This window comes from Microbacterium sp. M3 (assembly GCF_033548675.1).
GTDB lineage: Bacteria > Actinomycetota > Actinomycetes > Actinomycetales > Microbacteriaceae > Microbacterium > Microbacterium arthrosphaerae.
Map to the genome: position 1 here is coordinate 1 of NZ_JAWTZT010000005.1, position 230,686 is coordinate 230,686.

Below are 230,686 nucleotides of genomic sequence, written 5' to 3' on the forward strand. Positions count from 1 at the left end.
ACGAGTACATCCGCGACGTTGCACTGACCGCCTGAACTCACCCATGGAGTCTCGCCGAGAACGCACGATCTCGACGGTGGTGGGCGGTCCGGGCCCAGCGCGACCACGCCCAGCGCGAGCCGGGGCCCAGCGCGACGCGCGCCGCGCGACGCGCCCGCCCGGCACGCTCGCCCCTTCCCTCCCGCCGAGATAGCACCATCTGGGCGAGACAGCATGTCCTGGGCGCCGACGACATGGAGTCTCGCCGAGAACGCACTATCTCGACGGGTGATGGGGAGCGCGCTGGGACGGACCCGGGCGGGCGGGCGGGGGGCGGTCAGCCGTCGCGCTGCGCGCGCGCCTCGGCGCGCGTGCGAGGGCCGGGCGTTCCGTCCGCACCGGGCGTCGACGGCGCGGCATCACCCGACAGCGCGGGACCCTCCGACGGGGGTGCGGCGTCCGGCGCAGCCGCGGCCCCGCCCGCCGGAGCAACCCTGGTCCCGCCCGGCGCAGCGGCCCCGGCCCCGGCCCCGACGACCGAGGTCACGCGGCCGTCGTGCAGCTCGATCACGCGGTCGGCGCGCTGCACGAGCAGCGGGTCGTGGGTCGACACGAGGGCGGCGAGGCCCTGGGAGTGCACGAGGTCGCCGATGAGGTCCATGACGGTGGCGGCGGTGCGCGAGTCGAGCTGGCCGGTCGGCTCGTCGGCGATGAGCACGTGCGGCTGCGCGGCGATCGCGCGCGCGATCCCGACGCGCTGCTGCTGGCCACCCGAGAGCTCGCCCGGACGCTGCGCGGCATGCCCCGCGAGGCCGACGAGCCGCAGCGCCTCGGCGACACGGCGGTCGCGCTCTGCGGGCGGGGTCTTGACGATCCGCAGCGGCAGCTCGACGTTCTCGGCGGCCGACAGGATCGGGATCAGACCGAACGACTGGAACACGAAACCCAGCCGCTCGCGCCGCAGCGCAGCGAGCGCCTCCTCGTCGAGCGCGGTCGCGTCGACGTCGCCGATCCACACGCGTCCCGAGGTCGGCCGATCGAGCCCGCCCAGCATGTTCAGCAGGGTCGTCTTGCCCGCCCCCGAAGCGCCGCGCACCACGACCAGCTCGCCCGGCGCCACCTCGATGTCGATGTCGACGCAGGCGTGCACGTCGCCCGTCGCCGTGGCGAACGTGCGCGAGAGCCTCTCGCCCCGCAGTGCCGCGCTCATGACGGCTCCTCTCCGGTGGGGATGTCGGATGCCGCAGCCCGCGGCCCGTCGAATGCCTCGGGCGCTTCGTCCCGCTCCGCTCGCTCGACGACCGGGGCCGCCGGGGCCGCGTCGACGAGCCCGCGCGTTTCGTCCCGCTCCGCTCGCTCGACGACCGGGGCCGCCGAGGCCGCGTCGACGAGCCGGGGCGTTTCGTCCCGCTCCGCTCGCTCAACGACCGGGGCCGCCGGGGCCGCGTCGACGAGCCCGCGCGTTTCGTCCCGCTCCGCTCGCTCGACGACCGGGGCCGCCGAGGCCGCGTCGACGAGCCGGGGCGTTTCGTCCCGCTCCGCTCGCTCAACGACCGGGGCCGCCGGGGCCGCGTCGACGAGCCCGCGCGTTTCGTCCCGCTCCGCTCGCTCCACGACCGGGGCTGCCTCGGCGCGCTGGCCGGGCCACACGCCGACGTGGTCGGGTTCGAGCGCGAGGCGCACGCGCTCGCGGAGGTCGAGCGCCGCGACGAAGTCATCGGGAAGCTGCAGGCGCCCGACGCGATCGAGCACCGCGTACTCCTCGGCGACATGCTGCTCGGCGCCGTGCTCGTCGAGACGGGTGGAGCGGAGCACCTCGGTCGAGGTCCGCCCGTCACGGATCTGCACCGTGCGGGCGACGTGCTCCGACACGGCCGGGTCGTGCGTCACGATGAGGGTCGTGACGCCCAGCTCGCGGTTGACCGAGCGCATCGCCTCGAGCACGTGGGCGCTCGTGGCGTCGTCGAGCTCGCCGGTGGGCTCGTCGGCCAGCAGCACGCGCGGCTCGTTCGCGATCCCGACGGCGATCGCGACGCGCTGCTGCTCGCCGCCCGACATCTCGGCGGGCCTCCGGTCGGCGCAGTGCGACACCTCGAGCAGATCGAGCAGCTCCGCCACCCGAGCGCGCCGCTGCGCCGCGCCCCGCACGCTCCCGGTGATCGCGAGCACCGCGGCGACGTTCTCGCTCGCCGACAGGTACGGGAGCAGGTTGCGCGAAGTCTGCTGCCACACGAATCCGACGCTCCGGCGGCGGAACTCGACGCGCTCCTTCTCCTTCATCGTCAGCAGGTCGTGGCCGGCGACCCACGCGACGCCTGCCGTCGGCTGGTCGAGGCTCGACAGGATCGACAGCAGCGTCGACTTGCCCGAGCCCGAGGCGCCGACCACCGCCACGAGCTCGCCGGGGTCGATGCGCAGGTTCAGTCCCTGCAGCGCCTGCACCTCGACGCCCGCGCCGTGGGCGGCCGGCACCTTGAAGATGCGCACGAGGTCGGCGCACAGGATGTCGGCGTCCGGGGCCGCGCGCGGTCCCGTCGCGGCCGGTGCGGTGCCCGGCTGAGGCGCTTGTCGAACCACCATGGTCCTATCCTTCCTCCACCGTGCGCAGCGCCCCCGCGGCGCGCACGCGCCGGGAGACGAGCAGGGCGATCGCGGTCAGCACGACCGCGACGGTGACGAATCCCCCGACCGTGAGCAGGAGGATGCCGGGGTCGATCGCATACGCCGGTGCGACGGACGATCCGGTGAACGGCCGCAGGTCGACGGCCGCCATCACGACGAGCGGCACGATCGCGCCGAACACCGTGCCGGCGACCACGGCGGCCGCCGCCGGCGGTCCGATCTCCCACAGCGCGAGCGAGGTCGACGAGCGCCGCGGCGCGCCGAGGGTCCGCAGCAACGCGAGCACGCGGGCGCGCGGGCCCGCCGCGAGGGCCAGCGTCATGACGATCGCAAGCGCGCTGAGCAGGGCCGCGACGCCGGTCGCGAGCAGCAGCGCCCAGCGCACCGCCTGCACAGCCGGACCGGATTGGATGCCGGCTGCGACGTCGGCCGCGGTCTCGATGCGCACGGTCGGCCCGAGCACTTCGCGCAGCGCCGTCTCGACGGCATCCGTCGGCGCCCCGTCGTCCAGGCGCACCAGGATCGTCCGGTCGCTCTGGTCCTTTCCGAGCACGTCCTCGGCGTACGAGGAGTCGATCGCGACCCAGTTCGCCCGGTCGCCGACCGGCACCGGTCCGCGGGTCACGCCCACGAGCTCCGCGTCCACGCCGTCGAGGTTCAGGTCGTCGGTGTCGCCGATCAGGTCGGCCGCCTCCCCCGACGCGACCAGCGGCATGGGCCCGCCGTCGACCGGCTCGAGCGATACGCCGGGCGGCAGCATCCCGGGTCCGTCGCCCTGCACCGCGCGGAGGTCGGCGGCGTCGACGATGAACACGGAGGTGCTCTCGCGCACGCCGTCGATGTCGAGCGTCGCCGCGTCCGCCCCCGAGATGCCCGTCGCCCGGTCGACGCCCTCGATCTCGGCCACCCGATCGAGCTGCTCGCGCGTGAACAGCGCGCCCTGCACACTCAGGTCGGCGCCCACCTGCGCGCGCGAGGCCTCGGCGACGCCGGTCTGCAGGGTCGACAGCAGCACGGCCGACGACATCGCCACCGAGAGGCCGACGACGAGCGCGAGCACGGGCGTGACGCCGAGCGTCGGCTCGCGCAGCGCCCGCGCCGAGCCGAGGAAGGCGTCGAGGCCGGAGCCCCGGCGTGCGCGGGCGTGCGCCGCGGCCAGGGGCAGCGGATAGAGGCGGATGGTCACAAGGCAGGCCACGAGCGCGAGGAGGAGCGGCGTCGCGGCGAGCAGGACGTCGACCCCGTCGCTGTAGCCGCGGACGAACAGCAGCACCAGCGCGACGGCCGCGAGCCCCGCGATGACGGCCTCGGCGATGACCCGCATCCGCGATCCGCGGCGACCGAGGTCGGCGCGGGCCTGACGCTCGGCGACCGTCGGCGCCAGCACGAAGAGGATCACGACGGGCGAGAGCCCCGCGACGAGCGCGGTGGCGATCCCGGCCGCGCTCGGCGCCAGGCCGAAGACCAGCGCCCCGCCGGCGATGGCAGCAGCCGACCCGATCAGCGCGGGGACGACCCCGACGAGCACGCCCTCGGTGGCGAGCAGCCCCCGCAGCTGCCCGACCGAGGCGCCGCGCGCCGACAGCAGCCGCAGCCCGGGCCGGCGCCCCTCGAGGATCAGCCGGCAGCCGAGCACGAGCACGGCGGCGGCCACGCCCACGGGGCCCGCCACCAGCATGGCGATCACGCCCGCGGTCGACCGCTGCTGGCCGAGCGCGGACTGGATGGTGCCGGTGATGTCGGCGTCGAAGGCCAGGCTCAAGAGGCCCGGCCCCTGGTCCATGGTGCCGATCGGATGCGAGACCGCGGTCAGCCGGTTGAGCGCGGCGACCGCCTCCTCCGCGTTGTCGCCGTCGATGCGCGCCGTGTCGGTCGGGTACCAGACGAGCGTCGACCGCTTACCGCCGAGCCCGTAGGAGACCAGGGACGCCGGGTGGGCGTACGCCGTGCCGGTGACCCGCCGCGGCTGGTTGCCGTCGTCGAAGACGAACGGCTCGAGCACCGACGTGACGTGGTCCCAGTACTCCGAGTCGGGATCGACGGGTTCGAACAGGCCGACGAGCTCGAGCTGGACCAGCCCACCGAACGAGCCCACCGGCATCCGCTCGCCGACCGCCCAATCCAGCTCAGCGGCGGTCTCTTCCGAGAGCACCACCTCGACGCGGTTCTGGATCGGAAGTCCGCCGACGCCGGTGTCGAACGGCCCCGAGAGCTCGCTGGCCGCGGGCTCCGGCATCCGCCCCTCGACGATGCGGATCTCGTCCTCGTAGTCGGGGTCGAACGCGATCGTTGCGGCGCGCGTGCCGTCGCCGACCAAGAGCTGGTTGTCGGCGTTGCGCGTGATCATGCGGCCGGGACCGAGCGCGTCGGGGAGCGGGTCGTCGGCGCTCGCGCGGATCTCTTCGACGGATGCCGCGAACCGGCCCCAGATGTCGTCGGTCGTCGCCGGCTCGAGGTACGGCTCGTTGCCGAGCTGCGGGAAGGCGGTGCTCGTGACATTGTCGGAGACGACGTCGCGGATCGTCGGCGGGACGCCGTCGAGGCGCTCGCGCAGTGTCGCGTCGCCGACCGCGGCGAGCGCCGCCGGGGCCGCAGTGGCGAGCACGGCCAGCACGAAGACGAGCAGCGCGACGATCGCACCGCCGCCGGCGCGGGACCGGACGTGGTGCGCGACGAGCGCGCGGGTCGAGATGCGGCGGCTCACCGGGATTCCTCCCCGACCGTGCTGCTGCGCGCAGCGCGCGAGACGCTCACCGCGACGGCGGCCACGACGATCGCGAGACCCGCCGCGAGCACCGCGACCGCGGCTCCGAGCAGCCCCCACGAGAACGAGAGACCGCCGGCGGCGGGGAGGATGCCGGGGGTCACGGCCCGCACGAGCGCCGGCACGATGAGCCACGAGGCGAGCCCGCCCGTCACGGCACCCAGCACGAGCGCCGCGCCGAAGACCCCGCCGAGCTCGGCCGCCCGCATGCGTCCCTGCGTCGCGGCGCGGATGCCGAGCGCCCGCAGCACGCCGAGTTCGCGGCCGCGCGCGATCGCGAGGGTCTGGACGATCGCGAACGCCGCGACAAGCGAGAGCGCCATGGCGCCCGCGGTCGCGATCCACCACCCCGGCACCAGGGCGTGCGTGACCTCGGCCGCCACCCCCGGCGCGGCGGTCGCGACCGGCCGATCACCGAGGGCCGCGCTCATCTCGTCGTCGGCCGCGGGGTCGCCGGCCGCCCACACCGAATTCGGCGCGACGAACGAGGGGTCGCGCTGCAGCTGCGACACCAGCACGTTCTCGAGGGGTGCGAAGAACGCGAGGGCCGACGACGCGCCGGGCACGAGGTCGGTGATCGACGAGACCACCGCTTCGCCGCGACGCCCGCTCCCGGCGTAGCGGAACTCGAACGTGTCGCCCGGAACGATCCCGAGGTGGGCGGCGAGGGCACTCGTGACGACCACGGCCACCGGCGCGGGCTCGCTGTCGGATGCCGCGCCGTCCGCGAGCCACGCGATCACGTCGTTGATCCCGCTGGGGAACTCCACCGAGGCCCGGATGTCGAGCGGCTCCCCGCCGACGGCCTCCACCGACTCGACACTCACCTGCGTGGTGGCGCCCGTGAACGCCCGCTCGCGGAAGGCCCCGATCGCGAGCAGGCGCCAGGGGCCAGTGCCCTCCTCCGGCAGCGCCGCCTCCGCGACGAGCGAGGTCGAGCCGTCGTCATTCGCGGTCAGCTCGCCGTCGAGGATCACGTCGTCGGGCGTGCCGGTCGCATCGAGCAGCAGTGCTACAAGGCCGAAGCCCGGGTGGCGCGTGCCCGAGGACTCCGCCCGGGCGGTCACGCGGAGCGCCGTCGCCTCGTCGCCGAGCGGCAGCGGCTCGGCGGTCACGGCATCGCCGCCGGGTGAGGCGGTGCCCTCGAGCGCGGCCTTGTCTACGAGCCCGCCCGCCGAGGTCACGACGGGCGCGATGCCCGACGCCGGCACGGCGACGAGCTCGGCGTCGGCCTCGCCGATCTCGACCTCCTCGACGGTCGCGGGGGCGGACGCCTCGACGCCCTCGACGGATGCCGCGTCCGCGACCTGCACGGGGCTCGCGTACTGCGGCGACATGTCGACGCGCAGGTCGGCGCCCGCCCGCACGGCGGCGGAGTCGGTGACCATCGCGGACCAGGTCGCGCTGTAGGCGGAGGCGAAGACGGCCTGCGCGACGGTGAGCGCGACGAGCAGCACCGCGACGGCGTAGATGGGGATGCGGCGGGCGACCTGCCGTGCCGGGTACCCGGGCTGCAGCGCGGGGAACCTCGCCGCCGGCCGCGCCCACGCGACAGCCACGGCCCCGAAGACCGCGAGCGCGACGAGCGCCCCGGCCATCAGCACGACGGCGGGAGCGACGGCGACGATGGGGTCGAAGCCCCGCCCGCGCGCCCGCGGCAGCTGCCACACGACGAGCGCCGAGGCGAGCGGCACCACCACGATGACGGCGGCGGTCGTCGCGCGGCCGACGCGGGTAGTGGTGCGACGGCCTTCGCCGCGCCGCAGCGCGATCGCGAAGACGGCCGCGAGCAGGACGGCGGTAGCGAGCACCCACGGCCACGCGGCGAGCGCGGCGGCCGGAACCGCGCCGAAGACGGCGGCGAGACCGACGGCGACGCCGACACCGGCCACGGCGCCGATGAGGGCGACGACGACGCCCTCCGCGGCATCCGTCATCGTCGCCTGCCTGCGGGAGAAGCCTCGAGCACGGATCGTGGCCGTCTCGTGCTCGCGCGCCGCGGCCGCGAGGCGTGCGAGTTGCGCCACCGCCGTGCCCGCGAGGATCGCGACCATCAGCACCAGGGCCGGCGAGGCCGAGCCGAGCGCGACGGCTCCGACGCGCGCCTGCGCCGCCACCTCGTCGGGCGACAGGCCCGGGGGTGCGGGGTCGCCGGCGACCGCCACGGCTCGCTCGAGCCAGGCGATGACGACCGACACCGTCGCGACCGCGACCGCCACGGTGGCCGCCGCGCTGACGAGGAGCCCCACCTGCGCCCCCGCGCGCTGTCGCAGCAGTCGCACCGACGACGGCGCGGGGCGATCGGGCATGAGCTCGGTCCTCCGCGGTTCGGTCGGCGCTGACGGTTTCTGGAGCAAACCTAACGGAACGCGATCTCTCCGCGCGCGGGACCGGATCCCGCAGGCCCCGGCACGCATCGCACCGGCCTCGCGCGAGTGGGAGACTGTGGCCATGACGCTCCACATCACGGGCGACGACGCCGCCGACCGCCTCCTCACCGACGACCCGCTCGCGCTCCTCATCGGCATGCTGCTCGACCAGCAGGTGGCGATGGAGACCGCGTTCGCCGGACCGCTGAAGATCTCCGAGCGGGCGGGGACGCTGGATGCCGCGGCCCTGGCGAGCTTCGACGCCGAGGCGTTCGCCGAGCTGTTCAAGGCGACGCCCGCGGTGCACCGCTTCCCCGGGTCGATGGCCGCGCGCGTGCAGTCGCTGTGCGCGGCGGTCGAGCAGGACTGGGACGGCGACGCCGCCGCGATCTGGACCCGAGGCGACCCCGACGGCTCGACCGTGCTGAAGCGGCTGAAGAAGCTGCCGGGCTTCGGCGAGCAGAAGGCGAAGATCTTCCTCGCCCTGCTGGGCAAGCAGTACGGCTACGCGGGTCAGGGCTGGCGCGAGGCGGCCGGATCGTACGGCGACGAGGGCTCGTATCGCAGCGTCGCCGACATCGTCTCGCCGGAGTCGCTGACGAAGGTGCGCGAGTACAAGCGCGAGATGAAGCAGGCCGCCAGGGCTTGACGCCGAGGGAGACCCGAGGGGAACGCCGATGAAGAGGACCGGAGGGGACGTCGACGAGTTCATCGCCGCCGTCACACCTGCCAAGCGACAGCGGGATGCCGCGACCATGGTCGCGCTGATGCGCGAGGTCACCGGGCGCGAGCCCGAGCTGTGGGGCACGATCGTCGGCTTCGGGTCGTGCCACTACCGCTACCCCACGGGCACGGAGGGCGACGCGCCGATCGCCGCCTTCTCGCCGCGCCGCCAGGCCACCACCGTCTACCTCCTCGACACCGGGGCGCACGCCGACGAGCTCGCGAACCTCGGCCCCCACGACACCGGCGCCGGGTGCCTCTACATCAAGGACCTCGACGCCGTCGACGTCGAAGTCCTGCGCGGCGTCGTGGCCGCGGACTACGACCGCGTCGTCTCGGGCGACACCGGCTCCGCGAGCTTCACCGTCACCGGCTGACCGGGGCCGGAGTTCTCCACACTGCGGGCCGGAGTGTGGACACGGGGTCCCAACCCCTGGCTAGGGTGGGAGGACCCGCCCGCACCCGCGCCCTCTCGGAGACATCGTGCTGCCCTTCCTGATCGTCGGAGGCGTCGGCCTCGCCGTCCTGCTGATCTCGCTCATCGTCGGCGACATCTTCGACCACTTCGAGATCGGCGACGGCGCCATCTCGGGCACCGCTCTCGGCATCGCCGCCGTGGTCTTCGGCGCATCGGGCGTCCTCACCTACACGTCGGGCCTCGACACCGTCTGGGCCTACGTGCTGGCCGCGGTCCTCGCCGTGGTCGCGTACCTCATCGCCGTGGTGTTCGTGAAGCGGCTGACCAAGAGCTCGGACGGCGAGCCCACCTCGGCGGTCGGGCTCGGCGGCGTCACGCGATCGACGGTGACGCCCGCGGGCGGCGAGGTCAGCCTCGACGGACCGCACGAGGTCGAGCGCCGGCTCGCCTACGCCGACGACACCATCGCCGAAGGAGTGCGCATCCGCGTCGTCGAGCACTCCGGCACCCGCGTCAAGGTCGTCGCGGACTAGATCCCCCTGCGACACGGGCCGGGAACCCCGGGTCGCGGCATCCCTCAGGAAAGGTCGTCCATGACGAACGAACTCATCCAGGTCATCGCGGTCGTCGCGCTCATCGTCGCGGTGCTCGGGCTCATCGCGTTCATCGCGCGCCGCATCCGGCGCGTGCCGCCCAACGAGGCGCTGGTGATCGTCGGCCGCGGCGCCGGCAAGCCCGCTGCGGGCGAGATCGGCAGCGGGCAGCGCGTCGTGATCGGCGGCCGCACCTTCGTGTGGCCGGTGCTGCAGCAGGGCTTCTCGATCTCGCTCGAGCAGCGCCAGATCGGCATCACCGTCGAGGGCGTCGACAAGAACCGCATCAAGATCGCGATCAAGGCGTCCATCAACTTCAAGGTGTCGGGCACCGAGGAGGGCGTGCGCCGTGCCGCGCAGCGCTTCCTGTCGCAGCAGGACCTCCTCACCGAGATCATCAAGGAGTCGCTCGAGGGCTCGCTCCGCTCGATCGTGGGCGACATGACGATCGAGCAGATCATCTCCGACCGCAAGAGCCTGTCGGACCGCGTCGTCGCCGAGACGAAGGCCGACCTCGTCGAGCAGGGTCTGCAGGTCGACCTGCTCAACATCAGCGACATCTCGACGCCCGGCAGCGACTATCTCGCCAACCTCGGTCGCGCCGAGGCGGCGCGCGCCCGTCAGGTCGCCGAGATCAGCGAGGCCGAGGCCTCCCGTGCCAGCGAGTTCGCGCGCATCGAGGCGTCGGAGCAGATCGCCGAGCGGCAGAAGGCCCTCGCGCTCAAGCAGGCCACCATCAAGGCCGAGACCGATCGCGCGAATGCCGAGGCGCAGGCCGCCGGCCAGCTCGCCACAGCCGAGCAGGACAAGCTCGTCGCCGTGCAGGAGCGCGAGGCTCTCACCGAGCAGGCGCTCGTGACGCAGGAGCGCCTCGACATCGAGATCCGCAAGCCCGCCGAGGCGCAGGCCTACGCCGAGGTGCAGCGCGCGACCGCCCTGCGCGACGCCGCGAACGCCGCCACCGAGGCCGACGCCTTCAAGCGCACCAGGATCGCCGAGGCGAACAAGGTCGCCGCCGTGCAGGACGCCGAGGCGTCCGCCACCGCCGTGCGCGTGTCGGGTGAGGCCGAGCGCGACAAGCAGGTCGCCCTCGCGGCCGGTATCAAGGCCGAGGGTGAGGCGCGTGCCTCCGCGATCCAGGCCGAGGGTCTGGCCGAGGCCGCGTCGACCGACGCGAAGGCCCTCGCGCTCCAGAAGTACGGCGAGGCCGCACTGGCGCAGGAGATCATCTCGCGCCTGCCCGACATCGTCCGCGCGGCCGCCGAGCCGATCGCGTCGATCGACAAGCTCACGGTCGTCTCGACCGACGGCGCGTCCGAGATGACGAAGACCGTCGGCAAGGTGCTCGGCGAGGGCACCGAGGTGGTCAAGGGCCTCACCGGCCTCGACCTCACCACCCTGATGCAGGCGTTCGCCCTCAAGGCGGCCGGCGGCGAGATCGTGGCCGACGGCTCCCGCACCGCCCGGGCGGCCGCGGCGAAAGCGAGCACCGCGGTCACCGACGCGGTCGGCTGAGACGCCATGACGGATGCCGCGACCCGGGGTAGCGGCATCCGTCCCCCGAACGGCGGACAGCAGGCCCTGGTACGGTGCGTTAGCCTGGTGCCGCCATCGAATGAGGCCTGGACCGGCGATTTCTCGACGGAGGATCGATGACCGACAGCTGGAGCGTAGACCCCGACCGGGTCATCGGCGTGCTGGCAGGCGTCGACGACGAAGGCGTGGAGCTGGCCGAGGCCGCGGCGGCGATGGACCGGCTCGCCGCCTCCGGCGCGACGCTGTCGGTCGACGGCCGCACCACGCTGTCGCAGGCGTGGGAGGCGTTCCTCGACGAGCGGCGCCTCGTTCCCGGCAAGCTCATGCACACGCTCGCCATGTCGGCCCAGGCGCTCACCGAGGCGACGACCGCGGTCGTCGCGGGCGACGCGCGGATGATGTCGGACGGTCGCGACGCCGAGGCCCGGGCGCTGGATGAATGGGGCATCGACTCGCCCAACGCCTACGGCGGCGGGATGCTCTGATGGCGCTCGTTGATCCCGCATCGCTCCCGCACGTCGTCGACGGCGGCGCCGTCAGCGCCCTCGCGGACGGCCTCGTCGAGGCCGGGAACATCGTGGCCACCGCCTTCCCCGACGCGCACGATCGCTGGCACGGCCTGCAGACGGTCTTCGACGTGCGCGGGGCCGAGGGCGTGCACCACATGCTCGACCGGCCGCTCGCCGACTCCGAGGAGTTCGTGCGCGCGCTCAGCGACGCGCGGACGGTGCTGTGGGACGCCGCGACGCTCACGCTGCCCGACCTCGCGTCGCGCCGTGCCGAGCTCGCGGCCCGGATCACGTCGGTGAACGCCGACGGCGAGGCCGCCGACGAGGCGTACGCCGCCGCGGACGCCGCCTACTGGTCGCAGTGGCGGGCCGACGACGAATCCCTCGCCACCGCCGTGGCCCGTGGCGACCGGGTCGCCGCCGATGCCGCCCGCACGCGCGCCGCCGACGCCGGCGACGTCCTGCGCGACGACATCGCCCGGTTCCGCGCCGACGTCGACAACGCCGAGCAGATGATCGCCTCGCAGCTGACCCGCGTCACCGGAGGCACCGAGGTCCGCGGCGCGTGGGGCGAGCCGGTGCGGGTGTCGCAGACGTTCTGGGGGTTCGTCGACGCGCCGTATCCCGGCGCCCCGTTCGCGGCCACCACCACCACCACGCTCGCCCAGCACCTCACCGAGACCCTGTCGCAGGCCGTGGTCACCCGGATCGGCTGGCTCGGATCGGCCGACGACTCCGCCGTGCGCGAGTGGCTCGGGTCGCACCCCGACTTCGCGTCGGCGGTGGGGCTGGTCGACGTCGAGCGTGCCGAGCGGCTGTGGAACGACCTGGTGTCGGACTCGACGGCGCGCACCGGCGCCGACGGCGTCGCGACCGGGTGGGACGCCGGCCCGCTCGCGCAGCTGCTCGCGCTCGCGCCCCTCGCCGTCGGCAACCTCAACGGCATCCCCGCCGGGCAGCGCAACCTGTTCAACCGCGCCGGACTCGACCAGCTCCTCGCCGACGACGGGCTCAGCGACGACACGAGATCCGAGCTGCGCGGCGTGCGACGCGCGCTGCAGCTCGACCCGGGAGCGACGACGCTGCTCGCGCTCTTCCTCGACAGCAACGGCGAGCCTCGCGCCGCGATCGCCTACGGTGACGTGGAGCACAGCGACCTCGTGCTCACCGTCACCCACGGCATCGAGACCGACCTCGACAGCATCGACGCATGGAGCCGTACCACGCTCGATCTCCGGGACGACGTCGTCGGCGAGGCGGCGCGACGCGGGCAGGCGACCACGGTCGCGACGATCGCCTACTTCGGGTGGGACTCGGGCACCACCGGCACGGTGTTCGGCATGGATCACGCCGACGCCGGCGCCGCGGCGTACACCCAGCTGATGTCGGGCATCGCCGCGCGCAACCCCGATGCCCTGCGTGCCGGGTGGTTCCACTCCTACGGCACCACGATGGCGGCGCAGGCGCTCACCGACGACCCCGACCTGCTCGACGCGGCGTTCCTCTTCGGCTCGGCCGGGGTCAGCCCCGAGGCGGCCGCGTCGCTGCCCGACCTCGCCCGCTCGAGCGACCTCGAGCTCTACGCGAGCCATGCCGACAAGGACTGGACCGCGCCGATCGGCCGCAGCCTCTGGTCGAGCCACTCCACGAACCCGGGCGACCTGCTCGACGAAGCCCATCTCCTCGGAGCCGACGGCGGGATCGTCGACTTCGGTCCGGGCGCCGACGGCAGCGTCCTGCGCACCACCGGGCTCAGCACCGACGGCCACGCGTCGCACACGGGCAACCCGTGGTACGAATGGACCGGCGAGGAGATCGGCTACTTCGACGAGCGCGCGCAGTCGTATCTCGGCGGTGTCGACGGGCTCGCCGATCTGATCACGGAGGCGCGATGACTCGGGCCAGACGCTCCCGCGCGGCCGCGCTGCTCGCGGTCGCCGCTGTTCTTCTCACCGGTTGCGGAGGTACACCGATGCCCACCGACACCAGCAGCCCCGCGGTGTTCGAGAGCGCGAAGGAGGCGAACACGGCCTTCAAGGCCGCCGTCGCCGACGTGCAGAGCGAGCTGTGGACGGAGGAGTGGCGGGTCGGCGTCTACGGCGACATGCCGTCGGCGTGCGGCGCCGACCAGTACCGGTTCGAGCTGAGCCGCGACCTGCCGGTCGAGGACGGGTGGCGCTTCCCCGCCGATCCCGCCACGATGCGCGAGGACCTCGCGAGCTGGATGGAATCGAACGGCTACACCGACGTCACGGGGCTGAGCTACGAGGGCGACGTCGACACCCTCACGCTCACCGCCCGCAACGTCGACGCGGGCATCGACGAGCTGACCGTGCAATTCCACCCCGGCGAGGTGCAGGACGGCATCAGTCTGTCGGCCAAGAGCGTCTGCGAGCCCGGTGACGTCGACGCGCTGTCCGAGGAGATCTACCCCGGGCTCTACGAGGACTCCTCCCGCGAGTGGCCGCTCCCCGAGACCGAGCGGCCCGACGCGACGCCCGTGTTCGGGTTCACCGCGGACGGAGAGCCCCGCTGACACCTCCCGGACCTCTTCCCCCGCGTCGAGCAGTCCGTCCGACCCCGCGCAGTCGCCCATGTCCCACTTTCCTCGATCCATGTCCCGATTTCGGTCCCTTGGAGGGCCGCATGGGGCGAAAGTGGGACATGCGTCGTCGGGCCGGGCCGCGGCCGTGCGCCCGCCCGCCGGGCACGGCAGGAAAGGCCAGGTCGCGGCATCCGTCTAGACTCGACGGGTTCCCGTGAGACGGAAAGCCAGCCATGACGACACCGGATCAGACGCGCACCGCCGAGGTGGACCCCCTCGTCCTCACGGCACCGGCGGCCGCCGGGCAGCGCGTCGGGGCTTTCGCGGTCGACGTGCTCCCGCCCCTCGCACTGCTGGCCATCGCCGCGGTGATGTTCGCGATCGGCCAGGCCGCGCTGGGCTGGATCGCCGCGCTCCTCGCGGTCGCCGCGGTCGCGGCCGCCCTCGCGATGCTCGCGCGCACCGGTCGGAGCCCGGGTGGAATCGCCGCGGGCACCCGCACGGTCGACCGCCTCACCGGTGCCGCGCCCGGCACGTCGCTCCTGGCCGCGCTGTTCACCGGACGTCTGCGCCAGTGCGATCTGCGCCGCGGCCGCGACCCGTTCGCACCGGCTCTGGCGCCGTTCGTCTTCCCCGAGCCCGAGGCGGCGCCCGTCACCCCGGCGCGTGGCGGGATGCGGGGCGTCGCCCCCGTCGTGCAGCTCGACTCGGGGCAGCGCTTCTCGCTGGACTCGGCGCTCGTGCTCGGCCGCAACCCGTCCGCGCCGCGCGATGCACCGTCGGCCGTGTACCAGTGGGCCGACCTGTCGCGCACGCTGTCGAAGTCGCACGCGCGGCTGGAGTGGGACGGCCAGCTCGTCTGGGTCACCGACCTCGCCTCGACGAACGGCACCGCCCTTCGCACCGGCGGCGCGGCGCAGCCACTGCTCCCCTACCAGCGGACGCCGCTCCCGCCGGACGCGGTGCTCGAGCTCGGTGACCGGGTCGTCACGGTGAAGGTCGCGGCATGATCGGCGAGATTCCGGCCGAGCCGCTGGCGGTCGCACCGCACGTCGCCGCGCGGCTGCGCGGCCCCCGAGAAGGAGACGAGGCCTGATGCCCGATCAGCGCGACACCGTGCTCATCGAGCAGGCGAAGATCCAGCGCATGCGCCTGGGCTCCGCCCTGCTCTACGGTCACATCGACGAGCGGCGCACGGTCAACGACCACATGAAGCGGCTCGTCGGCTCCCTCATCCTCGCCGCCGTCGTGTGCGCGGTGTGCGCGGGCGTGTCGTTCGTCGTGCAGCTCCTCTCCGACCGCGATTCGGCGAGCAGCTCCGCGCCGGCCGCCGTCGCCTCGTTCCACACGGAGGTCTCATGAGCGTCCACACCCGCCTGACCGTCGCCGGCGCGACCCGTCGCAGCGAGGTCGTCGTGTCGAGCGCCGAGCCGCTCGGCGCCGCACTGCCCCGCCTGCTCGAGCTGCTCGGCGAGACCTCGGGCACGGTCGCGCGGCCGCTCACGCTCGTCGCGGCCGACGGCGAGCAGCTCGACATCGCCCGCTCGCCCCAGCAGCTCGAGCTCACCGACGGCACGCTGCTCCGTCTGGTGCGCCTCGACGCGGCGCCCCCGCCGCCGGTCGTCATCGACGTGACCGACGCCGCCGCCGACGCGCACGACGCGCGCCCCGACCGCTGGGACGACCGCGCCCGCCGGATCGCGGGCGGCGCCGCCATCGCGCTGGCCGCGGCGGCCGGTGGCCTCATCGCGCCCTGGGGCAGCCCTGTCATCGCCTCGTGGGCACTCCTCGGCGCGATCGTCGTGCTGCTCGCGGTCGCCACGACGCTCGGCCTCCCTCGCCTGCGCGGAGTGTCGGCGGTGGTCAGCGCCGCGGCGGCGGGACTGCTGCTGCCGCTCGGCATCGCGACTCTCACCGCCGCGAGCGCGGGCGGACTGGAGGGGGCGGCATCCGCTCTCCTCGCTGCGGCCGTCGTGATCGCGACCGGCGCGACCATCGTGCTGTTCGGGCTGGGGGTGGCGCTCCGCCGCCCCGGCGCGGCCGCCGGCGGGGCGGTCGGCGCCGTCGTCGCGTCCGTGCTGATCGGGCTCCTGCTGGCGGGGGTGGATGCCGCGGCCTCCGCCGCGATCGTCGGCACGGTCGCCGCTTTCGCCACCGGGCCGCTCCCGTGGATCGCGCTGTCGGCAGCGGGCCTGACGGCCCTGGACCAGCGCGTCGGAGACGGCGAGCGCGTGGCACGCGCGCGGGCGTTCGCCTCGATCGACGACGCGTACTCCGCGCTCACCTGGAGCGTCGTCACGCTCGCCGCGCTCCTCGCAGCCACGGGGGTCGCGCTGGTGCTGACCGACGAGCTGTGGAGCGGCCTGCTCGCCCTCGCCTTCGCCCTCGTCGCGGCGCTGCGCGCCCGCGCCTTCCCGCTGCGCGTCCAGGTCTGGGCACTGTGGGCCGCGGTCGCCGCGATCGGCCTCGTGGCACTCCTGCTGCACCTGAGCGGCCCGTCCGGGTGGCTCGGCGCGGCGGTCGCCGCCGCGGCGGCCGTCGTCGTCGCCATCGGCGTGCTGGCGCGGCCGGCGGCTCACGTGCGGGCGCGGCTGCGCGGCTTCGGCAACGTCATCGAGACCCTCGCGGTCGTGGCACTGCTGCCCCTCCTGCTCGGTGCGCTCGGGGTGTACGAGCAGCTCCTCGGCATGTTCGGAGGCGGCGCGTGAGCGTCGCCGTCCGCGGCATCCCCGCCGCGCTGTTCGGCAGCGCCGTGGCCCGCCGCACGGCGCTCACGGAATGGGATGCCGCCATCCGGGGCATCCTTCCGACCGCACGCCGGATCGGCTTCGTGTCGCTCGAGCCCGGCGTGGGCACGACGACCCTGGCGCTGCAGGTGCTGCGCATCATCGCGGCGCGGCGGAGCGATCCGGTGCTCGCCGTCGACGTCGCCGGCGGAGGCTCCGACCTCGCGGCCCGGCTGCAGCTGGCCGCGACACCCGCCGACGCGACGCGCGCCGGCGCCCGCACCACCGCCGAGGCGCTCACCGGCCTCCCGGCGGGGCCCGGGTGGTACGGCCTGCGGCCGTCCACGGCCGACGGCCCCGTCGCCGCGTGGCTCACGGAGGCGGCCCCCATCACCCGGTTCTTCGACGTGACGATCACGGACTTCGGGGTGCGGCATCCGCGAGTCGACCTCGCCGCGTGCGCCGCCGTCTCGGACGTGGTCTGCCTCGTCGGCGACGCCCGCCGCTCGCCCGCCGAGCTGCTGCGCGCGATCGCCCCCGCCGTCGCCGCGCTTCCGGAGTCCCCCACCCCCGTGCTCGCCCTCGTCGATCGCGAGGGGCGCGGCGACGCCGTCGCGCGGGCTATGGGCGACGATCCGTGGCCGGTGGTCGGCATCCCCGCCGACGGCGGACTGCGCGACGGCGGCCAGCCGCGCGGGCAGGCGGGCCAGCACGCGCTGCTGCGCCTGGCGGCGACCCTCGTCTCGGCGCGCGAGGCGGTGGCGCTGTGACCCTCCGCGTCATCCACCGGCCCGCTCGCATCACCCAGCCGGTCGAGCCGCCCGCCGAGGTCGTGCTCGCCCCGGCGCCGCCGATCGGCGAGAACACCGGCGGCTTCCCGATCCAGTCGCTGCTGCCGATCGTCGGCAGCCTGTCGTCGATCACCATGATCGTGCTGCTGCGCAACAACCCCGTCATGGTCATCGTCGGCGCGGTCATCCTCGTCGTGGCTCTCGTCGGCGGTGTGGGCATGGCCTTCACGGCGCGGGGCAACGCCGCGCGGCAGCGGCGCGTGCAGCGCGAGCGCTACCTCGACTACCTCGAGGAGACCCGCGGCACCGTGCGAGAGATCGCCGACGCCCATCGCACCGCCACGCTCGCGCTGCATCCCGCACCCGCGACGCTCGTCGAGGTCGGCGCGAACGCGGCACGACGGTGGGAGCGGCGGCCGGGCGACGCCGACTTCCTGCGGGTGCGGATCGGCACCGGCGACCTGCGGGCCGTCGAGGTGACACTCCCGCCCGAGCAGAATCCGGTGCAGCCGGCCGACCCCGTCATGAAGAGCGCCGCCGCGCGCCTGGTGCAGCTCGCGGGCGTCGCCCAGGGCATGCCCGCCGTGCTCGACCTGGAACGCGGCGGCCACGTGTCGATCGTGGGCGACCGCACCGCCACGCTCCCGGTCATGCGCGCGATCGCCGCGCAGCTGGGAGCACTGCACTCCCCCGACGACGTGCATCTCGCGGCGGTCGTGCCCGAGGCGGCGCGCCCCGCCTGGCACGGCTTCGACCTGCTGCCGCACGCCTCCGCCGCCACCCCGCAGCCGGGCGCCCTGGCCGCGCGACGCATCGCCCCGACCCTCCCCGAGCTGCTCGAGGCCATCGGTGACGAGCTGCGCGACCGTGTGGCCTCCGCGGCGGCCGCACGTCGCAGCGGCCGGCGCATCAAGCCCGGCCGGCTGGTGCTGTTCATCGACGAGGGGACGGATGCCGCCACCGCCCTCCCGCGGTTGGACTCTGCCCTCGATCTCGCCGACCTCGGCATCACGGTCGTCCACCTCGTCGACGACCGCCTCAAAGAGCCCGCCACGGTGAGTGCCCGCGTGACGGTGACGCCGGACGGCGCGACGATCGAGACGCCCGGCACCGGGGAGGACCCGGTGCGCGACATCGACCCCGATGCCGTCACGCCCGAGCTGCTCGAGGTGATCGCCCGGCCGCTCGCGGCTCTCCGGCTCACACGCACGAGCGCCGTGGACGCCGGTACGACGCTCGCACCCGACGTCACCGAACTGCTGGGGTTCGCCGACGTCGATGCCATCGATCTGCGCGCGGCGTGGCTCCCGCGCTCCCCGGGCGACTTCCTGCGGGTGCCGATCGGCGTCGACGACCGCGGCGCCCCCGTCATGATCGACCTCAAGGAGTCGGCGCAGCTCGGCATGGGCCCCCACGGCATCTGCATCGGCGCGACCGGCTCGGGCAAGAGCGAGCTGCTGCGGACGCTGATCCTCGGTCTCGCCCTCACGCACTCCCCCGACGACCTCAGCATGATCCTCGTCGACTACAAGGGCGGTGCGGCGTTCGCGCCGTTCGCGGGACTCCCCCATGTCGCCGGCATCATCGACAACCTGGCCGACGACCCGCAGCTCACCGAGCGGGCTCGCGAGAGCATCCAGGGCGAGGTCGTGCGGCGCCAGCGGCTGCTGAAGGACGCCGGGAACGCGGCATCCATCGGTCACTACCGTCAGCTGCGCCGCGAGCGCCCGGAGCTTCCCGTGCTCCCCCACCTCTTCCTCGTGATCGACGAGTTCGGCGAGCTGCTCACGGCCGAGCCCGACTTCGTCGAGCTGCTGCTGACGATCGGGCGCATCGGCCGGTCGATCGGCGTGCACCTGCTGCTGTCGAGCCAGCGCATCGAGGGCGGGCGCCTGCGGGGCCTCGACACCTACCTCTCGTACCGGATCGGTCTGCGCACCTTCTCGGAGTCGGAGTCGGCCGTGGTGCTCGACACCCCCGACGCGTTCCACCTGCCGGCGATCCCGGGCTTCGGGTTCCTCAAGGTCGACACCTCGGTCTACACGCGCTTCCGCGCCGGATACGTGTCGGGCGCCGTGCCAGAGCCGTCCGACCCCGGTCCGGTGCAGCCCGACGCGCCCGTCGTGCTCGAACTTCCGCCGTACGACCGCGCGGCGGCGGACGCCGACGACGCCGAGACCGACCTCGAGCCCGAGACGCCCGAGACCGGTCGCACGCTCGTGCAGGCAGCGACCGAGCGGCTCTCGCGCGGCGTCGCCCGCACGCGCCCGGTGTGGCTGCCGCCCCTTCCACCCGTTCTCACGCTCGGCGGTGTGCTGCCGAGCTCGGAGGGCGAGAGCGCGGGCGGACGGCTGCGGGTGCCGATGGGGCTCCTCGACGACCCGACGCGTCAGCGTCAGGCGCCGTGGCTGCTCGACCTCACGCGCTCGGGTGGGCACATCTCGATCACCGGCGCGCCCCAGTCGGGCCGCTCGACGTTTCTGCGGACGCTCGCCGCGTCGATCGCCTTCACGCATTCGCCGCGCGAGGTCAGCGTCTACGGCATGGATCTCACCGGCGGCGGCCTGTCGCGCATCGAGCCCTTCCCGCACGTCGGCGGCGTGGCCACGCGCGGGCACCGCGAGCGCCTCACGCGCCTCCTCGAGGAGCTCACCGGCATGCTCGCGACGCGCGAGCGCGTGTTCCGCGAGCACAGCCTCGACTCGCTGGCCGACATGCGCCGGCGGCACGCCGACGGGCGGTTGCCCGAGCTGCCGAGCGCCGATGTCGTGCTGCTCGTCGACGGCCTGGGCGCGCTGCGCACCGACTTCGAAGACCTCGAGCAGCCGCTCAGCCAGCTGCTGGAGCGGGGCGGCAGCTTCGGCATCCACGTGGTCGTCACCCTGTCGCGGTGGAGCGAGCTGCGGCTGAACCTGCAGGGGCTCGTGGGCACGCGCCTCGAGCTCAAGCTCAACGACCCCGCCGACTCGCAGATCGCCCGCAAGCTGTCGTCGACGCTGCGCGCCGACGAGCCCGGCCGCGTGCTGACCGACGAGAAGCTGTTCGCCCAGGTCGCCCTGCCGCTGCTCGGCGAGGTCGACGACGCCGACATCGGCGAGGCGCTCGAGCAGATCGCCCGCGACAGCGCCGCGCGCTGGGGCGGACCGGGCGCCGCGCCCATCCGGCTGCTGCCCGAAGACCTGTCGCCGACCGAGCTGCCCGACGCCCTGGACGAGCCCGACGAGATCCCGCTGGGCCTGCGTCAGGACAGCATGCAGACCGTCGCGCTCGACCTCGTCACGCGCGATCCGCACCTGCTGGTGCTCGGCGACAGCCGCTGCGGCAAGACGACGGCGCTGCGCGGCGTCGTGCAGGGGGCGATCGACCGGCACTCGGCCGAAGAGCTCGTCATCGGCCTCATGGACGCCCGCGGCGAGCTGGCGGGCGAGATCCCCGACGACTACCTCGGCGGTCACGCCACGAGCGGCAAGCAGGCGCGGCTGCTCGCCGAGTCGATCGCGAGCGAGCTCGAGAAGCGTCAGGCCGACCGCAACGCCGGCGGCCCGCGCATCCTCGTGATCGCCGACGACTTCGACATCCTCGCCGCCGGCGGCACAGAGCCCCTGCGGCCGCTGCTGCCGTACCTCGCGTCGGCGCGCGACCTGCGGCTGAACGTCGTCGTCGCCCGGCCCGTCGCCGGTGCGTCGCGGGCGATGTTCGACCTCGCGCTGCAGGCGGTGCGCGACACCGGCGGCACGGCGCTCGTCATGTCGGGCGACCGCGCCGAGGGGCAGCTGCTGCCGAAGCTGTATGCCGAGCCGATGATCGCCGGCCGCGGGCGCCTCGCGCGCCGTGGCGAGCGTCCGACGCTGGTGCAGGTGGCGCACTTCACCGCGACGGAGGAGTCGGATGCCGCGGCCGACGTGCCGACGGCGGCCCCGGCCGCGCGGGACCGGACGGCCGGAGAGGACGTGCGCGCCGAGGTGGCGGCATCCGTCCCCGCGGTCGACACGCCGGCAGAGGCGGAGGCGCCCGCACGCGGCGGCCCGGAGACCTCCGGTGTCTCCGCCGGCCCGGCGCCGGCGACCGGCGCGGAACCTCTCAGGCGACGCCGCCGTCAGGAGGATGTGCTGTGAGATCTCCACAAGGTCGTTCGCAACCCTCGGCGAGGTGGGTTAGCCTGGCTGAGGTTTCATGATCTGTGCTCGGATCGGCGATTTCGTGTCGCCGCGATGAAAGGAAGACAGGCTGATGAAGTTCGCGATGGGTGCCGACACGCTCGGTGTGCTGACCAAGGCGACCAGCGGTTCCAGTGACGAGCTGTCGCTGCTGGTGCGGCAGCTGTTCGAGGCGGCAGAGCCGCTCGAGGGCCGGTTCCAGGGTGCGGGTCGTGCCGCGTTCGACCGGTTCAAGGGCCGCACCGACGAGATCTCGACCGAGCTGAAGGCCGCGCTCGACGGCGTGCTGACCGGTATCGGCGGGATGAACCGCTCGTTCCTCGAGGGCGAGTCCGCGATGATCGATTCGACCACCAGCATGGAAGCCGGCTCGTCGTTCGACGCCGCCCGCTTCGGTGCCGGCCGCTGAGCTGTCAGAGACGAGAGGACGCATCATGGCGAACCAGGGTGACCGTCGCGACTACGACATCGCGGCATCGCAGAACGCGCAGGACAACTTCAACCGCGTCGCGGCGCAGCTCGAGGCACTGATCGACCAGCGCGATAAGGACGTGCAGGCCGCGATGGCCGACTACAGCGCCGAGGGTGTGTCTGAGGACTACCGCGCCAAGGAGCTGCGCTGGAAGAACGCCGCCGGCGAGGTCCGCGGCATCATTCAGACGCTGCGCTCCTCGCTCGAGCGCAACGACGAGACCGCGCAGGACACGCTGCGCAAGGCCCGCGCCGCCGTCGAAGCGATCGGCTGACCGGGTCTGACCCCGCACTTCCGCGCAGAGAGGCCGGCGCCCTTCGCGGCGCCGGCCTCTGCTGCGATCGAGCCGGAGCGGGCCTCTGCGTCGCCTGACCACGGGCTCATGCCGTGACGAGGCGGACGAGCACCGAGGCACGCCGGCTGGCGGAAGCCGCGCTGGAGCACTCCCGTCTGCAGGACGGCGTGGAACGCGCGATCCTGGGTGACCCGATCGAGGCCGGGGACTTCTGGGTGTTCTTCTCCCAGAGCAGGGCGTACGTCGAAAGAGACGACCTCGACGCGATGCTCGCGGGCAACGCTCCGCTGGTCGTTCCGAAGGACGGCGGCGAGGTCTTCGCGCTCTCGCCGGCTCACGACATCGACGCGCAGATCGCAGACCTGCGACGCGGACGCCCCTGATCCGTTCCCGCGTGGCCTAGGCCCAGCCGGGTCCGGCCGGAGCGTCAGCGGCGGATGAACGGGATCGCGATCCGGTTCTCGAAGACTTGGCCCTTGCCGGCCTTCACGACCCCGATGATGATCACCACGACGTGCGCGACGCACAGCGCGGCCCAGATCAGGATCGGAGCTCCGATGGGCAAGAACCCGCGGAAGGTCTCACCGAAGAGGGCGGCGAACACGGCCGTCAGCGTGAAGGAGACGATCGTGACGGCGATGACCGTCAGTCCCCAGTTCGCCGCGTTGCGGGCGTTGCCCTCCGCGACGGGTCCGTTGCGCCGCTGCGCACCGTAGGCGGATGCCATCGCGATGCCCGCGATGATCATGCTGACGACGGGGATCGGGATGAAAGCCAGGAAGCCGAGGCCCCAGGCGACCGAGCCCGTCGCGGGCTTCGCGTACGGGGCGGGGTAGGCGGCGGGCGGCGCATAGCCCGGCTGCGAGGCCGGCACGGCGTACCCGGCCTGCGAGGCCGGCACGGCGTACCCCGGCTGGGCGGCGGGCGGTGGGGCGTAGCCCGGCTGAGGGGCCGGCACCGCGTAGCCGGGCTGCGCGGCGGGCGGCGGGGCATAGCCGGGCTGCGCCGGCGGCACCGCATAGCCGGGCTGCGCCGGCGGCGGGGCATACCCGGGCGGCGGGGGCACCGCGGGCTGACCCGGCTGCGGCGGGAGGGGCGGGGTGAGCGGGGCGTCGGCCATGGCGTCGTCCGTCGGGGTCAGGCGCCGGCGAGACGCTCGGCGAGGTAGGCGTGCAGGCCCTCGAGCGGCACGCGCTCCTGGCTCATCGTGTCGCGGTCGCGCACGGTGACGGCGCGGTCGTCGAGCGAGTCGAAGTCGACGGTGATGCAGAAGGGCGTGCCGATCTCGTCCTGGCGACGGTAGCGGCGGCCGATGGCGCCGGCGTCGTCGAAGTCGATGTTCCACTCGCCGCGGAGGTCTTCCGCCACCTCACGCGCGATGGGCGAGAGCTGCTCGTTGCGCGACAGCGGAAGCACCGCGGCCTTCACGGGCGCCAGGCGCGGGTCGAGCTTGAGCACCGTGCGGGTGTCGGTGCCGCCCTTCGCGTTCGGCGCCTCCTCCTCGTGGTACGCGTCGACGAGGAACGCCATCATGGCGCGGGTGAGGCCGAACGACGGCTCGATCACGTACGGGATGTACTTCTCACCCGAGGCCTGGTCGAAGTACGACAGCGACTGGCCCGAGGCCTCGGAGTGCGAGCCGAGATCGTAGTCGGTGCGGTTGGCGACGCCCATGAGCTCGCCCCACTCCTTGCCCGCGAAGCCGAAGCGGTACTCGACGTCGATGGTGCCGGCCGAGTAGTGCGCGCGGTCCTCTTCGGGCACGTCGAACTGGCGCATGTTCTCGGGGTCGATGCCGAGGTCGATGAACCAGTCCCAGCACGCCTGCACCCAGTGGTCGAACCACTCGCCGGCCTCGGCCGGCGGGGTGAAGAACTCGATCTCCATCTGCTCGAACTCGCGGGTGCGGAAGATGAAGTTGCCGGGCGTGATCTCGTTGCGGAACGCCTTGCCCACCTGGCCGATGCCGAACGGAGGCTTCTTGCGGCTCGCGGTGAGCACGTTGGAGAAGTTGACGAAGATGCCCTGCGCCGTCTCGGGGCGGAGGTAGTGCAGGCCCGACTCGTCGTCGACGACGCCGAGGTAGGTCTTCACGAGACCCGAGAACGCCTTGGGCTCGGTGTACTGACCCTTCGTGCCGCAGTTCGGGCACGGGATGTCGGCGAGGCCGTTCTCGGCCTTGCGGCCCTTGCGTGCCTCGAAGTCCTCGATGAGGTTGTCAGCGCGGAAGCGCTTGTGGCACTGCAGGCACTCGACGAGCGGGTCGGTGAACGTGGCGACGTGACCGGATGCCTCCCACACGCGCTTGGGCAGGATGATCGACGAGTCGAGGCCCACCATGTCGCCGCGGCCGCGCACGAAGGTCTGCCACCACTGGCGGCGGATGTTCTCCTTGAGCTCCGTGCCGAGGGGGCCGTAGTCCCACGCCGACCGGGATCCGCCGTAGATCTCACCGGCCTGGAACACGAACCCGCGGTGACGGGCGAGGGCGATGACTTTGTCGAGGCGAGACTGCTCGGCCACGGTGGCTCCAATGGTCGGGGAGGGATGCACGAGGGTGCGAAACGCCGCTGACCGCGGCATCCGTCGATTCTAGTCGCCGCCCGCCGGGCTGCCGGTGTCGCCGTCGCGCTTCCACCGCGCAGCGCCGGCGAGCGCCGACCGCGCTCCGTCGGCCACCGCAGCCCTTCGCGTCAGCGCAGGAACGGGATCGTCAGCGGGTAGGTGTACCACTCGCCGCGGTTGGCCTTCACGGCCGCGATGATGCAGAAGACGATGTTCAGCACGTACGCCGCCATGATGACGAAGATGCCGATGACCACGATGCTGAGGATCGCGCCGACGATGTAGGCGATCAGGATCGTCAGCTGGAAGTTGAGCGCGGTCGCGGTGTGCGCGCGCACGAACGGGCCGCGGTCCTTGAGTACGAGGAACCCGATGAGCGGAGCCAGGAAGCTGAAGAACAGGCCGCCGATGTGGACGAGCGTCGCCCACAGCTTCTCGTCGGAGGGGCTCATCTGCGGGGACTGCGGAGCGCCGTAGCCGTACGGCGGCGGAGGGGGGTTGGTCACGCCACCACCCTAGAGCCCGCGGAGCCTGCCCCGTCGGCGCGGCGCGGGCGCGTCAGCCTCCCACCTCGCACCGGACCCGGGTTCGCCGGCCGCAGCCGCGGCCGGCGCGGGCGGCGTCGCCGGCACGGCCGGCGGTCAGGCTTCGCGCAGTGCCTCGCGGTGGAGCTCCGCGACGGATGTGTGCCCCGACAGCCCGAGGGTGATGTCGAACTCCGCCAGCACGTTGCGCACGACCTCGCGCACGCCCGCCTCGCCGGCGATGCCGAGCCCGTACGCGTACGGACGCCCGAGGGCGACGGCGGTCGCGCCGAGCGCCAGCGCGATGAGCACGTCGGAACCCTGCCGCACCCCGGAGTCGAGGACGATCGGCACCCGGCCGGCGACGCGCTCGGCGATCGTCGGCAGCACCTCGAGCGTCGGCACGGACTGGTCGATCTGCCGCCCGCCGTGGTTCGAGATCCAGATACCGTCGACGCCGGCATCGAGCGCGCGGATCGCGTCGTCGGGGTGCACGATCCCCTTCAGGATGATCGGCAGCGAGGTCCACTGCCGCGCCTTCGCGAGGTCGTCCCAGGTGAGCGCGGGCGTCGAGAACACCTCGAGGAACGTCTCGACCGCGGCCCGCGGGAGGGGCGACCGCAGGTTTTCGCGCAGGCTCGCCGACCCGGTGAGCCGCGCCCCGCTGCGCGCGATGCGCACGCCCGCCGCCACGGCGTGCGGGGTGACCTTGACCGGCGGCGGGGCGTCGGCCGCGGCCGCCGGATCGAGTGCCGAGGAACGAGGCGTATCGAGATCATCCGTCCCCGCCCCCGTGCCCGCCGACGCGCGCACGCGTTCGCGCACCAGCTGCTGGAAGACGGGGTCGCTCGTGTACTGCGCGATGCCCATGCCACGCGTGAACGGCAGGTAGGCCAGGTCGAGGTCTCGCGTGCGCCAGCCGAGCAGGTGGGTGTCGAGCGTCACGACGATCGCTTCGCAGCCGGATGCCTCGGCCCGGCGCAGCAGCGAGGCGTTGAGCTCGTCGGACGCCGACCAGTAGAGCTGGAACAGCCGGGCTCCGTCGGGGGCGGCGTCGCGGACCTCCTCCATCGGGACGGACGCCTGGTTCGAGAGCGCGTACGGGACGCCGAGGGATGCCGCGGCCCGGGCGACGGCGAGGTCGGCGTCGCCGTGGGCCATCTCCATGACCCCGAGCGGAGCGAGGAGAAGGGGCGTCGGGCGCCGCACGCCGAGGAAGTCGATCGACAGGTCGCGCACCGACACGTCGCGGAGCGGCCGCGGCCACACCTGCCACCGCCCGAACGCGGCGCGGTTGGCGGCGACGGTGCGCTCGGCGCCCGCTCCCCCGGCGATGTACGCGAAGGCCTCGGCGCTCAGCGCCTTGCGCGCGGAGGCCTCGAGCGCCTCGGCGTCGACCGGCACCTTCGGACGGGTGCCGCTGATGCCGGCGCGGTAGATGTCGGACTGGGTCCGGCGCGAGATGCCGCGGGACGAGGCGGCGGGGTCATCGGGAGCGACACTGCTCATGCGGTCAGCCTACGCAGGGCCGCGGGCGCAGCGAGCCCGCCGCCGGGGTGGTCCGTATTCACCCCGGCGGCGGGGGTCTGGGAAAGCGCTCGCCCGGCGACCCTAAGCCACCGGACGCGTCGCATGCAAGCCCCGGGAGCGATCTCGTAAAAACGTTTCAGGAAACCCTTGCCTCTTTCGCGCAGCCCGTGTCAGACTGCCAGCGACCAGGACGGAATACGCTTTCCGCGTCGGTCGCAACAAACCCGGCCGCAGCCTCCCCGCTGCAGTCGGACCGGACAGGGCTCGAGTCCGTACGCGCCCGGTTCACGACGACGGATGCCGCGAGGCCGCGGTGTGCGCCGTCTTCCTTTGCCGATGCTGACAACAGGAGGAACCGTGCCCTACGTGTCTGCACGCGCCGATGGTGCGACGCGACCCGCTGACCACGCCCCGACGCCCCGGTCTCCCCGCCGCGGGCTCCGACTCGCCGCGATCGCAGGCGCCACCGCCGTGGTCGCCGCCCTGATCACCGCCACCCCGGCGGCGGCCGCACTGCCGCCCGCCGAAGACGGCGCCTGGCGCTTCGACTTCGGCACGGCCACCAGCCCCGTCGCCGAGGGCTACCAGCAGGTGCTCACCACCTCGCTTTACGCCGCCGAGAAGGGCTGGGGCATCACCCTTCCCGAGGGCTCGACGCTGTTCGACCGCAACCGCACCGGCAACCGCACCCCCGCCGACCCGCTCGCCGAGGACTTCGTCGCGGGCACGAACTGGGGCTTCCAGCTCGACGAGCTCCCCGTCGGCGACTACGACGTGACGGTGACCATCGGCGACGCGCTCGCGGGCACCTCGGGCACCAACGCGACGGTGTCGCTCGAGGGCGTCGCGCAGACGCGGCTGACCACGGGCGGCGCGGCCACCACGACCGAGACGTTCCGCACCACGGTGGAGGACGGCCAGCTCACCGTCGGCTTCACGGGCACCGGACTCGGCGCCTATGTCAACGGCCTCGTGGTCGCCCCGGTCGTCCCCGCGACTCCCGCTGATCTCACGACGACCCGGGTCGCCTGGAACGGCGTCGACCTCACCTGGTCACCGGCCGACGGGGCGGCGAGCTACCGCGTGCTGCGCGCCGACGTCGAGGGCGACACGACCGGCGAGTTCTCGGAGCTCGCCGAGACCACCGACCCCGCGTACACCGACGGCTCGGTCGTCGAGGGCGGCTCGTACGCCTACGCGGTCGTCGCTGTGAGCGCCTACGACCGGGCCTCCGACGCCACCGCCGAGGTGCGCTCAGGCGTCATCCCGGAGCTCGTCGCGCCCGCGGCGCCCGGCGACCTCGCCGTCGCGCAGGTGACGCGCGAGGCCGTCGTGCTCACATGGTCGGCGGTACCCAACGGCGACGAGTACGTCGTCGAGCGGGCGGGCGCCGACGGCGTCTTCGCGCCGCTCGCGAAGGTCACGGCACCGGGATACGCGGATGCCGCCGACACGGCGCAGCAGTGGACCTACCGGGTCACCGCGCGCAACCAGGCCGGCTCGTCGCCGGCATCGGCTCCCGTGACCTCCTCGGCCTATGCCGCGCCGGCGCCGCTGCCGCAGGGCGACGTCGTGACCTTCGACTTCGGCTCCGGCCAGGTGGCAGACGGCGCACTCCCGGTGACGTCCTCCACCGCCTACAGCGCGGAGTGGGGCTACGGCTTCTCGACCGCGCCCACCTCGGCCACGCCCGACGTCGACCGCGGCGGCGACGACGCGCTGCGCGGCGACTTCGTCGCGGCGGCCGGCGCGACCTTCCAGGCCGATCTCGGCGCCGGCGACTACTCCGTCCGGCTCGTGTCGGGCGACGCCGAGGCCCCGACCACCACGACGGTGACCGCCGAGGGCATCACGAAGGTGCTGGCCAACCCGCAGACGGCGGGGTCGTACCTCGACATGTCGTTCACGATCGCACTCGTCGACGGCACGCTCACCCTCGCGTTCGCGGGCGACGCCCCCGTCGTCAACGGCCTCACGATCACCCGCCTCCCCGCGCGCGTCGCCGGCGCGATCACCACGGCCTACGTGACGGGCGACTCCACCGTGCAGACCTACGACCCGATCGCCTACGCGCCGCAGGCCGGGTGGGGGCAGATGATCGACCGGTTCTTCGCCGACGATATCGCCTTCGCCAACCACGCGATCGGCGGCCGCTCGTCGAAGAACTTCATCACGCAGGGCCGCCTGGACGAGGTGCTGCGCAGCATCCGTCCCGGCGACTACCTCTTCGTGCAGTTCGGCCACAACGACGCCACGCAGGGCGTCGACGACCGCTACGCCAGCCCCGAGGACTACAAGGAGTATCTGCGGGTCTACGTCGAGGGCGCGCGTCAGCGCGGCGCGACGCCGATCCTCGTGACGCCGGTCTCGCGGCGGTCGTTCAACGCCGAGACGGGTCAGTTCAACGTGAGCTTCCCGGAGTACGTCGCGAAGATGACCGAGCTCGCCGTCGAGGAGGGCGTCCTGCTGGTCGACCTCTCGGCATCCAGCCGTGAGTATCTCGACGAGATCGGCCCGGAGGCCGCGAAGGCGGTCTTCCTGCACGTCGACCCGGGCGTCTTCCCCAACCGCCCGGCCGGCACGGTCGACGACACGCACTTCCAGGAGTACGGCGCGATCCAGATGGCGCGCCTGGTCGCACAGGACGTCGCCGGTCTCGACACCCCGCTCGCGGCGAAGGTCGCCGACATCGAGCCGCCCGCCGAGGTGCCGGCCGCCCCGCAGAACCTCGTCGCCGGCGCCATCAGCAACGGCGGTGCGACGCTGCAGTGGGATGCCTCGCCGACGGCCGACATCTACAAGATCTACCGCCAGGCCGTCGCCGACCCCGCTCCCGAGTGGACCCTCGTGGGCATGGTAACGCAGACGAGCTCGATCGTGCAGGGTCTCGCCGAGGGCACCGGCTATCGCTATCGCGTGATCGCCGTCAACGGCCGCGGCGAGTCCGAGCCGAGCCCGACCGTCACCTTCACCACCAAGCAGGCGCAGTACAAGTACGACTTCCAGCTCGCGGGCAACCCGCTGATGGCGGGGTACACCGAGGTGAACCCGAACACGGCGTACACGGCGGCGCGGGGTTACGGGTTCCTCAACACCCTGGCCGCCAACGCCGGCCGCGACCGCGGCGCCGCTGAAGGGTCGAACGACCTGGTGCGCGACTTCGTGCTCCCGGGCGACAGCTCGACCTTCGCCCTGGACGTGCCCAACGGCACCTACTCGGTGAAGACCTTCTCCGGCGACTGGATCGGCTCGACCCGCACCACCTTCCGCATCGAGGGCAAGGAGGCCGGCACCGGCAACGCCGGCCGCGGCGCGGTCAACGAGACCCTGCGCGGACCGTTCCTCGTCACCGACGGGCAGCTGAACGTCGAGGCGTACGGCGCAGCCGCGGGCACGCGTCTCAACGGGCTCGAGATCACTCCGATCCTCCTCGGCCCGGTGGGACTCGAGGTCGTCGACGTGAACGCCGACCCGGCGGCACCCAGCGTGTCGCTGGAGTGGGATGCCGAACCCGGCCTCACCTGGAACGTCTATCGTCAGTCGCCGTTCGACGCGAAGCCGGTGCTGGTCGCCGCGGTCGACGAGCCGGCGTTCGTCGACACGACGGCGCGCGTAGGCCTTGACTTCGAGTACCACGTCACGGCGGTCGACCAGACGGCGCTCGAGTCGGTGCCGTCGGCCACGGTCGAGGTCTCGTTCGTCGACCCCGACATCGCCGCTCCGGCCGCCCCGACCGGGCTGACGGTCGACAAGATCGAGAAGAACGCGGTGCAGCTCTCGTGGGCGCAGCCGCTCGGGGCGGACTACCACCTGGCGTTCCGCTCCGAGGTCGAGGGCGAGCGCGGTGAGCTGGTCGGCTTCGCCGACGCGAGCACCTACACCGACACCGGCGTGCTCACCACGATCCCGTACTACTACACGGTGGTCGCGGTGAACGCGGGCGGCGCCGGTGCGGCGTCGGCGCAGCTGAAGACCGCGGCGGTGACGGTGCTGCAGCGGCAGGCCGAGTACCTCGACCGGGCCCCGGCGGCGGTGTCGACGGATGCCGGAAACCTGGTGTCGTGGCGCATGCTCGGCACCGATCCCGACAGCGTGGCGTTCCACGTCTACCGCGACGGCACCCGCGTCACGACGGCGCCGATCACCGACTCGTCGAACTATCTCGACGAGGCCGGGGACGCGGCATCCGTCTACTTCGTCACCAAGGTTCTCGACGGCGTCGAGACCACCGAGACCGATCCGTTCGCGGTGCAGGCCGGTGACTACCGGTCGGTGGCGCTCGACAAGCCCGCCGACGCGTACGCGAAGGACGGCCAGCCCTACGGCTACCGCGCCAACGACGTGAGCGTGGGCGACGTCGACGGCGACGGCCAGTACGAGCTGATCGTGAAGTGGGATCCGACGAACTCGAAGGACAACTCGTCGGGCGGCTACACCGGCAACGTGTATCTCGACGCCTACCGGCTCGACGGCACGCGGCTGTGGCGGATCGACCTGGGCGTGAACATCCGGGCCGGCGCGCACTACACGCAGTTCCAGGTCTTCGACTACGACGGCGACGGCCGTGCCGAGGTGATGGCGAAGACCGCCGACGGCACGATCGACGGCGTCGGTCAGCCCATCGGCAACGCCGGCGCCGACCACCGCAACAGCTCGGGCTACGTGCTGAGCGGACCGGAGTTCCTCACGGTCTTCGAGGGCGCCACCGGCGCCGCCGTCGACACGGTGGACTACGTGCCCGCGCGCGGCGACGTCGGGGCGTGGGGCGACGCCTACGGCAACCGGGTCGACCGGTTCCTGGCCGCGACCGCCTACCTCGACGGCGAGCACCCCAGCGCGGTCTTCAGCCGCGGGTACTACACCCGCGCGGTGGTCGCCGCGTACGACTTCGACGGCGCGCAGCTCACCGAGCGGTGGGTGCTCGACTCGAACGAGGCCGGCAACGAGGGCCTGTACGGCATGGGCAACCACAACCTGTCGGTGGCCGACGTGGACGGCGACGCCAAGGACGAGATCGTCTTCGGCTCGGCGACGATCGACGACGACGGCGGGCTGCTCTACTCGACCGGACTCGGCCACGGCGACGCCATCCACGTCTCCGACCTGGTGCCCTCGAACCCCGGCCTCGAGGTCTTCGCGGCCCACGAGGACATGGGGCGCTCCGAGAACCGTGGTGCCACGATGCGCGACGCGCGCACGGGCGAGATCCTCTGGGACATCCCGGCGGACCGCGACACGGGCCGTGCGGCATCGGGCGACATCGACCCGCGCTACGAGGGAGCTGAGGGCTGGGCCGTCGGCGGCGACGCCGCGTGGAACTCCCGCGAGGGCTACCTCATGTCGGCCGACGGCGAGCGCATCGGCAGCCGGATCCCCGCGGCGAACTTCCTCGCGTGGTTCGACGGCGACCCGCTGCGCGAGATCGTCGACCACGAGTTCGACGACGGGCCCCGCACGGGGGTGCCGACGATCGCCAAGTGGAACTGGGAGACGCAGACCGCAGAGCCGATCCTGCGCGCGGACGGTGCCCTGTCGAACAACGACACCAAGGGCACGCCCAACCTGCAGGCCGACCTGTTCGGCGACTGGCGTGAGGAGATCGCCTGGCGCTCGGCCGACTCGAGCGAGCTGCGCATCTACTCGACCACCGACGAGACCGACCTGCGCATCCGCACGCTGATGCACGACCCGGTCTACCGCCTGTCGGTCGCGTGGCAGAACACCGGCTACAACCAGCCGCCGCAGACGAGCTTCTTCCTCGGCGACGGCATGGCCACCCCGCCGGCCCCGCGCATCGCGGTGACGGGCGACCCCTCGGGGGCGTCCGACACCACGCCGCCGGTGCTGTCCGGCCTGCCGCAGGACGGCGCTCTGCTGCCGAGCACGGCCACCTTCACGGTGGGCGTGACGGCCGACGACCCCGAGTCGGGCGTGCGCAACCTCGACATCGCGTTCGACGGCGAGCCGGTCGCACCGGGTCAGACCATCGAGCTCGACGGGCTCGTGGGCACGCACACCCTGTCGGTCAACGCGGTCAACCACGACGGCCTGGTGACCCAGGCGTCGGTGCAGCTGCTGGTGTTCGACGACGAGGGGGCGACGGCGGCACCGGGCCGCGGCATCCTGTCGTCGAACTCCGGCTGGGAGGACGGCCTGCACGACGGCACGTTCACGGTGTCGATGAACCTCTGGCACGGGGTCAACGGCGCGGTGTACAAGCTGTACGAGAACGGCACGCTCATCTCGACGAAGCTGCTCGACGCGAACTCGCCGCAGGCGCAGGTGTCGACGGTCGATGTGACCGGCAAGCCCAACGGCACGTACGTGTACACGGGCGAGCTGATCAACGCCGCAGGCTGGACGGCGACCAGCTCGGTGACCGTGAAGGTGAAGGATGCCGCGCCCGCGGCCCCCGTCCTCTCGCACGACAACAATCGTGACAAGGACGGCAACTACACGGTGACCGCGAACCTCTGGTGGGGCACCAACGGCACCGCGTACCGCCTCTACGAGAACGGGGTGATGATCGACGAGCAGTCGCTCACCGCCGCCTCGCCGAACGCGCAGCGCGCGCAGACCGCGATCGCCGGACGCGCACCGGGCACGTACGTGTACGTCGCCGAGTTCGCCAACGCGGCCGGGTCGACGTCGTCGAAGCCGATCACGGTGACGGTGAGGTAGCGGGTTCCGCAATCCGTGGGGGAGGTCTTCGCACACCAGGTGCGGAGACCTCCCCTCCGTTTGCGCGGAGCGCTTCCTGCGCTCCGCGGGCATCGAGTTCGTTTTCGGTGCCGACGTGGGATTCTGTCCCCCGAAAGGGGGATACCGGCCCTTTATGAACCCCGTCTAATGTCCGAGACAGAGCGCCCATCTCCCGGCACGACCACGGGATGCACGGTGCGGCGCGACCTCGGGGGAGAACATGAAACGTTCCTGGTTCACCGCAGCCGCCGCTGCACTCGTGCTCGCGATCGGGACGGTGGGCGCGGCAGCGCCGGCTGCCGCCGCGCCGCCGGAGTCCGACTGGGAGGCTTCCGCTTCGGCTGACGTCGTGTCGCTGTCGCTCAGCACGCTGGGCATCACCCTGACCGAACTCGGCGTCGCCACGAGTGCGACAGCCACCGGCACGACGCTCGCACCGCAGGCCACCTCGCAGTCGGCGAACCTCTCGGCGGATGTCCTCGGTCTCGGCATCGGCGTCGTCGAGAACACGCAGACCGCTCCCCCGACGACTGCGCCGACGGGCCTCGACCTGCTCGCCGTCAATGCCGCGATTCTCAATCTCGGCGCACTGACGTCGACGAACGAGGCGAACTGGACGGTGGACGAGGCCTGCGTGACGGAAGGCGTGCTCGCACAGGCCGACACGCAGATCGCGGGCATCGACGTTCTGGCCGGAACGGTCGAGGTCGGTGCCGCTTCCGTGACGAGCACCACGCGGCTCGCCCTGAATTCGGGAGCGAACTACGGCGTCCAGAGCATCGCGACCGGCTCCATCGCCGGCTTGAGCCTGCTCAACGAGGCGATCGGCATCGAGGTGATCGGCACGCCCACGCTGACGGCGACGTCGACGGGGACCACCGACAGCGTCGCGTACACCCCGGCCACCGTGAACGTCACGTTCGACGGGGTGACCAGCACGCTCACGCCGGGCGTCGCCTTCCCGCTCACGGTCGGCACGACGCAGGTGTCGATCACCGTGAATGAGCCTCCCACCACGGGCACGGCGTCCGCATCCTTCGACTTCCTGTCCATCTCGATCGACAGCCTGCTCGGCACCGATGTCACCCTCGGAGTTCTGCCGCTGAGCGTCGACGCGACCGCGCCCGCCGGCGGGATCGACTGCCCGCCCCCGGCGCCGGCCATTCTCGCGCCGGCCGCAGGCTCCACGACCGCAGACAGCACCCCCACCATCAGCGGCACCGCCCTTCCGGGCGCCACCGTGACGGTCACGCTGGACGGCAGCCCGCTCGCACCGGCTGTCACCGCCGACGCGGGCGGCAACTGGTCGCTCACGGCGCCGACGCTGGGCGACGGCCTGCACACCGTCAGCGCGACGCAGACCGTCAACGGGCAGATCAGTCCGCCCTCGGCAGACGTCTCGTTCGCCGTCGACACGACGGCGCCCGCAGCGCCGGTGGTCGTCGCCCCCGCGAACGGCTCGAGCACCGCCGACAACACCCCGACCGTCAGCGGCACCGCCGCCCCGGGCTCGACCGTGACGGTCAGCATCGACGGCAGTGCCATCGCCCCCACGGCCACCGCCGACGGCAGCGGCAACTGGTCGGTCACCGCGCCGACGCTCGCCGACGGCTCGCACACGGTCAACGCGGTCGCCGCCGACGCCGTCGGCAACACCTCGCCGGTGTCGAACACGAACACCTTCACCGTCGACACGACCGCGCCGGCGGCGCCCGTCGTGGTCACGCCGGTGAACGGCTCGAGCACGAACGACAACACCCCGACGATCAGCGGCACGGCGGTTCCGGGCTCGACGGTGACGGCCAGCATCGACGGCAGCGCCATCACGCCGACCACGACGGCCGATGGCAGCGGCAACTGGACCCTGACCGCCCCGACGCTCGCTGACGGGTCCCACACCGTCAACGCCGTCGCCGCCGACGCCCTCGGCAACACCTCGCCGGTCTCCAACACGAACACCTTCACCGTCGACACGGCCGCACCCGTGGCGCCTGTCGTGAGCACGCCCGCGAACGGCTCGACCATCTCCGACAACACGCCGACCATCACGGGCACCGGTGAACCGAACGCCACCATCCGGGTGAGCATCGACGGGTCTCCCCTGGTCGCCACCACGACGGCGGATGCCGGCGGCAACTGGTCGCTCGCCTCGCCGGTGCTGGACGACGGCTCCCACACGGTCAACGCCACCGCGACCGACGCGGCGGGCAACGTCTCGCCCGTGTCGAACACCAACACGTTCACCGTCGACACGACCGCGCCGGATGCGCCGGTGGTCGTCGCCCCCGCGAACGGTTCGACCACCGCCGACAGCACGCCGACGATCAGCGGCACCGCCGTGCCCGGTTCGACCGTGACGGTCCGCATCGACGGCAGCGCGATCGCGCCGACCACCACGGCCGACGGCAGCGGCAACTGGTCGCTCACCGCGCCGGCGCTCGCGGACGGCTCCCACACCGTCAACGCGGTCGCGGCTGACGCCGTCGGCAACACCTCGCCGGTCTCCAACACGAACACCTTCACCGTCGACACCACCGCGCCGGCAGCGCCCGTCGTCGTCACCCCGGCGGACGGGTCGACCACCGGCGACAGCACCCCGACGATCAGCGGCACCGCCGTTCCCGGCTCCACCGTCAGGGTCAGCGTCGACGGCGGCGAGCTCGCGACCACCGCCACGACCGATGGCAGCGGCAACTGGTCGCTGACCGCGCCGACGCTCGCCGACGGCTCCCACACCGTCAACGCGGTCGCCGCCGACGCCGTCGGCAACACCTCGCCGGTCTCCAACACGAACACCTTCACCGTCGACACGACCGCGCCGGCAGCGCCGGTGGTCGTCGCCCCCGCGAACGGTTCGACCACCGCCGACAGCACGCCGACGATCAGCGGCACCGCCGTCCCCGGCTCCACCGTGACCGTTCGCATCGACGGCAGTGCCATCGCTCCGACGGCCACGGCCGACGGCAGCGGCAACTGGACCGTGACCGCGCCGACGCTCGCCGACGGCTCCCACACCGTCAACGCGGTCGCCGCCGACGCCGTCGGCAACACCTCGCCCGTGTCGAACACGAACACCTTCACCGTCGACACGACCGCGCCGGCGGCGCCCGTCGTCGTCACCCCCGCGGACGGCTCCACGACCGCCGACGACACACCCACCGTCAGCGGCACCGCCGAGGCCGGGGCCACCGTGACGGTCAGCATCGACGGCGCCGCCATCGCCCCGGCCGCCACCGCCGACGGCAGCGGCAACTGGTCGGTCACCGCGCCCACGCTCGCCGACGGCGCGCACACGGCCAACGCGGTCGCCACCGACGCAGGCGGCAACACCTCGCCGGTGTCGAACACCAACACGTTCACCGTCGACACCGCCGCCCCGGCGGCGCCGGTCATCACGACGCCGGTGAACAACGCCGTGCTGAACGACGCGACACCGCCGATCGGCGGCACCGCGGAAGCCGGCGCCACCGTCACGGTGACGATCGACGGCGTGGTCGCAGGCACTACCACGGCGACCGGCGGCAACTGGACGTTCACGCCCGGCGAGCCGCTCGCCGACGGGCCGCACACCGTCGTGGCGACCGCCGCCGACGCCGCGGGCAACACCAGCGGACCGTCCGACGCCGTCGCGTTCGTCGTCGACACGGCGGCACCGGCCGCGCCGATCATCACGAGCCCGGCGAACGACGACGTGCTGACCGACAGCACGCCGACGATCACCGGATCTGCCGAGGCCGACTCGACGGTCACCGTGATCATCGACGGCGAGGTGGCCGGCACCACCACCGCCGACGGCACCGGGGCCTGGAGCTTCACGCCCGCATCACCGCTGGCCGACGGCGAGCACACCGTCACTGCGACGGCCCGAGATGCCGCGGGCAACACGGGCCCCGAGGCGGAGGAGGTCATCTTCACGATCGACACCGTCGCGCCACTCGCACCGGTCATCACCGCTCCGGTCGGCGGGTCGACCACGAACGACGCCACCCCGGCCATCACCGGCACGGCCGAGCCGGGCAGCACGGTGACGGTCGTGATCGACGGAACGACGGCCGGCACCACCACCGCCGACGGCACCGGGGCGTGGACCTTCACGCCCGCATCGCCGCTCGCCGACGGCGAGCACACCGTCAGCGCGACGGCCACGGACGCGGCCGGGCAGGTCAGCCCCGCCTCGGACGAGGTCACGTTCACGGTCGACACCACGCCGCCGGCCGCACCGATCATCACGAGCCCGCAGAACGGCGCCACGACCGATGACGCCACGCCTCCGGTGACCGGCACGGCCGAGCCCGGCTCGACGGTCGCGGTCATCATCGACGGCACCCTCGCCGGATCGACCACCGCGAACGGCCAGGGCGCGTGGACGTTCACGCCGACATCGCCGCTCGGTGCCGGCGCGCACACCATCACGGCGAGCGCGACCGACGCGGCGGGCAACGTCGGGCCGGCCTCGGCCCCGGTGACCGTGACCGTCCGCGTCCTGGCGCCGGTGTCACCGGCCGCACCCGCGAGCAGCGGACTGGCGGCGACGGGTGGCACGACGCCGCTGGCCGTCGGCACGTTCGGGATGATCCTGCTCGCGCTCGGACTGATCACACTGCGGTCGCGACACCGCCGCGTGAGCTGACGCCGTCCACCGCACAGCGGCCGGCCACCCTCGGGTGGCCGGCCGCTCGCGTATCGGAAGGTCCTCAGCCGCCGAAGCCGCACCAGTCCGCGACCCACGTGAGGATCCGGCCGCGCAGCTCCTCCCCCACGAAGAGCTGGAACTCCCCGGGCTCGCCCTCGAGCTCGACGCGCACCTCGAAGATCGTCCCGCGCTTGTCCTCCTGCACGGCATGAGGGTCGCACCGGAACGGCACGAGCGGGATCTCGCGCACGACGGGTGCGGTGTCTCCGGGGCGCACCTCCAGGTCGAGCGGATACACCTGCGCCGACCCGGCGCTGCCGAAGTCGAGGAGGTTCGTGCCCTCGATCCCCGTCACGACGGCCTCCCCCGTGCCGGTCGGCGAGACGGTCAGCTGCAGCGCCGCGGGCTCGCCCGGCGCGGAGGGTGTGAATCCGGTGAACGCGAGGGTCGCGGCATCCGTCACCCGCTCGTAGAGGCATTCGCGCTCGTGGAGCGGGGCGAGGAAGCCGAGCCGGTCGCGAGCGAATGCCGCCAGCTCGGTCGCGCCGGAATCCGACAGGATCTCGAGCACCACCCGTGACTCGCCGTCGTCGCCGGCGGTGCAGTCGACGGCCGGGAGCTGCACGCGGATGTCGACGGATCCGCCCGGGCGCACCACGCTCTCGCGGTCCGCGATGACCCGCGCGGCGGGTCCGTCGAAGCGGTCGTCCTCGACGCGCACCGCCCCGACCGTGAGCGGCTCGTCCGACTCGTTGGTGACGTGCACCTGCATCTGCCGGGGCGCGACGTCGGCCCGCAGCTGCTGAAGCTCCACGGCCACCCCGGCCGGCAGAGCCGTGGCCGACGGGTCGGCGGACGACGCCGCGCACCCCGCCAGCACGAACGCCGCCGCGGCGACGACGGCCGCGAGCGCCGGCATCCGGCTCCCCTCCCTCGGGAAGGGCGATCGCGGCGCGCTTCGCACGGCAGCCCCGTCGGCCTCAGCGGGTGAGCGTCTCGCGCGCCACGGTGACGTCGTCGAGGGCAAGAGGATCGATCTCGACGCCGAGTCCGTGCCCGAGGGGCACGCGCACGTGGCCGTCTTCGAGCACGGCGGGCTCGGTGACGATGTCGCGCGTGTAGAAGCGGCTCGACGCCGACACGTCGCCCGGCAACGTGAAGCCCGGCAGGGCGGCGAGCGCAGCGTTGGCGGCACGGCCGATGCCGGTCTCGAGCATCCCGCCGCACCACACCGGCACGCCGGCGGCGAGGCACCGGTCGTGGATGCGCACCGCCTCGAGGTAGCCGCCGACGCGGCCGGCCTTGATGTTGACGACGGATGCCGCGCCCAGCGCGAGCGCGTCGGCGGCGGCCTTGTCCGAGACGATCGACTCGTCGAGGCACACCGGCGTCTGGAGCTGCCGCGCGAGGGTGGCGTGGTCGACGAGGTCGTCCTCCTGGAGCGGCTGCTCGATGAGCAGGAGGTCGAAGCGGTCGAGCTCGGCGAGGGTCGCGGCGTCGGCGAGCGTGTACGCCGAGTTCGCGTCGACCTGCAGCGGGATGCTCCCGAACGCGTCGCGCACCGCGGCGGTGTCGCGCACGTCGCGCCCGGGCTTGATCTTGATCTTGATGCGCACGTAGCCCTCGTCGAGGTAGCCGCGGACGGTCTCGACGAGCGCCGCCGGGTCGCGCTGGATGCCCACCGACACCCCGCTCGGCACGCGCTCGCGCTCGGCGCCGACGTACTCGGCGAAGCTGCGCCCCTCGGCGCGGAGCGCGGCGTCGAGCACGGCGAGCTCGAGTCCGGCCTTCGCCATGCGGTGCCCCTTGAAGGGCTCGAGCACGCCGGCGACGTCCTCGGGAGCGAGGCGGCCGCGCTCGTGAACGGCACCGTCGAGCAGCGCCGGCGCCAGGAACCGCAGCGCGACGTCCCACGCGCCCTGCGTGTACTCGCTGGAGTAGAGCGGATCGGCCTGCGTGACGATCTCACCCCACCCGTCGCCGTCAGCGGTCAGCGCGCGCACGACGATGACCTCGCGCACCGTCTCGGTGCCGAACGAGGTGGTGAACGGGGCGACGAGCGGCAGGTGCAGCACCCGAAGCTCGAATCCTTGCAGGGCGACGGATGCCGCGGGCCGGGCGATGGGCATGCGCTCAGCGTACGCCCGGGCCCGGACCCTGACGGGTTCCGGCCGGAGCTTCGGCTAGTGCGCGAAGCGGGCGGTGGCGAGGTCGCGGCGGACGGGCACGTACGTGGCGCGCGCCCGGCGCGGACGGCGGCGGCGCGGCTCTGCCGGCGCGCTCGCCGTGGGGGTGCCTCGCATGGCGTCGCCCAGGGCGACGATCAGGGTCTCGATGTGCTCGCGCATTGCTTCTTCTCCTCGTTCGCCTGAGAAGAGCGGCGGGCGCCTGCGCTGATACGTCCGTCTACCCGCACTCGACGCTACGCGCGGGTTCCGACATGCAACCCCGTAGCGCGCACGCGCCCGGCCCGGCGCCGGTGAGAATCGGAGATCCTGCAGAAATCGGCCCGGGCCCGCGGCATCCGTCCGATCCTCGCGGGATCTCCGATCGCCGCGGGCGCGGCGTCACCGGAAGCGCGGGTCGTTGCCCGGCTTCGTGTCGACCTTGAGGCCGAGCGCGTCGGCGACATCGGCCCACGAGACGTAGGAGAAGTTCGTCGCGTCGCGCTCGTCGTCCACCTCCGCTCCGGTGTCGGGCTCGTCGTGGGTGACGAGGAGGCCCTCGCGGTATGCGCCGACGGCGCGGTTCGTCACCGCGAGCCCGTCCGAGCCGTTGACGTCGTCGACGCCGTCGACGCCCGCCACGCGGAAGGTCCCCACCAGGTCGTTGCGGCCCTGCGTGCGGTAGACGGCGTAGGTGTCGTCGCCCTGGCTCGAGACGATGACGTAGCCGGTGGCGCCGGGGCCGTAGTAGACGTCCACGCCCTCGGCGTCGGCCGTCAGCGCCGAGCCGCCGGAACCGGCCGCCTGCGGGTCGGCCGGCGTGCACTCCTCCGACTCGGGGTCGTACACGTCGTGGATGCCGAAGTCCCGCACCCGGTCGATGAGCCGCGGCTCGCCCGAGCCGATCGGGAGCTGCAGCCGCCACAGGCCGACGTCCTCCTGCCCGGCGTACAGCACGCCGGTGCGCTGGTCGACGCTCAGCCCTTCGAGCTGCGGCAGCACGCCGGGCTCGTCGCACGGCGTCCACGTGGTGCCGTCGGGAAGCGGGAACGACGCCGGGAAGTCGAGGGTCGCCGTGTCGCTGTATCCGACGCGGCCGTCGCCGGTGGTGAGCGAGACCGTCGCGATCGTCGTCGTGCCCTCGCGGGTCACGACGGCGACGGGTGCCTCACCGGCCGGCTGCCAGACGGCGACGCCGTAGGCGGTCTGCTCGTCGTCGACCTCCGCGCGATCGGCGCTGAAGAGGAACGGCAGTTCCGGCGCGGTCACCTCGCGCAGGGGGACGGATGCCGCGGCCCCGGCGCCGTCGATCGCGAAGAAGCGCAGCTGATCGTTGTAGCGGTCCGAGACGACCGCGACGTCGACGAGGCCGTCGCCGAGGTCGAGCCCGTACGCGATGTCGACGTTGTTGTAGCGTCCGTCGGCGCCGTCCGCCCGCGGCGCCGGTTCGGCGGTGAGCGCCTGCAGCTCGACCCCGTCGAGGTCGTAGACCCGCAGCCCGCCCTCCTTGGCGGTGGCGATGACGATCGAGTCGCGGGAGTCGTCGGGATCGACCCAGATGGCCGGGTCGTCGCCGGACGCGTTGCCGCCCGCTTCGTCGTCGTACAGGACGGGGGTCTCGACACCCGTCGTGACGACCGCGGGCGGGCGGGGCTCGTGGGACGGGCGCGCCGAAGCGGTGAGGGGGACCGAGACGGCCAGAACGGCGGCGAGCGGCGCCGCGAGCAGGAGTCGGGGAGACATGCATCCGAGCGTGGCCCGCGCACGCGAACTCGGCGTGTCGCCCGGGTGAACGCTCCCCTCCTGGGCAGGCCGGCCCCGACCCGCTCACCTGTCACGTTTCGTCGGGCGAGCCGGCAAGATGCGACAGGTGAGCGGTAGTTGCCACCGCGCGGTCAGGCGGGCAGCTCGGCGAAGGCGCGCACGGGAAAGGTGCCGAACCCCTCGACCGCGGGCGGGGCGGCCGTGAAGCGCGCGCCCCGCGGTGGCAGGGCGCCGAGGTTCGTGAGGTGCTCGACGACGTGCACGCCCGCGCCGAGCAGCAGCGAGTGCGCGGGCCGCTCGCCGCCCCCGGAGCCCGTGGAAGGGTCGGCGTCGTCGATGTTCACCGAGTCGATGCCGACGAGCACGGCACCGGCGTCGATGAGCCACTGCGCGGCCTCGCCCGTCAGGAACGGGGCTCCGTGACCGTACTCGGGCCGCCCGAACCACCGGTCCCACCCGGTGTGCAGCAGCACCGCGGCGCCGCGCACGTCGCGATCGGCGAGCGTGGTCGAACGGATGCCTCGGCGCGAGGCATCCCACGAATCCTCGAGGTGGAAGACCTCGGCGCGCAGGCCGACGAGCGTCGACAGGTCGAGTCCGGCCAGGTCGCGGCCGTCGGCGTAACGGTGGAAGGGCGAGTCCAGGTAGGTGCCGGTGTTGCCGATCATGTGGATGACGTCCATCGCGAACTCGGTGCCCGGCGCGTAGCGCGCGCGGGAGTCCTCGCGCGTGAGGTGGGGCGTGATCGTCGGCGCCGGGAGCCCCGGGTACGTCACGAGCCCGGCCCTGATCGGGTGGCTGAGGTCGACGATGCGCGTCTCGCGTGATGCTTCAGGCGCGGGAACCGGTGGGATGCCGCGGCTGCCGCGGTGCGGCTCCTCGACGATCCGCAGGCCGCGCAGCTCCACCTCGTCCACGAGGGCGAGGCCGAGGTGCGTGACGAGGAGGCGTGCGATCTCGTCCTCGGTCGCCCCGGCGGACGGCAGGTCGAGCCGGAAGCCGGTGCCCGACATCCCTCCCCCGTTGGCGAAGCGGATGTCGAAGTCGAAGTGGGCGCGATACTCGGGCATGGCGGTCAGCCTAGGGACGCGGCGTGCTGCGCACGCGAGGAGGAATGCGAATCAGAGGACGATTTCTGCCGTTCTGCCCTCGATCCCGCAGAAGCCCGCTGTTACGCAGGCGCGGCGCGGGGTGCATTCTCCGAACGCGGCCGCGCGAGCGCAACCCCGTGCCGGTCGGCGAGGCCCATCCGTAGCGTCGGGGCATGGAGACCTTCGACTTCACCCCACGACGCGCCATCGTCACCGCCTCAGACTCGGGGATCGGGCAGGCGACGGCCATCGCTCTCGCCGACGCCGGCCTCGACGTCGGCATCACCTGGCACAGCGACGAGGAGGGCGCCGAGAAGACCGCCGCCGCGGTGCGCGACCGCGGCCGCCGCGCCGAGGTCACGCAGTTCGACGCGACCGACCTCGGGACCGTCGCCACCACGATCGACGAGCTCGTCACGCGACTCGGCGGCCTCGACGTCTTCGTCAACAACGCCGGCGGCGGCTCGGGCGGGCCGTTCCTCGACGTCTCGATCGACGACTGGCGCCAGGTCGTGTCGCTCAACCTCGACGGCGCATTCGCGGGGCTCCAGGCCGCCGCGCGGCACATGGTGCGCGCGGGCACCGGCGGGCGCCTCATCGCGATCACGAGCGTCCACGAGACCCAGCCCCGGGTGGGCTCGGCCGCGTACGTCGCCGCCAAGCACGGCCTCGGCGGTCTCATCGAGACGATGGCGCAGGAGCTCGGCGCGCACGCGATCACGGCCAACGCGGTGGCGCCGGGCGAGATCGCGACGCCGCTGACGAACCAGGATCCCGAGGACGCCGAGAACACGGATCGTCCGGGGATCCCGCTCGGGCGACCGGGCAAGCCGGAGGAGATCGCGGCCGTGGTGGCGTTCCTGGCGTCGCCCGCCGCGAGCTACGTCACCGGCGCGAGCTGGACCGTCGACGGCGGCATGCTGCAGATGGGCCCACAGGCGGGCTCGCACTTGAAGAGCGACGACTGGCGGAAGGGATGACCATGGACCACGAAGACCGGGTCGACAGCACCGGCATGACCGATGACGAGAAGCGCCACGACCAGTTGACGTCGGCGCCGAACGCCGTCGAGTGCGACGCAGACCCGCGCATCGACGTCACGCACCGCGACGGCGTCACGCGCATCGACATCCGCGACGACGCCGATGTGCGGCCCGGTGACCCCACGAAGGATCCGCAGGAGTAGCTCGGGCTGCCGAACTCCACGGATCCGGCCCGCAGCACGGGGTGCGGTGCCGGCCCGAGAGCTCGGGCGCGCGGATCCGTGGAGTTCTGCAGAGTGCGGATCGCCGGCGCCGCCTCAGGGGCGGACGAGCAGGTAGCCGCGGTCGTCGTCGAAGCCGCCGATCGCGAGGCCCCCGGCCAGGTGCCCGGTGAGCGCGTCGCGCACGCGCAGGCGCCAGGCCGCGGCATCCGCCGGCGCTTCCCGACGCATCGCCTCGATGTCGTGCGGGATCTCGACCGACGCGACCACGCGATCGTCGCCCGGCGTCGGCACGGGCGGTGCGGCCAGCGCCCACGACACCATGATGCGGTCGGTCTCGTCGCCGCGGTTGACGCCGTCGTCCATCGGTCCGTAGTGGTTCACGAGGTACTCGGTGACCCGCGTGCCGAGCACGCGCAGGTTGAAGTGGGCGTTGCGCGCGACGAGCGGATCGAAGGTCCACGTGATGTGGCCGACTCCGCGGGCGAGCGCCCATTCCTGCTGGTGCCGCTTCAGCACGCGCCCGAGGCCCTGCGACCGGTGGTCGGCGAGCACGCCGGTGATGTGGCTGTGCATGGAGCGCGCCGACGGCTCGGCGAAGAAGGCGACGGATGCCCCGACCATGCGCTCGCCGTCGTACAGGCCGACGGCGTAGTTGCCCGAGTGGGCGAGCGCGCGCAGCAGGTTCGGCGGCATGCCGCCCCGGTCGCCGCCCCATACCTCGGCGAGCACCGCCGACGCGCGGTGGACCTCGTCGACCGTATCGAGGAAGCGGATGTCGATGCCGGGCGGGGTCGGGATCTCGGGCATGCCCTAAGTCTGCACCCGGCGCCTCTCGGCCCGCCCTGCCGTTGTCGCTCACCTGTCACGACCTGCCGGCCCAGGCGGCACTTCGCGACAGGTGAGCAGCAAGGGGCGCGCGGAGCCCGCGGGGGTGCGGCGCCGATAGCCTGAAGTGATGGGTACGGGTGACGACGACGCGAGACGACGACGACTCACCCGGATGCCGCGTCAGGGCGCCATCGTGGCGGTGCTGGCCATCGCGGGTCTGGCGTCGTCGTTCATGTTCACCCTCGTGGTCCCGATACAGTCCAAGCTTCCCGAGCTGCTCAACGCCAGCCGCGACGACACCGCCTGGGTCGTGACGTCCACGCTCCTGGCGGCGGCGGTCATGACGCCGATCGCGGGGCGCCTCGGCGACATGTACGGCAAGCGGCGCATCGTGCTGGTGCTGCTCGCGCTCCTGGTCGCGGGATCGGTCATCGCCGCGGCATCCCCCGGCATCGTCGGCGTGATCATCGGACGCACCTTGCAGGGCGCCGTGACCGGAGTGATCCCGCTCGGCATCTCGATCCTCCGCGACGTGCTGCACGAAGACCGGGTGGACTCGGCCATCGCCCTCATCAGCGCGACGCTCGGCGTGGGCGGCGCGCTCGGCCTGCCGATCAGCGCGTTCATCACCGAGCGCAGCGACTGGCACGTGCTGTTCTGGGTCGCCGCGGCGCTGGGCGCGATCGTGTTCGCCCTGGTGCTGTGGATCGTGCCGGTCAGCGCGCTGCGCACCGGCGGCAGGTTCGACTACGTCGGCACCGCCGGGCTCGCCATCGGTCTCGTCGGCGTGCTGCTGGCGGTGTCGCGCGGCAACGAGTGGGGCTGGACCTCGCCCGCCGTGCTCGCCTGCGGCCTCGGGGGCATCGTCGTGCTGCTCGCGTGGGGCTGGTACGAGCTGCGCATCGCCGACCCCCTGCTCGACCTGCGCGTCGCGGCCCGGCGGCCGGTGCTGCTGACGAACCTCGCGTCGATCGCCTTCGGCTTCTCGCTGTTCGCGTCGAACGTCGTGTACCCGCAGATGCTCGAGCTGCCGGCCGCTGCCGGCGGGTTCGGGCTGTCGCTCGTGGCCGCGAGCCTCGTCGTGATGCCCGCGGGCCTCGTGATGATGGTGCTCTCGCCGTTCTCGGGTCAGCTCGCGCGCACCGTCGGCCCCAAGCTGCTGCTCGTGCTCGGGGCCGTCGCGCTCGTCGTGACGTACGCCTTCACCCTGCTGTTCTCGACGGAGGTGTGGCAGATCCTCCTCGCCAACATCGGCATCGGGTTCGGCATCGGCTTCGGCTACGCGGCGATGCCGATGCTCATCATGCGCTCGGTGCCGCAGTCCGAGACCGGCGCGTCCAACGGGCTCAACGCGCTGTTCCGCTCGCTCGGCACGAGCACCGCCGCCACGGTGGTCGGCGCCGTGCTCGCCACCTTCGCGGTCGACGTCGACGGGGTCGCCGCACCGGCGCCGGCGGCGTTCCAGCTGTCGTTCCTCCTCGGCGGCGGCGCGGCGGTGGTCGCGCTCGTGGTCGCGCTGTTCATCCCGCGCCGGCACGCGCCGCAGGAGCGGCATCCGTCCCTCCCGGAGTGACCGCGCGCTGCACTCGGCTGCGACCGCTGCGTCGCTCGACGGCGCGGTCGCAGGAAGCCGCAGCGGTCGCGCGGGTGAGGGCGCAGCCCAGCCCGTCTCAGCCGCGCAGGCGCGCGAGCCGCGGCGCGTCCGGAGCGAGACGCTCCGCGACCGCGACTGCCGAGCGGATCGCGCTCTCGTGCGAGTCGGCGTCGGCGGTGTAGAGGCCGGCGAGCGAGACGCCGTGCCGCCCCTGCAGCGGGCGCAGCCGGCGCTGCGCGTCGAAGTACTCGGTGTCGATCAACCCGTGCCGGTAGGTCGCCGTCGCGTAGAGCGGCTGCGGCAGCTCGTCGTCGAACGTCACCCAGCTCTTGAACACGTCGGCCCCGCGCGACGGGTTCCAGATCGACAGCGAGCTGTGCGCCGCATCCGTCCGCACATTCACGACCGACCACGCCGCCCGCTCGCGCGGCATCAGACGCCGGTCGCCGTGGATCGCGATGGTCGTGTCGAAGTACCGGAAGCGCGCGAGCTGCGCGGTCACGTCGGCGAACTCGGGCAGCGGCGCGAGCAGGTCGTGCGCGGTGCGCGCGTCGCACGCGAGCACGAGATGGTCGAACGGATGCCGCGTCCCGGCCGCCTCGACGAGCAGCGACCCGTCCGGGCCCCGGGCGACGGCATCCACCGCGATCCCCGTCTGCAGCCGCGCCCGCTCGAGCGAGCCGGCGAGCGCGTCGATGTAGACGCGGAGCCCGCCCGGGATCTCGCTCTGCCGCGGCGGCGTCAGCCCGCGCGGGACGTTCGCACCCAGGTAGTAGAGCGCGTTGTAGGCGGCGAAGCGGCGGAAATCGGCGAGGTCGACGCACCAGAACGCCAGCAGCAGCGGAAAGAGGAAGTCGTCGACGAATGCCCGGGGCAGGCGCTCACGCTCGACGTACTCCGCGATCGTCACGGTCGTGTCGTGCGCGGCGAGGAAGGCGGGCAGCCGGGAGAGGAAGCCGCGGAAGCGCACGAGGTGGACGATCGCCCGCGGCGTGAGCGACGACCACACCGGCCGGCCGCGCCGGAAGGGCGGCATCGCCACCGGGCGGGTGCCGTCGATGCGCGACACCGTGAGCGTCGCCGGATACGTCGTGCGCGGCACCTCGAGTTCGTCCAGCAGCCGGTTGAACGTCGCATACGCGGTGCTGCGGGCGAAGAACTGGAACCCGGCGTCGACGGGGATGGTGCGTCCGTCCACCTCGATGTCGACGGTGTGCGCGTGGCCGCCGAGGCGGTCGTCCTTCTCGAACAGGGTCACGTCATGGTCGTGCTCGAGCAGCCACGCGGCTGCGAGCCCCGCGGCGCCCCCGCCGATGATGCCGATACGCATGTGCGCGCCGTCCTGTCGAGCCTGCGCTCAGACTAGGGCCTGCGGGCCAGGGGCTATCGCGCCCGCGTGCCCCGTCGCTAGCCTGACCTCTACCGGGGGCGACGGGAGTCGGACGATGAACGGTCGTGAGCAGGGCTTTCAGGACGGCGATCCGACGCGCGGGCGCGACAAGCCCGAACAGGTCCCCGTCGGTCCGCCCGACGGCGCCACCGCCGCGGCCGACGCGACGCGCACCGGCACGGTGGCCGCGCGCAGCGGAACGGATGCCGCGGGCACCGCCGCCCCTGACGACGGCGCCGACCACGACACCCGGTTCTTCGGGCAGCCGTGGGCGCTCGCGCACATCTTCGGCGTCGAGATGTGGGAGCGGTTCAGCTTCTACGGCATGCAGGGCATCCTGCTCATCTACATGTACTACTCCGTCGCCGAGGGGGGCCTCGGCATCCCCGAGGCGACGGCCACCGGCATCGTCGGCGCCTACGGCGGCACCGTCTACCTCTCCACGATCCTCGGCGCGTGGGTGGCCGACCGCCTCCTCGGCTCGGAGCGGGTCCTCTTCTACAGCGCCTGGGTCATCATGGCGGGGCACATCGCGCTGGCCCTGCTGCCGAGCGTGTGGGGCCTCGGCGTCGGCCTGATCCTCGTCGCCGTCGGATCGGGCGGCCTCAAGGCCAACGCGACCGCCGTCGTCGGCACGCTGTACTCCCCGAAGGACCCGCGCCGCGACGCCGGCTTCTCGCTCTTCTACCTCGGCATCAACCTGGGCGCGTTCCTCGGGCCGATCGTGACCGGGTTCCTCCAGAGCAACGTCGGCTTCCACTGGGGCTTCGGCGCCGCCGCGGTCGGCATGGCGATCGGCCTCACGCAGTACTCGTTCGGCCGCAAGCAGCTGCCCGCGTCGTCGCGCGTCGTCGCGAACCCGCTGCCGGCGAACCGGCGCGGACTGATGATCGGCATCGGCATCGCCGGCCTCCTCGTCATCGTGGCGCTGGTGCTCACCGGCGTGATCCGCGCCGACAACCTCGCCGGCATCGTGATCCTCGTGACCCTCGGCGCCGCGATCGCCTACTTCTCGGTGATCATCTCGTCGCGGGCGATCAGCGGCGACGATCGCTCGCGGGTGATCGGCTTCATCCCGCTCTTCATCGTGAACGTCGGCTTCTGGTCGCTCTACCAGCAGCAGTTCACGGTGCTGACGATCTACTCCGACAAGCAGCTGAACCGCATGATCTTCGGCTGGGAGATGCCCGTCTCGTGGGTGAACTCGATCAACCCCGTCTTCGTCATCATCCTCTCGGGCGTCTTCGCGGCCATCTGGACCAGGCTCGGCGACCGCGCGCCCTCGGCGCCGGTGAAGTTCTCGCTCGGCGCGATGATCATGGGCGTCGCCTTCCTGCTGTTCCTGCCGTGGGCGAACGGCGCGCCGAACTCGACGCCGCTCCTCGCGATCGTCATGATCCTCTTCGTCTTCACGATCGCCGAGCTGTTCATCTCCCCGCCCGGGCTGTCGGTGACCACGAAGCTCGCACCCGAGCGCTTCCACACGCAGATGGTGGCGCTCTACTTCCTCTCGATCGCCCTCGGCACCGCGATCGCCGGCTGGCTCGCCCAGTTCTACGACCCCGAGAACGAGATCCCGTACTTCACGATCCTGGGCGGCATCGCGATCGTCCTGGGTCTCGCGCTGCTCGCGTCGGTGAAGCCGGTGCTCAAGCTCATGCGCGGAGTGCGCTGACGATGACGGATGCCGCGGCCCGCGGCATCCGTCATCCCCGGCGAACGGGACAGGGCAGAATCGAACAATGGCCGCGCCTCAGCTGAACCCCGACCACGCCTGCCTCATCGTCCACGGCAGCGACCGGCCCGGAATCGTCGCCGCCGTCTCGGCGATGATCACGCGCATCGGCGGTAACATCGTCGCGTTCGACCAGTACTCCGACGACCCGACGGGGGGTGCGTACTTCCAGCGAGTGGTGTTCCACCGCCCCGGGTTCGCCGCCGACCGCCCGCTCATCGAGGAGGAGATCGCGAAGGTCCTCGCGGGGTTCGAGCTGGAGTGGTCGCTGACCGACCAGTCCGCGCCCAAGCGCATGGCGATCCTCGCATCGAAGCAGGACCACTGCCTGCTCGACCTCCTGTGGCGCCACCGCCGCGGCGACCTTCCCGTCACGGTGCCGATGGTGATCTCGAACCACACCACGTCGGCCGAGGACGTCCGCTCGTTCGGGGTGCCCTTCTTCCACGTGCCGGGCGTTCCGGGGCCCGACAAGTCGGCGTCCGAGGCGAAGATCCTCGAGCTGCTCAAGGGCAACGTCGACTTCGTCGTGCTCGCCCGCTACATGCAGATCCTCTCGGGCGACTTCCTCGCCGGGCTGGGCGTGCCGGTGATCAACATCCACCACTCCTTCCTGCCGGCGTTCATCGGCGCCGAGCCGTACAAGAAGGCGAAGGAGCGCGGCGTCAAGCTCATCGGCGCGACCTCGCACTATGTCACCGACGACCTCGACGAGGGCCCGATCATCGAGCAGGACACCGTGCGCGTGACCCACGCCGACTCGGCGGCCGAGCTCGCCCGCCGCGGCGCCGACGTGGAGCGTCAGGTGCTGTCGCGCGCCGTGCTGTGGCACGCGCAGGACCGCGTCATCCGCCACGGCAACCACACGATCGTCTTCTGACCCGGCGAGGTCGCCCGCCTCTGCACCAGCGGCATCCGTCACGTCCCGCCTCGCGGCAGTTCGCGCGAGACCTCACGAACGCACCGCCCCAGCGCCGCGGGGCGTGCGTTCGTGCGGTCTCGCCGCGGGTCAGCGCTCGAGCACCACGGCGAGACCCTGACCAACGCCGATGCAGATGGCGGCGACGGCGACTCCCCCGCCGCGGCGGCGCAGCTCGTGCGCCGCGTGGCCGATGATGCGCCCGCCCGACGCGCCCAGCGGGTGGCCGATCGCCAGCGCACCGCCGTGGATGTTGACACGCTCGGGGTCGAGCTCGGGCCAGCCCTGGATGTCGGCGATCGCCTGTGACGCGAAGGCCTCGTTGAGCTCGACGAGGTCGACGTCGGCCCACGTGCGGCCGGCGCGGGCGAGCGCCTTGTTCGCGGCTTCGATGGGAGCCAGCGGAAAGTGGTCGGGGTCGACGCCGTGCGCGGCGCGTGCTGTGATGCGTGCCAGCGGCTCACCGGGCAGCACGCCCTCGCGCCCGAGCAGCACCGCCGAGGCGCCGTCGTTGATCGGCGACGAGTTGCCGGCGGTCACCGTGCCGGCCCCGTCCGCGGCGAACAGCGCCTTGAGCCCTGCGAGCTTCTCGACCGACGTGTCGTCGCGGATGCCCTCGTCCCGCGCCAGGTCGGCCCCGGGCACCTGCACGATCTCGTCGTCGTACACGCCGTCGGCCCAGGCCTGCGCGGCGAGGCGGTGCGAGCGCACCGCGAAGGCGTCCTGCGCCTCGCGAGAGATGCCGCCCTCGCGCGCGACGAGCTCGGCGGACTCGCCGTTCGAGATCGTCCAGTGCGCCGGCAGCCTCGGGTTGGTCATGCGCCAGCCGATCGCCGTGTTCCACAGCGTCTGGTTGCCCACGCTCGGCCACGGCCGCGGCGACTTCTCGACCACGTACGGCGCCCGGCTCATCGACTCCACACCGCCCGTCAACACGATGTCGGCATCACCGGCCTCGATCGCGCGCGACCCCTGCACCACCGCCTCGACCGACGACGCGCACAGCCGGTTGACCGTGACGCCCGTCACCGACGTCGGAAAGCCCGCCAGCAGCGCACCCATCCGCGCGACGTTGCGGGTGTCCTCCCCGGCCTGATTCGCGTCGCCGAAGATCACGTCGTCGATGCGCGCGAGGTCGAGGCCCGTGCGCTCGATCGTCGCCCTCATCACGACGGCGGCGAGATCGTCGGGCCGCACCCCCGCCAGCGCGCCGCCGGCGCGGCCGAACGGCGTGCGGACGGCGTCGTACACGTAGGTCGCCACGTCACTCACCTTCCCCGAGAACCCGGACTAGAACACGTACTCCATGAGGTCGGTCCCGAGGATGCGGAAGGCCTCGTGCGCGCGCAGGCGGTGCGAGATCGACAGGTCGTCGAAGCACACGATGAGCGCGTACGACACCCCGGCCCGCGGACCGGCCAGCACACCCGCCTCGACGCGGATGCCGGTATCCCTGCCCGTCTTGTTGATGAAGAGCAGCCCGTGCTCGTCGTTCTCGTGCGAGAACGGGTCGAGGCCCGTGGCGGATGCGACGAGTGACAGGTCGTGGTTGAGGCTCAGCCACTCGGCCACCTGGGCGCTGACGCTCGGCGACACGACCTGCGAGTTGACCAGGGCGGCGAACACCTCGGCGAGCTCCCGCGCGGAGCCGAGCGCGAAGTGCGGCGCGTCGTCGGGCCCTCGCTCGTCGCGGAAGCGGTCGAGCAGCGCCGAGCGCGACAGGCCGAGACTCTCGATGCGGGCGCGCACGGCGGGCAGCCCCACGCGACGCAGCAGCGCGTTGGCCGCGAGCGCGTCGCCGGTCGACGCCGTCAGCACCGCGAGGTCCGACAGCGGCAGCGCGGGCGCCTTGAGGTGCTGCCACACTCCCCCGACGGCGACCGGCTCCATTCCGGCGCGGTCGATGATCTCGAGTGGCTCGAGCCGGCCCGACTCGAACGCGGCGGCCACCTCGATGAGGAGGGGCACCACGCCCAGCCCGGCGACGGGCAGGGTGACGAAGTCGTCACCCGAGAGCACCGACGTCCCGCGGTCGAGGTCGGTGATGCGCACCGAGATCTTGGCGCCGGATGCGGCGAGGTCGTCGAGCGCCTTCAGCGTCGACGTGAATGATCTGCGACCGGCCGCCGCCCTCCGCGGCAGCCGTCTGCTGGTGCTCCGTCGCGCCCCCCGAAGCGACTCGGCGTCCTTTCTGGGCTCGATGCCCACGGAGTTTCCTTCCCGTTTGCGTTGTTGCGGGGCTTCCCCAGACCGCCCGTGCGGTCCGGCCTCACCAGATGGTGACGCGCTGGTCCTCGTCGAGCCAGAGACCATCCGAGGTCGTCACTCCGAATGCATCGTAGAACGCATCGATGTTGCGCACGATCTGGTTGCACCGGAACTCGTTCGGCGAGTGGGGGTCGATGGTCAGCAGGCGGATGGTCTCGGCATCCCGCCCCTTCTGCTGCCAGATCTGTCCCCAGCTGAGCAGCAGGCGCTGGATGCCGGTGAAACCGTCGATCTCGGGAGCCTCGGTGGGCTCGCCGTCAGCTGCGTCGCGCAGCGACAGCTCGTAGGCCTTGATCGCGATGCTGAGTCCGCCCAGGTCGCCGATGTTCTCGCCGATGGTGAGCGACCCGTTCACACGGTGCTCATCGGCGAGCCCCTGCGGCACGAGCTCGTCGAACTGCGCGACGAGGGCCTTGGTGCGCTCCTCGAAGGCGGCGCGGTCGTCGTCGGTCCACCAGTCGCGCAGCGACCCGTCGCCGTCGAAGCGGCTGCCCTGGTCGTCGAAGCCGTGCCCGATCTCGTGCCCGATGACCGCGCCGATGCCGCCGTAGTTGGCGGCGGCATCGCGCTCGGCGTCGAAGAACGGGTACTGCAGGATCGCCGCCGGGAACACGATCTCGTTCATGAGCGGGTTGTAGTACGCGTTGACGGTCTGCGGGGTCATGAACCACTCGTCGCGGTCGATCGGCTGCCCCACCTTGGCCAGCTGCCGGTCGTGCTCCCACACGTGCGCCCGGCGGACGTTGCCCACGAGGTCGTCCGCGTCGATCTCGAGCGTGGAGTAGTCCTTCCAGGTGACCGGGTAGCCGATCTTCGGCGTGAACGTGGCGAGCTTGGCCAGAGCGCGCTCGCGCGTCTCGGGCGTCATCCACTCGAGCTCCGAGATGCTCAGCCGGTACGCCTCGATGAGGTTGGCGACCAGCTCGTCCATTGCCTCCTTGGCGGCTGGCGGGAAGTGGCGCTCGACGTAGACCCGGCCGATGGCCTCGCCCATCGCGGCCTCGGTGAGGCTCACGCCGCGCTTCCAGCGCTCGCGGTTGACGGGGACGCCGGTCAGCTGCGTGCCGTAGAAGCCGAAGTTCTCGGCGACGAACTCGTCGGGCAGGAACGGGGCGGCCGAGTGCACGACGGCGAAGCGCAGCCACGCCTTCCAGTCCTCGAGCCGGTCCTCGACGAGCAGCCGGCCGAGCCCCTCGAAGAAGCTCGGCTGGTACACGTTGATCTCGGCGAACGCGTCGGCGTGATCGGGCGCCGCGCCGTCGCGCCACGGCGTGAGGTCGACGCCGACGAGCTCCTGCACCTCGTCCCACGTCTTGAGGTTGTAGGTCTTCACCGCGTCGCGGCTCGCGACGTTGTCCCAGTGGTGCTCGGCGAGCTCGGTCTCGAGCGCAACGATGCGATCGGCGGATGCCTCGGCCTCGGGCACGCCGGCGAGCTCGAGGATCCGGTGCACGTGGCCGCGGAACGCGATGCGCGTCTCCTGGAAGTTCTCCAGGCGGTAGTAGCTCTCGTCGGGGAGCGACAGCCCTCCCTGGATGAAGAACGGGACGTAGCGCGACGGGTTGCCCGGGTCGGGCTCGATGTAGAGGTGGATGAGCGCCGCGATGCCGTCGCGCTCGAACTCGCCCACGGTGCGCAGGAAGCCGGGGATGTCGGCGATCTCGTCGACGCGGGCCAGCACGTCGGCCAGCGGTGCGGCACCGAGCGCGGCGATGCGCTGGGTGTCCATGAAGCTCGTGTAGAGGTCGCCGATCTTGCGCGCCTCGGTGCCGGGCTCGGCCTGCTGCGACTCCTCGACGATCGCGTGCACGTGCTTCTCGGCCTGCTCCGCGATGAGGTGGAACGAGCCCCACCGCGCCTTGTCCTCGGGGATCTCGGTCCGCTCCAGCCAGCTGCCGTTGACGTGGCGGAACAGGTCGTCCTGGGGGCGGATCTCGTCGCTGAGCTCTTCGAGCGCGAGACCGGAGCGGGGGGCGTCGGTCATGGGTTCCAGGGTAGTCGCCCGGAGCCTGGTCGACTCCCGGGAGCGTGCCGGCCGCGGGCCGTGACGACATCGTGATGAACCGAGCGGATGCCGCCACCCGGCGTCGGCGCCACCTCCTAGGCTCGAAGGGTGACTGCCGACACCCTGAACCGCGACATCTTGCGGCTCGCGGTCCCGGCGCTCGGGGCCCTGGTGGCCGAGCCCCTCTTCCTCATCGTCGATTCGGCGCTCGTCGGCCACCTCGGCGTCGAGCCGCTCGCGGGGCTCGGCATCGCCTCGGCGGTCCTGCAGACGATCGTCGGGCTGATGGTCTTCCTCGCCTACTCGACCACCCCGGCGGTGGCGCGCCGCTTCGGCGCGGGCGACCCCTCGCGGGCGGTGTCCGTCGGCATCGACGGCATGTGGCTGGCACTGGGGATCGGCGCCATCCTGGCGCTCGTCGGATCATTGACCACGCCGTTCCTCGTCGGGCTGTTCGGCGCGAGCCCGGCCGTGGCAGAGCAGGCCGAGATCTACCTCGGCATCTCGATGTGGGGTCTTCCCGCCATGCTGGTCGTGTTCGCCGCGACCGGGCTCCTGCGCGGCATGCAAGACACGGTGACACCGCTGTGGATCGCCGGCCTCGGCTTCGGCGCCAACGCCCTCTTCAACTGGCTGTTCATCTACGGCCTGGGATGGGGCATCGCGGGATCGGCGGTCGGCACGGTGGTCGCCCAGTGGGGCATGGTCGCGGCCTACGTCGTCGTCGTGGGTCGCCTCGCGCGGCGGCACGAGGCATCCGTCCGTCCCCAGCGCGAGGGCGTCCGCGGCTCGGCACGCTCGGGCGGCTGGCTGTTCCTGCGCACCGTCTCGCTGCGGGTCGCCCTGCTCGCAACGGTCGCCGTGGCGACAGGCCTCGGCACCGACGAGCTCGCCGGGTGGCAGGTGGCGTTCACGATCTTCTCGACCGCCGCATTCGCCCTCGACGCGCTCGCGATCGCCGCGCAGGCGCTCGTGGGCAAGAGCCTCGGCGCCGAAGACCGCGTGACGGTGCGGCGCGTGCTCGGGCGGACCGTGGCCTGGGGCGCCTGGTTCGGTGTGATCGTCGGCGTCGTCATCGGCGCGCTGTCGGGCGTCATCGGCCTGCTGTTCACGGGGGATGCCGCGATCGCCGCTCTCGTGCAGCCCGCCCTGATCGTGCTCGCCGTCGCCCAGCCGGTGTGCGGCATCGTCTTCGTGCTCGACGGGGTGCTCATCGGTGCCGGCGACGCCAAGTACCTGGCGCTCGCCGGGGTGCTGAACCTCGTGCCGTATCTGCCGGCGCTGCTCATCGTCGCGGCGCTGCAGCCCGCCGGAGCCGCCGGCCTGGCGTGGCTCGCCGTGGCGTTCTTCGGCGTCTACATGCTCGCCCGCCTGGCGACCCTCGGCTGGCGCGTGCGCGGCGCCGCGTGGATGTCCGTCCCGGCCTGACGAGAGCGACTTCCGGCGTCGAGGTATCAGGGCCCCGGGCGATGGCTCCTTCTCCGCATGGCGCGCATCGGGCGCCACCGAGAGGAGCACGTCTTGTCTGGTACCGGAACCTTCGCGTTCACCGTCCACCCCCGCGCCGTCCTGCGCGAGGACATGGCTCGCGTCTGGCGGCCGCTGGGACTCGTGCCCGAGGCCGTCTACGACACCGCGCTGCGACGTCTCCCCGTGCCGCCGGTCACCATGGCGGGCGTGCAGATCGGCGGCGAGCGCGTCGGCCACGTCGTGCTCGTGCCGTTCGGCGCGCGGCACCTGCTCACCGCCGTCGACGAGGGCCGCCGCCGCGTGAGCCGCGCGGTCGATCGCGCGGTCTCACTGGGCGCCGATGTCGTCGGGCTCGGCGCGCTCACCGCCACCGTCACGGCCGGCGGCGCCACCCTGCGCGAGCGCACTGACATCGCGGTGACCAACGGCAACGCCTTCACCGCGGCGATCGTCGAAGACCAGGTGCGGATGCTGCTCCCCCACGTCGCGGCGCGATCGGGTCGCCCGCACATCGCCATCGTGGGGGCGAGCGGCAGCGTGGGCACGGCGGTCACGAAGCTGCTGGCTCGCGACGCCGGCGACGTCCGCCTGACGCTCATCGCGCGCACGGCGCCGCGGGTGCGGACCCTCGCGGACGCCGTCGCGAACGACGTCGAGGTCGAGGTGGCACACACGATCGACGCAGTCCGCGATGCCGACCTCGTCGTGCTGCTGACGGCGTCGGCCGACACGCTCCTCGGCCCGGAGCACCTGGGCCGCGGTGCGATCGTGCTCGATGCGACGCAGCCCCGCAACACCGCGCCGACCCTCGCCGCGGCGCGGCCCGACGTCCTGCTGATCGACGGCGGCATCGTCACGATCCCGAGCCTGCGGCTCGTCGGCGGCGACATCGGGCTCCCCGACGGCCGCTCGTACGCGTGCTTCGCCGAGACGGCGGTGCTCGCGCTCACCGGTCACACCGGACACTTCTCGGTCGGCAACCCCACCCTCGAGCAGGTCGACGCGGTCCGCGAGCGCGCCGCGTCGCTGGGGCACCTGGGCTTCCGCGCCGCCGATCCCACCAGCTTCGGCCGGCCGGTCGCGCTCGAGTCGCGCACGGCGGTGCTCGCATGACCCGCGTCGTGATGCTCGGCGGCGGCTACGTGACACTGCACGCCTACGCCACGCTCGCCCGCCGCCGGGCCCGCGACCTGCGCAGCGGCGACCTCGAGATCATGGTGCTCTCGGCCGACACCGCGCACCGGTTCCACGGCTTCACCGGCGAGCTGGTCGCAGGGATGGTCGACCGCGACCGCCTCGCCACGCCGCTCGGCGAGGCGATGCCGCTCGCCCGCATCGTGACCGGACGCGCCGTGTCCATCGACCCCGTCGCGCAGTCGGTGTCGTATCGCGCCCCCGGGGAGGCGGCGGAGCAGACCGTGACCTACGACCACCTCGTGGTCGGCACGGGCGCCACCGAGCCGACGGCTGCGGTGGCAGGGCTCGGCGAGCTGGGCTTCACGCTCCGCGGGCCCGACGAGATCGCCGCGCTCGCAGATCATCTGGCCACCGTGCCGGGCTCTCCCGTGGTCGTCGCGGGCGGCGGCATCGCCGGCACCGAGCTCGCCGCCGCGATCGCCGACCGCGGTCATCCGGTGACCCTGGTGCACTCCGGAGTGCGCCTTATGCCCGAGTGGTCGGACCAGCCGCGGCTGGTGACGCACGCCGCGGCCGAGCTCGACCGGCTCGGCGTCCGGGTCGTGACCGGCCGGCGGCTCACCGAGGTCACGCCGACGGCCGCGATCCTCTCCGACGGCTCGTCGCTCCCGACCACGACCGTCGTCGCCGCGGTCGGGCAGCGCCCGGTCCGCATCGCGGGGCTCGACCCCTGGCGCGACGACCGCGGCCGGCTGCTCACTCAGCCGACGCTCGCGGTCCGGTACGGCGTGTGGGCGGCCGGCGACGGCGCGCGGGTCGAGCACCCCGTGACCGGCGAGCCGGTGCCCGCCAACGCCCTGTGGGCGATGAAGGGCGGCGACCACATCGGCCGCTCGATCGCGCGGCGGCTGAGCAGACGGTCACCGCGGCGCTTCACCTATCGCGGGCTCGGCCGGGCGGCATCCTTCGGTTTCGGCCGCGGCATCTCCGAGCTCTACGGCGTGCCGTTCACCGGTGCCGTGGCGTGGCTGCTGCGACTGGTGTTCTTCCTCCGGTTCATGCCCTCGCGCCGGCGGGCGGCGGGCGTCGTCGCCGATCTCGCACGCGTCGCGGCGACGCCGGCCGGAGGTCGCGGCATCCGCTCCTCGCAGCCGCTGCCCTCGATGCCCGCGCGCGTCCTCACGAGCGAGAGCGCCTGACGGCCGCGCGGCTCACGCCCAGCGGCGGCACCACTCGTACATGACGACGGCGGCCGCCGCGCCGGCGTTGATCGAGCGGGTCGACCCGTACTGCTCGATCTGGACGATTCCGGATGCCGCCGCCAGCGCCTCGGTCGACAGCCCGGGTCCTTCCTGGCCGAAGAGCAGCACGCACGCCTCGGGCAGGTCGGCGGCCGGCAGCGGCTGCGAGCCCGCGACGTTGTCGACGGCGATCACGGGCAGGGACGCGGCATCCGCCCACGCGACGAAGTCCGCGACGGTCTCGTGGTGGCGCACGTGCTGGTAGCGGTCGGTCACCATCGCGCCGCGGCGGTTCCACCGGCGCTTGCCGACGATGTGCACCTCGGCGGCGAGGAAGGCGTTGGCGCTGCGCACGATCGACCCGATGTTCATGTCGTGCTGCCAGTTCTCGATCGCGACGTGGAACCCGTGGCGGCGCGCGTCGAGGTCGGCGACGATGGCGTCCATGGTCCAGTACCGGTAGGCGTCGACGACGTTGCGGGCATCGCCCTGCGCCAGCAGCTCGCGGTCGTAGCGGGGATCGTCCGGCCAGTTCTCCGGCCCGCCCGGCCAGGGCCCGACACCCACGGGAAGGGTGGGCTCGCCGGGGTCGACAGCGGAAGGCTCGGGCGCGGTCACCGGGCAAGGCTATCCCGGGCGCGTACGGGCTCCGGATCTCCGGCTGCCTGCGCGCGGAGGCGCGGCACGTGCGGAATGGGCTGGTCGGGTCGAAATCGGGGCGCGTCGCAGACCATACTGGGAGGAATCGCGATCACCGGGGGGCCAGTTGTTCGACGACGACAAGCGTCAGCGCGCCATCGAAGCACTCGGGGTTCTGGACACCCCACCGGATGAACGCGTGGACCGCGTCGCCCGCCTCGCGCAGGAGATGTTCGGCGTGCCGATGGTGAGCGTCACCCTCATGGACCGCGACCGGCAATTCCGCAAGGCGCAGATCGGCCTCGGCGGCCGCGAGGCGCCGCGCGCGGATTCGTTCTGCGACGTGACGATCCGGCAGGAGGGCACCCTCGTCGTGGAGGATGCCGCGGCCGACGAGGCGTTCGCCGCGAACCCGTTCGTCATCGGCGACCCGCACCTGCGCTTCTACGCGGGCCACCCGCTGCAGGCGCCGGGCGGCGAGCAGGTCGGCACGCTGTGCATCGTCGACACCGAGCCCCGCACGCTCGATGCTCGGGAACGGTCGCTGCTGCGCGAGCTCGCACTCTGGGTGCAGACCGAGCTCATGGACGCCGACGAGCTCGACCACGCGTCGGTGATCCAGCGGGCGATGCTGCCCGCGCACACGCCCCACGTGCCCGGGTACACCCTCGCGGCGACGGCCACTCCGGCCGGCCATCTGCTGGGGGACGTGTACGACTGGCAGGTCGTCGGCGGGCGCCTCCGCGTCGCGCTGGCAGACGTGATGGGCAAGGGCGCGGGCCCGGCCATCATCGCCTCGGCGGTGCGCGCGTCGCTGCGCACCGCGCCGGAGCGCGAGCTGGCGCACGCGGTGAGCGAAGTCGATCGGATGCTGGTCGACGACGTCGGGGGGACCAACCTGTTCGTCACCGCCGTCGCGGCCGACATCGACATCGCGACCGGCCGCGTCGACTTCGTCGACGCCGGACACAGTCTCGCCTTCGTGCTGCGCGCCGGAGGCGCGTGGGAGCCGCTGCGCTCGACGGGCCTGCCGCTGGGCATGGGCTTCGACGACACGCGCACCGCGTCCGAGGCGCAGCTCGACCCCGGCGACGTCTTCATGATCTGCAGCGACGGGCTGCTCGACATCCTCGACGACGACCCCTTCGGTCACGTGCTCGGTGTGCTGCGCGAGCGCGGTCCGGAGGGTGCCGTGCACGAGGCGGCGCGGCTCGCCCGCGAGCGGCGCGCGCCCGACGACGTCTCGGTGCTCGTGGTGCGGAGGGACGCATGACCGCGCGGTTCGTGTGGATCCGCATCCTCGCGCTCCTCTCGGTGCTGCTGGGCCTGAACTACATCGTGTGGCGCTGGCTCGACTCGGTGAACTGGTCGGCGTGGTGGATCGCGGTGCCGCTCGTCATCGCCGAGACCTACAGCCTCATCGACACGTTCTTCTTCTCCCTCACGATGTGGCGGGCGAAGGAGCGACCGGCCCCGGTCTCGCCGCCCACCGGCACCGTCGACGTGCTGATCACCACGTACAACGAGCCCATCGACATGGTCATCGCGACCGCCCGGGCGGCCAAGCGCATCGCCTACCCTCACGAGACGTGGATCCTCGACGACGGCGCGCGGCCCGAGATGGCGGCGGCCGCCGCCGAGATCGGCGTGGGCTACGTGCGGCGCTCCGCCGATTGGGAGGGCAAGCCCCGGCACGCCAAAGCGGGCAATCTCAACAACGCCCTGATGAGCACCGACGGCGAGTTCCTGCTGATCCTCGACGCCGACCAGGTGCCCGACCCGCTCATCCTGCACCGCACGCTCGGCTACTTCGCCGACGACCCCGAGGTCGCGCTGGTGCAGACGCCGCAGTGGTTCGTCAACGTCGACGACGCCGACCCGCTCGGCAGCCAGGCGCCGCTGTTCTACGGGCCGATCCAGCAGGGCAAGGACGGCTGGAACGCCGCCTTCTTCTGCGGCTCCAACGCCGTGCTCCGCCGCGACGCGCTGATGCAGCTGGGGATCGTCGGCTACGTCCGCGACCTCGAGCAGTCGACCTCGCGGACGCTGCGCGCGTCGGAGTCGCTGCTCGCACGCGCCTCGCGCGACCGTGACGCCGACCCCGCCGTCCGGCAGCAGCTGCGGCTGCTGCGCACCGAGGTGGCACAGGCGCGGGACCGCCTCGACGCCGGCGACCCGATCGCCGACGTGACCTATCGCGTGCAGTCCGCGGTCGACACCGCATCGCGCGAGCTCGTGCGCGGCGATCTCGCCCGGGTGCGCGCCGACCTCGCGTCGATCGGCGAGCTGCCCGTGCAGCGCGACGTCGAGCTCGACGCGATCGTCATCGACGACGCCGGCCTGGATGCGCTGGCCGCCCGCGAGATGTCGCCGCTCGGCGCGGTGGAGTCGGTGTCGGGCCTGCTCGAGGCGCTGCGCGTCGACCGCCCCGGCGAGGCGCAGCCCGTGCAGCCGATGGCGACCATCTCGGTGACCGAAGACATGGCGACCGCCATGCAGCTGCACGCGCTCGGGTGGCGGAGCGTCTACCACCACGAGATCCTCGCGCGGGGCCTCGCGCCCGAAGACCTCCGCACGATGCTCACGCAGCGCCTGCGCTGGGCGCAGGGCACCCTCCAGGTGATGCTCCGCGACAATCCGCTGGCCAAGAAGGGCCTCTCGGCCGGCCAGCGGATGATGTACTTCGCGACGATGTGGAGCTACCTCTCGGGCTTCACCGCCGTGGTGTACCTGGCGGCGCCGGTGATCTACCTGGTCTTCGGCGTCATGCCCGTGACCGCGTGGAGCGTCGACTTCTTCGCGCGATTCCTGCCGTACTTCATCGTCAACCAGATCCTTTTCCTCGTCGTCGCCCGAGGGCTCAAGACGTGGCGGGGCCAGCAGTATTCGCTCGCCCTCTTCCCGGTGTGGATCAAGGCGTGCACGTCGGCGTTCTCGAACGTGGTGCTGAAGCGCCCGCTGGCCTTCGCGGTCACCAAGAAGGACGGCCGCGACGAGTCGGGGCCGCCGTGGCGCGAGATCTGGCCGCAGCTGACGGCGATGGTCGTCCTGGCAGTGGCCCTCGTCATCGGTCTCGCCCGGCTGGCGGTCGGCACCGCCGACGGCACCGGCACGCTCGTCAACACCGTCTGGGTCATCTACGACCTCGTCGTGCTGAGCGTCATCATCCAGGCCGCACTGTACCGAGGGCCCGTCCGGCCCGTCGTCCCCGAGCCCGAGGAGGCACCGTGAATCTGATCGTGACACCCGGCGAGAGCTACGCCGTGGTGCGTCCCGAGGGCCGCCTCACCGCGCCCGGCGTGCCGCGCCTGCGCAAGGCCGTCGACGAGCTCGTCGACGGCGGCAGCACCCGCATCGTCGTAGACCTCTCGGGAACCGAGTTCGTCGACTCGTCGGGGCTCGGTGCGCTCATCGGCGGGCTCAAGTCGGCCCGCCTCGCCGGCGGCGACCTGCGCATCGCGGCGGCGACCGAGCCGGTCCGCCGCGTGCTGAAGCTCACCAACCTCGACCGCGTGCTGCGCGAGCACCCGTCTCCCGAGTCGGCGTTCGATGGCGACTGAACCGGGCATCGCCATCGAGGCCGTCGCCGACGACTCGTTCATCGACCGCGTCCACGACGGACTCGACGAGCTCTTCCGCCGCACGCCCGGGGTCGGCGACGAGGACGCCATGCTGTTCAGGCTCGCCGTCAGCGAGGTGGCGACGAACGTGGTCGCCCACGCGTCTTCGCGCGAGCCGGTCCGCGTCACCGTCGAGCTCGACGCCGATGGCACGGCGCTGTCGGCCGTCTTCTCCGACACGGCCGAGCCCGCGCTCATCGACCTCGACGGCGTCTCGATGCCGGGCGAGGACGCCGAGTCGGGCCGGGGCCTCGCCATCGCCCTGGCCACGCTCGACGAGCTCATCCACGAGACAGAGCACGGCAACGTCTGGCGCCTCCGCCGCCTCCGCCACGACTCCTGACCCGCTCGCCGGCGGGTCGCTCGCCGGCGCGTCCCCGCTCGCGCCCCGCCCGTCGTCGGGGGGTCGCTCGCCGGCGCGTCCCCGCTCGCGCCTCGCCCGTCGTCGGGGGGACCGACTTCCGGAGCATGTCCCACTTTCGTTCCTAAGCGTCGCCGTTTGCGGTGGATTCTGGGACATCGGGTGCCGAAAGTGGGACATGACCGTCGAGCATGCCCCCAGGGAGCCGCGTCGGTAGGACGCTGTCCCAGGCGCCCGCTCTCGCGGCTCGCCGCGCGGCCCGCCCGTCGCCCGCGGGGCGCACCATCCGGAGCATGTCCCACTTTCGTTCGTAAGCGTCGCCGTTTGCGGTGGATTCTGGGACATCGGGTGCCGAAAGTGGGACATGACCGTCGAGCATGCCCCCAGGGAGCCGCGTCGGTAGGACGCTGTCCCAGGCGCCCGCTCTCGCGGCTCGCCGCGCGGCCCGCCCGTCGCCCGCGGGTCGCACCATCCGGAGCATGTCCCACTTTCGTTCGTAAGCGTCGCCGTTTGCGGTGGATTCTGGGACATCGGCCGCCGAAAGTGGGACATGACCGTCGAGCATGCCCCCAGGGAGCCAGGCGGGCAGGGCGCTGTCGGGTCGCTCTCGAGGCTTGCCGCGCGCTCCCTCCTCGTCGCCGACGGGGTCAGGACTGCGCGCGGCCCATCCACTTTTCGGTGAGCCGAAATACGGCTAGGGTTTCGGCATGCCGAAAACACTGGAGTCGACGGATGCCGCCACCGCCGCCCGTCGCCGGCCGACGCCTGCCCGGCTGGCGTGGCTGATCGGTCCGGCTCTCGTCGCCGGCGTCGCCTATCTCGACCCCGGGAACGTCGCGAGCAACATGACCGCGGGAGCGCGGTACGGCTATCTGCTCGTGTGGGTCGTCGTGCTCGGCAACGTCATGGCGTGGCTGATCCAGTACCTCTCGGCGAAGCTCGGCATCGTCACCGGGCGCAGCCTTCCCGAGACCCTGGGCACTCGCATCCGCCGCCCGTGGGCCCGCCGGGCCTACTGGCTGCAGGCCGAGCTCGTCGCGATGGCGACCGACATCGCCGAGGTCATCGGCGGCGCGGTCGCGCTCAACCTGCTGTTCGGCATCCCGCTGCTGTGGGGAGGCGTGATCACGGGCACCGTGTCGATCGCCCTGCTTCTCGTGCAGTCGCGCCGCGGCGCGCGCCCCTTCGAGTTCGTCGTGATCGGCCTGCTCGCCATCATCGCGATCGGCTTCTCCTTCGGCGTCTTCGTGGCGCCGCCCGACCCGGCGGGCGTGGTGGCCGGACTCGTCCCGCGCTTCGAGGGCACCGACTCGGTGCTGCTGGCCGCGTCGATCCTGGGTGCCACGATCATGCCGCACGCGATCTACGCGCACAGCGCGCTCGCGCGCGACCGCTTCGCGCCGACGCCCCGGTCGTCGAGCGCCCCCACCTCGCGGTCGTCGAGCGCCCCCACCCCCCGGTCGTCGAGCGAGCGAAGCGAGACGAAACGCCCCGAGCCCCCGACAACCGAGAGCGCCACCGACGCCGCCCCCCTGAACCCCGCCCGGTCGTTGAGCGAGCGAAGCGAGACGAAACGCCCCGAGCCGTCGACCGGCCCACTCTCCCGCACGCCCCTCGCGACGACGGATGCCTCGACCGGCGTCCCCGTCGACCTCTCGCTGGCCGAGCTGCGCGGCATCCCGACCCGGCGCCTCCTGCGCGCCACGAAGTGGGACGTCACGATCGCAATGCTGATCGCCGGCACGGTGAACCTCTGCATCCTGCTGCTCGCGGCGGCGAATCTCGCCGGGGTGCCCGGCACCGACTCGCTCGAGGGCGCGTACGCCGCCCTCTACGCCGGCCTCGGTCCGCTCGTGGCGACACTGTTCGCCGTCGGTCTGCTCGCGAGCGGCCTCGCGAGCACCTCGGTCGGCGCCTACGCCGGGGCCGAGATCATGCACGGCCTGCTGCACGTCCGCGTGCCGCTCCTCGCCCGGCGCCTCGTGACCCTGATCCCGGCGCTCGTCATCCTCGCCATCGGCTTCGATCCCACCGTCGCGCTCGTGCTCAGCCAGGTCGTGCTGTCGTTCGGCATCCCGTTCGCCCTCATCCCGCTGGTCGCGCTGACCGCGAAGCACGAGGTGCTCGGCGGCTACCGCAACCGCGTGTGGACGACGGTTGCGGGGGTCGCGGCATCCGTCTTCCTCATCGCTCTGAACGGCGTGCTGCTGTGGCTGGTGCTCACCGGCGCGTGAGGCCGCGCGGGTAGCCTGGAGCGGTGCCCTCCGCCGCGATCGACGACTACCTGAAGACGATCTACCACCACACCGAGTGGCAGGACGAGCGCATCACGCCGTCGCAGCTGGCCGGCGAGCTGGGCCTGGCGCCGTCGAGCGTCACCGAGATGGTGCAGAAGCTCGCCGCCCAGGGCCTCGTGACGCATCGGCCGTACGGCCCGATCGGCCTCACCGAGGCCGGCGAGCTGCGCGCCGCGGCGATCATCCGGCGTCACCGGCTGATCGAGACCTGGCTGGTCGGCGAGTTCGGCTACGCGTGGGACGAGGTGCACGACGAGGCCGAGGTGCTCGAGCACGCCATCAGCGACCGGCTGCTCGAGGGCATCGACGAGCGGCTCGGGCGGCCGCGCTTCGACCCGCACGGCGATGCCATCCCGGATGCCGCGGGCCGCGTCCACCGCGAGCCCTTCGTGCTGCTGGGCGCTGCTTCCCCGGGTCACGTCGGCCGCGTGCTGCGGGTGAGCGACCGCGACCCCGAGCTGCTCCGCGCCGTCGAGATCGCCGGCGTGGCGGTCGGGGCGACGGTGACGGTGACGGATGCCGCATCCCTGCGTCTGCTGCCGGGTGACGGCACGGACGGCCCCGAGGTCGTGCTGCCCGGCGCTGCCGCCGGCGCCGTCTGGCTCACCGCCTGACCTCGCCGCCCGGGCGGCGCTGCGTCCCGACGCCGGCGCTCCGGCCCGCCCCGGGCGCGCCAACCTCCGGCCCCGTCCGACCCACCCCGGCCAGCCCGGCGCGCCCCGTCCAGCCCGGCCCACCCCCGCTCACCCCGCCACTCGCCAAGACACGCCGTACGGTCGTGGGGTGCGACGGCGTGTCTTGGCGACTCGACAGAGGCCCGCCCGGCCCAGCGGGGCAGTGGGGCGGTCGCCGGCCTCCCCCGACCGGGCGCCTCGGCGGGCTGGCTCGCGAGCTGGCCAGCCCGTCCGGCCGGTCCCGCTCACCCCGCCACTCGCCAAGACACGCCGTACGGTCGTGGGGTGCGACGGCGTGTCTTGGCGACTCGACAGAGGCCCGCCCGGCCCAGCGGGGCAGTGGGGCGGTCGCCGGCCTCCCCCGACCGGGCGCCTCGGCGGGCTGGCTCGCGAGCTGGCCAGCCCGTCCGGCCGGTCCCGCTCACCCCGCCACTCGCCAAGACACGCCGAACGGTCGTGGGGCGCGACGGCGTGTCTTGGCGACTCGACAGAGGCCCGCCCGGCCCAGCGGGGCAGTGGGGCGGTCGCCGGCCTCCCCCGACCGGGCGCCTCGGCGGGCTGGCTCGCGAGCTGGCCAGCCCGTCCGGCCGGTCCCGCTCACCCCGCCACTCGCCAAGACACGCCGAACGGTCGTGGGGCGCGACGGCGTGTCTTGGCGACTCGACAGAGGCCCGCCCGGCCCGGCGTGTCGGGCGACCGACCGGGTCCTTCGCAGACGAGCCCGGCACGGCCGGCCGCGCCGTGCGGCTCACCGCATGACGCCGGCGGTCAGGCTGCGGAGCGGCCCGCGCCGCGCGCGGCGACGTCGATCGGCCAGTGCACATTGGTGGCCGCCTCCGCGACATCCCACAGGCGGGCGCCGACCACGGGATCGCGCGTGATCTTGGCGGCGGTCTGGCGGCGCGGCGCGCCCCTCGAGCCGGTGCGCGGGCCCCAGAACTCGCCGCCCTCGATGTCGGGATCGGTCAGCGCGCGCACCAGCGGCCATGCGCCGTGCTCCTTGGACTGCGCGATCGCCGCCTGCAGATTGTCGCGGAACCGCTTCGCGCGCGACGGCTCATTGACGCCGGCGATGCCCGGCGTGCGGCCTCCGGTCGAATAGCCGGGGTGTGCGACGACGCTCGCGACCGGCACCTCCGCCTCGCGCAGGCGCCGGTCGGCCTCGAAGCCGAGCGCGGCGGTGGCGATCTTCGACTGCACGTACGCACGCCACGCCGAATACCCCTCGGCCAGCTGCGGATCGACCGGGTCGTACGGTGTGAGCGAGGCCGACATGCTCCCCACCCACACCATGCGGCCCTCCGCGGCGGCGAGCGCGGTGAGCAGCTCGCCGGCGAGCGCGAAGTGGCCGAGCGCGTTGGTGGCGAACACGACCTCGTGCCCGTCGATCGTCGTCTCGCGCACCTTCGGCGCGTGCACGATCCCGGCGTTCAGCAGGACGCCGTCGAGGGCGCCCCGCCCCCGCACGCTGGCCGCCGCCGAGCGGACCGATCCGAGGTTCGAGGTATCGAGGATGAGCGGCTCGGTCGCGTCGGTGGCGGCATCCGGAATCCTCCGCCGAATGGCGGCACGCGCCGCCGACAGCCGATTCGGATGCCGCGCCGACATGATCACGCGCGCCCCCGCACGAACCAGCTGCTCAGACGCGAAGTACCCGAGACCGGCGTTCGAGCCCGTCACGAGGTAGACCCGACCGCTCAGGTCGGGAAGGCTGCGGGGGTCCCACGTCACGGCTTCGACCCTACGCCTGCCCCGCACCTAGTCTGGACGCATGCGCACGCGCTCCGACATCGAATGCTGGCTCACCGACATGGACGGCGTGCTGGTGCACGAGAACACGCCGATCCCGGGCGCGTCCGCGCTGCTGCAGCAGTGGCGGGATCAGGGCGTGCCCTTCCTCGTGCTCACCAACAACTCGATCTTCACGCCGCGCGATCTGTCGGCGCGGCTGCGCGCGTCGGGCCTGATCGTGCCGGAGGAGTCGATCTGGACGTCGGCGCTCGCCACGGCCGACTTCCTCAAGTCGCAGATGCCCGGCGGCTCGGCATTCGTGATCGGCGAGGCCGGCCTGACCACGGCCCTCCACGAGGCCGGCTTCATCATGACCGAGACCGACCCCGACTACGTCGTCGTGGGCGAGACCCGAAACTACTCGTTCGAGGCGATCACCAAGGCGATCCGGTTCATCGGCGCCGGCGCACGCTTCATCGCGACCAACCCCGACGCGACCGGCCCGTCCACCGAGGGCGTGCTGCCGGCGACCGGCGCCATCTCGGCGCTCATCACGAAGGCCACCGGCATGGAGCCCTACGTCGTAGGCAAACCGAACCCGATGATGTTCCGCTCTGCGATGAACCGACTCGGCGCGCACTCCGAGAACACCGGCATGATCGGCGACCGCATGGACACCGACGTCGTCGCCGGCATCGAGGCGGGCCTGCACACGGTGCTCGTGCTCACGGGCATCAGCGACGCCGCAGAGATCGCCCGCTACCCGTTCCGCCCCGACGAGGTGCTCGAGTCGGTCGCCGACCTCCTCGACGCCGAGCCCGTCGAGTCCGAGGACGTCGAGATCCTCTAGCCGCCGGCATCCGCGCCGCTCCGCCCTCGTCCGTTTCGGTGCCGGGCCTGTTCCCGGTCCGGGCCTGTTCCCGGTCGAGGCGGGCCGAGACGAGGGCGCGGGCCGAAACGAGGAGCCCAACGGCCCGGGCACCCCTCGCCCCGGCACATCCCCTCGGCCGGGCACGCGCCGCCAGGGCCTCGACGCACGGGGGTGGGCGGCTTCGCCGGGGCCGGAAGCCGTGCAGGGAGGCAGGTCGTGGCCCCGGGCTGCTAAGGAGCGGACGGATGCCTCGGCCCGAGGCATCCGTCACCGCGGCACGTGCGAGTGCCGAGACGAGGGCGCGAGCCGAAACGAGGGGCCCAACGGCCCGGGCGCCCCTCGCCCCGGCACATCCCCTCGCCTGGGCACGGCCACCGCGGCGTCGGACGCACCCGGTAGGGTCGCGTCCATGGGTGCGCTCGACGACGGGGAACGCGTGGAAGTGACGGATGCCGCGGCCTGGCGCGCGTGGCTGGCCGACAACCATCGCACCTCGAAGGGCGCATGGCTGGTGCGGGCGCGACCGGGTTCGGGGCTCGAGTTCGTCGGCTACGAGGATGCGATCCTGCAGGCCCTCTGCTTCGGATGGATCGACGGGCCGGTGCGCTCGTTCGACGAGCAGCGCGGTGGACTGTGGTTCGCGCCGCGTCGGCCCTCGAGCGGATGGGCTGCGACCAATAAGGCCCGGGTGGCACGACTCGAGGCCGAGGGTCTGCTCGCCGAGGCCGGCATCCGTGCCATCGAGCTGGCGAAGGAGAACGGGTCGTGGTCGGTGCTCGACAACGCCGAGGCGCTGCGCGAACCCGATGACTTCGCGGCGGCGCTCGACGCCACGCCGGCCGCACGCGCGGCGTGGGATGGGTTCCCGCCGTCGACCCGCAAGCTTGGCATCAGCACCGTCGACATGGCGCGACGGCCAGAGACGCGGGCCGCGCGCATCGCGAAGCTCGTCGCCGACGCCGCGGAAGGGAAGCGCCCGTGATCTCCGAGACCGAGCAGACGCTGCTCCTGCTGACGAGCTTCGTGATCGGCCTCGGCACGCTCACGGTCATCATCTGGCAGTGGTGGCGCCGCCGCGACAAGCGCGACGACTGACGGGCGCGCACCGTTGCGAGCGACCGCCGTTGCCGGCGCAGGCGCGGCGCGGCGCGCCGCCACAACGTCGGAGATCACCACGCCCTCGGACGCGCGGCGCCGGATCAGCCCGACCTAGGCGCGATCTCCGACATCGTGGCGATGCGTTCCACCGGCCGGCTCACCACCAGGTCGGAGATCACCACAGGCTCGGACCCATACGGTTGAATCACCCCGACACACGCGCGATCTCCGACGTTGTGGAGAAAGCAGCCCGCCATCGGCTCAGCTCACCACCAGGTCGGAGATCACCACAGGCTCGGACCCTCCCGGCCTGATCGCCCCGACCGAGGCGCGATCTCCGACGTTGTGGCGACGGCATCCCGACTCGCTCCGCACGACGAACTCGCCACAAGGTCGGAGATCGCCACAGGCTCGGACCCACGCGGCCAGATCACCCCGACCCCCGCGGGATCTCCGACCTTGTGGCGAAAGGGGCTACTGCGGGTCGAGGCCGAGGTCGTCGAGGTCGATCGCTGCGAGCCACTGCAAACCCTCGGCCTCGACGGCCGCCTGGGCGCCGGTCTTGCGGTCCACGATGACGGCGACCGCGACGGGCTCGGCGCCCTCGCGGCGCAGCGCCTCGACCGCCTTCAGTGCCGACTGGCCGGTGGTCGAGGTGTCTTCGACGACGACGACACGCTTGCCCGCGACATCCGCTCCCTCCACCTGGCGGCCGCGGCCGTGGTCCTTGGGCTCCTTGCGCACGACGAACGCGTCGAGCGGCTTGTGGGTGCGCGCGGACTCGTGCATGACGGCGTTCGCGATGGGGTCGGCGCCGAGCGTGAGCCCGCCGACGGCGACGATGCCGTCGACGTCGCGGATGAGGTCGAGCATGATGCGACCGATCGACGGCGCGGCACGGTGGTCGAGCGTGAGCTTGCGCATGTCGACGTAGTACGTCGCCTTCTTGCCGCTGGAGAGGGTGAAGTCCCCATGGAAGACCGCCTCGTCCTGGATCAGCGCGATCAGGTACTGGCGGTCGGCTTCGAGGTCGGGCGTGGAGGCGGCGGTCATGGGGTCGATCTTACGGAAGCCGCGGCGAGCGCACGGAGCTCGGAGTGACCGCCACCCCCTGCGCCACGCCGAGCGCACGGAGCTCAGAGTGACCGCCACCCCGCTGCGCCACGCCGAGCGCACGGAGCTCGGAGCGGCGAGGTGGAGCAGCCGGTCCCACTGCGGAGCGACGGGCGGCGGGCTCGAGCAGCTCGCCGCGCGGGGGGGAGCGACCCGCGCCGGGACGCCGGGCACCCCGGGCGCCGCGCGCACCGGCGGCGCCGGGACCGCCCGGGTCGAGCAGCCGGTCCCGCCCCACAGCGACGTACTGGGCAGCCCGGCCCGCGCGCCGGCGGCAGCAACCCCACGGAGCCGGGGCGAATCGCCCCGGCTCCGCAAGAACAGCTCAGAGCAGGATCAGAGCTGCGCGCCGAACTCCGCGTAGATCCAGTCGAGGTCGTCGGCGCGGTCGATGCGGTAGACGCCGCCCGTGCCGCCGCACGCGCTGTTCAGGCCGTACGAGGTGGCGCCGGCGATGACGTTCGAGTCGCCGATGAAGTTGGGGCCGCCCGAGTCGCCCGAGCAGGTGCCGCCCGTGTGGGTGTTGTTCGACAGCAGCAGCGAGTAGTCGCCGGCGAGACCGCCGTTGATCTGGGTCAGCTTCGGAGTCGCGACCATCCGGGTGCGCAGGGCCTGGTCCTTCCAGGACGCCGCGTCGGGGAAGCTCTTCTGCAGGCCGTAGCCCACCGCCGTGAACCAGGCATCCTTCTTGGTGCTCTTCGCGTACGCATCCAGCTGGTTCACGGTCGGCAGCGCGCCGTACTCGTCGACGATCACCGGCTCGTCGAGCACGACCATGCCGAGGTCGTGCAGGTAGAACGCAGCGTCGTCGTACTCCGGGTGCACGAACGGCGTGCCGCCCACCTGCCCCATGTCGATCTCGGGGTAGCCGTAGAGGTCGTCGTCGGCCTCGAGGTCGCTCTGGAACCAGATCTCGACGTCGTCGGCACCGTAGGTGCAGTGCCCCGCCGTCAGGTAGAGCGTGGACGAGATGAGCGTGCCGCTGCACCGCCACTGGGGCTCACCGTCGATGTAGGCGACCATGATTCCGACGTTGGGGTGGCCCTCGCCGTCGAGGGCTCCGTCGGTGATGGCCTGTGCGGGCGATGCGGTGGACAGGAACAGCAGTGCCGCCGCGGTGGCGGCGAGAGCGAGCGCGGGTGTGCGCATGCCATACCCCTTCCCTGGGTTGCGGACGAGCATGCCATCGGCGTCCGACCCCGACAAGGGTGAGGATGCGCGTCGGCGGCCCCGAATAGGCTGGAGCCCATGCGCTTGGCCACCTGGAACGTCAACTCGATCCGCGCGCGGGTCGACCGCATCGTCGACTTCGCGGTGCGCGAGCACATCGACGTGCTCGCGATGCAGGAGATCAAGTGCAAGACCGAGCAGTTCCCGTTCGACCGGTTCGAAGCGGCCGGCTACCACGTCGAGGCGTACGGGTTCTCGCAGTGGAACGGCGTCGCCATCGCCAGCCGCGAGCCCCTCGAGAACGTGCGCACCGCGTTCCCCGGCATGCCCGGTTTCGAGAAGGGACACAACGGACCGGATGCCCCGCAGGAGGCGCGCGCGATCGGCGCGACCATCGGCGGGGTCGAGGTGTGGAGCCTCTACGTTCCCAACGGCCGGTCGCTCGGCGACCCGCACTACTTCTACAAGCTGGACTGGCTCGCCGCGCTCGAGCAGTACACGCGCGCCTCGCTCGCTGCGAACCCCGACCTGCCGCTCGCGCTGGTCGGCGACTTCAACATCGCGCCGACGGATGCCGACAACGGCGACCCCGTCGTCGTCCCGGGGTTCTCGACCCACGTGTCGCCGCCGGAGCGCGAGGCGTTCGCGGCGCTGGAGGCTGCCGGCACGCAGGACGTCGTGCGGCCGCTGATCCCGACCGGCTACACCTACTGGGACTACAAGCGCCTGAAGTTCCCCCGCAACGAGGGCATGCGCATCGACTTCATCCTCGGCTCGCACGCCGTCGCAGAAGCGGTCACCGGCGCGAAGATCCACCGCGACGAGCGCAAGGGCGAGGCTCCGAGCGACCACGTCCCGGTCGTGGTCGACCTCGACCTCGAGGGCCCGGACGACGACGATCGCCCGATGATCTTCTGACGCCGACTGCTCGGTCGCGGCGCCGGCGCGGCGCCGCACCCCTCGCGGCCGCACCGCTGCCACCACCTCATGGGCGCCGACCGCGCGGGCGACCGCCGCACGGGCGCCGACCGCGCGGGCGCCGACCGCACGGGCGACCGCCGCACGGGCTGCGGGCGCAGGCGCAGGGCGCCGGCATCCCGCGCAGTCCGGAGCTCCGGTCAATCTGCGGGCGCAGGCACCTGGCGCCGGCATCCCGAACAGTCCGAAGCTCCGGTCAGCCGGCGGGCGTGGAGTCGTGGACGCAGCCGGGCGGCTCGGAGTTGCCGCTGATGGCGAAGTCCTCGCAGGTGAGGAAGAGCTGCTGGTTGAGCCCGAGCACGAACGAGGCGATCGCGATGCCGAGCACCACCAGGGCGACCAGCCACTTCGTGCGCGCGCGTGTGCTGGTGGCCAGATCGGGCCAGACCACGCCCACCAGCACCCAGAGCGTGAACGGGATGCCGAGCAGCACCGCCGCGAGCGCGGCGAGGTCGACGATCAACGCCCCGATGTCGGTCGTCTCGTCGGCGGTGACGAACTGCAGCACCAGCCACACCGACGGCAGCAGCAGGACGAAGGCGCGTGCGAGTCGGCCACCGACGGGGCGACGCTCGACGAGCACGAAGACGAAGGCCGCGGTCGACGCGGCCCAGAGCGCAAGGACGTCGTCGAAGAAGATCTCGCCCCACGCGCCCAGGGTGAAGGCGGGCCACCACGAGACGGCGACCATGCCGACCATCACGACGCCCAGCGGCAGCGACCGCCGACGCGGGTCGGAAGCGGGAACGGACTCGCTCACGAGCGGCACGCTATCGTCGTCGGCGGGGCGTCCCCACGCGCCGCTCGGACGAACCCGGAAAAATCCTCGGCCTCCGCGTCATGATTCCGATTCGCCGGCGTCTTGCATCGTGAACCCCCCGTTCTGCGTGCCGGACCGGAGCCCTCACCAGGGGTTTCCCAGCACGCATCGCTAGCCTGGCGCGGATCTGCCGCGCCGCCCGACCCCCCGAAGCGCCGTCCGGCGAGGAGACAACGTGACCACCCCCCACAGCGCCGTCGTCGACGGCCCGCTGCCGCGCTCCGACGAGGATCTCGTCGCCGCTGCGCGCGCGGGGGACGACGCCGCGTACGCGGTGCTGTGGGAGCGACACGTCGCGAGCGCCCGCAACGCGGCTCGGGCGGTGAGCCCGAACGTCGACCCGGACGACATCGTGTCGGAGGCGTTCACCTCGATCCTCTCCGCGATCCGCAAGGGCGGCGGACCCCAGGACGGGTTCCGCCCCTACCTCTTCGCCGCCGTGCGCAACGTGGCCGCCTCCTGGGGCCGCCGCGCCGCCGAGACGCCGCTCGACGACCTCGACGAGCGCGCCGCCGACTCGGCCGCCGAGTTCGCCGAGCTCGTCGCCGACCGGTCGGTGCTCGCGCAGGCGTTCCGCGAGCTTCCCGCGCGCTGGCGGACGCTGCTCTGGTACATCGAGGTCGAGGGGATGAAGCCCCGCGAGGTCGCGCCGCTGCTCGGCATGACCCCCAACGCGGTGTCGGCTCTCGTCTACCGGGCGCGCGAGGGCTTCAAGCAGGCGTGGCTGCAGGCGCACATCAGCGACCCGGCGCGACCGGCCGAGTGCCGCTGGGTGTGCGAGCTGCTCGTGGCGAGCGAGAAGAAGCCGGTGCGCCGCGGCGATCGGCGCCGCCTCGACGCGCACCTGCGCGACTGTCAGGCGTGCCGCATCGTGGCCGCCGACATCGAGCACGTCTCGCAGAAGCTCCGGATGGTGCTTCTGCCCCTTGTTCTCGGCGGGGCTGGGGCCCTCGCCTATGTCACCGATGCCACCCCGGCCGTGGCAGCGGTGGTCGCCGGACCGCCCACCGGGGGTGGCGGGGCGTCCGGCTCCGGGGGAGCAGGCGCATGGGGCGCCTCGGGCGGAGGTGGGGGGGGGGGGGGGGGNATGTCACCGATGCCACCCCGGCCGTGGCAGCGGTGGTCGCCGGACCGCCCACCGGGGGTGGCGGGGCGTCCGGCTCCGGGGGAGCAGGCGCATGGGGCGCCTCGGGCGGAGGTGCCGGCGCGGGGGGCGCCGGCACCACTGTCCTCCCCGTCACGGGGATCGCGGTGGGGATCGGCGTGACGGCCGCCGTCGTCGCCGGCGCGGTCGTGTTCGCGGTCGCGCCCTGGTCTGCGCCGGCAGACGGCACTGCGACGGCCGCGCATGCTCCGGCGGGGCAGGATGCCGCGGCCGACGCCACCGACACCGCAGACGCCCCCGAGGCCGAGCCCGCCGACGCGGCGACCGACCCCGTGATCGCCGACGCGCCGTCGACGGGACCCGCGCCGGACGGAGTCCGCGAGCCGCTCGCGGCCCCGGACACCCTGCCCGCGCCCCGACCAGGTACCGCGCCGACCCCGGCTCCCGGCCCGGCCCCGACCCCTGCTCCCACGCCGACGCCGGGCCCGAAACCGACGCCGACCCCCGAGCCGACGCCGACCCCGACTCCGACTCCGCCACCGCCCGCGCAGACCGCGACGCCGGTGCTGGCCGACCCGGCCGACCTCGGCGCAGCCGTCCCGGCGCCTCTCGCAGGCACCGGCGTGGCGGGTGCGGCCGTGTCGCTCCTGGACGAAGCCGGCACCACGCTCGCGACGACGACCGCCGACGCCGACGGCCGGTTCTCGGCGACGATCCCCGGCGACCTGCTGCACGCCGGCATGACCGTGCGCGCCGTGCAGACCGCCGCCGGGCTGCGCGCGTCCGAACCGAGCGCGGCGGTCGGTCCGTTCGTGCTCCCGACGCCGACCGTCACCGGCGCGACCGGATCGCTCGACGCGCCCCTCCAGGACGCCGACTTCGACGGCCGCGACGACGACCTGTATCTCCTCCTCAGCGGTCAGCGCGGGCAGACGGTCGCGGTCTCGGTCGACGGCGCCTGGACCGGCAACCTCCACACCCTCACCGGGCAGCCGCTGCAGCGGGTCGTGTACGACATGGCGCCCGGCGACCACGTCATCGGCATCCGCTGCGTCGACCCGGCTTCGGGCCGCGAGGGCCGAGTCTCCTTCGTCACCATCCGCGCGCTCCCCCGCTGACCCGGCCGGCGCACGACCCCGCCTCACCCCCGCTCGTCTCGGCCCGGCCGATCAAGCCGGGCCTCCGGTGGTTGAGCGCCCTTCGATACGCTCCTTCGTCGCTACTCAGCAACCGCTCCGCGAGACGAAACGCCCAAGCCCGGCGCAGACCTCAAGCCCGACGCGTTTCGTCTCGGTCGCTGCGCTCCCTCGCTCAACGACCGGGGTCAGGAGCCGCGTACGGCGCCCGGGCACCGCGGCCGGTCGCCGCACCACCCGCACCACCCACCCGCAGAGCGCCGAACACACCCCCAGCCCGGGGCCGCGGCATCCGCTCGTCCTTCACTCCTCGACGGTGCCGGTCGCGGGGGTGCCGTCGGCGGGGCCGTAGCGCAGCTGCACGACGCCGCGGGGCCCGGTCAGGGCCGGCTCGAGCAGCGTCATGTTCGCCGGCGTCGCCCCGTCGGGGAACACCTTCTTGCCCTGGCCGAGCACCACGGGGTACACCCACAGCGTCAGCACGTCGAACAGCCGCTCGCGCAGCAGGGTCTGCACGAGGTCGACGCTGCCGATGACGTGGATGTCGTCGTGCCGTTCGCGCAGCGCGCCGACCTCCGCATCGACGTCGGCGCCCAGCCGGGTCGTGCCCTCCCAGCCGGGAGCGAGGTCGCCCCGCGAGACGACGTACTTCGGCACGCGGTTGAAGACCTCGGCGATGCGGCCGTCCTGGTGGGGCCAGTAGGCGGCGAAGATGTCGTAGGTGCGGCGCCCGAGCAGCAGCGCATCGAGCTCGGAGATGCCCTGCCAGACCGCCGCGCCGATCGCCTCGTCGGGAAAGGGCGCCTGCCAGCCCCCGTACGGAAACCCGCCCGACGGGTCTTCGTCGGGGCCTCCGGGCGCCTGCGCGACGCCGTCGAGAGTGGTGAACAGGTCGATGAAGATGCGACCGGTCATTGTCGTGTCCTTTCGTCCGGGCGCCCGGCTCAGGCGACGAGCGCAGCGCCCGGGTCGATCGCGAAGGTCTGGGCGAACCGCTCCAGCAGAGTCTCGTCTCCCGCCACGACCGCCACCACCTCCCGGTCGATCGCCTCGGCGGGCGAGAGCTCGCCCGAGATGAGACGACGGATGCCGGGGCCCGCGGCGAACACGATCCCCGGGTCCCCGGCGGTCGAGGCCTGGGTGCCGAGCTTCGGGTCCACCGGGCGTCCGGCCGGCTCCACCTGCGCGATGCGCAGCGCATCCCCGTCGACCTGCACCCGCAGCACGACGTCGGCCACGTGCACCTCGTAGTCGGCCGGCCGCAGCGTGGCCGCGGCATCCGCTCGGAAAGCCGTGCGCAGCGCCATCGTCAGCGAGTCCGCCGTCACCACGTCGCCCTCGCCCGGCTCACCCATCTGCGCGAAGCCCCACCGGCCGAGCGCGAGCACGATCGGCTCGAGCTCGCGGCCGTACGGCGTCAGCTCGTACACGAGCCCGCAGTGCAGCAGCGGCACGCGGCGCACGACGCCGCCCTCCTGCAGCTCTTTCAGCCGGGTGGACAGGATGTTGGTGGGGATCTTGGGCAGCCCCTGCTTGAGGTCGGTGTAGCGACGGGGGCCGACGAGCAGATCGCGCACGATGAGAAGCGCCCACCGCTCGCCGATCAGCTCGACGGCCGTCGTGACGCCGCAGTACTGCCCGTAGCTGCGGGACGCCACTTACGCCTGCGCCTGCTCCGCCATGTAGGCCTCGGTGCCCTGCTCTGCCGCGCGGGGCTCCATGAAGAAGAACTCGACGCCGTTGCCGTCGGGGTCTTCGAGGTCGCGGCTGTACATGAAGCCGTAGTCCTTGGCCTCGGTCGGCTCGGTGCCGCCGTTCGCGATGCCGGCCTCGATGATCTTGTCGACGTCGTCGCGCGACTCGCGGCTGAGGGCGATGAGCACCTGCGACTGGGTGCGCGGGTCGGTGATCTGCTTGTCGGTGAACGTGGAGTAGTACTCCTTCGTCAGCACCATGAAGTACACGTTGTCGTCCCACACGATGCAGGCCGCGTTCTCGTCGGTGAACTGTGGGTTGATCCCGGCGCCGAGCCCCGTGTAGAAGGCCTTGGCCCGCTCGAGGTCGCTCACCGGGATGTTGATGAAGATGTGCGTCATTGCTCTGCTCCTGGTCGATTCGGGGTGGCTGCCCGGCCACCGACGCCATGGTTGCAAAAAACAAGCTTGCTTGTCAATAGCAAGTGATTCAATCGACGGATGCCGCGTCCCCGGGCTTCCCGTGCGGCACGGGGCAGCCGGGGGCGAAGGTGCCCATCCGCTCGATGTCGAAGCCGTCCGGGTAGCTGCGGATCCGCGGCAGATCGTGGACGTACAGCGGCGTGCGTCGCTTCGGCAGCACCGCGACCGCCCGTGCTCTCAGCCGGAGCGCGCCGGCCGAGAGGCGCCGCGCGACACGGCCCGGCTCGCGATAGCCGAAGGCCCGCAGCAGCGGCGGGTCCATGAGCGAGCGGCTGAACACCTCGATCACCGGCGCGAGGAACCGGGGGTAGAACGAGATGAGCAGCGCGAGCGTCCGGTCCGCGACGCGCGCCGAGGCCGGGTCGTACGCGAAGTGCTCGCGCTCATAGGCGTCCATCAGCTCGGCGAAACCGGCGTAGGTCGCGGGGATGTCCTTGATGCCCATGTGGCGGCCCAGGGTCTGGTAGTACCGCACCGAGGCGAGCAGCTCGTCGGGTGTCAGCGGCCGCCACCCGAACGCGTGCACCCAGCGGGCGGGCACCACGACGAACGTCGAAAGCACGTATCGCATGTCGTCGTTCGAGATGTCGTACATGCGGTGCATCTGGTTGATGCGGCGGATCGCGGCTCGTCCGCGCGGACTGTCGAAGCCGTCGAGCAGCGGAACCTCGAGGAGCAGCGACGTGTCGTCGTACCGCTTCTGGGTCGCCCGCGCGAACTCGCCGGTCTCGTCGAGCAGGCGGCCGATCGAGGGCACGGCGTAGGTGCGGAAGAGCGCGAAGCTCAGCGCCTGATTGAGGTCCCACGGGAAGTCGTAGGTGCCGAGGCGCCGGTAGATCTCGACGAAGTGGGTCTCGGGGTCGAGTGCGGAGCTGCGATCGTGCACGGGTTCCCCCCTCTCGCCACGGCGGTGAATGATGGCTAACTTACTCGTGGCCGCCCCATGGCGCAGCCCGTCGTCTCCGTCTCGCGGGGGATGCCGCGCACCGCCGGTCCCCCGTAGCGTGGAGAGATGCCCGACCTCCCGAGCCCGCATCCGGCGCGCCGCCCCGCGCCGACCGCGCGGGATCTGCGCAACGACATCTGGCTCGCCGCCGCCCTCTTCCTCGCCGCCGTGCTGAGCTCGGCGCTGGGGTCGGTCGCCGGCATCTACGGGGCCGATGCGACCGAGGGCATGCAGTGGGCGCTGCTGTACAGCCTCGGCCTCACCGCCCCGCTGGCCGTGCGGCGCCGGTTCCCCGAGGTCGTGGTCGTCGCCGTCGCGGTGGTCTTCTTCGTCGGCGTGACGCTGCGCATCCCCGACCTGTACGTGAGCAACATCGCGATGTTCATCGCGATGTACACGGTGGGCGCCTGGGTCGACGACCGGCGTCGCGCCCTGTGGGTGCGCGTCGGCGTCATCGTCGGCATGTTCATCTGGCTGATCGTCAACATGTTCCAGGCGGCGATCGACCCCTCCGACGAGACGCTCTCGCGCGCCGGGCTGTTCTCGCCCTTCGCGGCCATGATGCTGATCCAGCTGCTCATCAACGCCGGGTTCTTCGGCGGCGCCTACTACATGGGCGATCGGGCCTACGCGGCGGCGATGGAGCGCGGCGTGCTCGAGGAGCGCACCCGCGAGCTCGAGCGCGAGCGCGAGGTCACCGCGGCACAGGCGGTCGCCCTCGACCGGGTGCGCATCGCGCGCGAGCTGCACGACGTCGTCGCGCACCACGTCTCGGCGATGGGCGTGCAGGCGGGCGCCGCCCGCGCGGTGCTGGAGCGGGATGCGGATGCCGCGCGCACCGCACTGCTCGGGGTCGAGGCATCCGCTCGCTCGGCGCTGGTCGAGCTGCGCCAGCTGCTCGAGACGCTGCGCACCTCGGGCGCGGACGCCGAGGGCGGGTCGACGGTGCATCTCTCCGGACTCGCCGACCTCGTCGCCCACGCCAACGACAACGGCCTGCCGACCACGCTCGCCGTCGTCGGCGAGCCGGTGGACCTGCCCGAGCTCGCGCAGGTGAACATCTATCGCGTCGCGCAGGAGGCGCTCACGAACGCGAGGCGCCATGGGGGACCGGATGCCGCGGCCGACGTCCGCCTTCGCTACGACGCCGACGCGGTCGAGCTCGAGGTCGTGAACAGCGGCCGCTCCGTGGCCGCGCCGATGCGGCCCGGGTTGGGCCTCGTCGGGATGCGCGAGCGCGCGACGGCGTCGGGCGGGGAGCTCGAGACCGGCCCGCGAGCACGGGGCGGGTTCCTGGTGCGGCTGCGGGTGCCGCTGCCGGCGGGCGCCGCGGGTGCGCCGGCTCGATCCGAGGTCCGTGCTGCGGCCGGCGCCGGTGCGGGCGAGGGCGCCGGTGCGGGCGAGGGCGCCGGTGCCGGTGAGGGCTCCGGTGCGGGTGAGGGCGCCGGTGCGGGTGAGGGCGGTGCACCGGTCGGTGCGGGTGAGGGCGCCGGTGCACCGGTCGGTGCGACCGCCGACGCGGAGGTGGAGGCATGAGCGGGCCGGTGCGCGTCCTGCTGGCGGACGACCATGCCGTGATGCGAGCGGGCTTCCGGATGATCCTCGAGTCGGCGGGTGACATCGCCGTGGTCGGCGAGGCCTCGACCGGCACCGAGGCGGTGGCCGCGGCATCCGATCTCCGTCCCGACGTGATCTGCATGGACGTGCAGATGCCCGACATGGACGGCCTCGAGGCGACGCGGCGGATCGCCCTCGATCCCGACGTCGAGGCCGCCGTCGTCGTGGTGACGACGTTCGACCGCGACGACTACCTCTTCGACGCTCTGGCGGCCGGGGCGAGCGGGTTCCTGCTGAAGAACGCCGGCCCCGAGGAACTCATCAACGCCGTGCGCGTGGCGGCCGCGGGCGACGCGCTGCTCGCGCCCGAGGTCACGCGCCGCGTGATCGCCCGCTTCGCCTCGACGCCGGGCGCCAAGGCCCAGCCAGGCGCACCGCTTCCTGACCGCGAGAGTACAGCGGGTGGACGAGATGTTGGGGCGTTCCCTACCTCTCGGCGACCAGCTGTACTCTCGGCGGAAGTGGTGGGGATGGATGCCGCGGCCGGGAGCCCTGCGGTGGAGCTCACCGAGCGCGAGACCGAGGTGCTGCAGCTGGTCGCGCAGGCGATGAGCAACGCCGAGATCGCCCAGCGGCTCTACATCGGCGAAGCGACGGTGAAGACGCACGTCTCGAACGTGCTGCAGAAGCTCGGCGCCCGCGACCGCGTCGCCGCCGTCGTCTACGCCCACCGCCACGGCCTGGCCTGAGCTCGAACCGTTTCGTCTCGGGCGCTGGCGCTCCCTCTCTCAACGACCGAGACCCAAGCCACCGGTCGTTGAGCGAGCGAAGCGAGACGAAACGCCCCGCACCCGGCGCATCAGGCCGGGTCGAGGCATCCGCGAGACGAAACGCCCCGGGCCCGGCGCGGAGCGACGAGCCCGGGGCGTATCCGGAGACGGGGGTCAGGCGGCGACGGGAACCGCGGCGTAGCGGTCGACGAGCGCGCCGAAGGCCTCGAGGTAGCCGACGAGGAACTCGGCGGTCTGGTCGTTGGTGACCTCGCCGTTGTCGGCGAAGAGGCCCGGCGTCGTCTGCACATAGCCCTCGGGCTGGCCGAGCGTCGGGGCGTTGTAGTGGCTGAGGATCGCCTTGAGGTGCTGCTGCGCGGCGGCGGTCGCGATGCCGCCCTGCGAGGTGCCGATGACGGCGGTGGGCTTGCCGTTGAACGAGCCCTGACCCCACGGGCGGGCCGACCAGTCGAGGGCGTTCTTGAGCACGCCCGGGATCGAGCGGCTGTACTCGGGCGTCACGATGATCACGCCGTCGACGTCGTCGATCGCCTGCTTGAAGTCGCGCGCGACCTGCGGGAAGTCGGCGTCGTGGTCGGGCGAGTAGAAGGGGAGGTCCGCGATGGGGATCTCGACGAGCGTGGTGCCCTCGGGCGCGAGACGCTCGAGCGCCTTGGCGAGGCGACGGTTGATCGAGGTCGACGAGATGCTGCCGACGATGTAGCCGATGGTCCGGTCGGTCATGGTTGCTCTTTCAGACAGGGCGGTCCCCGGTGAGGGATCCACCGTGGACGTTCCACCCCCATGCAAGTGCATGCATCCTCGATCTATTCCGAAGCATGGAATGTGACGAAGTATGACCCCGCTCCCCCGCGCGGCTGATCCCGCCGAATCCCCCGCCGGGGGGAGGCCGGCCGCCGGTCGTCGCCGTAGCGTCGATCTCGACGGGATCGATACCCGACAGCGGCCCGGCACCCGGGCCCGAGAGGAGACAGGATGCTGCAGCTGCGCGGTATCAGCAAGAGCTACGGCGGTCGCCGCGTGCTCGACGACGTGTCGTTCGACGTGCGACCGGGCCGGCTCACCGGCTTCGTCGGCGGCAACGGCGCCGGCAAGACCACGACCATGCGGATCGTGCTGGGCGTCCTGGCCGGCGACGCGGGCACCGTGACGCTCGACGGCACAGAGGTGACGGCATCCGATCGCCGCCGTTTCGGCTACATGCCCGAGGAGCGGGGGCTGTACCCGAAGATGAAGGTGCTCGAGCACATCGTGTACCTCGCGCGGCTGCATGGATTCTCGAAGACGGATGCCACGACCCGCGCCCGTGCGCTGCTCGAGCAGCTGGGGCTCGGTGAGCGGCTCGACGACAACGTCGAGACGCTCTCGCTCGGCAACCAGCAGCGCGCGCAGATCGCCGCGGCGCTCGTTCACGACCCGCAGGTGCTCATCCTCGACGAGCCGTTCTCAGGCCTCGACCCGCTCGCGGTCGACGTCGTCGCGGGCGTGCTGCAGCAGCGCGCCGCCGACGGCACCGCGGTGCTGTTCTCGTCGCACCAGCTCGATGTCGTCGAGCGGCTGTGCGACGACCTCGTGATCATCGCGGGCGGCACGATCCGTGCGGCCGGCCCTCGCGATGCGCTGCGCGCCGAGCACTCGACGCGCCGCTTCGAGCTGGTCTCGGCAGGAGACGCCGGCTGGCTCCGGTCCGAGCCGGGCGTCGAGGTCCTCGACTTCGACGGCGGCTTCGCGGTCTTCGACGCCGACAGCGACGAGACCGCCCAGCGCGTGCTGCGCCGGGCCGTCGCGCAAGGGGATGTCGCAAGCTTCGCGCCGCAGCATCCGTCCCTCGCCCAGATCTTCAAGGAGGTCATCCAGTGAGCACCACCGCCACTCCCGCCGGGGGCCACACCCTCGGCGCCGCGCAGGCCATCTGGCTGGTCGCCGAGCGTGAGATCGGCTCGAAGCTGCGCAGCAAGGCGTTCGTCATCTCGACGGCGATCCTCTTTCTCGGTGCGCTCGCGCTCGTGATCTGGGGAGGGCTGCAGGCGGCCAACAACAGCGGCACGCCGGTGGCGGTCACCGCCGACGCGCAGCAGTACGTCGCCTCCGCGCAAGGCCTCGAGGTCACCGACGTCGACGACCGCGCCGCCGCCGAGGCACTCGTCGCCGACGGCGCCGTCGATGCGGCCGTCGTCGGCGATGCCGACTCGCCGCTCGGGTTCGCGATCGTCGCCGATTCGTCGGCGCCCACGCAGCTGATGCTGCAGCTCGCGCAGGTGCCGCCGGTCGAGCTGCTGAACCCCGACCAGGGCAACGCCGCGCTCGGCTACATCGCCGCGGTCGGTTTCGGCGTCGTGTTCCTGCTCGCCGCGTCGCTCTTCGGCGGCACGATCGCCCAGAGCGTCGTCGAAGAGAAGCAGACGCGCGTCGTCGAACTGCTGATCTCGGCGATCCCGGTGCGGTCGCTGCTGGCGGGCAAGGTGATCGGCAACACGATCCTTGCCGTGGGGCAGATCCTCATCCTGGCCGCGATCGCGATCATCGGCCTGACGGTCACCGATCAGACCGCGCTGCTGCAGGGGCTCGGCGCGCCGATCGCGTGGTTCGCGATCTTCTTCCTGTTCGGCTTCATCCTGCTCGCGTCGCTCTTCGCGGCGGCCGCGTCGATGGTCTCGCGTCAGGAAGACATCGGCTCGACCACCATGCCGATCACAATGCTGATCATGGCGCCGTACTTCCTCGTGATCTTCTTCAACGACAACCCACTGGTGCTCGCGATCATGTCGTACGTGCCCTTCTCGGCGCCGGTCGGCATGCCGATGCGCATCTTCCTCGGCGAGGCGCAGTGGTGGGAGCCGCTGCTGTCGCTGGTGATCCTCATGGCGACCTGCGTCGTCGCGATCCTCGTCGCCGCGCGCATCTACCAGAACTCGCTGCTGCGCATGGGCGGCCGAGTGAAGCTCTCGGAGGCGCTCGCCGGCTGACACGGATGACGGATGCCTCGACCCGGCGCGCATGCGCCGGGTCGAGGTTTTCGTGTTCTGGGAGGTGGCAGGAGAGCGTCGGGCAACCAGGCCACGCCCCCGGAGCGGCGTCTGCGAGAAGAGCCTCGAAGCAGGAGGCGTTCTCACCGGCCGACCGCGTAGCCTCAACCCGCCGCGCGGCGCAAGACCTGGCAGAGGTGCACACCAGGCCGGGAGGATATGCGGCGGCGGAAGGCGCAGTGATGACGCCCGGTCGGACACAGGGGGAGCAATGGCGAAGAAGAGCAGTGCGAAGACGTCGGTGCGACAGGTACCCAAGGGGCTGTACAAGACGGAGCTGAAGCGTCTTCAGATCGAGCTGGTCGAGATGCAGCGCTGGGTGGCGAAATCGGGTGCGCGCGTCGTCGTGATCTTCGAAGGCCGCGACGCCGCCGGCAAGGGCGGCGTGATCAAGCGGGTGACCGAGTACCTCAATCCCCGGCATACGCGCGTGGTCGCGCTCCCCAAGCCATCCAAGCGCGAGCGCGGCCAGTGGTACTTCCAGCGGTACATCGAGCATCTGCCGACCAAGGGCGAGATCGTGCTGATGGACCGGTCCTGGTACAACCGCGCCGGCGTCGAGCGGGTGATGGGGTACTGCACGGACGAGCAGTACCAGCGGTTCCTCCGGCAGGTGCCGATCCTCGAGCAGCAGCTCATCGAAGACGGCATCGTGCTGATCAAGTACTGGTTCTCTGTCTCGGACGACGAGCAGCAGGCCCGCTTCGTCGCACGGCGCGAAGACCCGATGAAGCTTTGGAAGCTGTCGCCGACCGACCTGGAGTCCATTCGCCGGTGGGAGGACTACTCCCGCGCGAAGGACGCGATGTTCGCCGCCACCGACACACCGGGTTCGCCGTGGTGGGTCGTCGAGAGCGACGACAAGCGCAGCGCGCGCCTGAACGCGATCAGCCACCTCCTCGACACCATCCCGTACCACCACCTCGACCGGCCCGAGATCGAGATTCCCGACCGCCCCAAGGCGGACGACTACGAGCGACCACCCATCGAGCAGTTCCGCTACGTTCCCGACATCGCCGCAGACCTCGGCAAGTAGCCACCGAACCGCCCGTACGCCGCCAAGAATCGTGCACCCGCGCCCGCCACGCGGCGCCTGCACGCCTGCCTACGCGGAAGTGGTCCGCAGCGGTTCGAGCGCTGCCAGCACGAGGTCCAGGCCGAAGAGGAACTCCTCGGCCGGATCGAAACCGGCAGCGATGAGCGCCGCGGCTGACTCGTTGAGGTACGGGAACTCGTCGACAGGAAGCTGAGGCAGGTAGACGTCCTCGGTCACCTCCGCCAGCTCAGCGGCGGTGTCGAAGGGCAGGCCGGCCGCCTGGAGGGCGAAGCCGTACACATAGCTGTCGAGAAGCCAGTTCGCGTGCGTCGACATCAGGGCCGAGAAGCCGGCTCGCCGGAGGCAGGCCGTGACCGCTTCGTGATGGCGGAGGTTCGCCGGACCCGGCGAGGTCCGCGACTCCATCAGACCGTTCGCCCACGGGTGGCGGGCAAGAGCCTCGCGCACCGACACCGCCCGCTGTCGCAAGGCGGACTGCCAGTCGGTCCCTTCGGCCGGCAGCTCGATCTCGTCGAAGACCGCGTCGATCATCGCGTCGAGCAGCTCCTCCTTGCTCGCCACGTAGTGGTAGAGCGACATCGCCCCGGCGCCGAGGGTGCCCGCCAGGCGGCGCATGCTCAGCCCGGCGACCCCCTCGCGGTCGGCGAGCCGGATCGCCTCCGCCACGACCCGCTGTTTGCTCAGCCCCGCATCAGGCATGGCCGATCGTTGTTTGTTCGCAGACACCGGTCTCCCTCGCTCGCTCGAACGGCTTGACAATCGTACAGCGTACGGTCATAGTACACCGTACGACGTACGGTGTACGAACCGCTCGTCTCACGGCCCATGAGGAGACCTGCCATGAGAATCGAAGAACAGTCGGATGCCGCAGCCGCCGCGGCTCCGCAACCACAATCGAGCGGGGCGGTGACGATGCGGGCTGTCGTCCAGCGCCGTTACGGCCCACCCGACGTGCTCGAGTCGGTCGTGGTGAAGCGACCGGCCCCCGCTCGCGGCGAGGTGCTCGTGCGGGTGGCGGCGGCGTCGGTGCATCCCGGCGACTGCTTCGTCATGACCGGTGAGCCCTACCTCGTGCGCCTGGTCTACGGCCTGCGACGACCGCGCCATGGCATCCCCGGCAGGGACTTCGCCGGCGTGGTGACCGAGGTGGGAGACGATGTCACCGCACTTCGCCCGGGCGACGAGGTGTTCGGCTGGAGCACCACCGGGTCACTCGCCGAGTATGTGTGCGCCCCGGCCGACAATGTCGCTCCCACGCCTGCCGGCCTGTCGGCCGTCGCGGCGGCGGCGGTGCCCACCTCGGCGATGACGGCGCTGCAGGCCCTGCGCGACATCGCGCACGTCCGCCCCGGCCAGACGGTGCTGATCACGGGTGCATCGGGCGGCGTGGGCTCCTTCGCCGTGCAGATCGCCAAGGCGATCGGCGCCGAGGTGACCGGCGTGTGCCGCACCCGCAACATCGACCTGGTCCGGTCGCTCGGCGCCGACCACGTCGTCGACGGCACCGCGACCGACTTCACCCGCGGCGGAAAGCGCTACGACGTCATCCTCGACAGCGTGGAGGCCCAGCCGCTGGAGGATGTGCGCCGCGCACTGGCGCCCACCGGCGTCCTCATCCCCAACAGCGGACGCGGTGGCCGCTGGCTCGGGCCCCTCGGCCGCATCGCGAAGACCCGCGTCTTGTCGGCGTTCACCCGTCAGCGGCTGAGGCCCTTCACCTCGGTCGGAAAGCACCACGACCTGCTCACCCTGGCCGAGCTCATCGCGACCGGGCAGGTCACTCCTGCCATCGACCGCACCTACGCACTCGACGACGCAGCGGACGCCCTCCGCTACGTCGGTGCGGGCCACGCCCGCGGGAAGGTCGTCGTCACCATCTGAGATCAGCCCGCCGAGAACGACCCCCGTCCCCATGCACACCCCGCCGACCGCTGCCCCGGCGCCGGCACCACTCCTCGAGAAAGAGAAACCGATGACCTCGACAACCACTCGCCCGCTCGACAACGCGACGATCCCCGTGCAGATGAAGCTCGCCGCCGCGTGGACCACCTTCATGTTCCTCTACGTCTACGTCGACATCCTCAACTTCTACAAGCCCGGCGTCGTCGACGGCATCCTGAACGGCCTGGTATGGAGATTCGACATCAGCTCGACGCTGCTGACGGTCTTCCTGGTCTCGGTGTCGCTCCCCGCAGTGATGGTGGTGCTGTCGATGACGCTTCCCCCACGCGCGAATCGCGTCACGAACCTCGTCGTCGCGACGCTGCTCATCCCCTACTCGATCTTTAACGCCGCGGGGGCGAGCTGGGAGTGGGCCGCCTTCTACGGCATCTCGATCGGCATCGAGGTGCTGCTCCTCGGCTTCATCCTGCGCTCCGCCTGGGCGTGGCCTCGAGCCGCCGCGGTTTCGGCCGGTTCGGCGAGGGCCTCGATCCGACAGTGACAGAGCGCGCTGCCGGCGCTGAGGCCGCGGCGTCCGCGCACAGCACTGGCGCCGCCGCCGTAGGGATGGTGCAGTCAGCGCATGGGGGAAAGCCGTCTGACGTTCGCCGACCGATCGCGACCCCGGCGCGCGGTCGTCGCTGGCCTCGGAGGACTGTGGGCGCTGGTCCTCCTGCCGTTCCCGGCGACGGAGTTCGGGCTGCCGTGGTGGACGTGGGTCTTCCACTACCGCGCGTACTTCTGGACGCTTGAGGCGGTGCACGAGTGGTGGGAGCCGCTGCTCTCGCTGGTCATCCTCATGGCGACCTGCGTCGTCGCGATCCTCGTCGCCGCGCGCATCTATCAGAACTCGCTACTGCGCAAGGGCGGCCGCGTGAAGCTCTCGGAGGCGATCGGCCGCTGAGCGACGGATGACGGATGCCTCGACCCGGCGCACGCGTGCGGGGTCGAGGCATTCGCATTTGTGCCGCTGAATGGGCGGGTGCCAGTTGGGGTGGCTGAGCGCGCGAATTCACCGGGCGGGGCAAACGGGCACTGCCGCGGAGCCCGGTGGGACGAAGGCGGCGCTCGATCTGAGGCGTGCGCTGGAGGACCGGCGACCGTGCGGTCGAAGCGGTCCTCTACGCGGCGATTTGCACCATGCCAAACACGGCGCCAGCGAACATGACCAGTCCGATCACGATGAAGGCGACGCCAGCGGCGCCGAGCCAGAACGGTGAGGACATCTTCGACACCGCTTTGCTCGACTCACGATTCATCGCCCCGAGGTTTCGAACTGTGGCGAGGAAGAGGGATTTGCGATTGATCACGATCGGAATGCCGACCGCGAGCGCTAGGCCTCCGAAGATCAGATTCGGCAGGATCGTCCCCGGATCGATTGTCGGCACAGTCCGTTGTCTCGAATGGCTCGATCGCGCTCATTCACGGGCCCCACTCCGAGGCCGCCCTATACGATCATGGCGATGATCGGCACAGGATCAGTTGCGGGCCGGCTTTGCGTAACTTCCAAGGGTGGGCAGACGGCCTGGCGTACGCGAGTTCGGCGTGGCGATTCGGGGCCGTTTCATGAGGGGGTGTTTCGTGAGGTTTCCTTCTGATGTCGCCGGCTCGACGACGGAGCAAGTCGGGTTCTTCGAGGTGTCCGCGGAGCTGCTCGCGCAATGGCTCCTGATTCAATATGGGCGAGGCTGGCGGCTTCGACCTCCGACCTGGGAATCCGCGTCCGACGCGTTCCATGCACTCATCCCCCAGGCGGCGTTTTCGAGGGAAGCCCTGATTCCGTGTGGGCGTTGGACGCTCCTGCTGAACAACACGCCACTCGGGACTGACGTCGGCCTCCTGCCTGGCCGTGCAGCGGAGACGCTTGAGTGCCGAGCTATTAGGGCTGTATCGATCGAAGACACTGCGCTCTACCCGGCCAGAATGCTCGACGTACACACCCCGCGCAGCAGCGACGTCTTCAAGCTGGAGCGCTCGATCGCCGCCGCGAACGACGGCGGAAGGTGGGTGTTCGAGACAAGCGGCGAACCCTACGATTTCGAAGACCAGTGCGCGTACCGTCGCCGACTCAAGGCGAGCCGGTTCACAAGCGCGATGCTTGCTGACTACCTCGAACAACTCGGCGTGCCAAGAGACCTCGAACCCGACTGGAAGGCTGCTCGCGTACTGGAACGGGCCGAACAATCGCAGCCATAGCAGGCGTCGGGCGCAACGGCAGTCGGTCGTGAGTAGCCGCGAACGCTCGCAGCTGCTGGTCACCCCCGACGCCAATGCAGTGCGCGGGGCGGCGGGGCGACTAGGCGGCTGTTGACACGATCTCTCGCCCCGTGCGTTGGAGGACCGACAACCGCACGCGCTCCAGCCCGCGCGTAACAGGCCTCAACCGCGCATCGCTCTGAAGCGGATGCATCCCGAACTCCTCAGACCCGCACGCGACCGATGGCTTCCGAGCACTGCCCGGAGACGGATCGTGGCGTTTCTCCGCACGCGCTTGCTAGGGCGCGGTGGCTTCGGCCGCCTTCTTCAGGTCGGCGGTGAACCGCTCGAAGTTCCTCTCCAAGGGTGGGATCATTCGGGCCACGAGTGGGTAGAGCGGGCCGCCGATGCGCTCGACGATCTCAACTCGCGTGCCCTCGGCCCCGCCGCTGAGGGAGCACGGCCGAGCAAACATCGCATTGGCGAACGTGAGGCGGGTGTTCGGCTCGAATTCCGTGACCTTGAGTTTGAACGTGCGGGCCGGGTCGAGCGTCGAGACCAGCTTGATCGTCGAGCCGAGAACGATCTGGCCCTCGAGCGAGACGGTCGTCGAGCTCCAGGTCGGATACGCTTCCGCCGTCGTCAGCAGTCGCCAGACCGCAGCGGCGTCGGCGTCGATGTGCTGGGCGATGCGGGTGGAGCGGCTGAACGCACTCCGGGTCGTCGAGGCGACCCCATCGGTCGCAGAAGTGGACATTTGTGCCCCCGTTCTCCGCCTGTGGCCGATTGTAGAGGCCGGTCTTGGCCCGCCGCGACTGGGGCCTTAGGTCGAGCGGGTCAGCACGTCAGGCGTCAGCGCGGCTCACGGGGTCGACCGGTGACCGGCGACGCGCGACAACGTACCCAGAGCGCACACCGCCCGCATGAGGATCGCGTCAGGACACGGGTACAACGAGTGTGTCGAAGGCGGGTTGCAGTCTTCGCGCGCGATCGCTGTCGGTCTTGGTGACCGCGTCGAGCAGCAGTCGGGTCAGCGCGATGCGGGCGCGGTCGAGGTCGTCGGCGACGAGCCGGCCGATCAGCGTCGCCTCCAGCCCAGCCAGGTCGTCCGCAGGTAGGCGGTCGATCTCGCGGCCGTGCCATGCGTTGAGCCCCACTCGTCCGCACATGAGAGCGAGCACTTGACTGCGCAGTCCCTCGAGCATCGACGTCGCCTGCCAGAGCTTGCCCCGCGCGATCGATGAACGCGCATGGAGAGCGTACAACCAGCCCATCCCGATCATCACCGACGCGTCAGCCGGGGTCGGCTCGGTGGGTTCGTTGGGTGTGCCGAACAGCACATGGAAGCCCGGTTCGGTGGCGCGGAACTTGTCGTGCGGCCAGAACGACACATCGACCTGCAGCGAATTGGAGAGAAGGAACACCCGGTAGCGGGCACCGGCCGCCCAGACATCGTGCGTGTCAGACAGGCCGTGTTCGTCGTCGATTGTCTGGCTCCACTCGTCGACCAGTTGCTGCTCGTCGACGCCGTCGTTGAGCTGCAGAGCGAGGTCGATGTCAGACCAGTCGTCTTGGGACCCGCGCGCCGCCGATCCGACTAGCGCCGCGCCGATGACGCGCTGATCGGCCACGGCTCGCGCGATCAGACGCGATTGGATCGCGGCTCGATCTGTTGCAGAGAACATGGCACAACACTTACACGGACCGGGGGAATCTCGAGTCCGTTGCCGAATCGCCGACGCCCGGCACGGCCCGCTCAGCGAGCCGTGCGCGTTCAGGGATCCGAATCGGCCGGCGATGAGCCCTCGGACCCGGTCGCCGCGCCGGGCTCAGTGGATCGTCTCGCCGCGCTTGAGCATGGCGACGTACTGGGCGACGCGGGCTGCGCGCGTCTCTGGCCGCTTCAGACTGCTCACACGGAACGCCATCGCAAAGCGGTTCTGCGCCGACTGCGCGGCAAATGCGGCGGCGATCACCGGGTCCGCGTCGAGCGCCGCCTGAAGCTCGGGCGGAACCTCGCCGTCGCGCTGACGATAGGCGGCGTCCCATCGTCCGTCCGCCTTCGCGCGCTCGATCTCACTCAGCCCGGCAGGCCGCATCCGGCCCGCCTCGATCAGCCGGGCGGCGTGCTGGATGTTGACCTTCGACCACACGCCTCGCGGCCTGCGCGGCGTGAAGACCTGCAGGAAGTAGTCGGCATCCAAGGACTGCTTCTGCCCGTCGATCCAGCCGAAGCAGAGCGCGACGTCCAACGCATCGGCATACGTGATGCCCGGCTTGCTCGACGCGACCTTGCGGACGCGCAGCCGAACTCCGTCCGGATCGGGCTCGGACTCCAGCCAACGCTCCCATTCCTCGACGGAATCCACGTGCAGCTCGGGCTTGGCAGAGACGGCGACCATTCTCGAACGCTAGACCCTCGCACCGACAGGTTCGTCTTCCGCGTTCTGCACGAGAGCTCGCGCACAGCAGGGCCCGATCGAAGCGGGAGCGCGGCTAACCGCCGACGAAGCCCTCCGTGGAGAGTTCTGCTCCCGCCTGGATGCACTGCTCCCTGATCGTCGGGAGCGCGGTGGCCCAGGCATCCGTCCCGGTCAACGTCGTGCCGAGCGCGCCGGGCACACTGTCGAGGATCGATTGCTGGAGGTCGGCGACGGTCTGGCTCAGGGCGGTCTCGCCCGAGACGGGCGTCCTGTCCATGATGCGGGCGGCCAGGCGGTCCCAGGACCGCTGCTCGTGCGCCTCCATCCGTCCGTCTCGCACCGCGGCCTCGGTGTTGAACAGGATCGTGAGGACATCCGAGATGGCGGCGCACGTCTCCGCGTCCCTCACCGCAGCAGACTCTGTCCCGGCTTCGCCGGCCGTGCTGGGCCGCGGCTGTGAGCCTGCCGCGGACGCGGAGGGGGCCGACTTCGGGCCTTCGGCTGCTGTGCCGTCGGACGCGGTGCAACCGGCCAGCATGAGGGCGCTCACGAGTGCCACCGCCGCGACCAGGGCGCGCGGATGGGCGCGACCGGCGCGCCTTGTCTGTTCGGCTGTGTGGGGCAAGCCACTGTCCTTTCGGCGTGTTCGGCGCCGACCGGCGGCGCATCTCATCGTCACACCCATCGCGTTGAGCTCGCGGCTGACGACGCCGTTGTCGAAAGGAAACGTCGTACGGGTTCCGTGCACGTTCGGCGCTTGGCACTGGCGCCGCCACCCGGACTGATGGTGCAATCAGCGCATGGGGGAAAGCCGTCTGACGTTCACCGACCGATCACGACCCTGGCGGGCAGTCGTCGCGGGGCTCGGCGGACTGTGGGCGCTGGTGATCCTGCCGTTTCCCGCGTGGGCGTTCGGGCTGTCGTCATACAACTGGGTCTTCCACTACCGCGTCTACTTCTGGGCGCGCGAGGCGGTCCACGATCCGTACATCGTCTTCGGGGCGCTCGCGGCGGTGTCGTTCCTGCTGATCGGACTCGCGCTGCTGCCCGACCTGCGCAGAGCCGGATGGGGCGGGGCGGTCATGGCCTGGCTCATCATCGCCGGGGCGCCGGTCACCGCGCTGAGCTACGTGAACACTCCGAAGCAGGCGCCGCTGCACTTCCTGTGGGGCGCAGAGGCCTTCGTGCTCATCGCCGTCGGGCTCGCCGGCATCCTCGCCGCCGTCACGGCCGGACGACGGTGGCCCCTCTGGATCCGGATCGTGCTGGGCCTGACCCTGCCGCTGCTCGTCGCGGGCACCCTTGCCACGGGCTACTGGCCGCACGGACCCCTCGTGGTGCTCGGAATAGAGGCGATCGCGATCATTCTCGCTGCGCCGCGGACCGCGGAATCGCCCGCGACAGTACCTGACTCCGGCACCGCACTCGGCGCGACGGCGCGCTGACCTCCGTCCGACGACCCCACGCCCGACGCAACGCCGGCCGCCGCCGGCCGCCCGGACCTCAGCCCGAAACCGGCACCGGCCGGTACCGCTGCGCGACTGCTCCCGACCGGAATTCGTGACGGCCCACCAGCTCGAGCCGCACGCGCTCGCGCAGCCCGGAGAGCAGCGTCGGCCCGTGACCGGCGATCACCGGCTGCACGACGAAGATGTACTCGTCGATCAGCCCCAGCTCGGCGAGAGCGAGCGGCAGCTGAACCCCACCCACCGACAGCCCTTCGCCGGGCTCGGCCTTGAGCCGCTCGACGGACTGCTTGAGGTCACCGCGCAGCAGCTCGGCGTTCCAGTCCACCTCGGTGAGCGTGCTCGAGACGACGTACTTCTTCGCGCGATCGATAGCCCGGGCGAACGGGATGTCCCACTCGCTCATCCAGTCCGGCCATTCCCCCGACTCCGGCATCCGCCACGCGGACTCCATCATCTGGTACGTCACCCGGCCGTAGATCTCAGCGTCGGCGCGCTCCATCTCGGCCGTCCAGAAGCGCATCGACTCCTCATCGGGCGCCACGCCGGCCTCGTGATGCACACAGCCGTCGAGCGTCACGTTGATCGCATATCGGAGTGGTCTCATCTCGCTGCTCCCTCGCACCGGCGCCGGCTCGCCGCCCGAAGCCGGGCGACACCCGGCCCAATGTATACGGCGTCCACATTGCCTGTCCAGTGCCGTGAAGAAGAGGATGACGGATGCCTCGGCCCGAGGCATCCGTCATCACTCCGTGCCGCGCGGCTCAGTCCGCGCGCCGCCGTCGCAGACCCAGCAACACCGCCCCCGCGGCGAGCACGACCAGCCCGGCGAGGAGCGTCGCCGCCACCGGTGCACCCGTGGCGGCGAGCCACTCGGCAGGCGCCTGCCCGGCCGAACCCGCACCACCCGGCGCCGAGGCGGGCCCGCCCACCGGAGCTCCGGTCGGCGTCGGGTCCGGCGACCCGGTGGGCGTCGGCGTCGGCGTTCCGGTCGGCGTCGGATCCGGCGTCGCGGCAGTCAGCACCACCCCGCACTCCACCGCCGCGCCCAGGGCCGCCTCGAACCGGCCGTCGCTCGCGCAGGCCCCGTCGAACCGCACCTCGAAGCCCTTCACCGCGGCGACCGCGAGCCGGTGCCACCCCGCGGTGATAGGCAGCTCGACCCCCGCGTCGATCACCACCTCGTCGAGCGACACCTCCGGCATGGGAGCACCGTCGGGGCCGGCGACCGTCACGCGCAGCGTGGGCGCCACGTCGTCGATCGTCACGGCGCACTCCAGGACGTCGCCGTAGGCGAGCTCGATGCCGCCTCCCGGCGAGCACGCGTCGGTCAGCTCGATGTCGTAGCCATCGGGCACACCCTCCGCCAGCAGCACGTACACCCCCGGCTCCACCGGTGTCGCCACGCCGGCCTCGAGCACCACGTCGGCGACCGGGGCCACGCGGCTGAGGTCGGCCAGCGGCAGCTGACTCGCCGGCGTGAGCACGAACCGCACGTCGTCCGCCGCGAGCTCACCCCCGGCGTCGTTGACGATGACGGGCTCGACCGTGACGACCGGCAGCTCCACGACGGTGTCGGTGTCGACCGCCTCCGTGTCGGCCGGGGTCGGGTCGGCCCCGTACGAGCCGTCGTCGCGCACGCTCGCGCGCACCGCGAAGTCGCCTGGCGTCACGCCGTCAGGGCCGACGCGCACGCGCAGCGAACCCTGGAAGGAAGACCCCGAGGGGAGGGCGCCCACCGTCCACCGCACGACATCGCCGTCCACGTCGGCGCCGTCGGCCTCCCGCAGCACGGCGCCCGCCGGCAGCTCGGCCTCGACCACGACACCGCTCGCGTCGGCGTCTCCGGTGTTCACGGCCTCGACGGCGTACGTCACCTCGTCGCCGGCGAGCACCTCGTCACGCCGGTCGTCGATCGTGACGGCGAGGTCGGGACGGTTGCTCACCGTCGCGACGCACGAGTCGAGGATCGCGTCGAGCACCGGCTGCGGGTCGGCGCCGAACGTGCGGATGTCGAACACCGCACCGCCGCTGCCGGTCGCGAGGTCGGCGTAGTCGCGGGTGCCGTCGCCGGGCTTGATGATCGAGAACAGCGTGGCCCGCGAGGCGGCGAGCGCCGCCCGCGCGTCGGCCGGCACCTTCTGGTCCCACTGCGTGCCCTCGTCGCCGATCAGCACGACGCACGTCCCCGCCTCGGGCCGCAGTCCCACGTCGGGCTGCACCGCCGCGACGATCGCGTCGATGCCCGGTTCATACGTGCCGTTCGTGTCGAGCTCGCCCAGCGCCGTCTCGAACCGCGCGAGGTCGTGCGTCACCGGCACGTGCAGGTGCGGCCTGTACTGCGGCGACGAGCCGAAGCCGATCACGCCGAGCTGGGCATCGACGCTCGCCGCCAGGCGGTCGCCGATGGCCCGCACGTTGTCGCGCACGGCCTGCTGGTACGGGTCCATGCTGCCCGACTCGTCGAAGAGGAACACCACGTCGGCGGCCGGCTTGCCCGCGCGCGACAGCGTCGCGGTGGCCGTCGTCCCGGTCCGGCTGACGTCGCCGGGGTAAGAGACCTCGATCGCACTCGCGCCGTTCGGCGGCAGCCGCAGCTCGATGCGCCCGTGGGCGTCGGTCGTCGCGGGGTGCTCGACGCCGGCCACGTCGACGACCACCGCGGTGCCCGCCATCGGCCGGAAAGACGGGCGATCCCACAGCTGCGCGCGCACCGTGACGGCGCCGCCGTAGGCGCTGCCCGCGACGGGGTACGCCTCGATGTGCGAGGTGCGGGTCGCGACGGTGATCTTCACCGTGTCGGCGGTCACCGCGCCGTCCTTGTCGGTCGCCGTGAGCGTCGCGGTGTACTCCCCCGGCGCGGTGTACGCGTGCGGCGTGCGCGCGTTCTCGGTCGTGCAGGGCTGCAGCACGGCGGTGGTGCCGTCGCCGTAGTCCCATTCACAGGTCAGCTGCGCGTTGTCGACGCTGCCCTTGTCTCGGACGGTCGGCCACGGCGCCCACGAATCGAGCGCGGTGACGGATGCCGCGGCCCCCGCGTCGACGGTCGGCGCGACGTTCTGCACGTCCACCGTCTGCGTGGTGGTGGCGGTGCGGTTGTACGAGTCGGTCACGGTCAGGCTGACGGTCTGCGGGCCGTTGTCGGGGTATCCCCAGCTCGCCGTCGCGGAAGTCGTGGTCGTCGACTGGGTCGGCGTCCAGGTCCAGTGCCGCTTGACCACCGTGCCGCTCGGCGGCACCGTCTTGTCGGTGAACCACTCCGACGTGCCCTCGCCCATCGCGGCGGGCGTCTGCATCTGCGCCTGCAGCGGCTCGAGCACGGTCTGCTCGAGCGTGGTCGTGGCCGTCGCGCCGTCGGCACCGGTCACCGTGAGGGTCACCGGGTACCGCCCGGGCCCGGCGAACACGTGCGTCGGGTGCCGCTCCGACGACGTCGCGCCGTCGCCGAAGTCCCAGTGCCAGGCGACCGCGCCCGTCGACCGGTCGGTGAAGGCGACGGTGGGCGTTCCCACCTGTCCGGTGATGACGACGAGGTCGTCGACGGCGATCGCGGTGGCGCCGCGGTTCGTGTACGCGTCGAGGCGCACGTACCGACCCACGACCGGGGTGGACAGCTCGAAGTACTGGAAGCCGGTCTTGTCGGCCAGCTCGCCCGCGACGACGGGGCGCAGCGCGGTCTTCGGTCCCGCCGTCGACAGCGACACCGCGAAGTCGGCGGGCCGGTAGCGCGCGCGATCGGCGCGGATCGCCACGCGATCGACGAGGTAGGCCGCACCGAGGTCGGCCGCCGCCCACTGGTCGGTCGTCGCACCGCCGGCCGTCACCCACGGCGTCGCGAGCGAATTCGCCGGCAGGTCGAGCAGCTTGTCGGCGGCACTGTTGGCGTTCTGCTGGCTCGACGATCCGGCCGCAGCCCCGCCGTGCGGGATCTTCGCGACGTCGCTGCCGCCGTTGTCGGGGAGCGGCGAGAACGCCGCGGCGAGACCGGATGCCTCGTCCGTCGTGGACGGATCGCAGTCGTCGTCGCGCCCGTTGCCGGGCACCTCTGGCGAGCCCGGGCTCACCGTCGCGTCTTTGTCGTCGCAGTCGACGTTCGCGGTCCAGCCGTCGCGGTCGGCGTCGGGATGCGTGCCGAGCACCGTCCAGCGCACCGCGCGCGTGTGACCGGCGCCGTCGTCGATCGTCGCGACCAGTCCGTATACCTGCGACGTGCGCGCCGGATCGGGGGCCACCGCCATCGAGGACCCCGTGCCGAGGTCGACGCCATCGAGCGCCCACCGCACGGTGAGCGCGTCGCCGTCGGCGTCCGTCGCCTGCACCGAGAATGTGCGCTGCTCGCCGAGGCGGATGCGCACCGGCTCCCCGGTCGCCGGCGACACCGCGGTCAGCACCGGCGCGTGACCGGGGTCGGTGCCGAGCACCTGGGCGTAGTCGATCGAGGCGAGGCCCGCGGCATCCGTCCCCCGTACGCCGACGAGAGTCGTGCCGGCGCGCGCGGCGACCGTCGCGGTGGCCCCCACGGCGTCGTCGAAGGCGCCGTCGCCGTCGAGGTCCCACTCGAGGCTCGCGCAGCCGCTGCAGTCGGCGGCCAGCGCCACCTGCTCGCCGATGGGTGCGGTGTACGGTCCGCCGGCGCTGAGGACCGGAGCGGACGCCGTGCCCTCGGCGTCGAGCCGCGCGGTGAGCTGGTCGACGATCGGGGTCATGCCCGAGACGATGCCGGCGAAGGCCGCGGTCATCGCGGTGTCGGCCTCGCGCTGGGCGGCGACGAGCGCATCGAGCGTGCCGAACGGCTGGTCGAGCGAGATCTCGTCGGTGAAGATCCGGCGCATGTCGGCGACCGCCTCGGGGGTGAAACCGAGGTTGCGCAGCGCCTGGGTCTCTTCGGCCGAGAAGCCGTCCTGAGCCACGCGCTCGGCCGCCGCGCCGAGCTCGGCGAGCGCCGTGTCGACGTCCTTGCCGTTCGCGTCGGCCGTCGCGGCGATGTTCTCGACCAGGGCGGTCTGTTCGCTCAGCTGCGCCTGCAGCATCTGGGCGTACGAGATCATCGAGCGCGCCTGCAGCAGGGCGCCGGCGGGGTCTCCTGCGGCGGCGGCGCCCTGGTACTTCTCCATGGCGGCGAGGTAGGCGTCGGCGAGCGCCGCGCCCCGAGTGGCGCCGTCGCCCCACGCGGCGAGCGCGCGCTCGAGCGGGGCGCCGGTCGGCGACGCGAGCTGCGGGATCGCGGCGAGCCCGACGGGCTGCGCGAAGTCGGGGTCGGGCGGGTCGGCCGCGATGGCGCTGTAGTGCGCGGCCTTGTCGACCGCGGCCTTGACGGTGTCCATCTGCAGCTTGACGACGTCCTGGATGCCGACGGTCGGGCACCACGGCGTGATGGGGCTGTCAGGAATCGTCGGCATGAGCCCGGGAACACTGCAGACGTAGGTCAGATAGAAGTTGATGTAGAACTGCCCCATGTTGTCGGGGTCGGGGGTCGCCGCGCCCTTCAGCTCGAGGAACTGGTGCACGATGAACAGCGCGCCGGCCGCGAACGCGGTCGCCTTCCACTGCGCCGCCTCGCCGCTCGCGGCGTCCTTCATCGCCAGGATCTCGGCGTTCGGCAGCGCCGGGATCGAGAGGTCGATCTCGACCGTGAACGCGTCGCGACGGATCGTGTCGCTCCCGTCGAACACGCCGTTCTGGCAGGTGTCCTCGACGATGTCGTACGTGCCCGCGCCCAGCGAGCCGGTGGGCTGCGTGGCGGCGATGGTCTCGTCGGCGAAGTACGCGCCGAACGCGCTGGACTCGATGACGTTCGGGTCACCGCCGCCCGCGTCGACGAGCGGGTCGCCCTGCTCGACGCTTCCCGCGGGCACGATGAAGATCGACGACACGGTGCCGAAGGTGTCGCAGTCCCGCGTCAGCGTGCCCTGGGCGATCTTCACGATCTCGTTCGCGCCGTAGAGCGCCCGCGGCAGCTCGAAGCTCGCCGCGTCGGCGTGCGCCGCGGTGGCGGGCACGATCGCGGCCGACGCTGCGAGCACGGCGCTCACGAGGCCCGCGAGCACTGCCCTCAGGCGCGTCGGCCTCCGGTCGCCGGAACGACGGTCATGTGCGGTGGCGGGACGGTGCGGTCGCGGCGTGCGGGGCATGATCGTCTCCTGGAAGCCCGGCGCGCGGGCGTGCGTGATCGCCGCGTCGAAGCGCGGCGCGACACCCGGCGGGTGCCTCGACGCCCGACTCTAAAAGCGGCCGCATGCCCTCCGACGCCCGCTCCGACGCGTGCAACCCCCGTGCAATCGCCCCGCCCCGGCCGCGCACGTCCTCCGATGCCAGACGAGCGGATGCCGCCACCCGCGCAGTGCGCCGGGTCGCGGCATCCGTCATCCTGCGTCGGCTACTCCCCCATCATCAGCGGCTCCATGCGACCCACGGCGATGACGTTGCCGGCCGGGTCTGTGAACCACGCGATGTCGGGCCCGCCTTCGAAGTCGCGTGCGATGCCCTTCTCGTCGGTGCCGTAGTCGGGGTCGGTGTAGATCTTCGTCACCACCCCCCGCGAGTTGAGATCGTCGACGGCGGCTTCGACGTCCGGCACGTTGAAGTGCAGCACGGTGAAGACGGCGGGCTCGTGATCCTCCTTCGGGTAGACGAAGACCGTACCGCCTCCGGGGAGGGCGATGGTCAGGCCGCCGCCCATCTCTTCGTAGACGGTGACGTCGAGCCCCAGGGTGTCTCGATAGAAGACCGCGGCCTCGCGGATGTCGGGTACCGCGAAGCTCGAGAACGATCGATCGGGTGTGAACATGACAGCCTCCCAGTGTGTGTCCCCACGACCACGATCCTCTTGCCCGAAGTTGCTGTCCAGGGGTGTCGCGGCAGGCCGCCGCGTGGCCGTGGGCTGCGCTCGGCCGGGCGCGCAAGCCCCTCGTGAGCGACCGGCGCCGCCCGTAGGTTGGCGGCATGGCCACTGAGACCACGCTCGTCATCCTGGGCGCATCCGGCGATCTGACCTCGCGACTCCTGCTTCCCGCGCTGGGCCAGCTGCTGCAGCGCGAGCCGCACCGACGCGTGCGGCTGCGCGGCGCCGGGATGGACGACTGGGACGACGCGCGCTGGCGCGAGGTCGTCCGCGCCGCGTTCGCGGCGGGCGGCGTCGAGGACGCGTTCGACATCGTCGCCGAGACGACGTACCTGCACGCCGACATCACCGACCCCGCCGACCTCGCGCGCGTGATGGCCGACCCGGGCGACCGGCTGGCGCTCTACTTCGCGGTGCCGCCGGCCGTGGCCGCCGCGGCGTGCGAGGCGATGGCGGGTGTCGCGATCCCGGACGGCACGGTGCTCGCGCTCGAGAAGCCGTTCGGCGTCGACGAGCCCTCGGCGCGCCGGCTCAACGCCACGGTGTCGCGGCTCGTCCCCGAGGCGCAGATCTTCCGCGTCGACCACTTCCTCGGCCGCTCCACGACCCTCAATGTGCTGGGCGTGCGGTTCGCCAATCGCATCTTCGCGCCCGTGTGGTCGGCCGAGCACATCGAGTCGGTCGTCGTGAAGTACGACGAGGTGCTGGGCCTCGAGGGGCGCGCCGGGTACTACGACAAGGCCGGCGCCCTCGTCGACATGATCCAGAGCCACCTGCTGCAGGTGATGGCGTTCCTCGCGATGGAGCCGCCGGCGACACTGCACGAGCGCGACTTCCGCGACGCCACGGGGGCGGTGCTGCGGGCGACGCACATCTGGCAGGACGACCCCGTCGCGGCGTCGCGGCGCGCGCGGTACACCGCGGGCGCCGTCGGCGACCGCAGCCTGCCGTCGTACGCCGACGAGCCGGGCGTCGATCCCTCGCGCGGGACCGAGACGCTCGCCGAGCTCACGTGCGAGGTGCGCAACGAGCGCTGGCGCGGCGTGCCGTTCACCCTGCGGTCGGGCAAGGCGCTGGCGGGCAAGGACGGCGAGGTGGTCGTCACCTTCCGCCCCGTCAACCACGTCCCCGACGGACTCACCGGCGCGGCGCCGGGATCGGTGCTGCACTTCTCGCTCGGACCCGACCGCATGGAGCTCGAGCTCAACGTCAACGGCGGCGACGACCCGTTCGAGCTGGAGCGGGCCACCCTCGAGGCCGACCTCGGTGCCGGCGCCCTCAAGGCCTACGGCGAGGTGCTGTCGGGCATCCTCGACGCCGACGCGACGCTCGCCGTGCGCGGCGACGCGGCCGAGGAGTCGTGGCGCATCGTCGACCCCGTGCTGGCGGCCTGGCGCGCCGGCGAGGTGCCGCTCGACGAGTACCCGGCGGGCTCGCTCGGCCCGGACAACTGGCGGCGCCTGCCCTGAGCCCGGCGGAGGCGCCTGGCGCGGGACGGGGGGCGCAGGGCGGCAGGCGCAGGGCGGGGCGCGGGGCGCGGGTCAGCGCTCGACGAGCACCCCGTCGGCGTCGGCCCACACGTGCTGGCCGGGCGCGAACAGGACGCCCGCGATCGTCACCGGCACATCGACCTCGCCGTGGCCCGCCTTGGCGCTCTTGCGAGGGTTCGAGCCGAGCGCCTTGACGCCGAGCGGGAGCTGCCCGATCGCCTCGCGATCGCGCACCGCGCCGTGCACGATGATCCCGGCCCACCCGTGCTCGACCGCCGACGCCGCGATGAGGTCGCCGACGAGAGCCGACTCGAGCGACCCGCCGCCGTCGATCACGAGCACGGCGCCTTCCCCCGGTGTGGCCAAGAGCGCCTTCACGAGGGCGTTGTCGCGGTGGCACCGCACGGTCCGCACGGGCCCGTCGAACGCCGTGCGCCCGCCCACGTCGTGCAGCTGCAGCGCGAGCGAGTCGAGCGCGTCGCCGCGTTCGTCGTAGAGGTCGGCCGTCGCGGTGCTCATGCGCTCAGGCTATGACGGATGCCGCGGGCCGAGGCATCCGTCATCCGCAGAAGATCCGTCGGCCTTCTGCCTCGCGCAAGAACGCGCCGCTCAGCGGGAGGCGGGCGGGTTGAGGTCGGGGTGCAGCGTGCTGAAGAAGGAGTACGGACGGCCGTCGGCGTCGGGACCGCGCTCCTTGAACTCGTTGACCAGCTCGTACAGGCGATGCTGGAACTCCTCGCGATGCGCGTCATTGATCTTGAGGCCGAGCCACGTGGCGTCGAGGTCGTCGCCCTCGATCTGCTGCAGGAACGTCTCGATCAGCACGGGCGAGCCGCCGGGCATCGACGTGCGCCACGACAGCCCCGTCGCGCGGTACGGCACCTCGCGAGCGCCCTGCGCGCCGCTGCGCTCCGGCTCGGCCGCGAGGTAGCCGGTCTGCACGAGCGTGCGCACGTGGTGGAGCATCGTGCCCGGGTTCATGCCCAGCAGCTCGGCGAGCTCTTTGTTGGTGCGCGCCTCGAACGCGCACAGCCGGAGCACTCGCAGACGCAGCGGCGAGCTGAGCGCGCGCATGCGCGCCTCGGCCTCGGGGTCGCCGCGCCTCAGCTCGATGCGCTCCTGCTCGTCGGTCACGGGCTCAGCGTACAAGACTGATTGACACTTCTCAATCAGTGGCGCACACTGATTGACATGTCCCAACCGGAGGAGCGTGAGCCGCAGCGCGGTCAGGTCGGCGAGGCCGCCGAGGCCGCTGAGTGGCTGGCCGAAGCGCGCGCCGAGGCGAGCATCCTCACCTCCCGCGCCGGTGCCGACGAGGCGATCGAAGCGGATGCCGCGGCCGCCGCCCCTGCGCCCGCGCCGGCGCCGAAGGGGTCGCTGTGGCGCGACCGCAACTTCCTGACGCTGTGGAGCAGCCAGGCGCTCAGTCAGTTCGGCGCCCAGATCACCGAGCTCGCAATCCCGGTGCTGGCCGTGCTCATGCTGGACGCGACCGAGTGGGAGGTCGGCGTCCTCGGCGCCGCCCAGGTCGCGGCCTTCCTCGTCGTCGGCCTGCCTGCCGGCGCCTGGATCGATCGCATGCGCAAGCGGCACGTCATGATCGTCGCCGACGCGGTGCGGGCGGTCGCGCTCGGCATGCTGCCGCTGCTGGCCCTCTTCGGCGTGCTCGAGATCTGGCACATGATCGCGGTGGCCCTGGTCATGGGCATCGCGACGGTCTTCTTCGACGTGTCGAACCAGAGCATCGTGCCCTCGCTGGTGCGCCCGAACCAGATCGCCGAGGCGAACGGCAAGCTGCAGTCGACCGAGCAGCTCGCCGGCCTCGTCGGCCCCGCCGTGGGCGGCTGGCTGGTCGGCGTGCTCGCCGCACCGCTGGCGATCATCATCACGGTCGGCACGTACGTCGCGTCGTTCGTCGCCCTGCTCTTCACGCGCGATCACGAGCAGCTGCGGGCGCCCGACGACCACAAGCCGCTGCTCCACGAGATCGGCGAGGGCCTGCGCTGGGTGTTCGGGAACCCGCTGCTCCGCCGCATCGTGCTGACCACCGGCACCGCGAACTTCTTCGGCACGATCTCGATGACCCTCCTGCCGATCTTCGTGCTCCGCGAGCTCGGCCTCACGCCCGAGATGCTCGGCATCGTCTTCTCGCTGTCGTCGGTCGGCGGACTCCTCGGCGCGATCGCGACGCCCCGGATCGTGGCCCGCATCGGCGAGGCCCGCGCGATCCCGATCAGCGCCATCGCCTTCTCGGTGCTCCCGTTCTTCCTGCCGGCGATCTCGCTCGCACCGGCGCTCGCGTTCCCGCTCCTCGTCGTGCAGTTCTTCTTCGCGAGCTTCACGGTGCTGCTCTACAACATCACGCAGGTGACGTTCCGGCAGCGCATCACCGCGCCCCGGCTGCTCGGCCGCATGAACGCCTCGGTGCGGTTCGTGGTGTGGGGAGTCATGCCGATCGCCGCGCTGCTCGCCGGCGCGCTGGGCACGTGGATCGGCACCGTCCCGACGCTGTGGATCGCCGCGTTCGGCGAGCTGTTCGCGTGCCTCTTCGTCGTGATCGGCCCGTTCTGGCGCATGCGCGAGCTGCCCGACGCGCACCAGACCCACGACCCCGCTGCGCCGCCCGGCCACTGAGATCGTCGGATGCCTCGACCCGGCGTGCAGGGCTGGTCGAGGCATCCGATCCTCCGCGTGACCTCTGTCCTCCCGGTCGTTGAGCGAGGGAGCGCCAGCGACCGAGACGAAACGCCCCGGCGCCACCGCAGGCCACAACCCCGTCGCGTGGCGAAGGGCGCTCAACGACCGGAGCGAGCCTCGCACCCCGCCGCGGCGATAACCCACGCTGGGAGTTCGCGCAATCCGGTGCGGTCGCGCGGAGGCGCGTGCTTAGGTTGCTCCATGACGGCCCGCATCGTCTCCATCGGCACGGCGGTACCTCCCACGCGCATCCGGCAGGAGGATGTGCGCGACCTCTTCGCCGGTCAGGACGGCGCCGATCGCCTCACCCGGCGACGCACGCAGGCGGTCTTCGACGCCTCGGCCATCGCGCAGCGTCACACCGTGATCGACGAGCTGGCGGCCCTCCAGAACGGCGACACCGCCGGGCCTCGCACCTTCCTCGGCGCCGACGGCACACTGCTGTCTCCGACCACCGGCACCCGCAACGACGTGTACACGCGCGCCGCGCCGGAGCTCACCGCCGCGGCCGCCCGCAGCGCCCTCGCAGGAGGCGGGGTCGAGGCATCCGCCATCACCCACGTCGTCACCGTCTCGTGCACCGGGTTCTTCGCGCCGGGTCCTGACTACCGGCTCGTCCGCGACCTGGGTCTCAGCCCCACCGTCGAGCGCGCGCACCTGGGTTTCATCGGCTGCGCCGCCGCCCTCCCGGCGCTGCGGGTCGCGACGGCGCTCGCGACCAGCCGCCCCGGCGCCGTCGTGCTGGTGGTGTGCACCGAGCTGTGCACGCTGCACGTGCGGGCTTCCGCCGACCCGCAGCAGATCGTCGCGGCCTCGGTCTTCGCCGACGGCGCGGCGGCGGCGATCGTGACCGCAGACCCCGCGATCGGGCGGGGCGGCGGACTCGAGCTCGACCGGTTCGGAAGCGTGCTCACCGACGAGGGCGAGACCGACATGGTCTGGACGATCGGCGACAACGGGTTCGAGATGATCCTTTCGGCCGAGGTGCCCCGCATCATCGGTCGAGAGATCCGCGGGGCCGTCGGACGCTTTTTGGGAGACGACGCGGTGCCCGAGGTGTGGGCCGTGCACCCCGGCGGACGCAGCGTACTCGACCGCGTCGAGGGCGGACTCGAGCTCGCACCCCACGCGCTGGCGGCGTCGCGGGCCGTGCTGCGCGACTTCGGCAACATGTCGAGCGCGACGATCCTGTTCATCCTCGCGGCGCTGCTGCGCGACGACGGCATCGTCGATGGCGCGCGGGTGGCGGGCCTGGCCTTCGGGCCGGGGCTCACCGTCGAGTCCGCGCTGATGACGCGCCGCCGGCCGTCCGTGGCGGCCGACGACGACGTGCTGCTCGCTTTGGCGGCTTCGGTGTGAGAGCGGCGGTGCCCGCGTGAGCCTCGCCGTCCGCGACGACGCGCTCGCCGAGCTGATGGACGACCCGGCGTGCGACCCCGATCGCCTGCGCAAGACGCTGCGCCGCTTCGACACCGTGAACCGCCTGGTCTCGGGCTGGGGCACCGTGTACCGCACGACGCTCGGGCCGCAGCTCGCCGCGCTCGGCCGGCCCGCGCGGGTTCTCGACATCGGCGCGGGCGGGGGCGACCTCGTGCGGCGCCTCGCCGCTGCGGCACGCCGGGACGGGCTCGACGTCACCTGGACGGGCATCGACCCCGACCCGCGCGCGATCGAGGTCGCGGGCGCCGCGGGCGCCGCGGGCGCAGGTGGCGCGGGGACCGCCCGCGCGGAGCCCGGCGTGACGTTCCGGTGCGCGGATGCCGCCACGCTCGTCGCCGAGGGCCGCACCTTCGACGCAGTGCTGTCGAACCACGTCCTGCACCACCTCGGCGCGGGGCTCCCCGACTTCGCCGCCGAGTCGCTCGCGCTGTCGCACGGACTCGTGCTGCACAGCGACATCGCCCGGTCCCGGCTCGCGTACTCCATGTATGCGGTCGCGATCACGCCCTTCGCGGCGGGCACCTTCCTGCGCACCGACGGGCTGCGGTCGATCCGCCGCAGCTATACCGTGCCCGAGCTCGCCGCCGTGCTCGACGAGGCGATGCCCGGACGCTGGACCGTACGACGACCGGTGCCCTTCCGCGTGCTGGCGACGGGTCGTGGGCGTGGCTGACGTCGTCATCGTCGGCGCGGGGCCGGTGGGCCTGCTTCTCGGCGCGGAGCTCGCCCGGCACGGCGTCGAGGCGACGCTGCTCGACCGGCGGCCCGCGGCCGGCGACGGCACCCGGGCCATCGGCATCCACTCCCCCGTCCTGTCGGCGCTCGAGGCGTCGGGCCTCACCGAACGGCTGCTCGGCGGTGCGGTCCAGGTGCGGCGCGGCGAGGCCCGCGCCGACGGACGCCTGCTCGGAACCGTGCGGTTCGAGGCTCTCGGCACGAGGTTCCCGTTCGTCGCAACGCTGCCGCAGGCGCGCACCGAGGCGGCGCTCGGGGCCGCCGCTCCCGAGCCGCTGCGCGGCGCACGCGTGCTCGCCGTGATCCCGCGCGCGGGCGACGTCGTGGTGCGGGCGGCGCACCTCGGCCGCGTGCTCGAACTCGAGGCGCGACTCGTCGTCGTGGCCGCCGGCGCCGGCGGGCGCGACCTGGTCTACCGCCCGGAGGCCCTGCGCCGCCGGGAGTACCGCGACCGCTATCTGATGACGGATGCCGCGACCGCCGCCCGCCCGGATGACGCCGTCGCCGTGGTGCACCTCGACCGCCACGGCGTGCTGGAGTCCTTCCCGCTGCCGGGCGGGCAGCGGCGGTTCGTCGCGTGGGACGCGCCGGGCGCCGACGACGCCCCGGAGGCACGGACGGCACGGTTGCGCGAGGCCCTCGCCCGCCGCGGCGAGAGCGCGGCCGCCGACGCGGTCACGGCGGCGACGTCGTTCGGCGTGCGCCGGGTCGTCGCCCCGCGCCTGCGCAACGGGCGGGTCGTCGCGATCGGCGACACGGCGCACGAGGTCAGCCCCATCGGCGGCCAGGGCATGAACCTCGGGCTGCTCGACGCCGCGACCCTCGCACCGCTCGTCGCCGACTGGGTCCGGACCGGCACCGCCCCCGAGGCCGAACTGCGGCGCTGGGAGGCCCGGCGGGTGCGTTCGGCACGCCGCGCGGCCGCCCTCGCGTCGGTCAACACCGCACTCGGCCGCCCTCTGCCGCGCACCGACGTGCTGCGCCGCGCCGCCGTCCGTGCGATGCTCCTCCCGCCGACCGCACCCCTGTTCGCGCACGCCTACGCGATGGGTTTCGACACCGGCGCCTGACCGCGCCGCCGCAGCAGCCGACGCCCGTTGGGCGAGGCCGGCCGGCCAGGCCCGGGCCTGTGATCTGCACACCACAACGTCGGAGATATCCGGCCAATCGGGCACATCCGGCGCAATCGACCGACTGAGCGCAGATCTCCATGCCCTGCGGCGACCCGACCCCACCCCGAGCGCCCGAGTCCTCGAGCCCTCGAGCCTTCGAGCCCTCGAGTCCTCGAGCCTGAGCCCCGCCCAGAAGCACCCCGCCCGGGCAGCACGGCACCGCACGGACCTGCGGCGTCCGCACCCCGACAACCACAACGTCGGAGATCACCAGCGAATCGGATGGATCCGCCGAAACTGACCGACTGAGCGCAGATCTCCATGCCCTGCGGCGACGCCAGGACCCGGCGCACGGCACCGGGCACCCCCACTCTCCGGACCTTCGGCTGCTCCCCACCGACAACCACAGAGTCGGAGATCACCAGCGAATCGGATGGATCCGCCGAAACTGACCGACTGAGCGCAGATCTCCATGCCCTGCGGCGACGCCAGGACCCGGAGCACGGCACCGGGCACCCCCAATCTCCGGACCTTCGGATGCTCCCCACCGACAACCACAGAGTCGGAGATCACCAGCAGGTCGGACCGTTCCGGCGTAAACCACCCGACTCAGCGCGGATCTCCATCTCCTGCGGCGACGTGAAGGCCCCGCCCCCCGTGCACAGCGGCCCGAACCCGAGCTCTGCGAACCGAATGCAGCGCCCCTGAACCGGATGCCGCGACCCGGGGCGTTAGGCCGGGTCGCGGCATCCGTCTCCCCCGCTATTCGGTCACGCGCACCCGGCTCGGCGTGCTCTCGTTCCAGACGCGGTCGAGCGCGGTGACGGCGTAGGTGTAGACCGCTCCCGGCTCGGCGCCGGCGTCGACGAACCGCTGCACCACGCCGGGCTCGGCGCGGACCGTGGCGACGAGGTTCGCGGCGTCCTCGATGTCGATCGCCCCGGCCGAGCCGTCGACGCGATAGACGGCGAACGAGGTTGCGCGCACGCTCGGGGGTGCGGCATCCGACCACTTCACGGTCACCCCGCCGGCGCCGTGCACGGCGTTCGCAAGCACCGGCGTGCGCACCGCCGTCGCGGGCAGCCAGGGCATCGCGGGGACGATCGCCGGTCGCGAGTAGTGGTCGGCGCGCACCAGCGACATCGACCCCTTCGGGTCGGCGGGCACGTGCTTGGCGGAGAAGTACACGTTGCCGTGCACCGGCGCGCGGGTGGCGTCGATCTCGCGGTCGAAGGCGACGTGCTTCGAGAGCTCGGCCGGGTCGGTGAAGACGCCCGAGGTCACCTTGTAGAGCGCCTCGCCGATGTAGAGGTGCGTGCCCGAGGTCGCCGCGACGTCGGCCCACCACGGCACCAGCTTCGCGTAGTCGGCGACGGCGAGCCCGAACTGCCAGTAGATCTGCGGGTTGATGTAGTCGAGCCAGCCCTCGAGCACCCACTTGCGGGTGTCGGCGAACTGCATGTCGTACGACTGGGATCCGCCGGTCTCGGACCCGAGCGGGTCGGTGGTGCGGTTGCGCCAGATGCCGAACGGGCTGATGCCGAACTTGACCCATGGCTTCAGCGCCTTGATGCGCTGCGACACCGACTGCACGAAGGTGTCGACGTTGTGCCGGCGCCAGGCGGCGATGTCGGCGAAACCCGCACCGTGAGCGGCATAGGTGGCGGCATCCGGAATCGTCTGCCCCGCCACCGGATAGGGATAGAAGTAGTCGTCGAAGTGCACGCCGTCGAGGTCGTAGTGCTCGACGGAGTGCAGGATGGCCTGCTGGATGTGCTCCTGCGCCTCGGGCAGGCCGGGGTCGAAGTAGAGCTTGCCGCCGTATGCCCACACCCACTCCGGGTGCACGCGCGCCGGGTGGTCGGGCACGAGGGCCGCGGGGTCGGCGCCCATCGAGACCCGGTACGGGTTGTACCAGGCGTGCAGCTCGAGGTTGCGGCGGTGGGCCTCTGCGACGATGAAGGCGAGCGGGTCGTAGCCCGGATCCTGGCCCTGCACGCCCGTGAGGTACTGCGACCACGGCTCGAGCGGGCTCGGCCAGAACGCGTCGGCGGTCGGCCGCACCTGGACGAAGACGGCGTTGAGGCGGAACTGCTCGGCCACGTCGAGCCAGTACAGGAACTCCGCCTGCTGGTCGGCCGCGCTGAGCCCGGTGCGCGAGGGCCAATCGATGTTCACCACGGACGAGATCCACATCGCGCGCAGCTCGCGCTTGCGCGGGGCGACCGCCGCGGAAGCCTCGACAGTCCCGCTCGCGTGCGCGGCGACCGGACTGAGCGAGCCGATGGTGACGGTGAAGGCGGATGCCGCGACCCCCGCCACCGCCAGCGTCAGGAAGCCGCGGCGGTCGACGCCCGGCGGGTGCGCGGCTGCGTCGAGGCGTGTGGGCGCGGGCGTTCGGTCGAGGGGCATCGTCGATCCTCCTGGTCGGTGTTTCGGAAGATACTTCCAGAGATTTGCCGACCTGTGAAGAGTTACTACCAATCACGCGCCTGTTGGACCCGGGACGTGGACGGGAGCGGATGCCGCGGCCCGGCGCCGTCAGGCGACGATGGCGCTGCCCGACGCGACGAGCTGCGCGGCCAGCAGCAGCGCCGCCAGCATCACGAGCCGGAAGAGCGTCCGAGTCGGTGGCCGGGCGATCGCGAGCCAGGCGGTGACGACGCCGACGGCGACCACGGCGAGGAAGAAGATCCACGAGACGACCGAGACCGCCGCGAGGTCGCCGCCCGCCGCCCCGAGCAGGACCGCGAGGGCTCCGCCGAGCACGCCGGCCGCCGCGATGACCGCCGACACCCGCGGGCCCAGCCGATGGGGCAGCCCGCGCACGCCGGTACGGGCATCGTCGTCGAGGTCGGGCAGCACGTTCGTGAGGTGCACGGCGGCGCCAAGCGCCGCGCCGGCGATCCACGCCCAGCCCGGGGCGAAGGCCGGGTCGGGCGCCGACAGCGTCGCGAGAGACGGGAACGCCCCGAAGCTCACGAGGAAGGGCACGATCGACCACGGCGTCGACTTCAGTCCCGCGTTGTACGCCCAGGCCGATCCGAGCGTCAGGGCATGGGTCGCCAGCATCCGCCATCCGAGCGGCGCCGAGAGCACGAGAGCCGCGGCGAGCAGCCCCCACGCCGCGCCCCACGCCACCGCGAGCCCGACGTCGCCGCGCGCGAGCGGCTTGTCGGCGCGGCCGACCGCCCGGTCCCGGGCCGCGTCGAGCGCGTCGTTCGAGATGCCGATGGAGAGCTGCCCCGCGAAGACCGCGAGCCCGAGCAGCGCGAGCCGCCACGCCTCGAGCCCGGTCGCGACGCCGAGCGCGACTGCGAGCGCGGTCACGACGAGCGTCGGTCCCGGATGCGACGAGCCCCACAGGGCGCGGACGGTGCGCACGCTCGATGCTCTCACGCGCGCCCGCCCGCGGCGTGGGCTGGCGAGCGCGGTGGATTCCCGCTATGCCCGGGCCGCGGCATCCGCTCTCTCCCCCATGCCCCGTCGCCAGCGCGACGAGACCGCACGATCGCACCTTCCCGGGCCGGAAGTCCGTGCATTCGTGCGGTCTCACAGACGGGGAGGGCGGAGACGGATGCCACACCCGCGGACGTCGGCATCCGCTCTCTCCCCCACGCCCCGCCGCCGGCGCGACGAGACCGCACGATCGCACCTTCCCGGGCCGGAAGTCCGTGCATTCGTGCGGTCTCACAGACGGGGAGGGCGGAGACGGATGCCACACCCGCGGACGTCGGCATCCGCTCTCTCCCCCACGCCCCGCCGCCGGCGCGACGAGACCGCACGATCGCACCTTCCCGGGCCGGAAGTCCGTGCATTCGTGCAGTCTCGCAGAGGCGAAGGGCGCGCGGGAGCCGATGCCCCCCGAGACCGCCGGCTACGGCATCCGTCCTCCCGACCGCCGCCCCGCCAAACCCGACGAGACCGCACGATCGCACCTTCCCGGGCCGGAAGTCCGTGCATTCGTGCGGTCTCGCAGAGGCGAAGGGCGCGCGAGAGCCGATGCCCCCCGAGGCCGCCGGCTACGGCATCCGTCCTCCCGAACGCCGCCCCGCCAAACCCGACGAGACCGCACGATCGCACCTTCCCGTGCCGGAAGTCCGTGCATTCGTGCGGTCTCGCAAGGGCGAAGGGCGCGCGAGAGCCGATGCCCCCCGAGGCCGCCGGCTCCGGCATCCGTCCTCCCGAACGCCGCCCCGCCAAACTCGACGAGACCGCACGATCGCACCTTCCCGGGCCGGAAGTCCGTGCATTCGTGCGGTCTCGCAGACCAAGAGGCGCGAGCGGATGCCGCGGGCCTCAGTCGTCGAGCAGCTCGGCCTCGATCACGTCCTCGTCGGCGGCGGGCTCCGAGGCGGCGGGGCCGTCGCTCGTGAGCACCAGCGCAGAGCCGTCGGCCGCGACATCCACCCTCACGACGTCTCCGTCGCGCACGCGGCCCGAGAGGAGCGCCATCGCGAGGCGGTCCTGGATCTCGGACTGGATCAGGCGCCGCAGCGGGCGCGCACCGAAGACCGGGTCGTAACCGCGCTCGGCGAGCCAGGCCCGCGCGTCGGGCGTCACCGCGAGCGACAGACGCCGATCGCGCAGGCGCCGCTGGAGCGCGAAGACGGCGAGCTCGACGATCTGCGCGAGGTCGTCCTCGCTGAGCGCCGAGAACATCACGATGTCGTCGAGGCGGTTGAGGAACTCGGGCTTGAAGGCCTGGCGCACGATCCCCATCACCGAATCGCGCTTCTGCTCGGCCGACAGGGTCGGGTCGATGAGGATCGGCGAGCCGAGGTTCGACGTGAGGATCAGGATGACGTTCGAGAAGTCGACCGTCCGGCCCTGGCCATCCGTCAAGCGGCCGTCGTCCATGACCTGCAGCAGCACGTCGAACACCTCGGGGTGCGCCTTCTCGACCTCGTCGAGCAGCACGACCGAGTACGGCCGCCGGCGCACGGCCTCGGTCAGCTGACCGCCCTGCTCGTACCCGATGTAGCCGGGAGGGGCTCCGACCAGGCGCGAGACGGAGTGCTTCTCGCCGTACTCCGACATGTCGATGCGCACCATGGCGTGCTCGTCGTCGAAGAGGAACTCGGCGAGCGCCTTGGCGAGCTCGGTCTTGCCGACACCGGTCGGGCCGAGGAACAGGAACGAGCCGGTCGGACGCCCCGGATCGCTGATGCCCGCGCGCGACCGGCGCACCGCGTCGGACACCGCCTTGACGGCATCCTTCTGTCCGATCAGGCGCTTGCCGAGCTCGGACTCGAGGTGCAGCAGCTTCTCGGTCTCGCCCTGCAGCAGGCGCCCGACCGGGATGCCGGTCCACGCCGCGATCACGGCGGCGATGTCTTCGTCGGTGACCTGGTCGTTGACCATGCGGTCGCCCGCGGGCTCTTCGCGCTCGGCCTCGATCAGCTGGCGCTCGAGCGACGGGATCTCGGCGTACAGCAGACGCGACGCCTTCTCGAGGTTTCCTTCGCGCTGCGCGCGCTCGGCCTCCATGCGGGCGGCGTCGAGCTTGGTCTTGAGGTCGCCGACGCGGTTCAGCGAGGCGCGCTCGCGCTCCCAGCGGCCCTGCAGCTCGCCCAGGCGCTCCTGCTCCACGCGCAGGGTCTCGCGGAGCGCCGCGAGGCGCTCCTTCGAGGCGTCGTCCTTCTCCTTCTTGAGCGCGAGCTCCTCGAGCTTGAGCCGGTCGACGTGGCGACGCAGCTCGTCGATCTCGAGCGGCGCCGAGTCGATCTCCATGCGCAGCCGCGACGCGGCCTCGTCGATCAGATCGATCGCCTTGTCGGGCAGCTGGCGCGCGGGGATGTAGCGGTGGGAGAGGGATGCCGCAGCCACCAGCGCTGCGTCGGCGATGGCCACCTTGTGGTGGGCCTCGTACCGCTCCTTGAGCCCGCGCAGGATCGCGACGGTGTCTTCGACCGAGGGCTCGCCGACGTAGACCTGCTGGAAGCGGCGCTCGAGCGCGGCATCCTTCTCGATGAACTCCCGGTACTCGTTGAGCGTGGTCGCGCCGATCAGACGGAGCTCGCCGCGCGCGAGCATGGGCTTGAGCATGTTGGATGCCGCCACCGACCCCTCGCCGCCGCCCGCGCCCATGAGCACGTGCAGCTCGTCGATGAACGTGATGATCCGGCCGTCGGACTCGGTGATCTCCTTGAGCACGCTCTTCAGGCGCTCCTCGAACTGGCCGCGGTACATCGCGCCCGCGACGAGCGCCGAGATGTCGAGGGTGACGAGCTCCTTGTTCTTGAGCGACTCGGCGACGTCGCCCGCGACGATGCGCTGGGCGAGGCCCTCGACGACGGCGGTCTTGCCGACGCCGGGCTCGCCGATGAGCACCGGGTTGTTCTTGGTGCGGCGGGTCAGCACCTGGCTGACCCGCCGGATCTCGCTGTCTCGCCCGATGACGGGGTCGAGCTTGCCCTGGCGGGCGCGGTCGGTGAGGTTGATCCCGAACTGCTCGAGGGCGCTCTGCGCGTCCTCCTGCCCGGGCTGTTGCGTGGCGTTCATATGTCTCCTGAAAGTTCTGCGGCAAAGTTGAGCCGTACAGACTCAAGTTTACCCGACGTATCGGTCATCCAGCAAGAACCCGCGGCGCATGTCGACCGCGCGGCCGCTCCGCCCGCCGTCGCCGCTCCGCCCGCCGTCGCCGCCCGCCTTGCCGAGATCGTGCGTTCTCGGCGAACCCGTACGTTGTCGGCGCCGACGACGTGCTGTCTCGCCGAGAACGCACCATCTCGACAAGGGGACGGATGCCGCAGGCCTCGGCCCCGGCGGTCAGGACCGGTTGCGCTCCTCGCGCGCGTCGTCGTAGGCCCGGCGGAGCGCCTCGCCCACCCACTCGGTGCCGTGATAGATGTTGCGGTCGCCGATCTCGGCCGCGAGCCCGCCCGCCTCGAGCTGACGGACGACGACGGGCTCGCTCACGACGAGCTTGAGGCGCGAGCCGACGGCGTCGAGATCATGGGCGTAGCGGCGGAGCACCTCGACGAACGCGAGGCCCACGTCGTCGGTGCCGCGCAGCCGCACGATGACGACGGACTCGCCGGATTCTGCGGTCACCGCCGGCAGCTGACGCTCGAAGGTCGGCGCACTGGCGAAGAACAGGCTGCCGTAGGGCTGCAGCACGACGATCTCGCGCGGCGGGATGCGGGCCGGCGGGTCGATCTCGCGCATGCGGCCGTCATCGGCGAACACCACCCGGCGCACGCGCAGGCGGTTGGACTGCTGCGCGACGAACAGGATGATGCCGAGCCCGACGCCGGCGAGCACCGCGAACTGCAGCGGGATGAGAAGCATGAGCACGAACGTGACCGCCATCACCACGGTGGGCAACGGCCCGCTCTTGAAGACGGAGTACACCCGGCTGGGCTTCACCGCCGATACGCCCACGACGATGAGGAGTCCGGCGAGCGCCGGCATCGCGACGTAGGCCACGAGGTCGGAAGCCAGCAGAATCACCAGCGCCATCACGGTGCCGGCGATGAAGTACACCATGCGCGAGCGCGCCCCTGCGGTCACAACGAGAGAGGAGCCGGACGACGAACCGCCCACCGGCATGCCGCGGAACAGGCCCGACAGGATGTTGCCCGCGCCCTGGCCGATGAGGTCGCGCGAGACATCGGACGCTTTGCCCTCGCGCGCCGCGATGCCGGCCGACACCCCCGCGCCCTGAACCAGGGCGACGAAGGTCAGCGACACGGCGGGGATCGCCACGAAGAGGATGTCGTCGAGACTCGGCAGCACCGGTCTCGGCAGCGACCCGGGAACCGCGACGAGATCGCGCAGCAGCACCACGGGCCCCTCGACCCACAGGTTGAGCAGCACGGCGCACACCGATCCGACGATGACGGCGATCACCAGCCCCAGCGCGCCGACGCGCGTGCGCTGCAGCAGCACGATGATGAGGATGGTGATAGTTCCCACGACGAGTGAAGGCAGGCTCCATTCGACGAAGTGGATGCCGAGATCCAGGGTCTTCGCCAGACGGTTGGCGCCCTGCGAGGTGTAGCCGGTGAAGTTCGAGAGCTGGCCGAGCACGATGTTGACGCCGACCGCCGTGACGAAGCCGGTCATCACCGCCGTCGGGACGAAGCGGACGAGACGGCCCCCGCCCAGCAGGCCGAGAACGACCAGCAGCAGGCCAGCCATCACGGCGAGCGTGTACAGCGCCCGATCGGGGTCGGGACGGGACTGCAGGTCGGCGTCCGCCACGATCAGCGCCATCGCCCCGGTGACCTGCACGGTCATCAAGGCGCTGCTGGTGAACAGCGCGGCGCCCACCATCCCGAACAGGTGCCCGTAGAGCCCGGCGAGCGGATTCACCCCGGCGAGGAGACCCTGCGCCAAGCCGTCGGGCACGCTCTCGACACCGAGCGTCAGCCCCGCGACGAGGTCTTTGCGCAGGGTCTTGCGCGAGAACCACGTGCGCGGGTGGAGCCCCATGCGCCCACGCTAGCGAAGGTGTGCGCCGGGCCGAGGCGTCGCGCGGCGACGTCCGGAGTCACAGGGCGTAATTCACGCGACTTGCGTGAGACTTCCTCTTCCCAGCGTTCTCCCAGGATCGCTATCGTGACGCTCACGGGACTCCGGCCTCCGGGCCTTCGAACCCGACCGGTCGCCCGACCGGCACCTCGCCACCTCGAAAGGGATCCTCCACATGACTGACAACGACACCACCGTCACCGGCTGGGTGGGCTGGGGCGTCTTCGCCGCCATCGTCCTCCTCGTCGCCGGCGCCCTCGACGCCTTCCACGGCCTCCAGGCGCTCATCGGCCCCGACACCGCCTACTTCGTGGGCGAGGCGGGTCTGTTCTCGATCGACGTGCAGGGCTGGGGATGGTGGCACCTGATCTCGGGTGCGCTGCTCATCCTCGTGGGCCTCGCACTGCTCAGCGGCGCCACCTGGGCGCGCGTGGTCGCGATCATCCTGGTCGCGCTCAACGCGATCGGCCAGCTCACGCTCATCGCCGCCCAGCCGTGGCTGTCGCTCGCGCTCCTCGCGCTGGACGTGCTGGTCATCTACGCGCTGACCGTCCACGGCCACGAGCTCAAGGCGCGTCGCCAGCGCTGATCGACCCGATCGCCGACGCAGAACGGGCGTCCACCGCGAGGTGGGCGCCCGTTCCCGTTTGCGGCATCACCGCGGGCCGGTGCGCTCAGGCCACGGACTCGAGAACGGATGCCTCGACCCCCGCTCGGGCGGCGGCCGCGGCATCCACCGGTCCACGCGCCCATCGCACGTCCCACACACCGGACAATCGCCGAGACCGAGGTCGACACCCCCGGTCTCGGCCGAACCCCCGGTCTCGACGGTGCTACGCCACGGACTCGAGAACGGATGCCTCGACCCCCGCTCGGGCGGCGGCCACGGCATCCACCGGTCCACGCGCCCATCGCACGTCCCACACACAGGACAATCGCCGAGACCGAGGTCGACACCCCCGGTCTCGGCCGAACCCCCGGTCTCGACGGTGCTACGCCACGGACTCGAGAACGGATGCCTCGACCCCCGCTCGGGCGGCGGCCACGGCATCCACCTGTCCACACGCCCATCGCACGTCACCCACACACAGGACAATCGCCGAGACCGAGGTCGACACCCCGGTCTCGGCCGAATCCCCCGGTCTCGTCGGGCCTACGCCACGGACTCGAGAACGGATGCCTCAACCCCCGCTCGGGCGGCGGCCGCGGCATCCACCCGTCCACGCGCCCATCGCCCATCACCCACACACAGGCGAATCGCCGAGCCCGAGGTCGACACCCCCGGTCTCGGCCGCAACCCCCGGTCTCGACGGGGCTACGCCACGGACTCGAGAACGCATGCATCAACCCCCGCTCGGGCGGCGGCCGCGGCATCCACCCGTCCACGCGCCCATCGCACGTCCCACACACAGGACAATCGCCGAGACCGAGGTCGACACCCCCGGTCTCGGCCGAAACCCCCGGTCTCGACGGGGCTACGCCAGGGTCTCGGCCGAAACCCCCGGTCTCGACGGGGCTACGCCACGGACTCGAGAACGGATGCCTCAACCCCCGCTCGGGCGGCGGCCACGGCATCCACCCGTCCACGCGCCCATCGCACGTCACCCCCCCATAGGAGAATCGCCGCGACCGAGGTCGACACCCCCGGTCTCGGCCGAAACCCCCGGTCTCGACGGGGCTACGCCACGGACTCGAGAACGGATGCCTCAACCCCCGCTCGGGCGGCGGCCGCGGCATCCGTCGCCTCATCCGTGCAGCAGAACCGCGCGCGGTAGGCCGTAGGGGTCGTGCCCAGCACGCGCGAGAAGTTCTGGCGGAGCACGGCGGCCGAGCCGAAGCCGCTCTCGTACGCGATGCGGTCGAGGCCGAGATCTGTCTTCTCGAGCAGCCGCTGGGCGTGGATGATCCGCTGCCGAGCGAGCCAGGCAGCCGGGGTCGCGCCGTAGTCGGCCTTGAATCGGCGCGCGAAGGTGCGGGGCGACATGTGCGCCTTCGCCGCGAGCTGGTCGACGGTGAGCTCGAGACGCAGGTTGTCGAGCATCCAGTCCGTGACCGGAGCGAGCGAGAGAGACGTCGTCGCCGGCAGCGGGTTGGCGATGAACTGCGCCTGCCCGCCGTCGCGCTGCGGGGGCACGACCATGCGCCGGGCGATGATGTTGGTCATCTCGGCGCCGAGCTCCTGACGGAGCAGATGCAAGCAGGCGTCGAGGCCGGCGGCGGTGCCCGCGCTCGTGATGATGCGGCCGTCCTGCACGTACAGCACGTCGGGGTCGACGTCGATCGACGGGTACATCTCCTTCATCTTCTGCGCGTACATCCAGTGCGTCGTGGCGCGGCGCCCGTCGAGCACGCCCGACGCGGCGACCACGAACGAGCCGCTGCAGACGCTGAGCACCCAGGCATCGCGCGCGACGGCGTGACGGATGACGTCGGCCACGCGCTCGTCGATGCGCCCCCAGTACTGGTGCGGAACCGGCGACACCACGACGAGGTCGGCCTCGTAGGCGAACGAGAGGTCGGCGTCGACGTTGATGGAGAAGCCCATCTTGGACTCCACGACGCCCGGGTCGGGCGTCACCACGCGGAAGTCGAAGCTTGGGATGCCGTCATCGGTGCGGTCGAGGCCGAACGCCTCGCACGCGACGCCGAACTCGAACGGCGCGAAGCCGTCCGTCACGATGCAGGCGACCGTTCTCATCTGGCTCTCCTTCTTCAAATCCCCGAGCGTGGCAGTTTTCCTGCGACTCATGGCTATTCTGCCACTCGTGGCAGTCACGGCACAAGCGTAGCGTTTCTGCCATGTTGATGGTGATTCTTCTCGCAGCCCTTTCCGCAGTCGGCCTCGCCTCGACGATCGCCGCCCTCCGCAACGACGGCTACCGCCGCACGCCGACCGACCGGGCACGCCTCCCCTGAGCCGCGCCCGGCCCCTAGACTCTGCGGTGTGACGACGCCCTCGAACGCACCGGAGCAGTCTCCCGACCACCCCGAGGCGGCGGGTGCGCCGTCCGGTTACGCGGTTCCGCCCGCGCCCGCCGGCCACCCCGACGCCCCGCAGTACGCCGCACCCGGCGCAGCGCAGCACGCCGCACCCGACGCCCCGCAGTACGCCGCACCCGATGCCCCGCAGTACGCCGCACCCGGCGCAGCGCAGTACGCCGCACCCGACGCCCTGCAGTACGCCGCACCCGACGCCCCGTACGGAGCCGCGCCGCAGTATGCGGCTCCGGGATACGCCGCCGGCGCCTACGCGCCTTCGGCCTACCCCGCCGCGGCCGCCACGCCGGCCCCGGCGCGCAACCCACTGGGCCTCGCCGCACTGATCATCGGCGGCATCCTGATGCTGAACTCGCTGGTGTCGCTGCTGGTCCAGACCGCCACGATCCGCGGCGGCAACTTCCCGATGATCGGCGCCATCACGGCGTTCTTCTCGGTCGCGCAGGGCGCACTGGCCGTTGCGGCGATCGTCTGCGGCGCCATCGCGCTCACCCGCAAGGGTCGGGCGAAGGGCGCCGCCGGCGTGGGCCTGGGCATCGGCATCGCCGTGCTGTGGTCGGTGCTGAACGGCCTCTTCTACAGCTTCGGCATGCAGTTCATGTACTGATCACCGCGCGTCGGTGACCCGCTCGTAGACCTCGATCATCGCCGCGGTCCGCGACGACTGCCGGAACCGCTCGCGCACCGTCGGGTCGGGCACGCGCGGGCGGCCGGCGGAGATGTCGGATGCCGCGACCCGCAGCGCGTCGGCGAGTGCGGCGGTCGACGGGTCGGCGTGGACACCGTCGCCCACGGGCCAAAGGCCTGCGCCGAGCTCGGCCGCGAGGTCGGGATCGCTGACCACCGACGGCGTGCCGAGCGAGGCGGCCTCGAAGATCGTCATGCCCTGCGTCTCGAAGCCGAGGGACGTCTGCACCACCGCGTCGGCGGCGGCGATCCGCCGCAGGGTGCGGGCGTACGGCATCCGTCCCGCGAAGGTCACGATCGCCCGCGGCCGCAGCTTCTCGACGAGGCGCTGCGCGGCCCGCTGCTGGCCCCCGCCGCCGATGATCTCGACCTCGGCGTCGACGCCCGATGCCGCGAGCGCCTCGAGGAACGGCAGCAGCCGCTTCTCGGGGCTCATGCGTCCCAGCCACACGAAGCGCGGGCGCCCGGGAGCGCGCTCGGCCGGCGCGTCGGCGGTCACCTCGGCGAGGAGGTCGTCGTCGATGCCGTTCCAGATGACGTCGACGGCCGGCGGCGCGCCCGGGGTCGCCCCGGGCACCACGCCGTGCTGCTGCAGCCGGCGGGCGAAGTGGGCGGAGGGGGCGGTGACCGCCGAGGCGCCGGCGGCGAGCCCTCGCAGGTACGCCCAGCCGTCGCGCCCCTGCTCCACGGGCGCAGGCCGGCGTCCGAGCGCCCGCCGCTGCCACGCGTTCAGCACCCGCAGCACGAGCCGCGGGAACGGGGTCGTCGCCTCGATGCCGACGTCGAGCCGGTTGTGCATGGTGTGCACCACCGGCAGCGCGTGCCGGCGGGCGAAGCGGTACCCGATGAACGCGCCCCAGAAATCGGCCTGGACGTGGACGACGTCGACCGGGCCACGACCTGCGATCGCGGCATCCAGCCATCGATCGGTTCGACGCCCCGGCCAGCTCATCGAGTACTCGCGGTCGGCGGTGATGGGGACCGACGGCAGGTCGACGTAGGCGTCGTCGGCCTGCGCCGCCCGCGCGCGGGTGCCGTGCATGGCCGGCGCCACCATCGTCACGGTGTGCCCGACCTTCTCGAGGAAGCGGCGCTGCAGCCGCATCGACACCTGTGCCCCGCCGAGCGACTCGGCGTGCTGGTCGCCGAACATCACGACGTGCACGGGGCCTACTCGGGCAGCGGCTCGTCGCGGTACAGCGCCTCGAACGTGTCGAGGGTGCGCCGCATGTCGTGGACCTTGACGCCCTCGAGCGACGCCTGCTGCATGCGCAGCCGCTCCTCGGGCGACTGGGTCAGCACGGTGGTGAGCTTCTCGGCGAGATCGTCGACGTCGCCGGGGCGGAAGAGGTAGCCGTTCTCGCCGTCGTGCACCAGGTGCGGCAGCGCGACGGCGTCGGCGGCGACGATCGGCAGGCCCGAGGCCATCGCCTCCATGGTCGCGATCGACTGCAGCTCGGCGATCGAGGCGATGACGAAGGCGGTGGCGTTGCTGAGGAACGACCGCAGCTCCTCGTCGGTGGTGTGCCCGTGGAAGTGCACGCGGTCGGTGAGGGCGAGTTCGGAGGTGAGGTGCTCGAGGTTGCGGCGCTGGTCGCCGCTGCCGACGATGTCGAACCGCACGTCGAGCTCGGGATCGAGCTTGGCGATCGCGCGCAGGATGACGTCGATCTGCTTCTCGGTCGTGAGGCGGCCCACGAACACCAGGCGGTGCGCGTCACGGGGCGTGAGGTCTGCGGTGTAGTTGGAGGCGTCGATGCCGCAGCTGACCGGGATGACGCCTTCGATGTCGATCGTGCGCTCGAGGAACTCCGCGGCCTTGCGGGTGGGGGTGGTGACGGCGCGCGTCATCTTGAAGGTGCGCTCCGCGTCCTCCCAGGCGAGCTTTACGGCGTATCGCGTCATCGCCGCGGGGAGCACCGTGAAGTCGAGCACGTTCTCGGCCATCACGTGATTGGTCGCGACGACGGGGATGCCGCGCTTGCGGGCCTCGCGCGTGAGACCGCGGCCGATCACGATGTGGGACTGGATGTGCACGACGTCGGGCTGCACCTCGTCGAGCACCCGGCGGGCGTAGTGCTTCGAGCGGAACGGCATCACGAACGTGAGCCAGTCGTGCGGATACCACCGCCACGACGGCAGGCGGTGCATGGTCATGGGCTGGCCCTCGATGACCTCGGTGAACGTGCCGTGCTCGCGGTGCGTCTTGCTCGGAGCCATCACGTGCACCTCGTGGCCGCGCACGACGAGGCCGGCCGCCAGGCGCTCGGCAAACCGGGCGGCGCCGTTGACGTGGGGCAGGAACGTGTCGGCGCCGATCAGGATCTTGAGCGGGCGGGGAGCGGCGTCGGCAGCGGTGGCGTCGGGCGTCGCAGGATCGGTCACGGAGTCAGGGGCCTGTCTGTGCGGCGGGCGCGGTGCAGCGGCTGGGCGCCGCGCGGCATCCACTGTACCCGAGGGCTCTCGCGGCCCGCCCAGGAACGCGCCAGGTGCGCGCCCTACCCTGGGGGCATGCCCCGCCTGCAGGCCGACGCCGACCCGAATCTCTGGGTGCCCGTGACCGAATCGCTCGGCTTCCGCGGACGCCGTCACCGCAAGGCGGCGATCCGGATGCTGCTGACCCAGGCCGGTTCCGCCCTCGGCGGCGTCGCAACCGGCGCCCCCGCCGTCGACGCCGGCGCCGCGTCGGGTCCCGGTCGTGGCGCCGCCCGCCCGGGGAACGGCTTCGCCGCCTGGGCCATGAGCCAGGCCGCGCCGTTCCTCATGCGCAAGGCAGCCGGGCGCGTCCTCGTCTGGGTGTGGAAGGCCGATGCCGAGCTCGTCGTCGTGATGGCCCAGGTGCAGCAGGCGACGAACGACCTCCGCGCCGCGCGGGCGATGATGCCGATGGAGTACGACGACACCGAGTCGTTCCGCAGCGCCTACCTCGGCGTCGGCGAGAAGCTCGAGATGTCGCTGCCCGCCGACCCGCGCACCCCGCCGTTCGCGACCTATACGTGGGACACCGGCACCCACTTCGTCACCATCACGGCGGTGTGCTCCGACCGCGGCCGATTCGGCACCGTCATCGGCAGCGTCGACGACCTCGCCCGCACGCTGCGCCTCGTCGACGACCTCGAGGTCGGCGAGTCACCCGGCGTGCTGCGACTCGACCCGAAGTAGCCGGCGCACAGGAAAGGGGGCGGATGCCACGCGCCCGCCCCCGCCTGTCGCTCGACTCAGAAGCGGCGCTCGCGCCGGTCCTGCCGACGGTCCTGACGGCGGTCGACGCCGTTCGAGACCACCTTCGCCGTGCCGACGACCGCTGCCGTGCGCGCGACCGGGCGACCGATCATGCCGACCCGTCCCACTCGTCCGATTCCGATGGGCATCGTCACTCTCCTTCGTTCGTCATGGATGCGATCAGCGCCTGCGTCGGGATGCGGCCCGACGCCACGAGCTGACCGCCGTTGCGCCGGACGGCCACCGCGAACGGCGCCGCCCAGGTGTTCTCCCACACCAGCACGGCTGCGCTGCTGCCGGGTTCCATCGCCGCGGCGATGTCGATAAGGTCCTGCTCGGCGAGCACCTCGGCGAGCGTGGCCTCGATGACGCCGAGGTCGCCCAGGTCATCGATGTCTTCGAGCTCGTCGACGTCGATCGACCCGTCCTCGCCCTTGTGGACGAACATCAGGTCGAGCACGCGGATCGTGCCCTCGGAGACGAGGGCGAGCAGCTCCGCCGCCGCCTCGCCGGTCAGCCGGCTCTCTCCGGCCGGGAACTCGACCACGATGTAGTCGATCGGACCCAGTTCCTCGTCCACGCTGCCCTCCAGGCCTGCTTCACTCATGTCTGCTCCCTCTCGCGGGGCGCCCCTCGGGCGGCGCCACGGTCTATGCAACCGGTGATGCGGTCCGACGACGTCATGCGTATCGCGTGAACCGGCGATCGGAACGCGGGTGCTCCGCCGACGGCCGATACGGTGAGCAGGCCGACACCCCACGACGACATCAGGAGGCCTTCTCGCATGGGCGCAGTCATCGGAGACATCCTTCCCCTGGCACTGGGTGTGGCGATCAGCCCCATCCCGGTCATCGCCGCGATCCTGATGCTGCTGTCGCCGCGCGCCAAGGTGACGAGCGTCGGGTTCCTGCTCGGCTGGGTCGTCGGCATCATCGTGGCCGTGACGGTGTTCACGCTGCTGTCGTCGGTGCTGCCGCAGAGCGACGACGACGGCGGCCACCCGGTGCAGGGCATCGTGCGGATCGTGCTCGGTGTGCTGCTGCTCCTGGTCGCTCTGCGTCAGTGGCGGGGCCGCCCCAAGCGGGGCGAAGAGCCCACGATGCCGAAGTGGATGGCGGCGATCGACAAGGTCGGATTCCCTATGGCGCTGGGCCTCGGCTTCCTCCTCTCCGCCGTCAACCCGAAGAACCTCCTCCTCGCCGCCGGCGCCGGCGTCGAAATCGGGTCGGCGGGTCTCGATGCCGGGTCGATCGTGGTGGTGATCGCGGTGTTCACCGTGATCGCGGCATCCACCGTCCTCGTCCCCGTCGTCGGGTACCTCATCGCCGCCGAGAAGCTGCGTGGGCCGCTCGATGCGCTGCGCGTCTGGCTGGCCAAGGAGAATGCGGTCATCATGGCGGTGCTGCTGCTCGTGATCGGGGTGAACCTCATCGGCAAGGGCATCGCCGCCTTTTGACCCGCGCCCCGGTCATCGAGCGACCGCAGCGAGACGAAACGCCGCGCCCGCGGGACGCCGACCCACCGGTCGTTGAGCGAGCGAAGCGAGACGAAACGCCGCGAGCACCCGCGGGAGGTGCGGGCTACGGTGGAGCGGTGACTTCGGCGAACCACGACCAGGTGCTGCTCGACGGCGGCGTGTTCCGCATGGGATCGGACGAGTTCTACCCCGACGAGCGGCCCGTGCACGAGCGCGAGGTGGCGCCCTTCCGCATCGACCGGCACGCCGTCACGAACGCGCAGTACGCCGCGTTCGTCGACGAAACGGGGTACGTGACGGTGGCCGAGCGCGAGCTCGACCCGGCCGCGTTCGACGGCGCCGACCCGGCCGATCTGGTGCCCGGGTCGATGGTGTTCACGCCCACGTCCGGACCCGTCGACCTGGGCGACTGGCGCAACTGGTGGCGCTGGCAGCCCGGGGCGTACTGGCGCCGGCCGTTCGGACCGGAGTCGTCGATCGACGAGCGGCTGCGGCATCCGGTCGTCCACATCGCCTTCGAAGACGCCACCGCGTACGCGCAGTGGGCGGGCCTGCGCCTGCCGACGGAGGCCGAGCACGAGTTCGCGGCGCGCGGGGGGCTCGACGGCGCGCGGTTCGCGTGGGGTGACGAGCCGTATCCGGGGGGTGCCGCGCAGGCCAACTCGTGGCTCGGGCGGTTCCCGTACGACAACCAAGGCGTCGGGGATGCCGCACCCGTGGGCTCGTACGCCGCCAACGGCTACGGCCTCTACGACATGACCGGGAACGTGTGGGAGTGGACGACCGACTACTACACGCCGCGCCACCTGCGCCTGTCGGACAAGCCCGTCGACGCCGGCAAGCGCGCGAACCTGCTGGCCGCGGCGAGCGCGCAGGAGGGCTTCCCGTCGATCCCGCGCCGCGTGCTCAAGGGTGGTTCGCACCTGTGCTCGCCCGAGTACTGCCTCCGCTTCCGGCCGGCCGCCCGCTCGCCCCAGGCGGAGGACACCGGCATGTCGCACATCGGCTTCCGCTGCGCCTCGGACGCCTGACCCCATTCAGCCGGCGGGCGGCTCCGGTCGTTGAGCGAGCGAGGAACGAGCGAGACGCAACGCCCCGGACCGCCCGCAAGCGCGGGGCCGCCGACGCGTTGCCGGCCAGACGCGCCGTGGAATCACGCGTCCTGAACGACGCGCACGGGCGGGTCGCGGTGCCACACTTACCCCGTGGGCTCCGTCTTCCTCGCCAATCTGTCCTGGTTGCTGGCCGTGCTCGTGCACGCCGCGATCGTCATCACCGCGCTCATCGTGATCCCCCGAGGACGCAAGCCCACGGCCGCCATGGCGTGGATCCTCCTCATCGTGATCCTCCCCGGCGTCGGCGTGGTGCTGTACCTCGTGATCGGCAGCTTCCGCCTGCCGCCCAAGCGCCGGGCCGAGCAGGCCCGCATCGACGAGATCATCCGCAGCCGGGTGGCCGACGGGGCGCTGGGCGAGACGGATGCCTCGTGGCCGCGGTGGTTCCAGCGCGTGGTGCAGCAGAACCAGACGCTCACCGCGCTGCCGGCGTCGTCGGGCAACGAGGCGACGCTGCTGCCCGACTACCAGCAGTCGATCGACGCGATGGCCGCCGAGGTCGACACGGCGACCGACTTCGTGCACATCGAGTTCTTCATCGTCGGGTGGGACGACACGACGCGCGGATTCTTCTCCGCGATGGAGCGCGCCGTCGCGCGCGGCGTCACGGTGCGCCTGCTGGCGGACTACGTCGCGACCAAGAAGGTCTCGGCGAGCAAGCAGATGATCGCCGAGCTCGACCGCATCGGGGTCAAGTGGGCCTGGATGCTCCCGGTCGAGCCCTTCAAGGGCAAGTACCAGCGCCCCGACCTGCGCAACCACCGCAAGATCGTCGTGGTCGACGGTCGTGTGGCGTTCATGGGCTCGCAGAACCTCATCGCCCGCGACTACGAGTCGCCCAAGAACATCAAGCGCGGCCTGAAGTGGCAAGAGCTCATGACGCGGCTGACGGGGCCGGTCGTGGCATCCGTCAACACCGTCTTCCTCTCGGACTGGCTCATCGAGACCGGCGAAGACCTGTCGCAGACCGCCCAGGTTCCGCCCGCGCAGCTCGAGGTGTCGACCTCGCCCGACGCGCTGCAGTGCCAGGTCGTGCCGAGCGGGCCGGGCTACGACACCGAGAACAACCTGCGCCTCTTCTTGTCGCTCATCTACGGCGCGACCGAGAAGGTCATTCTCACGAGCCCCTACTTCGTGCCCGACGAGGCGATGGTCTACGCGATCACCAGCGCCTGCCAGCGGGGGCTGGAGGTGCAGCTGTTCGTCTCCGAGATCGGCGACCAGTTCATGGTGTGGCACGCGCAGCGGTCGTACTACCAGGTGCTGCTCGAAGCGGGCGTGCGGATCTTCCTCTACCCGGCGCCGTTCATCCTGCACTCGAAGCACTTCTCGATCGACGACGACATCGCCGTCATCGGCTCGAGCAACATGGACATCCGCTCGTTCAGCCTCAACAGCGAGGTCTCGCTGATGGTGCGCGGCGAGTCCTTCGTCGCCGGCATGCGCGAGGTCGAGCAGGCCTACCGCGACGCCGGCCGCGAGCTCACCCTCGAGGAGTGGAAGCGCGAGCCCGCCAAGGCGACCTTCCTCGACGGCCTCATGCGGCTCACCTCGGCGCTCAACTGACGGCTGACGGATGCCGCGGCCCGCGGCATCCGTCATCGCCCGGTCCTGCGGCGGCCGGGGGTGCGTGCCGCCGCCTGGTCGTTCGAGCCATGGCGTTTCGGCCGAGACCGGGGCGCCCGACCGCCGAACCATGGCGTTTCGGCCGAAGCCGGGGACGTCACCCTAGGTCTCGGCGGGAATCCCCTGCGTCGACGGCGAGGTGCGTGGCCGCCTCGCCGCCGAGTCTGCGCTCTCGCCCAGCGCACACTCGGGCCACCGGCGGTGGCCCCACCGCCGAACCATGGCGTTTCGGCTGAGGCCGGGGCGCCCTAGTGCCGAACCAAGGCGTTTCGGCCGAAACCGGGGGCGACGTCCTATGTCTCGGCGGAAATCCCCTGCGTCGACGGCCGCGGCACGTGGCCACCTCGCCGCCGAGTCTGCGCTCTCGGCCAGCGCAGACGGGCCACCGGCGGGCGCCCGACCGCCGAACCAAGGCGTTTCGACCGAAACCGGGGGCGTCACCCTAGGTCTCGGCGGCAATCCCCGGTCTCGACGGCGCGACGGCGCGACGGCGCGGCGGCGCGGCGGCGCGACGGCGCGGCGGCGACCGACGCCTCTCCTCCACAGCCGGGTCAGGGACGAATGATCGGGGCGCGGTCCACATCCGACCGCCGCGGGGTCCGGCGGAGGCATCGGCGCGGGCATGCTCAGGCGATGAATGCGCGCCTCAGCTCTGCACTGCTGCTCAGCCGCGAGCAGCCGTTTGAAGTCGTCCGGCTCGATCGCGACCGGCAACTGCATCGGATCCGCGCCGGTGCGTACGTGCGAAAGGACTTCTGGGACCGTCTCGCCCCTTGGGAGCGCTATCGAATGCGCGTACTCGCGGTGGCCCGCACGTGGGACTCGCCCATCTTCTGCCTCGAGTCCGCGGCAGTGCTGCAGGGGCTGCCGGTCTTCGGCGAGCCGACCCACATCCATGTGCTGAGCACCAACAGCCGCTCCTGGTGCGAGGGCGACGTCATCGTGCACGGTCATTCGGACGAACGGGAGGTGATGGATGCCGCGGGCACCGCGGTCACGTCACTCGCCGACACCGCGGTCGATCTGGCCCGCGTCCTTCCGCCGGCCTTCGCTCTCGCTGTCGTGGACGCTGCGGCCCGGCTCCTGGCGAAACGAGGCGAGACCCTCGAGGTCGCTGAGCGCGGCCGCGCGCAGGCCGACCGGCGCGGGGTCCGGCAGCTGGACTGGGTGCAGGCGCGCTTCGATCCGATCTCGGAGTCCGTGGGTGAGGCGGTGAGCCGTGCTGTCATCGAGTGGCTGGGATACGACGCGCCCGTTCTGCAGCGGATCTTCACCTACGAAGGCGAGACCGATCGCTCGGACTTCTACTGGCCGCGCCTGCGCATCGTCGGCGAGTCGGACGGCTACGGAAAGTACGATGCCGACGATCCCGAAGTCATGAGAGCGCACTTCGTGCGCGAGAAGAAGCGCGAGGACCGCCTGCGACGGCACGAAGGCGGCTTCGCGCGTTGGGACTGGGCCGACACACTGCGGTTCGAACCGCTCGATCAGAAGCTGCGCGCCACTGGTCTCGCGCCGGCGCACCCTCGCCAATCGCTGATGCTGCACACCCTGGCCCATAACCCGAGGTCTTTTCCTCCGCCAACCAAGGGAAGCTCGCCGAAACCGCGGACGACGTCCTAGGTCTCGGCGGGAATCCCCTGTCTCGGCGAGGGAGGGACGGGGCGGACGGACCGGGCAGGTCCGGCGGGAGGGGGCGCGGACGAAGAGCTGACGGATGCCGCGGGCCGCGGCATCCGTCAGCTTCCAGGGGCGACGGGGGTCAGACCTTGAGGTTCTGACGGGGGACGACGACCTCGCGGATGATCAGGAGGATGGATGCCATCACGGGGAGCGCGACCAGCACGCCGAGGATGCCCATGAGCGCGCCGCCGACGAGGGCGCCGATGAGCACGAGCGCGGCGGGGATCTCGATCGCCTTGTTCATTACGCGGGGGCTCACCACGTAGGACTCGAGCTGGATGTAGACGAGGTAGGCGATCGCGAAGATCAGCGCCTGCGTCGGGCTCGAGAACAGCGCGATGATCGACGCGAACACCCAGAAGATGACCGAGCCGAACAGCGGGATGAGCGTGATCACGAAGGCGATCACGGCCATGAGCGCGGGGAACGGCAGCCCGATCAGCAGGTGCAGCAGGAAGACGACGCCGGCGTTGATCGACGAGAGGATGACCGAGCCGATGAGCGCGCTGCCGACGGAGCCGGTGATGCGCTCGGTGAGGTCTTCGAGGCGGGGACGGCTGTGCGCGGGGGCGAGGTCGTAGAAGGCGCGCTTCGCGGCCGCCAGCGAGGCGAGGAAGTACAGCGTCAGCGCGATCACGATGAAGCTCGCCGAGATGGCTGCCACGAAGCCCACTCCGACCGCCAGCACACCGCCGCCGAGTGTTGCGAGGGTCGCCGGGGACGAGATCCATTCGGCGACCTGATCGAGCCCCGACAGCACCGCGACCTGGGCGTCGGTCGACAGTTGCGCGAACCAGTCCGACTGCGGGATCTCGGCGATCGCCTCGGGAACCGCCTCGACGAGCTGCACCAGCTGCGCGACCACCGGCGGCAGCACGAACACCACGAAGGCCACGATCACCAGGGCGAAGCCGCAGAAGACGATCGCGATGCCGGCGCTGCGCTTGACCCGATGCCGCTCGAGCAGACGCACGATGGGGTCGAGGCCGACCGCGAGGAACAGCGCCAGCACGATGTACACGAGGATCGTCGAGATCGACCCGATCGCCGAGCCGAGCACCAGCGCTCCCAGCACTCCGAGGGTGACGAGGAACCCCGTGCCGAGGGGATGGTCGAGCCCCGCGAGGATGTTCCAGGCGCGTCGCGGACGCTCCGCCGGATGGGCCTCGTCCACCGCGGCGGGGTCGGCGGAAGGCGGCGGCGAGGTGGGCTCGGTCATGCCCCCATGATGGAGCCTCTGAACGCCGGAGGAACAGTACGACGCGGTGCCCGTTTTCCGTCGTCGCGCGGGGCGGTTTGGGAGTACGGTTTGACCAGGACGCGGGGCGGCATCGCCGACCCGCCATCGATACCGACGGCTCGTCCCGTCGAGAAAGCTGGTGTGCAATGGGTGGAGGCTTCTGGGACTTCATCTTGTGGATGTTCTGGATCTTCGTGTTCGTGGCCTACCTCATGGTGATCTTCTCGATCATCGGGGACCTGTTCCGCGACCACGAGCTCAGCGGCTGGTGGAAGGCCGTGTGGATCATCTTCCTGATCTTCGTCCCCTTCCTCACCGCCCTGGTCTACCTGATCGCGCGGGGCTCGGGCATGCAGAAGCGCTCGATCGCCCAGGCGCAGGAGCTGCGGGCCGCTCAGGACGCCTACATCCGCCAGACGGTGGGCAGCTCGTCCAGTGCCGCCGACCAGATCGCGCAGGCCAAGTCGCTGCTCGACTCGGGCGCGATCACCCAGGCCGAATACGACGCCCTCAAGGCGAAGGCGCTCGCGGCGTAAGCCGCGCGGAAGCTAGGAGCAGACATGACGACCTTCGACTACGGCCCGATCGAGTTCTACGCGATCGGCTTCGACGGTGACCGTCCCGGTCCGGCTGTGCTGCAGGCGATCGACGACCTCGTCGCCTCGGGCACTGTGAACCTTCTCGACCTCGTCTTCGCGCGACGCTCGCCGGAGGGCGAGATCGAGGTGGTCGAGCTGTCCGACACGATCGACGACGGCGCGCCCGCCCTCGACCTCGCCGGCCTCGCTGGCGAGGAGGACATCCTCTTCCTCGCCGAGAGCCTCGAACCCGGCAAGTCGGCGGCGATCCTCGTCGTCGAGCTGCTGTGGGCGAAGTCCTTCGCCGCCGCGCTGTACGACGCCGGCGGCGCCGTGATCGGCCGCCAGGGCATCCCCGCGCCGATCGTCAACGCGTTCCTCGCCGAGAACGCCGACTGAAGGAGGAAGACATGCCACTCGGAAGATTCGGACGTCCCGGCCTGATCGGCATGGCCGCTCGCACCGCCGTCGTCGCGGGCACCGCGACGGCCGTGTCGGGGAGCGTTCAGCGCCACCAGCAGGAGAAGGCCTACCAGCAGCAGGAGGCCCAGGCCTACGAGATGCAGCAGCAGCAGGCCGCGATGCAGCAGGCCGCCCAGCAGGCCGCAGCGCAGCAGTACGCGGCCCAGCAGGCGGCAGCCCCGCAGGCCCCGGCCGGCGGCGGAGACGACCTGATGGCCAAGCTCTCGCAGCTCGGTCAGCTGCACGCACAGGGCATCCTGTCGGACGAGGAGTTCACCGCCGCGAAGGCGAAGCTGCTCTCCTGACGACCGCTTGCACGACGAAGGCCGCGCCCCTCGGGGCGCGGCCTTTCTCGTCGGTGCGCGGCGTCTCAGCTCTCGCGCGCGGCGTCTCAGCTCGCCCCGGCGTGGCGTCTCAGCTCGCCCCGGCGCGGCATCTCCGCTCTCCCCGGCGCGGCGTCTCAGCTCGCCCCGGCGCGGCGTCTCAGCGATAGCCGACCGCGGCGTCTCAACGCCCGCCGTGCGGGCCGGCTCAGCCCCCGGGCCGGTCGTCGCCGCCGTTCGCCGCCTCCCCGGCGGCAGGTGCGGCACCCGCGGCGTCCCCGGCGGCAGGTGCCGCCCGCCTCCCGTCCGCAGAAGCGGCGGCAGCCGTCAGCGCCTCCACCTTGGCCATCAGCTCGCGCACCTGCGCGCGGGTGGCCGGCTCGCGGTCGTCGTTGCCGCGCGTGGCGAGCTCGACCACGAGCGAGGCGAGTGTCGCCGTGATGATGCCGGCGAGCGCGACCCCGCCGAACATGAGGCCCACCCCCACCAGGCGCCCGCCGTCGGTGACGGGGGTGTAATCACCGAATCCCGTCGTCGTGACCGTCACGCAGGCCCACCAGATCGCGATGCCGAAGGTGGTGATGGTCGCATCCGGAGCGTGCCGTTCGAACTCCAGCACCGCGAGCGAGCAGATGTAGATGAGGATGATCGCCGCGCCGGCGCCGTAGACCATGATGTCGGTGCGCAGTCGGTCGCCCTCGGTCGAGCGCAGGCCCGGCAGCCGGGTGACGAAGCGCAGCAGGCGCACCAGGCGCAGCACCGGAACCAGCGCGAACGCCAGCGCGGGAAGGTTGTGCCGGAACCACGCCCCCCGGCGGTCGGCCATGAACAGCCGCACCAGGTAGTCGACGATGAACATCGCCCACGTCATTACGACGACCGTCGTGGCGACCGCACGCGCCGGACCCGTGAGATCCGCGATCACCCGCCAGGAGTACGCGACGAGGTACGCGAGGCTCGCGACCATCAGCGGAACCTCGGTATGCCGCTTCCAGGTGATCTCATTCACAGGCGCATTGTCCCGCACCACCCCTGCCCGTCAGGTTCTGACGCGCCCGCGGGCACGCCACGACGTCTCAGACGACGGATGCCGGCTGCCGGGCGTCCTGCTCCAGCGCCGCGGCGTTGCGGATGAAGAGCACGATCCAGGTGAACACCAGGATGCCGGCCACCAGCTCGACCGCGGTCAGCGTGTAGTAGCCGATGAAGAAGAAGACCGCCAGCAGCAGGGTGACCGCGAGGAACAGCCAGCCCAGCACGACGAAGGCCCGCGGCATCCCGGTGATCCAGCGGTGCAGGCCCAGGACGAGCACGCCGAACGCGACGACCATGCCCGAGGCGACGCCGGTGTGCAGCGCGAAGAAGCGGTCGACCGGGAACACTCCGACCAGGGCGAGGAAGACCCCCACGACGATCAGGCACACGCGCACCCGGCCGATGCCCTTCGGGTTGCCGGTGGGGATGCCGCGCGTGGAGTACCGCGCCAGCGTGGTGACGAGGAACCCCGCCACGATGATCGTGATGTTGAACGCGAACGCCGACACGTTCGACGACATGCCCAGCGCGCTGAGGTTGTCTTTCCACCAGTTCGGGTCGCTTGCGGTGAGCATGCTCGACAGCACGCCGATCACGAGGAAGAGCGCGAGCACCGCGGCCAGCAGCTGCAGGTCCATGTGCGTCGCCGAGTAGAACGCGACGTAGCCGGTCATGGCCGCCGCCGCGCCCGACAGGATCAGCACCGGCAGCGCGAAGACCTCCGCACCGATGAACGCCTGCTCGAGGATCACCGCGAGGAGCGTCCAGCCGAGCACCGCGATCACCGCGTGCGCGAAGGCGAGGGCGGCGACATCGAGATAGTCCAGGATGCCGAGCCGCGCGTGGTCGCCGCGCTCGCGCATGACGAACCGGCCCGCGATGACCGCCAGCAGCGCGACCACACCCGAGGCGATCGCCGCGAACTGCCCCACCGAATCGGGCCCCGAGATCGGGGCGGACTGGAATCGGAACGCCACCAGGGCGACCAGCGCGACGACGGCGAAGGAGATCGCGCCGACGCCCAGCGCGAGCGACTCGAGCGAGCGCTCGCTGGAGGTGTCGAGGAGCCGTGCCGCGGTGCGCTCGCGGCGGGTCGGCGACGCGGCGGGAGCGACGTCGGGCGGGGTCTGGGTCATGAGAGCCTCCGGCGGGCGGTGACGAGGTGAGGGGCGAGGGCGGAGCAGACGGAGAGGGGGCGGACTCAGGCTCTGGGGACGGGTTCGCGGGCGGGTGTCGCGGTGCGGTCGCCCGAGAGCCACCGCAGCCACACCGCGCCGGGATCGCCCTCGAGGATGAGCGCCCGCACGAAGAGGGTCAGCGGGATCGACAGGATCGCGCCGAGCGGGCCGATGATGAACGTCCAGAAGATGACCGAGAAGAAGCTCAGCGTGAGGCTCAGGTCGACGGCGTCGCTGACGAACTTCGGCTGCACGAGCACCTGCAGCACCACGTTGACGACGCAGTAGATGGCGATCACCGCGAGCAGCAGCGGCCAGCCGCCGACCACGAAGGCGAGCACCGCCGGCGGGATGAGGCCGAGGACGAAGCCGATGTTCGGGATGAAGTTCGTCACGAAGGCCAGCACCGCCCACACGATGGGCGCCGGCACGCCGAGCGCCCACAATGCGAGCCCGTCGATGATCGCGACGACCGCACCGAACGAGGCGTTGACGATGTAGTAGCGACGGATGCCGGTGTTCAGGCGCCGGATGCGGCCGAGCACCGGGCGGCGGGCCGGGCCGAAGACCCGCTCCGCGTCGCGATAGCGGGCCGCGTCGGCGGCCATGAAGATGATGTACGAGACGACGAAGAAGAGCGCCGTCAGCACCGCGACGACCGTGCCGCCCAGGCGCGACACGAGCCCGACGATCGCCTGCGGGTCGAGAACGGAGGCCGCGGCATCCGTCGCCTCTTCGTCCAGGCCGACGGACTGCAGCCAGGCGAGGAAGCCGTCGAGGCTGCCGCGCAGCTGGTCGAGGTACTCGGCGACGAGCCGGGCGAACTGCACCCCGGCCACCCACAGCAGCAGGCCCATGCCCGCGAGCACGAGGTAGGCCACCACGATCACGGCGGTGGTGCCCGTCCAGCGCGGCCAGCCGCGCCGTTCGAGCGGGCGCCGCACCGGCTCGCAGATCACGACGAGCACGACGGCGAGCGCCAGGGGGCCGATGAGCTCGCGGGCGAAGTACACGCCGGCGAGCGCCACGACCGTCGTCGCCAGTACGAGGAGCACGCGCAGCCCCGGCGGCATCAGAGGCTGCGGGGGCGGAGAGACGTCGCGCTTCACGAGGCCAGGCTAGGGGACACCACCGCCGCTGCCGTGGATGCGGCGCCGCGCCGATCCGGCGCGCCCAGCACGTACCGCGGCGAGACCACCGCGTCGACGCCTCCACCGTCCGGTCGGCCGGGCACCGATGCTCACCCGCTCAGCGCGGCCCGGGCGGGGCCGATCGGAGTGGCTGGGGTTCACACGTGTCCGATAGGGTCGGTCTCACGTCCGGGGGCGGGGGCACCGGGATGATCTCGATCCCGGGGGGTTATGCGATGAAGTCCGGCCGTACACGACTGCAGCGCTGGCTCGCCGGCATCACCGCGGCGGCGCTCGCCGCGACGGGAGCGGTCGCGATCGATTCCCTCGCGCCGGCTCCCGCGCACGCGGCGTATCCAGAGACCTTCAATCCGTTCGCCATGAACGGCGGGTACACGATCTACGCCCGCGAGGACGCCCTGCTGCAGAACCAGGAGGTCGAGGGATCGATCGCCGTCGGGGGCACGGCCACCGCGCAGGGCTCGAGCGGCACGCTCTCGCTCATCCACGTCGCTGCCGGCACCGGCGCGTACACGCTGCCCACGGTCGATGGCGATCCCACCCGCTTCCTCGTGGGGAGCTACGGCACCGACAGCACCGGAATCCTCGCCATCACCAGCGCGGGCACCAGCAACCCGGCGCTCCTCGGCGAGCTCAAGATGGTCGAGCGCGACGGCCCGTGGGTGCCGTTCGAGCGGGCGCAGTGGCTGCGGCTCAACCTCGAGGGCGCCACCTCGCCCGACGCGACGCCGCTCATCGACGCCACGGCGCAGGACTTCCCGGAGGATGCCGAGCCGCCCACGGGTGCGGCCGGCAACGGCAGCATCTACACGGCCGACTCGTCGGCGGACGCCGTCGCGGGCTACGTCGAGGCCAGCGCCGAGGCGTCGTACGAGCAGGCCGACTCGTGCCTCGACGGCCTGTACGACCTCACGACCGGCACCGGCAACCCCGTCGACGTCGAGGACTTCGGCGACCGCGTCGTGCTCTCGGGTCTCAGCGCCGACCAGCCCAACGTGGTGCGGTACGCCGACATCGCCGGCGCCTCCCTCATCCAGTTCGCCTCGGGCCCCACGCCCGGTGCGAACAACCCGCTCGTCATCCGGGTCGACGCCGGCACGACCGCCGTCACCGGGGCGCGCATCGATCCGCAGGGCGTGTTCTCGCCCTACATCCTCTGGGACCTCTCCGAGGTGACCGGGGCGGTCACCGTGACGGCGGGTTCCGGTCGCATCGACGGGTCGATCTACGCGCCGAACGCCGACGTGACCGTCGACGCGGCCCCGCTGGACGGACAGATCATCGGCGAGAACGTGACGGTGCGAGGCGGCGAGGTGCACAACTACCTCTTCGCCGGCACGATCTCGTGCGACGCCGACAGCGGCACCTTCCGCGTGCGCAAGCAGCTCGACGGCATCGAGCCGGGCGACCTGCCTGCCGGCTTCACGTTCACCGTCAACTACACGGCGACCGACCCCGACGGGGTCGTCACGACGGGCACGCTCGAGATCCCCGCGACGGGAGCCTGGGTGGACGCCGGCACGCAGTTCCCGCTCGGCACGGAGATCGTCTTCGACGAGGTGCAGCCGGCGAGCGTCCCCGGCTACACGTGGGACTCCGTGACCATCACGCCGCCGTCGATCGTCATCGGCGAGGGCACGGCCGACGTCGTGGTGACCAACAGCGCGACGGCGCTCACGGGCACGTTCGTGGTCGTCAAGGACGTGGAGACCACGGACGGCTCCGCCCCGCCCGCGATCGACCCCCAGACGATCCCCGTCACCTGGACCGCGACCCTCGCCGGCCAGCTCCTCGACAGCGGGATCATGCAGGTGGCCCTGGACGGCACGGCGGCGGCTCCGGACGGCGGCCCGTTCCCGGTCGGCACCGTCATCGAGCTCACCGAAGACGCGAGCGACATCGTGCTGCCGCCCGGCTGGGAGTGGGCCGGGGCCGGCTGGAACCCCGGCAGCACCTTCGTGATCGAGGACTCCGTCACGGCGACGATCACGCTCACCAACACCATCGCCCCGGCCGCCGACGAGCGGCACGTCACGATCGTGAAGTCTGCCGCCGGCGAGGCCGCCGACCCGGCCTACGGGTACACCGTGACCTACAACATCGACCCGCCGGGCACCCGCAGCGAGCCCGTGACGCTCCCCGTCGGGACGCCGATCGAGCTCACCGACATCCAGACCGACGCCGACGTCCTCGCGCTCGCGGAGCAGGTGCCGACGGTGAACGGGCAGCCGACCCCCGCCGAGTGGTGGGCCGAGCCCGTCTTCGTCGTCACCGTCGACGGGGTCACCCGGGAGCTTCCCACCGGCGGCTTCGACCGGATCGTCGAGGTTCCCCTCGGTGAGGCCGGCGGCGACGTCGCGATCGAGGTCCGCAACGGCCTGCGACAGGGCACCTTCACGCTCACCAAGGACTTCGAGACCGTCACGGGCGAGCACATCCCGGAGGGCGCCCGATTCACCGCCGGCTGGACCGCCACGACGCCGTCCGGCGACGTGACCACCGGAACGCTGCGTCTCCCTGCCGACGGCACGCCCGTCGGCCCGGTCGGCGACGACGGGAACCCCCGTCAGTTCCCGTTCGGGACCGAGGTGACCTACGACGAGCTCACCGCCCCCAGCCTGCCGTGGCTGGTCTGGGGAGAGCCGGCCATCTCACCCGATCCGCTGATCATCGGCACCGACGCGGCGGCGTCGGTGAACGGCACGATCACGAACTCCGCGACGCTGGCGACGGGCACGTTCGAGATCGTGAAGGCGCTCGACGGCATCGACTCCGGCGACCTGCTCATCGACTCGTTCACTATCGACTACACGGCCCTCCAGCCGAACGGGGTCGTCCGCGTCGGCAGCTTCGAGCTGCCCGCCGACGGCACGCCCGCCGGGCCCCGCGACGCCCAGAGCCAGCCGGTGCAGTTCCCCGCCGGGACGATCGTGCGTGTCGACGAGGCGCCTCTGGACGAGGCGGACCTGCCCGACGACTTCGACTGGGCGGGCATCAGCTGGACGCCGGGCAACTTCCTCACCATCGGCGCCGGCGCCACAGCTGAACTCACGGTGACCAACTCCGTCGTGCAGCTGACGCGGTTCTCGGTCACCAAGGCGCTCACCGGCCCCGCGGCGAGCGCCGTGCCAGCCGACACCGTGTTCGTCGTCGACTGGTGGCAGCTCGACGAGCCGCAGACCCCGCTCGAGGTGCGGATCGGCCAGACCGCGTACTCGCCGTACATCCCGGTGGGTACGATCGCGCTCGCCGAGGAGCAGCTGCCCGCCGTGCCCGGTGTGGTGTGGGGCCCGATCACGTGGACCGCGAACGGCGAGCCGCTGTTCATCGCCCCGGACGGCCGCGCCGTGGCGCAGCTGCGCGAGGGCGAGGACGAGGAGATCTCGTTCACCGTCACCAACACCGCGAACGCCCCCGGCGGAGGCGGAGGCGGCGGCAACCTGCCGGCCACCGGCGGCGGTGCGGTCTCGCCCCTCGTCCCCGCGACCGCGCTCGCACTGATCGCGCTCGGCGTGTGGCTGGTGGTGCGGCGCACCCGCGCGGTCTGACCCGGCCTCTCTGGCGAGCGGATGCCGTCGCCACCGTCCGCGGTGGTTGCGGCATCCGCTTCGTTCGTCACGGGATCTTTCACCGCGGGCTTTCGCGCGAACGCGGCTGCCGCGAGTCCTTTGCGAGCGCACGGAGCAGGGCCACAATGAGCGCATGAGCGAATCCGTGGGGGCGGCGCCGGCGACGTGGACGCCGCCGGCGAGTGTGGCAGATCGACTGGCGGAGGGGCGCGCGGCGCGGCAGCGCACGCCGCGCAGCAACCTCTCACGGCTGAACGGGGGTGCGCGCGACCCGCTCGGCATCCTCGACAGGCAGAACGCCACACGGGTGCCCGAGCTCGTTCCGCTGCGGATCGAGCGCATGTCGGCGAGCCCGTTCGCGTTCTACCGCGGCACGGCGGCCCTGCAGGCGGCGGATCTCGCGAACGACCCGCACAGCGGCATCCTCGTGCCGTCCTGCGGTGACGCGCACATTGCGAACTTCGGCTTCTACGCGTCGCCGCAGCGCACGCTCGTGTTCGACCTCAACGACTTCGACGAGGCGGCGTGGGCGCCGTGGGAGTGGGACGTCAAGCGGCTGGTCGCGAGCATCGTCATCGGCGGGCAGGCGACCTCGCGCGACGACCGCGTCATCGAAGACGCGGCCCTCGCCGCGGTGCGCACGTACGCGCGGGCGATGGACGCCAACGCCGGGCGCAGCCCGCTGCTGCGGTTCTTCGAGCACTTCGACGTGACCGCCTTCGCCGACGCGGCCGACAAGCAGACGCGCGACGTGCTGCGCGCGGCGATGCACGACGCCGAGAAGCGCACGGCCGAGCGCGCAACCCGTCGTCTGACCGAGACACTCGCCGACGGACGCATGGCCTTCATCGAGCGGCCGCCCATGATGGTGCACGTCGACGCCGAGACCCAGGGACGGATCAACGAGAACCTGAGCAGGTACGCCGACTCTGCCAACATCGACATCCGCGTGCTGCTCAACCACTACACCGTCTCGGATCTCGCCCGGCGGGTCGTGGGGGTCGGCAGCGTGGGGACCGTATGCGCGCTCGTACTGCTGCAGGACGGCGACGGCCATCCGCTGCTGCTGCAGGCCAAGCAGGCCGGCGAGAGCGTGCTGGTCGAGTACGGCGGCATCGAGCAGCCCGACCAGGCGGTGTCGTACATCGGCAAGCACGGCCACGGCGGCCGGGTGGTCGCTCTGCAGCGCATCCTGCAGGCGGTGTCGGACCCGTTCCTCGGTCACCTCCAGGCCCCGGCCGGTGACTTCTACGTGCGGCAGTTCCACGACATGAAGGGGTCGGTGGAGGCCGAGAGCATCGAGGACGCTCCGTTCGGCGCGTACGCACAGGCGTGCGCGGCGACCCTCGCGCGCGCCCACTCGCAGTCGCCGCAGGCGGCGACGGTCGCGGGCTACATCGGCAACGGGCGCGTCGTCGGCGAGGCGATCCTCGAGTGGGCCTACGCGTACGCGGCACTGTCGAAGGCGGACTACGACGCCTTCGTCGCCGCGCACCAGGACGCCCCGACGGCCGCCTGACGTCGCGGCGGCCGGCGCGTCACCGCCGGCGCTGCCCGATCCGCAGTCGCAGCGAGGTGAGGAGCATCTCGAGGCCGATCTCGAAGGCGGCGTCGCTGCGCTCGGGGCCGGTGGAGGCATCCGCGATCAGTCGTCCGAGCGTGACCGTCGGCACGCCGGGCTGCCAGATCTCGTCAGGCGAGGTGAGGTCGAGCCCGAAGCCGATCGCGTACGCGTCGACGATGGCGACGACGGCGAGCACCTCGTCGTCGGGCACGCCGGCGGCCGCGAGCGCGGTGGCGAGCCGGTCGTAGCTCGCGATCACGCCGGGATCGGTGATCGTCTTGCCCACCAGGAGCGGAACGATGAGCGGGTGGTCGGCATAGAGGCGGCGGAGCCCGCGGACGATGCCGACGACGATGTCGTCCCACTCCCCCGTCACCGGTTCGGGAAGGTAGCGCTCGCCGAGGCGCGAGCGCATGAGCTCGACGATCGCGTCCTTGCCGTCGACATGGTTGTACAACGACGACGGCGTCACGTTCAGCCGGCGGGCGAGCGCGTTGACGCCGAAAGTCGCTCCGGAATCGGCGAGCTCGATCGCCGCGTCGGCGATGAGATCGACTGACAGCAGGTTCACGCGGGGGCGCGGCATCCGACTCCTTCTCTCCTCGGTCAGCCTAGACGCGGCGGGAAGCGGCGAAATCAGCGCTTCCCAAGAGCGTCATCTGGGTGCAACAATAAACGAATACCGTTCGTTTAATCGGCCGCGCCGGCCGGTTCCCCGCACACCGTCGTGCACCAAACGACAGGAAGAACCCGCATGAACGACCTCACTGCTCGCGTGCCCCTGCGGTTCCCGGCCGCCGCCGCGACCTTCGCCATCGGCATCGCCGGCTACCTCGGCGTGAACCTCTCGCCGTACATGATCACCGCCCTGCAGACCGGCTTCGGCACGGACGTGCTCACCGCCAGCTGGATCGTCACCGCCACGCTGCTGGCCACCGCCGTCACCGGCCTCGCGACGGCCCCGCTCTGCGCGGGACGGCACCGCCGCCTGGTCGCCCGCGTCGGACTCGCGGCCGGGCTCGCCGGCTTCCTGCTCGCCGGGCTCGTTCCCGTCGCCGGCGTCGCGATCGCCGGGCTGCTGATCGGCGGCATCGGCGCGGGCGGGGCGGTCGCGGCCGCAGGGTCCGCCCTGGCCGCCTTCCGCAACCCCGACCGGGTGGCAGGGTTCAACGGTCTCGCCAACCGCGGCGTCATCACGATCGTGCTCGCCGTGGTGCCGCTCATCGGTCTCGCCCCGATCGACGTCTTCGGCGCGCTGGCGCTCTTCTGCCTCATCGGCCTGGTGGCGGTCGGATGGATGCCGGTGGCCCCGGTCATCGAGCCGCAGGCCGGCGCCGCGGTGGCCGAGGCGATGCCGCTCACCATCCCCGAGACCGGCGCCGTCCGGCGCGTTCCGGCCCGCGCGGGATCGCGCACGGTGACGATCGCCGGCTTCGCACTGCTGGTGACCTTCGCCCTGTGGGCCGTGAGCGAGGACTCGCTGTGGGCGATGGCGGGCGTCATGGGCGCCGAGCGGGCCGGGCTGACGCCGGAGGGCCTGGGCATCGCGCTGAGCGGCGCGACCGCGGGCGGGCTGGTCGGGTCGCTGCTGCTGATGGTCGTCGGCAACCGCCTCGGCCGCGCGGTGCCGCTCGTCGTGCTGCTCGTCGCGGGCGGAGCGCTCAAGATCGCGCTCAGCTTCGCCGCCGACCAGACGACGTTCATCGTGCTGTTCATCGTGTGGAACACCATCTACGCCGTCGCCTTCATGTACTTCGTCTCGACCTCGGCCGCGCTCGACGCCGACGGCCGCTGGTCGGGACCGCTCCTGGCCGTCTACCTGGTCGGCTCGGCGCTCACCCCCGTCATCGGCGCCGCTCTGGTCGAGGTGTTCGGCTACCAGGGCTTCGTGGTGGTGCTGGGAGTCTCGAGCTTCGTGCTCGCGATCCCGGCGGCCATCGTCGCGGCGATCTCGACGAGGGTCGAGAAGGATGCCGCAGCCGACGCCGACGTCGAGGCCCGTGCCGCCGATGTTCGTGCCACCGACACCGAGGGGATCTCCGCATGACCACCACGATGTACACCGGAGGCCGCATCTTCACGGCCTCCGACGAGCCATGGGCCGACGCCCTCGTCGTCGACGGCGGTTCGGTGACGTTCGCCGGCGACGCGGCACGCGCCGCCGCGGCCGCCGGACCGGATGCCGTGACCGTCGACCTCGAGGGGCGCCTGCTGCTGCCCGGCTTCACCGACGCCCACACGCACCTCGTCATGATGGGCGAGGCGCTCGGGCGGGTCCCGCTCACCGATGCCCGCACCCTCGACGAGATCCAGGCGCGGCTGCGATCCGCTCGTGAGGCCCAGCCCAATGCCCTCCGCGTGCTCGGTCGCGGCTGGCTCTTCGACTCGGTGCCGGGTGCTCCGACGGCGGCCATGATCGACGCCGCCGTGGCCGACGTGCCGGTCTACCTCGACGCCAACGACTACCACTCCTGCTGGGTGAACAGGGCTGCCCTGGCCGAGCTCGGCATCACGCGCGACACCCCCGACCCTCTCGGGGGCCGCATCGGACGCGATGCCGACGGCGAGCCGGACGGCATGCTGTACGAGACCGCGGCCGTCGCGCACGCGTGGGCGTTCCTCGCCGAGGCCACCAGCGACGCCGACCGCGACGCGGCGGTCGAGCGCACGCTCGCCGCCTACGCCGCCACCGGTGTCACCGGTGTCGTCGACATGGCATTCGACGAGCGGGGTCTCGCCGCCTTCCAGCGCGCGGTGGGGCGGCGCGACGGCGCTCTTCCCGTCCGCGTCGCCGCCCACTGGCTCATCGAGAACACCGGCGACGAGACGGCCAACGTCGCGCAGGTGCGCCATGCCGCCGAACTCGCGGAGCGGCTGGATTCGCCGTGGCTGCGGGTGGTCGGCATCAAGCTCGTCGTGGACGGCGTCATCGATGCGTGCACGGCCGCGATGCGGCATCCGTACTCCGACGGCTCGAACGCCGAGCCCATCTGGTCGCTCGACGCGCTGAAGCCGGTCGTCGCGGCCGCAGACGCCGCGGGCCTGCAGGTCGCGCTGCACGCGATCGGCGATCTTGCGAGCGACATCGCCCTCGACGCCCTCGAGCACGCGGCGGCGGTGAACGGCCCGCGCGACCGCCGCCATCGCATCGAGCACCTCGAGTACGCGGCGCCCGGCACGGCCGAGCGCATGGCCCGGCTCGGCGTCACCGCCTCGATGCAGCCGGTGCACGCCGACCCCGCCATCTTCGAAAACTGGGCGGCGATGCTCGGCGACGAGCGTGTCGACCGCGCTTTCGCGTGGCCGGAGTACGTCGCCGCGGGAGCGCTGCTGGCCTTCTCGACCGACGCGCCGACCGCGCCGCACGAGGCCCTGCCGAACATGTACATCGCCGCGACCCGCCGGTCGGCGCTCGACGACGCCTTCGCTCCCCGCCATCCGCACTTCGCACTGCCGCTCGCCCAGGCGCTGGCCCACGCGACAAGAGATGCCGCGGCCTCCGTCGGCGACGGCGCGACGCGCGGCCGGCTCCAGGCGGGCATGGCCGCCGACTTCGCGATCGTCGACGTCGACCCGTTCACCGCGGGCCCCGAGTCGCTGCTCACGGCGCGGGTGGTGCGCACCGTCGTCGACGGCGAGGTGGCGCACGACACCGGCGACCTCTGACCCGGCGGGGCGGCGCCGCCGCCGCGGGGTGTCGCGGCGGCGACCGCCGCGCTCGGCGGAACTCGTGAGGGACTCAGGCGTCGGGGCCGGTGGGCGCCTCGGACGCGTCGCCGCCGGACGGCCGGTCGATCGGCGTGCGCGGGCGCCACACCACGACCTCGGTCGCGCGCCGCACGCGCGTGCCGTGCCGCAAGGTCACCACGGCGCCGGTCGAGCCCGCGGCGAAGACGCGGGCGCCGGGGCGCCTCTCCATCTCGGCGCGCATGCGCTCCTCGAGGTCGCGGACGCGCCCGTGCAGCTCCTGCACCCGGTTCTCGAGCTCGAGGATGCGCATGATCGCGGGCAGCCCGATGCCGTCCGACGACATGCGGGCGACCTCGCGCAGCTGCTCGACGTGGCGCAGCGAGTAGCGCCGCGATCCGCCCTGCGTGCGGGCGGGCACGACGAGCCCCAGCCGGTCGTACTGGCGGAGGGTCTGCGGGTGCATGCCCGACAGCTCGGCAGCGACGGCGATCGCGAAGATCGGGGCATCCGCGTCGATCTCGTGCTGTTCTGCCATGTCGGTCACCTCCGTTCCCGGTCTTCGAGCGGCCATGAACCGGTCGCTGGGCGAGCGAGGACCGAGCGGGACGAAACGCCCCGGACAGGCCAGACGCCTCGACGGCGTTTCGTCTCGCTTCGCTCGCTCAACGACCGGGAGAGCACGACCGATTCTCCTAGCCCCGCGCCTTCGACATCAGCTCGGCGCGCGGATTCTCCTTGGGCTCGAGGCTCTGATAGCGCTCGAGGGCCTCTCGGGCAGCCTCGTCGAGGTGCGACGGCACCGCGACCTGCACCTCGGCGAGGAGATCGCCGGTGCCCTTGCTGGTCTCGACACCGCGGCCCTTGACGCGCAGGACGCGACCCGACGGGGTGCCGGGTGCGACGCGCAGGCGCACCGGGTCGCCCCCGAGCGTCGGCACCTCGATCGTCGCGCCGAGCGCGGCCTCGGTGAACGTCACCGGCACCGTCACCCGCAGGTTGATGCCGTCCCGCGTGAAGACGGGGTGCGGGCGCACGGTGACCTGCACGACGATGTCGCCGCTCTCGCCGCCGTCGGGCGACGGACGCCCGCGACCGCGGAGCCGGATCTTCTGGCCGTCCGAGACTCCCGCGGGGATCTTCACCTTGAACGGCTTGCCGTCCTCGCCCTGCAGCGTGATCGTCTCGCCCTTGGTGGCGGTGAGGAAGTCGATCGTCGTGCGGGCGATGACGTCGGCGCCCCGGGTGGGGCCGCCGTAGCCGCGGAAACCGCCGCTCGGCTGCCCGAAGCGGCCCGAGCCGAACCCGGTGCCCCGCTGCTGCTGGTTGAACATCGCGAAGATGTCGTCGAAGTCCTCGGCGTTCTGGTACCGGGCGCCACGGCCCTGGTTGAACATCGAGAACACGTCCTCGAAGCCGCCCTGGGCACCCTGGCCGCCCGCGGTGAAGCGCGCGCCCGAGCCCATCGCCCGGATCTGGTCGTACTCCTTGCGCTGCTCGGCGTCGGAGAGCACCGAGTACGCCTCGCTGACCTCCTTGAACTTCGCCTCTGCGGCGGCATCGCCCTGGTTGGAGTCGGGGTGATACTTGCGGGCGAGCTTGCGGTACGTCTTCTTGAGGTCCGCCTCGCTGACGTCCTTCGCGACGCCGAGCACCGAGTAGAAGTCCTTGTCGAACCAGTCCTGACTGGCCATGGATGCTCCTTCGGGCTACTCGGCGGGAACGGCGACGACGACCTTCGCGGGACGCAGTTCGACAGAGCCCAGGCGGTAGCCGATCTCGACGACCTCCAGGATCGTCGGCTCGGCCTGTCCCGGGGTCGGCACCTGGAAGATCGCCTCGTGCTGCTGCGGGTCGAACACCTCGCCCGCGGCGCCGTAGGTGATGAGGCCGATGCGCTCGGCGACGCCGCGCAGCTTGTCGGCGATCGCCGCGAACGGCGAGCCCTCTTCGAGATCGCCGTGCTTCTCGGCACGGTCGAGGTCGTCGAGCACCGGCAGCAGCCCCTTGGCGACGGCACCCTGCGCCCGCTCGATCTCGACCTCGCGCTGCTCCTCGGTGCGGCGCCGGTAGTTGGCGTATTCCGCCTGCAGGCGCTTGAGGTCGTTGAGCAGCTGCGACTCGAGGTCGGCCAGCACGGCGTCCTCGGCCGCGGCGTCGGCGTTCTGCGAGGCGCCGAGGATGTCGTCCACCGTGAGCTCGTCGGCTCCGGCGTCCGCGTCGCGCCCGTCCTGCGGCGCGGGGCCGGAGGCGTTCGCCTCCGGCCCCTCACCCTCAGGCCGGACCTCTTCGCCGTCGCCCTGGCCTTCGGCCGGGTGCGGGTTGTGGTCCTTGTTCGCCATGGTTACTTCTTCTCGTCCTCGTCGTCGACGACCTCGGCGTCCACGACGTCCTCATCGGACGCCGCCTGACCCTGGTCGCCCGCCGGAGCGTCGGTGGCGGCATCCGGAGCCGACTGCGCAGCCTGACCGGCGGCGTAGATCGCCTCGCCCAGCTTGCCCTGGCTCTGGTTCAGCTTGTCGAACGCGGTCTTCACGGCCTCGTCGTCCTCGCCCGCCAGCGCGGTCTTGAGAGCGTCGACGTCGCCCTGGACCTCGGTCTTGACGTCCTCGGGGAGCTTGTCGTCGTTCTCCTTGATGAGCTTCTCGATCGAGTACGAGAGCGTCTCGGCCTGGTTGCGCACCTCGGCGGCCTCGCGACGCTTCTTGTCGTCGGCGGCGTGCTCCTCGGCCTCGCGCACCATGCGCTCGATGTCGTCCTTGGGCAGCGACGAGCCGCCCGTGATCGTCATCGACTGCTCCTTGCCGGTGCCCTTGTCCTTCGCCGACACGTGGACGATGCCGTTCGCGTCGATGTCGAAGGTGACCTCGATCTGCGGGATGCCGCGGGGCGCCGGCGCGATGCCGGTCAGCTCGAACGTGCCCAGCGGCTTGTTGTCGCGGGTGAACTCGCGCTCGCCCTGGAAGACCTGGATCGCGACCGACGGCTGGTTGTCGTCGGCGGTCGTGAAGGTCTCCGAGCGCTTGGTCGGGATGGCGGTGTTGCGCTCGATGAGCTTGGTCATGATGCCGCCCTTGGTCTCGATGCCGAGGCTCAGGGGGGTCACGTCGATGAGCAGGACGTCCTTGCGCTCGCCCTTCAGCACACCGGCCTGGAGGGCCGCGCCCACGGCGACGACCTCGTCGGGGTTGACGCCCTTGTTGGGCTCCTTGCCGGCCTCGCGCTGCACGAGCTCGCTCACGGCGGGCATGCGGGTCGAGCCGCCGACGAGCACGACGTGGTCGATGTCGGACACCTTGATGCCGGCCTCGCGGATGACGTCCTCGAAGGGCTTCTTGGTGCGGTCGAGGAGGTCCTTGGTGAGGTCCTCGAACTTGGCGCGCGTGATGGTCTCCGACAGCGACACGGGGCCCGAGTCGGTGAGCGACAGGTACGGGAGGTTGACGCTCGTCGAGGTGGACGACGAGAGCTCCTTCTTCGCCTGCTCGGCGGCCTCCTTGAGGCGCTGCAGCGCGATCTTGTCGCCCGAGACGTCGACGCCGGTGGTGTCCTTGAACTGCTTGATCAGGTAGTCGACGAGGCGCTGGTCCCAGTCGTCGCCGCCGAGGCGGTTGTCACCGGCCGTGGCGCGCACCTGGATGGTCGAGAAGTCGTCATCCTTGCCCACCTCGAGCAGGGAGACGTCGAACGTGCCGCCACCGAGGTCGAAGACGAGGATGAGCTCGTCCTCCTTGCCCTTGTCCAGGCCGTAGGCCAGGGCCGCGGCGGTGGGCTCGTTGATGATGCGCAGGACGTTGAGGCCCGCGATCTCACCGGCCTCCTTGGTGGCCTGGCGCTCGGCGTCGTTGAAGTACGCGGGGACGGTGATGACGGCATCCGTCACCGTGTCGCCGAGGTACTGCTCGGCGTCGCGCTTGAGCTTCTGCAGGATGCGCGCGGAGATCTCCTGCGGCGTCCACTTCTTGCCGTCGACGTCGAAGCTCCAGTCGGTGCCCATGTGGCGCTTGACCGACGAGACGGTGCGGTCGACGTTGGTGACGGCCTGGCGCTTGGCGGTCTCGCCGACGAGCACCTCGCCGTCCTTGGTGAACGCGACGACCGACGGGGTCGTGCGGAAGCCCTCGGCGTTCGCGATGACCTTCGGCTCGCCGCCCTCGAGAACGCTGACGACCGAGTTGGTCGTACCGAGGTCGATTCCAACAGCACGTGCCATGTGTTTCTCTCCTTCGTGTGGGCGGAGACGGATGCCGCCACCCGGGGTTGATGGGAAGTCTGCTCACGACCGAACGACGAGGTTGAGTCGCGATGGCTCAACCATACGCCGGGTCGCGGCATCCGTCAAATCAAAGTTGATAAGAGTCGACTCAACTTGCCGAACCGGCTTCGTCGAAGGCGCGCCGGAGATACTTCGGCGCCTGCACGCGCCAGGCCTCGGTCACCAGCTCGGCGAGGTGGTCGCCGGCGATCGCGGCCATGCGGAAGGCGACCTTGGGCTCGCCCCACGAGGTGGTGGCGCGCAGGAACACGTCGGGCTCCATCTCGACGAGGGCGAGCGCATCGAGGCGCTCGGCGACCTTCACCCCGACCACCGGCTCGGCCGCGATGATCGCGCGCATGTCGTCGGGGATGCTCGGCCATGGGTGGCACTCCCACGCGTAGAGCTTGCCGCGCACGAACCAGGCGGCACCGCCGGTGGTCTCGCGCTCCTCGCTGCCGGGCAGCCCGGCGGCGATGCGACGCACGTCGTCGAGGGTGGGCACACGGCGAGCTTAGGGGCGCCCGCCGACACGGCCGAAGGGAGGGAGTGGGTCCGCTCGGGAGCGGGGTCCGCTCGCCGCCCTGCGCCGGCTCAGCCGCCCAGCATCCCCTCCACCGCCTCGTTCGGCTTGGGGTCGGGTAGACGCCGCATGCGCAACCCGTTGAGCACGCCCAGCACGGCGGCGAGGATCGGGATGAGCAGCGCCACCTGGAGCGCGATGTGCCGGGCCTCGGTGTTGATGCGGATCACCTCGGCCGACGCCTCCGGCGGCTCGTCGGCGAGGAGCTGTTCGAGCCCGGTGTTCGACATGAGCTCGGCGTCCTCTTCCAGCACCGTCGAGACCTGCTGCTGCTGCTCGGAGGTGAGCACGGTGCTCGAGTACGCCAGCGACGTGAACGAGGCCGCGAGGGTGGCGAGCATGATGGCGCCCGCGAACGCGAGACCGAACGAGAGGCCGAACGAGCCTGCGGCGGAGTTGACGCCCGCCGCCTCGCTCACGCGCTCATCGGAGATCGGCGAGAGCGTGTAGTTGTTGAGCTGCGAGACGAGGAGCCCGAGACCGCATCCCGCGATGATGAGCGGGACCGTCAGGTACCACCCGCTGTCGGCGATGGGCACCAGCGGCACGATGGCGATGAGTCCGACCGCGGCGAGCGAGAAGCCCAGCAGGATGAGGTTCGCCGGGCGCCCCTTGGCGCGACGGCCGGCCCAGATCGCGACGGCGAACATGCTGAGCGAGAGCGGCGCGATCGAGAGGCCGGCCTCCAGCGCGTTGTACTCGAGCACCATCTGCAGGTACAGCGGCAGCACGATCATCGTGCCGCCGAGCGCGATCTGCTGCAGCAGCTGACCGCTCACACCGGTGCGGAACGGCTTGGAGGAGAACAGCGCCGGGTCGAGCAGCACCGGCTTGCCGCGCTTCTTGCGCGAGTTGAGCCACCAGGCGAGTCCGCCGAGCGCCACGGCGCCGAGGCCGATGATGATGCCGACGTAGCCGCCGCCCTCCTGCCACACCAGGATGCCCAGCACGACGCCGCCCATGCCGATGACCGAGAGGGCGGCCCCCACCAGGTCGATCGAGCGGTCGCCGTGGTACTTCACGTCCTTGACGAGGCCGATCCCCAGCAGCACGACGAGGATGATCAGCGCCTCGAGGCCGAACGCCACCCGGTACGACCAGAACGTCGTGATGAACCCGCCGAGCAGCGGCCCGACGGCCGCCGCGATCGCCGCCGACGCGCCGACCAGCGCATAGACGCGCTTCTGGTGGGCGCCGGCGAAGTTGCCGTGGATGAGCGACTGCATGGAGGGAAGGAGGAGGGATGCCCCGATCCCGCCGATCACGGCCCAGAAGATGATGACGGCGGTCAGGCTCGTCGCGAACGTCATGGCGACCGCGCCGACGGCGTAGCCGAGCAGGCCCAGGGTGTACGCGAGCTTCCGCCCGATGAGGTCGCCGGTCTTGCCGCCGATGAGGATGAAGGCGGCCGAGACCAGGGCCTCCAGGGCGATGGCGCCCTGGACGCCGCTCGCGGTCGTGCCGAGCTCGGTCACGACGGCCGAGATCGAGACGTTCATGATCGACGTGTCGACCACCAGCACGAACATCGCCATCGCCAGGAGGATGGCGAGGCGGCCGTTGAACTTCATCTCGGGCGCGTTCTCCCCTGTCATGAACGAAGCAAACCACCGCGGGGCTCGGGAGCGCTACTTTGATTCCGCATCAGTTCACCGAAGGGCCGTACTGTGACCGATATGAGCTCCCCCGAGACTCCCCCGTCGTCGCCGACGCCCGCGTTCACCGGCGCCGTGCCCACCGATGCCCTCGCTGCGGCGGCGGGCGCCGAGGGGCCGCAGCGCACGAGCCGCAAGGCCGTCGTGGCATGGGGCCTCTGGGACTGGGGCTCGGCCGCGTTCAACGCCGTCGTCACGACCTTCGTCTTCACGGTGTACCTGACCAGCTCGAGCTTCGGCCCCTCGGGCACGGTCGAGGCCCAGCTGGGCTGGGCACTCGCCGGAGCCGGCCTGCTCATCGCACTGCTCGCCCCGATCACCGGTCAGCGCTCCGACACGTCGGGGCGTCGCAAGCTGTGGCTCGCGGTCAACACCTACATCGTCGTCGCGATGACAGCGGCCATGGTGTTCGTGGCTCCCGACCCGTCCTATCTGTGGCTGGGCCTGCTGCTGGTCGCCGCCGGCAATGTGTTCTTCGAGTTCGCGGGCGTCAACTACAACGCGATGCTCTCGCAGGTGTCGACGCCGCGCTCGATCGGCCGGGTGAGCGGCTTCGGATGGGGCATGGGGTACGTCGGCGGCATCGTGCTGCTCCTCATCGTCTACTTCGGCTTCATCCAGGGCCTGTTCGGCGTGCCCGACGACGACGGCTGGCCGGTGCGCCTGGCCATGGTGGTCTCGGCCGTGTGGTTCGGGCTGTTCGCGCTGCCCGTGCTGTTCGCCGTGCCGGAGTACCGCGGCTCGGGGGCCCGTCGCGAACGGGTGGGGTTCTTCGCGTCGTACGCGCGCCTCGGCCGTGACATCGCCCGCCTCTGGCGCGAGAGCCGGCCGACGCTGTGGTTCCTGCTCGCGAGCGCGGTGTTCCGCGACGGGCTGGCCGGCGTCTTCACCTTCGGCGGCGTGCTCGCGGCATCCGTCTTCGGCTTCTCCGCCGGCGAGGTGATCATCTTCGCCATCGCGGCCAACATCGTCGCGGGCGTCTCGACGATCGCCGTGGGCGCGCTCGACGACAGGCTCGGCGCGAAGCCGGTGATCGTGGCCGCTCTCGTGGGCCTCGTCATCTCGGGCCTGCTCGTGTTCTTCCTGCACGACGGTGGCCAGATCGTGTTCTGGACGGCCGGTCTGGCGCTGTGCCTCTTCGTCGGACCCGCGCAGTCCGCGTCGCGCACCTTCCTCGCGCGGATCATCCCGCCCGGGCGCGAGGGCGAGGTCTTCGGCCTGTACGCGACGACCGGCCGCGCGGTCTCCTTCCTCGCCCCCACGATGTTCGCCCTCTTCGTGGCGATCTCGGGCGAGGCCTACTACGGCATCCTCGGCATCGTGCTCGTGCTGCTGGCCGGCCTGCTCCTGCTCCTCCCCGTGCGCTCGACGCCCTCGACGCTGTCGAGCTGACCGCCCGGGCGCTCGCAGCTCGCGAGGCGCGGCATCCGCTACCCTCGCTTTCGAGCATCGTGCGGACGGGGGGTCGTCGCGCCGGTGCAATCCCTCGCCGACCCGAGAGGCACTGTGACGACCCCGCCGAACCCGCGCCTGCGCGCCGAGCGCGTGCGCGCCGCCCGCCACCGCCGGGCCATCGGCTATTGGTGGGTGGTCATCGGGTGGCTGCTGTCGCTGTGGATCGGCGCGTCGGTGGTGCCGCACGCGTGGGTGCACGCTCCGGCGCTGTTCGGCCACCTCGCCGCGGTGATCGTGGGCCTGGGGGCGGCCGTGCTGCTCGAGGTCACCGGATTGCTCTGGATGCTGCGCCGCAGCTCGCTCGAAGACCTCCGCCGCGTCGAGCGCACGGTGACCACGCTCGCGTGGGCCGGCATCGTCGTGCTGTTCGCGACCGGGGCGTTCCTGCAGCCCGACCTCTCGCAGCCGCTCACCGCGCTGAAGATGCTCGCGGTGCTGGTGGCCGCGATGAACGGTGTCGCGATGACCCGGCTCACCGCCGAGCTCGGCCGTCTGCCGGGCACCGTGCGGTTCTCGGCGCTGCCGTCGCGCCTCAAGCTGTGGTGCCTCTGGAGCGCCGTCGTCTCGCAGGCCGCCTGGTGGACGGCGGTCCTGATCGGGATGCTGAACACCGCTTCACGGTGATCTCACGGCTGCCTCGCCCTCGTCTCGCACCTGCACCCGCGTTAGGCTCTAGCCACACCGGAGAACTGGGACCGGTGACCCCCCGCCCGGCTTGGCAGCCGCACTCGCTTTCGAGGATGCCCCCATGCGCGATCGCACGCGCGGTGAAGAGGACGTCCCCGGCCCCCGCAGGGGCCAGGCCTCCGAACACCACACCGCACCGATGACGTCGGCGGCTTCGCCGACCCCCGCCCCGACCGTCCCCACCGCCGCGCCGGCGCCGCGCGAAGCGAAGCCGTCGGCGATCGACGAGCGGCGCGAGCGTCGCCGGCGGCGGCGTCGGCAGGCGATGATCTGGACCACCGTGGCCGCCATCGTCGTGCTCGTCGGATCGATCGGGGGCGTCTCGTACGCGATCGTGTCGAACATGTCGACGGACGAGCCCGCCGCGGCGGAGCCCGCACCCGAGGCCCCCGCCCCCGTCGAGCGCATCGAGTTCCCCCAGGACGAGCCGGCCGCCACCGCCGGGGCGCAGCCGTGCGCGACGGTGCGCGTGCTGTCGTCGTTCGAGAACGCCGAGATGGTCGAGAGCCTCGCCGCCGCCTACAACAGCCAGCCGCGCAACGTCGCCGGCTCGTGCGTCACCGTCGCGACCAGCAAGGACAAGTCGGGCGGCGCGGCCACGACCGTCGCATCCGGGTTCCCGGCCCTCGTCGACGACGAGAAGCCGACCGTGTGGCTCCCCGACTCCTCCACGTGGGTCGACGTCGCGCAGGCGTCGGGCGCGACCGCGCTGCGCGCCGAGGGCACGAGCGTCGGCAGCTCCGACATCGTGCTCGCGATGCCTGCGGCGCTCGCCACGGCGATCGGATGGGATGCCGACGCCCCGACCTGGGCGGAGGTCTTCGAGGCCGCCGGCGACCCCGACCTGTGGAGCGGGCTGGGCCACCCCGAGTGGGGCGCCTTCAAGCTGGGCAAGACGAGCCCGCTCGTCGCGACGTCCGGCGAGGCGGCCATGTTCGCCTCGTACGGGACCGCGGCGGGTTCCATCGAAGAGCTGACCGCGGCGCAGGTCCTCGATCCGACGGTGCAGGCCGAGGTGCACGAGAACGAGCTCGCGACGAGCCATTACATGGCCACCCCGGAGCACTTCCTGTGGCACGCGCGTCAGGCCGAGGCATCCGGTTCCGCCGCCGACTTCCTCTCTGCCGTCATCGTCGACGAGAAGTCGGTGTGGGACTACAACCGCGGCATCACCAGCCGCGACGGCGCCACGCGCACGCAGGCCGAGCCGCCCACCGAGCAGCTCGTGCCGATCTATCCGGCCGACGGCTCGTACACCGCCGACAACCCCGCGATGCGACTGACGGGGGCGTGGATCGACCCCGTCGAGTCGGAGGCGGCGGCCGACTTCATCCGGTTCACCCGCACCGCGCAGGGCCAGGAGGCCGTCCGCGCCGCCGGCTACCGCGACCTCAACCGTGAGCTCGAGGCGGGCGTGCAGCAGGTCGGACGCCTCGACGGCGACCGGGGCGCCACGCTCGCGTTCCCGGGCCCCGACGTGGTCACCGCCGTGCAGGCGTCGTTCCCCGATGTGCGCAAGCGCGCCAATGTGCTGTTCCTCCTCGACGTCTCGGGCTCGATGGACGAGCCGATCTCGGCGGCCGACACCAAGCTCACGCAGGCGCAGAAGGCCATCCAGTCCGCGCTCGGCCACTTCACCGCCGGCGACGACGTGGGTCTCGCCGCATTCGCGCAGGCGCCGGACGGCGCGATGGTGCCGGGCGTCGTCTCGCCGGTCGCCGACATCGGCGGCTCGCGCGACGGGTTCCTCGGCGCGCTCGGCGGCATCGTCTCGATGGGCGACACCCCGCTCTACCAGGCCGTCGACACCTACGCCGCGCAGCAGGCGGCCTCGTGGTCGGGCGATCGCATCAATGCGATCGTGCTGCTCAGCGACGGTGAGAACGACGCCCCCAACGCCGCGACGATCGGGGCGGACCAGATGCTCGCGAACCTGAAGAACCTGCACCACTCGACGCCGGTGCTGGTCTTCACCCTCGCCTACGGCGCCGACGCGGATGTCGCGACGCTGCAGTCGATCTCGAGCGCCACGGGCGCGCACTACTACGACGCCACCGATCCGTCGAAGCTCGAGGCCGTCCTCGGAGACCTCGTCACGAGCTTCTGACCCGCTCGGCCGCCGCGACTCCCCTGCTCACGCGGCGAGCGCGGTCCCCCGGTCGTTGAGCGAGCGAGTCAGCGAGACGAAAACGCCGCGAGCCGGCGCGGCGTCTCATCTCGTAGACTCCCGCGACGACCGCCGGGATCGGTGTCACGCGCCCCCGGGCCAGGCGTCCGCGAGCTTGGTCAGCAGCCTCGCCAGTTCGGCGCGCTCGTCGTCGGTGAAGGCGGCGAGCGCCGCGTCGACGGCCTCGCGCCGCTCGCCCCGGAAGCCGCGCACCAGGCGGGATCCGGCATCCGTCAGCGCCACGCGCGTGCGGCGGGCGTCGTCGGGGTCGACCTCGCGGCGCACCAGCTCGAGCGCGACCGCCTGCTGGACCAGGCGCGACGCGCGCGGCTGATCCACGCCGACAGCCTCGGCGATCTCGCCCACAGAGAGGGGGTGGGATGCCGCGGCCAGCGCCTCGAGCAGCCTCATGCGCGCCGGGCCTCCGATGCGTCCGGCGCCGGCCCACGGCGGCGCGCCGAAGCCCGGGGGCGGGCCGCCGCGACCCCAGGGACCGCCGCGACCGGCGAAGCCGTGGACCGAGCCGTCGGGGTGGACGTGCTCCTCGCCGTCGCCGTGGTGCCCGTGCGAACCGGCGTGCCCGTGCCCGTGCGCGTGCGGTCCCGCACCCCGGGGGCCGGGACCCTCCATCCACGGCGGGCGCGGCATCCGTCGCCCGCGAAGTCGCGAGAGGGCGGCGGCGATGGCGTCGGACGGATCGTCGGGAGCGGACGGCATGCCACCAATTTACATGCGACTTGACATGGATCAGAAGTGCATGTCACACTGCATGTACATGCCATCTGACATGGATTACGGCGGTCTCTGACGGAGCCGCACTCGAAAGGACCTCCCATGAACGACAACGACGACAACAAAGAGAATGACGACATCGCGCCTGCCCCCGAGCGGCCGCTCGGCTCCTGGCTGCGCGCGGTCGACGGACTGCTGACGCGCGAGTTCGCGACGGCGCTCGAGGCCGAGGGCGTCTCGCGGCGCGACTGGATGCTGCTGAACGTGCTGTCGGGCGACATCGACGCCCCCGAGTTCCGCGAGCGTCTCGCCCGCAAGGGCAAGCGCCTGCGCGGCCTGGAGGAGCGCGGCTGGGCCGAGGAGCACGGCGACGGCACCTGGACCCTCACCGACCTCGGCCGCGCGGAGAAGGAGCGCATCGGCGTGATCGTCGACGGCATCCGCAGCCGCGTGATCGCCGCCGTCGGCGGCGACGACGCCTACCGCGCACTCACCGTCGCGCTCGAGGCGATCGCCCGCGAGCTGGGCTGGGATGAGACCACGGCGGGCCGCGACCGCGGCTTCGGCCGGTTCGGGCACGCCGGCTTCGGTCCGGGCTTCGGCCCGGGCTTCGGTGGCGGCTTCGGCCCGGGCTTCGGCGGCGGCTTCGGCCCGGGCTTCCGTCCGGGCTTCGGCGGGCGCCCTGGCCCGTTCGATCCCGACCTCGCCGGCGACCTCGGGCGCAACCGCCACCGCGGGTTCGCTCCCGGGCGCCCCGGCCACCCCGCCGAGCGCTTCGACGGGCCGATGCACGGCTCTCCGGACGACGGATGCCACGGCCACCACCCCCACCCCGGCCACGGCGAGCGGCACGGGCACGGCGAGCGGCACGGGCACGGCCACGGCCACGGCGAGCACGGTCACCACGAGGGCGGCGGCCACGACGGCAATGTCCGTCCGGGCCACGGTCAGCACGGCGATCACTTCCACTTCCGCCATCACGGTCACGGCGGCCGCCGCGCGCAGCGCGCATTCGAGCGAGGCTTCGACGCCGGCTTCGCACGGGGTCGGGCGGCCGACGTGGCCTGAGCCGCGGCATCCGTCCCGTCCCCGAAGGGCGGTCCCCCACACGGCGGGACCGCCCCTTCGGCGTTCGTGCCGCCGTCCACGTTTCGCCGGCGACGCCGCCTGAGAACACGCGAAGTCCGGACATCGCATCAGGGGTGAGAAGAGACGCCGACACACGTGCGTCACACGCGGGGGGGCACAATGGGGCGGGTGAGCACCGCCCCCGCACTCCTGGCCATCTCGCACGGCACGTCGTCGCCCGCCGGGCAGGCGGCGGTCGCGGCGCTGGTGGACGCGGTCGCGCGCCGATTGCCCGACGTCGTCGTGCGGCTCGGGCACGTGGACGTGCAGCAGCCCGATGTCGCGGCATCCCTCGACGCGATCCCGGCGGGCACGCCCGTCGTCATCGTGCCGCTGCTGCTGTCGGCGGGCTACCACGTGCGGATCGACCTCATCGAGCAGACCGCCGGCCGCGACGGGGTGACCATCGCCCCCGCCCTCGGACCCGACCAGCGCCTCGTCGACGCCCTCCTCACGCGGCTCGAGCCCCTGACTCCCCAGCCGGAGGACACGATCGTGCTCGCGGTGGCCGGATCCAGCGACGACCGTGCCAACGAGGACTGCCGCGAGATCGGACGGATGCTGGGCGCCCGGCTCGGGCGGGACGTCACGGTCGGCTTCCTCGCGGCCGCCGAACCTCGCGTCGACGCCGCCGTCGCGACGGCCTCCGCAGCGACGGCATCCCGGGTCCTCGTCGCGGACTACCTGCTCGCGCCGGGCTACTTCCACGACCTCGCGGTGCGGCTCGCGGCCGGGGCCCCGGTGGCGCCGCCGATCCTCGGCGACGACGAGCCGCCGGCATCCGTCGTCGATCTCGTCGTCGACCGCTACCGGCAGGTCGCGGGTTGACGGACCGAGTCCACCAACCCGAGCGCGCGCAACTGTATGTCGCACCGTTACGCCGGTTAACGCCACTTGACGCTCGGATAGGTCAGGGGGTCGCGCGCTTCTAGCCTCACGGAATGGACTCGATAGGGTCCTGCCCGGGGGACGCCCCGGGAATCATCCCGGAGGCCACCGTGACCATCAGCGACACCGAACCGCGCTCAGCGTCCGACCGCCCGCGCGCGGCCGTGCGCCCGCCGCGCGCGTCGTCGAAGCCGAACGGCCAGTGGAAGATCGACGGCACGGCCCCGCTCAACGGCAACGAGGAGTGGAAGCAGGTCGACAACGGCCTCAGCGTGCGCGAGCGCATCGAGAACGTCTACTCGAAGGGCGGCTTCGCCTCGATCGACCCCACCGACGTGCACGGGCGGTTCCGCGTGTGGGGCCTCTACACGCAGCGCAAGCCCGGCATCGACGGCGGCCGCACCGCCACGCTCACGCCCGAAGAGCTCGAGGACGAGTACTTCATGCTGCGCGTGCGCATCGACGGCGGCCAGCTCACCACCGAGCAGCTGCGCGTGGTCGCGACGATCTCGACCGAGTTCGCCCGCGGCACCGCCGACATCACCGATCGCCAGAACATCCAGCTGCACTGGATCCGCGTCGAGGACATCCCCGAGATCTGGCGGCGGCTCGAGGCCGTGGGCCTGCAGACGACCGAGGCGTGCGGCGACGTGCCGCGCGTGATCCTCGGATCGCCGGTCGCCGGCATCGCCGCGGACGAGCTCATCGACCCGACCCCGCAGATCAACGAGATCACGGCGCGCTTCCTCCGCGACGAGACGCTCGCGAACCTCCCGCGCAAGTTCAAGTCGGCGATCACCGGCCACCCCAGCCAGGACGTCGTGCACGAGATCAACGACGTGGCCTTCGTCGCCGTCGAGCACCCCGAGTTCGGCATCGGCTACGACCTGTGGGTCGGCGGCGCGCTGTCGACCACCCCGCGCCTCGGCGAGCGCCTGGGCGCGTTCGTGCGCCCGGATCAGGTGGCGGATGCCTGGCACGGCGTCACCCAGATCTTCCGCGACTACGGCTACCGGCGCCTGCGCAACAAGGCCCGCCTGAAGTTCCTCCTCGCCGAGTGGGGCACCGAGAAGTTCCGGCAGGTGCTGCAGGACGAGTACCTCGGCTATGAGCTGCCCGACGGCCCCGCGCCCACCCGGCCCACGACGATCGGCGACCACGTCGGCGTCCACCGGCAGAAGGACGGCCGCTTCTACATCGGCGTCACGCCGATCGTCGGCCGTGTCTCGGGCGAGACGCTCGGCAAGCTCGCCGACCTCATCGAGGCGCACGGCTCGGCGCGGCTGCGCACCACACCGCACCAGAAGCTCGTCATCCTCGACGTTCCCGAAGAGAACGTCGAGCCGCTCATCGGCGAGCTCGACGCGCTCGGCCTGCAGGCGCGTCCGAGCCTCATCCGCCGCGGCACCATCGCCTGCACCGGCATCGAGTTCTGCAAGCTCGCGATCGTCGAGACCAAGGTCAACGCGACCGCAGCCGTGCTCGACCTCGAGGAGCGGCTCAAGGGCTTCGAGCTGCCGCATCCGATCTCCCTCCACGTCAACGGCTGCCCCAACTCCTGCGCGCGCATCCAGACCGCCGACATCGGCCTCAAGGGCCAGCTCGTCACGATCGACGGCGAGCAGGTGCCCGGCTATCAGGTGCACCTCGGCGGCGGCCTCGCCTCGCAGGACCGCGACGAGCCCGGTCTCGGCCGCACCGTCCGCGGCCTGAAGGTGGCCGCCGACGGCATCGCCGACTACGTCGACCGCGTGGTGCGGCGCTTCCTCGCCGACCGCGACGCGGCCGCGAACGAGACCTTCGCCCAGTGGGCCCACCGCGCCGACGAGGAGGCCCTGCAGTGACCGTCTCCCCGGCCCCCCGTCGCGCCGCACACACCCCGCGAACCGCGAGAGTACAGCTGGTCGCCGAGATGGTGGGTGGTTCCCTACCCCTCGTCCACCAGGCGTTCTCTCGCGGAGAGGGAGGGGCTCGACGATGACCGTCTCCCTCGCGCCCCGCGTGGCCGTCAAGCGCTCGCACGACGAGCTGAAGGCCCTCGCCGAGCAGGGCAACCTCGAGCTCGGCAGCCTCACCGAGCACGAGGCATCCGCTTCCGAAGTCGTCGCGTGGGTCGCGCGCAATTTCGGGACGGATGCCGCGGCCGTCGCCTGCTCGATGGCAGACGCCGCGCTCCCCCACCTCGTCGCCGAGCACCTGCCGGGCGTCGACGTGCTGTTCCTCGACACCGGGTACCACTTCACCGAGACGTACGCGACGCGTGACGAGGTGCAGCGGGCGCTCGACGTGCGGATCATCGACATCACGCCCGACCAGACCGTCGGCGAGCAGGACGCCGAGTTCGGCGCGAAGCTCTTCGAGCGCGACGCGGCGCTGTGCTGCGCGCGCCGCAAGGTCGCTCCGCTGCAGGACGCGCTCGGCGGCTACGAGGTGTGGTTCACCGGCGTCCGCCGAGACGAGGCGCCGACCCGCACGAACACGCCGCTGGTCACCTGGGACGAGCGCAACGGCCTCGTCAAGGTGAACCCCGTCGCCGCGTGGAGCTTCGACGACGTGCTCGAGTACGCCGCCGCGCACAAGGCGCCGGTGAACCTGCTCGTCGGCTTCGGCTACCCCTCCATCGGCTGCGAGCCGTGCACCAAGCCGGTCGCCCCCGGCGAAGACCCCCGGTCCGGCCGCTGGGCCGGCTCCTCGAAGACGGAATGCGGGCTGCACGAATGACCCTGTCGAACATCGACCTGCACACCGCCGGCGAAACTCGGACATCCGGCGAGGATCGGACGGATTCGGCCGAAGTGTCCGACTACCGCCAGATCTCCGACTCCCGCGGGCCCGCCACGGCCCTCAGCACGCTCGACCTGCTCGAGGCCGAGGCGATCCACGTCATCCGCGAGGTCGTCGCCGAATTCGAGCGCCCCGTGCTGCTGTTCTCGGGCGGCAAGGACTCCGTCGTCGTGCTCCACCTCGCCACCAAGGCGTTCGCGCCGGGCAAGGTGCCGTTCCCGGTGCTGCACGTCGACACCGGCCACAACTTCCCCGAGGTCATCGCCTTCCGCGACGAGACCGTCGAGCGGCTCGGCATCCGCCTCGAGGTCGCGCGCGTGCAGGACTACATCGACGACGGCCGCCTGCAGGAGCGCGCCGACGGCACGCGCAACCCGCTGCAGACCCTGCCGCTTCTCGACGCCATCGCCGCCGGCCGCCACGACGCCGTCTTCGGCGGCGCGCGCCGCGACGAGGACAAGGCCCGGGCCAAGGAGCGCATCATCTCGCTGCGCGACGAGTTCGGCCAGTGGGACCCGCGCAACCAGCGCCCCGAGCTGTGGAGCCTGTACAACGGCCGCCACACCCCCGGCCAGCACGTGCGCGCGTTCCCGATCTCGAACTGGACCGAGCTCGACGTCTGGCGCTACATCGAGCGCGAGGGCATCGCCCTGCCGCCGCTGTACTTCGCGCACGACCGCGAGGTCTACGCGCGCGACGGCATGTGGCGCCCGGTCGGCCCGTTCTCGCCGCCGCGCGAGGACGAGACGGTCGAGGTGCGCACGGTCCGCTACCGCACGGTCGGCGACATGAGCTGCACCGGAGCGGTGGAATCGGATGCCGCGGACCTCGCCGCGATCGTCGCCGAGGTCGCCGTCTCGACCCTGACCGAACGCGGTGCGACGCGCGCCGACGACCGCCTCAGCGAGGCGGCCATGGAGGACCGCAAGAAGGACGGGTACTTCTGATGACCAGTGTGGACACGCAGCCTTCGGTCGTTGAGCGAGCGAAGCGAGACGAAACGCCTGCGGATGCTCAGAGCGTTTCGTCTCGGTCGCTGGCGCCGGTTGTTGAGCCTGTCGAAACACGCTCAACGACCGGGGACGAGCCGACGCTGTTCCGCTTCGCGACCGCGGGGTCGGTCGACGACGGCAAGTCGACGCTCGTCGGCCGCCTGCTGCACGACTCCAAGGCGATCCTCGCCGACCAGCTCGATCAGGTCGCCCGCACCTCGGCCGATCGCGGCTTCGCCCACGGCGACTTCGACTTCGCCCTCCTCACCGACGGCCTGCGCGCCGAACGCGAGCAGGGCATCACCATCGACGTCGCCTACCGCTACTTCTCGACGGGCTCGCGGTCGTTCATCCTCGCCGACTGCCCGGGCCATGTGCAGTACACGCGCAACATGGTCACCGGCGCCACCACCGCCGACGCCGTGGTCGTGCTCGTCGACGGCCGCAAGGGCGTGCTCGAGCAGACCAGGCGCCACCTCGCGGTGGTCGCCCTCCTGCGGGTGCCCCACGTCATCGTGGCGGTCAACAAGATCGACCTGGTCGGCTTCTCGCAGGAGACGTTCGCCGACGTCGCGGCGCAGGCTCAGAGCGTCGCGACCGAGCTGGGCATCGAGGACCTGCACGTCATCCCGGTGTCGGCCCTCGAGGGCGACAACATCGTCGACCGCTCGGAGCGCACCCCCTGGTACGAGGGCCCGGCGCTGCTCGAGCTGCTCGAGACGCTGCCCGCCGCCGACGAGACGGAGCGCCACCTCGAGCCGCTGCGCCTGCCGGTGCAGCTGGTCCTGCGTCCGCAGGGCGGCCTGGCGCCCGACGTCGAGCCCGACGAGGCCGAGCGCCTGCGCGACTACCGCGCCGTCGCCGGGCGCATCTCGAGCGGCGTCGTGCGCGTCGGCGACCGGGTGGAGATCTTCCCGGCGGGTCGCACGACCACCGTCACCGGCATCCGCTCGGCCGGCACGCAGGTCGACGAGGCCACCGCTCCCCAGTCCGTCTCGCTCGAGTTCGCCGACGACATCGACACCGCGCGCGGCGCGCTCGTGGTCGCGGCCGGCTCGCTGCCGCCGGCGCGTCGCGAGTTCGAGGCGGAACTGTTCCAGCTCGACGCGCGGGCACTGACCCCCGGCATCCGTGTCCTCGTCAAGCACGGCACCGCCACCGTGCAGGCCATCGTCGCGCAGATCGAGTCGCGCTACGACCTCGACGCCCTGACGCACGAGCCGGCGCAGACGCTCGAGACCAATGACATCGGCCGCGTGCGGCTGCGCCTGGCGGCCGACCTGCCGCTGGAGCCGTACGGCACCAGCCGCCACGGGGGCTCGTTCCTCGTGATCCATCCGTCCGACGGCGCGACGCTCGCCGCCGGCATCGTCCGCGACTGAACCGTCCCGGACCGCAACCCCCACCGAGCAACACCGAACCTAAGGAGGCGACACCGTGAACAAGATCCGCACCGCGACAGCACTCACAACCCTGGGACTCGTGGCCGTCATGATGGCCGGCTGCGCCTCCGCGGCGGCGGATGCCGGTGACGGCGGCGACGCCGCACCGGTCGACGAGCTGCGTCTGGGCTATTTCGCGAACGTCACGCACGCACCGGCGCTCGTCGGCCTCGAAGAGGGACTGTTCGACGAGGCGCTCGGTGACGTCGAGGTGACGACCCAGGTCTTCAACGCGGGCCCGGCCGCCATCGAGGCGCTCTCGGCCGGTGCGATCGACGCGACCTACATCGGCCCGAACCCGTCGATCAACACCTTCATCCAGTCCGGCGGCGAATCGGCCCGCATCGTGGCCGGCGCCGCCACCGGAGGCGCCGCGCTGGTGGTGCGCGAGGGCATCGACGACCCCGCCGACCTCGCGGGCACCACGATCGCGACCCCGCAGCTCGGCAACACGCAGGACGTCGCCGCGCGCGTCTGGCTGGCCGACGAGGGCTTCGAGACCGACACCTCGGGCGGCGGCGACGTGCAGATCACGCCCACCGAGAACGCCCAGACCCTCACGCTGTTCCAGGACGGTCAGCTCGACGGCGCGTGGCTGCCCGAGCCGTGGGTCTCGCGCCTGGTCATCGACGCCGGCGCGCACGTGCTGCAGGACGAGGCCGATCTCTGGGAGGACGGCGAGTTCCCGACGACCGTGCTGCTCGTGCGCAAGGAGTTCCTCGAGGAGCACCCCGACGTGGTCGCCGACCTGCTCGAGGGCCACGAGGCCGCCGTGCGGTGGATCGCCGACAACCCCGAAGAGGCGCCGGCCGTGATCAACGGCGCGATCGAGAAGGAGACCGGCAAGCCGCTGGCGGATGCCGTCATCCAGCGCGCGCTCGAGCACGTGACCTTCTCGGTCGACCCGCACGCCGACACGTTCGAGACGCTCGTCGAGAACGGCATCGAAGCGGGCACGCAGAAGGAGGGTTCGATCGAGGGCCTGTTCGACCTGCGCCTGCTCAACGAGCAGCTCGAGGCCGCGGGCGAAGAGCCCGTCTCGGCGGCAGGGCTCGGCGAGGACTGAACATGAGCACCGCAGCGGGCCGAAAGGCAGCATCCGCGCCGGCATCCGCCTCCGGCGCCGCTCACGCGGCGTCGGGGGCGGGCGCGCCCGCGCACGCGGGCACGCCCAACCCGCTCGGCCCGAGCTTCGACAGCGTCACGCCGGTGGCGGTGCCCGCCCCGGCGCCCGCCCCGGCGGTGCGGATCGACGGGGTCTCCAAGCGCTTCGGCACCGGCCCGGTGGTGCTCGAAGACGTGTCGCTCGACATCGCGCCCGGCGAGTTCGTGTGTCTCCTGGGCGCATCGGGCTGCGGCAAGTCCACGCTGCTCAACCTCATCGCCGGGCTCGACCGGCCCACCGCCGGCCGCATCGAGACTCCCGACGCCGGCTCTGCGGTCATGTTCCAGGAGTCGGCGCTCATGCCGTGGCTCACCGCCCGGCGCAACGTCGAGCTGGCGCTGCGGCTGCGGGGCGTTCCGCGCGGCGAGCGTCGCGAGAAGGCCCTGTCGCTGCTGGATGCCGTGAACCTGGCGGATGCCGCCGAGAAGCGTCCGCACGAGCTGTCGGGCGGCATGCGCCAGCGCGTCGCGCTCGCCCGCGCCCTCGCGCAGGACCGGCCCGTGCTGCTGATGGACGAGCCCTTCGCTGCTCTCGACGCCATCACCCGCGACCTGCTGCACGAGGAGCTCGAGCGGGTCTGGCGCGCCACGGGGCGCACCATCGTTTTCGTCACGCACAACGTGCGCGAGGCCGCCCGGCTCGGCCAGCGCGTCGTGCTGATGGGCAGCCGTCCGGGCCGCATCGTGCAGCAGTGGCAGATCGCCAAGACCACCGGCCGGCGCATCGAATCGCCCGAGGTCGCCGCCCTCTCGGTGGAGATCACCGAGCAGCTGCGGAAGGAGATCCGCCGCAATGCCGCATGACATCATCCCCGCATCGGTCGTCGAACGAGGGCGCGGAGCGACCGACACGAAACGCCTCGAGCCGACCGGCGACGTCTCGGCTCGCTCGACGACCGAGAGCGACGACCTGCGCTCCCTCGAAGCGGGCCTCGACAAGCTCCAGACCGACCCCGACGCCGGGCCCAGCCGCTGGCGCCGCTTCGCACAGAGCGTCGTGCCGCCGATCGTCTTCGTGATCCTGCTGATCGTCGCGTGGCAGCTGTACGTCGTGATCGCCCAGCCGCGGCCCGACAAGGTTCCGAGTCCGGTCGACGTGTGGAACGCCCTGGGCCTCGCGTGGGACACGGGCCGTCTTCAGGAGGCCGTCGCGACGAGCCTCGAGCGGGGCATCGTCGGCTTCATCATCGCGATCATCGTCGGCACGCCGATCGGCCTGCTGCTCGCAGAAGTCCGTCCCATCCGCCGCGCGGTCGGGCCGATCATCTCCGGCCTCCAGGTGCTGCCCTCGGTGGCCTGGGTGCCCGCCGCCATCATCTGGTTCGGCCTGTCGGACGCGACGGTGTACTTCGTCATCCTCATGGGCGCGATCCCGTCGATCGTCAACGGGCTCATCGCGGGGATCGACCAGGTCCCGCCGCAGCTGCGCCGCGTCGGCACGGTGCTCGGCGCGTCCCGCTGGCAGCTGGCCACCGCCGTCGTCCTCCCGGCGGCACTGCCCGGCTATCTCGCCGGCCTCAAGCAGGGCTGGGCGTTCTCCTGGCGCTCGCTCATGGCGGCCGAGATCATCGCCACCGGCGGCTCGATCGGCTTCGGCCTCGGCTCGATGCTGGATCAGTCGCGGGAGCTCGCCGACATGGCCGGAGTGCTCGCCACGATCATCCTCATCCTCGCGATCGGCATCCTCATCGAGCTCGTCTTCTTCGGGCCGCTCGAGCGGCGGATGCTGAAGCGCCGCGGCCTGCTCATCACCGGAGGTGCCCGATGACGCTTCGACACGCTCAGCGACCGGGCGAGGCGCAGGGTCCGCAGTCGACGCCCACCGGCAAGGTCTGGCTCGTCGGCGCCGGCCCCGGCGACGCCGGACTCCTCACCGTCAAGGGCCTGCGCGCCCTCGAGGCGGCCGATGTCATCGTGGCCGACCGGCTCGGTGCGCGTGCCGTGCTCGACGGCCTGGCGGCCGACGGCGTCGACCTGCGCGCCGAGGTCGTGGACGTCGGCAAGCTCCCCGGCCACCACGCCGTGCCCCAGGACGCGATCAACGCGCTCCTCGTCCAGCTCGCCCACGACGGCAAGACCGTCGTCCGGCTCAAGGGCGGCGACCCGTACGTGTTCGGCCGCGGCGGCGAAGAGCTGCACGCGTGCCAGGAGGCGGGCGTCGCCGTCGAGGTCGTGCCCGGGATCACCAGCGCCGTCTCGGTGCCCGCGATCGCCGGCATCCCGCTCACCCATCGCGGCGTCGCGACGGCCTTCACCGTGGCGACAGCCCACGACCAGATCGAGGCGCTCGGCGGCGGCCGCGACCACACCGTGGTGCTGCTCATGGGCATCGGCACGCTGGCGAACTCGGCGATCACGCTCGCCCGCGGCGCGCGCGGTGCGGACTGCCCCGTCGCCGTCGTCGAGGACGGTTACGGACCCCGCCAGCGGGTCACGGTCGGCACGCTCTCGACCATCGCGCACCAGGCCGCGGAGCGAGGCATCCGCTCCCCCGCCGTCGTGGTCGTCGGCGACGTCGTACGGCTCAGCCCGTACGCGCCCGCCGCTCTCGTGCCCCTCGAGCTCACCCGCTTCGACCCCCTCGCACCGCGCACGCAGCGCGCCTGACCCGGCGCCCGCTCGCGTACGCCCTTCGCCCATCCGAAAGAGACCACTGTGACTTCTTCGAGCCTCCAGAACCTCCGCGTCGCCATCGTCGGCGCCGGTCCCGCCGGCATCTACGCCGGCAACATCCTCACCACCTCCGTCGTCCAGGCGGGGGGAACGGTCGCGATCGACCTGTTCGAGTCGCTGCCGGCGCCCTACGGGCTGATCCGCTACGGCGTCGCGCCCGACCACCCCCGTATCAAGGGCATCGTCAACTCGCTGCACGAGATGCTGGATCGCTCTTCGGTTGTAGAGCACCGTCGAGACACGCGGTTCATCGGCAACGTCGAGGTCGGGCGCGACATCTCGATCGACGAGCTGCACGAGCGCTACGACGCCGTGATCCTCGCGACCGGCGCGATCCGCGACGCCGTGCTCGACATCCCGGGCATCGACCTGCCCGGCTCGTTCGGCGCCGCCGACTTCGTCGCGTGGTTCGACGGCCACCCCGACGTGCCCACCGAGTGGACGCTCGACCAGCGTGAGGTCGCCGTGATCGGCAACGGCAACGTCGCGCTCGACGTGGCGCGCATCCTCGCCAAGCACGCCGTCGACCTGCGCTCGACCGAGATCGCCGACAACGTGCTCGCCGGGCTCGAGGCCTCCGCCGTCACCGACGTGCACGTCTTCGGCCGCCGCGGACCCGCCGACATCAAGTTCACGCCGATCGAGCTGCGCGAGCTCGGCGAGGTGCCGAACGTCGACATCGTCGTGAGCGACGAGGACTTCGCCTACCTCGAGGGCTTCACGCCGGCGAACAACCAGCTGAAGGTCATGCTGCGCATCCTGGAGAGCTGGCGCACGCGCGAGTCGACCGGGGCGAGCCGCCGCCTGCACCTGCACTTCTACCACTCGCCCGTCGAGGTGCTCGGGTCCGACCGCGTGGAAGGCCTGCGCTTCGAGCGCACCGAGCCCGCCGAGGACGGCCGCGTGCGCGGCACCGGCGAGTTCCGCGAGTACCCGGTGCAGCAGGTCTACCGCGCCGTCGGCTACTACGGCACGCCTGTCATCGACGCTCCGTTCGACGTCAAGGCCGGCGTGGTGTCGAACGTCGAGGGACGGGTGACGGATGCCGCGGTCACGGGCGACGTCGACGCGCCCGTCATCGCCGGGCTCTACGCCACGGGGTGGATCAAGCGCGGACCCGTCGGCCTCATCGGTCACACCAAGTCGGACGCGATGGAGACCATCGCCCACCTCGTTTCGGACGCCGAGGCCGGCCGCCTCACCGCCCCGAGCGTGGACGGCGATGTGCTCGACCTGCTCGACGAGCGCGAGGTCGCGTACACGACGTGGGACGGCTGGCTGGCGCTGGACGCGCACGAGCGAGAGCTGGGTGCGAACCACGTCCACACGCGCGAGCGCGTCAAGGTCGTGCCGCGCGACGAGCAGGTCGGCATCTCGCGGGGAGCGCTCGTCCCGTGACCTACGTGATCGCCCTTCCCTGCGTGGACGTCAAGGACCGCGCCTGCATCGACGAGTGCCCGGTGGACTGCATCTACGAAGGCGACCGGTCGCTGTACATCCACCCCGACGAGTGCGTGGACTGCGGCGCCTGCGAGCCGGTGTGCCCGGTCGAGGCGATCTACTACGAAGACGACCTGCCCGACGAGTGGCAGGACTACTACAAGGCCAACGTCGAGTTCTTCGACGACATCGGCTCGCCCGGCGGCGCCGCCAAGGTCGGCGTCATCCACAAGGACCACCCGGTGATCGCCGAACTGCCGCCGCAGGGAGAGGGTCATGACTGACCAAGACCCGCTCACCCGTCACGATGTGTCGCCGGCGGCGGCAGATCGTGACAGGGGAGCAGAATTGCCTTCGACCGAGGTCGACGTCGTCGTCATCGGCGGCGGGCCGGCGGGCCTCTCCGCCGCGCTCAACCTCGGGCGCGCCCGCGCCTCCGTCGTGGTGGTCGACGCCGGCCGTCCGCGCAACGCCGCGACGCTGCGCTCGCACGGGTTCCTCACGCGCGACGGCGTGCCGCCGCTCGAGCTGCGCAAGCTGGCGCGCGCCGAGCTCGCCGCCTACCCGAACGTGCGCGTGCTCGATCGCACCGTCGTGACGGCGCTGCAGGAGCGGGACTGCGGCGACGGCCGCCGCTTCCTCGCGGCGCTGAAGGGCCGGGGCACCGGCATCCCGCCCGCCGTCGCGGCCCGCTCGGTGCTCGTTGCCACCGGCCTGCGCGAGACGCTGCCCGACATCCCCAGCCTCCGGGCGTACTACGGCATGACGGTGTTCAGCTGCGCCGCGTGCGACGCGTGGGAGCTCCAGGACCGCCCCCTCGCGCTCATCGGCGAGACTGCCGACCTCGCGGCACGCGCCCGGCTGATCGCGCGCTGGACCGACCGGCTCACGGTCTTCACCAACGGGTCGGACGCGGTCGACACCGTCGAAGAGGCGGAGCTCGCGGCATCCGGGATCGTCGTCGAGCGCCGGCCGATCGACGACCTCGAGGGCGAGCGCGGCACCGTGTCGGCCGTACGCCTGCAGGGCGGCGAGCGCGTCGGGATCGAAGGCGGCTTCGTGCGCCCGCAGTGGCACCCCGCCCTCGACTTCGTCGCCGGCATCGACCTCGACCTCGACCGCTTCGGCAACCTGGTCACCGATCGCTCCGGGCGCACGTCGGTGCCGGGCCTGTATGCCGCGGGGGATGCCGCGTCCCCGGGTCCGCAGCAGCTCATCGTCGCCGCCGGCCAGGGCGCTCGCGCCGCAGCCGTGCTGGTGCACGACCTCGTCGGGGTGCGCACGGCGCACTGATCCCGGTGCGGGTCGGCCGCGGCATCCGCTCGTCGTCGTGTGGGCGCCTCCGCGCGCCGGTGAGTGTCGCGCGAGGGAACGGCGGTGTCAACCCCGGCGATGCGCGCGGGCGTGCGGTCGTAGCGTGGCCGTCTCATCCAGACGGAGGCGACATGAGCGACAGCAACCCCACCCCCATCGAGCTGCAGAAGTACCTCGGCGGCGTCGACTACCCGGCCAGCCGGGACGATCTCGTCAGCACTGCCCGTGCCAACGGCGCCCCCGACGACCTCGTCGCCGCGCTCGAGAACTCGGGCACGGACTCGTTCGACAGCCCCACCGACGTCAGCGAGGCGGTCGCCGGCAGCTGACTCCGCGGGGTCCGGCAGACCGTCGGTACGCGCTTCGACGCTCGCCGGGCGCGCGGGCGGGCGGCGCTCGTGGTGAGGGCTCGCTCGGAGCGCTTGGACGGTCTCGCTCGCGGTGAGGGCTCGCGTCAGAGGGACGGATCGCCGTTCGCCTGCCACGCCTCGCGGCCGGGTGCGAGCATCTCGCGCACCTGCGCCTGGTGCGTCGTGGCGGGGGTGACGGTGTCGGGCCACGTGTCGAGCTGCTGCGCGGCCCAGTCCGCCCACGCGATGACGTGGTCGTAGTGCCCGATCATGAACGTGTTCGCCAGCGCGAAGAGGTGCCGGCGCTCGGGGAACGTGCCCCCGGTCTCGCTGATGAACGCGGCGTACCGCGCGAACATGTCGCGGTTCGCCCGCGCCTGCTCGCGCGTCTGGGCGAGCGTGCGGCGGAGGTCGTCGAGCGAGCCCTGATCCGAGAGAAGCACCCGCACCATGCCCTCGAACTCCAGGCTCGGAGGGCGCACGGGGGTGCTCAGCCAGCGCGTCAGAGCCTCGCGGCCCTCGGGAGTGATCGAGTAGATCGTGCGGGCGCGCTTGCCGGTGTGCTCCTGGCGGGTGTCGACCAGTCCTTCGTCGCGCAGCCGGGTGAGCACCGCGTAACGCCCCCGGTCGGCAGACGGCCATAGCTCCGCCACCCCGCGGCCGAGCTGCTCGGCGAGCTGGTAGGCGGACCAATCGCGACCCGCCAGGAGGCCGAGGGTGAGGTAGCCCGTGATGGAGGGCTCGCGGTCGGGCACGCGGGCCTCCTCGTGGGTGTGCGGATTTGCGGTGCGGGTTTGCGGTGCGGCGGCCACGGGCTCGCGGTGCGGGCTCGCGGTCCGGGTTTGCGGTGGGGCATCCGCGGGCGTGCGGTGCGGTGCGGTGCCGGACGTAACAGGCTAGCGCTTGGCCACCGCCTCGACCCTATACTGCAGAGTGCAGTAAACCGCGGGCCCGGTGTGGGGACATGGGCAGGGCGGGCCGGTGCGGGGACCGGCCCGCCGCCGCGGCGCACCGCCCCCAAGGCTCTGGGCGAGACACCGCGGCCGCCCCGCCGCCGGCGATCCACGGCGGGCCCGACGCGCATCACGCGCGGCCGGCTGGCCGGCACCTTGGCCGTCCGTGGCCCGCGCCGTGGCAGCGCGCTTCGTTCCCGGCAGGCTCTGTGCGCGAGCGCCACCGTCGGAGCCGACCCCGCTGAGGCCGCTGCGGGGCGGCGGACGTCTGGATGACGCTGCCGGACGGCGGTACGGTGGCGACAGCGCCCTCAACGCTTCAGGGGGTCGTCGCCGAGGGCGGTGACGTGAAGCCGGGGCGCACGGTCGGCGCGAAGCGGCGCCGACCGGCGGCGGGGAGGCTGCCATGTCAGTGCAGAGGGAATCGACGACCGAAGAGCTTCGGCTGCTGCGCGCCCGGGCCTACGGACCCGACGCCGACATCGCGGACGATCCCGCGGCCCTCCGGCGACTCCACGAGCTGGAGGAGCAGGCTCGGCCAGAGGTGCGGGATCCCGCCGGCCCCGGCCCCGGCACGGGCCCCACGGCGGCGGGTGCGCCTCCGGCGGGAGCGGGCGATCCCGGTACCGACCCAGCGACCGCGCTGGGGGCGGGGCGCGACCCCCAGCCCGCCGCCGGCAGCTCCCCCGGCACGCGGCCGTTGGGCGAGGACGGGTCGCCGAGCGCTTCCGACCCGCCGCGCGCGAACGGCGCTGACCGCCCCTCGACGCCGGATTCACCTGACGAGGGCGGGACGGCGGGCGACGGATCCACCGGCCGCCGCACCCGCATCGCTCTCTCCGCCGGCTCGCCGGCGGCGGCCGGCAGCACGGGTTCCGCCGAAGTCGGACAGACGCCGAGCCCGCAAGCCGAACCGGCGGCCGGGGATGCCGAGGGTGAGGCAGCCGGTCGCCCGACATCGGGCCGTCCGTGGTGGCGCCGCACCCGCACGCTCTGGATCGCCTCCGTGCTGCTCGCGGCGATCGTGGCCTCCGCCGTGACCGTGCTCGTGTCGCAGTTTCCGACCGGTCGCGTGGCCGTCCTCCGCGTCGATCCTGACGCCGAGTGGCCGGAGGACTTCTTCGGCCCGTCGCAAGAAGGCGTCACGTATGAGGAGTTCCTGGGGCTCTCCACTCTCGTCGCACCGCAGGACTGGAACCAGGGCCAGGAGCTCGACTGCCTCTACGTGCGGGCCGCCGAGAACGACAGCGGCCCCAGTACCGGCGGGTGCTCCTCCGGGTTTCCTCCGACGGCCGGACTGGTCGTGGTCCTCTCCTCGCCCGAAGAGCTGCGCGAGCGGTTCCCGGTGGGCACGGCATTGCAGTTCGTGGCCGAGGGGTCGGAGGTCCACGTCTACGCGAAGCCGCCGCCCCTCACCGAACGGACGCCATGACGGTCAGGCGCCCCGGCTCCCGGCATCCGTCGCCCCCACGTCGGTGCGGTGGAAGTTCTGGAACGAGCGGGATGCCGTGGGCCCGCGCTGCCCCTGATACCTGTTGCCGTACGGGCCGGAGCCGTAGGGACTCTCGGCGGGCGAGGTGAGCCGGAAGTAGCAGACCTGGCCGATCTTCATGCCGGGCCACAGCTTGATGGGAAGCGTCGCGACGTTCGACAGCTCGAGCGTGACATGGCCCGAGAATCCGGGATCGATGAAGCCGGCGGTGGAGTGTGTCAGCAGCCCCAGGCGGCCGAGCGACGACTTGCCCTCCAGCCGTGCCGCGATGTCGTCGGGCAGGGTGATCTGCTCGAAGGTCGATCCGAGCGCGAACTCGCCCGGGTGGAGGATGAACGGCTCCTCGGGGTCGACCTCGATGAGGCGCGTCAGCTCGGGCTGGTCTTCGGCGGGATCGATGAACGGGTACTTGTGGTTGTCGAAGAGCCGGAAGTACCGGTCGAGCCGCACGTCGACGCTCGAGGGCTGCACCATCGCGGGGTCCCACGGGTCGAGCGCGAGGCGCCCCGCGTCGATCTCGAGCCGGATGTCGCGGTCACTCAGCAGCACGGGGCCAGCCTATCGGGGCCGTCCGGTAGTGCCGTCGGCGCGGCGTAACAGGCTTCCTCATGCCGAACGCGTTTCGTCTCGTCGCTGCGCTCCTCGCTCGACGCCCGACGCGCGAGGGCGGCGCCTTCGTCGAGCACGGCGACGAGGGTGTCGGGGTCATGTACGAAGCGACCGAGGAAGGGCCGTCCACGGCGTCTGCGAGGCGGGTGAGCAGACCCGGGAGCGGGTGCGGCGGGGCGTGCTGTTATGCTGGCCGGGCGCCGTAACAGGTGCGCGAACGCCGGAAGGCCGGCGTCCGGGGCTGTAGTTCAATGGCAGAACTTCTGCTTCCCAAGCAGACAGCGCGGGTTCGATTCCCGTCAGCCCCTCCATATGCCAGCGATCGCCGCGCACGAGTACTCGCCCTGGGACTTCTGGAGCGAAGCCTCTGCGGAGGAGCGTGACGCCCAGCTGGCCCTCCAGCAGGCCGTCGTCGCCGGCCGGGCCGATCACGAGCTCGGCGAGCAGTGCTTCCTCTCCGAACTCGCGTCGATCGACAACGACGCGCTGCGCCTGGGCGACCGCACCTACGTCGCGGCGGGCGCGTACCTGACCGGCGATCTCCGCGCCGGCGCCGACTGCAGCATCAACCCCTACACGGTGATCCGCGGCCGCGTCACGATGGGCGACGGCGTGCGCATCGGCGCGCACACCTCCATCCTCGGGTTCAACCATTCGATGGAGTCCGGCACGCCGGTGTTCCGCCAGCCGCTCACCTCGAAGGGCATCGAGATCGGCGACGACGTGTGGATCGGGTCGCACGTCGTGATCCTCGACGGCGTCCGCGTCGGCTCGCACGCCGTGCTCGCAGCGAGCGCCGTCGTCACCAAGGACGTCCCCACCGGAGCGGTCGTCGGCGGCAACCCCGCGCGGTTCATCCGCTGGCGCGTAGAGCCCGACGACACCGGCGTCGCCCCCGACGCCGCGGCTGACGCGGCGGCACGCGGCACCGACGAGCGGCCCTCGACGACCGCGCACCCCGATGCCGGACCGCAGCCCGCCGCGTTCGCCGCCGTCGATGCAGCCGAGCGGGTCATGGCCGCGCAGGACCCGGCGACCGCTGCACCGCACCCGAGCATGGCCGCCGCCCCTGCACCGCACCCGAGCACGTCCGCCGCCGCGTCGCAGCCGAGCACGTCCGACGCGCAAGCCGACGCCGACACCCGCACGCAGACGCCCACGCAGACCACCGCCGCGAACGACGCCGCGGGCCTGGCCGAACGGGTCGCCGAGTTCGCCGCACGCGCGCGGGCCGAGGCATCCGCTCTCCTCGATCGCGCCTGGCGCGACGACCTCGGCCTCTTCGCCGACCGCCCCGGCGCTGCCCCCACGGTCCGCGCGCAGGCCGACGCCGTCGAGATCGCCGACCTCCTGCTCGGCACGGCGCCGCCGCAGGCTCCCGCAGCCGAGCAGATCGAGCGGCTGCGCGGATGGCAGGATGCCGCGACCGGCGCGGTCGCTCCCCTCGATGCCGATGGACGTCAGGCGGAGGGCCTCGGGTTCGCCCACGCCGACGTGGCGTACCACGTGCTGAGCGTGGGGTACGCGCTGGATCTGCTGGGATCGTCGTTTGCGGCTCCTCTCACGTGGGTGACGGCGGCGACGCCCGAACGCGTCGTCGAGTTCTGCGAGAGTCTGCCGTGGGCCACCGACGCCTGGGGCGCCGGACACCACGTCGACGGCTTCGGCACGGCGCTGCTGTGGACAAGGCGTGCCGGGCATCCGATTCCACCGGGTGTGGAGGAAGCGCTGTTCGGCTGGCTGCTCCTCCACACCGACCCGCACACCGGCATGTGGGGTTCGCCGACGCCTGAGGGCGGCCTCCTCCCCGTGGTCAACGGCTTCTACCGGGCCTCGCGCGGCACGTTCGCGCAGTTCGGCGTGCCGGTCCCCCACCCCGAGCGCGTGATCGACACGGTGCTGCGCCACGCGCGTGACCCGCGGTGGTTCGCCCCCGGCGCTCGGAACGCGTGCAACGTCCTCGACATCGCCCACCCGCTGTGGCTCACGCGCGAGACGGGCTACCGCGGGGACGAGGTGCGGGCACTTGCAGCGCGACTGCTGTCCGACGCGCTGGCGAGGTGGACCCCGGGCGCCGGCTTCTCCTTCCGCGAGCCCACCCCGGCGACGCGGGGGCTCACCGAGACCGAGACCGGCCTGCAGGGCACGGAGATGTGGCTCGCGATCCTCTGGCACCTCGCCGACCTGGTGGGCGTCTCGGGCGCGCTCGGCTACCGGCCTCGAGGCGTCCATCGCCCCGAGCCCGCCGCCGCGCTGCGGTAGGCGGCATCCGTCCCCACCCGCTCAGCGCGACGATCGCTGCGGAGCAAGCACCAGAAGCCACGACGAGTAGTGCTCGGCGACCGAACCGCCGAGGTCGGTCACGGCGGCCGCCGCCTGCCGCACTTCATCTCGAGACCAGTCGCTGAACGTGCCGAAGAGCCGCCGCACCGCGTCGGCGTCGAACTCGACGGTCCACCGGTACGTCGAGCAGTCATCGACGCGAAAAAGCCCGGATGCCGTCAACGCCTCACTCATCGCGGTCAGATCCTCAGCGGGCGGTCCGGGTCTCGCCGGAGGGCGACGCGCGGCGACGATCTCCGCGATGCGGGCGCGGAACGGCGTGGGCGGTGCGTCCGGATCACCGAAGACGTTGCGCCAGACGGCGAACCGCCCGTCCGGGGTGAGCGCCGCGTGCAGCTTCGGGAGCACGATGTCGAGATCGAACCAGTGGACGGACGTAGCGGCCACCGCGAGGTCGAAGTATCCGACGCCGAGCGCGGCGTCCTCGGCGCGCGCCTCGATGACCGTCGCAGCGGGACAGGCGCGGCGCAGGAGCGCCGCCAGGCGCGGTCCCGGTTCGATCGCGGTGACGGGCAGGCCCGCTGCCAGCAAGGGTCCTGTCGCCTGTCCGCTTCCCGCGCCGAGGTCGAGCGCCGCTCTTCCCGGCTCGAGCAGTCCCAGTGCTCGCAGTCGACCCCAGAGCGCGGGCGGATACGGTGGCCGCGCCGCGTCGTAGTCGTCGGCGCCCGCATCGAAGTGCATCCCGCGAGCCACATTGGCAGCGTAGCCCCGGCCGCGCGGGTCGGGCGCCGAAGAGTGGCTGCGCGGCGCCGGGCGCGAACGTCTTGATGATGATCGAACGCCCCGGCGCACGGCATCCGTCACGATGCGGGTTCTGCACCCGCGCCGACGTAGCGGACGTCAGCACGCTCCCTGGGTTCGTAGCGGTCGGCGAAGTCACGGTCGTTCGGTACCCAGACGTCGCTCCAAAGGTCAGCATGATCGCGGCCGAGCGCAGCGTCCCGTTTCATCCCCCGCTCCTGCGCAATTGCAAGGCTCAGGTCGCACCAGACGGTGATGTCGAGCGCGCTCAATGCATCCGGGTGGAAGAGGCCGATGAGATCAACCACGAGGATGTGTCCCACCGGCACCGGCTCGAGGTCGCCGAGCCTTCGCGCCGTCCAGTCGTAGCGCCGGAACAGCGCCCCCGGCCGCCGCTCACGAAAGGGGACGAGAACCTCCGTGACCAATCGGGAGCGCTCGACCCCTTCCCAGTCCGGAGATCGCCGGTGCGAGCGCGCGGGGTCGAGGAAGTCGTCTCCGCGCATCCGCACCGCACCATCGATTCGTGCGACCAGCGCTCGAGCGAGCGTCGACTTGCCCGCACCGCCGAAGCCCGAGATCCCAACCACGATCGGGCGCCGAGCCGAAGCCGCGGTTTCTTCGATGAGTCGGACGAGGTCATCGAGATCCATCGCTCCACCGTACGGCCACTGTCAATGTCGGAGGCCCCTCGTACCTTTGTTCTATGTCCTCCCCGGCCTGCCTCTCACCCGCACAGCGGTTGACGGATGCCGCCGCGCGCGTGGCCGCGCGGCTCGGGGAGGGCCGCATTGAGGTCGGGGGCCTACAGGACGACGAACTCCTCGAGCTGCTCTCCGACACGACGGACGCGCGCAAGGCGCTCGAGCTGATCGTCGCCGGCGTCTCGGCCGAGGTGTCGCGGCGATCCGCGCGTGAGCTCGGCTACGGCGGACTCGCGCAGCGGAAGGGCCTGCGCACGGGCACGGCGCTCGTGCAGCAGATCACCGGACTCGGGCGCGGGGACGTGACCCGCGCCGTCGATGCCGGCAATGAACTCGCTCCGCGGACCGAGGCTGGCGTTCCGATAGTCGGGGTCGAGGGTGCGGAACCTCCGCCGCCGGTGGAGGAGTGGCTCACGGCACTCCGGAACGCACTCGCGTCGGGGCGTCTGTCGCAGGCGCAGTTCCAGGCGATCCGAACCGGACTCGGAGTGCCGCCAGTCGAGCGGTACCCCGAACTCGCGCCCGACTTCCTGCCGCAGGCCTGGGCCCGGGCGGTCGGAGTGCTGCTCGACGAAGCCGACGGACTCCCCGTTGAAGACCTCCGCACTCAGGCACGCATCGCTCGCGATCGACTCGACCCGGTCGGCGTGACGATCCGGTTCGAGGAGCGCTTCGCCGCGCGGTCGTTGCGCGCTTGGATGGATGCCGACGGCCAACGTCACGCGCACATCCTCTTCGACGACGAGGCCGGCGCCTGGGTCGATGCCCTGCTGCAGGCCGCGCTCCGGCCGCGTCGCGGTCCGCGATTCGTCGGATCGGATGCCGCCGAGAAGGCGCACAGCGCCGACACCGACGAGCGCACGAACGAGCAGCTGCAGTACGACACGATCATCGCGGTGCTGCGCACCGGCGCGAACGCCGACCCGCAGCAGGCGTTCGGAGACCGACAGCCCGGCGTGCGGATCGTCGTCGAGGCCGCGGCAGTGAGTGGACGCGACGAACGCGGCGCGATGCAGGTGTTCGGCGTCGGCCACACCGAGGACGGTGGACACGCTCTGCCGGGCGGCGTCGTGGAGGCACACTTGTGCGACGCCGGCGCGATTCCCGTGATCTGGTCGGCAGAGGATCGCCCGCTCGACGTCGGTCGCGAACTGCGCCTGTTCACGAGGAAGCAGCGCATCGCGATCGCCGCTCGCGACGGCGGCTGCATGTGGCCGTCGTGCGGCGCGCCGATCTCGCAGTGCGAGTACCACCACATCGACCACTGGTGGGAGCACCACGGCCGCACCGACGTCGACGACGGCATCGCACTGTGCCGCAACTGTCACCTGCGCCTCCACAATCAGCGATGGCGCATCACCCGACAGCGTGATCCCGTGACCAACCGCGACACGTACTGGCTCCACCCACCTCCCGACCCCGCCACCGGCGAACTCGTCGAGCCCACGGAGCTGAGATCGAAGGCGCCACACCGCTTCGCTGCCGCGTGAGGGGGACCGCGGGCGTCCTCGGGGAGGGATGACGTGCGCGAGCAGAAGCGCCCGCGCCCGAAGCCGGCACAGCGATGCCGGCGCGCACCGTGGCGAGAATCGGACCCGCCGGCGCCGTCTGCGGATGGTCGTGGACGGCTGCGCTGCGGTCTGAGCCGGACGCGGGCGCTGCGGTTGCGCACGGTCGTCGACCGCAGAACCTGACTGCGGAGCGGGACAGCGCTCAGCTCCGCGAGCCGGAGGGCAGGTGCGACGCCCATCGACTGGGATGCTGGAGGCATGGCCATCACCGTCGTCCCGTACTCGCGGGAGTGGCCGGTGCAGTTCGAGAGGGTCGCCGATGATCTGCGCCGGGCGCTCGGCGACGTGCCGATCGTCGCGATCGAGCACGTCGGGTCGACGTCGGTTCCGGGTCTCGCCGCGAAGCCCGTCATCGACATCGACGTCATCGTGCAGCGCGGCGACGTCGCCGCCGCCATCAGCGCCCTTGCCGCTGCGGGATACACGCACCGGGGCGACCTCGGCGTCACCGACCGCGAATCGATGGCAGCGCCCGACGATGACCCGCGCCGCAACGTGTACGTCTGCGTCGAAGGCACCTTGCACGTGCGCAATCACCTGGCCGTCCGCGCCATCCTCCGCGAGCGGGACGACCTGCGCGACCGCTACGGTGCGGTCAAGATCGACCTCGCGAGCGACCCGGCGATGCAGATGGGCACCTACCTCGCCGGCAAGTCTCCCGTGCTGCAGGAGGTGCTCGCCCTCTCCGAGCTCACCGACGCCGAGAAGCGCGCGATCCTCGATCTCAACACCGGCTTCTGAAGCCCCGGCACGCCGAGCGACGAGCCTCAGCGCGCCGCGACCGCCGGGTGCAGGTGCTCGGACGAGAGGGCCACGACCGCCTGACGGGCGCCGGCGGCGAGGCATCCGTCCAGTTCCGCACCCGCGATCGACGCCGCGAGGAATCCCGCGAAGAAGGCGTCGCCGGCGCCGTTCGTGTCGACCACCGATACCGGGTGCGCCGGCGTCTCGGCCCGCTGCCCCGAAGCGTCGAGCGCCACCGCGCCCCGGGCCCCGAGCGTGCAGACGGCCAGCCTCGGACCACGATCGAGGCAGCTCTGCATGAGCGCCCACGGTTCGTCGGTGGCGTCGTCGTTCATGAAGACGACGTCGGCCGCCCGCAGGAACGGCTCGTGGAACGCCGCCTTCCCGTCGTAGTCGTGAAGGTCGGTCCAGATCGGCGTCCCGGCCGCCCCGGCGCGACGCGCCACGATCGCGGCTCCCACCTCGCTGAGATCGACGACGGCGATATCGGCATCCGCGAGCGCCGCCTCGATCCGGTCGAGATCGTCGACGGATGCCGCCGACGGCGTCGCGAGGTACAGACTCACCCGCTCGCCCGCGGCCGTCATCAGGTTGACGTGGCGCTCGGTCCGCTCCGACGCGTAGGCATCGACCGTCACCCCCGCGGCCTCCAAGGAAGCGGTCACCGAGCGCCCGTCGTCATCCGGTCCGATCAGAGCGTGGAGCGTCACGTCGACGCCGCGGTCGGCCAGGTGCAGCACCTTGCCCGCCGACGTGCCCCCGAGGGTGTGCAGGTCGCCGAGGGCGAATTGCATGTGCGGCACCGGCTCGGGCAGCCGATCGAGCACGACCAAATGGTTCCACGACGCCGGTCCGACGACGGCGACGCGGGCAGCGGAGGGGGGAGCAGAGGCGAAGGGCATCCGCACAGTCAACCACCCGCCCGGTTGTCGGCCGCGTCGCGGCGCACGACTTCGGCGGACGAGGCGGACCGGCGCATATATTCGGTGGGTGCGCACTCGTCTCGTCGCCGTCCTGATCGCCGTCACCCTCGCCCTGACCGGGTGTGCGGCTGCGGGCCCCTCCTCGCCCGCCACCACCCCGTCGATGGCCGCGTCGAGGGCGACGCCCACCCCGACGCCGGCCCCCACCCCGGCACCTCTTCTCACGATCGGCGTCGAGGGCCTGCAGCTCGTCACCGGCGGCGACACCCGCACCCTCGCGTTCGACGACCCCGAGGCGATCCTCGCGTTCATCGAGGATGCGACCGGTGTTCCTCGCGCGGGCGAGGACTTCGAAGACCCGTGGGGGAACGGTGACGTGTGGGGCACCCTCTTCACATGGGACGACATCCGGGTGTCGGTGCTGAAAGACGGCCCCGCGACCGTGACCCTGAGCGGGTCGACCGTCGGAGACATCCCCGTCACGACCGCGAGCGGCATCGCTGTGGGCGACTCGCGCGACGCGGTCGTCGCCGCGGGTGGGTGGGACGAATGGGATGCCGACGGCGACGGCCGCGCGGACCACCTCGGGATCGACGGTCAGGACGTAGCGGGCACGCAGTCTCTCACCCGTCCCGGCTCCGTCGGGCGGATGTTCGTCTCGGTGAGCCTCGACGGAGACATCGTCACCGGGCTTCAGAGCCCGTCCAACGACTTCTCCGATCTCTGAGCGGACTACTCCTCGCGCGGGCCGAGGTCGGGCCCGGCGACGAACCGCACGAGCGGGTCGGCGACGCGATCGAGCTCGATCACGACGACGGTGTTGTCGCCGGCGCGCAGCGCTGCCGCGGGCACGTACAGCGTGCGCTGCGGACCGTTGGACCAGTACCGGCCGAGCAAGAACCCGTTCACGAGCGCGAACCCCTTGCCCCACCCGGCGGTGTCGAGGAACAGATCCGCCGGCGCAGCGAGCGAGAACGAGCCGCGCAGCGCGAAGGGCGCCACGCCCGGCGCAGAACCGGCACCGGACTCACCGGCGACGGCGGCCGCGGCATCCGTCACCTCTGCACCGAGGGCCGAGACGTCGATCGGCGTCGCCGTCCAGCCGCTGAGCGCGACGCCGTCGAGGGCCACAGGCCCGATCAGGCCCTTCGCCTCGCCCAGCCGCACGTCGTAGTTGACGCGGCCCTGCTCCTCCACGAGCACGCGCAGCCGCGAGCCCGCGGGCACCACGAGCGCATCCTCCTGCCGCGTGCGCGAGAGCGAGCCCACCGAGACGCCGTCGACCGACACCCACGCGTGGTCGCGCACCTCGGCGACGCGCAGCACACCGCCCCGCCCGTCGAGGTCGGTCTCGTACGCGACGAGCGCGCTCAGGTGACCGAGCTGCTCGAAGGTGGGCGGTTCGTCGTGACGGGAGACGGATGCCGCATCCTGCGTCGCGACCGCCTCGAGCACCACCTCGAACGCCGGCGCGGGTCCCCCAGCCGTGGGCACCTCGTCGGGCACCGGCGCGTACTTGGCGATCACGTCGCGGAAGGCGAAGAACTTCTCGGCGGGATCGCCGCGCTCGTCGAGCGGTGCGTCGTAGTCGTACGACGTGACGATCGGCAGGTAGCGGCCCTTGTGGTTCGCGCCGTTGGTCAGGCCGAAGTTCGTGCCGCCGTGGAACATGTAGAAGTTCACCGAGGCGCCGGCGGCGAGGAGCGCCTCGAGCTCGGCCGCCGAGTCCGCCGCCGACGTGGTGTGGTGATAGGCGCCCCACCAGTCGAACCAGCCGTCCCAGAACTCCGCGCACATCAGCGGCCCCGTGGGCTGATGCCGGCGCAGCGTGGCGAGGCGCTCGGTCGCGCGCGACCCGAACGACCCGGTCAGGTGCACGCCCGCGACGCTGCCGTCGCGCAGCATCTGGTCGGTCGGCTGGTCGATCGTCGTGAGCGGCACCGTGATGCCGGCGTCCTTCGTCACCCGCACGAGGTGCTCGAGGTACGCGGTGTCGTCGCCGTACGCGCCGTACTCGTTCTCGATCTGCACGAGGATCACCGGGCCACCGCGGTCGATCTGCCGCGGCGCGACGATGTCGTAGACGCGCTCGAGGTACGCGGTCACCTCGGCGAGGTACTGCGGCTCCGAGCGGCGCAGGCCGATCCCCGGCATCCCGGTCAGCCAGACCGGCAGGCCGCCGTTGTGCCACTCGGCGCAGATGTACGGCCCCGGGCGGACGATGGCGTGCATCCCCTCCGCCGCGACCAGGTCGAGGAACGCGCCGAGGTCGTTCCAGCCCGTGGCGTCCCACTCGCCGCGACGCGGCTCGTGTGCGTTCCAGGCGACGTAGGTCTCGATGGTGTTGAGCCCCATCTGCCGCGCCTTGCGGATGCGGTCGGCCCACTGCCCGGGATGCACGCGGAAGTAGTGCAGGGCCCCCGACAGCACCCGGAAGGGCTCGCCGTCGAGCAGGAAGTCGGTCTCGCCGATCGCGAAGCGCTGCTCGCCCGTCACATTCTGCTGTTCCGCGCGACCGTTTGCGACAGGTGAGCGGTCGGTGTCGGACGTCATCGGACGGAGTCCGTGCGGGAGCGCAGCACCGCCCCCAGGCGCTCGAGCTGCGAGGCGTCCTCCAGCGCGGAGCCCACCGCGGCGACGCGCACGCCGGCGTCGAGGAACTCCTCCACGTTCGACGCGTCGAGGCCGCCGGTGGCGACGAAGCGCACCTGCGGGAACGGCCCGCGGATGTGCTTGAACCACCCGCTGCCGAGCCACGTCGCCGGGAACGCCTTCAGCCACGTCAGCCCGAGCGACACCGCGAGCTGCACCTCGCTGGGCGTCGCGACGCCGGGAAGGATCGGGATGCCGGCATCCTGCGCCGCACGCACCACGACCGGATCGAGGCCCGGCGACACGAGGTACGCCGCGCCCGCGTCGGCGGCGAGCGCGACCTGCGCGGGCGTGATGATGGTGCCGGCGCCGACGCTCTTGCCGCGCGCGGCGGCGAGATCGACGACGGCGCGCAGCGCGCGCTCGTCCTCGGCGGTCTGCAGCGGCACCTCGACCGAGTCGATCCCGAGGTCCCAGGCGGTCTCGGACAGGCGCACCGAGCGCTCGACGCCCATTCCGCGCAGGATCGCCATGAGCGGCGCGCCGGCGAAGGCGGTGTCGAACCAGGTCGTCTGTTCCTCGGTCATCGTGCAGTCCTTTCAGCGGGGTGGAGAGGGGATGCCGTCGGCCGGTGCGAGCGGGTGACCCGCCGGGGCGGTCGCGACGAAGGGCGGGTGCCCCGTGCGGATGCCGGCGAAGTCAGCCGGTCATCGCAGCGACGGCTCGTCGATGGAGTCGGTGGTGGTCTGGAGGGTGCGGGCGGCGCGTTCGTGCCCGGCCTGGAGGCGGTCGGCGACCGGGTCGCCCGAGAGGTATCCGGCGAGGTAGCCGCCGGCGAAGGCGTCGCCGGCGCCGACCGGCTCGACGACCTCGACGACCAGCGCCGGCACGAAGATCTCGTCGACGCCGGCGAACGCGGTCGCGCCGACGTCGCCGTCCTTCACGATCAGCTCGGCGACGCCGGGCAGGAGCGCGCGCACGTCGGCCGCGGTCGGCGTGCCCCACAGCGTCTCGGCCTCGTCGCGCCCGACGAGCACGATGTCGGCGCCGCGGGCGAGCTCGAGCAGCGCAGGTGCGGCGGTGGCGGCATCCCAGAGCGGTGCCCGGTGGTTGACGTCGAACGAGACCGTCACGCCCTCGGCCCGCGCCCGCGCCATGACGCGCGCCAGGAAGGCGGCCGCCGATGCAGAGATCGCGGCCGTGATGCCCGACACGTGCAGCAGGTCGACGCCGTCGAACGACACCTCGTCGGCGTCGGCCTCGCTCAGGTGCGCGGCGGCCGAGCCGCGGCGGTAGTACAGCACGCCGTTGCCGGGGTCCTTGACGTAGAGCCCGGTCGGGTGGGCGTCGTCGAACACGACGCGCGAGACGTCGACGCCGCGCGCGCCCAGCTGCCGGGCGATCCGGCGCCCGAGGGCGTCGGCGCCGAGCCGGCTGAACCACACGGCCCGGTGACCGAGCGCGGCGACGTGAGCCGCGACGTTCGATTCCGCTCCCCCGGCATCCAGCAGGAACGCGTCGGCGTCGGCGACCGGAGCCGCCACCACCGGGGTGACCATGGCCATCGTCTCGCCGATGGCGAGCAGGGTTGCGGGCATGCCGCCAGCGTAGTCAGGCCGCGGCATCCGTCGTCCTTCCGGGGATTGCCCGCGGCTCGGAGACCGTGCGGAACTCGGCCGAAACCGCGCGATCCGTCCGGCTGCCTCGACCGCCGCGCCGCCCGCGGCCATCCGCCTCATCGGAGGTCGGTGACGGGGGCGGCGTCCATGTCGTCGAACGCCTGGTTCTCGCCGGCCATCGCCCAGATGAACGAGTACGCCGACGTGCCGACGCCCGAGTGCAGCGACCACGACGGCGAGATGACGGCCTGACGGTCGCCGACCACGAGGTGCCGGGTCTCTTCGCGCTCGCCCATGAGGTGGATGACGCGGGCGTCCTCGGGGAGGTCGAAGTACAGGTAGCACTCGGTGCGGCGGTCGTGGGTATGCGCCGGCATGGTGTTCCACATCGAGCCCGCGTGCAGCTCGGTGACGCCCATGACGATCTGGCAGCTCTTCACGCCGTTCTCGTGGATGTACTGGTTGAGCGTGCGGCGGTTCGACGTCACCTGGTCGCCGAGCTCGCGCACCGTGCCCTCGCCGGGCGACACGAGCGCGGCCGGGTACGCGGTGTGCGCCGGCGCCGAGAACAGGTAGAACTGCGCGCCGGCGTCAGCCGAGCCGTCGGCGGCGTCGGCGAACGAGACCTCGCGCACGCCCCGCCCGAGGTACAGGCACGCGCCCTTGACGAGCGTGTACGTCTCGCCGTCGGCGGTGACCGTGCCGGTGCCGCCGACGTTGATGATGCCGACCTCGCGGTGCTCCAGGAAGTAGTCGCTGCGGATCTCGGGGTACCCGCCGAGCTCGAGCACCGAGCCCGCGGGCACGGCGCCGCCGAGCACGATGCGGTCGTGGTGCGTGTATGTGAGGCGGATCTCGCCCGGCACGAACACGTCGGGGATGAGGTACGTGTCGCGCAGCTGCTGCGTCGTCATGCCCGGGATCTGGGCGGGGTTGGTCGCGTAGCGCTGCGGGATGTTGGTCTGGGTCACGGTTCTCTCCTGGTTCTGCATGTCGGTGTGCGTATCCGGACGGGGCTCAGCGGACGAGCCAGCCGCCGTCGACGGGGATGACCGCGCCGGTCACGTAGGCCGCGGCCTCCGAGGCGAGGAAGACGAAGACACCCTGCAGATCGGATGCCTCGCCCCAGCGCCCTGCGGGGATGCGCGACAGGATCGACGCGGCGCGGTCCTCGTCGGCACGCAGCGGTGCGGTGTTGTCGGTGGCCATGTAGCCGGGCGCGACGGCGTTCACGGTGACGCCGGCGGCCGCCCACTCGTTGGCGAGCGCCTTGGTGAGACCGGCGACGGCGTGCTTGGACGCCGTGTACGCGGGAACCAGGATGCCGCCCTGGAACGACAGCATCGACGCGACGTTGATGATGCGCCCGCCGCCCTGCGCCAGCATGTGGCGGCCCGCCGCCTGCGACAGGTGGAACACCGCGTCGAGGTTGATCGCGAGCACGTCGTCCCAGTCCTCGAGCGGATAGTCGACGGCCGGCGACCGGCGGATCGTGCCGGCGTTGTTCACGAGGATGTCGAGGCCGCCGAGCTCGGCGATGACCTCGTCGACCGCCGACGAGAGCTCGTCGGGGGTGGCCGAGACGAGGTCGCGCTGCACCCGGTGCACGCGGCGCCCGGTCGCCTCGATCAGCTCGGCGGTGGCCGAAGCGTCCCCGCGGTCGAGGAGCGCGACGTCGGCGCCGGCCTCGGCGAGCGCGAGCGCCGCGCCCTGGCCGAGTCCGCGGCTGGAGCCGGTGACCAGGGCCACCTTGCCGTCGAGGCGGAACGAGTCGAGGATCATGCGGCGGCCTCCTGAGCGGCGGTGAAGCGGGTGGTGAGCTCGCCGATGCCCGAGATGCGCACGGTCACGGCGTCGCCGTCGGCGAGCGGACGGTGGGCGTCCTGGGCGTCGGGGAGCTTCTGCGGGGTGCCGGTCGAGACGATGTCGCCCGGCTCGAGGGTCAGCACCTGGCTGAGGTGGTGTATGACGTAGGCAACGCTGAAGATCGCGGTCGACGTCGACTGCGACACCGTCACGACGCCGTCGCGCACGACCTCGACGAGGAGGTCCTGCGGGTCGCCGAGCTCGTCGGGCGTGACGATCCAGGGGCCGAGCGGCGCGAAGCCGTCGGAGCACTTGCCGAGCGCCCACTGGCTCTGCCGGCGCTGCCACGCGCGGTCCGACACGTCGTTGAGGATCGTGTACCCGCCGACGTGGTCGAGCGCGTCCTCCAGCGCGACCCGCTGAGCGCGCCGGCCGATGACGACGGCCACCTCGCCCTCGTAGTCGACGTCCGTCGCGCCCGGCGGGATCACGACGGCGTCGTTCGGGCCGCCCAGCGTGTTGGCGGTCTTGACGAACACGTCCGGGTACTCGGGGTCGTTCGCCGTGGGGTCGACGCCGTCCGGCACGTGTCCGCGGTAGTTGTAGCCGAGGCACAGGATCTTCCCCGGCACGACCGGCGCGAGGAGGGCCGACGCATCGAGCACCGGCAGCGCGGCGGCCTCGGCCCGATCTACCCGCGCCCGCGCGGCGGCGAGGGCCGCGGCATCCGTCAGCAGTGCCGTCACCGTCTCGGCGACGTCGCCGAGGTCGACCAGCCGGTCGCCCGCGACCACGGCGCCGGGGCGCGGCCCCGACGCGCCGGCGTACGTGACGAGCCTCACCAGTACTTCTTCCAGTCCGGACGCGCCACGCGCATCAGGGCCTCGAGGTAGAAGTAGTCGCCCCACAGCGTCCCCTCGTCGACGCCGTTGCCCTTGGGCAGGTCGTACACCGAATGCAGGATGAGCGCGTCCGAGTCCTCCGGCGTGGCCGGCGTGTAGTTGGCGATCAGCGACGCCAGGATCGAGTGCGCCCGCGCAGTCCACTCCGCGGCGCGCTCGGCGTCGGTCTCGACCTTTGACAGCTCAAGCAGGCCGCACACCGCGATCGCGGCGGCCGAGCTGTCGCGCGGGGCGTCGCTGCCGTCGGTGTAGACGAGGTCCCAGAACGGCACCTCGTCGGCGGGCAGGTGCCGCAGGAAGTACTCGGTGCAGCGGCGGGATGCCTCGAGCAGGCGCTCGTCGCCGGTCACGGCGTAGTTCATCGCGAACCCGTAGATGCCCCACGCCTGGCCGCGCGCCCAGCACGACTCGTCGGCCGCGCCCTGCTCGGTGCCGCCGCGCAGCGGCTCGCCGGTCTCGGCGTCCCAGTAGAACGTGTGGAACGTCGAGTCGTCCCCGCGCAGGATGTGCTCGCGCAGCTGCGCGGTGTGCCGCACGACGGCGTCGGAGAACCGCTCCTCGCCCGTCTGTGCGTGCGCCCACGTCAGCAGCGGCATGTTCATGAGGCTGTCGATGATGGTGCGGCCGCGCTGTGCCGGGTCGGACAGGTCGCCCCAGGCCTGGATGATGCCGGCCGGCTCGAGGAAGCGGCGCATGAGGTGATCGGCGGCGAGCAGCGACGCATCGCGCGCCCGCGGGTCGCCGACGAGACGCCACGCGGCGACGGTCGACAGCGTGTACAGGAAGCCGAGGTCGTGGGTGTCGAGGTCCTCCTCGTCGCGCACGCGGCGCTCGAAGTCGGCGACGTCGACCATCGCGGCCTCGCGGTACGCCTCGTCGCCGCTCAGCTCCCACGCCAGCCACAGCATGCCGGTGCGGAAGCTCGTGGTCCAGCCGCGGTTGCCGCCGAGCGGGATGCCGCCCTCGGCGGGGCGCAGCGCGTAGCGGTCGTCCACCGTCGTGTCGTCGGGGTAACCGCCCCCGAAGGTCGCGATGTTGCGACGGACGGTCGACAGCGCCGCCGAGATGGCCGCATCGGTCGTGGTCGCAGTGGTGCCCGCAGCGGGCGAGGTGGACGTCATGGAGGGATCCTTCTGAAGTGTGGGGGAAGAGCGGATGCCGCGGGCTCAGGCCTGCGCGGTCGCCTTCTCGTCGAGTTCGAGTACGGGGCGGAGCGTGACGCGGGAGTTCGTCCACGCGAGGTAGAGGGCGGCGGAGGCGGTGAGGCCGAGGCCGAGCGCGGGCGCGGTGGCGAACACCGCGATCTGCACGGCGAGCACCGCCAGCGACACCGCGGTGAGATACCAGCGGCGCAGCCCGAGGTACAGGCTCGCCCGCAGCACGTCGCGCAGGCGCGCGGTCGGTACCTCGGCGACGGCGACGAGCGAGACGAGGCCGACGGCGACCGCGAGGAGGGCCAGCACCGCGAGCAGCGGCACGGTGACCACCGCAGCGGCGGTGTTCGACAGCATCCGCACGTCCACGAGCAGGACCACGATCACCGCCGTCACCATCGCGCCGATCACGAGTGCGCGCCACCAGGTCTCGCGGAGGCCCGCGACGAACGCGCGGATCGGCCCGAGTCCCCCACCCGCTCGGACACTGGTGCCGTGCTCGCGGAACGCCCGGAACGCGGCGGTGAGGCCGGGCGCCGCGAGCGGCACTGCGAGCGCCAGCAGCGGCCAGGAGTACAGCGGGTCGGTGGTCACCAGCAGCGCGACCAGCGGCAGGCACGACACCACGAGGAGCAGGTTCACGGTGAGCCCGAGGTAGACCATCCCGATGAGGGACGCCCAGGCCTCGTGCGAGACCAGGCCGTTGAGCTTGGCGAGGATGCCGGACTTCTGCATCGTCCTAGCCCTTCAGTCCGCTCGTGGCGATGCCCTCGACGAAGTACTTCTGGCCGAGCAGGAAGATGATCGCGATGGGGATCACCGAGATGGTGAGGCCGGCGAACAGCAGGGCGTAGTTGGTGTCGAAGAGGTTCGAGACGAAGCCCTTGAGCCCGAGCTGGATCGTCCAGAGGTCGGGGTTGCGCAGGTAGATGAGCGGTCCGAGGTAGTCGTTCCACGTGTTCACGAACGTGAGGAGCGTGAGCGACGCGAGCGCCGGGATCGACAGCGGCAGCATGATCTTGCGCCAGATCGCGTACTCGCTGAGACCGTCCAGGCGCGCCGCCTCGGACAGCTCCTCGGGGATCGTCTCGTAGAACTGCTTCATCAGGAACACGCCGAACGCGCCGAACGCCTGCAGCAGGATGATCGACCACAGCGTGTTCGACACCTTGAAGTTCGACAGCAGGATGAACTGCGGGATCATGTACGACTGCCACGGCACGGCGATGGTGCCGACGTACAGCAGGAACAGCACGTCGCGACCGCGGAACCGCATGCGGGCGAAGCCGTAGGCGGCGAACGAGCCGGTGAGCACCTGCAGGAACGTGACCACGACGGCCAGGAACAGCGTGTTGCGGATCCAGACGAGCATGTTCGACTCGGACCAGATGTCGACGTAGTTCTGCCACACCCACGTCTCGGGGAGCCACTTCACCGGCACCGAGAACACCTCGTTGGCCGACTTGAACGAGCTCAGCACCATCCACGCGAAGGGCGCGAGGAGCCCGATCGCGAAGATGATCAGCGCGACGTACATCGCGATGCGCGCCGCCCGGCGGCCGGGCGTCACCTTGTCGGCGGGGATCTCGGGCCGGGTCGCGCCGGGGTCGTCGGCGAGCTTGCGCAGGCCGCGCCGGGCGCCGGCCGGCGCCGTGAAGTCGGAGACCAGGAGCTCGGCATCCTTCTCGATGCGGTCGGCCTTCTCGATCTGCTCGGCCATCAGCTGCTCCGCTTCTTGTTCCAGAGGAACTGGAGGATCGTCACGATGATGCACATGAAGAACAGCGCGACCGCGGCGGCCGACGCATAGCCGAACTGGCTCTCTTCGAAGCCCTTGCGGAAGATGAACTGCGACATCACGAGGGTGGACTGGCCCGGGCCGCCGTCGGTCATGACGAGGATCAGGTCGAAGATCTTGAACGAGTTGATCGTCAGCATCACGGTGACGAAGAACATCGTCGGGCGCAGGCACGGGAGCGTCACGTTGACGAACCGCTGCCACACGTTGGCGCCGTCGACGCGGGCCGCCTCGTGCAGCTCACGGGGCACCGTCTGCAGGCCCGCGAGGAACAGGATCATGTAGTAGCCCATGTCGCGCCACGTGCCGACGATCACGACGGCCGGCATCGCCCACTCGGGCGACGTGAGCCAGCCGGGAGGGTTCTGGATGCCGATGAACCGGAGGAACTCGTTGATCGGGCCGTACTCGGGGCTGAAGAGCAGGTTCCACACCACGGCGATCGCCACGATCGAGGTGATGTACGGGAAGAAGGCCGCGGTGCGGAAGAAGGCGACGCCGCGGAGCTTGTTGTTCAGCAGCAGTGCGAGGCCGAGCGAGACGATGATCGTCAGCGGGATGTGCAGCGCCGAGTAGTACAGCGTGTTGATGACCGAGATGCGGAAGCTGCCGTCGCCGATGAGGCGCTCGTAGTTGTCGAGGCCGATCCAGTTCGCGGTGCCGAAGACGTTCCAGTTGGTGAACGACATGTAGAACAGCACGACGATCGGGACGAGCGTCAGCAGGCCGAAGCCGATGAAGTTGGGAAGGATGAAGCTCCACCCGATGAGGGTGTTGCGCAGCCGCAGCTTCGAGCGCCGGCGGCGCACGGGCGGCGGTGCGGCGGCAGCCTCGGTGGCGGTGATGGTCGCCATGGCGGGACCTCCAGGTCGGGTGGAAAGCGTGAGGGGGCGACCGGCCCGCCCGCGGGAGCGGGCCGGTCGCGAGTTGTCGAGCCTCGGCTCGGCGGGGTCAGTCGGTGCCGACCTCGTTGGCGACGCGGTCCTGCGCCTCCTGGATGGCGTCCGAGACCGAGACCGATCCCGACATGATCGCCGTGTGCATGTCGTTGAGGATGCCCTGGATGGCCGCCGTCTTGTTCGACGTCGGGTTCTCGGGGAACACCTCGTGGGTCGAGTAGGCGAACTTCGACAGGTCGTCGGTGGGGGCACCGTCGACGGAGAAGTAGGTCTCGACGACCGAGTCGGTCAGCAGCGCCGGCGTGATGCCGATGCCGGCGAGGATCTCGGCGCCCTTCTCGCCGGCGGCGAACGCGAGGAAGTCCTTCGCGGCCTGCACCTTGGCGTCGTCGATGCCGGCGTTGATGCCGAAGCCGGTCGGGTCGCCGAAGGTCACCGGGGTGTTGTCGAGGCCCGCGGTCGACGAGGACTCCTGCGGGATGGGCGCGATGCCCCACTCGAAGTCGTCGGCGTCGCCCGAGGCCTGCTGGGCGATCAGCGTCGCGACGTACCAGGTGCCCATGGGCAGCATGGCGGCGTTCTGCTTGCCGAACTCGCCCTGGTAGGTGAGCTGGTTGGCGGCGCTGGTGTTGTAGTCGACCTGGTCGCCACCGTCCTGCAGCGCGAGCACGTTGTCGTAGAAGGGCTCCATGTACTCGTACTCGCCCGCGAGGATGTCGCCGTCGGCCTGCGCGTTCGCGAAGCCCTGGACGGTCGACTGCCAGCGGTGGAGGTACGTGCCCTTGGCAGCGCTGCCGGCGGCTGCGAGGCCCTCGGTGAGCGCGGTCGCGGCGTCGTTGTAGTCCTCCCACGTCCACGAGCCGTCGGGGTACTCGACGCCCGCCTGGTCGAAGAGCGCCTTGTTGTAGTACAGGACCCACGAGTCGTTGCGGTAGGGCACGGCGTAGGCGGTGCCGTCGACCTCGTACGAGCCCGCGCCGCTGATGCCGTCGGGCAGCTCGACGTCCGACACGTCGAGGAGCTGGCCGCCCTCGACGAACGTCGGGACGAACTTGACCTCCTTCTGCGTGATGATGTCGGGGCCGGCGCCGGCGGCGAGGTCGGCGGTCAGCAGGGTGTTGTACTCGGCCGCGTCGTAGCCCTTGAGCTCGACGGTCACGTCGGGGTTCTCCTCGTGGAACGCGTCGGCGAGCGCCTGGAACTCCGGCGTCGTGTCGAGGCTCCAGCCCGAGAGCGTGAGGGTGACCGGGCCCGACGACTCCTCGGGCGCGGCCGCGTCGTCGCCGCCGCCGCTGCAACCGGCGAGAGCGAGCGTTGCGACCACGGCGATGCCGGCCGCGGCAGCGTATGAGCGCTTCATTCTGGGGGTACTCCTTTGTGATTGCGGACCCGTCCTCGGGCCCATCGGGTTACCGGTTCGCGACGGACGCTGTTCCGGGGTGTGCGAGGCGACTCGTGGTCGCCGTCCCGTCCGGCCACGTGACCGTGACGGTGGTCTGGTCGCCGTCGGCCTCGAGGGCGACGGCGGCGTCGCCGGGCGACGCGAGTTCTGCGGAGGTCAGCTCGACGAGCGTCGCGGTCCACGCGCCCGGCTCGACCGGGAACGTGATGACGGGGACCGCCGCGAGGGGTCCGAGCGGGCTGGCGTCCTCGCGCGTCTCGACGCTCGCCGCGCCCGCACCGAGGAGGGGACGGATGCCGCTGCTCAGCGCATCGGCGAAGACCGAGGCTGCGGCATCCGCCCTGTTCTCGGTGTCCTGAGACGAGGGCGTGCGCCGAGGAGAGGGCCCGGACACGGTGATCCGGCCCTCGTTCGGGCGCAGCCCCTCGTTCGGGGAACGCGGTGCCTCGTCGGCGGCGAGCGCCCAGCCGCCCACGCGGAGGCTGAGCGAGGCGGCGTCGACGCCGGGCTCGAGGGAGTCGACGCGCACGAGGCGCACCTCCCACGGTCCGCGCACGAGCGAGTGCACCTCGACGGCCCCGGCTACCTCGATCTCGCCCTCGATGCCCGAGCCGTGGCGGTGGGCGGTCGGGCGGATGTCGATCCAGTGGGCCCGCGAGACGGACGCGGCGATGCCGACGCGACCGCCCTCGTCGTCCTGCACGCGCACGTCGATGAGGTCCATGGCAGCGCGGTGGGTCGCGCGGCCGGCGGCGTCGACGAGCGCGACGGACTGCTCGAGCGGCTCCTCCCACGCCCGCTGGTTCGCCAGCGGACCGGCTGCGGTCGCATAGCCGATACGGGCGTAGAGGGGCGAGTCGCCCACGAGGCTGCCGTCGGCGGCGTGATCCGTGCCGTGGTTCACGATGCGCACGATGCCGTCGGCCTGCGTGCCCGAGATGACCCAGCCGGCCGGGCGCACGGTGCGCAGCTCATCGCCCGACTCGATGGGCAGGGGCGTGCTCTGCGCCGCCCACACCGGGTGGTCGGCGGGGAGCGCGACGCCGAGCAGGCCCTTGACCGCCCAGTACGGCGAGCCGGGGCCCGAGTACGACTGTGCGAGCTCGCGCCACTCGTGGTGCCAGCCCATGGTGAGGACGCCGTCCTCGCCCGGCACCGCGGCGTCGGCGAAGTGCGCGACGACGGCGTTCGCCGCACGGCGCAGCTGTCCGAGCGGCACGGAGGGCACCTCGGCCATCGCCCCGATCCAGAACGGCGCGGCGGCCGCGAAGCGGTAGATGAGGCTGCGGCCCTGGATGAGCGGCGAGCCGTCGCCGCCGATGAGGGCCACGGCGTCCTGCAGGAAGCGGTCCAGCCGCACGATGTCTGCGGGCGTGCGACCGCCGGCGAGCTCCCCGGCGCCCTGCATGCGCGACCACAGCACGGGGTAGGTGTGCAGCGCCCAGCCGACGTAGTGGTCGTACGACCGCTCGAAGCCGTCCGAGATCCAGCCGTCGTCGCGGACGAGCTCGTCGTGGAGCGCGAGGTCGTCGGCGATGTCGTCGGCCGACCACGGGCCGCCGACCGATCGGAGGAAGGTCTGCACCACGACGCGGAACCACAGCCAGTTCGTCTTCGGGTATGTGCTGTCACCGACGACCGGCGCGAGGTAGGCGATCACGCGCTGCTGGGTCACCTCGTCGAGGCGGTCCCAGATCCAGGGGCGCGTCATGTCGAGCACGAGGGCGAGGGATGCCGCCTCCACCTTCGCCTGCGCGTGCTCGTCGAGTCGCACCCAGCGGTCGTCGGCGTCGGGGTCGACGCCGGTCACGATCCCCTGGCGGTAGAAGTCGGCCAGCTCCCCGGTGCCCTCGCCGCGCGCACCGGCGATGCGGAAGCCGGCGAGCAGGAATGTGCGGGCGAAGCCCTCGAGCCCGTCGACCGCGTGGCCGTAGCCGCCCTCGGCGCCCGGGAAGTGGATGCGCCCGTGACCGGGCGAGGCGAAGATGCGCGCGGTGTCGAGCAGCCGGTCGGCGTACGCGAGCCATTCGTCACGGCTCCAGTCGAACCTGGTCGCGGCCGACGGCGCGCTGACGCGCTGCGGCGAGCGGGGCTGCAGGACCGTCACTTCGAATCTCCCTCGATGCGTTCTCCTCGACACGATGACCATTCATCGCGAGCGAACGTTTGGGAGCGTATCAACCGATTTCGGTCATTGCAAGGCTGATTCAGATTCGTTATGATCGTTTGTGATCGGTTTCGGCTCTCGATCGGTCGAAAACAGGAGCGACTCTCCCACCATGGTGAATCAACGAGGAGGAACCTTGACCACCGCGACGCCTCCCGGGTCCCCGCGTTTCGAGGGCGTGCTCGCCGGCGTGTTCTACGAACAGGCGGCAGCCGACGCCGGCGCCTTCGTCGAGGCCCTCGCCTCCCGCCTCGCCGCGCCCGAGGGCGCGCTGCCCGTCTCCCCCTCCGGCGACCGAACGGTCTGGGGCCCGGACGGAAGCGCCGACCCCGTCGCCGTCGCCGACGTGGTCGCCCGCGCCCACGAGGACCTGGGTCGCCCCTGGGGCGTCCCGCTCGCCACCGCCGCCGCGCGCATCCACGACGACGGCGACCGCGAGGGCTGGGAGTCCGTGGTCTTCGAGCGGCAGTTCCGCCTGGCGCGCGCGGCGATCGCCGCCGCCCACCACGGACAGGACGACGAGCTCGGGGCGCGGTTCCTCGCCGAGGTGCTGGACGGCGTGTGGCTCATCTGCGAGCAGAGCTCGTGGTGCTGGCCCGCGCACGACGACGCCTTCAACGAGCGCGGGTCGGTCCTTCCCACCGTCACGGAGCCGTACCTCGACCTCGGCGCGGGCGAGGTCATCGGGCTGCTGGCCTGGATCGACCACCTCCTCGGAGATCGCCTCGAAGCCCGGTATCCCGGCATCCGCTCCCGCATCCGCCATGAGGCGCGCGTGCGCGTGTTCGAGCCGTTCACCGGCCGCCGCGACTGGCACTGGCTCGGTCTCGACGGCGATGTGCACAACTGGAACCCGTGGATCCACGGCAACGTGCTCGTCGGCGCCCTGCGGCTGCTCGACGGTCCCGCCGACGCCGAAGAGCGGGCGCACGTGATCGCTCTCGCGATCGAGGGGATCGACCGCTACGTCTCGGTGCTCCCGGCCGACGGCGCGATCGACGAAGGCTACGCGTACTGGTGGAACGGCGCCTGCCGCGCGCTCGAGGCGCTCGACCTGCTGCGCCACGCCACCGGCGGGGTGCTCGACGCCTCGGCGGTGCCGGCGCTGCGCGAGACGGTCGCGTTCCCCCACCGCATGCACCTCGCCGGCGACTGGTACCTCAACCTCGCCGACGGCCAGGCGCGCGTGTCGGACGCGCAGCCCTGGCACGCGCTGCACCGCGCGGCGCGCGCGGTCGGAGACACGGATGCCGCGGCCCACGCCGCGTCGCATCGCACCGCCGGCTCACCCGCCGCCACCGAGCGCGAGGGCTTCGGCCGGCTGCTGCGCGGCATCACGGACGACGCGTGGATCGCCGCGGCGCAGGAGTCCTCGCCGTACCCCCGCGAGGTGTGGCTGCCCTCGACCGAGGTGCTGCTCGCCCGCGAGCACGACGGCACGCCCGCGGGGCTGACGCTGGCGGTGAAGGGCGGCCACAACGGCGAGCACCACAACCACAACGACGTCGGCTCGTTCGTCGTCGCGTCGGACGGCGTGCCGGTGATCGTCGACGCCGGCCGCCCCACCTACACGCTGCAGACCTTCGGGCCCGGCCGCTACGACATCTGGACGATGCAGAGCGGCTGGCACAACGTTCCCGTGATCGCGGGCGTCGAGCAGAGCCCGGGCGCGGAGTTCGCGGCATCCGGGGTCGACGTCTCGATCAGCGATCAGTCGGCGTCGCTGTCGCTCGACCTCGCCGGGGCGTACCCCGGTGCCGCCCCGTGGCGCCGGACCGTCCGGCTCGACCGCGCCTCCCGCCGCGTGGTGATCGACGACGCCTGGACCTCCACCCCGGCCCTCCCGGTCGTCGAGCGAGCAGACGGCGCGGCCCCGGTCGTCGAGCGAGCGGACGGCGCGACCCCGGTCGTGGAGCGAGGGAGCGACAGCGACCGAGACGAAACGCCCCCGCCCCCCGCGCCCCCCCCGACCGCCCCGGTCGTGGAGCGAGGGCGCGACAGCGACCGAGACGGAACGCCCCCGCCCCCCGCGCCCCCCCCGACCGCCCCGGTCGTGGAGCGAGGGAGCGACAGCGACCGAGACGAAACGCCCCCGCCCCCCGCGCCCACCCCGACCGCCCCGGTCGTGGAGCGAGGGAGCGACAGCGACCGAGACGAAACGCCCCCGCCCCCCGCGCCCACCCTGACCGCCCCGGTCGTGGAGCGAGGGAGCGACAGCGACCGAGACGAAACGCCCCCGCCCCCCGCGCCCACCCTGACCGCCCCGGTCGTGGAGCGAGGGAGCGACAGCGACCGAGACGAAACGCCCCCCACCCCCGCGCCGACCCAGGTGCGGATGCTGCTGGCCGGCGACGTGCGCCGGGACGCGGCATCCGTCATCGTCACTCCGCTCGAGGGCGCCACGCCCCTGCGCATCTCGTGGCCGGCCGGGATCGACGCGACCCTCGTGGTGCGCGAACTCGACGACCCGATCCTGACGAGCGTGTGGGGGCCGCGACTCACCCGCCTCGATCTCGACGTGATGGAACGCGGCCGGATCGCGGTCACGGTAGAACTGGACCAGACGAACGCGGAGGACGCCCGATGACCGACCAGACACCGGCACTGCTGGCCGCCGAGCGGCGCGCCCACGTGCTGGCGACGCTCGAGCGCGACGGCGCCGTGCGGGTCGCCCAGCTCATGGACGAACTCGGCGTCGCGCCGGTCACCCTGCGCCGCGATCTCGCGCAGATGGAGCGTGAGGGCCTGCTCGTGCGCGTGCACGGCGGTGCCGTGCCCGCCGCGGGGGCGTTCGAGGACGCCGAGTCGGGGCATCCGCTCTCCGCACCCCGCGCCGGCTCGATCGCGATGCTGGTGCCGTCGCTGAGCTTCTACTGGCCGAGCGTCGTGCGCGGCGCTGAGACCGAGGCCGCGCGCCTGGGCATGCGCGTCGTGCTGCGGGGCGCCTCGTACGAGCTGCAGGACGAGCGCCCCGTGCTCGAGCGCCTCGTGCACGCGGACGGTGTGCGGGGACTCGTCGTGGCGCCCAACACCGACACGCCTCACGCGCAGGACGTCGTGCAGTGGCTCGCCGAGTGCAGGGTGCCGAACGTGCTCGTCGAGCGCGACGCGGTGCGGCAGCCCGACGGCAGCCCGGTCGAGAACGTCACGACCGACCACGCGCTGGGCGCCGTGCTCGCGGCACGGCACCTCGCCTCGCTCGGGCACCGCCGGGTGGGTCTCATCATCGCGCGCGACTCGCCCACCTCGCGCAAGATCGCTGCGGGCTGGCAGGCCGCCTGCGCCGAGCTGGGCCTGACGCCGGCGGATCACTTCGAGACGAGCCTGCCCCCGCGCACCAGCCCGGACTTCTCGGCGGTCGTCGACTCGGCGCTCGACGCCGCGCTGTCGAACTCGGTCACCGCGATCCTCGTGCACTCCGATCCCGAGGCGATGGCGTTCGTCGATCTCGCGCTCAACCGCGGCATCTCGGTGCCGGGCGACCTGTCGGTGATCGCGTACGACGACGAGGTCGCCGAGCTGTTCACGCCGGCCCTCACCGCCGTGAGCCCGCCGCGCGCCGCGGTCGGCCGCGCCGCCGTCGACCTCGTCGCGCGGCGCATCGAGGATCCGACCCGGCCGGTGCATCGCGTGGTGCTGAACCCGACGCTGCACGTGCGCGGCTCGACCGCTCCCCCGCGCGGCGCCTGACCCGTTCGGCGGGCGCCGTCGGGGTCAGCCGGCGAGGGCGGCGTCGCGCCAGTCCGTAAGCACGCGAGCGGCCGCGCGCGTGTGCGACCACGGCATCTGCGGCACCTCGCGACGGCCCTCGGCGATCGCGAGCGACAGCGCGTCGGCCTCGGCGGCCATCGGCTGCACCACCGGCACCTCGAGGTGCGTCTCCTCGCCGTCGCGCCGGACGATCAGTGTCGAGGGGCTCTCGGTGCGGCTGCCCCACACGTGCGGCAGCACCACCTCGGCGCCGGCGAAGCGCAGCACGCCGGTGTCGGGGAGGTCGGCGATCACCGACGTCGCGATCAGCGCCGTCACGTCGCCGAACACCAGCTCGGCCGACGCGGTGCCGTCGACACCCGCGACCAGCTCCGCCTCGAACCGGCGATACTCGGGCTGGTCGACCGGCTGCCCGGCGGCCGCGGCGAGGTCGATCGCGAGCGCGAGCGGGTAGCAGCCGACGTCGAGGATGGCGCCGCCGGCGAGGGCCGGGTCGAACAGCCGCCCCTCACGCGTGCCGGCGTCGAACCCGAACGCGCCCTCGAACCTCTGCAGGGCGCCGAGCTCCCCGCTGCGCGCGAGCTGGCGCAGTGCCTCGGCGAACGGCCCGAACCGCGTCTTGAAGGCCTCGAGGAAGGGCCGCTGCGCCCGCTCGGCGGCGGCGAGGATCCGCTCGACCTCGTCGAGGGTGGGGCTGGCCGGCTTCTCGCACAGCACGGCCTTGCCGGCTTCGAGCGCGCGGATCGCGAGGTCGGCGTGGGTCGTGTGCACCGTGCCGACGTAGACGGCGTCGACGTCGTCGCGCGCGAGCACCTCATCGTATGTTCCGGATGCCTCGGCCCCGTGCTCTGCCGCGAACGCCGCCGCACGGTCGGCCGACGAGCTGCCCACCGCGTGCAGCACGCCGTGCTCCGACGCGCGCAGGCCGACGACGAAGTCCCTGCTGATCGCTCCCGGGCCCAGCACGGCCCATCTCGTCCGGCCGGAATTCGTCTCGTGCGCCATGCCGCGAGCCTACTCAGGACCTGCCAGCCCTCCTCCGCCGCGACGAGACCTCACAACCGCACCACCACCGCCCCAGAACCGGTGCGAACGTGCGGTCTCGCGCCCCGCGCGCCGCGCAGAGGCTCAGGAGGGAACGGATGCCGCACCCCCGCGTCGACGCACACCGCCCGGCCACCGGCATCCGTCTCTCTCCCCCCCCGGCTATCGCGACGAGACCTCACAACAGCACCATCAGCGTCCCCAAACCGGTGCGAACGTGCGGTCTCGCACCCCGCGCGCCGCGCAGAGGCTCAGGAGGGAACGGATGCCGCACCCCCGCGGCGACGCACACCGCCCGGCCACTGGCATCCGTCTCTCTCCCCCCCCGGCTAGCGCGACGAGACCTCACAACAGCCCCACCACCGTACCCACACCGGTGCGAACGTGCGGTCTCGCACCCCGCGCGCCGCGCCGAGGCTCCGTAGGGAACGGATGCCGCACCCCCGCGGCGACGCACACCGCCCGGCCACCGGCATCCGTCCCCCGCCACCGCGACGAGACCTCACAACCGCACCACCACCGCCCCGAAACCGGTGCGAACGTGCGGTCTCGCGCCCCGCGCGCCGCGCAGAGGCTCAAGAGAGAACGGATGCCGCACCCCCGCGCCGACCCCACACACCGCCCCGGCCACCGGCATCCGTCCCCCCGGCTATCGCGACGAGACCTCACAACAGCACCACCACCGCGCCGAAACCGGTGCGAACGTGCGGTCTCGCGCCCCGCGCGCCGCGCAGAGGCTCAGGAGGGAACGGATGCCGCACCCCCGCGCCGACAACACACACCGCCCCGGCCACCGGCATCCGTCCCCCCGGCTATCGCGACGAGACCTCACAACAGCACCACCACCGCGCCGAAACCGGTGCGAACGTGCGGTCTCGCGCCCCGCAGCACACGCCAAAGACCGACGGATGCCGCGGGCCGGGGTCAGGCGAGGGGCTCGGCGGCCTCACGGGCGGCACGGGCGGAGGAGCGGATGGCGCCGATGCTGGCCGCGATGACGAGTGCGATGCCGAGCATCTCGAGCCAGGCCAGGTGCTGTCCGAGGAACAGGAACCCGGCGAGCGCCGCGGTGGCCGGCGCGAGGCTCATCATGATCGCGAAGACGGCGGCCGGCAGGCGGCGCAGCGCGATGAGCTCGAACGCGTAGGGGATCGTCGACGACAGCACCGCCACCGCCGCGCCCAGCGCGACGAGCTCGATCCGCAGGAGGGCGGCTCCGGCATCCGCGATCCCGAAGGGCAGGGCGATGATCGCGCCGACCGTCATCGCGAGCGCGAGTCCGTCGAGCTTCGGAAAGGCCCGGCCCACGCGCGCCGAGGCGAGGATGTAGAACGCCCAGCTGGCGGCCGCTCCGAGGGCGAAGAGCACGCCGAGCGGGTCGAGGCGGTCCCATCCGCCGCCACCCAGCGCGACCACCCCGGCGAACGCCAGCACCGCCCAGAGCCACGCCGAGGCGCGACGGGCCGCGACGATCGACAGCACGAGCGGCCCGAGCACCTCGATGGTGACGGTGACGCCGAGGGGCAGCCGTTCGAGGGCGAGGTAGAACAGCCCGTTCATCACCGCGAGCACCAGGCCGAACTGCGCGACGGCCGTCCAGTCCGCCCGTCCATGGCCGCGCAGGCGCGGACGGGCGATGAGCAGCAGCACGATCGCCGAGAACACCAGCCGCAGCATCACCATGCCGAGCGGGCCGACCTGCGGGAACAGCAGCACGGCGATCGCGGCGCCGACCTCCTGGCACGCGAGTCCGGCGATCACCAGCAGGACGGCGGGCGTGGTCCCCGAGCCGGCGCGCGCGGCGCCGGGCCCCGCGGGTCCGGTCACTCCGAGGCCGGGGGCGTGCAGACCGCCGCACCCGCGATGGCCTCGTGGTACTGCTCGGCCGTCCACGGCAGGCCCGCTTCCGGGACGGACTCGCCTGCGGCGGCCGGTGCCTTGGAGGCGATGGCGGCGAGCTCCCACGCGAGGTACTCCCCGACGAGCGGGTCTGCGGCGGAGTTGTTGAGCACGACCGCGACCGTCAGCCCGCTGCCCGGGTCGGCGAAGGCGGCCGAGATGTAGCCGGGCACCTTGCCGTACTGGCCGATGAGCGAGCCCGCCATGATGGCGCCCCCGCCGGCGGCGAACCACGACGGGGCGTCCGGGGCGACGGGCAGGGGCGACGCGAAGCGGTCGTCGTCGCTCACGAGGGCGCCCGAGGCGAGCGCCTGCACGTAGCGTCCGAGGTCGTCGATGTCGGTGACCACGCCCGCGTCGGTGAAGCCGGTGGTCCACGAGGCCGCCGTCAGGTCCACGGGCTGCGCGCAGTCCAGCGCGCCCTCGGCGTTGGGGAGCGACTGCCCGCCCTGCAGTGCGCCCTCGGCCGGCATGTCGCCGAGCGCTGTCGCCTCCAGGCCCAGCGGGTCGGCGACGTGCGTCTGCAGCAGCTGGGCTGCCGTCGCGCCGGTGGCCCGCTCGAGCGCGAGCCCGAGCAGCACGTAGCCGGCATCGGAGTCGCGGTACGCCGCACCCGGCTCGGCCGTGCGCGGCTGGCCGAGACCGAAGCTCGCGATGTAGCGGGGGTCCCACTGCCGCGACGGGTTCGAGATCCAGGAGTTGTAGAGCGCGCCCGTGTACGAGCCGATGCCAGACGTGCCGTCGCACAGCTCGCCGAGACTGACCGCCTCGAGGTCCGGCACACCCGAGACGTACTCCGTGATGCTGTCGTCGAGGTCGACCTGGCCGTCCGCGACGAGGCTGTAGAGCACATCGCACGTCATGGCGCGCGTCATCTTGCCGCCGCGGAACCGCTGATCGACCGTGACCTCGCCTCCGCCGTCGGGCCGCTGCGTGCCGAGGCCGGTCACCCAGCTGCCGCTCCAGGGCGCCCACACGCCGACGATGGCACCGGATGACCCGGTCGTCCCCATCGCGTGGGTGACGGCATCCGTCAACTGCTGCACGACCTCGTCGGGGAACGGCGTGGTGCTCTGCGTGGGCAGATCGGGCTCGGTCTCTCCTCCGAAGGAGCACCCGGCGAGGACGAGCAGCGACGCGAGCGCACCAGCGACCACCGCGATGGCGCGGCGATGTCTGGAGCGGGTCCGCATGCTCACCCCCCGATGATCGTGCAATGCATTCAAACACACCCCGGTCGCTCCTGCCGCACGGCCGTCCGTAGGGTGTGTGCATGACCAGTTCTCTCGAGGCGGGCGGCGGGCACACGTTCGACGACGCCACGCTCGCCGGTGTGCTCGGCCACATGAACGGCGACCACGGCGACGACAACCTGCTGATCGCCCGCGCGTTCGGGCCGGAGGCGGGGATGACGGATGCCGAGGCCACCGCCGCCCGCATGACCGGGTTCGACGGGCACGGCGGGGTCTGGCAGGCGACGCGCGCCGACGGCTCGACCCAGGAGATCACCGTGCCGTGGCTCGGCGGCCCGATCAGCGAGCGGCCGGAGGTCCGGCGCGAGATCGTGGCGCTCTACGACGAGGCCTGCCGGCGGCTCGGCATCGAGCCGCGGTCGCACGCGTAGGAAATTCCTTCTTAGGGTCGCCTTATCTTCAGTTAGCATGAAGGTATGACCGACCCGATCCCCTTCTCCGCTGCCCTGCGCGAGCGCTCCAGCAGCTCGCACTCGTCGAGCGAGCAGTCCGGCTTCATGGCCGACCTGATGAAGGGCGAGGGCACCCGCGACGACTACGTCGCGCTCGTGGTGCAGCACTGGTTCATCTACGAGGCCCTCGAGCGCACCGCGAAGCAGATGCGCAATGACCCGGTCGCCTCGGTGTTCATCAGTGACAAGCTGACGCGCCTGCCCGCACTCGAGGCCGACCTCGAGTTCCTGGTCGGTTCCGACTGGCAGGAGCGCATCGAGCCGCTGCCCACGACGCGCCGCTACGTCGACCGCATCAACGAGGTCGGCGCCACGTGGGCGGGCGGCTTCGTCGCGCACCACTACACGCGCTACCTCGGCGACCTCTCGGGCGGGCAGTTCATCGGCCGCCTCATGGCCCGGCGCTTCGGGTTCGAGACGAACGGCATCGGCTTCTACGTCTTCGACGACATCGCCGACCCCAAGGCCTTCAAGGACGTCTACCGCGAGCAGCTCGACGCTGCGCCGTGGGATGCCGCGGAGCAGGAGCGCGTCATCGACGAGGTGCTGCTGGCCTACCGCTTCAACACCGAGCTCTTCGAAGACCTCGCCACCGCGAAGGCCACCGCCCAGGTCGCCTGACCCTCTCCGTCCCGGCCGGATCCGGCGCCGAATCCTCGAGAGTACAGCTGGTGGACGAGAGGTAGGGAACCACCCACCATGTCGGCGACCAGCTGTATTCTCGCCGGATCGTGGCGGGGGCGGATGCTGCGGGCCGTGGCGAGCCTCAGGACACGGGCGTCCCCCGCACGGCATCGCGCATGAACCGCTGCACGTCCGGGTCGACCTGGATGTCGCGCGGGCGCAGCGGCCGCGACAGGTACAACCCGTCGAGCGACGTCAGCCGCGACAGCGCGACGTACGTCTGGCCCGGCGCGAAGGCGCCCGAGCCGAGGTCGATGATGGCGCGGTCGTAGGTCTTGCCCTGCGACTTGTGGATCGTCACGGCCCACGCGAGCCGCAGCGGGAACTGCGTGAACTCGGCGACGATGTCGCGGGTCAGCTGCTTGGAGCCGGGGTTGTACGAGTAGCGGTACTTCTCCCACACCGCCGGCTCGACGTCGAACTCCTCGCCCTCGACGTCGACGCGCACCGTCTCCCCCGCGATGCGCGTCACCGTGCCGATCGTGCCGTTCACCCAGCGCGGCGGCTCGCCGAACGAGGCGGTGTCGTTGCGCAGGAACATCACCTGGGCCCCGACCTTCAGCTTGAGCTCGAGGTCGGCCGGGTAGGCGGCATCCCCCCGTCCGAAATCGCCGTTGACCTCCGCCATCGCCGTCTGCTCACGGCCGATGAGCTCGTCGAGGTGGCGCCGGTTGATGTTGTTGACGATGTCGTTGCGCGTGGCGAGCGTGATGATGGGGTGCTCGCCGTCGGCGGGATGCGGGGGCGTGCGTGCGCCGGTGTCGTTGAGCACCTGCGCGATGTCGGCGGTCACGCGGCCGTAGCGCACCGCGTTGAGCATCGCCTTGAACGCCGGGTCGGACTGGCGATGGATGTCGACCAGCTCGCGGATGTTCAGCTCGGCGCCGTACGAGCCGACGTCGAGGATGCCGTCGCGCGCCGCCTCGCCCACCCACACCTTGGCGTCGAAGAACCAGAACGAGCGGTAGTGGTCGCGCACGTAGCGCAGCTCGTCGCCACGCGGCGGCACCGGCGCCAGCTGGTACGGATCGCCGAACATCACGATCTGCGTGCCGCCGAACGGCTCGGCCCGCCGCCCCCGCGCCTGCCGCAGGGCGCGGTCGATGGCGTCCATGAGGTCGGCGTTGACCATCGAGATCTCGTCGATCACGAGCGTGTCGATGGCGTTGAGCAGCTTGCGGGTCGCGTCGGACTGCTGCTCGTCGTGCGCCCCGATGATGCCGAGCGGCAGCTTGAAGAGCGAGTGGATCGTCTGGCCCTCGACGTTCAGCGCCGCGACGCCCGTCGGCGCGCACACCGCGATCTGCTTGCTCGTGTTCCACGCCAGATGCTGCAGCAGGGTCGACTTGCCGGTGCCGGCGCGCCCGGTGACGAACACGTGCTCGCGGGTGTCTTCGATGAGCCGGAAGAGCGCCTCCTGCTCGGACGACAGAGGCGGGGTGTTCACCGGTTCATGCTAACGAGCGGATGCCGCGTCCTGCCGCCGCGCGCCGCGATCGGTGGAGTCCGGCTCGCTCTCCACAGGGGTCTCGGCCTCGCGCCACCGGCCCGTGCCGGCGACGACCTCGTCCATGATCGCGCGGAACCGGGGGCACGTCGTGATGTCGTGCGACCGGCAGCGCAGCGCGTGCTCGGTCATGCGGCGCGATCGCTCCATGTCGGCCATGCGCCGGTCCAGCTCGGCGAGGTGCTCCTCCAGCACGCGGTGACGCTCGGGCGCCTGCTCGTCCAGCAGCACCCCGATCTGCTCGAGGCTCATGCCGGCGCTCTTGCTGCGCACGATCACGCCGATGCGCACGAGGTCGTCGTCGCCGTACCGGCGTCGCTCGCCGCCGTCGCGGTCCGGATGCAGCAGGCCGACGTCCTCCCAGTGGCGCAGCACGTGGGTGGGCAGCGAGAACCGGGCCGCGGCATCCCCGATCGACAGAGTTGACTTCATGTCGACATGAAGTCACAGGATCGTTCCCGACGCAACCCGACGAGAGGAACACACCATGTACGACGTGATCGTGATCGGCGGCGGCCCCGCCGGACTGCAGGCCGCCCTCACCATCGGCCGCATGCACCGCTCGGTGCTGCTGCTCGACTCCGGCGAGTACCGCAACGCCACCGTGGAGCACGCCCATAACCTGCTGACCAACGACGGCCGGAGCCCCGCGGAGCTTCGCCGCATCGCCCGCGAAGAGCTCGCGCCGTACCCCACCGTCGAGGTGCGCGACGCCGCCGTCGCCGCCGTGGCGGGAGCGCTCGGGAGCTTCGAGATCACGACCGATGCGGGCATCGAGCGGTCAGCCCGTCTCGTGCTGGCCACCGGCATGCGCGACGCGCTGCCCGACGTCCCCGGGCTGGCCGAGCAGTGGGGGCGCCGCGTCGCGCAGTGCCCGTTCTGCCACGGGCACGAGTTCGCCGGCGAGCGCATCGGCATCCTCATCGACGGCGAGCATGCCGCGATGATCGAGCGGATGCTGCGGCCCGTGGTCGCGTCCGCGTTCGTGGCCCGTCCGGCCGACGTGGCTGCGGTGGTGGAGGTCGAAGGCGGCCTCGAGCTCCGGCTCGCGGCCGGCGGCACGGAGCGGGTCGCCGGCGTCTTCACGGCCGCGACCTCGACGCAGCGGGCGCCCTTCGCCGCGCAGCTGGGCTGCGGCATCCTCCCGAGCGGCGGCGTCGAGATCGACCCGCTCGGCCGGACCACCGTGCCCGGCGTCTACGCCGGCGGCGACATGGCGCACCTCGCGGCGGTGCCGGGGCCGATGGTGTCGCTTGCCGCGGCGATCGCGTCGGGGCAGCTGGCCGGAGCGAGCGCGGTCCGCGACGCGATCATGGCGTGACCTCGTGTTTCCCCCGTGGCACGTCCACAGGGGGCTCCCGGTCAGGGGTTCCTAGACTGTTCGCGTGGACCAAGGGGCGGTGGACACGGCATCCGGTCGCGCGAGCGCGCCATCGGGCCCTGGGGCGACCCCGGGCAGCGCCGCGACGGCGGCCGCCCCGCCGCGCGTGCAGCCGCCCCGCAAGACGCGTGCCCGCGGGAGCCTCGCCCTCGACCTGACGCTCCTCGGCATCGTTGGCCTGCTGCTCGCCGGCGCCGTCGTGGCGGCGTGGGGGGCCATCGAGCGGCAGTTCTACAGCCCGTCGGCGTTCGTCGAGCGCTACGTCGAGCTGCTCGCCGAGGGGCACGCGGCCGACGCCCTGGCCGTCCCCGGCGTGGCAGTGAGCTCCGCCGAGCTCGAGGCCGCGGGGCTGCCCGCGAGCGCCTCCGAGGCGCTGCTGCGCAGTGCCGCGCTCGCACCGATCGGCGACGTGCGGGTCGTGTCGGAGGAGCAGGACGGCGACGTCACCCGGGTGACCATCGAGTACGAGGCGCGCGGGTACGACGGGCGCACGACGTTCGAGGTGGAGCGCGACGGCTCGATCGGCCTGGCCCCGACGTGGCGCTTCGCGACGAGCCCGCTGGCCGTCATGAACCTCGGCGTCACCGGCTCCATGGCCTTCGACGTCAACGGATTCGAGATCGACAAGCGCCAGGTCTCGCCGGACGGAGCGGATGCCGATCCCCTCGCCCCCGTCTCGCTGCTGGTCTTCTCCCCCGGCCTGTACTCGGTGTCGGTCGACACGGCGATCTCGGCGACGCCCGGGGTCGCGGTGCTCTCCGACAGCCCGTTCCGCGCCATCCCGGTGAACCTGCAGGCGCAGCCGACCGAAGAGTTCCTCAGCGTCGTGCAGGAGAAGGTCGAGGAGTTCCTCACCACCTGCACGACCCAGCAGGTGCTCCAGCCGACGGCCTGCCCGTTCGGGTTCTTCGTGCAGGACCGCATCGACTCGCTGCCGACGTGGTCGATCGTGCAACAGCCCACGGTCGCCGTCGAGCCGGACGGCGCGGGCTGGTCGATCCTCCCCGGAGAGGCCGTCGCCCACATCGAGGTCGACATCCGCTCGCTCTTCGACGGCCGCGTCCGCGCGGTGAGCGAAGACGTGCCCTTCATCGTCACCGGCCAGATCGACGTGCGCCCCGACGGCAAGGTGTCGATCGTGGTGACCGGCCCCGACACCACCTGAGCCGGATCCCCGGCGCCGGGCCGCGCCGCACCGCACCGGGCCGGGCCCTCGGAACAGCGGGGATCGGCCGTGTTGAGGACGGATCGGTCGCGTTCGTCCTCTGCAGCGCAGATGTCCTCGCATCCGCAGCGTCGGGCTCGCGGGCACCGGCCCGTCAGCGCCGGGCGGCCGCCTTCGCGTCCTTCTCGGCCAGCTCCGCCAGCCGGGCGTTGTAGGCCTCGAGCTCGGCGTCGCCGGTGCGGTCGGCGTGGCGGTCGCGCCGCTTGGTCTCGCGGTCGTCGCTGCGGCTCCACTGGATCGCGACCGTGATCGCGAGGATCAGCGTCGGGATCTCGCCGATCGACCACGCGATGCCGCCGCCGGTGTACTGGTCCTCGATCGGCGTGGCGCCCCACGTCCGGCCCATCGAGCCGAACCACTCGGCGATCATCAGGCCCTCCTGCATCATGATGGCGATGCCGAAGAACGCGTGCATGGCCATGATCCCGATGAGCAGCAGCAGCCGGCCGGGGTACGGCAGGCGATACGGCACGGGGTCGATGCCGATGAGCGACATCACGAACAGGTAGCCCGTGATGAGGAAGTGGGCGATCATCCACTCGTGGCCGAGGTGGTCGTACAGCGACCAGCGGAACAGGTCGGTGTAGTAGAAGACCCAGAGCGAGCCGATGAAGAGGCCGGCGGCCACGAACGGGTTGGTCAGCACGCGCGCGACCGGGGAGTGCACGGCCCACAGGATCCACTCGCGGCCACCGCGGGTGCCGTCGTCGCGCTTGCGGACGGCGCGCGCGGCGAGCGTCACGGGGGCGCCGGGAACCAGCAGGAGCGGGATCGCCATCGTCAGCAGCATGTGGCCCACCATGTGCATGCTGAAGAGGTAGTCCTGGTAGACGTTGATCACGCCGCCCGTCACCCACACCAGCAGCAGCCAGCCCAGCACCCACAGGATGGTGCGATAGACCGGCCACGCGTCACCACGGCGACGCAGGCGCCATACGCCCGCGAGGTAGAAGAAGATCGCGAACCCGGCGATGACCGCCCACAGCAGGTCGACGTTCCACGCCGTCAACCAGCGCTCGAGGGTCAGCTCGGGCGGCACCGGGGCATCCGTCAGCCGCTCGGCCGGCGTCGGCACCTCCGGGATCAGCGGCGGCACCGGCGGGGGCGTGCGCGCGAGGGCCGCGGCGGCGCCGCTCGCGATGCCCATGAGCGCCAGCTCGAACGCGATCAGGGTCCAGAACGCCTTCGTCGCCCGCGCGGAGCCGGCCGCGCGCTGCGCGGCGTCGCCCGCGACCTCGGACTCGCGCATGCGGCCGATGAGGCGCGTGCGGTACCACGCACCGAAGAGGCCGAGCGCGATGAGGGCCACCACTTTCAGCGCCAGGATCGCGCCGTACGGCGAGATGAGCGCCTCCCAGCCCTGCAGGCCGATGGCGGCGCGCACGGTGCCCGACACCGCGACCACGGCGAACGCCGCGATGGCGATGCTCGAGTAGCGCGCCACCGTCGCGGCACTGTCGTCGCGTGACTGGAGGGGCCGCACGACGACGATGAGCAGCAGACCGCCGAGCCACACCGCCGCCGCGATGATGTGCAGGATGAGCGCCGTCATGGCCTCGTGGTGGAACGCCTCTTCGCCCGAGTGGCCCTGGGTGCCCATGGGAACGAGGGATGCCGTGGCCAGCAGCGCGACGAAGAAGGTCGCGGTCCACGAGCGCACCGCGAAGGTCAGGACGGTCAGCGCCGCGCCCGCCACGGTGGTGATGAGCCACGTGCGGCCGGGCTCGGTCTCGACGATGAACCGCCCGAGCTGCGCGCCGAACTGCGGCCCGAGGTCGAGGACGGGGTTGAAGGCGTCGAGGAAGGTGAGGAATCCGGTCACCGCGGCGGCCACCGTGAAGACGGCCGCGGAGATCGAGGCGGTGTCGAGCGCGATGTCGAATTCGCGGTCACCGGCACGGAGTGCGAACAGCGCCGTGACGAGGACGCCGACCATGCCGGCCGCCGACAGGTTGACCAGGAGCTTCGCGGTCGGAAGACCCCAGCGCACGAACGGTCCCGGGTCGGCGATCGCGAGCGGTGCCGCGCCGCCGCCGAACGCCAGCGCCCACACCATGACCGCCAGCGCAGCCACGACGAGGATGACGGGCCCGACGGCCCGCAGGGCGCGCGGGTTCACCCCTCCAGCCTACGTCGCGCGCGAGCCGCCCTCCCCGCACCCGCGGTCAGCCTCGAACGGACGGACCGACCCACCGGCCGGGGCCGCACACGCAAAGAGAGAGGGGATGCCGCGGGGCGCGGCATCCCCTCTCCCGAGGTCTGCGTCGGAATTACTTGACGGCGGCCTTCAGCTTCGAGCCCGCGGTGACCTTGACGCGCTTGCCCGCGGGGATCTTGATCTCCTCGCCGGTCTGCGGGTTGCGGCCGGTGCGAGCCGAGGTCGCGACCTGCTCGAAGGCGATCCAGCCGGGGATCGAGACCTTGCTGCCGGCGGCGACCGCGTCGGAGACGGTGGAGAAGAGGGAGTCGAGCACGCCCGAGACGGCGGACTGGCTCTGGCCGGTCGCGCTCGCGATGCTCGCGACGAGCTCGGTCTTGGTGATGGTCTTGTCGGCCATTTGGTATGTCCTCCAAAGACGACGAGTGCCGTCTTGTCATTGCTCGGACCGGATGGCTTCGCCCCCCGGCTGGTCCTATCGACCGGGACCGAATGTACCCGACACGGCCGACAGAACCGCGTATTTCTGCGGATTTCTGACTTTTCAGGCGGCGTGTCGTGTGACGGATGTGACTGGTGTGACGTCTGAGGCCGGATTTCGCCCAGAGCGTTCAGGGCTTGTGCGACGCGATGAGGTCGCGCGCCGTTCGGGCGAACGCCGGTCCCACCCGGTGCTGCCCGTCGAGATACCCGCCCACGAGCGCCGCGTCGCGCAGCAGGACGAGGGATGCCGCCACCGCCGCCGGATCGTCGAGCCCGGCGCCTTCGGCCAGCTGCCGGAGCGTCTCGCGGAACCACTCGCGATGGTCGGTGATGAGATCGCGCACCGGACCCTCGTCGGGGTATTCGGCGGCGGCGTTGATGAAGGGGCATCCGCGCGTGTGGCGCTCGCGGATGTCATGCTCGATGCCGTCGACCACGAGGTCGAGCAGCACCTCCGGGTCGTCCGACGCCTGGGAGGCCTGGGCGAAGAGGGCGCGCAACCCCTGGTCCTCTCCCTCGAGGTAGGCCAGCACCAGTCCCTCCTTGCCGGCGAACTGCTTGTACATCGTCGCGCGGGTGACGCCGGCCTCCTCGATGATCCGGTCGACGCCCACCGAGTGGATGCCCTCGTTGTAGAAGAGGTCGGTCGCCGCGTCGAGCAGGCGCTGACGCGCCGGTGACGGGCGCGATGCCGCGACGGGCGCGGCTGCGGTGGTGCTCATTGATCCCCCTGCGTTCGATTCCATCGTGCCATTGCCTCCTGCCCCGCGGCCGTGGAAGCGCGGGCGCAGGCCCGGACGGCGGCTGACAAGAACTCCTCGGGAATAGTCTTGTATAGATAGAACGTTCGGTCTACCATCGATCACATCAGCCGGACCCCCGGACCTGACGAAGACCGAACCACCGCAACACCACACCCAAGGAGCAGGAAATGAACACCACGACCAAGACCCCCATCGTCCTCGTCCACGGCCTCTGGATGACCCCGAAGAGCTGGGACACCTGGGCCGAGCGCTTCCGCGCCGCCGGCCACCAGGTGATCGTCCCCGGCTGGCCCGGCATCGACGACCGCACCGTCGAAGACATCCGCCGCAACCCCGAGGCGCTGAAGGGCATCGGCCTGAAGCAGATCGCCGACAACTACGAGCGCATCATCCGCGAGCTGCCGCAGAAGCCGATCATCATCGGGCACTCCTTCGGCGGTGTCCTCACCCAGATGCTGGCCGACCGCAGCCTCGGCGTCGCCTACGTCGGCGTCGCGCCCGGCCAGACGGCCGGTGTCACGGCCCTTCCGCTCTCGACGCTGTGGACGGGCACCCCGATCCTGTCGAACCCGTTCGGCATCAACGGCGCCAAGCCGCTCAGCAAGCGCCACTTCCACTTCACGTTCGGCAACGACCTCCCCCGCGACGAGTCCGACAAGCTGTGGGAGGAGTACGCGGTCAACTCGTACAACCGGGTGTTCTTCGAGGGCGTCTCCTCGGTGCTCAACGAGAAGCGCGGCGTCACGCACGTCGACTACGGCCGCGCCGACCGGGCTCCCTTCCTCGTCATCACCGGCGAGATCGACCATGTGGCGCCGCCGGCCATCGGCAAGGCCATCGTGAAGAAGTACCGCTCGTCGGGCAGCCCGGCCGTCGTCGAGTACAAGGAGTACGCGGGCCGCACCCACCGCCTGGTCAGCCAGGACGGCTGGGAGGAGATCGCCGACTACGCGCTGGAGTGGGCGACCACACACCAATTCCGCGAGACGGAGGTTGTGAAGTAGACGGATGATCTCGACACACGGCGGCGGACTTCACCCGTCGGCTCACTCGATCCGGATGCCGCCACCCGGCCCGGCTCGGAACCACTCCACCGTCGAGCTCCCAGCCCCGGCTGGGGGTTCGGCGGTCGAGTGGTGTCGGCCGGTGTCCCGCGGTGGACGCACGGGCCCGCGGTCTTCGGATCCCGGGCCCTTCGTCACCCCCGGCCCCGCCCCCTCGGCCCTGGTCGTTCATGGGGGGAGGGCGCAGGGCGCCAGGGACGCAGCGGCGCAGGCGCTCGAGCTCAGGCGTGGAGGCGGCGCAGCGCGGCGACCACGTCGTCGTGCCAGCGCCGGGCGGCAGGGAGCACCCCGGTGAAGATCGGGGTGTCGTGCGTCACGCCCTGATAGCGCACGACGCTGGCATCGACGCCGGCGCGGCGGAGCGCCGCGCCATAGGCGTCGCCGTCCCCGCGGAGCGGGTCGTACTCGGCGGTGAGGATCACCGCCGGCGGCAGCCCGCGGTGCGACGCCGCGCGCAGCGGCGAGGCATAGCTCTCGCGGGCGTCCTGCGGACGGGCGAGATAGGTGCGGGCGACCGAGCGCAGCTCACGCACGGTGAGGAACCGCGGGATGCGCAGGGCCCGCATCGCCCCGAGGTCCATGTGGTCGCCCGTCAGGTCGACGACGGGAACCTCGAGCACCTGCAACGCGAGGGGGCGATCGCCGCGGTCGCGGTTCATGATCGTCAGGGCGGCCGCGAGGTTGCCGCCCGCCGAGATGCCCAGCACCCCGATCCGGCTCGGGTCGACCCCGACGTCGCCCGCCGACTCGAAGAGCCACTCGAGCGCGGCATGGGCCTGCTCCACCTGCACCGGATAGCGGTGCTCGGGCGCGAGGGCGTAGTCCACGGCGGCGATCGCCACGTGCGCATCGACGCAGCGGCGGCGGTAGGCGGCATCCGTCGTCGGGTAGTCGATGCCCCCGATGCGGAAGGCGCCCCCGTAGAACGCGAGCACGGCGGGCACCGGCGCGTGCCCGGCGACGGACGGGTGATAGATGCGCACGCGGACGGCGGGATGCCCGGGCACGGGAACCTGGTGCTCGGTGATCCGCACCTCGGGCCCTGATGTGCCGACGGTGCTGAGCTCGGTGCGGTCCCACGCCAGCGCCGCGCGGCGGTGCCGGGCCCGCGCCCGCGCGTGCGGCCCGAGCGCCGAGGTCTTCTCACGGGCCTTCGACTGCGCCTTGGCCTGCGCAGGAGCCGCGGGCGCGGCGGCCGGGAGGGGACTCGGGCGGCCGAACGGCCACAGTGCGGTGAGCCTGGAACGCACGGCACCCACAGCCTGGTCGAACATGTACTTCCGGTGCACGCGCAGGCGCTCTTCGAAGAACGGATCGAGCCTCATCCTTCGCTCCCCCTCGGTCACATCATGCCGAGTGTAGAGCCGCGCGCTCCGGCGCCCGACCGCCTTGACAGCGGGCACGCGGAAGGCCCGGAGCTTCGAGAGCTCCGGGCCTTCCGGTGATGCTGTGCTGGCTTACCAGCTCGACTTGGTCACGCCGGGCAGCTCGCCACGGTGCGCCATGTCACGGAAGCGGACACGCGAGATGCCGAACTTCGTGAGGACACCGCGGGGGCGGCCGTCGATGACGTCGCGCGAGCGCAGGCGGACCGGCGACGCGTTGCGGGGCAGCTTCTGCAGGCCCACGCGCGCGGCCTCGCGCTCCTCGTCGGTCGACGTCGGCGACACGAGCGCCTTCTTCAGCTCGAGGCGCTTCGCGGCGTAGCGGTCGACGACCTCCTGGCGCTGCTTGTTGCGTGCGATCTTGCTCTTCTTAGCCATGGATCAACGCTCCTCGCGGAAATCGACGTGCTTGCGGATGACCGGGTCGTACTTCTTCAGCACGATGCGGTCGGGGTTGTTGCGGCGGTTCTTGCGCGTCACGTAGGTGTACCCCGTGCCCGCGGTCGAACGCAGCTTGATGATCGGACGGACGTCCTGAGCCTTCTTGGCCATTAGAGCTTCACACCCTTCGCCTGGAGGTCACGCACGACCGCCTCGATGCCGCGGGCGTCGATGACCTTGATGCCCTTGGCCGAAACGTTCAGCTTGATGTTGCGACCCAGCGACGGAACGAAGTAGGTCTTCTTCTGCACGTTCGGGTCGAAGCGGCGCTTCGTCCGGCGGTGCGAGTGCGAGATGTTGTGACCGAAGCCGGGAACAGCTCCGGTCACCTGGCACACTGCTGCCATAGTGATGTCTCCTTAGTACCGTGAGGCCGGACGGCCCCACCCAAGATCCCTTGTCTGCATTTCGACGCACGCCGTCACCGCCCGGAAGTTCCGGTCGTTGAACGAGCGAAGCGAGATGAAACGCGTACTGCGTGCTGGAGTGCGCGCAGACAAAGAGTCAGTCTAGCACAGCGGTCGTTCCGCCCCGGACCTGCGGAGGTGAGGAGCGCCGCGGTCGCCGCCTCGCCGCGCGTCTGTGCACAGTGCGCGCGGCCAGGCGGAGCAGCCGGGTATATTCCGGGGCGGGAATTCCTCCTGATAAGACGTCCAAAGCCGGCCCGGCGCGAGGCCCTGCGACCTGCGCCTGCCGACAAAATCCCTCACCGGACGAGCAACCCGGTGGACCATGTTCGTCAGTCCGAGGGGAGAAGGCGGAGACATGAACGGTTCGTACGACGGGACGCGGCTGTGGCCGGCGTCGCCGTTCGACCTCGCCGACGTTCATCGCTGCCCGTCGTGCTTCGCCGTCATCGTCGCCGCGGTGTGTCCCACGTGCGGATTCGCCCTCACCGACGCACGCGCCCCGCAGGTGCTCGCGCTCGGACGCGAGATCGTCAGCACCGAACTGGCGCGGCAGCAGCTGATCGACGAGATCCGGCAGGACTCCCCCGCACCCGCCCGCATTGCCGCAGCCGCGGCGATGTCGACGGATGCCGCGGCCCCGGCGATCCTCACCGCGCCGCAGCCCGTCGGGGCCGCCGTGGCGCCGACGGCCGCCGTGCCCGACCTCGTCGCGCCCGTCGACACGGCTGCGGCTGCGGCCGCGGCATCCGTCCCCTCCCCCTCGGTGCCCGCCGGTGGTCTCCCGCCCGCCTACACGAAGCCCGTCGCACGCGAGGCGGCGCCCGCCGGCCGCGAGCCGGCCGCTCCGGCGCCGATCGTGGCATCCGCTCCGCGCCGGCGCCTCACGGTCCCGGTGCTGCTGCTGATCGTCGGGGTCTCGCTCGTCGGCATCGCCGCGGTGTTCTTCCTGATCCTGGCCTTCTACGTCGCGAACACCGCCGTTCGCGCCCTCATCGTGGGCGCGATCACCCTGGCGACGATCGGCCTGGCCTCGTGGCTGCGTCGCCGCAGCCTCACCGCCACGGCGGAGGGCATCGGCGCCCTGGGTGTCGTCCTGCTCGCGCTCGACGCGTGGGCGGTGCGCGCGAACGATCTGTTCGGCGCGGGTGCGACGGACCCCGCCGTCTACACCGGGATCGCGGCTCTCGTGGTCGCCGTCCTCTGCCGGGTGTGGGCGCGGGTGTCGCACCTGCGCGGTCCCGACCTCGCGGCGTCGCTCGGCCTGCCCGCCGGGCTCGGCTTCCTGGTCGCCGGGCTCGCCGCCCTCCCGCCCGCGGAGGCCGCGACCGCCGGGCTGCTCGGCGCCGCCGCCGGCGGACTGGTGCACGCGCTCCCGGTGCCGTGGTCGTCGGCGCGACCCGGCGCGGACGGCATCGTCGAACGGCTCGTCCTCGCGCTGTCGGGCGTCGGCGCACTGGTCGCCGCCGGGATCACCGCGGTGGTCTTCACAGGCGACGCCGTCGCCGTGGTCGTGTGGTCGAGCGCGGGACTCGTCGTGCTGGGTGCCGCGCACGCGTGGCTGGCGCGCCGCCGGGTGGCCGGTATCGAGCTGCCGGCCGCGGGCGTCGTGTCGGGCGTCGCGTCGTCGATCGCCGTCGCGGCCGCGGGCCTCGCCGGATGGCAGCTGGCGCTGCGCACCGAGGCTCCCGTCTACACCCTCCTCGTCGGACCGCTGCTGGCGGTGCTCGTCGCGTTCGCACTCGACGTCGTGCGGGCGCGCCGCGCCTCGCGCACCCTGCTGCCCGCGGCGATCGTGTCGGGCGCCGTCGCGGCCGCGTCGATCGCCGGCGTCGCGATCTGGTGGTTCGCGCAGGCGGCCATGGCGATCGAGCGGTCGTGGTCGGCGTGGACGATGGATGCCTTCGCCACGCCCGTCGCCGCTCCGGAAGGGCCCGTCCTCGCCCTGAGCGCGGCCGTCGTCATCGCCGCGATGCTGCTGCGCGCGCCGACGATCGCTCGCCCGGTGCTCCGCGAGATCGCGCCGGTGGTCGCGGCGGTCCTGGTGCTCACCGCCGCGGCCCGCACCGCCGTGCCGGCGGTTCTCGTGGCGGCGGGCGTCGTGGCGGCCGCCGTGGCGGTCGTCGCGCTCGGCGTCCGTCGCCGGCGCGGCGGAAGCGTCCCGGGGACCGCGATGGTCCCTGCGGTCACGCGCGCCGACGGCGACGGTCGCGTCGAGTCCGGCGGCACGTCCGTCGGCTGGATCGTCACGGGCGGCATCGCCGTCGCGACGGCCTACCTTGCCGGTGTCGCGACGCCCTGGCTGTGGCTCGTCGGGGTCGCCGTGGCCCTGGCGTACCCGATCGCCGTGCGGCTCGTTCTGCGCCCCGCGGGCGGCGCGGCCGTCGCGACAGCCGTGGTCCCGGTGGCGATCGCCGCCCTGTCGGCCCTGCCGGCGCCGGCCGCTCTCGCGGCCGCCACGGGCCTGTGGGGCGACGAGCCGTCGATCATCCTCGCCCTGCTGCAGTGGGTCGCGCTCGCAACCCTCGCCGCCGCGGTGGTGCTGCGCGTGGACGCGCCGAGCCGCGCGGCCCTCGCGATCGCCGCCGAGGTCATCGCCGCACTGACGCTGGCGTGGTCGGCGATCGCCGTCGCGATGGACGACGCGTCGCTGGCCGGGCCGCTCGTGGCGAGCCTCGGCGAACCCGCACTCGGCATCGTGCGCAGCGCCCTGCTGCTCGTCGGGTTCGCGGCGCTCGCCCTGGGCGCGACCCGCGTCGGGCGAGAACCGGCGATCATCGCCGCGGCCCTCACGGCGCCTCTCGCTGCGGCCACCGCCTACGACGTGCTGCGAACGGCGGGCGGCGTCAACACCGACGCGACGCCGATCGTGCTGACCGCTGCCGCCGTCGCCGTCACGGTCGCGGCGGCGATCGTCGTCACCCTCGTGCGGCGGGAGGCTGCGAGCGACGGCCGCGACGATGCGGCCGTGGCGGGTGCCGGCGCGCTCGGCGCGAGCGGAGCTCCCGAGGTGACCGGCGCGACCGAGTCGAACGGCGCCCCGGGCTCACGTGCGGCCGTCGCGACCGCCCCGGTCGTCGCGCCCATCGACATCCCCGCATCGGTGGCCGCGGTCGGCACCACGTCGTCGGCCGACGTCACCGCGACGTCGGCCGTGCGCCTGCCGGCACCACCGGTCGCGGTCATCCGGCGCCGGGCGGCCGACCTCGGGGCGGCTGTGACGCTCCTGGTGGTCGTCTGGGGAGTCCCGCTGCAGCTGACGTGGGCGGTGCTGGCCCTCATCGCGATCTGGTTCGCGGCCACCGCCGTCACGCGCATCGCCGTCGACGACGCGTCGATCACCGCCGAGCGGGGCCGGACTGCGCACGGCTGGATCGCGCCTGCCGCCGATCCGCTCGACGACCGCTTCGCGACCTCCCGCCCCGGAACGCCGGTGGCCGCGGCGCCACGCCGCCTGCTGGCCTGGCCGGCGGTCGCCGCGGGCATCGCGGCGTGGTGGTCGTGGCTCGACGCCGGCACGCCCGCCGCGTGGTGGACGATCGAGACCTACGTCATCCCGGTGGCGGTGGCGCTCGTCGTCTTCACCGCCGTGCTGGTCTGGCTGCGCCGCCGCGCCGAAGCGGCGGTCGCGCTGGCAGCGGGCCTCGTCGTCGGGCTGTGGACCCTGGCGCTGGCCGGCTGGTGGAGCGAGCCGCTGCGCGGCGTGATCGTGGCGCTCGTCGCCGTGGGGATCACCCTGGCGCTGTCGTTCACGCCGGTCCGCGGCATCCGTCCCGTCGCTCCGGTCGGGGCAGCCGTCGCCATGACCGGACTGGCTCTCGTCGCGGTCCAGCGTGCCGTCGAGGGGCCCGGCTGGCAGGTGCTCTGGCTCGTGCTGCTGGTCGCCACGGCGTACGCGTCGGGCGCGGGCGCCGCTGCCGCGCGCCCCGCCCGGCCGTCGTCGACGCTGTACGCCCTCGTCGTTCCGCCGGCGGCACTCATCGCCGCCGTCGCGGTGATCGTGCCCATCGCCGACGAGCCGCGCATCCTCGCCGGCAGCCTGATCATGCTCGCCGGGCTCCATCTCGCCGCCGCCTGGCTCGATCGCCTGCCCCTGACGGCGCTCACCCGCTGGGTGTCGCTCGGCGGTGCTCTCGCCATCGGCGCCGGTGCCTGGAGCCTGGGCGCGGCGACCCAGATCGAAGCCGTCTCGCTGCCCGTCGCGGCCATGTGCCTCATCGGCGCCGTGCTCGGCATGCTGCGCCGTCGCACCTCCGGCGAGCCGTGGCCGGCGGCCGAAGGGCCCGCGTGGATCGCCGGACTCGTCCTCGCGACCGTGCCCAGCCTGCTGGCCGCCCCCACCTCCGCCCGGGTGTGGTCGTACGTGATCCTCACGCTGCTCGCCGCCGGCGCCGTCGCGGCCTTGCGCGAGCCGGCAGGCCGCGCCGCCGAGGCCGTCACATCGCTGCCCGAGCCCGTCGACCGTGCGGCCGCCGCTCTGGTGGGACTCCCGCCGGTCGACGTCGGCGCGGGCGCAGTGCCGGATGCCGCGGGTCGCGGCTCCCCCTCCCGGACCACCCCCCGTCCGGGAGCGACCGGCTGGTTCTTCCCGCAGGCATCGGCTTCCGCTTCGGCGCCGGGTGCGCCGGCGACCGGCGCCGGCACGCCTGTTCCCGCCTCCGGCACCGCGGCCCCCGCCCCCGGCACCGCAGCCCCCGCCGCTGGCACCGCGGCCCCCGTCGCCGGCACCCGGGGCACGGCCCCCGGCACCCCGGCCGCCGTCGCCGGTGCGCCGATCGTCGGTGCGCCGCCCGCGCCGCCGCGTCCGCGCTACCCCGACGTCTGGAGCCTCCGCACCCCCACCGTGACGCTGCTGGGCGCGGCCGCGCTCGTCGTAGGGCTGCGAGGTCTGCTCGCCCCCGGTCTCGCCAGCGGCACGGCGGCGGCGATCGTCGCGGGCGTCGGCGTGCTCGCTGTCGCCGTGGTGTTCACGGCGACGGCGCGCACGGATCGCCCCGCTCGCGTCGCGGCGGCACTGGCGGGCGCCGGCGCCGCGCTCCTCGTGCTCGTCACGCTCACGAAGCCCGAGGCCGACCTCGGCACCATGACGGTCACCGCGGTCATCGGCGGCGCGGTCGGCGTCGCCGGCGCCTCGGTGCTGGGCCTGCGCCGGTGGGTTCCCCTCGGCGCCGTGCTCGCGGTCGGCGGTCTCCTCGTCGCGCTGACGGCATGCGCCATGCGCTTCTTCGCCGTCGCGACCCGCCCCGATGGCGGCCTCGAGCCCGACCTGTGGGCGGTGGCCGGAGCCGGCATCGCCGCCGCGATCGCGTTCGCGGCCCTGCGGGCCACCCCGTCTGCGGCGGTCGGCCGGGTGGCGGGCGCCGGCTTCGCGGTGGCGTCCGTGCTGTTCGCCGGTGCCGAGGCGACCCTGCTGGGCGCGCAGCCGACCGGCGACGAGCTGCGCACGGTGCTCGTCATGAGCGCGATGACCGCGGCGGCCGCGATCGGGTTCGCGTTGCGGGCACGGCTGGGGCTGTCGCTCGCGATCGCCGCCGCGGTCGCCGGCATCGTGTTCGGCCTCCTCGCGCTCACGGCCGCCGGCGTGCGCCCGGTGGAGCTGGTGACCGTCCCGCCGGCGATCGGCGGCATCCTGTTCGGCGTGCGCGCGATGCGCCGCGACCCGGGCCTGCGGTCGTGGCCGGCGCTCGGCCCGTGGCTGGCGCTGCTGACCGTGCCGTCGCTCCTGCACGACTTCGGCGAGTCGGAGCTGTGGCGCATCGTCGCACTGGGGGTCGTCGCGATCGCCATGGTCGTGGTGGGCGCCGTATACCGGCTGCAGGCCCCGCTCGTGCTCGGTTCGGCGGTGCTGCTCGTGCACGCGGTGGCGCAGCTGTGGCCGTGGATCTCGACCGCCTATGCAACGGTGCCGTGGTGGCTCTGGCTGGGGCTCGGCGGCGCGCTGCTCATCTTCATCGCGGCTCGCTACGAGAAGCGCATGCGAGCCCTGCGCACGGCCTTCGTCGCGGTCACGTCGCTTCGCTGACCTCGCGGGCCCCGCGCCCCCACCGGAACGGCGACACCGTGGGGTCGCCGGGGATCCAGTAGCGCCACGGGAACGCCGCGGTGCCGGCGATCCCCGCAACACCCACCCGTGGGCCCGAAGCGACGTCGGCCAGCGGTTCCGCGAGCAGCTCGAGGCGGGCCACCGCGCCGTGCCGCGGCGCTCCGGTGATCGCGTCGATGCCGTCGTGGAGCGGATGCCGCAGCCCCACCGCGTCGCCGAAGCGCCCGGGTCCCCGCGCCAGATCGCGCGGCGTGCGTGCCGCCGGGCGGCGCCGGGTGGCGGCATCCGTCCCCTCGAGCACCTCGCCCGCACGCAGCAGCACACCGCCCGCCACCCCCGCCGGTCCGCAGACGACATTCACGCAGGAGTGGATGCCGTGGCTGAGGTACACGTACAGGTGCCCGGGCTCGCCCCACATCGTCGCGTTGCGTGCCGTGGGTCCCATGCGCGCGTGCGAGCCGGGATCGGGCACCGGCCCGGTGTCGCGACCGTGGTATGCCTCGACCTCGGTGACCCGCACGGCGACGGTCTCGCCGGCGACGACGGTCGTGAGCCGCGCGCCGAGCAGCGACGGTGCCACCTCGGCCGGGAGCCCGCGCAGATCCGCGCGGGTCGCCGCCCGCCAGCCGTCCCGCACCATGGCGCCGAGTCTACGTCCGCGCGTCACCGCAACGTGGGCGTCGGCCCGCCACGCGAAACGATACTGTTCGCGCATGGGGAAGTGGTTCGTGCTCATCCTGCTGAGCGTCTCGCAGTTCATCATGGTGCTCGACAGCACGGTCATGAACGTCTCGATCTCGACGGTCGCGCACGATCTCGGCACCGACATCTCGGGCATGCAGGCGGCGATCACGTTCTACGCCCTCACGATGGCCGCGTTCATGCTCACGGGCGGCAAGCTCGGCGACCGCTGGGGCCGCAGCCTCGCCTTCCGCATCGGATCGGTCGTCTACGGCATCGGCTCGCTGACCACGGCGCTGAGTCCGAACCTGGGCGTGCTCATGCTCGGCTGGTCGCTCGTCGAGGGCCTCGGCGCGGTGCTCGTGATCCCCGCGATCGCCGCGCTCGCGGCGATCAATTACGAGGGCCGCGCACGGGTCGTCGCGTTCGCGGTGCTCGGGGCCGTCACCGGCGCGGCCGCGGCGGCGGGCCCGCTCATCGGCGGGCTCGTCACGACCTATTCGTCATGGCGCTACGTCTTCGTGGCCGAAGCGGTCATCATGACACTCGTCCTCATCGTGTCGGGACGCATCAAGGACGTCCCCGGCGACCGCGGGCTGCGCATCGACCTCGCGAGCGTGGTGCTCTCGGCCCTGGGCCTCAGCCTGCTCGTCTACGGCATCCTGCAGTCCAAGACGTGGGGCTGGGTCGTGCCGCTGGACCCCCCGGTGATCAACGGCCGCCCGTTCGCGCCGTTCGGGATCTCGCCGGTGGCCTACCTCATCCTGCTGTCGATCGTGGTGCTGTGGCTGTTCGTCCGGCGGCAGCAGCGACTGGAGCGCACCGGCCGCGTGCCGCTGCTGAAGGTCAGCCTGCTGGGCATCCCGGCGCTCCGCAGCGGCCTCACGATGTTCATGGCGCAGTACTTCGCGATCGCGGCGCTGTTCTTCGTGATCCCGGTGTACCTGCAGACGATCCTCGGCTTCGACGCGCTCGAGACCGGCCTCAAGATCCTGCCGCTGTCGGTCGGCCTGATCCTCTTCTCGATGCTCGGGTCGCGGCTGTCGACGGTGCGCTCGGCGCGCAACATCGGCCGCATCGGGCAGCTGACGCTCGGCCTCGGCGTGCTCGTCGTGTTCCTCGCGGTGCAGCCGGAGCTCGCCGACTGGGCGTTCGGTGCCGGCATGTTCGTCGTCGGCGCCGGCTTCGGCCTGCTCGCCTCGCAGCTCGGCAACGTCAACATGTCGGCCGTCGACCAGTCCGACACGTCCGAGGTCGGCGGTCTGCAGGGCACCTTCCAGAACCTGGGGTCGTCGTTCGGCACGGCGGTCGTCGGCTCGGTGTTCATCCTGCTGCTCACCTCCGGCTTCACCGGCGCCGTGCAGCAGAGCGAGACGCTGCCCGGCGACATCCGCGACGAGGTGGTGGCGGTAGCCTCCAAGGGCGCGCCGATCATCTCTCAGCAGCAGGCCGAGGATCTGTTGACGGATGCCGGAGCCGACCCCGAATCCGCCACCGAGATCGCCCAGCTCTACGCCGACACGCAGGTCGAGTCGCTCCGGCAGTCGCTGTTCCTCGTGTTCGCCCTGACCGTGCTCGGGCTGCTGCTGTCGACCGGCCTGCCCTCGCGCCTCCCGGAGCCGGCCGCACCGCCCGCGGCCGCGGCATCCGCCCCTCCCCCGCCCGCGTAGCCCCGCGCACGCCGCGCCCGGCGCCCGGCGCCCCGCGCCCGGCGCCCCGCGCCCGGCGCCCCGCGCCCGGCGCCCCGCGCCCGGCGCCCCGCGCCCGGCGCCCCGCGCCCGGCGCCCCGCGCCCGGCGCCCCGCGCCCGGCGCCCCGCGCCCGGCGCCCCGCGCCCGGCGCCCCGCGCCCGGCGCCCCGCGTCCGGCGCCCCGCGCCCTCGCCGGCGCCCGCCTTGACGTCGAGATCGCACCATCTCGGCGAGACAGCACGACATCGGCGCCGACAACATGGTGTCTCGACGACATCGCACCATCTCGACGCACGAGCGGGGGCCGACGCACGAGCGGGGGCCGACGCACGAGCGAGGGACGCGACGAAACGCAGGGACGCGACGAACGCAAGGGACGCGAACGGATGCCGCGGCCCGGGCGGGCGCCTAGCGCGGGGGCACCTGGCACCACGAGATCGACGAGCCGTTGAGGGCCACGACGGGCTCGCCGCCCGCCACCTCGAGGATGCGCGTCTCGGGCTTCTCGGGCAGCGGCAGCTGGTAGGTGTCGTAGGGATTCGACACGGCGTCGGGCGCGACCATCACCGCGACGTACCGCGAGCTGGGCGACACGCAGACCTGGATCACGGCATCCGTCTCAGGGATCTCAGTGAGCATGCTCGTCGCGCCGTCCGCGTCGACGAGGGCCACCGAGGTGCGTCCCGTCGGCACGCCGCCCGCGTCGAGCACCGCGGCGGTGCGGATGGTCGAGCCGTCCGGCAGCGGCGTCACCGACGTCGTGCCCCCGAGCTCGACGTCGGGCGCGACCAGCGGCGCTTCGCTCGCGTCGGTGAGGTCGATCACCGCCGACTGCTCGAGGCGATCGACGACGGTCTCGCTCGATCCGCGCGCGATGCCGTCGATGGCGATCGCGGCGCCGAGCGCCGTCGCGGACGTGTCGGCGCCCGAGCCGGTGAGCAGCAGCGATCCGTCGAACGACAGCAGCAGGATGCTGTCGGTGTCGGGCACGAACCGCCACTCCGCGACGCGGGGGTCGGCGCCCTCGACCTCGATCGGCGTCGGCTCGGCGTCGGGCTCGCCGAGCGAGGCGGTGAACAGCCGGCTCTCGCGGCCGGTGTCGGCGTCGAGCTCGGCATCCGAGAAGGTGTAGCCGATGCGCTCGCCCCGGTCGGCGCTCTGCAGGTTGGAGAGGTAGCCGTCGGCGCCGTCTTCGACCGGCAGCGGCAGCTCGTGCTCGTCGCCGCCGTCGAGATCGGTGACGAGAAGGCCGGGCAGGTCGTCGTCGGTGCGCACCGACACCACCAGATGGTCGGCCGTGGCGCGGAAGTCCTCGATGTGGGGGTGGCGGAACACGGCGACCGCGTTCTGGCCGGTGAGGTCGCTGCGGTAGATGAGGTCGTCGCCGCTCGGCGTGTCGCGCTGCAGCAGGAAGACCTCGGCCGGAGGAGTGCGGAAGGTCTCGGTGATCGTGGCGGTCGGGCCGCCGCCCAGCGACGCGACGTCGTCGATCGTCACGGTGTACTCGGTGTCGTCCCACAGCGGCAGCGTGAAGCGCACGCCGAGGCTCCGCCCCGACGTGTCGACCGCGAACGGGGTTGCCGGCGTGATGGTCACCTGCGAGGCGTCGACCTCGGCCAGCGTCTGGGTGGTGGTGACGATCAGCCGGGATCCGGATGCCGCGGCCGCCGCCGCCGGATCCACCGACACCTGCGAGACACGCGGCCCCTGCGCGACGCTCGCCGCCGCACCCGCCAGGCCGATGATGGCCAGCACCCCCACGACGATGGCGAAAGCGCCTGCGAACGCGCGCCCGCGGCGTCGCCGGGAGCGGCCGCGGCGCGTGGCGCCGTCAGTACTCATACGGGTCCTCGGGCTCGGCGATCTCATCGACCGACTCGGCGTCGACGACGAGACGCCCGTCCGACGACGACTGCACCGTGCCGCTGATCGTCACCCACTGCCCGGTCGCGGGGATGTCGGCCGCCACGACCGGCAGGCTCGCCGGCTGCGCGTCGATGACGCAGTGCGTGATGACGAGGCGCGTGAGGTCGAACGCGTCGTCGTCGCCGGGCGTGACGAACCCGGTGAGTTCGATGGTGTCGCCGTCGAACGCGTCGGGGTTGGTCGACGTGGCGAACACCGTCGCCCATTCGCCGACGCCGAACGAGCCGGTGTCGCCGGTCGAGGCGAGCTGGATCGTGTCGGCGCCGCCGAACAGCGGTGTGGCGCCGACGTCGCGCGACATCGCCAGTTCGGCGCTGAGCGACGCGGGCGGCAGCACGAGCGTCAGAAGGACGACACCGGATGCCGCGACCCCGCCGACCACCGTCGCAGTCACCGCGAGGGGGTGCGGCGTGTGGTGGACGTGCTCGCCGGCAGACCCGTGTCCCTGCCCCTCAACAGCGTCCCCCATCCCCTGACTCGCCAAGACACGCCGGAGCCCGCGCCGGTCGTCCGGCGTGTCTTGGCGACTCGCGGGGGAAGTTGCGGGCGGACGGGCGGGGGAAAGGGCGGGGGAAAGGACGGGGGCAGGGGCGTGGGAAGAGTGGGCGTGGCTCGGGTCTCCGTGGTCGTGGCCATGGTCGGCCTCCGCGCCGAGCGGCAGCGCGAACGACGCGACGGTGCCGATCAGCACCACCACCGCCATCGAGACCGCGAACCACGTCGAGTCGGGGTTGATGTAGAGCCCGAGCCGTCCGGTCACCGCGAGCGAGATCGTGACCACGGCCAGCACCGCGGCGAGCCCGACGCCCAGCCACCGCGTTCCGAGCCACTGCGCCTTACGCAAGGAGGTTCACCGCCGTCCCGATCGCGAAGGCCGACAGCACCACCACGACGACGATGCCGCCGAGCGTGCGCCAGGTGAACGTCGTGCGCATGAGCGCGAGCATCTTCACGTCGACGAGCGGCCCGACCAGCAGGAACGCGACGATCGACCCGGGCGTGAACGTCGAGGCGAACGACAGCGCGAAGAACGCGTCGACGTTCGAGCAGATCGACACCACCATGGCCAGCGCCATCATCGCGACGATCGACAGCGCCGGGTTCGACCCGATCGCCAGCAGCGCGTCGCGCGGGATCAGCACCTGCACCGCCCCGGCCAGCGCCGAGCCGATGACGAGCGCCGGCATGACGGCGCGCAGCTCCACCACGAACTGCGCGAGCGTGCGGCGCCCCTTGCCGCCCGGCTCGTGGGTCACCAGCTCGCACGTGTCGCGGAAGCGGTCGGTGAGCAGCGCGTCGGGGGACGGATGCCGCGAATACAGCCAGCCGATGAGGTTCGCGATCGCGTAGCCGCCGAGGATGCGTGCGACGAGGATGCCGTCGCTGAAGCCGAACGCCTGATGCGTCGTGATGATCACGATGGGGTTCACGATCGGCGCCGCGATGAGGAACGTCATGGTCTCGGGCACCGAGAATCCGCGCATCAGGAGGCCGCGCGCGAACGGGACGTTACCGCACTCGCAGACCGGCACGATCATGCCGAGCAAGGAGAGCATGGCGCGACGAGCCCACGCGCGGCGCGGCATCCATCGCTCGATGAGGCCCGGTGGCACCCACACCTGCACGACGATCGACAGCACGACGCCGAGCACGACGAACGGCAGCGACTCGATGAGCACGCTGATCGCGAGGGTCAGACCATCCTGTGCGCGTGTGGAGAGCGTCGCCGGGTACAGCGACGGGGCGAGCCAGTCGATGAGGAACAGGCCCGCGACGAAGAGGACGCCGACGCCCAGCCAGACCAGCGCACGCGCCAGCGGCGTGGGCTCGAGCCGCGCTGTGCGCGGGGTGTGCCGGGGAGCCGGCGAGCCGCCGGACCGCGAAGGGCGGGTTGCGGGGTCAGTCCTTGTCACGCTCGGCATCCCGGGCTGCGGCGCACGATCCGCAGAGCCCGAAGATGTCGACGACATGCTCGGCGTCGCGGAATCCGTGGCGCTCGGCGGTGCGATGCGCCCACTGCTCGACGTCCGTCGCCTCGATCTCGACGGTGAGTCCGCAGGAGCGGCAGATCAGGTGGTGGTGATGGCCGGTGCTGGTGCAGGCGCGGTACAGCGCCTCGCCTTCGGGGCTCTGCAGCGAGTCGGCGTCGCCCTGGGCGGCGAGGCCGGCGAGCGCGCGGTACACGGTGGCGAGGCCGATGCCGGTGTTCTCGTCGCGAAGGGTCGCGTGCAGCGTCTGCGCACTGACGAATCCGCGGGCGTCGGAGAGCGCTTCGCGCACGCGTTCACGCTGCCACGTATTGCGCTGGGCCATGCTTCCGAGTCTACCGAGGGGTCCTGTGCATCGGCCGGGCGCCCGGGTCAGTGCGCCGCCGCGGCGGCCGCGCGCGTGACGCGACCGCGGCGCGCGCCGGCGATGCGGCACACCACGTAGATCGCGAACGAGATGGTCGTGATGTACGGGCTCACCGGCAGCGTGCCCATGATCGCGAGCAGGATGCCACCGACCGCCGACACGAGACCGAACAGCGCCGACAGCAGCGGCACCGACAGCGGCCCCGACGCGATGCGCATCGCCGCGGCGGCGGGGGTCACGAGCAGCGCCATCACGAGGAGGGCGCCGATGATGTGCACGGCGACGGCGACGATGAGCCCGAGCAGCAGCATGAACGCGAGCGACACGGCCGTCGTCGGCACGCCGCGCGCCGCCGCCGACTGCGGGTCGAGCGAGTCGAAGCGCAGCGGCCGCCAGATCAGCAGCAGGCCCAGCAGCACGAGTACCCCGATGCCGATCAGCCAGCCGAGCTGTCCGGTCTGCACCGAGACGATCTGCCCGGTGAGCAGGCTGAACCGGTTGGCGCTGCGGCCGTCGTAGAGCGAGAGGAACAGGATGCCGAGACCCAGCCCGAACGGCATCAGCACGCCGATGATCGAGTTGCGATCGCGGGCCTTCGCGCCGAGCACGCCGATGAGCGCGGCGGCGATGAGCGAGCCGACGATGGAGCCGGTGACGACGTCCCAGCCGATGAGGAGCGCAGCCGCGGCGCCCGCGAACGACAGCTCGCTGATGCCGTGCACGGCGAAGGCCATGTCGCGCTGCATCACGAAGACGCCGATGAGACCGCCGACGAGCCCGAGCGCGGCGCCCGCCCACACCGAGTTCGACACGAGCGCCAGGATCTCGCCGTAGAACGGCAGCCCGCCGAACATCGCGTCCGCGATGTCGCTCCCGTTCATGCGCCGGCCCCGCTCACTCGTCGACCCCGTGGTCGTGGTGGTGATGGGATGCCTCGGCATCGGGTGCGCCGACGACCACGAGGCGGTCGCCCGCCCGCAGCACGAAGACGTGCGCGCCGTAGAGCGCCGTCAGCACGTCCGAGCGCAGCACCTCCTGCGGCGTCCCGAGCGTGAACCGGCCGTTGGCGATGTAGAGGATGCGGTCGACCTTGCCCAGCAGCGGGTTGATGTCGTGCGTCACGAGCAGGACCGCGGCATCCTTCTCCTTGCGATGCCGGTCGATCAGGCCGATCACCGCCTGCTGGTTCGCGAGGTCGAGGCTCGTGAGCGGCTCGTCGCACAGGAGCAGCGACGGGTCGTCGGCGAGCGCCTGACCGGCGCGCAGCCGCTGCTGTTCGCCGCCCGACAGCAGGCCCACCGGCCGGCCGGCGAAGTCGCGCGCGCCGACGGCGTCGATGAGCGCATCGACGCGTGCCCGGTCGCCGCGGCGCGGGATCGGGAAGCCGAAGCGGTGCCCGTCGACGCCGAGCGTCACGAGGTCGCGGCCGCGCAGCGACGTGTCGCGGGGCAGCGGCCGTGCCTGCGGGATGTAGCCGATGCTGCGATTGCCCGGGCGCCCCACCGGCGTGCCGTCGACCGTGATCTCGCCGCGCGACAGCGGCTCGAGGCCCAGCACCGCCCGCAGCAGTGTGGTCTTGCCCGATCCGCTCGGACCCAGCACGGCGACGAGCTCGCCCGCGTGGACGTCGAGGTCGAGGCCCGACCACAGCTCGCGGTCGCCGCGCTGCAGGGCGGCGTCGCGGATGCTGAGGACGACCGGTCGTGCCGAGGCGCGTGAAGCGGGCGTCACGCCTGCAGCGCTGCGCTGAGCGCCTCGATGTTCGCCTGCATCCACGAGATGTAAGTCTCCCCCTCCGGGAGCGTTTCCGAAAACGCGATCACCGGAATGCCGAGGGCCTCGGCCTCGTCGACGATCTGCTGGGTCTCGGCCCCGGCGGTCTGCGCGTTCGTGATGACGACGTTCACGGCACCGTCGCGCAGGAGCGCGAGCGATTCCAGCAGCGTCGCGGGGGCGACATCCTGCCCCTCCTCCACCGCCTCGCTGAAGGCGTCGGGCGTGGCGTTCTCGAGCCCGGCCGCCGTGAGCAGGTACACCGGCACCGGCTCGGTCACGAAGGCCTGCTCGCCGCCGTGCGCGGCACCGATCTCTGCGAGCGATGCCTCGAGCCCCTCGACCTCCGCCACGAACGCCTCGGCGTTGGCGGTGAAGGTCTCGGCGTTCTCGGGGCTCAGCTCGCCGAGCTCGACGGCGATCGCCTCGGCGACGTGCACGATCGTGTGCGGGTCGTACCAGACGTGCTCGTTGAATCCCTCGACGTGCCCGTGATCGCCGTGGTCGTGGTCGTGTTCTTCCTCGGTGTGCTCGTCGGCGGCCTCGGTGGCCCCGGCCTCGTCGGCGTGGTCGTCGTGACCCTCGTTCTCGGGCCAGTCGTGCGAGTGCTCGACGGCGGTGACGACCGGCGCCTCGCTGCCGCTGGACTCGATGAGGGCGTCGATGAACGCGTCGTAACCGCCGCCGTTCTCCACGATCAGGTCGGCCTTCGACACCGCGAGCTGGTCGCGGGCGCTCGGCTCGAACGAGTGCGGGTCCTGCGAGGCGTTCGACACGATCGAGGTCACGTCGACGAGGCCGCCCCCGATCTCCGAGGCGATCTCGCCGTAGACGTTCGTCGACGCGACGACCGACAGCGTCGCGTCGTCCGCGTCTCCACCGGCGGCCGGCGCGCCCGCGCACCCCGCGAGGGTGAGGACGGATGCCGCCGCCAGGCCGAGCAGGATCGCAGAACGTCGCTTCGAGGTCATCCCTCGACTCTAACGCTACTGATAATCGTTCTCAAATCTGGCCGAGTCGCCGCACACCAGAGCGGAACGCATGCCGGACACGCCGAGAGGAGAGGCGCGGGAGCGGGCGGGGCGCCGAAGACTTCCGACGTCGCGCCCGCGCGTCAATCCAGCAGGAGCGCGGGCTCCTCGAGGATCGAGGCGACGTCGGCGATGAAGCGCGACATCCCGTCGCCGTCCACCACGCGGTGGTCGAACGAGCCGGCCACCGTGGTCACGTAGCGCGGGCGCACCTCGCCGTCGACGACCCACGGCTTCTGGCGGATCGTGCCGAGCGCGACGATGCCCGCCTCGCCGGGGTTGATGATCGGGGTGCCGGCGTCCATGCCGAAGACGCCGATGTTCGTGATGGTGATCGTGCCGCCGTGCTGGTCGG

Annotated in this window: 193 protein-coding genes, 1 tRNA gene and 1 pseudogene (1 of these 195 cut by a window edge); 97 read left to right on the forward strand and 98 right to left on the reverse strand. The window is 72.1% G+C overall.

Translation table 11 applies throughout. The features are described from left to right. Window positions 1-316 precede the first annotated feature (316 nt). The 4 genes and pseudogenes from R8Z57_RS14585 to R8Z57_RS14600 form a co-directional block, all read right to left on the reverse strand. Complete coding sequence (locus R8Z57_RS14585) at window positions 317-1,189, reverse strand: ABC transporter ATP-binding protein (protein ID WP_318354509.1); 873 nt, start codon at window positions 1,187-1,189, stop codon at window positions 317-319. A 389-nt stretch (window positions 1,190-1,578) separates the two neighbouring features. Next, window positions 1,579-2,559: pseudogene (locus R8Z57_RS14590) on the reverse strand (ABC transporter ATP-binding protein); the annotation flags it as partial. A gap of 4 nt (window positions 2,560-2,563) precedes the next feature. Further along, complete coding sequence (locus tag R8Z57_RS14595; RefSeq protein WP_318354510.1) at window positions 2,564-5,305, reverse strand: ABC transporter permease; 2,742 nt, start codon at window positions 5,303-5,305, stop codon at window positions 2,564-2,566. After that, window positions 5,302-7,674 (reverse strand): FtsX-like permease family protein, encoded by a 2,373-nt coding sequence (locus tag R8Z57_RS14600; protein WP_318354511.1) that lies wholly within the window; start codon window positions 7,672-7,674, stop codon window positions 5,302-5,304. The genes R8Z57_RS14595 and R8Z57_RS14600 overlap by 4 nt, the downstream gene beginning before the upstream one ends. Before the next feature lie 142 nt (window positions 7,675-7,816). On the opposite strand from R8Z57_RS14600, the gene R8Z57_RS14605 reads away from it, so the two are divergent. The 15 genes from R8Z57_RS14605 (at window position 7,817) to R8Z57_RS14675 (ending at window position 22,882) form a co-directional block, all read left to right on the forward strand. Continuing rightward, a complete protein-coding gene (locus tag R8Z57_RS14605; RefSeq protein WP_318354512.1) occupies window positions 7,817-8,383 on the forward strand; it encodes an HhH-GPD-type base excision DNA repair protein in 567 nt (188 codons plus the stop codon). A gap of 28 nt (window positions 8,384-8,411) precedes the next feature. Then, complete coding sequence (locus tag R8Z57_RS14610) at window positions 8,412-8,834, forward strand: DUF1801 domain-containing protein (RefSeq protein WP_318354513.1); 423 nt, start codon at window positions 8,412-8,414, stop codon at window positions 8,832-8,834. Between the two features lie 106 nt (window positions 8,835-8,940). Beyond that, the gene (locus R8Z57_RS14615; RefSeq protein ID WP_318354514.1) at window positions 8,941-9,408 is read left to right on the forward strand and encodes a hypothetical protein; all 468 of its coding nucleotides are present in this window, start codon (window positions 8,941-8,943) and stop codon (window positions 9,406-9,408) included. A 60-nt stretch (window positions 9,409-9,468) separates the two neighbouring features. Further along, entirely contained in the window at window positions 9,469-10,983 is a 1,515-nt protein-coding gene (locus tag R8Z57_RS14620) for a flotillin family protein (protein WP_318354515.1), read from the forward strand. Between the two features lie 137 nt (window positions 10,984-11,120). Beyond that, on the forward strand, window positions 11,121-11,489 hold the full coding sequence (locus R8Z57_RS14625) for a DUF6507 family protein (RefSeq protein ID WP_318354516.1): 369 nt from the start codon (window positions 11,121-11,123) through the stop codon (window positions 11,487-11,489). Then, the gene (locus tag R8Z57_RS14630; protein ID WP_318354517.1) at window positions 11,489-13,408 is read left to right on the forward strand and encodes an alpha/beta hydrolase; all 1,920 of its coding nucleotides are present in this window, start codon (window positions 11,489-11,491) and stop codon (window positions 13,406-13,408) included. Before R8Z57_RS14625 ends, R8Z57_RS14630 begins: the two co-directional genes overlap by 1 nt. A 77-nt stretch (window positions 13,409-13,485) precedes the next feature. Continuing rightward, on the forward strand, window positions 13,486-14,049 hold the full coding sequence (locus R8Z57_RS14635; RefSeq protein WP_318354518.1) for a hypothetical protein: 564 nt from the start codon (window positions 13,486-13,488) through the stop codon (window positions 14,047-14,049). Between the two features lie 242 nt (window positions 14,050-14,291). Then, window positions 14,292-15,068, forward strand: coding sequence for an FHA domain-containing protein (locus R8Z57_RS14640; protein WP_318354519.1), 777 nt, complete (start codon window positions 14,292-14,294; stop codon window positions 15,066-15,068). 85 nt (window positions 15,069-15,153) lie between these two features. Next, window positions 15,154-15,420, forward strand: coding sequence for a hypothetical protein (locus R8Z57_RS14645; RefSeq protein WP_318354520.1), 267 nt, complete (start codon window positions 15,154-15,156; stop codon window positions 15,418-15,420). After that, on the forward strand, window positions 15,417-16,766 hold the full coding sequence (locus R8Z57_RS14650; protein ID WP_318354521.1) for an EsaB/YukD family protein: 1,350 nt from the start codon (window positions 15,417-15,419) through the stop codon (window positions 16,764-16,766). The genes R8Z57_RS14645 and R8Z57_RS14650 overlap by 4 nt, the downstream gene beginning before the upstream one ends. Next, window positions 16,763-17,554: a hypothetical protein gene (locus tag R8Z57_RS14655; protein WP_318354522.1), complete on the forward strand. Its 792-nt coding sequence runs from the start codon at window positions 16,763-16,765 to the stop codon at window positions 17,552-17,554. Before R8Z57_RS14650 ends, R8Z57_RS14655 begins: the two co-directional genes overlap by 4 nt. Further along, window positions 17,551-21,690, forward strand: coding sequence for a type VII secretion protein EccCa (eccCa, locus tag R8Z57_RS14660; RefSeq protein ID WP_318354523.1), 4,140 nt, complete (start codon window positions 17,551-17,553; stop codon window positions 21,688-21,690). The genes R8Z57_RS14655 and eccCa overlap by 4 nt, the downstream gene beginning before the upstream one ends. A 115-nt stretch (window positions 21,691-21,805) precedes the next feature. Continuing rightward, a complete protein-coding gene (locus R8Z57_RS14665; protein WP_318354524.1) occupies window positions 21,806-22,141 on the forward strand; it encodes a hypothetical protein in 336 nt (111 codons plus the stop codon). A 25-nt stretch (window positions 22,142-22,166) separates the two neighbouring features. Then, a complete protein-coding gene (locus tag R8Z57_RS14670) occupies window positions 22,167-22,478 on the forward strand; it encodes a pore-forming ESAT-6 family protein (RefSeq protein WP_318354525.1) in 312 nt (103 codons plus the stop codon). A 113-nt stretch (window positions 22,479-22,591) separates the two neighbouring features. Continuing rightward, a complete protein-coding gene (locus R8Z57_RS14675; RefSeq protein WP_318354526.1) occupies window positions 22,592-22,882 on the forward strand; it encodes a YrhB domain-containing protein in 291 nt (96 codons plus the stop codon). Window positions 22,883-22,926: 44 nt separating this feature from the next. Here R8Z57_RS14675 and R8Z57_RS14680 read toward each other — a convergent pair whose 3' ends face one another. The 4 genes from R8Z57_RS14680 to R8Z57_RS14695 all read right to left on the reverse strand — a co-directional run bounded on the left by R8Z57_RS14680 (window position 22,927) and on the right by R8Z57_RS14695 (window position 27,097). Further along, the gene (locus R8Z57_RS14680) at window positions 22,927-23,619 is read right to left on the reverse strand and encodes a DUF4870 domain-containing protein (RefSeq protein ID WP_318354527.1); all 693 of its coding nucleotides are present in this window, start codon (window positions 23,617-23,619) and stop codon (window positions 22,927-22,929) included. 17 nt (window positions 23,620-23,636) lie between these two features. Next, window positions 23,637-25,022, reverse strand: coding sequence for a glycine--tRNA ligase (locus R8Z57_RS14685; protein ID WP_318354528.1), 1,386 nt, complete (start codon window positions 25,020-25,022; stop codon window positions 23,637-23,639). Window positions 25,023-25,192: 170 nt separating this feature from the next. After that, on the reverse strand, window positions 25,193-25,516 hold the full coding sequence (locus R8Z57_RS14690) for a DUF4870 domain-containing protein (RefSeq protein WP_318354752.1): 324 nt from the start codon (window positions 25,514-25,516) through the stop codon (window positions 25,193-25,195). 189 nt (window positions 25,517-25,705) lie between these two features. Continuing rightward, window positions 25,706-27,097 (reverse strand): alpha-hydroxy-acid oxidizing protein, encoded by a 1,392-nt coding sequence (locus tag R8Z57_RS14695; RefSeq protein WP_318354529.1) that lies wholly within the window; start codon window positions 27,095-27,097, stop codon window positions 25,706-25,708. 357 nt (window positions 27,098-27,454) lie between these two features. Between R8Z57_RS14695 and R8Z57_RS14700 the strand changes: the two genes are divergently transcribed. Both R8Z57_RS14700 and R8Z57_RS14705 read left to right on the forward strand, forming a co-directional pair. After that, a complete protein-coding gene (locus R8Z57_RS14700) occupies window positions 27,455-33,799 on the forward strand; it encodes a fibronectin type III domain-containing protein (protein WP_318354530.1) in 6,345 nt (2,114 codons plus the stop codon). 241 nt (window positions 33,800-34,040) lie between these two features. Continuing rightward, a complete protein-coding gene (locus R8Z57_RS14705; protein ID WP_318354531.1) occupies window positions 34,041-38,450 on the forward strand; it encodes an Ig-like domain-containing protein in 4,410 nt (1,469 codons plus the stop codon). A 64-nt stretch (window positions 38,451-38,514) separates the two neighbouring features. Here the strand turns inward: R8Z57_RS14705 and R8Z57_RS14710 are convergent, their stop codons facing one another. The 5 genes from R8Z57_RS14710 to R8Z57_RS14730 all read right to left on the reverse strand — a co-directional run bounded on the left by R8Z57_RS14710 (window position 38,515) and on the right by R8Z57_RS14730 (window position 43,452). Next, complete coding sequence (locus tag R8Z57_RS14710; RefSeq protein WP_318354532.1) at window positions 38,515-39,372, reverse strand: hypothetical protein; 858 nt, start codon at window positions 39,370-39,372, stop codon at window positions 38,515-38,517. 61 nt (window positions 39,373-39,433) lie between these two features. Beyond that, window positions 39,434-40,582, reverse strand: coding sequence for an o-succinylbenzoate synthase (gene menC, locus R8Z57_RS14715; RefSeq protein ID WP_318354533.1), 1,149 nt, complete (start codon window positions 40,580-40,582; stop codon window positions 39,434-39,436). Between the two features lie 54 nt (window positions 40,583-40,636). After that, window positions 40,637-40,801, reverse strand: coding sequence for a hypothetical protein (locus tag R8Z57_RS14720; protein ID WP_318354534.1), 165 nt, complete (start codon window positions 40,799-40,801; stop codon window positions 40,637-40,639). A gap of 219 nt (window positions 40,802-41,020) precedes the next feature. Then, complete coding sequence (locus tag R8Z57_RS14725; protein ID WP_318354535.1) at window positions 41,021-42,361, reverse strand: phytase; 1,341 nt, start codon at window positions 42,359-42,361, stop codon at window positions 41,021-41,023. A gap of 152 nt (window positions 42,362-42,513) precedes the next feature. Further along, window positions 42,514-43,452 carry a cyclase family protein gene (locus R8Z57_RS14730; protein WP_318354536.1) on the reverse strand — a complete coding sequence of 313 codons (939 nt, stop codon included), beginning with the start codon at window positions 43,450-43,452 and terminating at the stop codon, window positions 42,514-42,516. A gap of 194 nt (window positions 43,453-43,646) precedes the next feature. On the opposite strand from R8Z57_RS14730, the gene R8Z57_RS14735 reads away from it, so the two are divergent. Both R8Z57_RS14735 and R8Z57_RS14740 read left to right on the forward strand, forming a co-directional pair. Next, window positions 43,647-44,453, forward strand: coding sequence for an SDR family oxidoreductase (locus tag R8Z57_RS14735; RefSeq protein ID WP_318354537.1), 807 nt, complete (start codon window positions 43,647-43,649; stop codon window positions 44,451-44,453). Between the two features lie 2 nt (window positions 44,454-44,455). Beyond that, window positions 44,456-44,659, forward strand: coding sequence for a hypothetical protein (locus tag R8Z57_RS14740; protein ID WP_318354538.1), 204 nt, complete (start codon window positions 44,456-44,458; stop codon window positions 44,657-44,659). A 114-nt stretch (window positions 44,660-44,773) separates the two neighbouring features. On the opposite strand, the gene R8Z57_RS14745 is transcribed toward R8Z57_RS14740, so the two are convergent. Then, window positions 44,774-45,487 (reverse strand): GNAT family N-acetyltransferase, encoded by a 714-nt coding sequence (locus R8Z57_RS14745; RefSeq protein WP_318354539.1) that lies wholly within the window; start codon window positions 45,485-45,487, stop codon window positions 44,774-44,776. A 193-nt stretch (window positions 45,488-45,680) separates the two neighbouring features. Between R8Z57_RS14745 and R8Z57_RS14750 the strand changes: the two genes are divergently transcribed. Further along, the gene (locus tag R8Z57_RS14750) at window positions 45,681-47,081 is read left to right on the forward strand and encodes an MFS transporter (RefSeq protein ID WP_318354753.1); all 1,401 of its coding nucleotides are present in this window, start codon (window positions 45,681-45,683) and stop codon (window positions 47,079-47,081) included. A 97-nt stretch (window positions 47,082-47,178) separates the two neighbouring features. Here the strand turns inward: R8Z57_RS14750 and R8Z57_RS14755 are convergent, their stop codons facing one another. Further along, window positions 47,179-48,432, reverse strand: a complete 1,254-nt coding sequence (locus R8Z57_RS14755; RefSeq protein ID WP_318354540.1) for an FAD-dependent oxidoreductase — start codon at window positions 48,430-48,432, stop codon at window positions 47,179-47,181. A gap of 115 nt (window positions 48,433-48,547) precedes the next feature. Between R8Z57_RS14755 and R8Z57_RS14760 the strand changes: the two genes are divergently transcribed. Together R8Z57_RS14760 and purU are read left to right on the forward strand one after the other, a co-directional pair. Beyond that, window positions 48,548-50,167, forward strand: coding sequence for a peptide MFS transporter (locus tag R8Z57_RS14760; protein WP_318354541.1), 1,620 nt, complete (start codon window positions 48,548-48,550; stop codon window positions 50,165-50,167). 67 nt (window positions 50,168-50,234) lie between these two features. Further along, window positions 50,235-51,107 (forward strand): formyltetrahydrofolate deformylase, encoded by an 873-nt coding sequence (gene purU / locus R8Z57_RS14765; RefSeq protein WP_318354542.1) that lies wholly within the window; start codon window positions 50,235-50,237, stop codon window positions 51,105-51,107. A 129-nt stretch (window positions 51,108-51,236) separates the two neighbouring features. On the opposite strand, the gene R8Z57_RS14770 is transcribed toward purU, so the two are convergent. The 3 genes from R8Z57_RS14770 to R8Z57_RS14780 form a co-directional block, all read right to left on the reverse strand. Next, entirely contained in the window at window positions 51,237-52,409 is a 1,173-nt protein-coding gene (locus R8Z57_RS14770) for a thiolase family protein (protein WP_378722967.1), read from the reverse strand. A 27-nt stretch (window positions 52,410-52,436) separates the two neighbouring features. Then, window positions 52,437-53,348 carry a serine hydrolase gene (locus R8Z57_RS14775; protein ID WP_318354754.1) on the reverse strand — a complete coding sequence of 304 codons (912 nt, stop codon included), beginning with the start codon at window positions 53,346-53,348 and terminating at the stop codon, window positions 52,437-52,439. A 67-nt stretch (window positions 53,349-53,415) separates the two neighbouring features. Then, a complete protein-coding gene (locus R8Z57_RS14780; RefSeq protein ID WP_318354544.1) occupies window positions 53,416-55,398 on the reverse strand; it encodes a M13 family metallopeptidase in 1,983 nt (660 codons plus the stop codon). A gap of 129 nt (window positions 55,399-55,527) precedes the next feature. On the opposite strand from R8Z57_RS14780, the gene R8Z57_RS14785 reads away from it, so the two are divergent. From R8Z57_RS14785 to R8Z57_RS14795, 3 genes are all read left to right on the forward strand, one after another. Beyond that, window positions 55,528-56,847 (forward strand): MATE family efflux transporter, encoded by a 1,320-nt coding sequence (locus tag R8Z57_RS14785; protein ID WP_318354545.1) that lies wholly within the window; start codon window positions 55,528-55,530, stop codon window positions 56,845-56,847. 93 nt (window positions 56,848-56,940) lie between these two features. Then, window positions 56,941-58,002 (forward strand): semialdehyde dehydrogenase, encoded by a 1,062-nt coding sequence (locus R8Z57_RS14790; protein WP_318354546.1) that lies wholly within the window; start codon window positions 56,941-56,943, stop codon window positions 58,000-58,002. After that, window positions 57,999-59,225 carry an NAD(P)/FAD-dependent oxidoreductase gene (locus tag R8Z57_RS14795; protein WP_318354547.1) on the forward strand — a complete coding sequence of 409 codons (1,227 nt, stop codon included), beginning with the start codon at window positions 57,999-58,001 and terminating at the stop codon, window positions 59,223-59,225. Before R8Z57_RS14790 ends, R8Z57_RS14795 begins: the two co-directional genes overlap by 4 nt. A 12-nt stretch (window positions 59,226-59,237) precedes the next feature. On the opposite strand, the gene R8Z57_RS14800 is transcribed toward R8Z57_RS14795, so the two are convergent. Next, the gene (locus tag R8Z57_RS14800; protein ID WP_318354548.1) at window positions 59,238-59,885 is read right to left on the reverse strand and encodes an RNA methyltransferase; all 648 of its coding nucleotides are present in this window, start codon (window positions 59,883-59,885) and stop codon (window positions 59,238-59,240) included. Between R8Z57_RS14800 and R8Z57_RS14805 the strand changes: the two genes are divergently transcribed. The 6 genes from R8Z57_RS14805 (at window position 59,842) to R8Z57_RS14830 (ending at window position 66,798) form a co-directional block, all read left to right on the forward strand. Continuing rightward, window positions 59,842-61,179 (forward strand): GAF domain-containing SpoIIE family protein phosphatase, encoded by a 1,338-nt coding sequence (locus tag R8Z57_RS14805; RefSeq protein WP_318354549.1) that lies wholly within the window; start codon window positions 59,842-59,844, stop codon window positions 61,177-61,179. The genes R8Z57_RS14800 and R8Z57_RS14805 overlap by 44 nt on opposite strands. Next, window positions 61,176-63,137, forward strand: coding sequence for a glycosyltransferase family 2 protein (locus tag R8Z57_RS14810; protein ID WP_318354550.1), 1,962 nt, complete (start codon window positions 61,176-61,178; stop codon window positions 63,135-63,137). The genes R8Z57_RS14805 and R8Z57_RS14810 overlap by 4 nt, the downstream gene beginning before the upstream one ends. Further along, the gene (locus R8Z57_RS14815; protein WP_318354551.1) at window positions 63,134-63,466 is read left to right on the forward strand and encodes an STAS domain-containing protein; all 333 of its coding nucleotides are present in this window, start codon (window positions 63,134-63,136) and stop codon (window positions 63,464-63,466) included. Before R8Z57_RS14810 ends, R8Z57_RS14815 begins: the two co-directional genes overlap by 4 nt. Then, a complete protein-coding gene (locus R8Z57_RS14820; RefSeq protein WP_318354552.1) occupies window positions 63,456-63,869 on the forward strand; it encodes an ATP-binding protein in 414 nt (137 codons plus the stop codon). Before R8Z57_RS14815 ends, R8Z57_RS14820 begins: the two co-directional genes overlap by 11 nt. A gap of 725 nt (window positions 63,870-64,594) precedes the next feature. Beyond that, window positions 64,595-66,121, forward strand: a complete 1,527-nt coding sequence (locus R8Z57_RS14825) for an Nramp family divalent metal transporter (RefSeq protein WP_318354553.1) — start codon at window positions 64,595-64,597, stop codon at window positions 66,119-66,121. 23 nt (window positions 66,122-66,144) lie between these two features. Then, entirely contained in the window at window positions 66,145-66,798 is a 654-nt protein-coding gene (locus tag R8Z57_RS14830; RefSeq protein WP_318354554.1) for a metal-dependent transcriptional regulator, read from the forward strand. Window positions 66,799-67,626: 828 nt separating this feature from the next. Here the strand turns inward: R8Z57_RS14830 and R8Z57_RS14835 are convergent. Then, the gene (locus R8Z57_RS14835) at window positions 67,627-68,589 is read right to left on the reverse strand and encodes an SDR family NAD(P)-dependent oxidoreductase (RefSeq protein WP_318354555.1); all 963 of its coding nucleotides are present in this window, start codon (window positions 68,587-68,589) and stop codon (window positions 67,627-67,629) included. Window positions 68,590-68,629: 40 nt separating this feature from the next. Here R8Z57_RS14835 and R8Z57_RS14840 point away from each other — a divergent pair, with 40 nt between their 5' ends. Beyond that, window positions 68,630-69,439 carry an HAD-IIA family hydrolase gene (locus tag R8Z57_RS14840; RefSeq protein ID WP_318354556.1) on the forward strand — a complete coding sequence of 270 codons (810 nt, stop codon included), beginning with the start codon at window positions 68,630-68,632 and terminating at the stop codon, window positions 69,437-69,439. A gap of 430 nt (window positions 69,440-69,869) precedes the next feature. Then, on the forward strand, window positions 69,870-70,442 hold the full coding sequence (locus R8Z57_RS14845) for a YdeI/OmpD-associated family protein (RefSeq protein ID WP_318354557.1): 573 nt from the start codon (window positions 69,870-69,872) through the stop codon (window positions 70,440-70,442). A gap of 590 nt (window positions 70,443-71,032) precedes the next feature. Here the strand turns inward: R8Z57_RS14845 and pyrE are convergent. Both pyrE and R8Z57_RS14855 read right to left on the reverse strand, forming a co-directional pair. Beyond that, window positions 71,033-71,611: an orotate phosphoribosyltransferase gene (gene pyrE, locus R8Z57_RS14850; RefSeq protein ID WP_318354558.1), complete on the reverse strand. Its 579-nt coding sequence runs from the start codon at window positions 71,609-71,611 to the stop codon at window positions 71,033-71,035. A 396-nt stretch (window positions 71,612-72,007) separates the two neighbouring features. After that, entirely contained in the window at window positions 72,008-72,820 is an 813-nt protein-coding gene (locus R8Z57_RS14855) for a trypsin-like serine protease (protein ID WP_318354559.1), read from the reverse strand. Between the two features lie 99 nt (window positions 72,821-72,919). Here R8Z57_RS14855 and R8Z57_RS14860 point away from each other — a divergent pair, with 99 nt between their 5' ends. Then, entirely contained in the window at window positions 72,920-73,759 is an 840-nt protein-coding gene (locus R8Z57_RS14860) for an exodeoxyribonuclease III (protein WP_318354560.1), read from the forward strand. Between the two features lie 256 nt (window positions 73,760-74,015). Here the strand turns inward: R8Z57_RS14860 and R8Z57_RS14865 are convergent, their stop codons facing one another. Then, entirely contained in the window at window positions 74,016-74,579 is a 564-nt protein-coding gene (locus R8Z57_RS14865; protein WP_318354561.1) for a hypothetical protein, read from the reverse strand. A gap of 235 nt (window positions 74,580-74,814) precedes the next feature. Here R8Z57_RS14865 and R8Z57_RS14870 point away from each other — a divergent pair, with 235 nt between their 5' ends. Both R8Z57_RS14870 and R8Z57_RS14875 read left to right on the forward strand, forming a co-directional pair. Next, window positions 74,815-75,906, forward strand: coding sequence for a sigma-70 family RNA polymerase sigma factor (locus R8Z57_RS14870; RefSeq protein ID WP_318354562.1), 1,092 nt, complete (start codon window positions 74,815-74,817; stop codon window positions 75,904-75,906). Next, window positions 75,903-76,862, forward strand: coding sequence for an Ig-like domain-containing protein (locus R8Z57_RS14875; RefSeq protein ID WP_318354563.1), 960 nt, complete (start codon window positions 75,903-75,905; stop codon window positions 76,860-76,862). The genes R8Z57_RS14870 and R8Z57_RS14875 overlap by 4 nt, the downstream gene beginning before the upstream one ends. 321 nt (window positions 76,863-77,183) lie before the next feature. On the opposite strand, the gene R8Z57_RS14880 is transcribed toward R8Z57_RS14875, so the two are convergent. The 4 genes from R8Z57_RS14880 to R8Z57_RS14895 form a co-directional block, all read right to left on the reverse strand. After that, a complete protein-coding gene (locus R8Z57_RS14880; protein ID WP_318354564.1) occupies window positions 77,184-77,795 on the reverse strand; it encodes a dihydrofolate reductase family protein in 612 nt (203 codons plus the stop codon). 29 nt (window positions 77,796-77,824) lie between these two features. Then, a complete protein-coding gene (locus R8Z57_RS14885; RefSeq protein ID WP_318354565.1) occupies window positions 77,825-78,538 on the reverse strand; it encodes a helix-turn-helix domain-containing protein in 714 nt (237 codons plus the stop codon). After that, window positions 78,539-78,976 carry a VOC family protein gene (locus R8Z57_RS14890; RefSeq protein ID WP_318354566.1) on the reverse strand — a complete coding sequence of 146 codons (438 nt, stop codon included), beginning with the start codon at window positions 78,974-78,976 and terminating at the stop codon, window positions 78,539-78,541. Window positions 78,977-79,064: 88 nt separating this feature from the next. Beyond that, window positions 79,065-79,943 (reverse strand): oxygenase MpaB family protein, encoded by an 879-nt coding sequence (locus R8Z57_RS14895; protein ID WP_318354567.1) that lies wholly within the window; start codon window positions 79,941-79,943, stop codon window positions 79,065-79,067. A gap of 126 nt (window positions 79,944-80,069) precedes the next feature. On the opposite strand from R8Z57_RS14895, the gene R8Z57_RS14900 reads away from it, so the two are divergent. Both R8Z57_RS14900 and R8Z57_RS14905 read left to right on the forward strand, forming a co-directional pair. Continuing rightward, entirely contained in the window at window positions 80,070-81,539 is a 1,470-nt protein-coding gene (locus R8Z57_RS14900; RefSeq protein WP_318354568.1) for a sensor histidine kinase, read from the forward strand. Beyond that, window positions 81,536-82,309, forward strand: coding sequence for a response regulator transcription factor (locus R8Z57_RS14905; RefSeq protein WP_318354569.1), 774 nt, complete (start codon window positions 81,536-81,538; stop codon window positions 82,307-82,309). The genes R8Z57_RS14900 and R8Z57_RS14905 overlap by 4 nt, the downstream gene beginning before the upstream one ends. 195 nt (window positions 82,310-82,504) lie before the next feature. On the opposite strand, the gene R8Z57_RS14910 is transcribed toward R8Z57_RS14905, so the two are convergent. After that, window positions 82,505-83,074, reverse strand: a complete 570-nt coding sequence (locus tag R8Z57_RS14910; RefSeq protein WP_318354570.1) for an NADPH-dependent FMN reductase — start codon at window positions 83,072-83,074, stop codon at window positions 82,505-82,507. A 252-nt stretch (window positions 83,075-83,326) separates the two neighbouring features. On the opposite strand from R8Z57_RS14910, the gene R8Z57_RS14915 reads away from it, so the two are divergent. The 3 genes from R8Z57_RS14915 (at window position 83,327) to ppk2 (ending at window position 86,413) form a co-directional block, all read left to right on the forward strand. Then, window positions 83,327-84,211, forward strand: a complete 885-nt coding sequence (locus tag R8Z57_RS14915; protein WP_318354571.1) for an ABC transporter ATP-binding protein — start codon at window positions 83,327-83,329, stop codon at window positions 84,209-84,211. Next, window positions 84,208-85,317, forward strand: coding sequence for an ABC transporter permease (locus R8Z57_RS14920; protein WP_318354572.1), 1,110 nt, complete (start codon window positions 84,208-84,210; stop codon window positions 85,315-85,317). The genes R8Z57_RS14915 and R8Z57_RS14920 overlap by 4 nt, the downstream gene beginning before the upstream one ends. A 271-nt stretch (window positions 85,318-85,588) precedes the next feature. Further along, window positions 85,589-86,413, forward strand: a complete 825-nt coding sequence (gene ppk2 / locus R8Z57_RS14925; RefSeq protein WP_318354573.1) for a polyphosphate kinase 2 — start codon at window positions 85,589-85,591, stop codon at window positions 86,411-86,413. Window positions 86,414-86,482: 69 nt separating this feature from the next. On the opposite strand, the gene R8Z57_RS14930 is transcribed toward ppk2, so the two are convergent. Continuing rightward, window positions 86,483-87,160 (reverse strand): TetR/AcrR family transcriptional regulator, encoded by a 678-nt coding sequence (locus R8Z57_RS14930; RefSeq protein ID WP_318354574.1) that lies wholly within the window; start codon window positions 87,158-87,160, stop codon window positions 86,483-86,485. Window positions 87,161-87,274: 114 nt separating this feature from the next. On the opposite strand from R8Z57_RS14930, the gene R8Z57_RS14935 reads away from it, so the two are divergent. From R8Z57_RS14935 to R8Z57_RS17435, 3 genes are all read left to right on the forward strand, one after another. After that, window positions 87,275-88,315, forward strand: coding sequence for an NAD(P)-dependent alcohol dehydrogenase (locus R8Z57_RS14935; RefSeq protein ID WP_318354575.1), 1,041 nt, complete (start codon window positions 87,275-87,277; stop codon window positions 88,313-88,315). 91 nt (window positions 88,316-88,406) lie between these two features. Next, window positions 88,407-88,877 carry a DUF6326 family protein gene (locus R8Z57_RS14940; RefSeq protein WP_318354576.1) on the forward strand — a complete coding sequence of 157 codons (471 nt, stop codon included), beginning with the start codon at window positions 88,407-88,409 and terminating at the stop codon, window positions 88,875-88,877. Between the two features lie 81 nt (window positions 88,878-88,958). Continuing rightward, the gene (locus tag R8Z57_RS17435) at window positions 88,959-89,279 is read left to right on the forward strand and encodes a hypothetical protein (RefSeq protein WP_378723083.1); all 321 of its coding nucleotides are present in this window, start codon (window positions 88,959-88,961) and stop codon (window positions 89,277-89,279) included. 217 nt (window positions 89,280-89,496) lie between these two features. Here R8Z57_RS17435 and R8Z57_RS14950 read toward each other — a convergent pair whose 3' ends face one another. Continuing rightward, the gene (locus tag R8Z57_RS14950) at window positions 89,497-89,763 is read right to left on the reverse strand and encodes a hypothetical protein (protein ID WP_318354577.1); all 267 of its coding nucleotides are present in this window, start codon (window positions 89,761-89,763) and stop codon (window positions 89,497-89,499) included. Window positions 89,764-89,956: 193 nt separating this feature from the next. On the opposite strand from R8Z57_RS14950, the gene R8Z57_RS14955 reads away from it, so the two are divergent. After that, window positions 89,957-90,571, forward strand: coding sequence for a hypothetical protein (locus tag R8Z57_RS14955; protein WP_318354578.1), 615 nt, complete (start codon window positions 89,957-89,959; stop codon window positions 90,569-90,571). A 298-nt stretch (window positions 90,572-90,869) separates the two neighbouring features. Here the strand turns inward: R8Z57_RS14955 and R8Z57_RS14960 are convergent, their stop codons facing one another. The 4 genes from R8Z57_RS14960 to R8Z57_RS14975 all read right to left on the reverse strand — a co-directional run bounded on the left by R8Z57_RS14960 (window position 90,870) and on the right by R8Z57_RS14975 (window position 93,403). Next, window positions 90,870-91,328 (reverse strand): SRPBCC domain-containing protein, encoded by a 459-nt coding sequence (locus tag R8Z57_RS14960; RefSeq protein WP_318354579.1) that lies wholly within the window; start codon window positions 91,326-91,328, stop codon window positions 90,870-90,872. A gap of 178 nt (window positions 91,329-91,506) precedes the next feature. Further along, window positions 91,507-92,256, reverse strand: coding sequence for a nucleotidyltransferase domain-containing protein (locus R8Z57_RS14965; RefSeq protein ID WP_318354580.1), 750 nt, complete (start codon window positions 92,254-92,256; stop codon window positions 91,507-91,509). A 144-nt stretch (window positions 92,257-92,400) separates the two neighbouring features. Continuing rightward, a complete protein-coding gene (locus R8Z57_RS14970; protein WP_318354581.1) occupies window positions 92,401-92,940 on the reverse strand; it encodes a YdeI/OmpD-associated family protein in 540 nt (179 codons plus the stop codon). A gap of 127 nt (window positions 92,941-93,067) precedes the next feature. Further along, complete coding sequence (locus R8Z57_RS14975; protein WP_318354582.1) at window positions 93,068-93,403, reverse strand: hypothetical protein; 336 nt, start codon at window positions 93,401-93,403, stop codon at window positions 93,068-93,070. A 391-nt stretch (window positions 93,404-93,794) separates the two neighbouring features. Between R8Z57_RS14975 and R8Z57_RS14980 the strand changes: the two genes are divergently transcribed. Continuing rightward, window positions 93,795-94,439 carry a hypothetical protein gene (locus R8Z57_RS14980; RefSeq protein WP_318354583.1) on the forward strand — a complete coding sequence of 215 codons (645 nt, stop codon included), beginning with the start codon at window positions 93,795-93,797 and terminating at the stop codon, window positions 94,437-94,439. A 58-nt stretch (window positions 94,440-94,497) separates the two neighbouring features. On the opposite strand, the gene R8Z57_RS14985 is transcribed toward R8Z57_RS14980, so the two are convergent. The 3 genes from R8Z57_RS14985 to R8Z57_RS14995 all read right to left on the reverse strand — a co-directional run bounded on the left by R8Z57_RS14985 (window position 94,498) and on the right by R8Z57_RS14995 (window position 101,247). Continuing rightward, on the reverse strand, window positions 94,498-95,067 hold the full coding sequence (locus tag R8Z57_RS14985) for a dihydrofolate reductase family protein (RefSeq protein ID WP_318354584.1): 570 nt from the start codon (window positions 95,065-95,067) through the stop codon (window positions 94,498-94,500). A gap of 157 nt (window positions 95,068-95,224) precedes the next feature. Further along, entirely contained in the window at window positions 95,225-100,591 is a 5,367-nt protein-coding gene (locus tag R8Z57_RS14990; protein WP_318354585.1) for a PKD domain-containing protein, read from the reverse strand. Between the two features lie 245 nt (window positions 100,592-100,836). Next, a complete protein-coding gene (locus tag R8Z57_RS14995; RefSeq protein WP_318354586.1) occupies window positions 100,837-101,247 on the reverse strand; it encodes a VOC family protein in 411 nt (136 codons plus the stop codon). 155 nt (window positions 101,248-101,402) lie between these two features. On the opposite strand from R8Z57_RS14995, the gene R8Z57_RS15000 reads away from it, so the two are divergent. Next, window positions 101,403-102,770: a glucose-6-phosphate dehydrogenase gene (locus R8Z57_RS15000; RefSeq protein WP_318354587.1), complete on the forward strand. Its 1,368-nt coding sequence runs from the start codon at window positions 101,403-101,405 to the stop codon at window positions 102,768-102,770. Between the two features lie 72 nt (window positions 102,771-102,842). On the opposite strand, the gene rraA is transcribed toward R8Z57_RS15000, so the two are convergent. Next, window positions 102,843-103,310 carry a ribonuclease E activity regulator RraA gene (gene rraA, locus R8Z57_RS15005; RefSeq protein ID WP_318354588.1) on the reverse strand — a complete coding sequence of 156 codons (468 nt, stop codon included), beginning with the start codon at window positions 103,308-103,310 and terminating at the stop codon, window positions 102,843-102,845. Between the two features lie 90 nt (window positions 103,311-103,400). Next, window positions 103,401-103,865 (reverse strand): ArsR/SmtB family transcription factor, encoded by a 465-nt coding sequence (locus R8Z57_RS15010; RefSeq protein WP_378723087.1) that lies wholly within the window; start codon window positions 103,863-103,865, stop codon window positions 103,401-103,403. Between the two features lie 117 nt (window positions 103,866-103,982). Here R8Z57_RS15010 and R8Z57_RS15015 point away from each other — a divergent pair, with 117 nt between their 5' ends. From R8Z57_RS15015 to R8Z57_RS15030, 4 genes are all read left to right on the forward strand, one after another. Beyond that, window positions 103,983-105,425: an MFS transporter gene (locus R8Z57_RS15015; protein ID WP_318354590.1), complete on the forward strand. Its 1,443-nt coding sequence runs from the start codon at window positions 103,983-103,985 to the stop codon at window positions 105,423-105,425. 264 nt (window positions 105,426-105,689) lie between these two features. Continuing rightward, the gene (locus R8Z57_RS15020) at window positions 105,690-106,847 is read left to right on the forward strand and encodes a type III polyketide synthase (RefSeq protein ID WP_318354591.1); all 1,158 of its coding nucleotides are present in this window, start codon (window positions 105,690-105,692) and stop codon (window positions 106,845-106,847) included. 16 nt (window positions 106,848-106,863) lie between these two features. Further along, on the forward strand, window positions 106,864-107,601 hold the full coding sequence (locus tag R8Z57_RS15025) for a methyltransferase domain-containing protein (RefSeq protein WP_318354592.1): 738 nt from the start codon (window positions 106,864-106,866) through the stop codon (window positions 107,599-107,601). Next, on the forward strand, window positions 107,594-108,733 hold the full coding sequence (locus R8Z57_RS15030; protein ID WP_318354593.1) for an NAD(P)/FAD-dependent oxidoreductase: 1,140 nt from the start codon (window positions 107,594-107,596) through the stop codon (window positions 108,731-108,733). The genes R8Z57_RS15025 and R8Z57_RS15030 overlap by 8 nt, the downstream gene beginning before the upstream one ends. 804 nt (window positions 108,734-109,537) lie before the next feature. Here the strand turns inward: R8Z57_RS15030 and R8Z57_RS15035 are convergent. From R8Z57_RS15035 to R8Z57_RS15050, 4 genes are all read right to left on the reverse strand, one after another. Then, on the reverse strand, window positions 109,538-111,187 hold the full coding sequence (locus R8Z57_RS15035) for a glycoside hydrolase family 10 protein (protein WP_318354594.1): 1,650 nt from the start codon (window positions 111,185-111,187) through the stop codon (window positions 109,538-109,540). Between the two features lie 129 nt (window positions 111,188-111,316). Continuing rightward, entirely contained in the window at window positions 111,317-112,159 is an 843-nt protein-coding gene (locus tag R8Z57_RS15040; protein WP_318354595.1) for a UbiA family prenyltransferase, read from the reverse strand. Between the two features lie 915 nt (window positions 112,160-113,074). Then, the gene (locus tag R8Z57_RS15045; RefSeq protein WP_318354596.1) at window positions 113,075-115,279 is read right to left on the reverse strand and encodes an ATP-dependent Clp protease ATP-binding subunit; all 2,205 of its coding nucleotides are present in this window, start codon (window positions 115,277-115,279) and stop codon (window positions 113,075-113,077) included. Between the two features lie 267 nt (window positions 115,280-115,546). Continuing rightward, window positions 115,547-117,214 carry a SulP family inorganic anion transporter gene (locus R8Z57_RS15050; protein WP_318354597.1) on the reverse strand — a complete coding sequence of 556 codons (1,668 nt, stop codon included), beginning with the start codon at window positions 117,212-117,214 and terminating at the stop codon, window positions 115,547-115,549. Window positions 117,215-117,428: 214 nt separating this feature from the next. On the opposite strand from R8Z57_RS15050, the gene R8Z57_RS15055 reads away from it, so the two are divergent. Further along, a complete protein-coding gene (locus R8Z57_RS15055; protein WP_318354598.1) occupies window positions 117,429-117,842 on the forward strand; it encodes a hypothetical protein in 414 nt (137 codons plus the stop codon). A 1,089-nt stretch (window positions 117,843-118,931) separates the two neighbouring features. Here R8Z57_RS15055 and R8Z57_RS15060 read toward each other — a convergent pair. Then, entirely contained in the window at window positions 118,932-119,951 is a 1,020-nt protein-coding gene (locus R8Z57_RS15060; RefSeq protein WP_318354599.1) for a GlxA family transcriptional regulator, read from the reverse strand. A 246-nt stretch (window positions 119,952-120,197) separates the two neighbouring features. Here R8Z57_RS15060 and R8Z57_RS15065 point away from each other — a divergent pair, with 246 nt between their 5' ends. Then, a complete protein-coding gene (locus R8Z57_RS15065; protein ID WP_318354600.1) occupies window positions 120,198-120,857 on the forward strand; it encodes a hypothetical protein in 660 nt (219 codons plus the stop codon). Here the strand turns inward: R8Z57_RS15065 and R8Z57_RS15070 are convergent, their stop codons facing one another. Continuing rightward, window positions 120,858-122,102 (reverse strand): glycosyltransferase, encoded by a 1,245-nt coding sequence (locus tag R8Z57_RS15070; RefSeq protein WP_318354601.1) that lies wholly within the window; start codon window positions 122,100-122,102, stop codon window positions 120,858-120,860. It abuts the gene before it with no gap. 5 nt (window positions 122,103-122,107) lie between these two features. Beyond that, window positions 122,108-123,322 carry a glycosyltransferase gene (locus tag R8Z57_RS15075; RefSeq protein ID WP_318354602.1) on the reverse strand — a complete coding sequence of 405 codons (1,215 nt, stop codon included), beginning with the start codon at window positions 123,320-123,322 and terminating at the stop codon, window positions 122,108-122,110. A gap of 126 nt (window positions 123,323-123,448) precedes the next feature. On the opposite strand from R8Z57_RS15075, the gene R8Z57_RS15080 reads away from it, so the two are divergent. Further along, window positions 123,449-124,099, forward strand: a complete 651-nt coding sequence (locus R8Z57_RS15080; RefSeq protein WP_318354603.1) for a hypothetical protein — start codon at window positions 123,449-123,451, stop codon at window positions 124,097-124,099. 56 nt (window positions 124,100-124,155) lie between these two features. On the opposite strand, the gene R8Z57_RS15085 is transcribed toward R8Z57_RS15080, so the two are convergent. Continuing rightward, a complete protein-coding gene (locus R8Z57_RS15085; RefSeq protein ID WP_318354604.1) occupies window positions 124,156-124,308 on the reverse strand; it encodes a hypothetical protein in 153 nt (50 codons plus the stop codon). Window positions 124,309-124,310: 2 nt separating this feature from the next. Then, entirely contained in the window at window positions 124,311-124,766 is a 456-nt protein-coding gene (locus tag R8Z57_RS15090; RefSeq protein ID WP_318354605.1) for a DUF6325 family protein, read from the reverse strand. Window positions 124,767-124,943: 177 nt separating this feature from the next. Here R8Z57_RS15090 and R8Z57_RS15095 point away from each other — a divergent pair, with 177 nt between their 5' ends. From R8Z57_RS15095 to R8Z57_RS15110, 4 genes are all read left to right on the forward strand, one after another. Beyond that, window positions 124,944-125,615: a GAP family protein gene (locus R8Z57_RS15095; RefSeq protein ID WP_318354606.1), complete on the forward strand. Its 672-nt coding sequence runs from the start codon at window positions 124,944-124,946 to the stop codon at window positions 125,613-125,615. Between the two features lie 137 nt (window positions 125,616-125,752). Next, window positions 125,753-126,667, forward strand: a complete 915-nt coding sequence (locus tag R8Z57_RS15100; RefSeq protein ID WP_318354607.1) for a formylglycine-generating enzyme family protein — start codon at window positions 125,753-125,755, stop codon at window positions 126,665-126,667. Between the two features lie 174 nt (window positions 126,668-126,841). Continuing rightward, window positions 126,842-128,317, forward strand: coding sequence for a cardiolipin synthase (gene cls / locus R8Z57_RS15105; RefSeq protein WP_318354608.1), 1,476 nt, complete (start codon window positions 126,842-126,844; stop codon window positions 128,315-128,317). A 693-nt stretch (window positions 128,318-129,010) separates the two neighbouring features. Beyond that, entirely contained in the window at window positions 129,011-130,000 is a 990-nt protein-coding gene (locus R8Z57_RS15110) for a hypothetical protein (RefSeq protein ID WP_318354609.1), read from the forward strand. 139 nt (window positions 130,001-130,139) lie between these two features. On the opposite strand, the gene R8Z57_RS15115 is transcribed toward R8Z57_RS15110, so the two are convergent. Beyond that, window positions 130,140-131,279 (reverse strand): AI-2E family transporter, encoded by a 1,140-nt coding sequence (locus R8Z57_RS15115; protein ID WP_318354610.1) that lies wholly within the window; start codon window positions 131,277-131,279, stop codon window positions 130,140-130,142. A 167-nt stretch (window positions 131,280-131,446) separates the two neighbouring features. On the opposite strand from R8Z57_RS15115, the gene R8Z57_RS15120 reads away from it, so the two are divergent. The 3 genes from R8Z57_RS15120 to R8Z57_RS15130 are packed head-to-tail and all read left to right on the forward strand — an operon-like array spanning window position 131,447 to window position 132,645. Then, the gene (locus R8Z57_RS15120; protein ID WP_318354611.1) at window positions 131,447-131,836 is read left to right on the forward strand and encodes an SHOCT domain-containing protein; all 390 of its coding nucleotides are present in this window, start codon (window positions 131,447-131,449) and stop codon (window positions 131,834-131,836) included. Window positions 131,837-131,860: 24 nt separating this feature from the next. Next, window positions 131,861-132,277, forward strand: a complete 417-nt coding sequence (locus R8Z57_RS15125; RefSeq protein WP_318354612.1) for a DUF6325 family protein — start codon at window positions 131,861-131,863, stop codon at window positions 132,275-132,277. Window positions 132,278-132,288: 11 nt separating this feature from the next. After that, window positions 132,289-132,645: an SHOCT domain-containing protein gene (locus R8Z57_RS15130; protein ID WP_318354613.1), complete on the forward strand. Its 357-nt coding sequence runs from the start codon at window positions 132,289-132,291 to the stop codon at window positions 132,643-132,645. A gap of 226 nt (window positions 132,646-132,871) precedes the next feature. On the opposite strand, the gene R8Z57_RS15135 is transcribed toward R8Z57_RS15130, so the two are convergent. From R8Z57_RS15135 to R8Z57_RS15145, 3 genes are all read right to left on the reverse strand, one after another. Beyond that, window positions 132,872-133,672: a potassium channel family protein gene (locus R8Z57_RS15135; protein ID WP_318354614.1), complete on the reverse strand. Its 801-nt coding sequence runs from the start codon at window positions 133,670-133,672 to the stop codon at window positions 132,872-132,874. A 67-nt stretch (window positions 133,673-133,739) separates the two neighbouring features. Further along, window positions 133,740-134,834 (reverse strand): DUF998 domain-containing protein, encoded by a 1,095-nt coding sequence (locus tag R8Z57_RS15140; RefSeq protein ID WP_318354615.1) that lies wholly within the window; start codon window positions 134,832-134,834, stop codon window positions 133,740-133,742. 65 nt (window positions 134,835-134,899) lie between these two features. Further along, window positions 134,900-135,985 (reverse strand): AI-2E family transporter, encoded by a 1,086-nt coding sequence (locus R8Z57_RS15145; protein ID WP_318354616.1) that lies wholly within the window; start codon window positions 135,983-135,985, stop codon window positions 134,900-134,902. 257 nt (window positions 135,986-136,242) lie between these two features. On the opposite strand from R8Z57_RS15145, the gene R8Z57_RS15150 reads away from it, so the two are divergent. After that, entirely contained in the window at window positions 136,243-139,575 is a 3,333-nt protein-coding gene (locus tag R8Z57_RS15150; protein WP_318354617.1) for a DUF5979 domain-containing protein, read from the forward strand. A gap of 154 nt (window positions 139,576-139,729) precedes the next feature. Next, window positions 139,730-141,115 carry a DUF2252 domain-containing protein gene (locus R8Z57_RS15155; RefSeq protein WP_318354618.1) on the forward strand — a complete coding sequence of 462 codons (1,386 nt, stop codon included), beginning with the start codon at window positions 139,730-139,732 and terminating at the stop codon, window positions 141,113-141,115. 19 nt (window positions 141,116-141,134) lie between these two features. On the opposite strand, the gene R8Z57_RS15160 is transcribed toward R8Z57_RS15155, so the two are convergent. Further along, window positions 141,135-141,746: a TetR/AcrR family transcriptional regulator gene (locus tag R8Z57_RS15160; RefSeq protein WP_318354619.1), complete on the reverse strand. Its 612-nt coding sequence runs from the start codon at window positions 141,744-141,746 to the stop codon at window positions 141,135-141,137. A 168-nt stretch (window positions 141,747-141,914) separates the two neighbouring features. On the opposite strand from R8Z57_RS15160, the gene R8Z57_RS15165 reads away from it, so the two are divergent. Next, the gene (locus R8Z57_RS15165; protein ID WP_318354620.1) at window positions 141,915-143,207 is read left to right on the forward strand and encodes an MFS transporter; all 1,293 of its coding nucleotides are present in this window, start codon (window positions 141,915-141,917) and stop codon (window positions 143,205-143,207) included. After that, window positions 143,204-144,826, forward strand: coding sequence for an amidohydrolase (locus tag R8Z57_RS15170; RefSeq protein ID WP_318354621.1), 1,623 nt, complete (start codon window positions 143,204-143,206; stop codon window positions 144,824-144,826). The genes R8Z57_RS15165 and R8Z57_RS15170 overlap by 4 nt, the downstream gene beginning before the upstream one ends. Before the next feature lie 73 nt (window positions 144,827-144,899). Here R8Z57_RS15170 and R8Z57_RS15175 read toward each other — a convergent pair whose 3' ends face one another. The 6 genes from R8Z57_RS15175 to R8Z57_RS15200 form a co-directional block, all read right to left on the reverse strand. Then, complete coding sequence (locus R8Z57_RS15175; RefSeq protein ID WP_318354622.1) at window positions 144,900-145,385, reverse strand: heat shock protein transcriptional repressor HspR; 486 nt, start codon at window positions 145,383-145,385, stop codon at window positions 144,900-144,902. A 157-nt stretch (window positions 145,386-145,542) separates the two neighbouring features. Next, window positions 145,543-146,541, reverse strand: a complete 999-nt coding sequence (locus R8Z57_RS15180; RefSeq protein ID WP_318354623.1) for a DnaJ C-terminal domain-containing protein — start codon at window positions 146,539-146,541, stop codon at window positions 145,543-145,545. Between the two features lie 15 nt (window positions 146,542-146,556). Then, window positions 146,557-147,189 (reverse strand): nucleotide exchange factor GrpE, encoded by a 633-nt coding sequence (locus R8Z57_RS15185; RefSeq protein ID WP_318354624.1) that lies wholly within the window; start codon window positions 147,187-147,189, stop codon window positions 146,557-146,559. A 2-nt stretch (window positions 147,190-147,191) separates the two neighbouring features. Further along, entirely contained in the window at window positions 147,192-149,060 is a 1,869-nt protein-coding gene (dnaK, locus tag R8Z57_RS15190) for a molecular chaperone DnaK (RefSeq protein WP_318354625.1), read from the reverse strand. 151 nt (window positions 149,061-149,211) lie between these two features. Further along, complete coding sequence (locus R8Z57_RS15195) at window positions 149,212-149,607, reverse strand: hypothetical protein (RefSeq protein ID WP_318354626.1); 396 nt, start codon at window positions 149,605-149,607, stop codon at window positions 149,212-149,214. Window positions 149,608-149,696: 89 nt separating this feature from the next. Beyond that, window positions 149,697-151,280: an MFS transporter gene (locus tag R8Z57_RS15200; protein ID WP_318354627.1), complete on the reverse strand. Its 1,584-nt coding sequence runs from the start codon at window positions 151,278-151,280 to the stop codon at window positions 149,697-149,699. 81 nt (window positions 151,281-151,361) lie between these two features. On the opposite strand from R8Z57_RS15200, the gene R8Z57_RS15205 reads away from it, so the two are divergent. The 3 genes from R8Z57_RS15205 (at window position 151,362) to R8Z57_RS15215 (ending at window position 155,589) form a co-directional block, all read left to right on the forward strand. Further along, on the forward strand, window positions 151,362-152,732 hold the full coding sequence (locus tag R8Z57_RS15205) for an MFS transporter (RefSeq protein WP_378723531.1): 1,371 nt from the start codon (window positions 151,362-151,364) through the stop codon (window positions 152,730-152,732). Between the two features lie 114 nt (window positions 152,733-152,846). Then, window positions 152,847-153,419, forward strand: coding sequence for a hypothetical protein (locus tag R8Z57_RS15210; protein ID WP_318354629.1), 573 nt, complete (start codon window positions 152,847-152,849; stop codon window positions 153,417-153,419). A gap of 124 nt (window positions 153,420-153,543) precedes the next feature. Further along, window positions 153,544-155,589, forward strand: coding sequence for a vWA domain-containing protein (locus R8Z57_RS15215; protein ID WP_318354630.1), 2,046 nt, complete (start codon window positions 153,544-153,546; stop codon window positions 155,587-155,589). Between the two features lie 144 nt (window positions 155,590-155,733). Here R8Z57_RS15215 and R8Z57_RS15220 read toward each other — a convergent pair whose 3' ends face one another. Then, the gene (locus R8Z57_RS15220; protein WP_318354631.1) at window positions 155,734-156,366 is read right to left on the reverse strand and encodes a MarR family winged helix-turn-helix transcriptional regulator; all 633 of its coding nucleotides are present in this window, start codon (window positions 156,364-156,366) and stop codon (window positions 155,734-155,736) included. 117 nt (window positions 156,367-156,483) lie between these two features. Between R8Z57_RS15220 and R8Z57_RS15225 the strand changes: the two genes are divergently transcribed. The 14 genes from R8Z57_RS15225 to R8Z57_RS15290 all read left to right on the forward strand — a co-directional run bounded on the left by R8Z57_RS15225 (window position 156,484) and on the right by R8Z57_RS15290 (window position 170,535). After that, window positions 156,484-157,449: a hypothetical protein gene (locus R8Z57_RS15225; protein WP_318354632.1), complete on the forward strand. Its 966-nt coding sequence runs from the start codon at window positions 156,484-156,486 to the stop codon at window positions 157,447-157,449. Window positions 157,450-157,638: 189 nt separating this feature from the next. Further along, on the forward strand, window positions 157,639-158,337 hold the full coding sequence (locus R8Z57_RS15230; RefSeq protein ID WP_378723456.1) for a sirohydrochlorin chelatase: 699 nt from the start codon (window positions 157,639-157,641) through the stop codon (window positions 158,335-158,337). Between the two features lie 176 nt (window positions 158,338-158,513). Continuing rightward, entirely contained in the window at window positions 158,514-160,241 is a 1,728-nt protein-coding gene (locus R8Z57_RS15235; protein WP_404810354.1) for a nitrite/sulfite reductase, read from the forward strand. 133 nt (window positions 160,242-160,374) lie between these two features. Next, entirely contained in the window at window positions 160,375-161,118 is a 744-nt protein-coding gene (locus R8Z57_RS15240; protein ID WP_318354635.1) for a phosphoadenylyl-sulfate reductase, read from the forward strand. Between the two features lie 74 nt (window positions 161,119-161,192). After that, complete coding sequence (cysD, locus tag R8Z57_RS15245; RefSeq protein ID WP_318354636.1) at window positions 161,193-162,128, forward strand: sulfate adenylyltransferase subunit CysD; 936 nt, start codon at window positions 161,193-161,195, stop codon at window positions 162,126-162,128. Beyond that, window positions 162,128-163,555, forward strand: a complete 1,428-nt coding sequence (locus R8Z57_RS15250; RefSeq protein ID WP_318354637.1) for a sulfate adenylyltransferase subunit 1 — start codon at window positions 162,128-162,130, stop codon at window positions 163,553-163,555. Before cysD ends, R8Z57_RS15250 begins: the two co-directional genes overlap by 1 nt. A 55-nt stretch (window positions 163,556-163,610) precedes the next feature. After that, window positions 163,611-164,681 (forward strand): ABC transporter substrate-binding protein, encoded by a 1,071-nt coding sequence (locus tag R8Z57_RS15255; RefSeq protein ID WP_318354638.1) that lies wholly within the window; start codon window positions 163,611-163,613, stop codon window positions 164,679-164,681. A 2-nt stretch (window positions 164,682-164,683) separates the two neighbouring features. Next, window positions 164,684-165,583, forward strand: coding sequence for an ABC transporter ATP-binding protein (locus R8Z57_RS15260; protein ID WP_318354639.1), 900 nt, complete (start codon window positions 164,684-164,686; stop codon window positions 165,581-165,583). Then, window positions 165,573-166,547, forward strand: coding sequence for an ABC transporter permease (locus tag R8Z57_RS15265; RefSeq protein ID WP_318354640.1), 975 nt, complete (start codon window positions 165,573-165,575; stop codon window positions 166,545-166,547). The genes R8Z57_RS15260 and R8Z57_RS15265 overlap by 11 nt, the downstream gene beginning before the upstream one ends. Next, on the forward strand, window positions 166,544-167,386 hold the full coding sequence (gene cobA / locus R8Z57_RS15270) for a uroporphyrinogen-III C-methyltransferase (protein ID WP_318354641.1): 843 nt from the start codon (window positions 166,544-166,546) through the stop codon (window positions 167,384-167,386). The genes R8Z57_RS15265 and cobA overlap by 4 nt, the downstream gene beginning before the upstream one ends. A 48-nt stretch (window positions 167,387-167,434) precedes the next feature. Then, window positions 167,435-168,850, forward strand: a complete 1,416-nt coding sequence (locus R8Z57_RS15275) for an FAD-dependent oxidoreductase (protein ID WP_318354642.1) — start codon at window positions 167,435-167,437, stop codon at window positions 168,848-168,850. After that, window positions 168,847-169,176, forward strand: a complete 330-nt coding sequence (gene fdxA / locus R8Z57_RS15280) for a ferredoxin (RefSeq protein WP_318354643.1) — start codon at window positions 168,847-168,849, stop codon at window positions 169,174-169,176. The genes R8Z57_RS15275 and fdxA overlap by 4 nt, the downstream gene beginning before the upstream one ends. Beyond that, on the forward strand, window positions 169,169-170,185 hold the full coding sequence (locus R8Z57_RS15285; RefSeq protein ID WP_318354644.1) for an NAD(P)/FAD-dependent oxidoreductase: 1,017 nt from the start codon (window positions 169,169-169,171) through the stop codon (window positions 170,183-170,185). Before fdxA ends, R8Z57_RS15285 begins: the two co-directional genes overlap by 8 nt. Window positions 170,186-170,337: 152 nt before the next feature. Then, window positions 170,338-170,535, forward strand: a complete 198-nt coding sequence (locus R8Z57_RS15290) for a DUF2795 domain-containing protein (protein ID WP_318354645.1) — start codon at window positions 170,338-170,340, stop codon at window positions 170,533-170,535. 125 nt (window positions 170,536-170,660) lie between these two features. Here R8Z57_RS15290 and R8Z57_RS15295 read toward each other — a convergent pair whose 3' ends face one another. Next, a complete protein-coding gene (locus tag R8Z57_RS15295) occupies window positions 170,661-171,311 on the reverse strand; it encodes a PadR family transcriptional regulator (protein ID WP_318354646.1) in 651 nt (216 codons plus the stop codon). A gap of 604 nt (window positions 171,312-171,915) precedes the next feature. On the opposite strand from R8Z57_RS15295, the gene R8Z57_RS15300 reads away from it, so the two are divergent. After that, window positions 171,916-172,941, forward strand: a complete 1,026-nt coding sequence (locus R8Z57_RS15300; protein WP_318354647.1) for a hypothetical protein — start codon at window positions 171,916-171,918, stop codon at window positions 172,939-172,941. A 3-nt stretch (window positions 172,942-172,944) separates the two neighbouring features. Here the strand turns inward: R8Z57_RS15300 and dcd are convergent, their stop codons facing one another. Continuing rightward, a complete protein-coding gene (gene dcd, locus R8Z57_RS15305; protein WP_318354648.1) occupies window positions 172,945-173,550 on the reverse strand; it encodes a dCTP deaminase in 606 nt (201 codons plus the stop codon). Between the two features lie 297 nt (window positions 173,551-173,847). Here dcd and R8Z57_RS15310 point away from each other — a divergent pair. Then, window positions 173,848-173,921: transfer RNA gene (locus R8Z57_RS15310), tRNA-Gly, on the forward strand. A gap of 1 nt (window position 173,922) precedes the next feature. Continuing rightward, on the forward strand, window positions 173,923-175,872 hold the full coding sequence (locus R8Z57_RS15315) for an acyltransferase (RefSeq protein WP_318354649.1): 1,950 nt from the start codon (window positions 173,923-173,925) through the stop codon (window positions 175,870-175,872). A 21-nt stretch (window positions 175,873-175,893) separates the two neighbouring features. Here R8Z57_RS15315 and R8Z57_RS15320 read toward each other — a convergent pair whose 3' ends face one another. Beyond that, window positions 175,894-176,646 carry a class I SAM-dependent methyltransferase gene (locus R8Z57_RS15320; protein WP_318354650.1) on the reverse strand — a complete coding sequence of 251 codons (753 nt, stop codon included), beginning with the start codon at window positions 176,644-176,646 and terminating at the stop codon, window positions 175,894-175,896. Between the two features lie 107 nt (window positions 176,647-176,753). Continuing rightward, the gene (locus R8Z57_RS15325) at window positions 176,754-177,347 is read right to left on the reverse strand and encodes a phosphoglycerate transporter (RefSeq protein WP_318354651.1); all 594 of its coding nucleotides are present in this window, start codon (window positions 177,345-177,347) and stop codon (window positions 176,754-176,756) included. A 53-nt stretch (window positions 177,348-177,400) separates the two neighbouring features. On the opposite strand from R8Z57_RS15325, the gene R8Z57_RS15330 reads away from it, so the two are divergent. Beyond that, window positions 177,401-178,888, forward strand: coding sequence for an HNH endonuclease signature motif containing protein (locus R8Z57_RS15330; protein WP_318354652.1), 1,488 nt, complete (start codon window positions 177,401-177,403; stop codon window positions 178,886-178,888). Between the two features lie 279 nt (window positions 178,889-179,167). Further along, window positions 179,168-179,710, forward strand: a complete 543-nt coding sequence (locus tag R8Z57_RS15335) for a GrpB family protein (RefSeq protein ID WP_318354653.1) — start codon at window positions 179,168-179,170, stop codon at window positions 179,708-179,710. 26 nt (window positions 179,711-179,736) lie between these two features. Here the strand turns inward: R8Z57_RS15335 and R8Z57_RS15340 are convergent, their stop codons facing one another. Beyond that, window positions 179,737-180,615, reverse strand: a complete 879-nt coding sequence (locus R8Z57_RS15340; RefSeq protein WP_318354654.1) for a carbohydrate kinase family protein — start codon at window positions 180,613-180,615, stop codon at window positions 179,737-179,739. Between the two features lie 88 nt (window positions 180,616-180,703). Here R8Z57_RS15340 and R8Z57_RS15345 point away from each other — a divergent pair, with 88 nt between their 5' ends. Continuing rightward, complete coding sequence (locus R8Z57_RS15345; protein ID WP_318354655.1) at window positions 180,704-181,363, forward strand: hypothetical protein; 660 nt, start codon at window positions 180,704-180,706, stop codon at window positions 181,361-181,363. A gap of 5 nt (window positions 181,364-181,368) precedes the next feature. Here the strand turns inward: R8Z57_RS15345 and R8Z57_RS15350 are convergent, their stop codons facing one another. The 12 genes from R8Z57_RS15350 to R8Z57_RS15405 all read right to left on the reverse strand — a co-directional run bounded on the left by R8Z57_RS15350 (window position 181,369) and on the right by R8Z57_RS15405 (window position 194,915). Continuing rightward, window positions 181,369-183,189, reverse strand: a complete 1,821-nt coding sequence (locus R8Z57_RS15350; protein ID WP_318354656.1) for a glycoside hydrolase family 35 protein — start codon at window positions 183,187-183,189, stop codon at window positions 181,369-181,371. After that, window positions 183,186-183,815: a bifunctional 4-hydroxy-2-oxoglutarate aldolase/2-dehydro-3-deoxy-phosphogluconate aldolase gene (locus tag R8Z57_RS15355; protein ID WP_318354657.1), complete on the reverse strand. Its 630-nt coding sequence runs from the start codon at window positions 183,813-183,815 to the stop codon at window positions 183,186-183,188. The genes R8Z57_RS15350 and R8Z57_RS15355 overlap by 4 nt, the downstream gene beginning before the upstream one ends. A gap of 120 nt (window positions 183,816-183,935) precedes the next feature. After that, on the reverse strand, window positions 183,936-184,826 hold the full coding sequence (locus tag R8Z57_RS15360) for a sugar kinase (RefSeq protein ID WP_318354658.1): 891 nt from the start codon (window positions 184,824-184,826) through the stop codon (window positions 183,936-183,938). Window positions 184,827-184,963: 137 nt separating this feature from the next. After that, window positions 184,964-185,818 carry a 5-dehydro-4-deoxy-D-glucuronate isomerase gene (gene kduI / locus R8Z57_RS15365; protein WP_318354659.1) on the reverse strand — a complete coding sequence of 285 codons (855 nt, stop codon included), beginning with the start codon at window positions 185,816-185,818 and terminating at the stop codon, window positions 184,964-184,966. 46 nt (window positions 185,819-185,864) lie between these two features. Continuing rightward, window positions 185,865-186,629 (reverse strand): 2-dehydro-3-deoxy-D-gluconate 5-dehydrogenase KduD, encoded by a 765-nt coding sequence (kduD, locus tag R8Z57_RS15370; protein WP_318354660.1) that lies wholly within the window; start codon window positions 186,627-186,629, stop codon window positions 185,865-185,867. Continuing rightward, window positions 186,626-187,495 (reverse strand): fumarylacetoacetate hydrolase family protein, encoded by an 870-nt coding sequence (locus R8Z57_RS15375; protein WP_318354661.1) that lies wholly within the window; start codon window positions 187,493-187,495, stop codon window positions 186,626-186,628. The genes kduD and R8Z57_RS15375 overlap by 4 nt, the downstream gene beginning before the upstream one ends. Further along, complete coding sequence (locus R8Z57_RS15380) at window positions 187,492-188,676, reverse strand: glycoside hydrolase family 88 protein (RefSeq protein WP_318354662.1); 1,185 nt, start codon at window positions 188,674-188,676, stop codon at window positions 187,492-187,494. Before R8Z57_RS15380 ends, R8Z57_RS15375 begins: the two co-directional genes overlap by 4 nt. 45 nt (window positions 188,677-188,721) lie before the next feature. Then, window positions 188,722-189,444 carry a ferredoxin-NADPH reductase gene (locus R8Z57_RS15385; protein WP_318354663.1) on the reverse strand — a complete coding sequence of 241 codons (723 nt, stop codon included), beginning with the start codon at window positions 189,442-189,444 and terminating at the stop codon, window positions 188,722-188,724. 4 nt (window positions 189,445-189,448) lie between these two features. Beyond that, window positions 189,449-190,429 (reverse strand): carbohydrate ABC transporter permease, encoded by a 981-nt coding sequence (locus R8Z57_RS15390; RefSeq protein ID WP_318354664.1) that lies wholly within the window; start codon window positions 190,427-190,429, stop codon window positions 189,449-189,451. Continuing rightward, the gene (locus R8Z57_RS15395; protein WP_318354665.1) at window positions 190,429-191,361 is read right to left on the reverse strand and encodes a sugar ABC transporter permease; all 933 of its coding nucleotides are present in this window, start codon (window positions 191,359-191,361) and stop codon (window positions 190,429-190,431) included. Before R8Z57_RS15395 ends, R8Z57_RS15390 begins: the two co-directional genes overlap by 1 nt. Window positions 191,362-191,458: 97 nt before the next feature. Next, complete coding sequence (locus R8Z57_RS15400; RefSeq protein ID WP_318354666.1) at window positions 191,459-192,766, reverse strand: ABC transporter substrate-binding protein; 1,308 nt, start codon at window positions 192,764-192,766, stop codon at window positions 191,459-191,461. A 49-nt stretch (window positions 192,767-192,815) separates the two neighbouring features. Continuing rightward, window positions 192,816-194,915 (reverse strand): DUF2264 domain-containing protein, encoded by a 2,100-nt coding sequence (locus tag R8Z57_RS15405; protein WP_318354667.1) that lies wholly within the window; start codon window positions 194,913-194,915, stop codon window positions 192,816-192,818. Window positions 194,916-195,111: 196 nt separating this feature from the next. Here R8Z57_RS15405 and R8Z57_RS15410 point away from each other — a divergent pair, with 196 nt between their 5' ends. Both R8Z57_RS15410 and R8Z57_RS15415 read left to right on the forward strand, forming a co-directional pair. Continuing rightward, complete coding sequence (locus tag R8Z57_RS15410; RefSeq protein WP_318354668.1) at window positions 195,112-197,562, forward strand: heparinase II/III family protein; 2,451 nt, start codon at window positions 195,112-195,114, stop codon at window positions 197,560-197,562. After that, window positions 197,559-198,665, forward strand: coding sequence for a substrate-binding domain-containing protein (locus R8Z57_RS15415; RefSeq protein ID WP_318354669.1), 1,107 nt, complete (start codon window positions 197,559-197,561; stop codon window positions 198,663-198,665). Before R8Z57_RS15410 ends, R8Z57_RS15415 begins: the two co-directional genes overlap by 4 nt. Before the next feature lie 24 nt (window positions 198,666-198,689). Here R8Z57_RS15415 and R8Z57_RS15420 read toward each other — a convergent pair whose 3' ends face one another. The 3 genes from R8Z57_RS15420 to R8Z57_RS15430 all read right to left on the reverse strand — a co-directional run bounded on the left by R8Z57_RS15420 (window position 198,690) and on the right by R8Z57_RS15430 (window position 202,822). Next, window positions 198,690-199,691: a Gfo/Idh/MocA family oxidoreductase gene (locus tag R8Z57_RS15420; RefSeq protein WP_318354670.1), complete on the reverse strand. Its 1,002-nt coding sequence runs from the start codon at window positions 199,689-199,691 to the stop codon at window positions 198,690-198,692. Between the two features lie 963 nt (window positions 199,692-200,654). Beyond that, the gene (locus R8Z57_RS15425) at window positions 200,655-201,557 is read right to left on the reverse strand and encodes an EamA family transporter (protein ID WP_318354671.1); all 903 of its coding nucleotides are present in this window, start codon (window positions 201,555-201,557) and stop codon (window positions 200,655-200,657) included. After that, window positions 201,554-202,822: a serine hydrolase domain-containing protein gene (locus R8Z57_RS15430; RefSeq protein WP_318354755.1), complete on the reverse strand. Its 1,269-nt coding sequence runs from the start codon at window positions 202,820-202,822 to the stop codon at window positions 201,554-201,556. The genes R8Z57_RS15425 and R8Z57_RS15430 overlap by 4 nt, the downstream gene beginning before the upstream one ends. Window positions 202,823-202,902: 80 nt before the next feature. On the opposite strand from R8Z57_RS15430, the gene R8Z57_RS15435 reads away from it, so the two are divergent. Beyond that, entirely contained in the window at window positions 202,903-203,253 is a 351-nt protein-coding gene (locus tag R8Z57_RS15435; RefSeq protein WP_318354672.1) for a DUF2470 domain-containing protein, read from the forward strand. A gap of 45 nt (window positions 203,254-203,298) precedes the next feature. Then, the gene (locus R8Z57_RS15440; protein ID WP_318354673.1) at window positions 203,299-203,955 is read left to right on the forward strand and encodes a biliverdin-producing heme oxygenase; all 657 of its coding nucleotides are present in this window, start codon (window positions 203,299-203,301) and stop codon (window positions 203,953-203,955) included. A 145-nt stretch (window positions 203,956-204,100) separates the two neighbouring features. On the opposite strand, the gene R8Z57_RS15445 is transcribed toward R8Z57_RS15440, so the two are convergent. Both R8Z57_RS15445 and R8Z57_RS15450 read right to left on the reverse strand, forming a co-directional pair. Then, window positions 204,101-205,465 carry a DEAD/DEAH box helicase gene (locus R8Z57_RS15445; RefSeq protein WP_318354674.1) on the reverse strand — a complete coding sequence of 455 codons (1,365 nt, stop codon included), beginning with the start codon at window positions 205,463-205,465 and terminating at the stop codon, window positions 204,101-204,103. 9 nt (window positions 205,466-205,474) lie between these two features. After that, window positions 205,475-205,957 (reverse strand): MerR family transcriptional regulator, encoded by a 483-nt coding sequence (locus R8Z57_RS15450; protein ID WP_318354675.1) that lies wholly within the window; start codon window positions 205,955-205,957, stop codon window positions 205,475-205,477. Between the two features lie 55 nt (window positions 205,958-206,012). Here R8Z57_RS15450 and R8Z57_RS15455 point away from each other — a divergent pair, with 55 nt between their 5' ends. Both R8Z57_RS15455 and R8Z57_RS15460 read left to right on the forward strand, forming a co-directional pair. After that, window positions 206,013-206,846: an NAD(P)/FAD-dependent oxidoreductase gene (locus tag R8Z57_RS15455; RefSeq protein WP_318354676.1), complete on the forward strand. Its 834-nt coding sequence runs from the start codon at window positions 206,013-206,015 to the stop codon at window positions 206,844-206,846. Between the two features lie 64 nt (window positions 206,847-206,910). Continuing rightward, complete coding sequence (locus R8Z57_RS15460) at window positions 206,911-208,071, forward strand: hypothetical protein (RefSeq protein ID WP_318354677.1); 1,161 nt, start codon at window positions 206,911-206,913, stop codon at window positions 208,069-208,071. Between the two features lie 154 nt (window positions 208,072-208,225). Here the strand turns inward: R8Z57_RS15460 and R8Z57_RS15465 are convergent, their stop codons facing one another. The 3 genes from R8Z57_RS15465 to R8Z57_RS15475 form a co-directional block, all read right to left on the reverse strand. Beyond that, entirely contained in the window at window positions 208,226-210,250 is a 2,025-nt protein-coding gene (locus tag R8Z57_RS15465; protein ID WP_318354678.1) for a cytochrome c oxidase assembly protein, read from the reverse strand. Window positions 210,251-210,401: 151 nt separating this feature from the next. Beyond that, on the reverse strand, window positions 210,402-210,689 hold the full coding sequence (locus R8Z57_RS15470) for an HU family DNA-binding protein (RefSeq protein WP_045301792.1): 288 nt from the start codon (window positions 210,687-210,689) through the stop codon (window positions 210,402-210,404). A 211-nt stretch (window positions 210,690-210,900) separates the two neighbouring features. Continuing rightward, window positions 210,901-211,494 (reverse strand): TetR/AcrR family transcriptional regulator, encoded by a 594-nt coding sequence (locus R8Z57_RS15475; RefSeq protein ID WP_318354679.1) that lies wholly within the window; start codon window positions 211,492-211,494, stop codon window positions 210,901-210,903. Window positions 211,495-211,703: 209 nt separating this feature from the next. Here R8Z57_RS15475 and R8Z57_RS15480 point away from each other — a divergent pair, with 209 nt between their 5' ends. After that, window positions 211,704-212,540, forward strand: coding sequence for an alpha/beta hydrolase (locus tag R8Z57_RS15480; RefSeq protein ID WP_318354680.1), 837 nt, complete (start codon window positions 211,704-211,706; stop codon window positions 212,538-212,540). Window positions 212,541-212,821: 281 nt separating this feature from the next. Here the strand turns inward: R8Z57_RS15480 and R8Z57_RS15485 are convergent, their stop codons facing one another. From R8Z57_RS15485 to rpmB, 4 genes are all read right to left on the reverse strand, one after another. Further along, window positions 212,822-213,925, reverse strand: a complete 1,104-nt coding sequence (locus R8Z57_RS15485; RefSeq protein ID WP_318354681.1) for an alpha/beta hydrolase — start codon at window positions 213,923-213,925, stop codon at window positions 212,822-212,824. Between the two features lie 132 nt (window positions 213,926-214,057). Continuing rightward, a complete protein-coding gene (gene rpsN, locus R8Z57_RS15490; protein ID WP_018173549.1) occupies window positions 214,058-214,363 on the reverse strand; it encodes a 30S ribosomal protein S14 in 306 nt (101 codons plus the stop codon). 3 nt (window positions 214,364-214,366) lie between these two features. Then, complete coding sequence (gene rpmG / locus R8Z57_RS15495; protein ID WP_018173550.1) at window positions 214,367-214,537, reverse strand: 50S ribosomal protein L33; 171 nt, start codon at window positions 214,535-214,537, stop codon at window positions 214,367-214,369. Continuing rightward, complete coding sequence (gene rpmB, locus R8Z57_RS15500) at window positions 214,537-214,773, reverse strand: 50S ribosomal protein L28 (RefSeq protein ID WP_013584774.1); 237 nt, start codon at window positions 214,771-214,773, stop codon at window positions 214,537-214,539. The genes rpmG and rpmB overlap by 1 nt, the downstream gene beginning before the upstream one ends. 418 nt (window positions 214,774-215,191) lie before the next feature. On the opposite strand from rpmB, the gene R8Z57_RS15505 reads away from it, so the two are divergent. Continuing rightward, window positions 215,192-220,855 carry an SCO7613 C-terminal domain-containing membrane protein gene (locus R8Z57_RS15505; protein ID WP_318354682.1) on the forward strand — a complete coding sequence of 1,888 codons (5,664 nt, stop codon included), beginning with the start codon at window positions 215,192-215,194 and terminating at the stop codon, window positions 220,853-220,855. Here R8Z57_RS15505 and R8Z57_RS15510 read toward each other — a convergent pair. Next, window positions 220,839-221,516 (reverse strand): DNA-3-methyladenine glycosylase, encoded by a 678-nt coding sequence (locus R8Z57_RS15510; protein ID WP_318354683.1) that lies wholly within the window; start codon window positions 221,514-221,516, stop codon window positions 220,839-220,841. The genes R8Z57_RS15505 and R8Z57_RS15510 overlap by 17 nt on opposite strands. A 73-nt stretch (window positions 221,517-221,589) precedes the next feature. Here R8Z57_RS15510 and R8Z57_RS15515 point away from each other — a divergent pair, with 73 nt between their 5' ends. Continuing rightward, the gene (locus R8Z57_RS15515; protein WP_318354684.1) at window positions 221,590-223,227 is read left to right on the forward strand and encodes an MFS transporter; all 1,638 of its coding nucleotides are present in this window, start codon (window positions 221,590-221,592) and stop codon (window positions 223,225-223,227) included. 427 nt (window positions 223,228-223,654) lie between these two features. Here the strand turns inward: R8Z57_RS15515 and R8Z57_RS15520 are convergent, their stop codons facing one another. From R8Z57_RS15520 to R8Z57_RS15555, 8 genes are all read right to left on the reverse strand, one after another. Next, a complete protein-coding gene (locus R8Z57_RS15520; protein WP_318354685.1) occupies window positions 223,655-225,088 on the reverse strand; it encodes a hypothetical protein in 1,434 nt (477 codons plus the stop codon). Next, on the reverse strand, window positions 225,078-226,016 hold the full coding sequence (locus R8Z57_RS15525) for a TIGR03943 family putative permease subunit (RefSeq protein ID WP_318354686.1): 939 nt from the start codon (window positions 226,014-226,016) through the stop codon (window positions 225,078-225,080). The genes R8Z57_RS15520 and R8Z57_RS15525 overlap by 11 nt, the downstream gene beginning before the upstream one ends. After that, the gene (locus R8Z57_RS15530; protein ID WP_404810353.1) at window positions 226,009-227,085 is read right to left on the reverse strand and encodes a permease; all 1,077 of its coding nucleotides are present in this window, start codon (window positions 227,083-227,085) and stop codon (window positions 226,009-226,011) included. Before R8Z57_RS15530 ends, R8Z57_RS15525 begins: the two co-directional genes overlap by 8 nt. After that, window positions 227,072-227,485: a transcriptional repressor gene (locus R8Z57_RS15535; RefSeq protein WP_318354687.1), complete on the reverse strand. Its 414-nt coding sequence runs from the start codon at window positions 227,483-227,485 to the stop codon at window positions 227,072-227,074. Before R8Z57_RS15535 ends, R8Z57_RS15530 begins: the two co-directional genes overlap by 14 nt. Window positions 227,486-227,532: 47 nt before the next feature. Next, complete coding sequence (locus R8Z57_RS15540; protein ID WP_318354757.1) at window positions 227,533-228,408, reverse strand: metal ABC transporter permease; 876 nt, start codon at window positions 228,406-228,408, stop codon at window positions 227,533-227,535. A gap of 13 nt (window positions 228,409-228,421) precedes the next feature. Then, window positions 228,422-229,258: a metal ABC transporter ATP-binding protein gene (locus tag R8Z57_RS15545; protein WP_318354688.1), complete on the reverse strand. Its 837-nt coding sequence runs from the start codon at window positions 229,256-229,258 to the stop codon at window positions 228,422-228,424. Further along, entirely contained in the window at window positions 229,255-230,271 is a 1,017-nt protein-coding gene (locus R8Z57_RS15550; RefSeq protein WP_318354689.1) for a metal ABC transporter solute-binding protein, Zn/Mn family, read from the reverse strand. Before R8Z57_RS15550 ends, R8Z57_RS15545 begins: the two co-directional genes overlap by 4 nt. Before the next feature lie 143 nt (window positions 230,272-230,414). Continuing rightward, window positions 230,415-230,686 carry the end of a dihydrolipoamide acetyltransferase family protein gene (locus R8Z57_RS15555; RefSeq protein ID WP_318354690.1) on the reverse strand. 1,096 nt of this gene lie beyond the right edge of the window, so the window shows 272 of its 1,368 coding nt (coding positions 1,097-1,368); its start codon lies beyond the right edge, outside the window — the gene reads right to left on this strand; the stop codon is at window positions 230,415-230,417.

Bases quoted from the DNA above. Each gene is read 5' to 3' on its own strand.
- R8Z57_RS14935 (WP_318354575.1), top strand. From the start codon at position 87,275: ATGAGAATCGAAGAACAGTCGGATGCCGCAGCCGCCGCGGCTCCGCAA.
- R8Z57_RS14855 (WP_318354559.1), bottom strand. From the start codon at position 72,820: ATGCGCACACCCGCGCTCGCTCTCGCCGCCACCGCGGCGGCACTGCTG.
- R8Z57_RS15115 (WP_318354610.1), bottom strand. From the start codon at position 131,279: ATGACCGAGCCCACCTCGCCGCCGCCTTCCGCCGACCCCGCCGCGGTG.
- R8Z57_RS15380 (WP_318354662.1), bottom strand. From the start codon at position 188,676: ATGACGTCCACCTCGCCCGCTGCGGGCACCACTGCGACCACGACCGAT.
- R8Z57_RS15010 (WP_378723087.1), bottom strand. From the start codon at position 103,865: ATGCGCGCGCTCAGCTCGCCGCTGCGTCTGCGAGTGCTCCGGCTGTGC.
- R8Z57_RS15175 (WP_318354622.1), bottom strand. From the start codon at position 145,385: ATGGCAGAACAGCACGAGATCGACGCGGATGCCCCGATCTTCGCGATC.
- R8Z57_RS15330 (WP_318354652.1), top strand. From the start codon at position 177,401: ATGTCCTCCCCGGCCTGCCTCTCACCCGCACAGCGGTTGACGGATGCC.
- R8Z57_RS15015 (WP_318354590.1), top strand. From the start codon at position 103,983: ATGTCCCAACCGGAGGAGCGTGAGCCGCAGCGCGGTCAGGTCGGCGAG.
- R8Z57_RS15000 (WP_318354587.1), top strand. From the start codon at position 101,403: ATGGCCACTGAGACCACGCTCGTCATCCTGGGCGCATCCGGCGATCTG.
- R8Z57_RS15225 (WP_318354632.1), top strand. From the start codon at position 156,484: ATGAACGACAACGACGACAACAAAGAGAATGACGACATCGCGCCTGCC.
- R8Z57_RS15485 (WP_318354681.1), bottom strand. From the start codon at position 213,925: ATGAGGCTCGATCCGTTCTTCGAAGAGCGCCTGCGCGTGCACCGGAAG.
- R8Z57_RS14670 (WP_318354525.1), top strand. From the start codon at position 22,167: ATGGCGAACCAGGGTGACCGTCGCGACTACGACATCGCGGCATCGCAG.
- R8Z57_RS14905 (WP_318354569.1), top strand. From the start codon at position 81,536: ATGAGCGGGCCGGTGCGCGTCCTGCTGGCGGACGACCATGCCGTGATG.
- R8Z57_RS15265 (WP_318354640.1), top strand. From the start codon at position 165,573: ATGCCGCATGACATCATCCCCGCATCGGTCGTCGAACGAGGGCGCGGA.
- R8Z57_RS15050 (WP_318354597.1), bottom strand. From the start codon at position 117,214: ATGGGGCTCCACCCGCGCACGTGGTTCTCGCGCAAGACCCTGCGCAAA.
- R8Z57_RS15300 (WP_318354647.1), top strand. From the start codon at position 171,916: ATGTCAGTGCAGAGGGAATCGACGACCGAAGAGCTTCGGCTGCTGCGC.
- R8Z57_RS15080 (WP_318354603.1), top strand. From the start codon at position 123,449: ATGCCCCGCCTGCAGGCCGACGCCGACCCGAATCTCTGGGTGCCCGTG.
- R8Z57_RS15550 (WP_318354689.1), bottom strand. From the start codon at position 230,271: ATGACCTCGAAGCGACGTTCTGCGATCCTGCTCGGCCTGGCGGCGGCA.
- R8Z57_RS15140 (WP_318354615.1), bottom strand. From the start codon at position 134,834: ATGACCCAGACCCCGCCCGACGTCGCTCCCGCCGCGTCGCCGACCCGC.
- R8Z57_RS14725 (WP_318354535.1), bottom strand. From the start codon at position 42,361: ATGTCTCCCCGACTCCTGCTCGCGGCGCCGCTCGCCGCCGTTCTGGCC.
- kduD (WP_318354660.1), bottom strand. From the start codon at position 186,629: ATGATCCTCGACTCGTTCCGCCTCGACGGCAAGGTGGCCCTGGTCACC.
- R8Z57_RS14680 (WP_318354527.1), bottom strand. From the start codon at position 23,619: ATGGCCGACGCCCCGCTCACCCCGCCCCTCCCGCCGCAGCCGGGTCAG.
- R8Z57_RS15285 (WP_318354644.1), top strand. From the start codon at position 169,169: ATGACTGACCAAGACCCGCTCACCCGTCACGATGTGTCGCCGGCGGCG.
- R8Z57_RS14890 (WP_318354566.1), bottom strand. From the start codon at position 78,976: ATGACGCACATCTTCATCAACATCCCGGTGAGCGACCTCGAGCGGGCC.
- R8Z57_RS15220 (WP_318354631.1), bottom strand. From the start codon at position 156,366: ATGCCGTCCGCTCCCGACGATCCGTCCGACGCCATCGCCGCCGCCCTC.
- R8Z57_RS14900 (WP_318354568.1), top strand. From the start codon at position 80,070: ATGCCCGACCTCCCGAGCCCGCATCCGGCGCGCCGCCCCGCGCCGACC.
- R8Z57_RS15055 (WP_318354598.1), top strand. From the start codon at position 117,429: ATGACTGACAACGACACCACCGTCACCGGCTGGGTGGGCTGGGGCGTC.
- R8Z57_RS14985 (WP_318354584.1), bottom strand. From the start codon at position 95,067: ATGAGACCACTCCGATATGCGATCAACGTGACGCTCGACGGCTGTGTG.
- rpmG (WP_018173550.1), bottom strand. From the start codon at position 214,537: ATGGCCAAGAAGGCTCAGGACGTCCGTCCGATCATCAAGCTGCGTTCG.
- R8Z57_RS15435 (WP_318354672.1), top strand. From the start codon at position 202,903: ATGACCAGTTCTCTCGAGGCGGGCGGCGGGCACACGTTCGACGACGCC.
- R8Z57_RS14750 (WP_318354753.1), top strand. From the start codon at position 45,681: ATGCCGCGTCAGGGCGCCATCGTGGCGGTGCTGGCCATCGCGGGTCTG.
- R8Z57_RS15395 (WP_318354665.1), bottom strand. From the start codon at position 191,361: ATGGCGACCATCACCGCCACCGAGGCTGCCGCCGCACCGCCGCCCGTG.
- dnaK (WP_318354625.1), bottom strand. From the start codon at position 149,060: ATGGCACGTGCTGTTGGAATCGACCTCGGTACGACCAACTCGGTCGTC.
- R8Z57_RS15205 (WP_378723531.1), top strand. From the start codon at position 151,362: ATGAGCTCCCCCGAGACTCCCCCGTCGTCGCCGACGCCCGCGTTCACC.
- R8Z57_RS14635 (WP_318354518.1), top strand. From the start codon at position 13,486: ATGCCCACCGACACCAGCAGCCCCGCGGTGTTCGAGAGCGCGAAGGAG.
- R8Z57_RS15355 (WP_318354657.1), bottom strand. From the start codon at position 183,815: ATGACCGAGGAACAGACGACCTGGTTCGACACCGCCTTCGCCGGCGCG.
- R8Z57_RS14620 (WP_318354515.1), top strand. From the start codon at position 9,469: ATGACGAACGAACTCATCCAGGTCATCGCGGTCGTCGCGCTCATCGTC.
- R8Z57_RS15215 (WP_318354630.1), top strand. From the start codon at position 153,544: ATGCGCGATCGCACGCGCGGTGAAGAGGACGTCCCCGGCCCCCGCAGG.
- R8Z57_RS15540 (WP_318354757.1), bottom strand. From the start codon at position 228,408: ATGAACGGGAGCGACATCGCGGACGCGATGTTCGGCGGGCTGCCGTTC.
- R8Z57_RS15185 (WP_318354624.1), bottom strand. From the start codon at position 147,189: ATGGCGAACAAGGACCACAACCCGCACCCGGCCGAAGGCCAGGGCGAC.
- R8Z57_RS15325 (WP_318354651.1), bottom strand. From the start codon at position 177,347: ATGGATCTCGATGACCTCGTCCGACTCATCGAAGAAACCGCGGCTTCG.
- R8Z57_RS15415 (WP_318354669.1), top strand. From the start codon at position 197,559: ATGACCGACCAGACACCGGCACTGCTGGCCGCCGAGCGGCGCGCCCAC.
- R8Z57_RS15240 (WP_318354635.1), top strand. From the start codon at position 160,375: ATGACCGTCTCCCTCGCGCCCCGCGTGGCCGTCAAGCGCTCGCACGAC.
- R8Z57_RS15515 (WP_318354684.1), top strand. From the start codon at position 221,590: ATGGGGAAGTGGTTCGTGCTCATCCTGCTGAGCGTCTCGCAGTTCATC.
- R8Z57_RS15180 (WP_318354623.1), bottom strand. From the start codon at position 146,541: ATGGCCAGTCAGGACTGGTTCGACAAGGACTTCTACTCGGTGCTCGGC.
- ppk2 (WP_318354573.1), top strand. From the start codon at position 85,589: ATGGCGAAGAAGAGCAGTGCGAAGACGTCGGTGCGACAGGTACCCAAG.
- pyrE (WP_318354558.1), bottom strand. From the start codon at position 71,611: ATGACCGCCGCCTCCACGCCCGACCTCGAAGCCGACCGCCAGTACCTG.
- R8Z57_RS14690 (WP_318354752.1), bottom strand. From the start codon at position 25,516: ATGAGCCCCTCCGACGAGAAGCTGTGGGCGACGCTCGTCCACATCGGC.
- R8Z57_RS15455 (WP_318354676.1), top strand. From the start codon at position 206,013: ATGTACGACGTGATCGTGATCGGCGGCGGCCCCGCCGGACTGCAGGCC.
- R8Z57_RS14650 (WP_318354521.1), top strand. From the start codon at position 15,417: ATGAGCGTCCACACCCGCCTGACCGTCGCCGGCGCGACCCGTCGCAGC.
- R8Z57_RS14735 (WP_318354537.1), top strand. From the start codon at position 43,647: ATGGAGACCTTCGACTTCACCCCACGACGCGCCATCGTCACCGCCTCA.
- R8Z57_RS14995 (WP_318354586.1), bottom strand. From the start codon at position 101,247: ATGTTCACACCCGATCGATCGTTCTCGAGCTTCGCGGTACCCGACATC.
- R8Z57_RS14990 (WP_318354585.1), bottom strand. From the start codon at position 100,591: ATGCCCCGCACGCCGCGACCGCACCGTCCCGCCACCGCACATGACCGT.
- R8Z57_RS15385 (WP_318354663.1), bottom strand. From the start codon at position 189,444: ATGCAGAAGTCCGGCATCCTCGCCAAGCTCAACGGCCTGGTCTCGCAC.
- R8Z57_RS15150 (WP_318354617.1), top strand. From the start codon at position 136,243: ATGAAGTCCGGCCGTACACGACTGCAGCGCTGGCTCGCCGGCATCACC.
- R8Z57_RS14810 (WP_318354550.1), top strand. From the start codon at position 61,176: ATGACCGCGCGGTTCGTGTGGATCCGCATCCTCGCGCTCCTCTCGGTG.
- R8Z57_RS15035 (WP_318354594.1), bottom strand. From the start codon at position 111,187: ATGCCCCTCGACCGAACGCCCGCGCCCACACGCCTCGACGCAGCCGCG.
- R8Z57_RS14710 (WP_318354532.1), bottom strand. From the start codon at position 39,372: ATGCCGGCGCTCGCGGCCGTCGTCGCCGCGGCGGCGTTCGTGCTGGCG.
- R8Z57_RS15390 (WP_318354664.1), bottom strand. From the start codon at position 190,429: ATGGCCGAGCAGATCGAGAAGGCCGACCGCATCGAGAAGGATGCCGAG.
- R8Z57_RS15510 (WP_318354683.1), bottom strand. From the start codon at position 221,516: ATGGTGCGGGACGGCTGGCGGGCGGCGACCCGCGCGGATCTGCGCGGG.
- R8Z57_RS15165 (WP_318354620.1), top strand. From the start codon at position 141,915: ATGAACGACCTCACTGCTCGCGTGCCCCTGCGGTTCCCGGCCGCCGCC.
- R8Z57_RS14795 (WP_318354547.1), top strand. From the start codon at position 57,999: ATGACCCGCGTCGTGATGCTCGGCGGCGGCTACGTGACACTGCACGCC.
- R8Z57_RS17435 (WP_378723083.1), top strand. From the start codon at position 88,959: ATGGGGGAAAGCCGTCTGACGTTCGCCGACCGATCGCGACCCCGGCGC.
- R8Z57_RS14860 (WP_318354560.1), top strand. From the start codon at position 72,920: ATGCGCTTGGCCACCTGGAACGTCAACTCGATCCGCGCGCGGGTCGAC.
- R8Z57_RS14665 (WP_318354524.1), top strand. From the start codon at position 21,806: ATGAAGTTCGCGATGGGTGCCGACACGCTCGGTGTGCTGACCAAGGCG.
- R8Z57_RS14880 (WP_318354564.1), bottom strand. From the start codon at position 77,795: ATGACCGGTCGCATCTTCATCGACCTGTTCACCACTCTCGACGGCGTC.
- R8Z57_RS15475 (WP_318354679.1), bottom strand. From the start codon at position 211,494: ATGAGCACCACCGCAGCCGCGCCCGTCGCGGCATCGCGCCCGTCACCG.
- R8Z57_RS14960 (WP_318354579.1), bottom strand. From the start codon at position 91,328: ATGTCCACTTCTGCGACCGATGGGGTCGCCTCGACGACCCGGAGTGCG.
- R8Z57_RS14730 (WP_318354536.1), bottom strand. From the start codon at position 43,452: ATGCCCGAGTATCGCGCCCACTTCGACTTCGACATCCGCTTCGCCAAC.
- R8Z57_RS14695 (WP_318354529.1), bottom strand. From the start codon at position 27,097: ATGAGCAGTGTCGCTCCCGATGACCCCGCCGCCTCGTCCCGCGGCATC.
- rpsN (WP_018173549.1), bottom strand. From the start codon at position 214,363: ATGGCTAAGAAGAGCAAGATCGCACGCAACAAGCAGCGCCAGGAGGTC.
- R8Z57_RS14625 (WP_318354516.1), top strand. From the start codon at position 11,121: ATGACCGACAGCTGGAGCGTAGACCCCGACCGGGTCATCGGCGTGCTG.
- R8Z57_RS15315 (WP_318354649.1), top strand. From the start codon at position 173,923: ATGCCAGCGATCGCCGCGCACGAGTACTCGCCCTGGGACTTCTGGAGC.
- R8Z57_RS15505 (WP_318354682.1), top strand. From the start codon at position 215,192: ATGAACGGTTCGTACGACGGGACGCGGCTGTGGCCGGCGTCGCCGTTC.
- R8Z57_RS15085 (WP_318354604.1), bottom strand. From the start codon at position 124,308: ATGCCCATCGGAATCGGACGAGTGGGACGGGTCGGCATGATCGGTCGC.
- R8Z57_RS14755 (WP_318354540.1), bottom strand. From the start codon at position 48,432: ATGCGTATCGGCATCATCGGCGGGGGCGCCGCGGGGCTCGCAGCCGCG.
- R8Z57_RS14700 (WP_318354530.1), top strand. From the start codon at position 27,455: ATGCTGACAACAGGAGGAACCGTGCCCTACGTGTCTGCACGCGCCGAT.
- rraA (WP_318354588.1), bottom strand. From the start codon at position 103,310: ATGAGCACCGCGACGGCCGACCTCTACGACGAACGCGGCGACGCGCTC.
- R8Z57_RS14910 (WP_318354570.1), bottom strand. From the start codon at position 83,074: ATGACCGACCGGACCATCGGCTACATCGTCGGCAGCATCTCGTCGACC.
- R8Z57_RS15250 (WP_318354637.1), top strand. From the start codon at position 162,128: ATGACCAGTGTGGACACGCAGCCTTCGGTCGTTGAGCGAGCGAAGCGA.
- R8Z57_RS14820 (WP_318354552.1), top strand. From the start codon at position 63,456: ATGGCGACTGAACCGGGCATCGCCATCGAGGCCGTCGCCGACGACTCG.
- R8Z57_RS15095 (WP_318354606.1), top strand. From the start codon at position 124,944: ATGGGCGCAGTCATCGGAGACATCCTTCCCCTGGCACTGGGTGTGGCG.
- R8Z57_RS15450 (WP_318354675.1), bottom strand. From the start codon at position 205,957: ATGAAGTCAACTCTGTCGATCGGGGATGCCGCGGCCCGGTTCTCGCTG.
- R8Z57_RS14940 (WP_318354576.1), top strand. From the start codon at position 88,407: ATGACCTCGACAACCACTCGCCCGCTCGACAACGCGACGATCCCCGTG.
- R8Z57_RS15440 (WP_318354673.1), top strand. From the start codon at position 203,299: ATGACCGACCCGATCCCCTTCTCCGCTGCCCTGCGCGAGCGCTCCAGC.
- R8Z57_RS14760 (WP_318354541.1), top strand. From the start codon at position 48,548: ATGAACGGTCGTGAGCAGGGCTTTCAGGACGGCGATCCGACGCGCGGG.
- R8Z57_RS14915 (WP_318354571.1), top strand. From the start codon at position 83,327: ATGCTGCAGCTGCGCGGTATCAGCAAGAGCTACGGCGGTCGCCGCGTG.
- R8Z57_RS15430 (WP_318354755.1), bottom strand. From the start codon at position 202,822: ATGCGGACCCGCTCCAGACATCGCCGCGCCATCGCGGTGGTCGCTGGT.
- R8Z57_RS15340 (WP_318354654.1), bottom strand. From the start codon at position 180,615: ATGCCCTTCGCCTCTGCTCCCCCCTCCGCTGCCCGCGTCGCCGTCGTC.
- R8Z57_RS14630 (WP_318354517.1), top strand. From the start codon at position 11,489: ATGGCGCTCGTTGATCCCGCATCGCTCCCGCACGTCGTCGACGGCGGC.
- R8Z57_RS14640 (WP_318354519.1), top strand. From the start codon at position 14,292: ATGACGACACCGGATCAGACGCGCACCGCCGAGGTGGACCCCCTCGTC.
- purU (WP_318354542.1), top strand. From the start codon at position 50,235: ATGGCCGCGCCTCAGCTGAACCCCGACCACGCCTGCCTCATCGTCCAC.
- R8Z57_RS14845 (WP_318354557.1), top strand. From the start codon at position 69,870: ATGGGTGCGCTCGACGACGGGGAACGCGTGGAAGTGACGGATGCCGCG.
- R8Z57_RS15420 (WP_318354670.1), bottom strand. From the start codon at position 199,691: ATGGCGCACGAGACGAATTCCGGCCGGACGAGATGGGCCGTGCTGGGC.
- R8Z57_RS15260 (WP_318354639.1), top strand. From the start codon at position 164,684: ATGAGCACCGCAGCGGGCCGAAAGGCAGCATCCGCGCCGGCATCCGCC.
- R8Z57_RS15110 (WP_318354609.1), top strand. From the start codon at position 129,011: ATGAATGCGCGCCTCAGCTCTGCACTGCTGCTCAGCCGCGAGCAGCCG.
- R8Z57_RS14825 (WP_318354553.1), top strand. From the start codon at position 64,595: ATGCCGAAAACACTGGAGTCGACGGATGCCGCCACCGCCGCCCGTCGC.
- R8Z57_RS15090 (WP_318354605.1), bottom strand. From the start codon at position 124,766: ATGAGTGAAGCAGGCCTGGAGGGCAGCGTGGACGAGGAACTGGGTCCG.
- R8Z57_RS15060 (WP_318354599.1), bottom strand. From the start codon at position 119,951: ATGAGAACGGTCGCCTGCATCGTGACGGACGGCTTCGCGCCGTTCGAG.
- R8Z57_RS15400 (WP_318354666.1), bottom strand. From the start codon at position 192,766: ATGAAGCGCTCATACGCTGCCGCGGCCGGCATCGCCGTGGTCGCAACG.
- R8Z57_RS15200 (WP_318354627.1), bottom strand. From the start codon at position 151,280: ATGACAGGGGAGAACGCGCCCGAGATGAAGTTCAACGGCCGCCTCGCC.
- R8Z57_RS14705 (WP_318354531.1), top strand. From the start codon at position 34,041: ATGAAACGTTCCTGGTTCACCGCAGCCGCCGCTGCACTCGTGCTCGCG.
- R8Z57_RS14605 (WP_318354512.1), top strand. From the start codon at position 7,817: ATGACGCTCCACATCACGGGCGACGACGCCGCCGACCGCCTCCTCACC.
- R8Z57_RS15160 (WP_318354619.1), bottom strand. From the start codon at position 141,746: ATGCCGCGCCCCCGCGTGAACCTGCTGTCAGTCGATCTCATCGCCGAC.
- R8Z57_RS15130 (WP_318354613.1), top strand. From the start codon at position 132,289: ATGCCACTCGGAAGATTCGGACGTCCCGGCCTGATCGGCATGGCCGCT.
- cobA (WP_318354641.1), top strand. From the start codon at position 166,544: ATGACGCTTCGACACGCTCAGCGACCGGGCGAGGCGCAGGGTCCGCAG.
- R8Z57_RS14780 (WP_318354544.1), bottom strand. From the start codon at position 55,398: ATGACCGACGCCCCCCGCTCCGGTCTCGCGCTCGAAGAGCTCAGCGAC.
- R8Z57_RS14980 (WP_318354583.1), top strand. From the start codon at position 93,795: ATGGGGGAAAGCCGTCTGACGTTCACCGACCGATCACGACCCTGGCGG.
- R8Z57_RS14745 (WP_318354539.1), bottom strand. From the start codon at position 45,487: ATGCCCGAGATCCCGACCCCGCCCGGCATCGACATCCGCTTCCTCGAT.
- R8Z57_RS15045 (WP_318354596.1), bottom strand. From the start codon at position 115,279: ATGAACGCCACGCAACAGCCCGGGCAGGAGGACGCGCAGAGCGCCCTC.
- R8Z57_RS15350 (WP_318354656.1), bottom strand. From the start codon at position 183,189: ATGACGTCCGACACCGACCGCTCACCTGTCGCAAACGGTCGCGCGGAA.
- R8Z57_RS15170 (WP_318354621.1), top strand. From the start codon at position 143,204: ATGACCACCACGATGTACACCGGAGGCCGCATCTTCACGGCCTCCGAC.
- R8Z57_RS15535 (WP_318354687.1), bottom strand. From the start codon at position 227,485: ATGGCCCAGCGCAATACGTGGCAGCGTGAACGCGTGCGCGAAGCGCTC.
- R8Z57_RS15335 (WP_318354653.1), top strand. From the start codon at position 179,168: ATGGCCATCACCGTCGTCCCGTACTCGCGGGAGTGGCCGGTGCAGTTC.
- R8Z57_RS15360 (WP_318354658.1), bottom strand. From the start codon at position 184,826: ATGCCCGCAACCCTGCTCGCCATCGGCGAGACGATGGCCATGGTCACC.
- R8Z57_RS14645 (WP_318354520.1), top strand. From the start codon at position 15,154: ATGCCCGATCAGCGCGACACCGTGCTCATCGAGCAGGCGAAGATCCAG.
- R8Z57_RS14585 (WP_318354509.1), bottom strand. From the start codon at position 1,189: ATGAGCGCGGCACTGCGGGGCGAGAGGCTCTCGCGCACGTTCGCCACG.
- R8Z57_RS15470 (WP_045301792.1), bottom strand. From the start codon at position 210,689: ATGGCCGACAAGACCATCACCAAGACCGAGCTCGTCGCGAGCATCGCG.
- menC (WP_318354533.1), bottom strand. From the start codon at position 40,582: ATGCCCATCGCCCGGCCCGCGGCATCCGTCGCCCTGCAAGGATTCGAG.
- R8Z57_RS14600 (WP_318354511.1), bottom strand. From the start codon at position 7,674: ATGCCCGATCGCCCCGCGCCGTCGTCGGTGCGACTGCTGCGACAGCGC.
- R8Z57_RS14610 (WP_318354513.1), top strand. From the start codon at position 8,412: ATGAAGAGGACCGGAGGGGACGTCGACGAGTTCATCGCCGCCGTCACA.
- R8Z57_RS14740 (WP_318354538.1), top strand. From the start codon at position 44,456: ATGGACCACGAAGACCGGGTCGACAGCACCGGCATGACCGATGACGAG.
- R8Z57_RS14720 (WP_318354534.1), bottom strand. From the start codon at position 40,801: ATGCGCGAGCACATCGAGACCCTGATCGTCGCCCTGGGCGACGCCATG.
- R8Z57_RS15020 (WP_318354591.1), top strand. From the start codon at position 105,690: ATGACGGCCCGCATCGTCTCCATCGGCACGGCGGTACCTCCCACGCGC.
- rpmB (WP_013584774.1), bottom strand. From the start codon at position 214,773: ATGGCAGCAGTGTGCCAGGTGACCGGAGCTGTTCCCGGCTTCGGTCAC.
- R8Z57_RS15155 (WP_318354618.1), top strand. From the start codon at position 139,730: ATGAGCGAATCCGTGGGGGCGGCGCCGGCGACGTGGACGCCGCCGGCG.
- R8Z57_RS15120 (WP_318354611.1), top strand. From the start codon at position 131,447: ATGGGTGGAGGCTTCTGGGACTTCATCTTGTGGATGTTCTGGATCTTC.
- R8Z57_RS15480 (WP_318354680.1), top strand. From the start codon at position 211,704: ATGAACACCACGACCAAGACCCCCATCGTCCTCGTCCACGGCCTCTGG.
- R8Z57_RS15520 (WP_318354685.1), bottom strand. From the start codon at position 225,088: ATGAGTACTGACGGCGCCACGCGCCGCGGCCGCTCCCGGCGACGCCGC.
- R8Z57_RS14840 (WP_318354556.1), top strand. From the start codon at position 68,630: ATGCGCACGCGCTCCGACATCGAATGCTGGCTCACCGACATGGACGGC.
- R8Z57_RS15125 (WP_318354612.1), top strand. From the start codon at position 131,861: ATGACGACCTTCGACTACGGCCCGATCGAGTTCTACGCGATCGGCTTC.
- R8Z57_RS15290 (WP_318354645.1), top strand. From the start codon at position 170,338: ATGAGCGACAGCAACCCCACCCCCATCGAGCTGCAGAAGTACCTCGGC.
- R8Z57_RS14965 (WP_318354580.1), bottom strand. From the start codon at position 92,256: ATGTTCTCTGCAACAGATCGAGCCGCGATCCAATCGCGTCTGATCGCG.